Source organism: Ferdinandcohnia sp. FSL W7-1320, assembly GCF_038050315.1.
GTDB classification, from domain to species: Bacteria; Bacillota; Bacilli; order Bacillales; family Bacillaceae_L; genus Ferdinandcohnia; species Ferdinandcohnia aciditolerans.
Map to the genome: position 1 here is coordinate 889,214 of NZ_JBBPAM010000001.1, position 230,686 is coordinate 1,119,899.

The window sequence follows — 230,686 nt, forward strand, 5'->3', positions numbered from 1 at the left end:
ATGGTCTTGATGGAAGCGATTTATACAATTCTTGAGAATATATTTGGTGCCATTGCTCATGTTTTGGACAATAGGAAAAAAGGTAAAAAAGGAACGGGGTGAAATAATGTTAGCTAAGATTAAAGCACTACCCGAGAAAAAAGCATTCATGATCGGCATGTCAATTATTATAATCAGTCCATTATTATTATTTCTATTTTCGCTATTATTCCCTATAGATAATTGGATGACAATGATTATCCAAGGTATTGTCTGGGGTATTGCCACCTTATTTGTTTTAAGTGCTGCTGATAAAAGGCATTCACGCGTGAAGTAAGTAGAAAAGGATTTAGATTTGCCTTAAGTTTCCCGATAAACTTTATATTATCTGTACACAACATTTACTTGGCTTTAATATTCAGATGATATGATTGATTTATCAACGAATGAGGAGGCATTATAAATGAATGTACGTGCACTATTTATTGATATGGATGGTACATTACTAACAGCTTCAAACAATATTTCCCAACGGAATTTAGAAGCCATTTATAGACTGATTAATCAGGGAGTAAAGGTTTTTCTAGCAACTGGCCGACACTACGAAGTAACGGCTCCCTACCATAAAGAAATCGGATTACGAACACCCATGATTTGTTTGAATGGCGCCTCTATTCATGATGCATGGACGGGAAAAGCGTTACAAAAGAGAACCGTCAACATAAATGAGGAGCGATTTCACCTTATGACTGCTGATAGACCTTGTAATGTTATCGTTCACACAGCAGATGGGCTCTATTGTAAGGAAACAGATGAAGAAATCGATTATTGGACAAAAGTTGGGCAATCTCCACCAACATATATTGGAGATTTAAGACAGGCTCAATACCAAGATGTACTTAAGTATAGTGTTCGAACAGGAACAGCAAGTCCAGAGTTGTCTTCTATATTTAAAACGGAAGCAGAAGTCATTGACTGGAATGATGGGGTTGAATTAGTTGCACCAAAAATTTCGAAATGGTCTGCTATCAAAAGCTTAATTCATGCCTATCGCATTAACCCAAAAGAAGTTGTCGCCATTGGTGACGGACCAAATGATATCGAAATGCTTCGTCATGTAGGTACTGGTGTGGCTATGGGGAATGCAGATAATGATGTAAAAGCAGTAGCTGATTTTGTTACAGGGCACCACCAAAATGATGGATTAGCTGAGTTCATTGAACGCTATCTATGTAAACCATATGAGACGTATGCCCTGTAAAGTAAGCTGAATGGTTAGTGATTAAAATGTTTTGCTTTTTTTCGTAGATTTAAAGAAAAACTAAATACACAATACATTCGGCCATATAAGTGAAATTATTATATGGCTTTTTCATCTCTATTAAACTCAAATTAACCCAACCAAAAGATAAATAGCTGTTCCCCATATAAAGATCGCAGAGCATTTATTGAATACCTTCATTAAAACTCCAGTACCATCTAATCTTTTCATAACCGCACCAGCCAGCATTAATCCAAAGAACCATATCCAAGATACGAAAATACAAGAAACGGTAAATAGTATTTGTTCTGTTCCGACATATTTTAATGCACTTGTTCCAATCACCCCGACGATATCTAGGATGGCATGCGGATTTAGCAAGGAAACGGATAAAGCAAAGATGATTTGTTGCCGGATGGGCAAAGCTTTGTTCGTTTCACTTGTTGTCGGTGAAGACCGCCAAATTGCGTATCCCATATATAGTAAAAACAAAATCCCCGCACTCAACAGACTAATCCGCAACCATTCAAATTGTAGAACGATTGCTGACAAACCAAACACAGCTAAAAGGATTAACAGTGTATCGCACAAACCAGCTGTAATGGTTGCAGGAAACGCCCGCAGTAGTTTTGGCTGTGTTGCCCCTTGCGAAAAAACAAATACATTTTGTACACCTAAAGGTAAAATTAGACCAAATGCTAAGATAATCCCATGCAAAATGGCTTCCATATACTCAACTCCATTGTTTAAACAAATAGTTTAGTTCGAACTTATTTATCAGGTTTAAATACTTCTACCATAATCTTTGTTATATAATCTTCTTTTTGATTTGTTACAACCGTATCGTAAACATACTCTTCAAACACATAATTTCCTAACGTTAGATTTAATCGTTCCATTTCCGAAAGAAGTCGCTTATATGTTTTATGTATTGTTTTATCATCACCGACATGGTATCCGATAAGGAAATCACCTTTTACAGCTTGGAAATAAGGATAACCTTCTTTGGGATTAGGTTGTTCCATATATAAGTAGCTATATTTAGCGAATTCTCCCTTTAATACTTGCTCCCGTTTGGTTATACCACCTATAGGGTGGCCTGTATCAAGTTGTGATTCATTTAATTCGTCAATAAATTCAGAAATGACTTCTACAAATTCTTCATCCGATATATTTTCGATATTTCTACTTAAATAAAGTGTGGCTTCAGGTAAGTGCTCAAGCGTAATTTGGTCAAAGTTAATTTGTGCTGCCTCTTCCATTAATCCTATTTTAGCCTCAATCAGTTTTTCCTTCATTTCAATTTCTTGGCGCTTTTTCACGATTTCTTCTCGTTTTTGATACATTAAACGTAAAAAGCTTTCAGGGGATTTATTTTGTGTATATTGTTGAATGTCGTGTAGTGACATATCGAGATCTTTTAATAAATCAATGACATAAAATAACTCCATTTGATTAATGGAATAATATCGGTATCCTTTTTCATTTTTATATACTGGAGACAAAAGTCCGATTTGATCATAGTAAAAGAGAGTTTGTTTGTTAACCTTGCAAAGCTTTGCGAATTCACCAGTCGTTAAATACTTTACATTTTTTTCATTCATTTTTTACAACTCCATTCTTGACTATATAGTAACTATATACACTACGATAAAATCTGTAAACAAATGAAAAGTCTAATGGTATTTGTTTTGTTTAAGGAGTGTGAAAATAATGAAGACATATAAAGTCACTTTATGGTTATTATTAATGAATTTATTCATTGCCTTTTTGGGAATTGGCCTTGTCATTCCTGTATTACCAACGTTAATGAATGAATTAGGTTTAACCGGTACTACAGTTGGCTATTTAACTGCTGTGTTCGCGATTGCTCAATTGATTGCCTCACCATTTGCAGGTAAGGCTGTAGATAAGTATGGAAGAAAAATTATGATCGTCATAGGCTTATTTATATTCGGCTTCTCAGAATTCTTATTTGGGATAGGGAAAGGAATTGAGATATTATTTATTTCGCGTATTTTTGGCGGAATTAGTGCTGCTTTCATCATGCCAGCAGTTACAGCCTTTATTGCGGATATTACGACTTTGGAGACTCGTCCGAAAGCACTCGGTTATATGTCTGCGGCTATAAGTACAGGATTTATTATCGGTCCAGGTATAGGTGGATTTCTTGCTGAATTGGGGACGCGAATTCCCTTCTTTTTTGCAGCGGGACTTGGTACGATTGCAGCGATTCTTTCAATCATTTTATTATCTGAACCCGAACGTCTAACAGAAAATCACGAACAACCATCGGAAGAGCAAGTTGGGTTTAAACGGATGTTTGCTCCAAAATATTTCATTGCGTTTATCTTAATTTTTATTGCTTCGTTTGGTTTAGCAGCTTTTGAATCATTTTTTAGTTTATTTGTGGACCACAAATTTCAATTTACACCAGCTGATATAGCCATTGTGATTACCGGTGGTGCCGTTTTTGGCGCAGTGTCTCAAGTTCTATTATTTGATCGGTTAACACGGATTTGGGGTGAAATTAAACTCATTCGTTATAGTTTAATCTTGTCAGCCTTACTTGTCTTCCTGATGACCGCCGTTCATTCCTATTTCGCAATATTGCTCGTTACATTTATTCTGTTTGTTGGGTTTGATTTATTCCGACCTGCTGTTACTTCCTATCTTTCGAATAACGCGGGGAATGAACAGGGATGGGCTGGTGGAATGAACTCGATGTTTACAAGTTTAGCAAACGTAAGTGGCCCAATTTTAGGCGGTATGCTATTCGATATCGACATCAATTATCCTTACTACTTTTCAACAGTGATACTTGCTTTGGGGATTATTTTAACCTTATTCTGGCGTAAACAAGAAAAAACGGTAAAACAAGTGAAGCCGAGTGTAGCTAATTAAGGTAGATAAAAATAATGTAGGTAAGCAAGCACAAAGGGGGGAACCTCTTTGTGCTTTTTTTTAGGAATAAAGTAACATCTTACATTTATCTCTAAACATCGTTTGACAGTGAGAATCATTTTCATTTATAGTATTAATTGAGAGGTATTCTCATTTGAAATCGGAGGAACATAAGTGATATCCCCTTTTAATTATAGTCCCCATAATTAAACCATAAATAAGCGCTAGTTCCTCCACCCTGCTGATGAAGGGATAAAGATTGGCTTAGGGAAGGTGAATGTCATGAAGCATCGCTTTGTTTTATTAAGAACCAGTGTAATAGAAGTAGAATGTCCTTGCACCAAATGCGAGGGTTTGAAAAAAATAGAAGTAAAAAAAGGGACTGTATTAACCATAACTCCAGATAGGAAATATGTTGATAACCTTGGCTGGTATGTGTTAATTGATTTTGATGATAAATTCCAAGTATACATAAACATCCATGACTTTGAAAAATATTATTTTGAAAATATGTTCTGTTCGTTTATAGATTTAGATCTAAAATTAAACTATCTAGAATACAAGCTAAATGAATCTCTAGATGAAAGAAATGAAGAGGCTTTTCACATATTGTCAAGTGAACTCATGGATATGAACGAACTTAGGGAGAAGATTATTCGAAGCATGAGCATACATTATGAAGTATAAGTGTATATGATCACACAAGGAGGTAATGACTTGAGTATAATAGAGGTAATTAAGGCACGTCGTAATATAAAGAGTTTTAAACAGGATCAAATTGAAATGGAGCAGATATATAAATGGTTACAAGCAGGTTCGATGGCCCCGAACCATCGAATGACGGAACCTTGGGAAGTGTATGTTGTCGGTCCAGAGACAAGGAAAAAAGTAAATCATAAAACGAACTTCGGTAATGCACCTTTAGTTCTTGCTGTATTATCTAAACATGGTGCATCAGAAGCAGAGACGTACGAAAATGCAATTGCAACCTCTTGTTTTGTACAAAATTTCCTACTAGCTGCTTGGGCAGAAGGTGTAGGTGCTTTCTGGTCATCAATCGCTAATGCCCAAAAAATTCGTGATATCTTAGGTGTTCCCGGGGGCTATGATGTTATTGGAGTATTTGGTGTCGGATATCCTGCTGAAATTAAAGATGCAAAAAAAAGAACATCTATTCGAGAAAAAATAAGGTACCTTTCTTAAAAAAACTCATATTGTTACAGCTATCATGGTGCGTTGATCCTTAGCGGGATTAACACACTTTTTTTGTTTTATTTAGTAAGCTTTGTATATAATTTGTACTAAACTGATGGCCAGGGGTGATATGAACTTGGTTGTCGTTCATAACACTTTGAGCTATCATTCAAATACCACGTTCATTTCGGACACGGAAGCTCCTGTGATCATGAAAGCAGTCCGAATCCAGTATGCATTCGGACACAGCTGCTCCTGTGATCATGAAAGTTGTCTGTATCCAGCATGATTTTGGACATAACTGCTACTATGATGATGAAAGCAGTCCGAATCTAGTGTGCATTTTGACACGGCTGCTCCTGTGCCCATGAAAGCAGTCCGAATCTAGCGGGCATTCGGACAATGCTGCTCCTGTGATCATGTAAGTTGTCTGAATCCAGCATGATTTCGGACACAGGCGCTCCTGTACCCATGAAAGCAGTCCGAATCCATCACATATTTGGACACGTAATCCCCTTTCATCCAGAAAGCTGTCAGAATTCCCCTTTCATTCCGATATTCCCCTTGAAATCAGTATACCTACAGTCGAAACATCCCAAGCAGGTCAACACCGCTTACTTTCAGGAAAATTTTAAGCTAATTGTGAATTGGACGAAATCAAATAATAAAGATGAGATTATTTTTCTTGAGTAAGTTTTCATCAACAGATACTATAGAGTTTGGAACATTATTAGGAAGGAAGACAACATGGATAAACGTATTTATTTTTTAATGATCATATCCTTTATCATTGGGTTAGTTGAACTTATCATTAGCGGCATCTTAGATTTAATTGCAGAGGATTTAGAGGTAAGCATCGGACAAGTTGGCTTGCTGATTACTGTATTTGCTGTCATTTTTGCAGTGGCATCACCAATTTTACTTGTTATGACTGCTAAAATAGAAAGAAAAAGGCTCACCTTAATATGCTTATACATCTTTTTCATCGGTTGTATCGTAACCGTGCTCGCACCGACTTTTTCAATTTTGTTTATAGGAAGAATTATCCTTGCTCTGAGTGGAGCGTTATTAATCATCTTGTGCTTGGTTATGGCGCCTAGCTTAGTAGGGGAAAAGTATAAAGGCAGGGCAATCGGGATAGTGTCCATGGGAGTAAGTGCTTCTTTAGTTTTAGGGGTACCAATCGGTATTATCATGGGTAATAGTTTTGGCTGGAGAGCACCTTTCGTACTTATTACGGTTTTGACGGGATTATCTATCATTGGCGTTCATCTATTAATGAGTAGAGTACAACCAAAGCCTCAAATTCCATTAAAGAAACAGCTGGCTACCTTGAAAAATCACAAAATTACTCTAGGGCTAACAACGACTTTTCTGTATATGACAGGTCATACGATCATGTATGCCTATTTTAAGCCATATCTAGAAGTTACCACTGATTTTAACGCGACGTGGATTAGTGTTATCTATTTCATTTTTGGTTTTGCAGCAGTAAGTGGTGGGGGTCTTGGCGGTGTCTTGGCAGATTTATTGGGCTCAAGAAAAACAATGGTTATTTCACTAGTAATTTTTAGTGCATTATTCTTTGTATTTCCATACTCGGCAGATTTGTATCTCGTGTTTTTCATTGTCCTAATTGTTTGGGGAATTCTCAGTTGGGCGATTTCACCAGCCATGCAATCTTATCTGATTGAAATAGCCCCTGAATCGTCGGAAATTCAACAAAGCCTGAATAACTCAGCCCTTCACTTAGGTGTGGCTGTCGGGTCCGTGATTGGAGCTGGAATCGTAGATACACTTTCGGTTACAGTAAACCCGTTTGCAGGTGGAATATTTATTATCTTATCACTCATTACAGTAGTTATTTCTGTAAGGAGCAAGGAAAAGGATACGTATAAAACCAGGAGCGCAATTTGATTTTCTTTCAAGTTGTGCTTTTTTTTATTCTTTGGAAAAAGTGCAAGACTCAGAAGGATTCTCTAATCGAATAGGAGAATAGGTAATAAAAGCAAAAAAATAGGGGGAAATATGAAAAAGTTTTATGTTGCATCAAGTTTTAAGAACCTAGAATCAGTTCGTTATGTTGCACGACAATTAGTAAAAAAAGGTTTTATATATACATATGACTGGACAAAAAATGAAAGAGCTTCAACATTCGAGGATTTAAAAGTTATTGGGACGGAAGAAAAAAATGCAGTATTAGAATCGGATTTACTAATAGTCCTATTCCCTGCAGGAAAAGGCAGTCACATTGAACTTGGAATAGCACTTGGGCAAGGTAAGAAAATCTATCTTTATTCCCCGGATGATCAAATAAATCATTTTGAAACAACAAGTACGTTTTATCATTTACCTGAAGTTGAAAAGTGTATTGGGACTATTGATGAATTAATAGAGACAGTTGTTGAAGGGAATTCGAATGTAATCAATTAATTATATTTTAAAAAGCTTTTTTACAGGAGAGAGAGTATGAAAATGAATAATTGGTGGTATGGCTTTTACTTTTTAGTTTTAGGGGTGGTATCCTTTTTTACCGGTGAAATCGTAACTTTTATCATGTTAGGGTTTATATTACTAGCTTTGAATAATATAAACTCCACGCTTAAGAAAATATACAAACAAAATAATGGTGAAAAACAGGATTAGCAATAGAAACGGAGCTATCTTATGAAATTAAAAAATCGTGATATTCTAGAGCTTATGGAACAATATCATGTACCTGGTTTGAGCATTGCAATAATTGAAAAAGGTCAAATCAGTAAAATAGAGAACTGTGGTGTCTTACAAGCAGGGACTACTAAAAAAGTAGCCGAAAACTCGATTTTTAATTCTTGTTCGATTAGTAAGTTTCTAACAGGAATGCTCGTTATAACTCTAACCGAACAGGGACTCCTTGTTGTAGATGAAGATGTTAACATAAAACTTGAATCATGGAATGTACCTGAAAATGAATATACGAAAAATAAAAAGGTTACATTACGAAACTTACTAAGTCATCAATCGGGACTTGTCGACCCTAAATATAGCTTCACAGAGTTAACAGTGGACATAGGTCTACCTTCAATGGTTGACCTATTAGAGGGAAGAACACCTTATTGCAACGAATCGATTGAAGTGAAATATGAACCTGAGCGTGAATTTCATTATTCAGATGCAGGTTTTTGTATTATTCAGCAGCTAACAGAAGACATTACTAAATTGCCATTTGACCAGGTTGTGAACGAACTATTATTTAAACCATTAAGAATGGAGAATAGCTTATTTGTTATGCAAACCACGGATATAAGAAAAGTAAACATTTCTAGTGGACATAATAAAAATGGCGAAATCGTTCATGAAAAATATCCAATATATCCATACCCCGCGGCTTCAGGTTTATGGACAACCACTGCAGATTTAAGTCGTTTAACTCTGGAATTAATGAATGCTTTAAAAGGTGAAAGTAAAATTGGCATTTCTGCGAGTAAAGCAAAGGAAATGATAAGCCCTCAAAGAGATAAGAAGTGGTGCGGATTGGGAGTGTTTTTAAACGGGCAAGAAACAGAGCTTGAAATTTCCTCACTTGGTTGGGGAATAGGGTTTCAATGTATGATGGTGGCATTTCCGCAAAGGGAGTCCGGTGCGGTGATCATGACAAACGCTGAATTAGGTATTCACCAAATGGAGGGTATTATTGGTGAAATATACAACTCCCTTGAAATATAACAAATTTAGTTATTCTATAACCGGAGGATGCGGAAAATGAAAATAATCTCTATTAAAGAAAATCCAGAACATATGAAAAGTGCGATAACCTATATTCAAAGCAAATGGGCTAGTGAACAAAGCTTGAAGGTATATGAAGATTGTATCGAACATTGCATTTCGAACACGAACCCATTGCCACAATGGTATCTTTTGATGGATGAAGAAAAAATAATTGGCTGTGCTGGCCTGATTACAAATGATTTTATAAGCCGGATGGACCTGTATCCTTGGGTGTGTGCTATATACATTGAAGAAGAGTACAGAGGTAAAAATTATGGGTCACTCCTGTTAGAACGAGCTAAAAATGATGCAAAAGCTGGAGGTTTTTCAAACTTATATCTTTGCACAGATCACATTGGTTTATATGAAAAATACGGGTTCAACCATATTGGTACAGGCTATCATCCGTGGGGAACGAGTTCGCGTATTTACGCAGTAGCTTTGTAAGAGATCTAAACGTAACCGAATCCATTAGGAGTTTGCCAATAAAGTGGGACAGGGCCACTGTCCCTTAGTTTGTTTTCTTAGGAAAAGTGGCGATCACTTCCTACAAGAAAATATCAATACGACTGGAATTCGTTGTCTTCTTTTATACTCAGCATCACTTGAAAAATGTTCTCGCTGGGGAGACCCTTCACGTAAATCATCGATTCTAAAACCAGTCTCAGTAAGACCCCGGAAGTATTGCTCAATCGTCCTGTGATATTTTACAACGATTTGATCTATCCAAGGTTCTTTTCTTTCACCTTCAAGAAAATAATCATCAATTACCCAGTTCCCACGCTTATCTCCTGCTTGTTTGCTTATAAAAGAGGAAGTTGTGAGGGGATGCTGGACACTGAACACGAATTTTCCATTCGTTTTTAATGCATGATACGCGTTTTGAAAAAGAGACCGAATGTCTGAAATATAGTGTATCGCGAAGCGTGAGGTGACGATATCAAAGTGGTTTGAAGGAAAGCTGTATGTTTCTAAGTTTTCATGATAAATGGTTCCAGACTCACTGTTAAGATTAAGTTTTGCAGCTGAAACCATCTGCTCGGAACCTTCTACACCCGTGTAATAGGATGCACCTTGACTCAGTAGGTCTTTGCCAAAGGATGCATCACCACAACCTAAATCTAGAATACTTTTATTTTGAAAATCACCGATTAGCTCATAAATAATCGGGGCTTCGATTGCATTATTGGGACTATCCTTTCTGCCTCTCTGCTTCATATAATTTGAAAAAAAGTCCTCGTGATCGTATGCACTTGCTCCTCGAAATTCCATACACGTCATAACCCCTTCCCCACATTAATTGCTCATTGCTAATGGTTATTTTAACATGTATTGTAAAAATATGGGGTGAACTCATCGTTTTATAGAAAGGGTCGAAAGGGGAATGCCGATTGAGTGAATGGAAGGATCTAATCAAAGATTCACACGCAAGATGGGAAGAGAATGCGGAACTTTGGGATGATTATATGGGGTATGAGAGTAATCGATATCACCGTGAACTGATTCGCCCTTATACTGAAAAATTATTAAACATAAAAGAAGGCCAGACCATATTAGACATTGCTTGCGGTAACGGAAACTTTTCAAGGAGACTTGCAGAATTGGGAGCAAATGTTATTGCCTTTGATTACTCTGAAAAAATGATAGAGCGGGCAAAAATGAGAACGAAGGAATACATAAATCAAATCGATTATAAAGTTGTGGACGCAACCAGTTACGAGGAATTGTCTGAACTGGGAACTGAACAATTTGATAGTGCAGTAGCCAATATGGCTTTAATGGATATTGCGGATATTACGCCCTTGGTCCAATCCTTACATAAGATGTTAAAGCCAAATGGAGTTTTCGTCTTATCTATCACGCATCCATGTTTTCAACCCCCTGGAGTCCGTAAAGTTACGGAGACAGAAGAAAGGGATGGAAATGTGATCACTACAAATAGTATTCAACTATCAAAATATCTCAACCCAGAACCCTATCACGCCATTGGCATAAAAGGTCAGTCCAGCCCACATTTCATGTTCCATCGTCCGTTATCGTACTATCACAATCTATTTTTCGAGGATAATTTTGTATTGGACGGTATGGAAGAACCGAGTTTCCAAAATGTGACCGATAAATTTGATTGGCTCGAGATTCCACCTGTCCTTATTTTGCGGTTTCGAAAAAGATGATTCGGATATAAAACAACCTGTTTTTGAAGGTTCATGTTAAAATTCACATAATGACGCATTAAGTTTTACTTATTTTTAGTTATTATGGGAGAGTGAGTTAATGAAACAGAATAGAGAAGAAAAGAAGCATCCACTCTATTTTTTGATTTTAGGTTTAGTATCTATCGTATCAGGCATAGGAAATCTAAGGTATTTCATGAATTCAGACAGTATATATGACATCTTACTTGGTATCATTGGTGCCGCAGCCATCATTGGGTCCATTCTTCTATTCAAGGAATATAAAAGATTGGCAAAAGTAAGGGACACAGGGACAGGTCCATCGTCCCAATAGGGTTGGGTCTACTAAAGATAAGGTTTATAATGAATGTGTTGATGGATAGGAGGAGAAAATGATGTACATAACAGACGAGGCGAAACAATTATTGGAAAAGTCAGGTGCTGTGGGAATTCGTCTTTTCACAGTTCCTAGTCAGGAACATGGTCCGCAAATTGCTTTAGCGCTAGATGAACCACATGAGTTTGACCGTGTTCAAACGATTAAAGGAATTAAAGTAGCCTTTGATCCAAGTGTAACTGGAACGGAAGTCTTAACATTAGACAAAGAGGAAACTGAAAATGGAGTAGGATTGGTTTTAACAGGACCAGGAAGCTATTCGTAAAAGGAGGAATAAAAATGCCCCTTAAAAAGATTACACATGAAGAGTTATTTCAGAAAATGAATACTCAGGAAAAGATTGTCCTTTTAGACGTAAGAGCAGAAGAGAAATACAATGATTTTCATATTGAAGGCCAAAGTGTTGAGAGTCAAAACATTCATAAAGAGGAAATTTTTAAATCAGAAGAAAACAAGAGTAATGCAGTTGGATCCTTACCAAAAGATAAAGAAATAGTCGTAACATGCACAACTGGAAACTCCGCCACAAAATGTGCAAACATCCTTTCAAATCAAGAATACAATGTTGCAGTATTAGATGGTGGAATTACGGCTTGGAAGGAATTTTTAGAAAACAGAGCAGAATAATCAAAAACGACAGCGATTGCGAAAGTAGGCAATCGCTTTTTGTAACTTAATTTTAATGTCTGGATTTGATTTATTGTTTACCCTTCATGAATGTATAATAGAAACATATATTTAGGTGTGTAGTCCTCCTGTTTCTAAGTCAGGTATCTGAGGGGAGATGGCAAAATGAGTTACAAGATGAGAATCGCGACGATGCTGGCTGATCAAATTGATGGTTTTATTCAACTCGTTCAAGAAAACTATGAAAGTAAACATAAAACCTACATAGAAAATCCGGATAAATGGTACCAAGTGAAGCTACTAATTGAAGAATTTAAGTTTCAACTAAACGCATCCGAACTTAGGAGAATTAACCGATTTTCTTGGAACGAAAAGTACACAATTTTATTAGTTGATGATGTTCAAAAGGGCTTGGATGTGATTGAGGAATACGTCGTGAGAAACTACGACGAGTTATTTATTTTAACGGGCAGACTTCACACATTAAGGAGTTTTTGTACGTCACTTAAAAAGGGTGAAGTTTGATTATGTTCGGGATTAAAGAGTATGAACCAATTTTCTTTTCGGATACTTATGAGTTTATGAAAGAACATGGAGAAGGGTTAAGGAGATTAAAAGGTTCGCAACTTGAAGCAATTATAACTGTACATCACGCAAAAGATGGTGAGTTTTGGTCGGACTGTCCAGTTATTTTAGTTATCGGAGGAAAACAAGTAGAGTTTTGTTCCTTTAAAGATTGTGTTTCTGTTACCTGGGATGAAATAGATGTGAATGAAGGTTTAGACTGGTACGGAAGTCAGAATTTACAGCTTGGGTGGCAAGAAAACATGGTTGAAAATGTGACTTCAATGATTGGAAAGAAGATTGAAAAAGTCGAGATCATTGAGGCATCCCCAGGCATTTTACACGGAATTGGGTTCCAAATAGGCGCAAGCTATTTTTGCATCTTCAACGCATTGGACGAGACAGGCTTTTCATGTGTGAAAGATGATGGCCATATATACACAAAGCTATAGGGAAGATGGAAAGGATATATCGGGAATGAGTGCTGAATCAAGAAAGCTAGTGTAGGATGAACTAAATGAAAGTACATAAACTTCACACGACAAACCACCGACATTAGTAAGGTGGTTTTTGTGTATGTATTATCTATTTTTGTAATACCAAAGCACCCGTTTAAGATGAAATGTACACTTATCTATTACTTTTCTTAAAACTAAGTATAATCCAAGAATAAAAGTAATAATTAAAATGACATAAATTACGTAGTACCAAAAAGGGTGATTATACGTTGTTGTAGTAGTAGTAATTCCCGAATTCCATTCTGTTATTTCTAACTGGGAAGGGAAAGGGTCATAAAGTATATCGATAGTTAAATAAGTTAGTATAGATTGTAGAATAAGAAATATTCCGATTGTTTCTTTCATTATTTTACCTCCACAAACCAATTCACTATTAACAGTTTAACATAAAAACAGTAAGTTTTTTCCACAAATTCCTTAAGATTGGTTTAATGAACTAGTTATAAAAGGATTAATGATAATTTTTGTTGAATTTATAATACAAGTATTATTTAACGGAGGAATTAAAATGTTTTCATATACAATTTGTTTTATTAAGCAAGGAAATAATATACTACTTCTTAATCGAGAATCCCCTGAGTGGATGGGAATTTGGAATGGTGTTGGCGGTAAATTAGAGGAAGGCGAAAACCCCTTTGAATGTATCATTCGAGAGATACGAGAAGAAACGGGGATTGAGATGGAACCTCAAAACGTACGGCATAAAGGTAATATTACATGGACAAACCCATCTCATTCTTATTTTGATGGAATGTATGTTTATGTTGCCGAGCTGCCTGAATCCTATCATTACCCTACTCCACTCAAAACCGATGAAGGTATTTTGGATTGGAAAGACTTATCCTGGATCATGCATCCGAAGAACGTAGGATTAGCAAATTTGAAATATTATTTACGAGAAATTTTACAAGACGAGACGAACTATGAACATCGATTTGTTTATGATGGGGATGATGTCGTGGATTTCAACAGAGTGCCCATGGTTGAGCCAGTTCTAAAATAATAGTGGAAGGTGCATTGTTTTTTCAAAACTCTTCCGGTCAACTTCTGACAATGGGGGTCGAAAAAGCGAGTTAGTGTCCGAAGCTTTGCTAACTTTGTACAAGTCCGACTTGAAAAAGTGGTCTAGTATCTGCAGCTGTGTGAACTTCGGACAAGGTCGAGTCGAAAAAGCGGGTTTGTGTCCGAAGTTGTGTGAACTTCGGACAAGGACGGGGCGGAAAAGCAGAATTGTGTCTGAAGTTGTGTGAACTTCGGACAAGGGTGGATCGAAATAGCAAGTTAGTGTCCGAAGTTGTGTGAACTTCGGACAAGGGCGAGTCGAAAAAGCAAGATAGTGTCTGAAGTTGTGTGAACTTCGGACAAGGTCGAGCCGGAATAGTCAGGTAGTGTCCGAAGCTGTGTGAACTTCGGACAAGGTCGAGTCGAAAAAGCGAGTTAGTGTCTGAAGTTGCGTGAACTTCGGACAAGGTCGAATCGAAAAAGCGAGTTAGTGTCTGAAGCTGTGTGAACTTCGGACAAGGTCGAATCGAAAAAGCGAGTTAGTGTCTGAAGCTGTGTGAACTTCAGACAAGGGCAAGTCGAAAAAGCAAGATTGTGTCTGAAGCTGTGTGAACTTCGGTCAATGGCGGGTCGAAAAAGCGAATTAGTGTCCGAAGATGTGTGAACTTCGGACAAGGACGGGTCGGAAAAGCAGAATTGTGTCTGAAGTTGCGTGAACTTCGGACAAGGGTGGAGCAAAAAAGCAAGTTAGTGTCCGAAGCCGAACCCGAACCCGAAGCCGAACCCAAAATCTATCAAATAGGAGATTGAGAGTAAAGAATAACTAAGAAATATAGGGTTGTAGGAAGTAGCCGCATAATCAAAAAAATATCCCCAAAATACCTAGGAGGTTAAAAATGAATAAAGACAAAGACTCGCAATCAACCACAAACCATTCAAAAAGAAAGAGTCGTTTATTTTGGGACCTTTTTCTTACAGGTGGATGGTCCTCTTTTGAAAAGGAATGGAAAAATTCAAAGAGTCATTGGCATACATTCCTTTTGTTTTCTGTCCCTGTCCTGGGAGCGGGGATCATCGTACTAATAGCCGTATTTGCGAGAAAAATATTTTAGTGCTCTCAAAATAAAAAAATAAGTTTAGTAACATACTTATTCGCTTATATGAATGCAAGCACAATCGTAATTTTTATAATATTGGCCTGTAAAGTCTTTAATTTATACAAGACTTTTGGTATAATAATTCTGAAAATTGGTAAATTTTAAAATACAGAAAAAGGGGGTTAATAACAATGAAAAAATTTAGTCTTTGGTCGGTACTACTAGTATTGGTATTGTTCGTCAGCGCGTGTGGTGGGGGTGGAAGTTCAGAAACAGGTGGGGACGGGATAAGCGAGGATGGTATCTTAACAATAGGTGAAACTGGTCTTTATTCAACCAAAGGTGGGGATTTTGAAGTAACGATAAATAGTGTGAAGAAAGAAGCAGGTGGAGATGGTGAGACGGCTTTAAGGGGTACATATGTCGTTGCAAATGTAACGATAACGAGTAGAGCATCGGAGTCGACAAATTTAGAAAAAGTATTACCATTTAAAATCTTTGTAGACGACATCGTTAACTGGAACAGCGTAACAGCTGGAAAAGAGTTCAGTTTTGGAAAACAAATTTCAGGAGAAATCGCTGGAGGTGATTCCATAACTGGTGAACTTATATTTGATGCTCGGGAATCAGAAACATATAAAATTCTGCTGGGTGGAAAAGCAGAACCAAATAAACTTGAATGGAGCCTAGCTGCAGAGGATTTTCAGTAAAAATATCATTAATATTTGAAGTGGTACTGGAATAAGATTCCGGTGCCACTTTTTTCTTTTGTGAACTAGGAAAATTTATTTAACACTATCATCCAAAACAATAAAATAGGTCTAAATTTCAATAATATTTTATTGAAAAACAATAAATAATAACTTATAATCAACTAAGAACTAATTCAATGTCGGGTGGGACACAGGGGCAGTCTCCTGGTCCCAAAATGGAGGTTAGGATCATGAGAGCGTTGAAACAGCTTTTTCATTTTGGTTGGGAGCAGGCCCTTTCTTGTTTGTTTCCTGTGGTTATTTTTGCCTCTTTGGCTCTTACAAAAATCATACCTCTTCCTTTTCTGCCACGGTATGATTGGCTGCTAATCATCTGTATTGTGATGCAGTGGTGGATGGTACGATCAGGCCTTGAAACAAGGGATGAACTAAAGGTGATCACATTGTTTCACCTTATCGGGCTTGCTCTTGAACTTTTCAAGACACATATGGGCTCATGGTCCTACCCAGAGGAAGGGTATTTCAAAATTTTCGGAGTGCCATTATATAGCGGATTCATGTATGCAAGTGTGGCGAGTTATCTTTGTCAGGCATGGCGAAGGCTTAATGTGGACCTCGTAAAGTGGCCACCATTTTGGCTAGTGGTCGCACTTGCAGCTGCGATTTATTTGAACTTTTTCACACATCATTTTTGGATTGACGTACGTTGGTACTTAACAGTGCTTGTTATGGTTGTTTTTTGGAAATCGTGGGTCACATATGAGATTAATGGAACACATTACCGGATGCCAATTGCCCTTTCTTTTATGTTAATCGGATTTTTTATTTGGATAGCTGAAAATATCGCAACATTCTTTGGAGCCTGGGAATATCCCAACCAAGCCAAAGCCTGGAGTCTTGTTCACTTAGGTAAGGTGAGTTCATGGGTTCTATTAGTCATAGTGAGCTTTCTTATCGTAGCAACGTTGAAGCAAGTTAAAGGGAAAAATTCCACTAGGATTACTACTAGTCATTTTTATAAAAAGGAGATGGTAAAATGAAAATGCAAGTGCCGATACTGTTTTTTCTTCTTATTTTATTATCAGCCTGTACAGAAAACTCTGGAACCCCAATTGTACCAAATGAAAATAATATGATTATTAAAGTAAAAAACAATGCAGATTTTGAAATGTATGGTCTGGAATTAGATCTACGTAACCATACACAAGGGGCGGTGTATGCGGACGGATCCAAAATAAAAAAAGGAGATGAACTTTTGTTTGAATTCCTCGAAGAAGACTTTACTTTAAAGGGTGAAGGTGAAATGACCGTTTTTATTTTAACAGACAACCACATAGAGGATAATGGAGATAGAATACCGTTAAACAAAAAAGTAATCTTTGACTTGAAGAGTAATAAGGAAATCATATTTGAACTAACTGGTGAATCAATAAGCGACGCTGAACTAAAAAGGTTAAAATAAGTGTAAGGATAATTGATGAGGGTGAGGATATGGCAACAATTACAAGAATCAATAAAGAACAAGCTTGGGAAGTAAGGCACAAAGTGATGTGGCCAGATAAAAACTTTGACTATATTAAATTAGAAGATGATGATCTAGGAATTCATTTTGGCCTTTTTGAAGATAAGATGTTGAAATCAGTTGTCTCTCTTTTTATAAAGAATGAGGAAGCCCAATTTCGAAAGTTTGCTACACTTCAAAAGGAACAAGGCAAGGGATACGGAAGTACATTGCTGGACTACGTGTTAAAGGAAGCAAAGAATCATGAACTGAAAAGAATATGGTGTAATGCCAGAAAAAACAAAATGGATTTTTATAAAAAATTTGGTTTGCAAGAAACCAATGTTAGCTTTGTAAAAGGTGGCAAATCCTATGTGATTATGGAGAAACATTGGTAATTCAAAATAGAAACATTGCAGTATAAGGGAGTGAAGTAGATGCTAGTAAGAGAAGTTACACTTTCAGATGCAGAGAATTTTGGGTATCTTACACAACAAGTTGAAATGACTTCTGATTTTATGCTTTGGGAGGCAGGGGAAAGAAAGGCAAGTCCTGGCCAACAACGAAAAATGATAGAGAGAATCGATGCCGATGATAATTCTACAATTCTTGTTGCTGAAGAAAAAAACCAATTAATCGGTTTCGTAATGGCAATCGGTGGCACTGCCAAGAGAAACAGGCATTCAGTGTATCTTGTTATAGGAATCTTGAAGGAGTCTAGAGGCAAAGGTGTGGGCACAAAGTTGTTTGAAGAACTGGAAAAGTGGGCATTAACGCACCAAATCCATCGTTTGGAATTAACCGTTGTTACTAGAAATGTAGCGGGATTAGGATTATATCAAAAAATGGGCTTTGAAGTTGAAGGAACGAAGAGAGATTCCCTCTTAATAGATGGTGAATATGTGGATGAATATTATATGTCTAAGCTTTTATAAATGGAAGATAAGGTGTGATAATCCAAGGAGGATTCACACCTTTTTTGTTGAATTTAACATAAAAAGGAAAAGTCCTAAAAGGAGGAATGAGTGCGTTGACAATAGAAATTCATTTGGACGAGTTTACCGCGATGCATGATGAATTTATCATAGATTGGAACAACGCAATGAAAACGGGAGATACTTCTGCAATAGAACGAATGCAAGAAGACTATTACGTTACTTTTTTTAATGGTTCTCATGAAAAGCCAATGCTATTTAGCAGGGAGGAAGCGATTAAGGGTATGCGGGAATCAGTTAAACAACTGCTTGGAGCTCAAAAGAAGTTTAATAATCGTGTCATTCGTATGAAGAATCATGAGAATGCAGCTGTTTTTTATGAACTGTTAATTGAAAAAGATGAAAAGATATTTGCCAGATTGTTTACAATCGAAACTTGGCAACTTATAAATGGAAAGTGGATGCTCGCAAGGGAAACAGAAGAGCCGATTTCGTAAAAAGGAGGACCATATGAAAAACATATATATGATCAGGCATTGTGAGGCTGAGGGCCAGGAACCTGAAGCGCCTCTAACAGAAAAGGGCAAACAACAAGCCATTAATTTAGCTGCTTTTTTTGAAAAACGAAAAGTAGATCGAATCATTTCGAGTCCGTTCAAACGTGCCATCCAAACAATTCAAGCACTGGCAGGTGAACGTGATCTTGTTATCGAAATGAATCATCAATTATCAGAACGTGTTTTAAGCGCAAGGAATATGCCAGATTGGTATGATAAATTAAGAGATACATATGTGAACTTTGATCTGAAATATGAAGGTGGCGAATCGAGTCGAGAAGCAGTAAGCCGAATCATTGAGGTTGTTGATGAAGTTTTGAAAAGTGATGCTGAGAATACAATTATAGTGACACATGGTGGTCTATTGTCACTGCTATTAAATCATTACAATAAAAACTTTGGATTCGAGCAATGGGCAGCACTTAGCAATCCGGATGTATATCTCTTAACTGGAGAAAATCAAATCACTTTCGAGCGACTTTGGGAATAAACTGTATCGTTATTTCTCAAAAAGTTATAGAGTAAAAGTGAAAGGGGAAATTCCCATGAAAACACTTGGACTCGCGCTTTCGGTAACGATTGCCCTGTTCTTTATCAGCATGTTTATTATAGCTCCGGTCATGTCCAATATTGGCTATTCATCTGTTGAATCGTCCTATCATCTACAAACACACGCATTATTAATAACCCTGATTTTTACGGTTATTCTTTGTACCCTCCTTGGCACAAGATATATTGTAGAAGAACTAAAAAAAGCAAAGGCTAAGCAATAATTGAGCGTTGACCCAATGGCAGGTCAGCGTTTATTTTGTGTAAAATAAACTGAAACTTCTGTAAATACAAAACGTAAGATATAGAGAAGGGAGTGGGTTTCTTGAAGAGATATATGATTTTTGTGTTATTGGTATTGGTGCTGGAATTAATCCTGCTTTTCGGTATATCTCTGTTTTTGGATATAAACCTCGTAAACACAATGTTTATTGGTTCCTGCATTTTCATCATTTTTGCATTTTTAATGAGTTCCACGGGTGATATCTTTTCGAAAAATAGTCAAAAGGCCATTTTTGATATGTTTTTGGGAAGCTACAAACCACAGCACGAGAAAATGACATTAAAAATTAGTCCATTTCTAGTTGGCTCGATCTTGTGTTTTGGAATGTATTTTGTTTTGTATTATTTAGGGATTTTGACATGAGGAGAAAATAAATGAAAAAAGCCCTTTGTATAACAATCCTAGTTTTATTGATGCATTCAATCTCTGCTCACGCTCTTAGCTGGGCGTATTTCTTTGTCGTTCATGATGGAAAAGTATACGAGGTAAAAGAAGAGTTGGTACTCAAACGAACTGAACTTGGAAAAACGATAGGTAAAGTGGAAACCAAAGCGGATGAATATAGTGGGGATTATTATGGAAATGCATCAAACTATTATGAAATCGATACACGCTATTTTAAGATACAAGGTGTCCCAATCACCGAGGCAATCGCAGTGGAAACGGAAGAAGGACTGTATGTAAAAGCGGTCTATGTTCACGATGCTTCATCTCATATCAAGAATCTCCTCACAAGCTCCTATTTTTGGGTTATTTTAGGAATAGGGATGGTTCTATTGGTGGGGATTACTGTGTTAAAATCAAAACAAAGCTGATTTACTAGGAGTGTTCCAATTTTGACTTATATCAAAACTGTATTACCTAGAAAGCTACTAACCGCATCCATCTCAGGTTCCCTTTTCGCAATCTTGTTTGGCTTATTCTTTCCAGGTTCATTTGGGAGTGAAATCAACTCGATAAAAGAATATATGTGGAGTTTTTCAGCAACCGTACCATTCTACCTCATGTATAGCTTTCCAGTCATTCTCGTTTACGGAACGGTAACTTCTGTCATTAGCGACTTCCTTTCAGGACTCATTACGAAAAATAGGTTAAAACGAATGGAACCATATCTGTCAGCAGTATTTCATTTCTTATTTGGTTTCGTTCTCCAATGGATAAGTCTAGTTGCTGCCATCTTGTTTTTTGTAACAGACCGTATTTTAGGAAAAAAGAAGAACAGATACACGTGGAGCCATGGTTTAAAAAGCCTAATCATTCCATTTCTAATCTGGATCCTATTCATGGGAATCATTTGGATTATGGATTTCATTAGGGATGGTGGAGATCACATCGTTTATTAATAGTTAAAAATGTGGGTAAATGGAGGTTTCATAATGAGTCCTTTTCTTGCACTTTTTATTATTTTATTTGCCATTGTGGCAGATTACTTTTGGTTTGATACGGATAAGAAACGATGGGGTTGGATGAAAAATTGGTCAAAACTCAGTAAAGGGTTATTTTTTTTAGGATTTGCGGTCTTCTCGATATTAATTTACATAGGTTTAAGTTTCAAATATTTACACTAATTGGCGGATCTAAAGTAAGATGAGGTGCCATTCTTCTAATAGGGGGAGTTTACTTGAATCATAAACTAAGAAAATCTGCTAAAGACCGGTCTATAACTGGTGTTTGTGGAGGTATTGCTGAATTTTTTGGTATATCCTCTTTTGCTGTTAGACTAATCTTTATTCTATTACCACCTGCGAACATACTGATCTATATCATTCTTGCAAATACGATGTCTGATAGTCCACGGTCTCTTTATTAATACAGAAATATTAGAGGTGATTAAATAGGGAGTGTGAACCAAATGGAAGTATACGATAGAGAAAATGTCACTTGTGTTGAATTAGAGGTTCCGAATATGCCAAACCTCTTTTTATTCGAAACTGATGGAATGTTAGTTGATACCGGAGCTAAAAGCTATGAAACTCAAATTATTCCTTTTCTAAATGAAGCATCATTCGATCTTGTTGCATTAACACATAGTCATGAAGATCACACAGGTACAGCTCCGTGGATACAGGAAAACCTTAGTGTTCCGATATATATATCGCCTCTAGGTGTCGACACTTGCTTGCAATTTGCACCATATCCACAATATCGCCAAGTTATATGGGGCAAACGAAAGCCATTCAGACCACTTCCGATATCAGATACAATACACTCTCGGAAAAAAGAGTGGAAAGTATTACATACACCAGGTCATGCTGAGGACCATATTGCTTTATTGAATAAAAAAACCGGAATTTTGTTCACAGGCGATTTGTTTGTATCACCAAAAACAAAGGTAATAATGAGGTCTGAATCTATCCCTCAAATCTTGGACTCAATTCGGAAGGTTCTTACCCATGACTTCGGTCCAATGTTTTGCTGTCATGCCGGCTACATACAAGATGGACAAAAACGGATGCAACAAAAGCTTGACTACCTTGAAAATCTTTGCGGCGAAGTAAAAAATCTATATGAAATTGGGCTTTCCAAAGAAGAAATTAATCAAAAGATTTTCCAAAGAAAATACCCAATAACGTTTGTATCAGAGGGTGAGTGGGATACTTTGCATATTATTACTTCAATTATCGGTGGTAATAAAAGATCTTAGGCAGATATTCTACATAAAATAATTTAATTGTTAAGGGAGTATTGTTCCAACTCATCAAGTTTGGAACATTGTCTTACGTCCTTTTTCTATTCCTTTGATTATAGGAGGATTAGTTATGTTATTTTGTGCGTTACTTCCAGAGCACCTCATACTAAGTGGGTTCCTAACGGTCCTTTTTTGTACATTATTGATTTCCATCTTACTTTCATTAAGAGCCTATAAAACTCATTTGAATAAATGTTAGGCTTCACAAGAATAAAAGCTAGGGAATACCTATTCAGGTCTTACCCTAGTTTCACAGAAACCTTTTAAACTGTTAAGAACAAACTCACCAGATTGTTTGGTTGAACTTTTAAATAGCTTATCAATCATATTCATAACAGGTCGGTAATACGTTGTTTCAAACTCTTGCTCGATAATGGTATGATTGGCCTGTTGCTGCAAACGATATGAAAAAGTCATCATATAGGTTTGAGATTCAAGTTCAAAAGCGAAGAACGATGGGCGGGTAACTTGCTTATTTCTCCCCTGTAATGTAACCTGTTCTTTTTCTTCCACGGCTGTAAGCTGAAAGCTCGCACCAGGATGAGATTCGTGCTTGAGGTTATAATAATGGATAGACGTCACATTCGGAAACCATTTTTCACGCAAATGGGCCTTCGCAATACAGTCAAATACTTCTGTAATGGGTGCTTCGATAACAATTGATTGTTTCATAGGAATACCTCGTCATTTTTATTAGATTAAACATAGCAGAAAAGGTGATGTTTGTGGAGAGAATTTTTGGACTAGATCCTATAGTAGGAGAAGACCCAAAAGTATTAATCCTTGGTTCAATGCCAAGTGTAGAGTCACTTCGGAAACAAGAATATTACGGAAACAAACGCAATCATTTTTGGAAAATCATGTTCCAGCTTTTTGATAGTCTTGAGCGAGCAGAATACGAGGAAAAGATTGCATTTTTAAAAGACAAAAAAATTGCCCTTTGGGACGTGCTATATAGTTGCCATCGTGAAGGAAGTCTGGATTCGAATATTAAAAATGAAGTACCGAACGAGATTGAGTCTTTTGTAAAATGTAACCCAACCCTTCGCATAATCGTTTGTAATGGCACAAAAGCCTATAAAAGCTATCAAAAATACATTGGGCTTAATCGCTTTCCAGAGCTTAAGGTGATTAAACTACCTTCCACAAGCCCCGTTCCCGGAAAATACAATAAAACTCTTGAAGGCAAGCTCCAAGAGTGGAAAAAGATTAAAGAGTATTTATAACACTTTTTTTAGGTCTTCCTCAATTTTTTCAGGCTCGGTTTGTGGGGCATAGCGACCCACAACTTGGCCATTACGGTCTACTAAAAACTTGGTGAAATTCCATTTGATCGCTTTTGATAAAACACCTTTTTGTTGTTCTTTTAGGTATTCAAACAATGGGTCGGCATTCTCACCATTGACATCAATTTTTGCAAACATCGGGAATTTTACGCCATAATTTATTTCGCAAAATGAAGTTGTCTCATCCACATTTTCAAACTCTTGATTTCCAAACTGTGCAGATGGGAACCCGAGAACAACTAAACCATCTTCTTGATATTTATCATAAAGCTCCTGCAACCCCTTAAACTGGGGTGTAAATCCACATTTACTTGCTGTGTTGACGATAATTAGTGGTTTTCCTTCATATTCCTTCAGCGCTTTTCTTTCACCATTTGGCATGGTTACTTCAAAATCATACACACTTGCCATTATTACCACTCCCTAAAGTACGACTTATTCCAATCGTAAATGATGTTAGATTTGGATTCAAGTTTGGACTTCTTTTCATACAGATTTTCATGTAAGATTCAGTGGAGAGAGAATTTTTTGAAAAATGAGGGTGTTGAATGAATCAGTCGTTAAAAGAGTGGAAGTTCCCAGCGATGCTATTAACGGGGTTAGGATTATCCTCTTTGGGGGATTTTATTTATCTAGTAGCTATTAATCTACTTGTTTTAAAAATGACCGGATCAGCCGCAGCAGTTGCTGCTCTTTGGGTTGTCGGTCCAATTACGTCAATCTTCGTAAATGGATGGTCTGGAAGTATTATCGACCGCTCCAATAAAAAGAAGATTATGATCATCACCGATATCGTCCGAGCTGTTGCGGTTGCCATCATCCCATTACTTCCAAGTATTTGGATGATTTATGCCTTATTATTTGTAATCAGTGTTGCTAAATCTTTTTTTAATCCGACATCAACTACTTATATAACTGCCCTCATCCCGAAGGAAAAGCGGAAGACCTTTAATTCGATTAGAAGCTTGGTTTCTTCAGGTGCATTTATTACAGGGCCTGCGATTGCAGGTGTGCTCCTCATCGTGGGGAGTCTTGAAATCGCCATCTATAGTAATGCCATTTCCTTTGTCATTTCTGCTATACTCATTGCATTTTTACCGAATATTGATAGTAATCAAAATGACATAACGGAAAAACTTCAATTGAAGAACTTACTAGAAGATTGGCAAGTGGTTATTCGCTTTGGAAAAGAGGCCCTATTTGTGATGACCATTTATTCCAGCTTTGTTATATTTGATATTTTTACGATGGCTATGGATTCGCAGGAAGTTGTTTTTACACAAAGGGTAATTGGTCTTACTGAAGTGGAGTATAGCTTACTAATGAGTGTTACAGGGATTGGCTATGCTGCTGGAGGATTATTGGTGATTTTTATTTCACGATTTCTATCGATTCGCGCCCTAATCGGAACAGGACTCTTTATGCTTGCAGCAGGCTATTTCATCTACTCCCTGTCCACATCCTTTACAATGGCAGCAACTGGTTTCATTATATTAGGCTTCTTTTTTGCCTTTTCAAATACAGGATTTACCACCTTTTATCAAAACAATGTACCTGTAGAAATCATGGGCCGTGTCACAAGTATTGTAAGTGTGCTGCAAAGTGCAGTGTCTGTTGTTTTCCTATTATTTATTGGAATCATGGGCGACCTTCTGCCGTTACGCTACACGATTGTTACATTGTCTATTATTAGCGTTGTGCTTGCTGTTTTTGTGATTATACTCGTATCACAACCAACGAAAAAAGTGTACTTCTCGGAGGAAAAGGCAGGATAGATGTAGATTTATGTTATATATAAGCACAAATCATGATAAATGCTGCGACCCAAAAAGTCGCAGCATTCACTCCTCAACAATCTCAACTTTACTCGCTTTTGCCTGAGCTGGGGCAGACTCTGCAATCCCGCCATCCACCACAATTTTTACTTTTTGCCCAACCTCGAGCTTAGAAACGACTGACTTGTCAATAGAACTGACGTTGAAAAAAATACTTGAATAATAGTACTCGTCATAAATTTCTTGATCTGTTTTTGTTTCAAATTCCGCTCCAATAATGTGTTCATTGACTAGGATTCGCTCCCCGATCTCAAGAATGTAGCCAGTAATCGTTGTTTCGGCACTATTGCCAGATTGCCCGCCTGTTCCACAACTTGCAAGCAACAAAGTGAAAAAGCTAAAAAGTAAAACAATTCGTCTCATATTCTCACCTCATCTTATTTGGCGAAAATTCATGTGAAAAGGTTACGAACTAGAAAAATAGTACGTGATTTTTTGTAAAATTATGTTAAAATATTTGAAAAGCAAAGGGGTAGGGAGATGAAATTTGTTCATTTATTTGGACCTCAAGCAGTTGGGAAAATGACGGTAGGACAGGAACTAGCGAAAATAACAGATTTAAAGCTGTTTCACAATCACATGACAATCGATTTAGTCAGTCATTTTTTTGATTATAGTACAAAAGAGGGGAAACGATTAGTTAAATTGTTTCGTCAGGAGATTTTTGAAGAAGTATCAAAGAGCGATTTAGATGGCATGATTTTTACGTATGTTTGGATGTTTGATATGAAGTCAGATTGGGAGTACGTGAAAAATTTATCTGAGCTTTTTGAATCAAGAGGGGCAACGGTTTATTATGTAGAACTTGAAGCCGACTTGGAAGAGAGACTCAAAAGGAATAAAACGCCAAATCGTCTTGAACATAAACCTAAAAAAAGGGATATTGAATGGTCTGAGAATGACATTAAAAAGACAATGGAAAAACATCGCTTGAATTCATTTGATGGTGAAATTACATTTGAAAACTACATCAAAATTGACAATACACACCTAAGCGCTGTAGAAGTAGCCAAAATGATCAAAGAAAGATTTCAATTATAAAAAACGCTTGGCATTTGTGTGAAACTGTATGATCTTACAATAGGAAAATGTGCAGTTCACATTTGCCAAAGCGTTTTCCAAATCAGTTATTCTTATTTAATTCATCTCGAAGCAATTCCAATCTTCTTTCCAATTCATGTGTGAAATGCTCACGTGCTTGCTTTGCGTCCATATCTGGAGAGGCAATATACATGGGTTCACCAAAAATAAGCCTTGCCTTTTTAAACTTGATTAATTCACCAATCGTATTTGGCCCAATATACACAGCGGGAACGACTGGTACCTTGCTGCGCTGTGCAATCGTAATCGCTCCTTGTTTAAGCGCAGACTGCTCATTCGTACGAGTTCCACTTGGAAAAATTCCCACTATTTCCCCTTTTGAGAGTAATCTAGATGGAATTTTTAACACACTCGGACCAGGGTTATCACGATCTACTGGAAATGCGTTTAACTTTGTTAAAAAGCCACCAATAAATTTATTTTTGAACAATTCCTTTTTTGCCATATAGTGTATTTGTCGAGGGAGTAGGGAAACACCAAGCCACAAAATATCAATATAACCTGTATGCGTACAGGCAACAACATAAGCACCGTCCTTTGGCAACTGTTCCTTGTTAAAAACCTTAATTCCACCTGTAGTTGTAAGGATGCCTTTTACTAAATTTGCAATAAAATGATACACGTAACTTACCCCTTCATAAAAAACTTCTAAACTAGTAAGATTATAGCATGAAAGAATGGGTCGAAAATACCAAAAAAGCGAGGATCTGCATGAAAAAAATCATGGTAATCGGAATATCTGCTGGCGTTGGAAAATCTACATTTGCTCAAAAATTAGGTAATAAAACTGGAATTGACGTGTTCCATTTAGACAGCTACTTTTGGAAACCAGGATGGGTGGAGGCTACACTTGAGGAATTCAGACAATCTCAGGAGGAGATTCTAACGAAAGATACCTGGATTATCGACGGCAATTATAGCAAAACCTTCGACCTTCGTGCAGAGCAAGCCGATACCATTATCTATCTCGAACTACCAAGATATATGTGCTTATACCGTGTCCTCAAACGCTATTTAACACACATTGGAAAAAAACGCTCAGACCTTGGCTGCACCGAAAAGTTAGACTGGAAGTTTATCAAATTCATCTGGACGACCTATAAACCAAGAATACATAAAATGCAGGAAAGGCTTAACCGATTAGCAAAGGATAAAACTGTGGTCATCCTACGAGGGAAAAAGGAAATTCATGATTTTATGAGTAAATTGTAGAGAGTAATAAAAAAACACCCTAAAAAAGTAAGTAGTTCGTTTTAGTGGTGAAACAGTAGGCCTTTTCCAAAGGATATTTACATAATGGTGGTGATGAAAATAAAAACGCTCGCCTTATATATTTTTGGATTTGTTCGATTTATTATTTTAACTATTTCTATATTTTTAAGTATATGGTTCTTCGTAGTAACTGTATTTTCAGGGATTGCTGCAATAGGGGAAACTCAAGAAGAGTGGGTTTATGCGTTAACACAATATCTATATTTTCTTGTTTGTGCTTTTTTAATAGGTGTGATGAATGAATTCGAAAAGAAAATAAATAAAGAGGATTACGACATAAGCTCAAATATTTGGTTATTTGATTTATATTTGCTTATATTAATAGCTCATTATGAATTGCCTAAAAAACTACTAATGAAATTGATGGGACGTTCAAAATAAAAAAGCCAGGTCAAGTTTCCTGGCTTTTGTGTTTGTGGTACGTATTTTGTATTTCTTCAACTGCTTGGTGATCGAACTCATTTTTAATAGCAGTGCCTAAACGGGTGTGGGTGTTTCAAAGAGAGTGCCCTTCTTTGTTGGATCTTTAACTACCAGGGCAGGTTAGTGAAGAAGGATTTAATCATTGTATGTAGAATCACTATTCTTAAAAGCAACTCAGTTTAGAAAACCTTTACCCTTTAGAACGTAATAATTACAAGGTAGGTGGTCTGAAATGAATAAATTGTCTAAAATAGGAAAATTACTGGCTTTTATTGGTGTCGGGGTAATTGCATTTGGCATTGTGTTGATGATAAAAGATGACGGTGGAACATTTACTGCTCTTGCAATGCCTTTCATATTTATAGGTTTATTAGTAATAATGGCGTCAATCTTGTTTTTAAGAAACTTGAGTAAAAAGGCGTTTCATACAAATAACTTTATCGTTTTGTTTATGTTACTGGCTTTTAACACGATAGCCTTATTTGGGGCTGAATTTAGCGGAGGAGCAGAACCTTATACGCTGTTTGCAACTGGAGTTTCATTTGTATTTTGGGGAATTTTTTATTTTGTTCAATTTGCACGTCCCAACCGGATATGGCGAATTTCTTGGTTTTTCATTATGTTACTATTTTTGCTTTTTTGGGAAACAGGACTTGGTACATTAGTTGGTCTACTGTTTTTTAACTAAAGGGTGCAAGAGTTGAAGATCAAAGCTGTCTCGTAGGCAGCTTTTTCTTTTAGTACTAACAGGCAGATTTGTTCAATAAGAAATCAATGGAGGTATAGTTATGTGGATAATATTCGGGGTTATTTCAATCATTGTTACTTTTATTAATCTTTATATGTATACAGCTGGAAAGGATTATAAGCTTGCTATGGCGATGGGTTTATCATTTACAGCATTAACACTTTGTGCAGAATACAGTCTTGTTTCGGATTGGGTAGAAGTGAAAGATTGGGCAGCTTTAGAGGATGTAGTACCTAGTATGGAAAGGGCATTATGGTTTTTGACAATTGTTTCTATCATACTAAATATAGCACCTATACTTTTAGAACGAAAAGGTAAGAAATAAAGAATGATTGTCATATCATTTATATAAAACGCAATTAATCTGTAAGTCTTTATGTAGAGCAACGGGTAGCGATTGCGTAATAAGCAGCCCTTCTTTGCTGACGAATAGGTTAATGGAATAACGATTTTAGATATTATGGTGGAAGGGATGACCAAAATAAAAACAGTTCTTCAAGCAGTTATGAGTTCAGTTATCATTCACTTAGTCTATATCGTTGGTCAAATGGTAGTCGGTTATATAAAAACAAGAAACTACAAACTAGATATTGTAAGTGCTCGGGATAAAGGTGAGACACTTCAAAATGATGTTGTTTTTGGTAAGGCTATATCTCCTTTTATTTACTTATTAACATTTATCGGTGTAACCGTTATCTGTGGAATTTTTATATTTTTATATAAAAAGTTACTGTACTAATGAGTAGCGTTTATTAAAAAAGGAGTGCACTTTTCGTATTCAATTAAAAGTAAGTAAATTAACGATAGTTGCTCTCCTATTATAGGGGAGAAAGCTTTAATAGGGTGTATGCTAAAATATAGAAAAAGGTAAACTTTGGATGCACACACTGCAATAAGACTTATTACAGTATTGAGTTCTTGATCTATTCCGTCAAGTACATATTATGAAACAGTGCTTTAATAAAGGAGTTGTATAAAATGAATGAAAATAAAGGTACAGAAATAAAACGCTCTTCAAAAGCTGAAAACATTCTAGCTCAGATTAATAGTAAAACTAAGCTAGGCGACTTACGAAAAATCGCGAAGGACATTAAAAAGGATCACGAACTAGCTATGGAACTATGGTCAACCGAAGAGTTTTTGCCCAGACTATTAGCAATCTTAATTATGGACAAAAAACTTCTTTCACCAGATGTGCTAAATAAGCTTGATAAGGATATGCAGACTCACACTCTTGATGAGCGAAATAACTTAATGGACTGGTTAATGGCTAATCAGCTCACCAAAGACAAGAAGAAGATTGCATTGATGGAGTCATGGGAAAATAGTCCTTCTGCTCTTCAAAGGCGAGCTTTCTGGTATTATCAAGGGCGGTTGAGATGGACTGGACAAACACCGCCTGATAACACCGAGGACTTGCTATCTGCAATGGAAGCTAATATTACGCAGGAAGAACCGGAAGTTCAATGGGCTATGAATTTTACCGCTGGCTGGATAGGCGTTTATGATGAAAAAAATCGTGCGCGTTGTATTAAACTTGGTGAGAAAACGGGTCTTTACAAAGATGAAAAAGTATCAAAAGGATGTACTCCCAACTATTTACCAGAGTTCATTAAGATTGAAGTAAAAAAACGAAATAAAAACTAGTTACCTCTGTACTGTTCAGAAGGAAATAAATAAGGACGATTTCCACAATAAAGGTGATCGTCCTTCTTCTTGGCAAAGTTTCAGTCGTTTCAAATAAGAACTTTATTCTTTTTCAACTAACGAAGTTTTCTATTGGAGGGAGAAGGATGGTAAAAATACTAGAATTGGCAAGTAACGAAATAATACAACAAGTATCTGAACTATATAAAGAAGTTTGGATGAGTGAGGATAATTCGATAAAAGAACGGATTATAAAACATAGCTCATATAAGGGGTATAGAGGGTTCGTAATCCTATCTAAAGAAGACAAAGTAATAGGCTTTTCATATGGGTATACTTCATTACCTGGACAGTTTTATCACGAGTTACTTGCAAAGGAATTTAATTCAGAAGAGTATCATAATTGGTTAAAAGATTGTTTTGAATTTGTTGAATTAGCAGTCCATCCATCATACAGAAAACAGGGGCTTGTTAAATTGCTAAGTACAAAACTATTAGAAAACCTTGAAAACAAGACCGCTATATTAACAACTCAAAACGATAATAATTCTGCCCGGTCACTATATGAGTCTTTGCATTGGAAGGTTCTAAAAGAAGCTTTTTACCCAAGCAATTCGAAACAGCCATATGTAATCATGGGTAAAGAATTAATGTAGTCCTTCTTCACAAGTTAACGAGAGAAAGGTATTTCTACTTATTGATACAAATCTACCTCCAGTTGCGAAGTATATGGAATATCTCTATAACAAGGAAATTCTGGAGCAGTATGACAGTTCCGTCGTCCACCATTGCTAATAAAGACTATTATTTATATAATTGATGAGAAAAATTAGTAAGACCTGAGTTTTTTTGGAGGGAAGAAAGTGGATTTTGATTTTGGTGCAATCAGTTATTTAGCAGTAATTTTAAGTGCGGTTGCTATCTGTATTCTTGGTTCAATCTGGTATTCACCAAAGGTATTCTGGAATACTTGGCAAACATTAAAGGGATTAAATCAGGAGGATCTACCCAGCGTGGGAAAAGTGATGACTAGTTCGATTTTGATGGCTATTGTTAATTCCTTTTTGTTAGCGAATATTGCCAAGTGGGCAAATATAGGTGGTTGGGCAGATGGGTTATGGCTCGGGTTACTAGTAGGTCTTATCATCGCAGGCACTTCTGCCACGAATGCCCTATATGAGGGGATGAAGTTGAAACTTTACATGATAACGGCTGGTTTTCATGTGATCAGCATGATACTTGCTGGGATCATTATAGGGAGTTTCTCTTGATACTTTCACTCAAAATTATTGGATCTTTTCGGATAAGATACTTTTAATAGTACATGACGGTCACTCTAGTAGAATGACCGTTTTGTCGTATTTGTGTTCAATGTTGGACTATTTACGCAAAAATACATTGAAAACAAACAAGTAATAATTTTTTTAACAAAAGGGTGCGTGAATCCAAGAAGGATTAACCACCATTTGTGAAATTCTGGGGGGAGAAAGATTGCTAAATAAAATTAAACGTCCCATTTATATCCTGCTATTTGTATTTCTTGCTATCTATTGTATTGATTGGTTTTATTTTGATTATACACGCTTCAAAGATGAATACCTTTTTGAATCTACCTCTCCAAATGAATCTTTCACAATAAAAATATTTCGTTCTAAAACAGATACGGTCACTCCTATCGTGTTGGGGGAGTTAACCATAAACAAAAAGAATAAAGAAACAAAATTTATCTACTTTGATGAAGTGGAAAATGCGAAAATTGAATGGCTTGATGATGATACCGTCCTTATTAATAACGTCCCGTTAGAACTACCAGAAGAATATTGGCATATTCGAGAAGGAGTAAAAAAAGGAAGTTTATAGTATCCTATAATCATTTTCATTGAACTGACTTAAATCCTAAGCGGGTGTATTCCTTACTTAACGAACGAAGCAATTTAGTTTAACATGGAGTACCGTCAGTTTTATCTTGTTACAAAACTATACATAAGGAGTTTTAGCAATGGAAAAGTGGGATTTATATGATAAGCATCGTAATAAAATAGAGAAACAAATAACTCGTGGAGATGAAATGATATCAGACGAGTTTCATTTAGTAGTACACGTATGTATATTTAATTCAAAAGGAGAGATGCTCATTCAGCAGCGTCAGCCCTTTAAGCAAGGATGGTCGAACCTTTGGGATATCACTTGTGGTGGTAGTGCGGTTGTAGGCGATACCAGTCAGCAGGCTGCCTCAAGAGAGTTATTCGAGGAGTTGGGGATTCATTATAACTTCGAAAAGATACGTCCACTATTTACTATTAACTTTGAACGTGGCTTTGATGATTTTTATTTAATTGAATATGACGTTGATTTGAATAAATTGAAGTTACAGACTGAAGAGGTACAAGCAGCCAAATGGGCTTCTAAAGAGGAAATCATAAAGCTAATCGAACAAAAAAAATTCATACCTTACTATGAGAGTTTCATTGCGTTTCTTTTTGAAGGTCGACATCATTATGGCTGTATTCGTCTGTAAATGTGTAGTTTTGCAATGATAAACGCATTTAAGGAATTAAGTTTATAAAGGCGTATAAAAGATGGTGAAGTATTGTACTTAAAGTAAGGGGTGCGTTGATCTAAGAAGGATTAATGCACTTTTTTGTTGAAGTTATAAAACGAAACATACGGAATTGTTAGATAAGGATGGAATGATTATAATTTTTAGTAAAATATCAAAAGGTGTGAAGCAAAAGATGCATTTAATATATGAAGTTTTACCAATTGAAAAAGCTGACTCTTGTAAAGAGTTGTGTAATGAACTTATGGTTTTTCAAAAATCAAAGGCAAAAATTACACCTGAATTGTTTGATGATATGAATTTTGAGACTAGGATGCTTTCTTCTATAAAAAGTGCTTTAGACAATCAAATAGTGGTTGTAAAAGATGGGGATAAAATAGTTGGTTATGTTTATTCAAATATCTCTCCTAAAGAAGCCTACTCGAATGATTTCGCAACTTTCTTTGACCTTTCTTCTGTTAATGGAAAGAATGTAGGGTGTTTATCTCAGTTTTATATAAAAGAAGAATATAGACGATTTGGGATTGGCTCAAGGCTATTTGATATTTCAATGAAATGGTTGTATCAATTTGATGATATAGAGGATTATTTTATTTTTGTTTCAAATGGTAATGATGCATTAGAATTTTATAAACGAAAAGGTTTTGCTGTGAGCCACAATATTTTGAATGGATTCATAACTGTTTTACGAAATAAAAAATATTCAGATCGTTTATTAAGAATGTGAAGGATTACACTTAAACGAACGGGTGCATGAGTTGAAGATCAGAGCTGTAACGAAGGCAGCTTTTTCTTGTTTAACTAACGGGGCAGTTTAGTTGAACAAGCATTTGGTTATTTTGTAATTGAGTATAGTAAAACGTGCATAGATTCATTTTTATATAAAAAAGGACATCATAAGAGTTTAAGCCGTTCTCTTTTGAGGTACCCACAGATATAAAAACAAGTATAAATGCAGTGGATTTCACAACTGAAATCACACTGCTTTTTAATGTTAATTAAGGTAATATATGTTAAAGTTATTGTATATTCCTTTTCAACTAACGGGTGCAGGTTAAGATTGATTAACGCTATACTTATTGAATTAATTGTACTACGGTGAAGGTTTAATTGAAGAAAAGACATTAGCATTATGGGGGGAGCTTTTGTAATGGAAAGATTCAGTATTTGGCTACGCCGAAGTGTATTCGCTGTACTTTTTGTTGCACTAATTTTCACTATTTATCGGCATTACTTTGCAATAGATAAGACTCAAGAAGCAGTAATTGGTGAAGTTACTCCGAATTTTAGATTACAAACTATTAACGACGGAGAACTAGAATTAAAAGATTTACGTGGACAGGCATTATTAATTAATTTTTGGGGTAGCTGGTGTACCCCTTGTAAAAATGAAATGCCTGCAATTCAAAATGCTTATGAACAATATAAAAATGATGGTTTTGAGGTTGTAGCTGTAAACATATATGAATCCGCAACAACTGTTTCAACTTTTCTGCAAAAAAATAATTTATCAATTCCTGTTGTCTTAGATAAAAATGGAGAAGTCTATAATACTTTCAATGTTCGTTATGTTCCTACATCCTTTTTTATAACCCCTGACGGAACTTTACAAAGTTCCTACGAAGGAGAGTTATCCAAGGAACAACTAGACCAATGGATAAAAGAAATTTTACCTAATTAAATAAAATAGAATATAGTGTTAAGGTGTAATAAGATTCGGATAAACTGTTCTCCCTGTGCAGATATTTTTCTGTTGAACACACGGGCAGGTTAATGGATTTAACTTGGAGAATACTCTTTTATATAAGAATTAAATTTGAGGTGATTTATTAATGAATGAGACGAAGAGAACGAGAGTTTTTGATTATAAATCCATAATGATAATTCAATTATTTACTACAATGATTGCTCTAATTTTATTTATATACCTCACCATTTCGGATAATATGGTCGTTGCTCCATTCTTTTTTACGTCAATTAGCTTATGTTTTTTTATAAGTGGTTTTCGGTTGTATAAGAAAAATAGAATCGTTGCTCAAAAAGTTATTTTCTATATTGTTGGTATTGTTTTATTTATCATTGCTCTTCAAGATTTATTGCAATACTGGTTCTATTGAATAACTCAGAAAACATTTGGATATTGCACTAAAGGGTTGCAATAGTTGAAGATCAGAGCTGTCAAAAGGTCAGCTTTTTCTTGTTGAACTAACGGAGCGATTTTGTTGAATAAGAATTCTTGTTTCCAAATAAATACATTAGAACGTACATTCGTGTTATAATTTCATTATAAAGTTATCTAGGAGGAGAATAATGAAATTAAAAAATATCAAAATTGAAGAACGAATGGAACATTATAATGTAAACGGTTTAAGTATTGCATTGTTCGAAGAAGGTCAAATCAGAGGAACAGAAAACTATGGTTTACTTGAAGTTAATAGTGATAGAAAGGTAAATGATGATTCTATTTTTAGTGCGTGTTCCATTAGTAAATTCTTAACTGGAATAATAGCAATAAAGTTACTAGAAGAAGGGCATCTTGATTTTGATGAAAATGTAAATGAAAGACTTGTTACTTGGAAAGTGCCTGAAAATGAATATACAAAAAATAAAAAAGTTACTTTAAGAAACTTGCTTAGTCATCAATCTGGAATCATGGACCCTGAAGGTAGTTTTTTAGAACTAAATTCAGATATAGGTTTTCCTTCGATGGTTGAATTGTTAGAGGGAAAATCCCATTATTGTAAGGTTCCTATTGAAGTTCAATTCGAGCCAGAGAGTGAATTCCATTATTCAGATGCAGGCTATTGTATTATTCAGCAACTAATAGAAGATGTAACGAAAAAGCAGTTTTATCAAGTGGTAAATGAGTTCATATTTGAACCACTAGGAATGAAAAATAGCCAATTAAATACAACAATGTCGGAAGTGGATAGAGATAACTTTTCTTGCGGTCATAACAAAAACGGGGAATTAGTAGATGGAAAACATCCTATATATCCTTATCCAGCAGCTTCTGGACTATGGACAACTTCTTTGGATTTAGCTGAATTAGTTCTTGAGTTAATGAATGCAGTAAAAGGAGAAAGTAAGCTGGGTATTTCGGAAAGTTTAGCAAAAGAAATGATAACCCCGCAAAGAGGTAAAAGCTGGACTGGATTAGGTGTGTTTCTTGAAGGCTCCGAAAAAGAACTAGAAATAACATCACTCGGTTGGGGAGTAGGTTTTCAATGTATGATGGTGGCACATCCACACTTGGAAAAAGGTGCCGTTATTATGACGAATGCAGAATTAGGCGTTCATCAATTGGAAGGGATTATTGGAGAGATATATAAATCTCTTCTATCTTAAAAAACGTTAGTTTTTTAAAAAGACCGTGTTAAGCCATTAAATGTCTTATTGAACTAACGGGTAGCTTTAGTTGAACAAGGAAACCAGTAAAGAACTTTTTTTCCATGAAGTCTTGTTCAAATATTACAACCGTTACAGTTAGTAAAGAACTTTCTTTTTCGAAACCATTTTCTATAAGCGATGTAAGAAGGTGTATTGCGTTTATCAGTAAACAACTTTTTTATCACGCAACATAATTTTTCATAATTAATCGGAATCTGTTCAAAGTTCTCCGGAATGAATTTCATAATTTACTGGAAAAGTGGTAAGTAAAAAAATATTGATTAAAAAAGAGAAACGGCTTATGACGTTTCTCTTTTGCTAAGGAGAAAAATAATTTTGATGAAATTATTGTGTGTACCTACTCCTAAAGTTGATGAAAATATTTTCAGTTATATTAATAGATTATCTCAAGCCAATAAATATGAAACTAATACATGGATTCTAAACATGACTAATATTAAACATTATCATGGTCCTAGAAATTTACTTCCAATTAATTTTAATTTTGATTCATTCAAATCACTAACAAAATTGCCTTTAGAAGAATTAATGAAATTTACTTTTTGGAAGGAGTATAACTTCCCTGAGGAAAAATATGATCATCTAAATTATTTATTGTTTAATAATTCTTTGATGGGCCAAAATTCCAAAGTATGCCCTATATGTTTAGAAGAACTTAAACAAAACAACAAATTGTGGGATATTCGATTCTTATTAGCATGTCCAATACATAGATGTTTTCTTGTCTGTAAATGTAGTCATTGCAACAAAATTATAAGTCAGTATAGGAAAAGCTTTTATCATTGTACTTGTGGATCGGACCTAAGAAATGAGAAAATTAAAGCATGTCGAGACGAAAGTATTATTTTACCCCAAATTATTTATTATAGTTTTTATGGTGATGATAAATTTGAAACCTTTAATAACAACATACTTAATAAACTTGATCTTAAATATATAATTTTAATCTTTATATTCTTTATCAAATTGACTTTAAGAGATGAGACAAGATTAGGAAGTTCAGCAATACCTTTTGATCCTGGTGATTCTGAGTTTTCATTACTTATTGAGAAAATATCTTTGATTTTTAAAGATTGGCCACATAATTTTCATTCGTATTTACAGGATTATGAAACGGCAGTAAAAAGTAAACCAAAATATGATAGAGGAAGTTTGATAAATACGTTTGGGTACTTTTATATAGACTTATATGAAAAGTTTAACCACCCTGCTCTGAACTTTTTAAGAGAGGAATTTGAAAGGTATCTTGTGATTAATTGGGATAGAACCCAGCTTTCACATAGTAAATATATAAAAATTGACAGAAATAGTATCTCATATATATCTACAACTGAAGCGGGGAAGATCCTTGGAGTTCACCATTCACAAGTCAGAAAGTTAGTTTCATATGGCTACTTGCAAGCTAAAATGACTACGGAGAGAAATCCTTACTTATTAATCTCTAGAGACAGTATTGAAAAGTATATAGAGAATAAAAGCAATTATATAAATCGAAAAGAAACAAGTGGTTTATTAAATATTGACTATCAAACGGTGATAGAGTTGGAAAAGGATAATATTTTAAAGTTAAAAAGGGGTCCACAAATAGACGAAAGCTTAGAATACTTATATGATATTCAAAAGGTATATCAAATTCTTAATATTATTGAAAAGAGATACCAAAGAAGCAGTAGAATGTTCTTTCATTTTGAGACAAAAAATACAATTGACATTGTTTCAAGTACAAAGTTTGTAATTGGAACAAAACTTTCGGATATTTTAATATTAATAATAACAGGAGAACTTACACCGATTGGTAAGAATACAAAAGAAAAGGGAATAAAACAATATAGGTTAAGTACAGAACAAGTGAAAGAAAAAGTATATAAATTTAAAATCAAACAGCAAAATGGAGTTTTTTCAATACCAGAGTTATCTCGGTTTTTAAGTATTGGTAGAAATTTATTATATAGGATTATTCAAAGTGGTTTCTTAAGGACATCAGAAGAAATGAATAAACCATTTATCTTGGTCGAGGATGCTATATACTTTAAGCAGAATTATATTACATTAGGTCAACTTAGTAATGTGTACTCGACAGATTATGAAAATGTTTTACAACTATTAAATCGATTTGAAGTTGTACCTGTTTTAGATAGTTTTTATAAGAAAAATAAGATTTACAAAATTTCAGACATAAATGAATATGAAATGGCAATAGGGTTATCTCATTGAAAAATATAAAATTAATTTAATTTATGCTTGGATGGAGATGTAGTGAAAATGAATTTAATAATGGGACAAATTTTGAGGTAGAAAAACGCACTTATTAATTACAAAGTACTAAATCATATGTCTTCAATTAATGAAGTAGTATAGTTAAAGTGTCTTATTAAAAAGTTCTTTTGAAAATTACTCTAGTTCCTTTAAGGCTTCCTTAAAGGACTTTTTTATTTGTTATTATTTAGATTGATTGTGAAATGTTACACTTAAACTAACGAAGCAGGTGTGCGGCCGAGCATAGGTCGTATCATATAACGGGTGGGATTCCCGTCGAGCAAGAACTAGCCATTCACTCGTAGCGAGTCTTGGAGGGCTAAAGGTAACTTTAGTCTTTAAGCGTAGACAGTTAGGTAATGGGCCGAAAGCCAAATGGTTGAAGGGATTGAGCCCCATAATGTTAGAAAATCGAGAGGGCTGATGTTTTACCTGCAGCAGAAAGCAACATTTCATTCTTTGTATATGGCAAGAAGAATGAAACCTCTCTGGGGTCAGAGACCTTGGCACGTTACACATTGATATGATACGGCAACTCGGGAGACCCTATCGGTCTTTTCTTGAGAAAGAGTATGGTGTACAAGCGATACAAAGTAAGGAAACCAAACGCCGATATAGGGAGTCGGATAGCAGCGTAGTACCAATGAAGTTGGGTAATGCCGATGGAGGAAAGGCTAGCTACCAGTTATCACCCTTGCTAGGGAAACATTTACTACACACAGAGGTAGGAATGATAAATGGAAACAAGACTAGTAAGGATAGCAGAATTAGCAATATCTGATTCTAAAAGATTAGCTATATTTTGTGAATGGTAATTAGGAGGAGCCGTGTACGTTAATTGCGCAAGCACGGTTCTGAGAGGGGGGAGAACACAATCTACCGTAAGGTAGAGAGGTTCTCTTCTACTCGACTAGTGGTGCGAAATGTTTCTAGTTTAAATGGAGAATGGTCACATTTCTCTGGTAAAGACTAGGCGGTTCTTGTTGGAACTGAAGGATTATATAGAAGAATCAAATGAAGGGGTAACGCCCCGTAGGGTTCTCTCTTAGTCGAATAGCACTGGATTTAGTAAGAATGATAGTGTTATAAGCTCGGCAATAGGCGTAAGAAGTTACCGTATCAGTTTGGCTGACGAAAGCCTACCCGCGGGGGTGGTGTAAATCATGATGCTTGAGTTGAATGAATATGGTGAGAATGTGAATAAACCTAAAAGAAAAGGTTAAGCTGACAAACTTCTGAATGTACGGGTCTATACCTGCGATACATAGAAATGTGTATATCACCAAATTGTGAGGTTAGATAATATCTTTCAAAGTAAATACCTTATCTGTGAGTCCGATTCTTTGAGCAGGTGTTAATTCTTGCTTATCCCAAGATTTGTATGGGAGGCAATAGTTAGAAATTGTTCGTAATATCGTCAAAGCCATTTGTGCGTATTTTGGATTAAAGTTCGCATAAATATAACTTTTTTGGTCGCCTCTTGCAGTTATTAATGGTCTTTCTAGTATAGATAATTTCTTATAAAAGTCTAAATTATCATTGAATTATCAACAAAAATAAAAGCGTGAATTCTATTGTGACACGCTAAAAACTTATTGTGATTTACTTTTTTGCACCTCGAATTGGAACCCGTTAATCCAAGAAGGATTATCGCTTATTTTTGTTGAACTTATTCTACTTACGAAGAAGAATAGTCTAACATGGGAGGTTTATTATGTTCGTGCTCAATATGCTATTGGCAATAACGGGAATGGCAATATTGATTTTAATTCTAATTTTCTTTGCATATAAAATACTACGAAACAAAAAGAACTTTTACTCTTGGTTTATCTTAGCAATAATCGTTTTCTTTTTAGGAGTTGCCCTTTGGCAAAGTTTAAGTCGTTTCAAATAAGACCTTAATTCTTATTCAAGTAACGGTGCAGTTATATGTAGTATGGTTTTCGCCCGTATTTAACGTAAATGAAGATACAAAAACAGCCTATTTTCTATCTTTGTTTACTTGTTATATATAGTTAATATTCATAGTTTTCGACGTAAACAACGATAGGACTTTACTTGGAGGGGTGGGTATGATAGGCTGGCTTGCCTGCTGAAACAACTGCTTCAGCCTTTCAGGACCAATCATGCCCACAGAGGCTCCAAGTCAAGTCCTTAACCGCTTATCTATGATTACATATAAACAAAGGTAAAGGGTGCACCGAATCAATATTTTTGGACGGATACTACATATAAAGAGCAGGATAGTTCAACAATAACATAGAATTATATAGAAAAATAAAAGTAACGGGAGGATAAGCATTGGGCCGATTTATAAGTATTTTTTTACTCACTATATTAATTTGTATAATTACATTTATTTATATAATTCCATTGTTATTTGGTGGTTCGGTTGGTGAAATTGATATTGTTTTAGGATTGCTATTAATATTGATTGGGTCATTTATTATAACTCTACTTTTTTACATTATAGATTTAATACAAAAAAATAAAAGATAACTTAATGTACTAACGGAGCAGTTAGTGCAACAAGGCAAAACTACATTTTCAGGACTTCCAAAAGTATGGAAGTCCAGTTTTTTTATATAGAATCAACACTAACCACTAGCAGAGCTTTCTTTAAAAAAGGTAAAATAGAAAAAACATAAATCTTATTCACCACCAAATTAATCAGCCAAAGATCCTGGAAATAAAGCCGGATATGCGGCATCTAACATGATGGAAGGGGAAATAGAACGTTTCATGGGCAAGAATCGATCAAATTGTTGTATAGACGTGAATTTGGCCTTATCAAGGGCTAAGTTATAAATCTTTTTGATTATTAAGCCACTAACGTTATAGATTTACATGTTAATAGTCTTTATTGCATTTCTTTTTTTCGTGTTTACCCATAAAATGACTGGAATTAACATGAATGATAGATAAGCACCGATAAAACCTAATATCGTATAACTAGAGAACGCAACAATAAAACTTGATAATATGCTGCCGGCAGACCCACCAATTGCTACACCAACGTCAATGGATCCTTGTATTTTAGCACGGTTCTGAACAGTAGTTGAATCAACAACAATTGCCGTTCCACTAATTAAACCAAAGTTCCAGCCTAAACCTAGCAAAACAAGTGAAATAGTTAGCCATACAACTGATTCTCCTGGAACTAATGCTGCTAATAACCCTGCAGCTGTTAAAGTAACAGCAGATGCTATAACCATCTTCATACGTCCGATTTTATCAACAAGTGAACCTGTAATTAGAGAAGGGAGATACATTGCTGCAATATGAAGGCCGATTACTAATCCAACTGCAGACAATCCACTTCCATGGTGTTGCATATGAACCGGTGTCATTGTCATAATGGCTACCATGACAATATGAGATAAAATTAATACACTCGCTCCAATCATAACTCCAGTACGCTGAACTTGTTGCTTAGAATGATCTATAGTAGACGTTTCTGCCTTTGTCTTATTATTTTCTTCGATTGCACGTGCTACCATTAATGGGTCGGGTTTTAAAAATAGAAAGAATACAAGTCCCGCCAAAGTATAAGCTACCATTGCAAGTAAAAATGGTCCTGAAAGTGTTGGCATACCTAAACCTTCAGCTACGTGCCCCATTGGCGTAACCAGATTAGGACCAGCCACAGCACCGAGTGTAGTTGCTACCATTGCGATACTAGCCGCTTTTGCACGTTGATTTGCTTTTGCTAAATCGACACCAGCGTACCGTGCTTGTAAATTCGTTGATGTACCTGCGCCATAAATAAATAACGAAATGAATAAAAGCAGAATACTATTTAAATTTGCTGCTACTACTACACCAAGTGCTCCAAGTCCTCCGGCAATAAAGCCAAAAGAAAGTCCAATTCTTCTTCCAAAAGAATTTGTAATTCGTCCAACAACATACGCGGACAGGGCGGAACCTAAAGTAAATAGTGCGGTGGGTAACCCTGTTAAGCTTTCAACACCTAACATTTGCTGAGCAAGTAATGCACCAACTGTAATACCTGCTGCTAATCCAGCCCCGCCAAGCGTTTGCGATAGTAAAATAACAAGTAAAGTTCGTCTATATAAAGCCTTTTGCAGACTTTCTGAACTTGCAATTTTTTGAATATCCTCTGTTTGAAATTGAAACATTGTATCAGCCCCTTTACCGGTCACAGTGACGCCCCGAAACGCCCCGAAATTTGTCGAAAAAATACTTCCGATTAACTAATTTGCTTTTCTTTCTGCTAATAAATTGTTTTAACGCCGTTTTTTTTATCGAATATTAAATGAGATATTAAAGATATTTAATATCCTTAATTGCGGTAAAATAAACCGAAATTTACCTAAAAAAAGAAAATTGGAAGACCTAAAAGAATATCTTTAATTGAAAAAATTAACGTGATTCAGATCTTATATGAGAAATAATCTTATCATCAACTTTTTTTATAATATCTAATAATGTTTGTTCTTTAAGATGTTCTTCCATTTTTCTTTCTGCTTTCTCCATTACTTCTTGTATTAAGCAATTATGGTTATTGTGTAAATCATTATTTAAACTACAATTAAATAATGACGCTGATCCTTCAATAGCATGGATAATTTCTAAAAAAGAAATATCCTTTATATTTTTAACTATCTTATACCCACCATTTACCCCGGGTGCCGATTCAACAAAACCGGCTTTTACCAACTTTGTTAAAACCTTTGAAAGATAAGTTGGCGACACCTTCTGAATTTCTGCCAAAGGACGTACTCCAATTGTTTTTCCGCTTGGTGTTAAAGCTAAAAATACCATGGTATGAAGCGCATAATTCGTTGCCTTGGAATACTTCAAAATTCCACCTCCAATTACAGATTCAATATGTCCATATTATTCTTTCTTCTAATATTAGTCAACCAATAAAAACATCCTATGTTCATCCCTGATGTCAACTTTGATGAAGGTTACAAATTAACCAAGCCGTTTATTCAGATTAAGCATTATCTTCTAAATCATCATTACATAAAGAAAGATAACCTTTTTTAATAGAAAGGTTTTTTGAGTTTATTTTCAGTTCATATAAATATGATATTTTTTGTGTGCGGAGGAAAAAGGGAGGTAACTATCATGGAAAAAAGTAAGTCTATAAACCATATGCGTTATTTAAAAAGGTTTAGTTGGTTTGTAGCTGTATTAAGTGTTGTTTTGGTCCTAGGAGGGACCCTTTCATTAATAGGATTGTTGCCGAAAAGTATGTGGACTGGCTTAGATGCTTTTCTAACAAAAATGACGCAAATTTTTGGTATTGTAGCTGTGTTTCTCATAATTTTTAGAAAGGTCTGGATGGGTGTAAAGAAGAGTAAAGTTCTAAATCTCCGCTGGATTTTCCCCACCTGGCAATTTCTCAAAAAAAGGCATACTTTGTTTGGTTGGATTGTAGTAGCTGCGGGAACGGCACACAGTCTTTACTTCCTTCTTTTTATCCCGAGTGACATGAATGGAGTTTTCAGCGGGATCCTTGCATTCGTGGTCATGATTTTGATGGTTTTATTTGGATATAAATTAAATCAAAAAGTACGCACAACCAAATATGTGAGATTGTCACATACTCTTCTAGGCATAGCCTTTATGATTGGACTGGTATACCATATGGTCGAACTTCACTAGGGGGAAAAAATGAAAATTTTTAAGCAAGAAGTTTAGGAGGAATAGTAATGAAGCTACTAGAATTAAAACATATAAATAAATCATATAAATTGGCTGGAAAAGAATCAGTATCCGTTTTGCGCGATGTGAATATAAACTTTGAAAGTGGTGAATTTGTTTCTATCTTAGGAGAATCCGGTTCGGGGAAATCTACATTAATGAACATTATCGGCGGGATGGATTCAGATTATGAAGGAGACGTCATTGTTCAGGGGAAAACGCTGCGGGCAATGAAAGAAAAGGAAATCGATGCCTATAGAAAGGAAAAAATTGGATTTGTTTTTCAAAGCTTTAACTTAATCCCTCATTTATCTGTGTTTGAAAATGTGATGATTGCCATGCAAATGATGGATAAAAGCGTAAAAGAACGAACGAAACATGCATTGGAAATTTTGGCAGAAGTGGGTTTACAGGATCATGCGAAAAAACGGCCCAATCAGCTTTCTGGCGGGCAAAAACAGCGTGTTGCGATCGCACGTGCCCTAGCCAATGACCCTGAGATTATTTTAGCGGATGAGCCAACAGGCGCACTCGATCAAGAAACAAGCGGCCAAATTCTTGAGCTGCTTGATTCCATAGCGAAAAAAGGTGTTCTCATTATTACAGTGACGCATTCACAAAAGGTAGCTGATTTTGGTAGTCGGATTATAACGGTTGAGGATGGGAGTATTAAAGAAGATCAGTCATTAAAAGAGCGATACACCACTGTGAAGGAAACGGTAAAGAAAAAAGGAAAAAATTTAAGTATGATCGACTCTTTTAAGCTGGCTATGAAAAATATGCAATTAAAGGCGAGACGAAATATTCTCGTCGCTTTGGGAGGTTCCATCGGAATATTCAGTGTTATTTTAATGTTGTCTTTAGGAAACGGTGTTACAGACTACATGAATGATGAAATTAACACGAATTTGAATCCCCTTCTTGTTGATGTGGTAAAGCAGAATGAAGAAGAGACTACACAAGAGAAGGAGTTACGGCCTAATCCACAAACGGGGAGTGAGTCATTTTCAGATGAAGACATAGCTAAGGTCAGCAACTTAGAAAATGTTGAGAGAGTAGAAAAAGTGACAACGATCAGGGGAAAAACGAATGTTGTATACAATGAAGAGAATTATGAACTGGCATCAATGGGAACTATAGCTGATACAATTAATGAAGATAATATTGAAAAGGGAACACTCCCATCTAAGAATGAAGTATTGCTGACGACTTCTTTTGCACAAAGTTTATCCAGTGAAGAGACATATGAGTCCCTCGTAGGAGAATCCGTTACACTCTTTATTAATGAAATGGGAGAAAATAATCAGCCTGTCATAGTGGAAAGAGAGCTAGTCATCTCGGGCATATATGCTCAGGAAGATATGGGGCCAGTAGAAGGAGCAGGTGCGTACGTATCGTATACGACGCTAGAAGATGCATACAGCGAACAGAAGTTACTATTGCAACCTGTACAGCTTAATGCGTATGCAAAAAAACAGGAAGATGTAGAAAAAATTAAAGCAGATGTGGAAAAAGCCGGCTTCGTAAGCTCTCCGATTGCAAGTATGATGGAACAAGTAACAACGTATGTGAATATGGCATCATGGCTGTTAGCTGGAATTGCGGCTATCTCCCTGCTTGTATCTGGTATTATGATTTTAGTCGTCCTTTATATAAGTGTAGTGGAACGAACGAGGGAAATTGGGATTCTACGGGCGATTGGTGCTAGAAAGAAAGATATTCGCCGCATTTTCTTTTCAGAGTCTGCTCTTATGGGTCTGTTGAGTGGTGGAATAGCCGTTGCAGGAGCCCAGCTTATTAGTATTCTTTTGAATAATTTGACGTCCAAAAGCTTCGGTACTGAACTGATTCAGCCGACAAATGAATACATGCTGTTTGGAATCGGAGCCAGCATTTTGATTAGTGTGATTGCAGGATTACTCCCATCTTCTAAAGCAGCTAAACTCGATCCAATGGAGTCCCTTCGATACGAATAAAAAGCAGGACAGAACCCTTTCATTACATTGTATGATAGGGAATAAATAGATGAACGGAGGGGGCAAAATGAATAAGATTTTAGTCGTGGATGATGACCCGCATATTCGGAAGTTGATAAAGCTTTATCTTGAAAATAGTCAATTCACCGTAGTGGAGGCCAAGGACGGACAGGAAGCATTGGATTATGTGTCCCATACAAAAGTCGATTTAATGATTGTCGATGTCATGATGCCACGTGTAAATGGCATCGAATTAACGGAAGATATTCGCAGGTACTTGGATATTCCAATCTTAATGGTAACAGCAAAAGGCGAATCGATGGATAAAGTTAAAGGGTTTCAGGCCGGAACGGATGATTATTTGGTGAAGCCCTTTGACCCTGTGGAGTTGGTCCTCCGGGTTAAATCCCTTTTAAAGCGCTACAATATTTCCACATCAAAGACAATCGAAATTGGTCATACAAAAATTGACCTTGAGACCTTGACCGTTTCTTCAAATGAAGGAACGGTATCGCTAAAAAAGAAAGAATGTGAACTACTCTTTATGCTGGCCAGTTCGCCAGGTAAGATTTTTACTCGAACACAATTGATTGAAAGCCTTTGGGGAATAGACTATGAAGGGGACGAACGGACAGTGGATGTTCATATTAATCGCCTTCGTCAGCGGATTGAGTCTTTCTCATCTTTAATAATCACCACTGTTCGAGGGCTCGGATATCGGTTGGAGGAAAAATAGGGTGTTTAAAAAAAACCTGCGTATTCAAATAGTCGCTACTTTTATCATGATTATACTCCTTAGCCTCTTTTTATCATTTGGAATTACTCGATTGATTTCGGAGAGGGAAATTAGCATTGACGAGCCGTTTTTAACGATTGCAAGTGACATTGCTGATCTTCTTGCGGTAGCTGAACCCGATAGGCGTAATCAAGTGCTGGAAATTTCATCTAAATATAATATACATGGTGAAGTTTTAAAAAAAGGACATTTACTGCCTTTTTCATTAACAGAGGAAGAAACTTCACTGCTATTTCAGACTGATATAACAGAGCCGTTCTTTTTAAATAAAAAGGAAGGTCCTGTGCGATTTATTGGAGTACCGAATATTGATGATAGTGGAAGTTCATTGATCGTAAAGGTGGACTTTACCTACTTTTCGGAGGCTATCCAGCGCATCATACTCATTAGTCTTATTTTGGTATTGATTATTGGCAGTCTGTTTATTCTGCTAGCCTCTAACTACATTATTAAACCAGTAAGAAAACTGACGAGTGCAGCGAAAGAAATGGCAACAGGAAATTTATCCGTTCGGCTTAAATATAAAAAGAATGATGAACTCGGGGAATTAATAAACAGTTTTAATCATATGGCAAGTGAACTTCAAAAAATTGATAAAATGCGAGATGATTTTGTCAGTAATGTTTCTAATGAAATCCAGTCGCCAATCACATCGATTCGAGGGTTTACAAAGGCGATTAGAGACGGTGTTATTCCACAAGAACAGCAAAAAGAACACCTGGATATTATTTATGAGGAAACCTTAAGACTTTCGAAGCTTAGTGATCATTTACTTCGGCTTGCTTCACTCGATTCAGAAAACCATCCTTTCAATCCGGTGGAGTATCAATTAGATGAACAGCTACGTAGAACGGTTCTCGTTTTGGAACCGTTATGGTCGGAAAAAAATCTTGATGTTGAACTCGATCTCAAGCCTTGCAAAGTTAAGGTTGACCAGGATTTGTTTGAACAGGTATGGCAAAATTTAATTACTAATGCGATTAAATATTCCGATAAAAATGATAAAATTGAAGTGAAAATGGAAATAGTTGATAAAGAAGTCCGCATTCATGTAAAAGATAATGGAAAGGGGATTCCAGAAAAAGACCTTCCATACGTATTTGACCGATTCTATATGGTGGACAAGGCAAGAAGCCATTTAGGAGGAGGAAATGGGCTGGGGTTGTCGATTGTAAGAAAAATCATCGAACTTCATGGCTGTCAAATAAATGTAAAAAGTGAGGAAGGAAAAGGCAGCTGTTTTACGATTTCCATCCCGCTTTAGATTAACAAGTAAAAACCTCGACCATTATTTGAGTTGGGTTCAATTCCAGGACTAAATTTGATTCCGTAATGATGCTACAACTTTAATAAAATTATAATTAAGGACCTAACCTGAGGTCCTTAATTTATATTATTTATCTACTAATTAAAGTATCTTCTAGTAAAACCTTTACATTTAGGAAATTGCGTTTCGAATTTCATTCTGGTCAAACAAGATCTCTATTGGCAATTGACTCGTCCCGATGGTCGCAATGTAGGTGGCAATGCCTGCATCGGTATTTTGAAAAATATCAATGAGGTTGGAGACCAAATTTACGTCAAAAAGACAGTCAATAATGTCTTTATATAGATATTTTTCGCTTCGTTCATGACGACTTACATTCTTCCTTTGCATGTTCGATACCTATCAGACACGGTGATGATCCGATCGCCACGTTTTTACAGACTTTTTAATGTCATCTGGCGATAGGCTTTCAATAATTGTACGTTCAACTAATTCAACTAACTCCGCATCTGATGCAAACCGCAATGCAATTAATTGCTCCTTCGTAATGCTGTCATCTAAACGACTGCCTGTTAACATATAATAACGCATTTGCTCTTCTGTACGAATGAGTCGATCTTGTAAAGTTAAAGCATACATACGTGCAAGCATTCCGGGAATGATTGCCAGTACAACTACGCCAAATAATAATAACAATTGCATAGAAAAGCCGTATTTCATAAATTGATAAATACTATAGATTGCTGTAGTCAAAAGCAATATGAAACTTAATGGCAACCAAACAAAGTGCTGCAACGGTTGAAAACGGGTATGACTTCCATACGATTGTTCTTTCATTTTCTCACCTCCTATACCCATAAGGGTATTATAAAACATTTCAACATAAATAGCGAAGGATAACTACTTGAAAAAGCTGATTGTTTTTTCGCAAAAAACATATATTCAAGCCAATTTGAAGAGATTTATTATGATATAAGTTGAAAATAATTATTTTATTCAAGGTATGTACTAGTTGTATTTTTTTGACAAGATATATTTTTTTCTTTAATATATATACCCATAAGGGCATTTTAATCATTCGAAAAATACAGATACTATAAAAAAGGAAATGGGGGTGTTAAAATGGTCAAAGTAACACATGCTGCAATTTCAGCCATTACCAGAGAGGTTCAAGATATCATTGATGAGGGTAGAAAACCGCTGATTCGCTTTTCCATGGGCGTTGGCTGAGAGGGCCCGCAGCTTCGTCTGACTCTGGAAGAGTCAGCTTTAGAAAATGATGAAATAATAGAGCAGGATGGAATCAGCTTTTTAATAAATGAAAGAGATAAAGTATATTTTAATGATGCAAAGATTGATTATGTAAAGACATTATTCGGAGGCGGACAGTTTACTGTGCTTCGTGTTTAAGTTAAAGGGCTATTTTTAGCCCTTTTTTACATATTTGATTATGACCAGAAAGGAGAATATTATGAACAACCATTGGAAGAATCGCTTTCAAACTGAGAATTATGTTTATGGGACAGAGCCAAATGTGTTCATATCCGAAATGCAGGAAAAACTTCAATTATCCGGGGATGCTTTGGCTATTGCTGAAGGTGAAGGCAGGAATGCCGTTTTCTTAGCTGAACAAGGAATGAGGGTGACTGCTTGGGATTATGCAGAATCTGGGCTGCAAAAAACAAGGAAGCTTGCCGAGAACAAAGGGGTAACTGTTCAAACAGAGTATGTTGATTTAAATGAAGCTATTTGGGAAACAGAACTGTGGGATAAAATTATTTGTGTTTTTGGACACTTCCCAAAGAAAATACGTAAAAAACACTTGAGGGAGTAAAAAAGGCAGTAAAACCAGGGGGGTATTTTGTAACAGAAGTATATTCAATTTATCAACTTCCCTATAAAAGCGGGGGACCAAAAGATATCGATTTCCTTTATTCTCCGGAAGAGTTCCTGCAAACCTTTACGGATTGGCGGATTGTTCATTTCTTTATGGGTGAAGCTATTCGATATGAGGGAGAGTTACATACTGGCTTAGCACATGTTATTCAATTTGTTGGCCAAAAACCGGAATTATAAAATGCTGGTAAAAAGGTGAGAAGGCTCCAATTTTTCAATCGGGGATCCTCACCTTATATTATTTTGCAGATTTTTCAACACATTCTTAACAGTTCATACCAAGGAGAATAAAGGTCCCCAAGTCGGATTAACACTTTGTGATCTTTTTCTAATTAATGATATACAGCTGAATATGTTTTCCAACCGCCATCAAGATTCTTTACTTTAAAACCGTTGGCCATTAAAATTCTTGTAGCAAGATATCCTCTTAACCCTACTTGACATGTTACATAAATTGTATTGTCCTTAGGTAGTTCTTCTAAGCGGCCACGGATTTCTCCTAATGGAATATTGACTGAACCTTTGATGTAACCAGCTTCTCTTTCACTTGGTTCCCGAACGTCAATTTGTAGTCCTCCATCTTCTATAATAGAGTCGATTTCATTCCATTGTATTGTTTCAACGTCCTCCTCAATCATGTTTGCAGCAACATATCCAGCCATGTTAACTGGATCTTTTGCAGATGAGAATGGAGGAGCATATGCTAACTCAAGCTCAGTTAAATCAAATACCGTTAATCTACCCTTAATTGCGGTAGCGATAACATCAATTCTCTTATCTACACCATCTGCACCAACTGCTTGTGCTCCAAAGATCTTCCCAGTTGATTCTTCGAAAATTAATTTAAGCGCGATTGGATGTGCTCCTGGATAATAGCCTGCATGTGATGCTGGGTGTATATGAAGCACCTTGTAATCTTTTCCAAGCTTTTGTAATACCTTTTCGTTATTGCCTGTTGTGGCAACAGCTAAATCGAATACTTTTGCAATTGCTGTCCCTAGAGTCCCATGGTATTTTTCATTTTTCCCATAAATATTATTAGCAACAATCCGGCCTTGACGATTTGCAGGTCCGGCGAGTGGAACCATGGCAGAGATTCTGCTAATAAAGTCAACAACTTCGATTGCGTCACCTAATGCATAGATTGACTCATCACTAGTTTGTAAGTATTCATTTACCTTAATTCCACCACGTTCCGCAACGTCAAGACCAGCATCAGCAGCTAAAGTGTTTTCTGGACGAACACCAATAGATAAAATAATCATATCTGTAGATACTTTGTTTCCGCTTGATAAAATAACAGTCTTACCTTGATCTTCAAATGCTTTTACGCCATCTTTAAGTAGAAGATTTACTCCTTTTTCGATGAGATGTTTGTGTACAATAGCGGCCATTTCATAATCAAATGGAGCCATTACTTGGTTTGCCATTTCAATTAATGTAACTTTTACTCCACGCTCAACAAGGTTTTCTGCCATTTCCAACCCGATGAAACCACCACCGATTACATCAGCTTCTTTTGGTTGTTTATGATCAACAAAGCTTTTAATTTTATCAGTATCAGGTATTGCGAAGTGTAAATACGTTCTCAGCTTCGTTTAAACCTGGAATAGGTGGAACAAGTGGCTTTGCTCCGGGAGAGAGAACTAGTACATCATAGCTCTCTTCATATTCCTCGCCTGTTTTTAGATTTTTAACTGAAACAGTTTTAGTATCACGGTTAATCTTTGTTACTTCACTGACATTTCTAATATCCAAATTGAACTTTTTACTCATTCCATCTACTGTTTGGACAAGTAGTTTTTCGCGTTTTTGGATGGTTTCACCTATATAGTATGGTAAACCGCAGTTTGCGAAGGAAATATGTTCTCTTCTTTCAAATAAAACGATTTGTGAACTTTCATCTAATCTTCTAAGTCTTGCTGCAGCAGTAGCTCCGCCCGCAACGCCACCGACAACTACAATTTTTTTACCCATCTTTTATCTCTCCTTATTATGAAAAATTTATCTTCAGTTAATACCCCTACCCCTATATTAGTCCAACGTAAATATAAAAGATGTGATAAAAATCACATCAGCGGAAGAAATTTGTGGAAGTGCCCTTGAAGGTATTCAATTTGCCTAATAAGAAATAATACTCTTGAAAGGGGGTTATTATATGACAGTAACAGCGAATCGAGTTCTTGATGCGAAAGGTCTTGCATGTCCAATGCCGATTGTAAAAACGAAAAAAGAAATGACCACACTTGAACCAGGACAAGTAATGGAGATCCAGGCAACTGACAAAGGATCTACTGCAGATATCAAGGCATGGGCAGAGAACACGGGTAATCAATATTTAGGAACGGTCACAGAAGGGGATACATTAAAGCATTATCTTCGTAAAGCAACGTCGGAAGAGGAAAAACCTGTAAGAAAACATGATGCTGTTGCTACACTCGAGGATCTTCAAAATTCAATTGACGGTAACGAAAAAGTTACAATACTTGATGTAAGAGAACCAGCTGAATACGCATTTGGACACATTCCAGGTGCTATTAATATACCTTTAGGCGAGTTAGAAAAACGCTTTGAAGAACTAGATAAAAGCGAAAACCTTCATGTTATATGTCGCACAGGTAGTCGAAGTGATTTAGCAGCTCAACAGCTTACAGCGAAAGGGTTTCAACATGTAAAAAATGTTGTCCCAGGTATGAAAGAATGGAAAGGCCAAATCGAGAGTAAATAAGGAGGAATGAATCATGAAAGTAGCGATTATTGCTGCAAATGGTGGTATGTTCGATGCATATAAGGTTTTTAATATTGCTACTGCTGCCGCAGCAACCGATGCAGAAGTAGGAATCTTTTTTACATTTGAGGGGTTAAACCTCATTCATAAAGAAGGACATAAAAACCTACCAATGCCGGCGGGTACAGAACATTTTCAGGAGGGTTTTAAAAAAGCTAATGTTCCCCCAATTGAAGAATTAGTTTCCATGGCAAGCGAGATGGGTGTCAAAATGATTGCCTGCCAGATGACAATGGATGTGATGGGCTTAGAAAAAGAGCATTTTGTGGAAGGTATTGATGTAGGAGGAGCCGTTACCTTCTTAACGTATGCGAAGGATGCAGACGTAACACTTACATTCTAAGGAGGGACAAATTTGGCACAAACAATTTCAGTAAAAGAACTAGTGAAAAAAGTGCTAAGTAAAGAGAAGCTTTTTATTCTCGATGCAAGAAACACGGATGATTTCGATGATTGGAAAATTGAAGGGGAAAATGTGGAAGTTATCAATAAACCTTATTTCGAGTTAATTGATGGAATTGAGCCAGTTCAAGACCAGTTACCAAGAGACAAAGACATCTATGTCATTTGTGCGAAAGGTGGTTCCTCTGAGTTTGTAGCAGATCAAATTATGGAAGCTGGTTTCACGAATAACGTGTTTTCTATAGAAGGCGGAATGAAAGCATGGAGTGAATACTTAGAACCGATAAAAATTGGTGACTTAAAAAATGGTGGTTCGATTTATCAATTTGTTCGTATTGGGAAAGGGTGTTTGTCATACCTAATCGAGTCAAATGGCAAAGGAGCTATGATTGATACAAACCGAATGATCGAACAATATGAGGAGTTCATTAGTGAGCACAACATCCAGATGAAACATGTACTGGACACTCATCTTCATGCAGACCACATATCAGGTGGGAGAAAACTTGCTGAAAAACATGGTGCTACTTATTATTTACCACCTAAGGATGCTGATGAAGTCACATATGAATATAACCATATTCAAGATGGTGATGAATATCAGGTAGGAGAAACGACAATTAAAGCAGTATACTCACCTGGACATACAATCGGGAGTACATCCTTTGTCGTGGATGATCAATATTTATTAACAGGAGATATTTTATTCATTGATTCGATTGGTCGCCCAGATCTTGCAGGAAAAGCTGAGGATTGGGTAAGTGATCTTCGAAATACCTTATATAAGAGATATAAGGAACTAGCAGATGACCTTTTCGTTCTCCCAGCACACTTTATGACTCATCATGAAATGAATGATGATGGAAGTGTGTCTGAGAAACTTGGAGTCCTCTATAAAGAAAATCATGGATTAAATATACATGATGAAAATGAATTTAGAAGGACTGTAACTGAAAATCTTCCTCCTCAACCGAATTCATATCAGGAAATACGCGAAACAAATATGGGTAAGATCAATCCGGAACTAGAGCAACAGCGGGAAATGGAAATTGGACCAAATCGATGTGCGGTTAGGTAGTAAGGAGAAACACAATGCTGTTCAATCAACTAAGGTGTTGGATTGTAAAGGTCTCGCCTGTCCTATGCCTATCGTTAGGACAAAGAAGAAATGGACACATTGGAATTAGGAGATGTTTTGGAAATTCAAGCGACCGATAAAGGTGCTAAAAATGATTTAACAGCATGGCGAAATCAGGCGGACATGAATTTATTATAGAGGAAGAGGAAAATGGCTTACTAGAGTTTTGGATTAAAAAAGGTTAACAAACAAAAAGATAGGTGGCAAAAAGTCACCTATTCCCTTTGAAGTGAGTAACATTCATATGACTTATAAAAAAGCGTTTCTACTGAAGTAGAGACGCTTTTACCAAATTTTTAAAGTGAAAAAGAATTTCGTTATTTTCATAGAATTTTCACATTGGACTTTTATTATATTTTTTAGGGACTATAAAATAGATATTTTTCTATTATATATATTTTAATTTATTATCAAATAGAAAGAGGGATTTCTTTGAGTGTAATTGGAGCAGATACTGTATTAATTGTAGGAATGTTACTAGCTATGTCTGCTGGAGCACTGTCTTTTCTTTCACCTTGTGTACTTCCTATTTTCCCAGCATATTTATCTTACATTACTGGAATAAGTGTGAAAGAACTAAATGAAAGACAAAATACTAAAATACACGGGAAGTTATTAAGTCATTCGATCGTATTTTTATTAGGTGTTTCACTCGTTTTTATTAGCTTAGGTGCAAGTGCTTCTTTTTTCGGACAATGGATTCAATCAATATTAAACGGTGAAACAGGATTATTGATTCAGAGAATTGCAGGTATCTTTTTAATTGTAATGGGGTTGTTTGTTGCGGGGTGGTTAAATATCTCTTTATTAATGAAGGAAAGGCGGTTTCAGTTTGCAAGAAAACCTTCAGGATATGTAGGGACGTTTTTTGTGGGACTTGGCTTTGCCGCTGGATGGACGCCTTGTATAGGACCAATCTTCGGTTCAATTTTGCTATTGGCCGCAAGTAATCCCACGCAAGGCATGGTATATACAATGATGTATATTATTGGCTTTGCTTTACCTTATCTAATATTGACTTTCTTTCTCGGATCAACAAAGTGGATTGTACGCAGAAGTTCATTGATTATGAAAACGGGCGGAGTAATTATGATTTTAATGGGCCTAGTATTATTCTTAGGCTTGATGCCGCGAATTACGGGCTTTTTACTTGATATCGTTGAAGGAACATGGTTATCGAAATTAGGATAGTAGGTGGAGGTTAAAGAGTTGAGTAAAATAAACAAAATTATTCTTGCTGTAATCATATTCGGGATGTTTAGTTGGGTGATTTTTGAAGCGGTTTTTTCCAATGGCGATACAACAACGCAAAACACTATATCAGAAGGAGAAACGAATGCTGATGTAGTGACAACGTCTGATGGTAGTGGAATTACAAAGGGTGAATTAGCACCTGACTTTCAGCTTAAAACTTTGAATGGTGAAACTGTGAGTTTGTCTGATTATAGAGGTAAACCAGTCTTTATTAACTTTTGGGCAACTTGGTGTCCCCCATGTAGAGCAGAGATGCCTGATATGCAAGAATTATATGAAAAAAAGGATATTGAGATATTAGCTGTTAATTTAACATCAACTGAGCCGAGTCAAGAAGATGTTAGTAAGTTTGTAGAGGATTATGGTTTGACTTTTCCCATAGTGCTTGATGAAAACTCAAGTGTATCAGAAACTTATGAAGTATATGCATATCCTACTTCTTATTTGGTAGATTCAAATGGGCATATACAATTTATTTCCATAGGTGCAATGAATTATGAATCAATGGCTCAAGAATTCGAAAAGGTGAAATAAGCCTTGTTGTTCAGTACAATAGTCAAGAGGTGACCTATGTGACACAATCCATACTGGTTGTTGAAGATAATCAAATGATTCGCGAGTTAATTAAAATTTACTTAGAAAAGGAAGGTTATCATGTAATTGAAGCTGAAGATGGAATACAAGCAAAAGATGCCTTCTTAACATACCATCCATGTTTAATCATTCTTGATTTAATGCTTCCAAAGCTAAGTGGAGAAGATTTTTGTATGTGGGTTAGAGAACAAGAGCAAAATGAGGTATCCATTATTATGTTGTCGGCGAAAGCACGTATCGATGATCGGATAAAGGGATTAAAAATGGGTGCGGATGATTATCTAACTAAGCCTTTTGATCCTAATGAACTTCTGGCCCATGTCGAAGCTGTTCTAAGGAGGACAGGGCAATTTTGTAAAAAGATAACATATGGAGGTTTATCTATAAAACCTAGAAAAGGCGAGGTTATCTTATATGATAAAAAGTTAAATTTAACTAATCATGAATTCAAACTTTTATATCATTTCTTAAAAAATCCGAATGTAGTTTTATCAAGAGAGGATTTAGTAAATCAATTATACCCCTATGCTGATAAAATGATATTAGATAGGACGATCGATGCCCATATTAAAAAGCTACGAGAAAAAATTGAAGATAATCCGTCTTCTCCAAAACGAATACAAACGGTCAGAGGAATGGGGTATAAATTTGTTGATGGATAAAGTGTTAAAATCATGCTTTCCCAAAAAGGTTTTATGGAGATTAACACTGACAAATATTATAGTTATTGCCACATTTATCATCTTGAGTAGTTGGGCGATCTATAACACAGCTTGTTTCTTGGTTGAGGGCATGGGGCAAATTAATGCTCAAAAACAAAATGAGTTCAATACGACACTTTTTCAATATTTATGGATATTTAGTGTCAGTGTAATCATAATGGGTAGCGTAGTTCATTTTTATATAACAACGAAGTTAATTAAACCATTGAATAGATTGATAGAGTCTACAAAAATTATGAAGCAAGGGCATTATCCCGAGCCAATTAAAGTGAAATCGGATGGAGAGATAGAACAACTTATTCTCCATTTTAATGAATTAGTACAGCAATTAAAGAATAATGAACAATATCGACAGAAACTTATTTCGGATCTGTCACATGAATTTCGAACGCCGTTATCAAATTTAAATGGTTACTTAAATGCATTAAGTAATGGGGTCATTGAAGGTAACCCAAAACTATATGAATCACTTCAGAAAGAATCTAAACGTCTTACGCATATGGTTGAACAGTTTGAGATATTAAAAGAATGGGATTATGCGTCCATACAAAACTTTACTGAAAGACAGCAGGTAGATATGCGCTTATTGCTAGAGCAATCCGTTGAAATGTTTAAATGGTTATTGGATCAGAGAGGTATTAAAGTAGATTTACAAACGGATTATGGAAAAGTGACTGTTATCAATGGAGGGATTCCACAGGTAATTAGTAATTTGATCGATAATGCAATCCGTTATTATGAGGGTACAGGGCCAATTATCATAAAAGGAGAAGCATTAAATGAAGAATACCTCGTGACCGTAAGTGGACCTAGCCAAAGAATTTCAGAATTTAACCAAGAAAAAATCTTTGAGAGATTTTATCGAACTGATTCTTCAAGAAATAGTGAAACGGGTGGAACAGGACTTGGACTATCGATTTCAAAAGAAATTGTTGAACATCATAATGGGAAGATTGGGCTAATATCGAATCAGAATTATAATTCATTCTGGTTTACTTTGCCTTTAGGCCATATCACTTAAAAAAATTATCTGACATTAAAAAATAATAATGATTAACAGCTAGGAAATAAAATAATACTCCTAGCTATTTTTATGAAAACAATCATAATCCTCTTTTAATCAGATAAGCACAAAACCAATTTAAGATTTAACAACTGTTATATAATATCAAGTCTCATTGTCACAGGCTATTAAGAAATTATGTGGAAAAAATCACTTCGTATTTTAACTCCTGTAAAAGAAATAATAAGGGTTAGAGGAGGTGTGATGAATAGCCTTCTTAATTAGTTGGATAAGATAAAAAAGAATTGTGTTGACCTTAAAGGTCACTCATCTAATGAGGTGATTTGAGTTTGGATTTCTCTTTTATAATTGTGATTTTTTTAATTGGATTCATTGGTTCATTTATTTCTGGTATGGTTGGAATTGGTGGATCTATTATTAAATACCCTATGCTGTTATATATACCACCGTTATTTGGATTAGCTGCGTTTAGCGCCCACGAGGTTTCTGGAATAAGTGCAGTTCAGGTGTTTTTTGCAACAATTGGTGGGGTATGGGCATATCGAAAAGGTGGCTACTTAAATAAGACACTTATTATTTACATGGGAGTAGCCATATTAGTAGGAAGCTTTATAGGGGGATATGGTTCAAAGCTTTTGAGTGAGGGTGCAATTAACCTTGTATACGGTATACTTGCAGTTATTGCAGCTGTGATGATGTTTATCCCGAAAAAAGGAATAGATGATATTCCACTTGAGCAAGTAACCTTTAATAAATGGTTGGCTGCAATTCTATCACTGATAGTAGGTATTGGTGCTGGAATTGTAGGAGCAGCGGGTGCATTTATTTTAGTACCTATCATGCTTGTGGTTTTAAAAATACCAACTCGTATGACAATTGCTTCATCATTAGCTATAACGTTTATTTCTTCTATTGGAGCAACAATTGGAAAATTAACAACCGGTCAGGTAGAGTATTTCCCAGCACTAATTATGGTTGTTGCAAGCTTAATTGCTTCTCCACTTGGAGCAAATCTAGGTAAAAAAGTAAATACGAAGATTCTACAGTGGATATTAGCGGCACTAATTCTTGCAACATCTATCAAGATTTGGGTAGATATATTATTTTAAACAAGAGGTGAGATAAATGGCTGGACACAGATTTAATCCTGAAAAGGCTGATAAATTAATTAATCCAGATAGAAAGAAGATCGTTGACCCGGAAAGAATCATTACAATGCTTGGACTAACAGAAAGTGACAAGATTGTCGACTTGGGAGCTGGAAATGGGTTTTTTACCATTCCATTTGCGCAAACCACTAGAGATACAGTGTATGCGGTTGATATCGAACAAAAAATGTTAGAACTTCTAAAAGAGAGAGCGAATAAGGCAAGTATCGAAAATATTACCTATATCCAAAGTGATTTAGAAAATATAAAAATGGAAGAAGATACTGTAGACAAGGCCTTCATTGCATTTGTGATGCACGAGATCCCAAATATGACAAAGGCACTAGAGGAAATAAAACGTATTATTAAACCAGGAGGAAAACTCCTTATTGTAGATTGGGAAGCTGTAGAATCTGAAATGGGGCCACCACTGCATGAACGAATCTCTTCTAAGGAGATGGAGAACTTTTTACATAGCAATGGATTTCAACCTACTGTTAAGATCCTTCATGAAGCAGTCTATGCAGTCTTAACCGACGTAAATTAATGGGTAAAGGGGAATCATGATGTTTGATTATACGGTTACAACGAAAAAGAATATGGAAGAGGCTATAAAAAGCCTAGAGGACAACTTAAAAGAAGAACAATTTGGTGTGTTGTGGAATTTCGATTTGAAGGAAAAACTGCAATCAAAAGGTCTTGATTTTCAAAAAGAGTTTAAAATTCTTGAAGTATGTAATCCACATGAAGCACATAGAGTTATTAATGAAAACATTATGGCAGGTTACTTCCTACCATGTAAAATAGTTGTTTATAATGAAAAAGAAACGACGAGTATTGGAATGCCGAGACCGACATCACTTATTACCATGATGAAGGATGAAAAGATACATTCTCTTGCTAAGGATATTGAAGAAAGGCTAATAAGATGTATTGAGAAAAGCGTGTAATAGCTATAGTTGGGTGTATGTGAAAAAAACATCCAACTTTTTTATTTTATCTGTTGACAATATACCCATTAGGGTATAACATTGGAAATGTGATTTTTATCACAGCATCATTTAAAGTTTGAATAATGAGTAAGAAATAATAGGGTTGACACCCGTTTTTATTTTAGTTAACATTATACCCATAGGGGTAGAGGTAAAAATAAAATTATGGAGGTTATCTACATGAATATAGATAAAGTATTAGATGCAAAAGGGTTAGCTTGCCCAATGCCTATTGTAAAAACAAAAAAAGCAATTGACGGTCTTGAGTCAGGGCAAATCTTAGAGGTTCTTGCAACTGACAAAGGTGCAAAAAATGATTTAACAGCATGGGCAGCATCTACTGGACATGAACTAGTTGAAACAAAAGAGGAAAATGGTGTTCTTTACTTTTATATAAAAAAAGGCTAATACATTGGAGTAAATGGGAGGAATAAGAATGACTGAAAGAAAAAAAACAACGATCGTATTATTTAGCGGGGATTATGACAAGGTAATGGCAGCTTATATTATTGCGAATGGTGCAGCAGCATATGATCATGAAGTAACAATTTTCCATACTTTTTGGGGATTAAATGCTTTACGTAAAGATGAAGAGATTAAAGCAGACAAAAGCCTCATTGAAAAAATGTTTGGCAAAATGATGCCTAGGGGTGCAAATAAACTAGGACTTTCAAAAATGAATATGGCAGGAATGGGGCCAAAAATGATCAAGGATGTAATAAAAAAACATAATGCGTTGCCATTACCACAGCTTATTGAAATGGCGCAAGAGCAGGATATCAAGCTCGTTGCATGTACAATGACAATGGATTTACTTGGACTTAAACAAGAGGAACTTCTAAAAAATGTTGAATTAGCAGGTGTTGCGGCTTATTTAGCAGATGCTGAAGATGGAAATGTAAACTTGTTTATCTAAGAGACTTTATTGCACACAGGAGGTAATGAACATGGAATATATCAATTATATCGTTTTTGCATTAATTGTAATTTTTATCGTACAACGTCTTATTCCTACAAGAGGAATTAGAAGTATTAACACAGTTGAATTAAATAATGAATTAAAGGACAAAAACAAACAATTTATTGATGTTCGTACTCCTGGTGAGTTTAAAGGCTATCACATCAAAGGGTTTAAAAACATGCCACTTCATCAGCTTGCAAAAAAAGCGAATGAACTTTCAAAGGATAAGGAAGTAGTTGTGATCTGCCAGAGTGGTATGAGAAGTCAAAAAGCCAGCAAGCAATTAAAAAAATTAGGTTTTAAGCATATAACAAATGTTAAGGGTGGCGTGAGTTCCTGGAGATAATGATAGCTATCACAATTGTAAATAAACTTGTTGAAAATGGAGGAAATCAAAATGAAACAACTAACAGCTAAAGAAGTTGAAACATTACTAAACGAAGGTAAAACATTAAATATCATCGATGTTCGTGAAGTGGATGAAGTTACGGCAGGAAAAATTCCTGGTGCTGTGAATATCCCACTAGGATTAGTAGAATTCCGTATGCATGAACTTGATAAGTCAAAAGAATATGTTATGGTTTGCCGTTCAGGTGGTAGAAGTGGAAGAGCTTCTCAATTCCTTGAAGGACAAGGATTCAAAGTGATCAACATGGAGGGCGGGATGCTCGCTTGGGAAGGTAATGTAGAGTAATCTTTTTGAGTTTGTATAATACCATTATAGGTATATAAAGGTGCACAGTTTCTTTTAAACATGGACACTTATACAACTTATGTACAACAGATATCCAAATATGATTTTGATTGATGATTTAACGTTAAAATTGTTTTTTCGGAGGTAATAAAATGGAATCATTAAAAACGAATCTTGTATTAGATGCAAAAGGGTTGGCTTGCCCGATGCCGATTGTGAAAACTAAGAAAGCAATTAATAATATAGAGGGCGGTCAGGTCCTAGAGGTACAAGCAACCGATAAAGGTTCAAAAGCAGATCTTAAAGCATGGGCTGAGAGCACTGGGCATCAATACCTTGGCACAATAGAAGAAGGCGATATACTGAAACATTATATTCGTAAAGCTAGCGGTGAAGAAGTAGCAGAGAAAAAACATCCGAATGTTGTTTCAAACGAAGATCTTGAGGCTGCTCTTTCTTCTGGAAAGGATATTCTTGTTCTAGATGTTCGTGAAGCTGCTGAATATGCATTTAGTCATATTCCTGAGGCAATCTCTATTCCGTTAGGAGAATTAGAGGAAAGAATGAATGAACTGAATGTAGATCAAGAAATCTATGTAGTTTGTCGCACAGGTAACCGTAGTGACTTAGCTTCACAAAAGCTAACAAAAAAAGGTTTCAAAAATGTTGTTAATGTGATACCAGGAATGAGTAATTGGACTGGAAAAACAAAATCTATTACAAATGAATGAAAAAAGGAGTAATGAAGTCATGAATACTATTAAAGTTTACACTACAACTCGTTGTCCTTATTGTGTAATGCTAAAAAATTTTTTAACAGATCAAAATATTCCTTTTACAGAAATTAATGTTGAATCCAAACCTGAAATGATGCAGTATGTTGTAAACAAAACCGGTCAAATGGGTGTACCACAAACTGAAGTAAATGGAAAATGGGTACTAGGCTATGATCCAAATAGCATCATGGCAGCACTAAAAAATTCATAAATAAATCGTAATATAAAAAAATTTTAATTTAAAATATACCGCAGGGGGTAATAAGGAAATGGCTGTTCACGTAATGACTGCAAAAGATGTTACGAAAAAAGTATTCGCTAAAGAATCATTGTTTATCTTAGACGTTCGTAACGAAAGTGATTTTAACGATTGGAAAATTGAAGGTGAAAACTTCGACTATTTAAACATTCCGTACTTTGAATTACTAGACGGGGTTGAGGAAATCCTTGAAAATCTACCAAAAGATAAGGATATTTTAGTAGTTTGTGCCAAAGAAGGTTCATCTGTCATGGTAGCTGATATGCTTTCAGAAGCTGGGCTAGCTGTTTCCTACCTTAAAGGTGGTATGAAGGCTTGGAGTGAACATTTAGAGCCAGTTAAAGTGGGCGACTTTAAAGATGGTGGCGAAATCTATCAATTCGTTCGTATCGGAAAAGGCTGTCTATCTTACATGGTTGTATCAAATGGTGAAGCAGCTATTATTGATGCAACCCGTATGACTGATATCTTCCTTGATTTTGCTGAGAGCAAGGGTGCAAAAATCACACATGTATTTGATACTCACTTACATGCTGATCATATTTCTGGAGGAAGAAAAATCGCAGAAGCTACAAATGCAACTTACTGGTTACCACCAAAAGATGCTACAGAAGTAACGTTTGAATACGCTGCTCTAGAAGGTGGTCAAGATGTGACTATTGGTCATACAACCATTAATATTCATGCATTGTATTCTCCAGGTCACACAATTGGATCTACTTCTTTCGTTGTGGATGAAAAATTCTTACTTTCTGGTGATATTCTATTTATTGATTCAATCGGTAGACCGGACCTTGCTGGTTTAGCACAGGATTGGGTAGGAGATCTAAGAGAAACTCTTTATAACCGTTATAAAGAATTGTCTGATGACCTAGTGGTTTTACCTGCTCACTTCATGATTATTGACGAATTAAATGAAGATGGAAGTGTATCCGAAAAACTAGGAACACTATTTGCGAAGAACCATGGTCTAAATATTAAGGACGAAGCAGAATTTAGAAGAATCGTAACAGAAAACCTACCACCACAACCAAATGCATATCAAGAAATCCGTGAAACAAACATGGGGAATATTTCTCCTGATGAAGAAAAACAACGTGAAATGGAAATCGGACCAAACCGTTGTGCGGTACGCTAATTACGAACTTAATTGATAGGAGGAGTTATTCTTATGAATATAGCAAAGGTATTAGATGCAAAAGGACTCGCATGTCCAATGCCGATCGTAAAAACAAAAAAAGCAATGAATGAAATCGAATCAGGCCAAGTCCTTGAAATTCATGCAACTGACAAAGGTGCTATAAATGACCTAACAGCTTGGGCTAAGTCTGGTGGTCATGAACTAATAAAGCACGAAGAAGATAATGAAGTATTAAAGTTCTGGATTAAAAAGGCGTAAACAACCAAAAAAAGGGAACCGTATATGGTTCCCTTTTCTCAAGAGGAGGTAAACATAAATGGATTTTACATTTATCATTACAATTTTTCTAATTGGTTTTATTGGTTCATATATCTCAGGAATGTTAGGAATCGGTGGATCTATCATTAAATATCCAATGCTATTATATATTCCACCATTATTTGGTTTAGCAGCTTTCAGTGCTCATGAGGTATCAGGAATCAGTGCTGTTCAAGTATTTTTTGCAACTATTGGTGGTGTCTGGGCATATCGTAAAGGTGGGTATTTAAATAAAACACTGATTCTCTATATGGGGATTAGTATTTTAGTAGGTAGTTTTGTTGGTGGATTTGGATCCAAATTTATGTCAGAGGGTGGAATTAACGTAGTCTATGGTGTGTTAGCGTTAATTGCTGCTGTTATGATGTTCATTCCGAAAAAAAATGTAGATGATGTTCCATTTGACCAAGTTACTTTTAATAAGTGGTTAGCTGCTGTACTTGCCTTTATTGTAGGTTTAGGTGCTGGGATTGTTGGAGCAGCCGGCGCATTTTTACTTGTACCGATCATGCTCGTTGTCTTAAAAATTCCTACCAGAATGACAATCGCATCTTCACTTGCAATTACATTTATTTCATCCATTGGTTCTACTGTAGGAAAAATAACAACAGGCCAAATTGAATATGTTCCAGCCATTATTATGATTGTAGCAAGCTTAATTGCTTCACCACTAGGTGCAAATGCAGGGAAGAAGATGAACACAAAGGTTTTACAGATTATCCTTGCAATTTTAATCGCTGCAACTGCAGTGAAGATTTGGATGGATATTCTATAAAATAAAGAGACCGATATGCTTAAAGAAGGAAGGGTAATCTTTATGAGAAATTTTGTTTTCTTTGTATCATTACGTTCAAATGTACCCTTTGTTTTAAAAGAAGCTTTACGCATGGTCGAGAATGGGCATAAAGTAAGTATATTCTTTGACCTTGATGGTGCAAGAGTTCTTGATAAGAATTATGTAAAGGTTAGAAAAAGGAATCATAATGTTGATCTAGATATTCTTTTACAAAATGCAGTTGATAAAGGAATAAAATTATTTGGTTGTCAAATGAATGTATTAATTGCAGATGGTCTTGAACTTATAGATAGAGCCGAATTAGCTGGTGTTGTAACTTTTCTAGAAAAAGCATATGAAGCAGATGCCGTTTTGAGCTATTGAAGGGGGACTTCTAATGAAAAAACGAAAAGTAGTTGTGTTAGTCTTACATGATGAATTAGAATCGGCATATCCTCCATTGAATATTGCGGTTGGCGCAGCTTCTTCAGGAGCTAATGTTTCATTAGCTTTTTTAAGAAAAGGTGTTAATTTACTTGATAAAGGGTTTGTTCCAGTTGTTTCTGATGGAACTGAATATTTGTCAAAAGCGTTAAAGAATTTTAACGCACCAACTATTCGCGAACTCTTTGATATAGCAGTAGACTCGGGGGTTAAATTGTATGCTGTTGATTTAGATATTCAAAATCATACAAATTTTTTATACTCGATTGAACAGGTTCCGATAAAGTGGATCCTTAATGAAGCGGTGTCAGCTGACCTTTTTGTTCATTTTTAACGTGTAGTTGTACCAAAATTGAAATGGGGTGAAACAATGGAGAAGCCCAACAAGAATTGTGGTAATGGTACTTGAGGAATTAAGACAAACAAGGACTCAAAGGTTAAGGGCATTCCGCCAATATGACCTGGTGTTCTTGTCTGGCTCCTGGTAGGAGTCATTATATTGCTACAAAAAATATTTTAACGAGAAAGGAGGAGCACACCCTGGGTGTTTTTGCCCATCCCCCCGAAAAGGTGGAATAAGGAGTACCTCACTGAAAGATTAGGGAAGTACTCCTTAAACATCGCTTACTCTGTTTCCGATATTACGTTTAATTGGGCTAATTCTTGAATAATTGCATCCAAATCAACAGACTCTTGTTGTATATTAAACTCGTATCTTCCATAGAAGTTAATATGTTGCCATGCAACTGGGGATATTTTTTTCATAACATCCGAATCTAGAGCCTTTGTTTCTCTGTAAGCCAACATATTAGATAAAATACTGGCATTGTAATAAATAATGCAATTGGAGAGTAAGCGACTGCATTCGCCCCAAATATGTTGATCATTTTCATTTTTGAAACGTAATTTTCCAAAATTGGCAAAGGATACTGCTTTGCGTAATTTATGATAACTTTCCCCTCGATTTAATGCCTTTTGAACATTCCGGCGTAAAGGGGGAGAATCAATATAATCCAAAAAATATAGACTTCTTATGATGTTATCGTACTCCCATAAAGCACGTTTGGTTTTGTTCTTCCGTGCATAAGCGCTTAGCTTACCAATAATAATGCTTTGTGTGGTTGTTTTAACTGCAAGGGATAACATAATTCGTTGAATATTTTCCCATTCCTCTATAATAAGATTCGTATTAATCTTTCGAACTGGCTTGATCAGGTTATCTCCATATTGGCTTGGATGTTTGAATCCGTAAAGAGATTTGTTGACCTTATCGTGAATATCCTTGTAGCGAGGCGCAAACTGATAACCAAAAAAGTTCAGGATAGCAAAATTCACTTCATTGGTTCCATGTGTATCCGTGGAATGCACATCAGGCTGAATATCAGTTGTGTTGTTAAATAAAATATCAAATACATAATGACTTTCATGCTCATTGGCCCCAATAATTCGAGCATTAACAGGGATATGGTTGGCTACCATTGTGTAGGAAACAATCCCTTTACCAAGACCAAAGTATTTAGGTGAATGACGGGAATTAATGGTATTGATTCGAGTCTCAACTTTCTGCCCGTCACTACTAGAATGAATCGTCTCCCCAATGTCATAATGTTTAAAGATTGGGAGTTTGGCTATTGCATTACTGATACAATCATTCGCTTCTTTTAAAGTCTCCAGACGAATAAAGTTATCAGATGTGGCAGCCAGTAACGGATAGCTAATATCAGAAATTTCCCCCATTCTCCCTAACCCCATGTTGGTTCCCCAAGCAATCAGACAGGCGACAAGAATTCGATTGTCTTTATTCTGTTTGGCATAACGTCCCAAGATGTGCTCAAATGAGTCAAGGAATTGACAGTGCTGTTGAACAAAATGCAAGACACTCCTAATGTCTATTTGCTTTAATGTATCGTAGAATGAGTGATTAATAGATTCTGTGTCACGAGTATAAGGTAATGTCCATCGGGTATGTGAACCCCGTTTTTTGATTTGAAGATGCTCATTTTTCCCAGATGAAATACTCTGGTTAACTTTAGTAATGCGATCTTCTAATCGCTTCTCAAGCTCCACTAAATGACTATGAATGGGTTGGTTGAAAATCGTCAGACCAGTGTCAGCGATCAACATTTCTTTCTGTTCCCATTGACGATCATTGATCAGGTCATCCTCAAAACTGCGAAATCGGATACTATCACGACAAAAAATATCTCCTGCTTCCAAACGGTTGCGTAGGAGGCGATAGACTAAAAATTCATATCGATCTGCTAAAATTGTTTTTTGTTCATAGATATAACGCTTCACACCATCGGATATGAAACCATTTGGCAAATCATCTGAGTGATATTGTCCTAACGCTTTATTCTTATTAAAAGCAGTTTTCATAAAATTCACTGCTTTAATTAATGGATCATTTGGTGAAGGAGCTACGAAATCAACCTGCAAAAATATAGGTCTTAAATAACGTTTAAATCGTCGTGCCTGCTGACCAATATGTTCCCATTGGAAGGCAGTTTCATCATATTTTATATTTGTAGTAATCTGTTTGGCTACGGATTCCAGTTTCTGACGTTCCAAAATAGTAAATGCACGGTCTTGAATATCCCTAAAGGGAGTATTGGCAGGAATATGATCATCAGTGAATATTTTAAGCAGTTCCCCTGCTTTTTTGATGTCTTGATTACTCTCTGTATAGCACTCGTAAACTCGTTCTTTTGCTGCTAATTTAGCTTCATCTGCATACCCCCTTACACTATATATGAGGGTATTGATCAGGTTGTCATGCATCCGTTGATAACGATGGGATACAAAACATAACAAATAGACATAAACAATCCATACATTCAGCCGTTTGAGCTTGTAGACAGAGTAGTAACTTACTAATGAAGCATAGTACTTGATGCTTTCGTTGGAAATACCTAACTTTGGTAACAGTTCTTGAGCAAGGTAATATAAATGCTGTATTTGTTTACCACGATTCATTTCAAGCTTTATTTCAGTGGCGCTAAAGTCTTTCGGTTCGTGTTTCAGTAGTGTTATTTTATACAGCCCTGAAGAATCTTCAAGTAATCGATCTAAGGATTCCATATCATTCTGTTTTAGATGATCCTGCATCAATGAAATTAATCGGTTTTGCTCATGGGTTATTGCCTGTCCTGTCATATCTTGCATAAAACTATAGCCAGGAACAACAATGCAGTTTTCAGACAAATAATTCATGATTTCTCGAAAGATGTAAATCGGCTTACCACAAAACGCCGCAGACTTTTGAGCTTTTTCCTCCATCTTACGCCGTTCTTCGGCACCGCAACTGTGGTAGTTAAATAATTTAAGAATCAATTGTTGTTGTTTTAACCTAGTGGACTTATCAATTGAACTCAAGTCATCAATTTGACTGTTGTTGAAATGTTCCTTCAGAATATATTGAAGATCCTCTTCTACCTCATGGAGGTCAAATGTAAAAAATAGTTGTCTGGCTTTGAAATAACCCAGTTGTAAAACGAAATAAGCCTTAGATTTGACAGAACGCAATGTGTGTAGCAGCTCTTTCTCTGGCTGTGAAAGAGAAAAATAAGAACAGCGATCTTCGTATGAGAAACCTGGTCTGTCATAAATGATCTTTACTTCATCTTCGCTAAGAATCCTCAACCGTTTTTGGGTAGTTGTATTATTCTCCATATTCATATTCCAATCTCAAATTCCCTGACTACTTTATAAAATTAGTTCTTTTTCAACCCAAGTAAACACATGAACTCAACGCCCGTGATCTCTTTATTTTTCCACTTCGGATAGTGAGAATCTAATAATTGGCGCTGTTCATGGGAAAGGGTCCGTAAATTAAGCTTTGGTCGTCCCAAATGTCTACCTTGAGATTTGGCGAGCGCTATGCCTTCGGCTTGGCGCTGTTTGATTTTTTTTCGTTCTTGTTCGGCCACATAAGAGAGAAGGCTTAGAAACTGATCTTCCATTAACTTTCCGATATCTCCCATCTCTCTATATTTACGACTATCAAATAACGTTTCGTTTTCCAACACGACAATATCTGCTTGAATGTTCCTTGTAATGTGTTTCCATTCATAGATAATCCCTTCGTAATCCCTCCCCAATCGATCTAGGGCATCCAGATAAAGGAGATCCCCTTTCCGCAGGATACGCTTCATCGTCTGGTAGCTGGGGCGATTAAAGTCTTTTCCACTTTGTTTATCAACAAAGATCATTCGCTCTTCGATGCCTAAAGCTAACATTTTTTTGATTTGACGTTCTTCATTCTGATCTGTAGATGAAACGCGAACATAACCGATCTTCACAATGAACTTCCTCCAGAAGATATATTTTCTTCTACTATTTTACTATATTTAGTTTCTAAAGGTATGACGATTTTAGTAAACGTTTATAAAAAGATTTTCATAGATTTATAAACGCAAGAACCACCCTTTATTAGACAGGTTTTAAAAGTACACCTTTATAAACAAAAAAGAACCCAAAGAATTGAGTGTGGAATTTTTGCTCCACGTACGGACCATTTAGTTGAACAAGAGATAAATTAAATAGCTAAGGATTGTGAAGTATTTTATAATGATGAATGCTTTTTATTTTAGTCTAAAAATAAGAATAAAAGGGGTTGTTTTAAAAAAACAATAATATATTGCATATGGATAATGATTTATTGTAAAACGATAAATATTGTATTAAACTTAAATTAACGATAAATAAGTGAGGTGCATTTTTATGAAACGAGGAACAACTGTTTTTTTAAAGATAGCTGTTTTTCTTATTGGGATTACGGTACTCGCCTTGTGTATATTTTGGTTGCCTTGGTTAGCAAATGATACGGCAGAAATGTTTCCGGAGTTTGCTTTTTTGCAATATCCTGTATTAATCGGTTTGTATGTAACTGTGATACCATTTTTCCTTGCTCTGTATCAAGCTTTAAAACTTTTAAACTACATTGAAAATAACAATGCTTTTTCGGAATTGTCTGTAAAGGTTTTGAAATATATAAAATACTGTGCAATTACAATCAGTATCTTATATTTGATAGGGACCATCGTTCTTATGTCTCAAAACGCCTTACACCCAGGAATAGCAATTATCGGATTAACAATTATTTTTACTTCTGTTGTTATTGCAGTCTTCACTGCGGTTCTTCAGAAATTATTAAAAAACGTTTTAGATATAAAATCAGAAAATGATTTTACGGTCTGAGGTGAAACAGTGGCAATTATAATCAATATCGATGTGATGTTAGCTAAAAGAAAAATGAGTGTAACAGAACTATCTGAAAGAGTTGGAATCACAATGGCTAACCTTTCTATTTTGAAAAATGGAAAGGCTAAAGCGATTCGATTATCAACTTTAGAAGCTATTTGTAAGGCATTGGACTGTCAACCTGGGGATATTCTTGAATATCAAAGTGACATTGACAATCAAGAATCAACCATTTGATAGTTTAAACACATTAAGAAGGAATGTCATAAAATTGTTAAATTTTAACTAATGATAGTTGGCTAAAAGAGAGGAATGGACTAAATGGCTAAAGAAATGTTTGTGCAAATAAGTGATTGTAAACTATATGCTAAATTGATAGGGGAAAATAATGGAAAACCAACAATAATAATGGACGCTGGATATGGAGACTTTTCCAAGGCTTGGGATTCAGTAATTGGGGATATTTCAATGCTCTCTAATGTTCTAATTTATGATAGAGCAGGACTTGGGAAAAGTGAAACAAGTTCAAACCCCAGAACCAGCCGTGAGATGGTAAAAGAATTGAAGGAACTTCTTATTGAAGCCAATATTAAACCTCCGTACATATTAGTTGGTCACTCATTTGGTGGAGTTAATATGCGGATATATGCAACTGAATATCATAATGAAGTTTGCGGACTTGTCTTAGTTGACTCTACGCCTGAAGATTACAGAGAAAGATTTCTCCCAACGATGTCACAAGATTTTCAACAAGCATACAACAAGCAATTTGTTTATGAAGGCAATTATGATGAATTTATGGAAAGTCTAAAGCAATTAAAAGAAACCAGACTTAAATTAAATGTCCCATTAATTGTTCTTTCAGCTGGTAAGAAAGCTCATTATTCAAAGGAATCACAAGAGTTATGGAATGACATGCAGAGAGAGATTCTTGAAATATCCTCAGATGGTGAATTGGTGATTGCTGAAAACAGTGCTCATTTTATACAAAATGATGAACCAGAAGTAGTAGTTAGTGCGATAAAAAAGCTAATTGACATTTTTAAAAATTAAATTGTGGAGGATAATACTTAAACCTTAAACTCCCTCAGTTTAATACGATTTTCTCCCAACCCAAATACTCGCTATCGGGGTGCGTTAGTTTATTAAGTAATTTTATGGAAGAGGTCAGAATTTAGTTATTCCATTAAATGGCGCTATTCTTGCATAAGGAAGCGCCTTTTAACGGGGATTTGTTTTTAGGGAGATCCCTTAATCCACCTTTTCGAGGGGATGGGCAAAAACACCCACCCTCCTTTTTTGTTTGTGGAAATTTTTCTACTATAGATTTTAAAGATGCTCATACTACTCATAAATCAATTACTATGAGGAGTTGGGATGATGGCAAAGAAACTTACAATTATTCAGCAGAATGATACACATGGAAATTTTGAGGAACATAATGAGCTCTTTTGGAATAGCAACTATCATCTCCGGAGGGTAGGTGGCTTTTCAAGGATTTTTCAATTTGTTAAAGAACTAAAACGGAACCAAAATGTCTTGTTCCTAGACGGCGGAGATTTATTTCACGGCACTGCCCCACTTGTTTTGTCGAGGGGCGAAGCGGTCCTTCCGCTTTTACAGGAGATGCAAATTGATGCATTTGTTCCAGGCAATTGGGATTACGCGTATGAACCAGATCAACTTGTAAAATTGGTGAAGCAGCTGCCATTTCCTGCAGTCGCATGTAATGTACATATAAAGGAAACGAGGGTCACCTCATTATTTGAACCCTATATTGTAAAAGAAGTGAATGATGTCACTGTTGGTGTAATTGGAACAACCTATCCATATGTAGATGTAACGATGCCTGAGGCTTTTTCTGCTGGCTTAGAATTTTCAATTGGGGTAGATGAGGTTAAGAGGTGTGTTGAAGCTTTACAAAAGGAGAATGTCGATCTCATAGTCCTTTTAAGCCATATGGGATTACCGCTTGATTACAAACTAGCATCATTGGTTAGTGGTATCCATGTGATTGTGAGTGGACACAGTCATGACCGTATAACAAAACCAATCATTCAAAATGAAACCCTTATCTTTCAATCGGGAGCTAGTGGTTCCTTTCTCGGATTACTGGAAGTAACATGTGAGAAGAACAGAGTTATAGACTACTCGCATAAATTTATTCCGTTAGATGTAAGTCAATTTGAAGATAATGACAAAATTAATTACCTAATTCAACAGGTAATGGAGCCTTATTCGTTTATGAAAGAAGAAATAGTCGGAAAATCTGATACATTGCTTCATAGAATGACGCTAAACGAAGCGCCGATGGACAAGCTCATAACAAACTCTTATCTTTACCCATTTGATGCAGATTTTTCATTTTCTCACGGGTGGAGATACGGTACTCCTGTCGCACCAGGAAACATATCTTTATATGATTTGCATACAATCATCCCTACCAACCCGGAGATTTTTTCGTTGGAGCTAACAGGTAATGAAATCTTTCAAGAACTAGAAAAAAATCTTGAACAAGTATATTCGACAGATCCGTTTCAACAAAAGGGAGGCTATGTCTTACGTTCCAGTGGCTTATTTATGACATATAAGCCCTATAATCCAAAGGGACATCGTATTCAGTATTTAGCGATTAATGGTGAACCCTTTAACCCAGAGAAGGTTTATCGCATTATTAGTGCGGGAGAACAGCTCTTTAAACAATATAGCAACAGAAAACAACCGAAACATGTACACGCAATTGAAGTGATAAAAGCATATTTATCCGAAAAAGGACCTTTTTCTACTGGAGGTCCACCATCCATAATTAGTGTTTAGAACTTTTTTCAAAAGCCTCTTAACAGAAACTTAATAATTCTATGCCATAATAGTGTAAATAAAGTTTTCACTATGCAGGAGGTAGAAACGAATTGTTTGAATACGAAGTAAGAGATGGCTCATGCCGTATACAAACCGAATATCAGGAGTTACATGTCTCAGCAGATCCTCACAAGGGAGTAAGGCCTGTTGAGTTACTTGTTTCTTCATTAGTAGGCTGTAGTTCTGGAATATTTACTAAAGTGCTGGAAAAGAAACGAATACAAGTGGATTCTATAAGGGTTAGAGCAACCGTCGATAGAAATCCCGAGGAAGCAAACCGAGTCACCAAAATAAATCTTCATTTTATAGTAACCGGAAAGAACATAAGTGAAAAACAAATTCAAAAATCGTTAGAAGTTACTCGGAAAAACTGTAGTATGATACAATCTGTTAAGGATTCAATTCAAATCACCGAAACATTTGAGATACGTGGTTTAGCAAATAATTGAATAACCAACTTAGAGTATATTTATATATACCCGGTATGGTATAATGAACATGCGGTTAACCTGTAATCCATGAAATTAAGGGGAAAAACGAATGGCAGTTATTCAAATAGGTTCTTTATCAATTCTACTAAAATGGGTCATTCTTGGAATAGCAATTATAGCAGGGCTTGTTTTTATAAAAGTATGGTTAAAAGTTACTCATGAAAAGGATTCTCAAAAGAAGATTTTTGATATCCTGTCAAACGGTATTTTTATCGGATTTGTCTCCTGGAAAGCCAGCTTACTAATACTTGAGCCACAGCTGGTCCTAAAAAGTCCTCTTTCACTTTTATACTTTACTGGTGGATCAGACGGATTATTAATTGCGGTTATAATAACAATCTTATTTGTATTTTATAAGTTAAAGAAAATGAGCTTGTCGGAACATCAAATGATCCAGATTGTTCTCAATTATAGTTTAGTAGTAGTGGGTGGGTATCAAACGCTTGCAGCTATACTTCTTGGTACTGAAACACTCTATCATGTAGCACTTGGGGTTATCACTTTTATTCTATTACTGTTCATTCTTATACGTAAGCCATCTCTGAATGGACTAGTAAATGTGATGATCATTTGGTTATTTATTATGGTTATTTTACAGCTTACTTTATTACCGCAAAGTGTTCGACTATTTTTATTTACCATGGAGCAATGGTTTTTTATTAGTTTAATTCTCATTTCTTGGTTTTATCTAAATAAAAAATAAAATCAAATCACAGATATAGCTTCAGAAGGGAGTAATCTTGTTCGAAAATATAACTGAGGTTGAGAACCTTAGTGACTATTTACCTTCGTTTACATTTTTTTAATGAGAGGTGATCACATATGATACGAAATATAATCATTATTTTAGGATTAGTAGGTCTGGTAGGTTGGGCAATTTATGATACCCAATTTTCAAAAGCGGATGCGGAAAAAGCGAAGAAAACAGAAGAGGTATCAGAGGATATTGAGGTAGGGATTGAAGAAGGTAATAAAGCTCCGGATTTTGAATTAAAGACATTAAAAGGGGAACAACTTAAACTTTCAGATATGGTTGGAAAAAAAGTGATTTTAAACTTTTGGGCAACATGGTGTCCTCCTTGTAAAGCAGAAATGCCCCATATGCAGGATTTTTACGAGGAACAAGCTAAAAATGGAGTAGAAGTAATTGCGGTAAATCTAACAACTTTGGAGAAGGATACTTCGGAAATAGGAAAGTTCGTTGAGGAATATGGATTAACATTTCCAATTCCTTTGGATAAAGAAGGGGATCTCGGAGGGGATACGTACCAAGCATATACAATACCAACAAGCTATATTATAGATTCAAATGGAATTATTCGTAAGAAAATCGTTGGACCAATGGATAAGGAATTGATGACAGAGCTAATAAATAGTGTAGAATAAATGTGGTGAGAGTTTTGAATAAACGAGGAAAATCAATATTGATTGTAGATAGTGATGAGCAAATCCGAGATACGATAAGGAAACAATTAGAGGATGCAGGATTTGATGTTCTTGGGGCTACTTCTTATAAAACAGCAAAAGACTATTTTTTGACCTTTGACCCATGCTTTTGTATCAGTGAGCTCCTTTTACCAGATAGAAGTGGATATGACCTTTGTAAGTGGATCAGAAAAGAACAAAAAAGTGAAATACCACTCATGGTTGTATCTGGTCTTACTGATGAAATGGCTACTGTTAAAGCTTTACGATTAGGAGCTGACGACTTTATACGTAAGCCCTTCCGTCATGAGGAGCTGATTGCACGGGTTGAAACGGTCTTAAGAAGAACGGCCCATCGTTGTAGTAAAATATCGTATCGAGGTATTGTCCTAAAGCCATTAAAAGGAGAAGTAAGATATCAAGGACATGAGATTTCATTAACTCTGCATGAATTCCGCCTTCTTTACTTTCTGATGAGACACCCAAACCAAACATTGACGCGTCACCAAATCTTGGATGAATTATATCCAACCGATGATAAGATTGTTTCGGAACGAACGATTGACGTTCATATTTTAAAACTCCGCGAAAAGTTTAAGGTGCACATAACTGACGGAGAAATCATTGAATCGGTCAGAGGTATCGGTTATCGATTTATAGCATTTTAATTTTTTCGACTCGCCTAAACGGCGGGTTTTTTATATTTTGAAAAAATAGTTTCTACTTTAAACACAAGGTGAGTTGGGTGATTGACAATATACCCATATGGGTATATAATAATTCTACAGTGTTTCCTTAATTTATTGCCTTAAGGGGTTGTTAAGCTATTGATATTGTTTTTACTTTTGATACTATTTATACTATGGGAATTATATAAGAGGTATTTCCCTGTAGCTGGTATACACTGTGAAGATATATTAAAAGTTAATTTTACGGATGTTGAGGTCATAGATGTAAGAGACTACAATATATCATACAAAGATGTAATCGAGAAATCTATTAATATTCCTGTTGCCTATTTGGAAAGGTATTGTTATGAGATACCAGATAAGAAGGTTCATGTTGTGGCTTTAAATAGACTTGAAAAAAACGTAGCTATCCGAATCTTAAGACGCAAAGGATTCCAAGTGACTGGATATACAGTGAGTGATTCTCAGAAATTTATCGAAGAATTAGCAGTAAAATAGGGAATCATCAAACCTACGATCAAAGGGGGGAATTTACATGGATTACGATGAGAAAATAAAGAACCGCATAAAACGTATCGAAGGACAATTACGCGGTATTTTACGAATGATGGAAGAAAATAAAGATTGTAAAGACGTTATTACTCAACTTTCCGCAGCTCGTACAGCTATTGATCGAACAATTGGAGTAGTGGTTAGCTCTAACTTGGTTGCATGTGTACGTAACGCGGATGAAAAAGGGGAAAGCACAGAGGAACTTGTAAAAGAAGCAGTTGAATTACTTGTAAAAAGTAGATAAAGACCTTAGAAGGTCTTTTCAGGCTGTAGACAAACTCGATAATTCTTGAGTTTGCCTACAGTCCTTTTTATTTTACAATGTTATTAGAGAATATTAGGGTGGTTGGAAAATATGTCGAGAAACAATAGCGTAGAAAGAGAACAATTGGAAATGATCAAGTCGTACCATAGGATCTCCATGTGAGAAAGCTTGAAGCTGCAATTGATTTCTCCTTCATATACCCATTGGTTGAAAACCTTTATTCAACATTAGGTCGTTCAAGTATTGATGCAGGTTGTTCTGATTAAAAGGACATTTATTCATTATGATTTGGCATACGTTCAATGAGACAAACAATCAAGGAAATTGAAACGAATGTAGCTTACCGTTGGTTTTTGGCCACCAACAAAACGCATTTTGCTGGTGGCACCCCAAATTAGAATATTAATATAGTCACTAATAGTAGCACAATGCCGCATAACCAGCAAAATAGTCCATCAAAATTAATTACAATTTGATGGACTATTTCATTTATATTTTTATGTTTTATGATAGATATCTGAAACTGCTACGGTTTTGCCCAGTTTTTTTATGAGGCCGAACATCGTAAGCTATTTATTTGCAGGATTTTATTTCACTGACATCAAGCTGACTTATTTCAATGCTATCTTTATATAGACATTAGCCAGTTGTAAGAGTATCATATATTCAGTTTAAATTGCTGTATTAAGTTATTAATGCAGGGAGATGAGACCGTGAAAACGATTTTAATTGTTGAAGATGAAGTTCCTATTAGCCAGGTGCTGAAGGTTTATTTGCAAAAAGCAAATTTCAAGACGGTACAGGCTTTTGAAGGAAATGAAGCAATAGAAAAATTCTGCCTTCATAAACCAGCGCTTGTTTTATTAGATGTGATGCTACCTGGTAAAGATGGCTGGGCGGTTTTAAAAGAAATTCGCCAAACAAGTGCATGTCCCGTAATTATGCTAACGGCCTTGGGTGATGTTCATTATCGGCTGACCGGGTTGAATGGAGGTGCAGATGATTATATTCCAAAACCATTTATAGCTGATGAGGTGGTGGCGCGTGTCAATGCAGTTTTAAGACGCGCACAAATAGATGATGGTCCAGCAAGAAAATTTGGACAATTGCAAATCAATCTCAATTCTCATAGAGTAACAATTAATGGTAGAGAAATTGAATTAACGCCGCGTGACTTATCTTTGCTTTTGTTTTTGGCAGAAAATCCGAATCAGACTTTTACAAGGGACCAGTTAATAGAGCATGTGTGGGGTTGGGAGTATGAGGGCAGTGACCGGGCGGTTGATTTATCGATTAAAAGACTAAGGAAATCGCTTCGGGATTGGCCTCTCTCAGAGGGAGAAATTAAAACACTTCGAGGATTGGGGTATCAATTTTGTGTCTATCAAAAATAATAAAAGAATATCGCTGCTCCGCTATTGGACAAGCCGTTATTTAATCACCCTCTGTATTGGACTTGTCGTTATAGCGGTGATATCCGCTTCATGGATCAAGCATACAACGCTTGAGCACCGATTAAACATGACAAGGCTGATGGCAGAGGAAATTGCGGATCGATTTGTGAATTTAAGTGAAGGAAGACCGATTCCGAGAGGGGATGTGCCGGGATTTTTAACTGACCGCGGAAGATTTATGAATATAGAAAGTGACCCTTCTATTTATATCATTGATGCGTCTGGTACCATTCTCTCTAGCAACCGTCCGCGGAATCGGCTGTTACGGCAGTTTCCTCCAGCTGTTCTAGATGAGGAAGAGGATGTTCTAAAACTAAAATTAGAAGATGAGAAGACAGATTTCTATGTAGTTAAGACACCGATCGTGTCACAGGATGTCACTTTGGGATGGGTTGTTATTTTTGAATTAGAAGATAATTTAACTCAGGTAAAACAAGAATACCGGCAGTTAGCAGTTATGATCATTAGTCTTGCCTTGCTGGGCTGGGCGGCGATTTATTTTCTATCTCGCAGGCTATCGAATCCGATTAAAGATGTGGCAAGAGCTGCTAAACAGGTTCAAGCTGGAGATTATAATATTAATCTGCCTGATGATATTAAAGAGCAGGAAGTATTTGAGCTTGTTCAGTCTTTCAAGGATATGACAGAACGCCTCCAAAAACTGGAGTCACTCCGTACAGAAATGCTGGCGGGGGTGACGCATGAATTAAAAACACCGGTCACATCAATTAGTGGGCTACTACAGGCACTTAATGATGATGTCGTGACAGGGGAAGATGCAAAAGAATTTTTAGCTCTATCCATAAATGAAACGGCGAAAATGAAAAAGATGGTGGAGGATCTTTTAGCTTTCAATTCATTTGCTGCAAATGCAATACCAGTTTCAAAGGAAAGGCATGACATCAATGAGCTATTACTTGATATTATACATCAATGGAAACTTGTTCAGGGAGACACGAATATAGAGGTATCCGTAACTACGCTTGCTAAACAGCAGGTTATTAGCGTAGATCCGCTACGTCTTCAGCAAATTATTACGAACCTTCTTAATAATGCCAAAGCTGCCATCGAAAGTGCTGGTAAAATTGACTTAATTCTTACGGAAACCTCTAATCAAATAACCATCGATATTAAGGATACAGGGGGAGGAATTCCAAAAGAAGAGCAAGCCCTTATTTTTGAGAAGTTTTTCCGAGGACAAGGAAAAAAGTATAAAGTGAGAGGACTAGGACTTGGTTTGCCATTTAGCAAGATGATTGCACAATCACTTGATGGCAATCTGATGTTAATCGATAGCTCTCCAGCTGGAACAACTTTTAGAATTGTATTGCCAAAATGATAAAGTGATAAAACTACTGATTTCGGTCAGTAGTTTTTTTGTGCGAAAAAAATAGTCTATTACTGTAGATAAAAAAGGCTTAGGTAGATTTCTTTGACATCTTCCTGACACATTTAGCCTTTAAAGTATGATTTGTAAGGCATATAAAAGCCATATTTCAGGGCTAAACCAAGATTAATATAATACAAAAAAAGGAGGGCATTTATGAAAGGGACAAGATCTATTTATGATAAAAGCCGCAATATATCGAAATCTAATCCCCTCGCGCTTGAATTATCAAGGAAAGTGACTCAAGGGATTGTGAGTGCGGTTGATCGTACGATTGCTGTTTCAACATCACAGGAGAATGGGATTTAGAAGTCATTGTTGCACAAACCATCACTAGACCAATCTCTGCGATGAGGAAGCATGTTGTCGAATTAGGAAGAGGAAATTATTCGAAGAAGGTAAAGGTTGTATCAATTGAAGGAGAAGCAATCAGTGATTCAACTATCTTCGCAAATATTTGTTTACCGAAGTCTCTATAGGGGATGAAGTTTAGATTGAATTATATAGAAAAGGTATATTAATGAAAGTTCAAGTCACATTAACTAGTAATCAATCATCAAACGAATAAAGGAGAAATTGATGAAACGAATCTATTGGATAACAGGATCTATTTTAGTAGTCATTTTAGTAGTAGTGCTATTTTTCGTGCCAAGGGACCAAGTTGCAAGTGTGAATGGAGAAAAGATCAGTGAGAAGGATCTCCATGATCTACTCGTTTCGCAATATGGGTTGGATGCGCTAGACATGTTAATAACAGATAAAATCATTGAATTAGAAATGGAAAAGGAAAATATCGAGGTAACACAGAAGGAGCTTGAAGAAGAAATGAAGGCCAATGCTGACTCTTATGGCGGAGAAGAGGCATTCGAAGAAATCCTTGCAAGCAGTGGGGTAGATGTCTCCACAATTGAAAAAAATATCGAGATGTATTTAGCAACAAATAAGCTGCTCGAACCTAGAATTGAAATTACAGAGGAAGAGATGACTGCTTATTTTGAAGAAAATAAAGATAGTTATGCACAAGCTGAACAAGTTCAGGCAAGCCATATTTTATTGGAGGATGAGACAACTGCCAAGGAGGTCCTTGAAAAGCTGGAAGCTGGTGAGGACTTTGGTGAGTTAGCCGCTGAATATTCGACAGATGAATCAAACAGTGAAATAGGAGGGGATCTTGGCTTTTTCAGCCGGGGAGAAATGGTCCAGGAGTTTGAAGATGCCGCATTCTCTTTAGGGGTTGGGGAAATCAGTGAGCCGGTTCAGACTGAATATGGTTACCATGTGATCAAAGTTGTAGATAAAATCGAAGCCAAAGAAGCAGTTTATGAGGATGTAAAAGAGGAGATTAAAACAACTTTATTTGATTCAAAGATGGAAACAGAATATATAGCCTGGCTGGATGAGAAATATGAAGAATATGAGATTGAGAAGTTTTTGGAATTCTAAAGGAAATGTTTTTTGGAAATAAAGGAAAATAAACTTTATCAATCTATTAAAAGGAGAAAAAAATAATTTTTTAAAACGTGCTTTATTAAGTGTAAATGCGCGAAAAGGCAAAAGCTTACTGCAAATTTTTGTTTTTTCGGTTATATGTGTGTTAGTGCTTGCTGGCCTGTCTATCCAGACTGCTGCGGAAAAGTCAGGAGATTTGGCAAGACAAAAACTAGGGGCAGATGTCACTCTTCAAGTTGATACAGAAAAATTAAGAGAACAGATGATGGCCCAGCAATCTGGAGGAGAGCGGCCACGGTTTCAGGTAACTCCTATTCCTGTTGAATCTGCCGAGGAACTAACATCATACGGACAAATCAAAGGTTATAATTTTTATTCAGCAACCACAGGGCTAGCTTCCAGTTTTGAACCCATTGAAAATGAAACAGCAGAAACAGGGACTTCAGAAGAAATTCCTAGTAACCAAGGGCTAGTAAGAGGTATGCCTGGAGGAATGGCTCAAGGGGATATAAGCCTGCAAGGTGTTGTATTTACCGATTCTGTATCAGAATTTATGGATGGTACTTCGACTATAGTGGAAGGCAGCCACATTAAAGAAGATGATATGGGTACGAATATAACTATGATTGAACAAACATTGGCTGAGGAAAATGATTTAATGGTCGGTGACACGATAACCGTTAAAAATCCAAGTGATAATTCAATCGCATTAGACCTTGAGATTGTTGGTATCTATAAAACTACTTCGATAGGTTCAGATCAGGCAATGAATTTCACAGCCTTAAATCCTTATAACAAGATATATGTACCTTATACGGTTGCAGCAGCATTCAAAGGTTCCGATTATGAAGGAACCATCGACAGTGCGATTTACTATATTGATGATCCTGCTGACATGCAGAGCTTTATTGATGAGGCAAAAGAAAACAGCAGCATTGATTTTGAGACATTTAATCTCGATGCAGATGATCAGCTGTATCAACAGATGGTAGGTCCAATTGAAAATGTAGCCTATTTTTCGAATAATATCGTTTATTTAGTTTCCATTGCAGGAGCCATTATCTTAGGTTTGATTGTCATGATGTCGATCCGGGAAAGAAAATATGAAATGGGTGTCCTGCTTGCAATAGGGGAAAAAAGATGGAAGCTTGTCGGCCAATTTATTGTCGAAATTTTGATGGTCGCAGTACTATCCATTGTAATCGCCACAGCCAGTGGAAATGTCGTAGCAAATCAACTTGGAGAACAGTTGCTAAATCAGGAAATGGAATCGGCCGAACAAACGAATACACCTGAATCTTTTAGAAGAGGAAGAGGCATGGGATTTGGACCAGGAATGCAGGCTTCACAGGCCCAAACCCAGCAAGTAGAAATGCTTGATGAGCTTGACGTGCAAGTTACTGCAGACGATTTAGGTTTGTTAATGATAATCGGAGTACTTATTGCAATTGTTTCGGCACTCTTGCCATCCTTATCCGTCCTTCGGCTGCAGCCTAAAACAATATTAACAAAACAGGATTAATAAACCTAATGTCTGGCTTCCAATGGTTTACTGTAAAGTAAGTTCCGGTGTGATGAGGTAAGCCAGGCAGTAGATCTCCAAAAAATAAGGTAAGGAGTTATAAAAAATGACTACTCTGCTTGCATTTCAAAATATCAGTTATTGGTATAAAAAGACATGACATCCTTAAAAATATTAATGTTAGCTTCCATAAAGGGAATTTTTATACCATTATCGGCCCTTCCGGTTCTGGTAAGACTACTTTTCTCGCGCTTGCCAGTGCACTAGATATTCCAAAAGATGGAACAGTTCTGTATGAAGGAAAAGATATAAAGAAAATCGGCCTAACAAGGTTTCGAAATAAATTTGTTTCAATCGTATTTCAATCTTATAATCTCCTCCCATACATGACAGCCTTGCAAAATGTGTTAACGGCGATGGAGATTACTGGTTCGAGACAAAAAAACAAGAAGAATTTTGCCTTAGACATGCTTCAGCGGGTTGGAATCTCTGAAGAGCAAGCGCGTCAAAAGGTTTTGACATTAAGTGGGGGGCAGCAGCAGCGTATATCCATTGCACGAGCTTTATGCTGTGAAGCTGATTTAATCGTAGCTGACGAACCAACGGGAAACCTGGATGAGGATACAGCTCAAGAAATCGTGGATTTGCTGCAAACCTTAGCACATAACGAAGGGAAGTGTGTCATAGTCGTCACTCATGACCCGAACATTGCAAAGAAATCTGATATTACTATTAAGCTATCAAAAGGAAACTTAACGATTAAGTCTAACGATGAATTGGTTTATAATTAAAGTCACACAAATAAACTAATTGATTAGGTATTTAAAACAAAAAAATACTTATAGTTGAAAATCCGCATTATCCAGACTGTGCCCCTTTAATGTTAATCTTCCACAATCGTGCGCTTTTCTTTAATATGAAGTCGACTTTTGCATGGACAACACATTTAAGGGATTGAGTTTTTTGAGGTGAAAAGGATTGTGAAGTAATCTTCTTAAAGTAAAGGGTGCGATGCTTCAATAAAGAAGGTTACTCTTTCTTATTGAAGTAACGAATCAGGTTTACCGAAGAAGGTTAACTACCTTTTTTGTAGAATTTAGATAAATTAAGGGGGAAAAGAAAAATATGCAAATACCATGGATAGCTGTTCTAGGTCCTATTATACTGGTTTGGATAGCAGCGTATATCGTCTATAAACTTATTACAGAACATATAGATGAGCGTTTTGAGGAACTGAAAAAATGGTTGAAAGAAAATCAATAAACAAACATAGAAACTTTAGAAGATTAATGAATTAATGGGTGCTCAACTTTAAGAAAGGGTAATGCCTTTTTTTCTTTTTGAACTAAAGGAGCAGAAGAGTTGAAGAAGAACGACAATATAAATAAAGCCTGTACCAACTTGTTAACCTAGATGCAGGCTTTTAAATAAAGGATCACTCTTTTTTACACTATTCAAGTTCATTTGTTTTTTGTTTTTGTTTTAGCCAAAAATCTGGTGGTTGATAACTGATTAGAGCATAATCGAGTTCAGCACCATTCGTTGCTAACTGAACTAATAAAAGCTTCTCTTTATTACTAGGATGTATATCGGCTGTTTTAATACTTAAAACTTCTACTCCAGTTCGTTTAGGAGTTCCGACAATAACAACTTGATTTCCTTTCGTATAAACTTCTGTGATGCTTGTTTGAAACACAACTATATATAGGTCAAGGTTTGTTTCATTTGTTGTGGTAGGAAAACTAATACCCATATCCAACTTGAAAATTTAATTCCGCTGCAATCCCAATAGCATAGAAAGGGAATATACGGTGGAGAGCATAGTGTATTCGAGATGGTACGTAGCTCCATCTCCCACCCCAATATGTGCTATGCCAGTGTTCTTCGTAAATGGGTCTAACATAGTTAGGTTCGCTTTTTATTATTTTGAAAGGAATTTTCGTTCCTTGTGTTATCACTTCTGAAATAGGGATAACATCGGTAGGAAAATGAACTTCTGTACCAGTCTCAAAAGGAAAAGGTGAATCAAGGATTGTGGTAGGTTCAGGCGGTTCGAGGTTTCCTAAACGCTGTTCCAGTTCTTGAATTTGTTTATGTTCACCTTTTTCACTACTCAATTGGGAAGGTGAAAACTCCATTATAGATGATATTGCATCTGTGGATTTACTGAAAAAAATTAAGTTTAAAATTATGGAAAAGCAAATAATATAACCACTTTTTATTTTCAACATACTTTATTCACCTCAACTTATTTTCTACTTCTGTGAGGGAGTTATGCGAAAGATGTTATTAAACTAACGGGGCAGTTTAGTTGAATAAGAAATGATAATATAAGAAGAAAGTGAACCGAAGGGATCGTTGGTTGTGAAGTATATTTATGTTGATTGGATACATAACTTTATTGATGAACCCATTATCTTAATTTCTGAATTAGATGAAAACCGATTTGAAACAAGGAAAATTGAAATATACAAAGATGGTCGAGTTGGTTTTGCGTATAACGATTTTGAAGTGTTGAATGCAGGGTTAGGAATTGTACCAGTGCCTAGCATTGTTGAGATTGCATCAGAGTCAGAATTTTCACCTAAAGAAATTACTAAAGAGGAGTTTGAAAAGTTTTGGAATGATAAAGTTTTGCCTCTCCTTTAATTTGAAATACACCGTAAGAACCAGGCACTAGAAAAAATTTTAATCATATAAAGGTGATATCCAGTTCTATTTGTTGAGGAGGATATCATGGAACCAATGTTACCTATGGAAAAGTATTTCGGTAAGCTAGAACTAGTATATTCATTTTATGGAGTTATGCCTACAGGTGTTAGTGTGACAGAATCCAATCGCATTTTCATTTGTTTTCCGAGATGGGGAGACGATGTTAAATTTACGGTAGCGGAAATTGTTAAGGATAAATTGCGGCCTTATCCTAATTTACAAACTAATTTGGTTAACCCTGAGAATATCACAATGACTTTCATCAGTGTCCAAAGTGTAGTTGCGGATGGAAGGGGAACGCTTTGGGTATTAGATACAGCGGCACCCAATTTTTCTGAACCTATTAAAGGTGGGGCCAAATTAGTCGCTGTTGATTTAAAAACCAATATAATTCGAAGAGTATATACATTTAAAGAAGATGTTGTTTTACCAACAACTTATCTGAATGATGTCCGATTTGATTTTCGTGTTGGAAACGCCGGTTATGCCTATATAACGGATTCTTCTTCTACAGGACCAGGAGCAATTATTGTCGTAGATTTAGAAAATGGAAACGCGTTTAGACGGTTAAATGGAGCAAATTCAACTTCACCCGATCCCTATTTTATTCCGAAAGTAGAAGGTCAAATTTTAATGAATCGAAACAAAAACGGTTCAACTTCTCCATTTAGATTGGCTTCTGATAGTCTTGCTATTTCTCCAGATGGAAAGCTTTTATATTTTGCTCCACTAACCAGTCGTCATTTGTTCTCGATCTCAACAGAAGCCCTGAGAGACAGAAATATACCGGACATGGATTTACCTTATCATGTGGAGTATTGGGGAGAAAAAGGTGCGTCTGATGGAATGATCACCGATGCTAAGGGAACTGTTTATGCTGGAGATTATGAAAACAACAGTATCCGTCAAATATTGCCGAATGGCACAATGGAAACCATCGCACATGATCCGAGAATTTTGTGGCCGGATACTTTTTCAATTGGTTCGGATCAATATTTGTATGTCATTGTGAACCAATTACATCGGCAGCCTAGATTTCATTATGGAAAAGACCTACGACAGAAACCTTATAGTTTACTTCGTATGAAAATTGATGAATTTCCTGCTCCGACCTTTTCATAATAAAAATAGTCAATTATGTTTTTATTATATAGTGCGATACAAACACGAGTAAGAAAGAAGAATTAACTATATTTAGTTCTGAGAAATAAACTCAAAATGGTTTAATAGGAACAGTTTATTTGGAAAGTGTTAAACTGTTCCTGGGGATTTTTTATAAAGTCGGTAAGTTCAATGCTGTATTAATATTATTTAAATCCAAACTGATCTGTTCGTTTGTATCCCAAGCATGGTACCATCCTTTTTCTACCATATATGCTGATATTTGTTCATGCATATCAAGAGCTTCCACTAAATGGCGAGTGAGCATTTCTTTAATTTCCGGTGTTCCTGCCTCCGTAACTGCCATGGCATAATTTCTAACTCCACTTTTAGCTGAAATGAGTAGATCCATTGCAACCACTTGATCCGATAATGCGTTCATGCCAGTTATTGTTTCAATGATTGGATTCATGTTCATTCATCTCCTAATTTACTGCTTAGCGTTGGAAAGGATAGAAGCATATTCTTGTAATTGTCTCGTAGATACATCAATGTCTTGCTGCATAATATCTTTTAATAGCGGATCTGTAACTAATGCTCTCATTGTTTTGGATTTAGTTAAACAAGTGGTCTTAAATGCAGCTATCTCATGGACTTCAAGAACTTCATGTAAGGCGTATTTCATTTTTTTATCTCCTTCCTCAAGGTTTCAACACGACTTTTATACAATCATCCATTTTGGTGTCAAAAATCTCATAGCCACGCTTCGCTTCACTAAGTGGAAGTACATGACTTACGACATCTCCTGGGTCAATTTTTCCGGTCGAAACTAATTCAAACATATATGGCATATAGTGAATCACAGGTGCTTGCCCAGAGCGGATATTGATATTTCGCTGCATAATATCTCCAAGAGGGAAACCATTATATCTACCGCCGTAAACGCCAGTAACTTGAATTGTCCCGCCTTTACGCACTGCTTGTGTAGCCATGATAAACGCACCTAATGCTCCACCTTGAAGTTTCATTCCGCTCGCAAGGAACTCTAAATCAGTCATTTTACCGTCCATACCAACTGCATCAATGACAACATCAGCGCCGCCCTTCGTCATTTCCTTCAAATGCATTCCCACATTTTCAAAGTGTTCAAAATTTACAATTTCAACTTTGTTGGTACGTTTGGCGTGTTGCAAACGATAGTCTACATAATCTACGGCAATGACACGCTTTGCTCCTTTTAGCCAACAGAATTTTTGAGCAAAAAGGCCAACCGGACCACAGCCAAAAACAATTACTGTATCTCCATCCTTTACGCCTGCATTGTCAACACTCCAAAAACCAGTAGTCATCGCATCGGCAATAACTGTTAACTTTTCATCTGGTTCCTCACATGTCTCTGGAATTTTGAAATGAGTAAAGTTAGCAAATGGTACTCTTAAATATTCAGCTTGCCCGCCTGGATAACCACCCGTTGTACCAGAATATCCAAAATAGGCACCCATATCACCATTATCATTAGAATTATCACATTGGCTTTCCAAATGGTTTTTACAATAAATACACTCCCCGCAGGCAATGTTAAAAGGAATAATAACACGATCCCCTTTTTTTACTTTCGTAACATTTGGTCCAACCTCTTCAACAATTCCCATTGGTTCATGACCAATAACATAGTTTTCTTGCAGGTTAGGAATCATGCCATGAATTAAATGTAAATCAGATCCACATATAGCTGTACTCGTTACTTTAATAATCATGTCATCTGGTTTTTCAATTTTTGGATCTGGAACTTCTTTGACTACAACATTTTTAATACCTTGATACGTTACTGCCTTCATGCTATACAGCCTCCAGTGTTAGTGATCATCAGGTGTCCGGTCAAACATACCTTTTCTATTGGTCTCAACCGGGAATAGATTCATTTTGCCCATCATCAATGTATTGTTGGCAGATAGTTGATCTAGTTTATACTGTTCACTTAGTTCGTATGGATGGAACCATTTTTTATTAATCATTAGTTCTGTAATTTCTTGGTGCATGGCAATACCTTGCATTAACTGCTTTCGTAAGAGGGTTCTAACATCAGGTGATGCAGACTCTGTTAATGCGACAGCAATATTGCGCACACCTTCTTTGGCACGAAGAAGTAAGTCCATCGCAAATGTGGTATCAGCTAGCTCTGGTACGTGTAACGCGTTTATAGGGTCTAAATAGTCCTGGTTCAATGAAATTGCCTCCTTTTCAATTTATTATTGGTGTTGGCCGGTTTTGAGGAACTGGAGCTTCAAAAGGTGCTCGTTGATAAACTGCCTGTAATTCTCCAAGCGCTTGCATGGATTGTTCAACATCTTTTTGCATTAATGCTCTCAAATCATGATCAAATACGAGTCCTTGCATTAGTTTTGATTTCGCTAAGCAAAGTGTTTTGAAATTAATAACTTCATGTAAATCCAATGATTCATGATCGGCTAATTTTTGATTATCCATTTCTAATTAACCTCCTTATTCGTTAATGCAATCAATTGTATTGTTCCAAAAATAGGAGTAAACATAACATTCTTTAATGGTATCTTAAATTGGTAAATTATCTTAAATGGTTGGAATATTCATAAAGTGGGGGGATTCATTTATTGTGATGTCAGAGGATGACGCTGTGCCGATCTTTTTTCTAGTAACTAAAAAAATAAGTTCAACCAGAAATATCTGGTTGAACTTATAATAAGAAAGGAAGAAGAAAATGCCACATCCTTTTTACTCCTTTTTTTTGTGATCCCGATTGTAGTAGAAATTCAAGAGTGCAGTTGGAATGGTTCACTAGAAGTAGATAGCAATGATTTCGAGAAAGTTCTCGGTCGTCCAATTAATTCGATTAACGAAGCACTTAACCAACTAGCTAAATCTAATTTCATAAACAACATAAAAGAATTATAAGACCGACATTAAGTCGGTTTTTTGTTTAATGGAAAACTTTAAAATAAATACCTTTTTGGAGAAAGTTTATCGTTCCTCCACTAAAGGGTAAGGGTAGTTAAAGAAGAATAATTCATCGATAAAATAATGATAATATGGTTGATATTGTTGTTTTTTAAAAAAAGAGGTGTTCCTCTTGGTGAAGCTATTTATAGTGACAGTTTTATTAGTTCTTTTAGTTGCCCTGAAAATTCCCAGAAAGAGAACTAGGCACGAGTTACTAGCTACAATACAGTTGCATTGTTAATGAATTTTGTAACTGATTTGTATCTTGATTTAAAGTACAATCTTTACTGGTATTTTGATAAAGAACAAATAGAGTTGTTGTACCTAGTTGTAGTCCTTGGTGAAATTGCTGTACTGGTTATTATTTTTAATTATTTTCCACTGAAATCTAATGCCATTAAGAAATTTATATATATCTTGAGTTGGACATGCGTTCTTGTATTACTTGAGTTGTATGCAGTTTATATTAGCATTTTACATTATGGTGAATGGAATATAATATATTCAGCGGTGGCTTACTTTATTTCAATGTACATCCTTTATTTCGTATTAGACTACACGGCGGATAGCAGAGAAACTCAGTAATAAAGTCGCATTTTCTTCTTGAATTAACGTGCGCAAAAACATAAAAAATCACATTGAAACGCTTGGAATCTATCCAAGCGTTTAATTTTGTATAATTATCAACATAGTTTTTTAACACAGTCTATACTAAAAAATGACACAAAAGGGTCGCTATTAAACTAGCTTTGAGTCAGCTTCTATTTCTTGTCTTATTGGATAAAAACATATTAAACCGCTCTGTTCTATATATATTTATTATTCAAATCATAATATTTATGCCGGATTCAGAGAAAGTTAATAGGAGATATTCTTAACTGATGTCGTTTGTGGTAAGATATTGTCAAATAATGTCGATAGATTTGGAAAAGGGTTGTGGATATATGAAATTATTTAATAAATCATATCTTACCAGTGTAAATTTAGAACGCAAGGATAATGTCACTTATTTACCACCAAGTGAAACGATTCTGGATAATATAACAAATGGCTTTTTTATAATAGATCGTAATTGGAAGATTATATATACTAACAAAGAGATGGAGAGGTTCGTAAATAAAGAGAGAAAAGAACTTATAGGACAAAACATATGGAAGGTACTCCCGCAGGCAGTGGGTACTAAGTTTTATAACTTTTACCATAAAGCTATGGAAGAAAGAGTTACAGTTACGTTCGAAGATTATTATGAACCAACAAAAGAATGGCTGGAGGTAAGAGTTATTCCAACTGATGAAGGAATAATTGGATATGCAATCGATATTACAGAACGAAAATTGTATGAACAATCAATTGAGCATTTGGCATTTCATGACCAATTAACAAATCTTCCAAATCGTATTTTATTAGAAAAAAAATTAAATGAATTAATTGTTAAATCAAAAGATAAAAAGCAATCATTCGCTCTAATTTACATGGATATAGATAGGTTTAAATATATAAATGATACCCTAGGACACATAATTGGTGAAAAATTTATTCTACAGTTTGCTGAACGATTGGTTCGAATCATTAGTAGTCAGGGCTTCATAGCAAGACTTGGTGGGGATGAATTCGCAGTTATATTAAACAATACGATTGAAAAAGAACAAATTTATACTATTTCCGAAAAAATTATCACAAAAGTAAAAGAAGAACCCTTTATTGTCGATGATTATGAATTGTTTGTTACTGTAAGTTTAGGAATTAGTGTATTTCCTCAACATGGTGAAGATTGCAAAACCTTAATGAAAAATTCTGATATAGCAGTTAATCATGCTAAAGATATGGGGAAAAGTAAGGCAGAAGAATATAATCCAATAATGGATATTTATAGTTACAAAAGATTGTCGTTAGAAAATGATTTACGAAAAGCCATTAATGAGAACAAGTTAGAATTACATTTCCAACCAAAAGTAAAAGTGAGTACAGGTGAAATAATAGGTGCTGAAGCATTAATTCGATGGAATCATCCAGATTGGGGAATGTTAACACCTGCCGATATAATACCCATTGCGGAAGAAACAAGATTAATTCACCCCCTCTCAAATTGGGTTGCAAGAAAAGTGTGTCTAGTTCTAAATTCCTGGCAAAATGAAGGCTTGAATCTAATACCTATTTCAATAAACATATCTGCTGATCGATTTATCTCTGCTGATTTTGTTCCGAACATTACGAGGATATTAGAGGAAACTAAATTAGAAGGAAAATGGTTAGAAATTGAAATAACTGAAACTTCAATTTTAGATAACCAGAGTCTTGTTGAGAAAACCATAAATGAGCTTAATTATTTGAACGTAAGAGTATCTTTGGATGATTTCGGGACAGGTTATTCCTCTCTGTCCTATCTAACTAGATATAAGATAAATGTGTTAAAAATAGACAAATCATTTATTCAAGATCTATCGGTTAATAGTTCTAATTCAACTGTAGTAAAGTCTATTATTCAATTAGCTCACGGGTTAGGTATGAGTGTAGTAGCTGAAGGTGTTGAGACTCCTGAACAACTACAGTTTTTAAAACAGCAAGAATGTGATGAAATTCAAGGCTATATTTTCAGTAAACCAGTTCCTGTCTCGGATTTATTAAAAATGTTAAGAAATAGAGTATTAAAGCCAAAAGTCGAAAAACAAAGTTACTACGAAAATAAACGAAATTATTTCAGAGTAGAGCTATATTTCCCAATGAGTTCACAAATGACTATCATAAAGTTTAAAAATAAGGATATTGAATTAGGGCGTACCGAGATTTTAGTTGAAGATATCGGACTTGGTGGACTTCGGTTCTTATCCCATCTACTTCTCTCTGTTAATCATGATATTATTTATGAGTTTGAAATAGAGATTCTTGGTGGAGTATTTAATTTAAATGGACGAATTGTGTGGAAGGAAGAAAATGAGGAAGGCATATATCGTTATGGGGTAGAATTTCTTATATCAGAATCGGGACGGGAACTTCTAGCAAAAACATTAAATAATCTTTCATTGCAAATTAGGAAAAGTCCTCTTGTTCCAAATTGCAGGCTAGTTCAATCAAATAAATATAGTTATATCAAAAATCAAATAAAAAAGAATAGCACAACATCATAGTATCTCAGTAAAGATTAGAAAATTAGTAAACATAACACTCAATCCAAGCCCAATGCAAAAAATCAAATAAGCCTGAATGAAAAAAATCGAAAAGAATTTGGTGAGATTTAGTTACCTTATTCAACTAACTGGTGTGTTGATCTAAGAAGGATTAACCACCTTTTTTGTTGAATTCCTAATTTAACAAACGGGGCAGTTTAGTTGAATAACAGTTGCATAATTTAGTATGAAATCCTTACTTCAATGCAGGAAGTAAGGATTTTTTGTTGAATATTTGAAGTTAGAATATTATGGAATTTTTGTGAATGGGAGTGGTTAATATGTCGTTTATGATGGTAAAAAAAGAGTTTAAGCTTATTGGATTAAAAGGTAGTGGGGAGTTTGTTAACTATGCTAAAGAAGTACCTTTGCTTGCAAAGCAACTATTAAGCCGCTCAAACGAAATTCTAAATCGAACAGAGGCCGAAATTGCATTATTTGAGCCTAAAAAGGACGAGATGCATAGGAGTGGTCATTATTATGTAGGGTTAATTGTGAGTGAAGAAGTAAATGAAGTACCGACAGGAATGGATTATATTGAAACAAATAAAAGTTACATAACTACAAGAGGGAATTTTTCTAATTTGGAAGAACTACATTTGAATTTTGGGCAGAAGAACAAGGTTACCAAAGAGATCTCGATTCTTATATTATCGAGACATATCACCCTATTGGGGAAGGCGATGAAGAAGTACAGATTTATTTACCAATTCAAGGTTAAAAGTATAAATAAAAAATCTTCTTCTATAAACGGTCAGGTCAGTTGAAGTATTTTGTATTATTAAAACGGAGATTTAATAAGAAAATCAGATAATCTATGAGGAGATAAAAAATGAACTCGAATTTCATTGAAGGTTTTAATATAAAAATTGCTACGAATGAGGATAGTAACATTATTATTAAAATGTTAAAACAAATAGCTCTATGGATGAAAGATAATGAAATACACCAATGGGGGTTTCTATTAGATGGTGGTGATGATGAAGAGATTGAACAAGCCATATCTAATCAAGAAACGTATATTGTTTTGAAAGATAACGAAATTGTTGCTACATTTACACTTTTGTCTAAACAAAGTGAATGGGATAGGCATATTTGGGGAGAGGATAATTCCTTTAAATCGCTTTACTTACATAGACTTGCGATTATTCCTACTTATATGAAGAAAGATATGGGTAAAAGTATTCTGACTTGGATACAGAACAATCTAAGTGATCAAGAATATCTCAGACTAGATTGTGTAGCAGATAATTTAAAGTTAAATAACTTTTATAAGAATAATAAATTTGAGCTTGTTGGTTTTACAGATGGACATAGTAAATATCAACTAAGTATAAAACAGTATTTTAAATCCTTCATCTAAATGAGTAGTTTAGAAGAAGGATACATTATCCATTTTGCGAATAAAGAAGGTAGCCTTATTGCAAAAGCAGTAAGGCTAATTTTTAATACCTAAAATTTTTTGAATAGGAGTAATCAGACTTGAAATTAGGTATCTTCGAATGCTACATAGAAGAATTAAGAAATTATTGTTATAAGCTAACTGGAACTCCTTGGGATGGGGATGATTTGTATCAAAATACAATTATGAAAATTTTGAAATACTCATCTCATATACCCAGTCACCCTAATCCAAAAGGATATCTCTTTAAAACTGCCACTAACCAATGGCGTGAGACAATTAGAAAGAATAGGCGTGAATTAGTAGATTTAGACTTAAATCAAGATTTAGCTACATTAGATATTAGCTTATTAGATTCAGTTGAGGCCATAATTTCATTGTTACCATTCAAACAAGCATCATGTTTATTATTAAAAGAATATTTCGGTTTCACATCGTTTGAGATTGCCGAGATGTTAGATATGACAAATGGAGGTGTTAAAGCAGCAATAAATAGAGCTAGAACAACATTGTCAAATTTAAAAGAAACAAAAAATAAACAAGAAGAAACTATACCATCTCTTGTAAATCGGTTATTAAATGCTTTGAGAGAAGATGATTTTAGAAATATAGTGACAACTTATCATTTACTAGTTTCTAAAGGTGCCAAGGTCAAAAAAGGGCATACACATTTTATATTCGAATTGTATGACCCAGATGGTAATGTTTTTGCAATACATGAAAAAATTTAAATTAATTCGTATCTTTGTGAGCATTTGTTTAGTTATTTATTTAAGGGGGTGATTTAGTGAAAACTGTAAAACGTATTGACGCAGTATTTTTGCCAGTTACTAATATTGATGCATCTGAAAAATGGTACATGAATACGTTTCCTTTTAAAGTAGTATACCGAAGTAGTGACGGGCGATATGTTGGCTTCCGTTTTAATGAAAAAGGAGAATTAAAAACAGCATTAACTCTATTTAAAGTTGATAAGCTACCAGAACGAAAGCATATTACATTTAACTTTTATTGTGAAGATGTTGATGCTTTCCATACTTACTTATCTAAACGTAATTATCATGTGAGTAAAATCCATGGCGGGGATGGTATGAGATTTTTTGATTTATTTGATCCAGACGGAAATGGATTGGGGATTGTTTCCTTTAAGGAAATACCAGTCAATGAAATTGAATAAATAATTGAATGAATAATAAGGAGAATTACTATGAATACATTTATCCATAGAGTTGGAACAATTTATGTACCTGTTGAGAATCCTGATTTATCTTCGAAATGGTATCAAGAAAATTTAGGAGCAGTTGAAAATTTTAGAAATGATGATAAGGCAATCTTGGACTTTGCGAATCAAAGTTTTTTCCTTGTTAAATCAAAGGTAGGAGAGAAGGCCATTTTTCAAGATTATGAAGGTAATGAGCATTTTTTAATGACATTTGAAGTTGATGGAATTGAGAAATTAAGGGAACTTCATTCATTTCTAACGGAAAAAGGTGTTATGGTAGAGAATATAGAAGATCGAGGGCACCCGGGAAACAATTTTGTGTTTTATGATATTGATGGTAACAAATTTGATGTATGGAGTGAGTTGAGTCCATTATTCAAAGAAAAATACAGTGTTTAAATTTTTGAAAATCCTTAGTATTTTTAAAGCAGCGCCACTAGCGTTGCTTTTTATTATTAAAACATTATAACAAAACAAATATGGAATGTAAGTGGGATAGTAAGATAGTATATAAAAACTTTGATAATGAGTATTAATTATCTTTAAAAATAAGTGTAATCTTTAATTGTGCTAATAGGTAGTGTTGATCTAAGTAGGGTTAATGCACTATTTTATTGAAGTTATTAAGCTAACGAAGCAGAATAATCTAACAGTGGGAGGTTTATTATGTTCGTGCTTAATATGCTATTGGCAATAACGGGAATGGCAATATTGATGTTAATTCTAATTTTCTTTGCATACAAAATACTACGAAACAAAAAGAACTTTTACTCTTGGTTTATCTTAGTAATAATCGTTTTCATTTTAGGAGTTGCCCTTTGGCAAAGTTTAAGCCGTTTCAAATAAGAACTTAATTCTTATTCAAGTAACCAAGCAGGTTTGTTAAACAAATATTGCTACATAATTAGAAAAGTTCTGAAGTTTTTAGGATATAAAAAAACCATCTATATACTAATAAAATATAGATGGTGTATGTAAAATATTAGTTTTTTAGGGTTGGCAACATAAATTTCCTTCGCCATTTTCGAGAGCAGACTTTAGACTATCAAGAACTCCTGACCAAGCCATTTGGTGCCAGTTAATTGCTTCAGTCCAGTCCTCATTGTCTTTAAATCCAATATGTTCAACAATTACTTTTGTAGAATCATCATTGATTGATATGAAACTTACATTAACATTTGTTAGTTCATTTTCATTGTTCATTAATGTCTCAAATTGGTCTGGCCCTTTCCAAGTAAAACTTAGCTCTTTTTCATTAATAAGTTTTGTGATTTTACAACCCTTAGTATTCATACCTTCACTATTTCCGGGAATAAAATAAAGTTCGTATGCACCACCTTCCTTAGCCTCTACTACCGTTTCAGGTGCAAACCATTCAGAAACTCTATCAGAGATTGTCCAGGCAAACCATACTAAATTTAATGGTGCATTTATTGTTACCTCTTTAATAATAGCTTTATCATTTGTGGTAGTTGTCAAAGAAACCTCTCCTTTTGTAAAATTATTACACTTAAATAGTAACATTATTAAAACAATTTCGAAAGGTTGATTTGTGAGTTTGTTTTTTAACCTTATTCAACTAAAGGGTAGCGTTGATCCAAGAAGGATTAACCGCCTTTTTTTGTTGAAGTTATTAAGATATCGGAGCAGAATTACTTCAACAAAAACTGTTGTGAATGAAATCTTTTGTCAAACTATTTAGTATATAATGTAAATATAGATTAAGATAACGTGTTAGAACTTAAAGGGGGAGTATTAAAATGTTGCAAAAATTAACAAATTTTATAACCGAAAAAGCATTCTACCTTTACTTTTTTTTAATGTTGTTGTTTTATTTTGGATACACATTATTGTGGAATCATAGACTTAATATGTCGGAACACTGGCAATCAAGAAATTTTTTGACAGAAGGAGATTTTGAAACTATTACTCGATTTGGAAAATTGACAGATGGTTTTGAAGTAATGTTTTATATCTTGTTCGCATTAATAAGCATTGTTTATTTTTTTAGAATCAACAAGGATAGAAAAGATAGCTCAATTGTAAAACAGTATTTCTTTGGGCATACTTTCTTGTTTATTACCGTAGTGGCTTTGAGTTTTATTATTTCTCTTATTACAAATGTACCTATTTACAATTTACTAAGTCTTTTATTTCTTCCAATTTCAATTTTTGTGGTGTTCCTTAGTTATATGTTATTTGGATTGATAAAATTGAGATTGGCTAATTAATGGTTTGTAAGTAATGAAAATTAGGAACAGCAATATGGAGATGACAACAGCTAACAATTTATTTATTCAACTAACGGGTGCGTTGATCCAAGAAAGATTAATGCACCTTTTTGTTGAAGTTATTTAACGAAGCAGGAGAGTGCAATAGAAGGTAACAATACAAATTGGGTTGAAATAGTAAAGAAAAAGAGATTAAGGGGGGCAAAACAATGAAGCTAAATATTAAATATCTAATAATGTTTGTAATTTCTATTGTGATAATTGTCGGTTGTAGTAATAAAACTTTGAAGCCTGATAGTCCAGATAATACTGCTCGATTAATGATATTAGCAATAATAAATAAGGATTACGAAAGTTTTAACTCCTTGTTTTCTGAAGGCAGGAAGGGAAGTGTTTCCAAAAGTGATTTTAGAGAACTTCAAGATATTACAACGGCTGGTATTGAGTATAAAAGGTACGAATTATTAACCTTTGAAAATGGGCAAATGTTATTAGTAAGGCTTACCCCCTCCGATAAAAATAATGAAATAAAAATAGAAGATGTAATAGTTGTATCTGATGAAATGAAAGAAATGTTTAAAGATTGATATTAAATTAACGGGGTAGGTTTGTTTAGCAAGGAGAAGGAAAATTTTATGAAGACATTGAAATAAAGTAAGAAAAAGAAATGGGGCAATATAGAATGGGATTTAATTTCCTTGAACTACTTGCTATCTTTACTGTATTTTACATTTTAAGATTGCTTGGCGATTCAAAATATAAAACTAAAGATAAGAAAAAGGTTGCTTTAGATATAATCTCAACATCTATATTGGCTTTTGTGTTGCTATGGATAATTAATTTCTTATTCAACTAATGGGTGCGATGATCCAAGAAGGATTATCGCCTATTTTAATAGAAGTTATTGAACTAACGAAGTAGGATAGTAGAAGAAGGGTGTTAAACAATAGGGGGAAATTTATGAAAAAGTCTTTGATTACTTTAATAGTGTTAGTTTTATTAGGTGTGGGGATTTACTTCATTATCGGATTATTTAATACTAATCCAACAGAACCAACCATAACTGTTGAAGGTAAAAAAGTAGAAGTGGCACAAGGTTCATATTGTTGGGATAGGTTGCTTAACTCCGTTTGTGCGGATACGAGTTCACCGCCGGAACTTATTAAGAATCAAGGACTAAAACCTGTGGCTGTATCACCTGAATCTGAAATAAAAATAGAATTTAAAAAAGAACCTAACGAAAATACATTGGGAGTCAGCAATTGGATTAGTGATAACGAAGTAGATGAAGTTTCGCTAAATGATAACGTTTTAATTCCACCAAAAGAAAAAGGTGTATATGTGTACGATGTCCATGCAAGGTTGGAAAAAGGAAGTTCAAGTTATGCTTTTGTAATTGAAGTTCAATAAGCAGTCGCTTCTTGCACTAACGGGGCAGGATAGTTGAAGAATCGAGTGCAAAATGTGAATAGATAGTAGATAAATTAATATGGAGGATACATATGTCATTTGGACAATGCCAGAGCATTAAGTCATTGATGTCAGGATTTGATAGACCTTGGTTTATTGCTGGAGGATGGGCAATTGATCTTTTTATAGGGAAAGGAACAAGAGAACATAAAGATATAGAGTTTGCCATTTTTCGAAAAGACCAAATATATTTGAAGAATTATCTCAAAGAATGGGAGTTTAAGAAAGTCGTTAATGGTAAGTTCCATGCTTGGGAAAGTGAGTTTTTAGAGTTACCAATTCACGAAATACACACTTTAAATATGTTAAGTGGCGACAAAATAGAAATTCTTCTAAATGAAACAAAAGAAAATAATTGGATATTTAGAAGAGATTTAAGGATATCATATCCACTCTATTCTATTGGGAGTATTAATGAAACAGGTATTCCATACCTAAAACCAGAAATTGTACTATTGTATAAGGCGAAAAACACAAGAGAAATAGATCATCAAGACTTTATAAAAATAAAGGATTATCTCGATAAAAAGAAGAAAAAATGGCTTGAAAATGCTCTGGAAATCCACGAACCAGAACATAAGTGGCTTAGATTTTTAAGGTAATTTTTGTTGAACTAACAGGCTTAAATTACACGTCCTCCTTACAAAAAAATGAGGAACATTACTTAGTTAATTGCCATATGTACATATTATCCTTGATTCCGATTCTCATCATATTTAACTTTTTTAAGACTTTAATTGATGAAATATTATCAATTAAACATTCAGCAACTATTTTTTTTACAGTACCAGTTGAGAATGCCCATTTAATAATTTCATTTACTGCTTCTGTAGCAAATCCCTTGTTTTGAGCTGCCGGTACAATCCCATAACCTACTTCAACAATATTTTCTGAGTCAGGTTTGCCTTTAAACCCAATATCACCAATGATTGTATTATCTTCTTTATTAATAACAAGCCATACACCCCATCCTAATAGGGAAGGGTCTTCTTTTAGTTTTTTCAAGTAATTGTTTATATGGCTTCCAATTTTAAATCCTTTGGTCGCATATACAGAAAATACTTCATCAGTGCAAGGGACAATTACTAGTCTTTGAGTTTGAAGTTCCATTTTTTCTCCTTGTTTACTTAATTTTTATCACTTCTGTAATATAAATCATCTTCATTTCTCATTTATGTCTTCTCATAATTACTTTACTGTCCTATATATCCTCTGTAAACAATAATCGTAATAATTTATTCTACATTACTCAATGTTTTTATTGTGAAATCCTTCGCTTAAACATTCAATGCTTATATTGAATAAGAACATCACATAAAATAACAAAAAACTTGGGATGTCCCAAGTTTTTTTGTGTTAATTGTATTGTAAATTCCCTTGCTATTTTCATTTTAAACCGTATTTTATTGGAACTGTGATTTTAAGTTTTCTTCACATTATCGGAGATCTTACTAAAACAGGGTGTTCATACTTAGATAATCTTTGTATCATTCTTTGGGGCTTCAAGTTTCATTTTTTCAAGCTCGACTCGCATTTTCTCAGTTTCAAGCAAGTAATTTTCATGCTTCAGTTTCTCTAACTCTAATTCATCTTGGATCATCTTATGTTTATATTTAGATTGTGTCTGAAAGTGACTCGTGATAATCGCAACAAGCGGAATTGAAAAAACCATTACAACCGCAACAATACCTGTCATTCTTTGACCTCCTTACAAAAAAATCCGTTTCTTTATATATATTTCATTATACCAAATATACGGAAGAATAAGCCGTATGGTTTCAAAATGTGTAACCTTTTTTTAGAATGTTTCGTCAGTTTAGTAAAAGCGCACATTTGGAGGACATATGATGAAAAAATGGATGTTTGTACTTTTAATCGCGATTTCTATTACTCTAACAGGTTGTGGAGAAAGTGATGCAAGTAGTAAGCTGTCTGGAAGAAAACCGCCGGAGACGGTGATTCAAATTGGAAATGAAACCTATCCAACGAAACTAGGTACGTACTGCTGGAGCACTTCAAATACAAGTGAATGTGTTGACACAGCTGGGCCTGAAGGATTATTGGAGGGAAAGGAACCGATTGTTGTGCCCCCAGGTGAAGAAATTACATTTATTATGGATTATGAGCCATTGCCAAATGAAGTGCACCTAGCTATTTACAATGGTGACAAGGAAAAAGAAGTAAAAGTAGTAAATCATCGTTTTACGGCACCTGCGGAAAAAGGGATATATTACTATTCATATGGCGTTTGGTGGATGGATGAAAACGAAGAGAATGTATCAAACGGTGATGCGTTTTACGCCTTTGCACTTGAGGTAAAATAGGAGGACGTTATGAAAATAAGAAAAGCGGTAATAGCTGATGCATCAGGCATTGCAAAGGTGCATGTCGACAGTTGGAGATCGACCTATTCAGGAATTGTGCCTGATGAGTACCTTAAGAATTTATCCTATGAATCTAGGGAAATGATGTGGAAAAAAGGAATCCCTCACGGCCATATATTTATCGCAGAAAATGAAGAAGGTGAAGTCGTAGGATTTGCCTGTGGTGGGCAAGAACGGAGCGGGGAATACGAAAACTTTCATGGCGAGCTCTACGCGATTTATATTTTAAAAGAATATCAAGGGCGAGGCTTGGGTAAAAAGTTAGTAGCTCCTGTTGTAAGACAACTTTTAGGCAAACACCTAACTAACATGCTAGTATTAGTTTTGGAAGAAAACAAATCCTGTCTATTTTACGAAGCACTTGGAGCCCGCAAACTAGATTCGGTCGAAGTCGAAATTGGCGGGAAGATACTGAAGGAAGCAGTTTACGGATGGGATGATTTAAAAACAAGCTTTGGCACGATAATGAACTAGGAGGTACAACATGCTAGCAACTCTTGAAAAAAATGAACCCAATTACATAGCAACATTTGAACGTCATTATCCACATTCGGTTGATGAGGTGTGGGCGATGCTAACAGAAAACGATAAACTACAATCTTGGTTTTCAGAATTAAAGGTTGATGGTCTTCATAAGGGAGGCCGTATCCTATTTGATATGGGGGATGGAACCTTCGAAGAAATGACCATCACTGACTTTAGTGAACACGCTGTTTTGGAATATACGTGGGCAGACGACAAGGTCCGCTTTGAGTTGACCCCTGAGCCAAATGGTTGCAAATTTCTTTTAATTGAAACGATCACAAAGTTGACTGAACATACCCCAAGAGACTTAGCTGGTTGGCATGTTTGTTTAGATGTCATAGGTGTTTTACTTGATGGAAAACAAGTGGATGACCGTAAGAAGCTCTGGGAACCGATATATGAACAATACGTCCAAGCCATAGCTAGCTTAACTAAATAACACTTCATAAAGAAGCCGATCCATAAGGATATGGCTTCTTTTTTATACGCCATCGAGCACTCTTATGGAAAATAATTCATAAAATTAAAAGGGAAATCAAAATATGGCTCGAATAAAGTAAATATCGAAGTCTGTAAAAAATGGGGGCCAAGAACATGACACAAAAGCTCATAAGGGTCGGAACCACTTACCTTCCTGTTTCAAACGTGGAGCATTCAGCTAGCTGGTATACTGAAAAACTTGGAGCTACGCTAAATTATATGGATGAGGACAAAGCAATCATCGATTTGGCGAATCAAAGCTTTTTCCTTGTTGCAGCATCGGAAGGACAAAACTCAAACTTCATAGATTCAAAAGGTAATGAACGCTTTTCACTAACTTTTGAGGTTGATGGTTTACAAGCATTAGAGAAATTACATAAAGAATTCAAAGATCTTCGTATATCTGTTGGAGAAATTGAGGACCGTGGCCATGCAGGTAAGAACTTTGTATTTAGAGATCCAGACGATAACCAATTCGACGTTTGGAGCGAACTCAGTCCAACATCTAAAAAGTGAGGGTTAAAAAATGCAAGCATTACTAGTGATTGATGTCCAAAATGGAATAGTGAAGTTTAAAGATTTTAGCGAGGAACTTCACAAAATTCAACAAATCATTCAAGATTTTAAAAAGAAAAAACTACCCGTAATCATGGTACGTCATTTTGATGAGGTTGAGGAAAGTCCGTTATATCGGGAATCTGAGGGCTCTGAATTACATGAATCTATAAGAGATTTTGCGGATTATATCGTTGAAAAAGAGACACCGAGTGCCTTTTTTAAAACAAAGCTAGCAAGTATTTTAGAGGAACTCGGAGTAGAGCACATATTTATCACTGGCTTTGAAACAGAGTTCTGTTGCATGTTTACTGCCATTTCTGGATATGATCGAGGCTATAAAGTAACCTTTATTGAAGATGCAACCGGAACCACAAACACTGAAGATACGTATGAGATGAAAGGACTCGATATTAAGGACTTTGTTGGAACAGTCCTTAATTGGTCTAATGTCGTTGAGGTTCTATATTATGATGAGTATAAGGAGACCTATCAAAAATGAAGCAAGCACTTCAACTTAGAGAAGAGGGCCATTTTAAGGAATCAAATGATCGGTTATTGAGTTTGATAAAGGAGTCCCCAGATGATCCTCAACTAAACTATCAGGTTGCTTGGAGTTTTGATGTGTTAGGTTTAGAATCGGAAGCGGTCCCTTTTTATGAAAAATCAATCGCACTAGGTTTAAAAGGTGAAGATTTAGAAGGGGCACTTTTAGGTTTGGGTAGCACTTATCGGACCCTCGGAAAATATGAAAAATCAGCAGAGACTTTAGTAAAAGGTCTCGAGCTATTCCCTGAAAATCATGCGATAAAGTCTTTTTACGCGATGACACTATACAATCTTAATAGACATCAGGAAGCTATGGAAATTTTGCTAAAAAGTCTAGCCACGACCTCGGGTGATACGTATATTCAACAATACAATCGTGCAATCAACTTTTACGCAGATAAGCTTGATGAAATATGGAAGTAAAAAACCCTCCACAATCGGAGGGTTAGACTTCAATGATAAACGGAACAATCATCGGCTTTCGTTTTGTTTGGGCAAATAGGTACTGCCCCACTGCTTTTTTAATTTCTCTTTTCATTGCATTCCACTGGTACTTATTTTCACTTTGCAGATCTAGAATCGACTTTTTCACAAGTCGGTTCGTCTCCCTTAGAAGCTCTTCAGAATCTCGATTGAACACAAAACCGCGTGTAATTGTATCAGGACCGGATATGATTTTCTGATCTCGTTTACTGAGTGTAACAACAATGACAACCATGCCATCCTCAGATAACTGCTTGCGGTCGCGTAAAATAATATCGCCAACATCACCGACACCAATTCCATCCACATAGGTGTCTCCAGAAGGGACTTTCCGAGTTTGACGGGCCTCCGAATTTTGAACATCAACCACATCGCCATTTTGAATAATGAAGGTATTCTCTGGATCCACTCCAACGGATGCTGCTAGCAATTTGTGCTGATGTAACATCCGATATTCGCCGTGAATCGGGATGAAAAATCTTGGCTTCATTAAGGTCAGCATGAGTTTTAATTCCTCCTGATACCCATGACCAGACACATGCATACCAGTTGCGCTCCCACCATATAAAACGACCGCCCCAAGCTGGAACAAATTATCAATAATGCGTGATACATTTTTTTCATTACCAGGAATCGGACCGGCCGCTAGAATTACCGTATCCTCAGGAAGGATTTGAACATCCCGGTAACTTGCATTCGAAAGACGGGCAAGTGCAGCCATCGGTTCCCCCTGACTTCCTGTACATAAAATACAAACCTTCTCCGGTGCAAGATTGTTCACCTCTTTGGCATCAATCAGCATCCCATCTGGTAGGTTAATGTACCCGCGCTCGACCGCAACATCTACCACATTCACCATACTTCGCCCTAGCAGAGCAAGTTTCCGGTTTGTTTTCATCGCCGCATCAACAACTTGTTGTACCCGACTAATGTTGGAAGCAAACGTTGACACAAATACCTTACGCTTTGCTTTGAAAAAAGCTTCATCTATACTGTTTCCAACTTTTAACTCAGTCGGTGTTGAACCAGGGCGCTCCGCATTCGTACTTTCTGATAATAGTACAAGCACACCTTCTCTCCCGATTTCAGCCATCCGATGAATGTCCGAATGTTGGTCATTCACAGGTGTCAAATCAAATTTGAAGTCACCAGTATGTACAACTCTACCCTCGGGAGTGTCAAACACAATTCCGAGGCAATCCGGAATACTATGATTTACTTTGAAAAAGGAAACTGATATTTCCCCAAACGTAAGCTTTGAATCTGCATCAATTGTTATTAGCTCCGAATCCGCAATAAGTCGGTGTTCTGTCAGCTTTAACTCAATTAAACCTAGTGTAAATCGAGTCGCATAAATTGGTACATTGAGCTTTTTTAAAAAGTATGGAATCCCTCCAATATGATCCTCATGCCCATGCGTAATGAGGAGTCCGCGGATTTTTTCCCGATTTTCTTCTAAATAAGTAAGGTCCGGAATAATTAAATCGATGCCAAGCAGGCTCTCATCCGGAAACTTCCCCCCACAATCAATCACCAAAATGTCATCATCATACTGTAGCACATACATATTTTTCCCAATCTCATTAATCCCGCCAAGTGCAAAAATCGATAATTCGTTGCTCAACATTTACGCCTCCTACATCTGAAATCGTGTTCTTAGTTTGACCAGAGTGTATTGGATTTATTTATAAGGTGTTCCAAAATATGTTAATATTAGTTTTGTGAGGGGGTATTGAACGTGAAACGATTACCATTTGAACGACGAAACGTACATTATGATGAGAAACTTTTTGAAATAGATGAGCAAATATGTGCCCTTTTAGAGAAGAGAAAAAATATCTCAAATGACAATCCAGGATTACCAAAGGATGAAATGATTTCTGGGTGGGCAAAAAAATATGGATTCTACAAAGAATATTTGAATGCTGTTTTTGAATCATTTCAATCTGAAAAATATTTCAAACCAAGGGTAGAGCCCGAAGGATTTAAGAAACACCTGCCGGTTTTAAAAGCTGTCGAGGTAAAAAATGTACTTTATACTATCAGTTTTATACGACAATACTCGAACGCAAGTGTCATCAATTTAATTATCGATTGGGATGCATCAGAAGAAATCGAAGAAACGTGGGTACACACTTTTTGGGAATTAGAAATGGGAGACAAGTACGATTGCAGAACAGAAGGTGGTAGTGGATCAGGAGGCCATGTTTCTTTTAAATTTGTTGTGTCACCTCCACTACCAGACGATCCAAAGGGAATAGTCCTACAATTCAAGGGAGAACAAACACCATATCGTGAAGCTCCAACAGGGGTAGAGTTTGAAATTGAATTATGAACTATTTTATGAAACTTAATGTAATGGGCACACTTTATGCCCTTGCATTATTTGTTGCGATCGAACTAATTTTAAATGTTTATCGGATTAGTAGACTCACAGGCTTGGAGCTTGGAAGTGTAACAAATGTGGTTACTATTCTTGTTTTTTTGGGATTTGTTGGGGCAACCTTTTTGTTCATATTGATGACAAAAAGGTGGATGAAGGCAAGAAAATCTAGTTACTGGTCTGTGGTACTTTGGGCACCATATCTTGTATTCTATGTTTATATATTTGCTTCACTTTTCCCAATTATAGACCCCGGAGAAGTACCCAGCCCAGGTGTCGGCCTAGTGCTCATTGCTGCTCTGTTTGTGTACCCATTTTATGTGGCTTTGGTGAATTTTGTCGGTGTGAATCTACGGAGAGGATAAGGTGTAATCTATGATTTTCAAATTGATCATTCTTGTTTTGGTGGTAATTTTGGTGGGTACTGCCGGCGAAACGTATATAAGAAGAAGGTTTAATATAGAAAAAAGAAGCAGGATATATGGCTGGATCAATAAAGTTCAGGCGAGCATTGAAATCGTACTATTTCTCGTGTTTATTGTCGGGCTTTGGTTCTTGATAGATCATATTTTTTTCTACATGATTGGTTTCTTTACCGTTCTTAATTCTCTCCGCGCTTTTATGCACTGGAAATATGAACCCGAAAAGAAGCACCATATCCTTTTTGTGTATGAATTAGTACTGTTAATGGCAGTTTGGGCTGTGGCATATTGGTGGATTTTTGAGTGATTTCAGTTATTAGCCATAAAATAAAAATAACGGCCATAAACTTTTTTTATTGGCCGTATTTTTGTGCTAACGGCTATAAAAGTTTAATAAAAGCCATAAATTGTCCCACGCTGAAAAGATTAATTAATTTTAGGCTGTTTTCGCAAACTTTGTTGTTTTTATATCGTTGACTTCCGCTTCAGGTGGACGCTTTCCGCGGGCGTGGCTTGAGCCTCCTCAACGAAATGTGGAGGCGGCTTGCACAGAAACGAGAAAATTGGCCACTCCGACAAAGAGGCGTAATTTGCCTCTGAAGGAGGAGTTGAAATTTCTCGAGTTTCTAGCCGCTACAACTGGACAAGTCGCTGCCGCTCCTGCGGGGTCTCAAGTCTCACGCTTTTCCCGCTGGACATTGAATTTGCTTCTTTGAAATAACCCACGCACGAAGAAAATGTGAATACATTTTCGAGGAGTCGCCACCTTACGCTCCAACCAACTTGGTTTGCAATTTATTAACATAAAGCAACAATCTTTTAGAAAAGAGCCTAATTTTAAAAGGATTTAAAGGGATTTAAAGGGATTTTGTCGAAAAAAACATTATCAAATCATAAAGGAGTTAGAGTTAATGAGGAAAAAAGAGTTAGAAATCCCTTTACGCATTAGAAAACTTGAAGCCGAACTAAAAAGATTGCCGGAATCGCACCCAAAATATCAGGAAATTAGCGATGAATATGGCCGAAGGATGTCCGGTTATCGTGGTGAACAATCCTTAACGTACTATTTGTCCTTTTTAAAAGAAAAAAATTACTCCATCTTCCACAACCTGCGTCTTCCTGACATCTCCGGAGAGCACTTTTTTGAAATAGACTTACTTCTAACCAGCCCCACATACCAACTAATCATTGATGCTAAACATTATCGCGGAGAATTATATTTTGACGGTAAGTTTGACCAACTGATCCAAACCTACAAAGATACGAAGAAATCGTACCACTGCTCGGTTGCCCAAATCAACAGGCACCAACTACAGCTAAAACGACTCCTCGAAACCTTTAAATTACCCAGCCCCCCAATTGAAACCTTAGTTGCCTTCACAAATCCCAATGCTATTATTGATGCCAGCAAAGACTTTAAACACTTTCATAAAGTCATAAAAAGCCCAAGTTTTCTTTCGAAAATAGATTTGTTTGAGAAGAGGAATAAGCAAGAAATATTTGATAAAAAACAACTTCAAAAAGTGTCAAAACTACTTTTAAAGAAACATACCCCACATGATCACGACATACTCGCACAATTCGGGATAAAAGAGCATGAACTCATTAAGGGCGTGCGATGTCCTAAATGCAACAAGATTCCAATGGAACGAACGCCCAGGTCGTGGCGCTGTACAAAGTGCAATTATACCTCTAAGACAGCTTATCTGAACTCTTTGGTTGATTATTCGCTTTTAATCGGGAACACAATCACAAATCAACAACTACGTGATTTCTTAAAATTGCCTACTCGTTCAGGTGCAAAAACAATATTCAAGTCATTAAATTTAGAGTATAGGGGTGATCTGAAGGCTAGAGTATATATCATCCCTGACGATTTTGAAAATATCCTTAAAGAATTTGAGTGAAAATAGGGTTCGTTTAGTATTTATGGCTAATAATATTTTTTTATGGCTGATAAACAAAATTTATGGTCAATAATCAAAAAATATGGCCGGTAATTAAACTTTATGGCCAATAGTTCCAAAAAGCAGGATTCCCCACCCCACGTCTCGAATGAATGAAAAATGTCAATCCTACATACTATCAAGGAGGTCTAAACCATGTATGAATTAAAAACAAAAGAGAATGACGGAAGTGTCATCGAATTTATTGAAAGTGTTGAGAGTCCGAAGAAGAAAGAGGATGCTTACAAATTATTAGATATTTTCACAGAAACGTCTGGATACCCGGCAAAAATGTGGGGGCCGAGCATTATTGGTTTTGGATCCTACCATTACAAATATTCCTCCGGTCATGAAGGAGATGCGCCACTTGTTGGATTCTCACCACGCAAAGCAAAAATTAGTCTGTATTTTGCACCTGGCGATACAAAGCGTGAGGAGCTTCTCGAAAAGTTCGGCAAGTACACAACTGGAAAAGCGTGTGTCTACATTAATAAAATTGCAGATGTCGATGTTGATGTACTTAAAGAGTTAATTACCCAATCCATACAATTTTTAAAAGAAAGGTATCCTGAAAAATAAGGTAAACTTATATCAATACATAAAATTAATCAAATTTAGTTATCCCTCGAAATGAAGTACGATAGAAGTAACACATATTAAAGAGGCGATAAAAATGACTTATACCATTAAGGCAATTGACCACATTCAACTTGCTGCACCAAAAGGCAGTGAAAACCAGGCACGCCATTTTTACGTAGCCATTTTAGGCTGCAAAGAAGTCGAAAAGCCAGAGGCTCTTAGAAAAAACGGCGGTGCTTGGTTTACGTTTGGAACTGTGCAAATTCACATCGGTATCGAGGATCCGTTTGCACCCGCCAAGAAGGCACACCCAGCATTCGAAATCGAAAACTTAGAAGCCTTAAAACAACATCTTCTTAACAACAAGGTGGAGATAATTGATGACAACAACTTGCCGGGTGCAAATCGATTTTATGCACATGATCCGTTTGGCAACCGCCTAGAATTCTTAGAATGGAAGTAGAGTTGAACCAATGAAAAACCAGTTACTCAATCCAGTTCCCGAAAAAATTAGACCTTGAACTACAAGACATCTTCGAACGAATCAGCAGTTCGAAGCCACTGCAAATATATGAATGAACGACAAACTGATTGCCCACACTATGGCTAATGTAGAATTTTCCATAGTGGAGGTGGTCAGTTTGCCTAAGGATACGAAAAATGAAAGCCTAGAACTTTCTTCAAATGATGCACTTCGCGGGAAGCCCTATCTCGATATCGATCGCACTATTATCGAGGGAGTTTCAGCGTATGTGAATAAAGAAACGAAAACAAAAGATGTATAGGGGCTTAAAGCCTCTTTTTTGTTTTAAACGTAAGAGGAAAAAGTGAGTAGAGTCCAACAAGATAAAAAAAGGATGTCCCCTGAGTTGAACCGTAAATGTTAGACACTCCAATCTAACGTTTACAAGGCATTTCACCCCGGACATCCTTTTTAATTTAGCGTCCCAGATAGGAATCGAACCTACGACCTACAGCTTAGGAGGCTGTCGCTCTATCCTACTGAGCTACTGGGACATCATATAAAAAAATATACTACAGAAATTAATTATAAATTTAATTACCGAAAAAGGTCAAGACATTGAAACGACAAATAAAAAATCCACTCTCCTTTTGGAAAATGGATTAGCATGAAATTGGAAAAGCCACAATTGCCGTAATACGCTAAGAAAGTTTAAAACCACCACTCCTCAAAGTGGGTGTTTGCAGAAACATTCCTGTATGTCCTTCAAGTCGCCATGGACGAAGGCCTGCCATTCCAGCTTCAATGTTAAACTCCCTATTACAGTTCAAAGGTTAAACTTTATTATGATTACGTACAATGTAGCTTGTATATGTATACTACATGATTGAAACGATGAAATCAAATGTAAAAAAAATCCAAATTGTTGGATTTTGTCGTTGTCTTTTACGATCGAAAGCAATTGTTGTTAGAAATAGTAGTGAAATCAACAACATCTTTAGTAAATAGAAAGAATTTTTGTCGAAAAAAATTTGAGAGCCTTTGATTTTTGAATACATTCGCTCAGCTTGAAAATACTATATAAAAAAAGTGATGAGGAGTTATGCAATGAAACCAACTAATGAGCAACTTACTTCGGCAGAAATGGGTAAGCTATGGGCGGTCTACATGGGGAACTCAATGGCCATTTGCGTGTTAACCTATTTTCAAAAACATTGCCAGGACCCTGATATAATGGAGATTCTTAAAAAAGCAAAAGGCCTCAGCGAAAAAATAATAACTGGAATTACAGAGATATTCAAAAAAGATAATTTTCCAATACCAATTGGATTCGACGTTAAAAAGGATGTTAACCTAGAGGCACCTAGATTGTTTGTAGATGAATTTTACCTTCATTATTTAAAGTATACTGCAAAGGCAGGGCTTAGCCTTTACTCTACTGCGATTCCTATGATGATACGGAAAGACGTTAGAGAACTTATTCTTAATATTGACCACAATACAATTCAATTTTTAGTTGCTCTAAATGAAACTCTAGAGAATAAAGGTTTTTTAACAAAACCACCAATCATCCCAATCCCTAAGGAAGTAAGTTTTGTCGAAAAATAGAACTATCTAGCTGGATTCCTTGGTGACGTTAGACCGCTACATGCTTTAGAAATTGCTCACCTTCAAGATAATCTTGAAAACAATGTGGCGAGTAAAGGGTTATTGATTGGATTTAGCCAAGTAGCCACTCATAAAAAAGTAAGAGAGTTTATGCAACGCGGTGTGGAAATTACCCATAATCATATTAAAGATGCTAGGGAAAAATTAAATGAAAATAATCTACCAGGGCATCCATTACTTGATGATTTAGTGGAACCATCATCCATCCCTCCTTTTTCAGACAAGTTGATGGTTTTCCATAAGATTGATATGTTCTCAATGAAGATTCGGTCTTATGCTAACGCAATGTCAACAAACGGTAGACGAGACCTTGGGATGATGTATGGTAAGTTCATTATCGATGTAGGAAAATTCGCAGAAGATGGCGCAAATATCATGATCGACGAACACTGGTTTGAAAAACCACCACATGCTGTCGACAGGAAAGCACTTCTTGATGAACGATAAAATGAAAAAGTCAGGCAACCATAGTAACGGGTTCCAATTCGGGGTGCAAAAATTAAAATCACAATAGATTTTTGGCGTGAATTCTCTCGTGAATTCACGCCTATATTTTTATTGATAAATTAACGTATATCGTACTATTATTGAAAATTCTCCTAGTAGTTCGCATAAAGTTTCATTAGAGTGACAATACTTATTGTCCGCCTAGAACATTTGAGTGAAAATGGATGTGAAATAGCCTGCGAATTGAGGTATTAAAATGAAATTCATTCAACCAAAAGGGAAAAACAGAAAAAAATCTACTTGGCATGTATCAGAACAGACTAAAGCCATAGTAAAATACTATGCCCAGTATAAATGACAGCTCTATTAGTTTAATTAAGTAATATAAAATTAAGGACTAATTGCTAAAACTATTTTCAACATATTCCCTTATTTTCTTCCATTCATTATTTTCTTTACGAAATGTTTCTACAAAAAGTAATTTTACATCGGTCATTTCCCCATCAACTTCAAAATAAACCCAAAAAACAGCTACACCTTCTTGTTGTTTATTGATTTCTATTAGAATGTCGTTAAATATCCATTTAGGGCTTCTTCCTTGATACAGCTTATATGCTTGAACCCAGCCTTGTTTAGCTTCATCAAAGGTCCAATCTGAAACAATCGTATCAGGATTAGCCCATCTAACTTTCATTTGATTTGATTGATGTTCAGACATTCTCTCTGCATCTGAACTATTCCAAGATTTTCGATATTCTACTAAAAAACTCTTAAAGTCTCGTAATAATGTTTGTTCCATTTTATCACTCCTTAATTGGAAAAATCTGATAATATAAATTTATCATAGGTGACTTTCGTTGAGAACACACAACTTTCAACTATCATTTTACTAACTGTTTCGTCATTATTACGATGCTTGATGATATCAAGAAATGAAACCAACTCAAATAATGGTCGAGGTATTTTGTAGCCATACCATTAAAACGGTTTATCCTGCCTTTAAGTCGACTGTGATGACTATTTACATTTGCTTTAGACCTGTTATTTTCATTAAAGAAAGTATAAGGAACCCGAAAATCTGAGCCAATGGCAGAAAAAAACGCTGCTGATATTGAAAATCAACAGCGTTTTCTTATGTGATTATTGTTGCGAATTTCCCCTTAATTTTTGAGGAGAAATAGGATGTGTTTTATCTAGTTTGCACCTCAAAACGGAACCCGTTACAACCATAGCCTGACTTTTTTATTTAAGGTAATGTAACTACAAAAGCTCGATTATTCCCCTTTTTTCTTTCGCAACCAGTTTGCTAATATTCAAATCCTGTCCTCGTTAGTTAGAGAAACTAGACATCCAAAACGTTTCAAATTTATTAAAAGGATTTTAGTATTTATTATCGAAATACATATAAATCTTATCATTTTTAAAAAGGGCGGAAGCGAAAAATGTCAGAAACACATGGCAATATGTTTAAGATTAGACAAGCGGTCGGAGCAATCGTTTATAGAGACAATTATTTTTTACTTGTACATAAAACAAAAATAAATACACAAACAGGAACAGAAACAATAGATGGCGAGTGGGATTTTGTTAAAGGAGGAATCGAAGATAGTGATGTATCGCCAAGAGATGCAATCCTCCGTGAATTGCAAGAAGAAACAGGCTCGACCGATTTTTTGATCATTAAGCAGTTTGATGAAAAAATTCACTTTGAGTTCCCTGAAAAAATGAAAAAGAAAATCGGATATGATCGCCAGGAAACCATGATGTTTTTAGTTGAATTCACAGGTGCCAATTGCGACTTAGCTCCTGTAGATAAAGAAATTGCAGACCTTCAATTTATTCCGGAAAAAGAGGTCGGCGACAAACTTACTCACGAAGATACAAGAAGCTTTTTTATGAAAAATCTGTCTCAACAAAGCACAAAAAGACAGGATGGAAAAATGTGTGACAAGTAGAATGAAGGTAAGGAGTGAGGGAAATGAGTTGGCTAGAATCATTACAGAACGCAATTGATTATATGGAGGATCATCTGCTTGATGATGTCTCGATTGAGGAGATATCGAGTCATGCAAATGCATCACCGTTTCATTTTCAACGGACATTTTCGATTCTAACAGACATTACAGTGGGTGATTACCTCCGCCGACGCAGGTTAACATTAGCAGCTGAAGAACTATCGAGAACAGACACAAAGATTATTGATCTAGCCTACAAATATTGCTATGACACTCCCGAGGCTTTCACAAAAGCCTTTCGGAAACAACACGGTGTAACGCCAAGCGATGTCAGAAAGGGGATTGGAAAGCTGCAATCATATAGCCGCCTGGTCATTCAGGTGAGTCTGAAAGGAGCAGATCCAGTGAAGTACCGAATTGTAGAAAAGGAAGGATTTAAAGCAGTTGGGGTGAAACGACAGTTTTCATGTGTGAATGATGAGCATCTTATGATGATCCCGAAATTATGGGATGAAGTGAATTCCGATGGTACCTGCGATTCATTAATTCCACTAATGAATGGCGAAACGAACGGATTATTAGGTATTTGTGTTAGCGAGCCAAATACCAGAGCAATCGATTATTGGGTGGCAGTGGAAAACAGAGATGGCGCATCAGGAAAGTACGACATTTTAGACTTACCAGCTTCAAAATGGGCCGTATTTGAGGTTCATGGCGCGATGCCAAACGCGATGCAAGACGCATGGAAAAAAATCTACTCAGAATGGTTTCCATCAAGCGGGTATACGTATGCAGGGACTGCTGAATTCGAACTATACCCAGAAGGAAACGCAGCAGACCCCAATTACTACTCAGAAATTTGGATACCAGTAAAGTAAAGAGAGAGCCCCAAGGAGATTCCTTGGGGCTTTAAATGTAGGGTAATTTTCGCTAGTGGCAGTAAGTTGGCGATTAGCGGCAGTATTTTTGGAATAGTGGCAGTATTTCCGAATTAGTGGCAGTAACCAAAAGGTTATAGGCCTGATTAAGTGAGTGATTCCTGAAAAAACATGTCATCGCGACCACTTATGGCTGATAATCCAAAAATATGGCTAATAAATAAAATTTATGGCCAATAAAATGAATTTATAGCCAATAATTAAAACTTATGGCTGTTAACCCAAATTTTTCGAAACGGCCTTTTAGCCCACAACCAAATACAATTAGACAGAAATTTCGGAAAAACATATAATGGAAATATCTAAAATACATATAACTAGTAAACGTTTAAATAAGGAGGGACGAAATGAACATAACACATATTCGTCTGTTAGTAGATAACTATAAAGAATGTTTCTTATTTTACCGAGACACATTAGGTTTTGAAGTTTCATGGGGGGATGAAGAATCCAATTATGCTGATTTTACTGGAATTGGTGGAGCGAAGTTAGGTCTTTTTGAAAGAAAACAAATGGTGGCTGCGATCGGTACTGAATATGTACCACTTGTAGAAAATCAGGACAATTCGGCATTGATTTTTAAAGTGGAAAGTGTCGAGGATACATACGAAAAAATGAAGGATAAACTTGAGTTCATCACGAAGCCACACGAACAAGTTGATTGGATGCTGAAGGTTGCACATTTTCGAGACCCAGCAGGCAATTTAATTGAAATCTATGAGAATCTTTAAACCTGCATTGTAAAACAAGAAGGAGTGCTGTCCATGCATTATGGCTGGGTTGTGGTTTGGATTACATTCGTTGCGGTATTGATAGCAGCTGGAATTCGCTCAATTACAGGTATTATTTTAATTCCGCTAGAGCAAGAGTTTGAGTGGAGCCGTTCATCCATTTCATTTGCATTTGCTATTAATCTCATACTCTATGGAATTTCAGGGCCGTTCATTGCTGCTGGGCTTGAGAGATTAGGCGTTCGAAAAATCATGGCCTACTCGATGGTCCTGTTAGTTATCGGATTAATTACAAGTTTGTACATGACACATATTTGGCAGCTTCACCTCATTTGGGGAGTCATTATTGGGATAGGTTCGGGCGTTTTTTTATCCGTACTTTCAGCAAATATCGCAACGATTTGGTTTGAAGAAAAGCGCGGAATGGTTTTGGGTCTCCTTATGGCTGCAACCGCTGCGGGGCAAATGGTCTTTTTACCGTTATTATCATTTTTAACTGAGGAATTTTCCTGGAGAGTAGGAATGACTGTATTTATCGGACTCGGACTCCTAATAACCCCGATCATCTTTATTTGGATGAAGGATCATTCACGTGATAAGGGGCTTCTTCCTTATGGGGCAACCAAGGAAGAAGTGAAAAATGAAACGAAAAAGAATCCAATCACTTCTGCCTTTGAAGTGCTATGGATTGGAATGCGCTCTGTACCGTTTTGGTTACTGTCAGGTAGTTTCTTCATTTGCGGCCTGTCGACTGCAGGTCTTTTAGGTACACATTTTATCCCAGCCTCAACCCACCATGGAATTCCCGAGGTACACGCAGCGAGCATCTTCGCGTTCATGGGTGTTTTTAATATAATTGGAACGATGATTGCGGGCTGGTTATCCGATCGATTCGACAACCGCTGGCTCTTATTTTGGTTTTATGGTCTTCGAGGACTGTCGTTACTCGTGTTGCCGTATGCTCTTCAGATGCAGTCGTATGTGATGCTTATCGCCTTTGCTGTATTTTATGGATTGGACTGGATTGCTACGGTTCCGCCAACGGTTCGACTAGCAGCTGACTTCTTCGGAAAAATAAATGGGCCGATTATTTATGGCTGGGTGTTTGCAGCCCACCAAATCGGATCTGGAGTAGCTGCATATTTAGGTGGATATTTTTACGAGGTTTTCCATAGCTACACCATCACGTTTCTATCCGCAGGAGTCCTATGTATCGTTGCAACCCTGTTTGTATTAATCATAAAAAAACAAGCCACAATCATTCCCCAGGACCCTAGTGTGACGGTTAGTAAATAAACGAAGAGGAGTATCTGGTTTTTTACTACAAAAAAAGAAGGTGTAATGAAAATGAAAAAAGGAAATCCATTTCTACATAAAATTGAAACAGAAGAAGAGTTGCGCTCGATGATGGGTACTCCAAGTGAGTTAGTCAAAAGAAAAGCTATTTCTTATCTTGATGAAAATTGTGTAGAGTTCATTTCTAACTCACCATTTCTTGTCCTTTCTACGTCTGATGAATCTGGCTTTTGTGACGTCTCTCCAAGGGGGGATCATGCAGGTTTTGTTCAGGTGTTAAGCAGGAAGTATTTACTCATACCCGAGAGACCTGGGAATAAGAGAATGGACTCACTTCGAAATATTTTAACGAATCCTAGGATAGGTCTTCTTTTTATGATTCCAGGATTAGGTGAAACAATGAGAGTGAATGGAAAAGCCACGGTGGTCAAGGACCATGAACTCTTTGAGGAAATGGCCGTTAATGGGAAAAAGCCACTGATAGGCATAGGAGTTGAGGTAGAGGAGTGCTTTATCCATTGTGCCAAAGCCTTTATCCGTTCAGGATTATGGAAGCCTGATTCTTGGCCGGATCAAACGCAATTACCATCTCCAGCAAAAATGTTACTTGAACACACGAAACTCCCTCATGCAACAAAAGAATCAATCCAGAGTAGTCTTGAAGAAAGCTATTCGAAAAGACTTTATTAGATTGGTAGGACGAATTAAGATGTACGTAAATAGGTGCGTTAATCCATAAAGTTAAACGCACCTATTCTTGTTTGACAAATAATTCTATTACAGCGCGGGATTAGGGTATTTTACCCCCGTTGTTTTTCTTTCTCCACAACCAATAGTTTAATCAACGCTTTGCAACACATCACAATACCAGTGAGAAATGCTGCAAGGGTATAGCCAAAGGGTAAGTAAAAAAAGCAAAACAAAGTGGAGACAAACAACCAAATAAGCCAAAAAAGTAACTCTTTATTCATTTGTTGCATTCACTTTCTCAGCATTGAGGATATGTTCACTGATTACTTTTGCCAGCGCATCAACTGTGTTTTTTATTTCTTTCATGTCATTATCGACGCCACCGACCTCGATGAGAATGGAGTTTTCCGCTAAGTCCTGATTGTACACTCCATTTCCTTGGTCCAGTCCCTTTCCGATCACACCCCTGCTGATTCCTGGGAACTGCGATTCGATAGATTTATCTAGAGCCTCGGCCAAGGCATAGCTTCGTTCAAAATTTCGACTCGCTTTTCCTACCACAAAAAATACTCTCGCATATGGTTTATTGTTAATGGTAACAGTTGTTACATCTTTTCGAACACTGTCACGATGAATATCGATTAGAAAGTCGATATCGGAGTCACTAGCCATTGCCGATTGAACAATCTCACGCGAGACTGCATAAGATTCAGTCGTGTCCCACCCTTTTTCCTTCAATAATTGCCCAATATTCGTCTTATCGACAACTGCCCCAATTCCGTATTTTTCTAACTCTTTTCCTAGAAGTTCGCCAACAACTGTAATGTTTGTTTTAGAATCGACCGCTTTATTCATGTCCGGGTCACTAGTAAGTCCAAGAAGAGGTAAGTAGGATTCATAACTGTGAGAGTGGTAGATTAGCACCTTGTTATCCGTGGCTAGGTTGACTGGTGGAGTTTTCGGATCTTCCTTATTAAACTCATCCAGTTCCTTTTGAGCCATTTCTCTTTCTTGTAGTAAGACATCCAAAGGTGGGGCCGATTCGTATGGGAGATTGGTGAAATCTGTACCCTCCCCAGATATCAGGATTTCGGTATGATGCAAAGATAATCCGGGTAGTTCATGGCCGAAAAAGCTTCGCAAATCACCATAATTAAATTGAAAGGTTGATTCTACTAAGGTTTTTGTGAAAGATTCTTGTTCCACGGTTAAAGATTGTCCGAAATAGGCATTTTCAGATTCAAGTAATTTTACAAAAAACTCAGTTGGAAAGGTTCGAATGTTAATATCGATTTCGCGAAAACTCATCCAATCTTTTTTAATAGAGGATATGCTTGATGCGGCTGCAAAACAAATGAGTACGGTTAAGATAAACAGAAGGGCGACTCGTGGAATCAACATTTGCCCATACCCTAAATTTTTCATGATATCCGTCCTTTATTGCTTTTGGACATATATATGAATAATTGTACCTAAATAGAATGTCTATTTTCCTATGATCGATTTTGTTCAAATGAAAAAAGCATGGCGGACCATGCTTTCCAGGGCAAAACTCTCTTACTTATCTTCTCGTAATAAATACTCATTTCCATCTTGATCGTAGAAGGTGAACATAGAGCCATACGGCATTTTTTGTAGTTCCCCAACTTTAACTCCATTTGAGTTCATATTTTCATAAGCAGAGTCGATATCAGTTGTGCTGAAAAGAATCGATGGATGAGAAACCTTTGATGGGTCATGCTGCTTCATAGCTGCCTTCGCATAGAGTACCAACGTCGTAAACTCGTTCTCACTTGGACCAACTTCTATCCAAGAGAATTCGGGTCCCATTGGTTGTTCAAACTTTAAAACAAAGCCAAGTTTGTTCACCCAGAAATCCTTTGCTTGTTCTTGATCTTCCACATAAACAGTTACTTTACCAATTTTATTAATCATCATTATCACCTATTTCTATAGTGTCATCTAAATGTTAACAAATCAGCAAGTAAAAACGAAATACTTGTATAACAAAAAATACAGAGGCCATCTAGCCTCTGCATTTACTACTTAATGTCCGCCGCCGTTTCCAAAATTACTACCCGTCACATCAGCGATATTTTCAATCGCAATCAATGCACTTGGATCCAGTTCATGAGAAATTTCCTTTAATGTGGAGAGCTCGATCCGACTAACAATTGTATAAATTATTTTCCTTGGTTCATTTGTGTAGGCCCCTTCACCATGAATAAAGGTAATTCCACGACCCAAAACTTTATTCAATTCATTAGCAAGCTCATCAGGCATATCAGAAATAATGGTTACTGATTTTAATTCTTCCAAGCCTTCAACCACAATGTCAATCATTTTAAAAGCAATGTAATATGTAATTATTGAGTACATGGCTGTTTCCCAACTGAATACGAGCAAAGCAGCAAGAATAAAAATAAACACGTTCGTAATCATCACAAATTGTCCAACAGATACGGGTCGTTTCCTACTTACGATGATGGCCAAAATTTCTGTACCATCTAAAGCCCCACCAGTCCGAATGACCAATCCGACACCTGTTCCTAAAATAACCGCCCCAATAATCGTTGCTAAAAATAGATCATTTGTTACAGGTTCAAAATGATGCAAATAAGCAGTAAAGGCGGATAATACAACAACGCCATATAACGTATGTAAAGTAAATTTAATTCCCATTTTTCGATACCCAAGAAAAAGGAAAGGAATATTTAAAACAATAAGGAAGATACTCATTGGAACTCCAAATATCTTGGACGCAATGATGGACAGACCGATAACCCCACCATCCAAAATATCATTTGGAACTAAAAAGAGTTCCAACCCAAAGCCCGCGATGAGAGCCCCGATGGTAATCATAATAAGTTGTTTAATTTCTGTTAATACCCGTTTTTTCTTTGTTTTACCCACAAAAACCAAGCCTTTCACTATTAAAAATAAAATTTACTTATTAATATTACCACATATGACGGACATGCTTACAATTTTTGAAGGAAATTAATACCTTTAAGTGGAAAAATATAATAAGTAAATTTAATAAGTTTAGTAAAGGAGAACAAATGAATCAATTCAATAATTTTGAGGAATACAAAGATCCGGCCCTTTATGACCGAGAAAATGACCCTTTCCAAGATGATGTGGAATTCTTAAAAAAATGGGCTGCAAAAGTTAACGGGCCAATGATTGATTTGGCTTGTGGAACAGGTCGAGCAACAATTCCCTTAGCAGAAGCGGGACATTCTCTTATTGGGGTAGACATACATCATGGCATGCTTTCTCAAGCAAACAAGAAAACAGAACATGCAAACCTAAACATTGAGTGGATTGAGCAAGACTGCACGAATCTCCAATTAGGTGTGAAAAGTCCACTCATTTTTATCGTAGGAAACTCTTTTCAGCATTTCCTTACGAATGAAGAGCAGGATCAGCTTCTAACTTCCGTTCACAATCACCTCGAAGTAGAGGGGATTTTCATCTTCGGCACGAGGTTCCCAAGTCTGGATGAATTGCTTCAACCACCTACTGAGGAATATTGGCGAAGCTATAAGGATGAAACAGGGAAAACGGTAGATGTCTACACGATTAGTAATTATGACACGCTTCAGCAAGTGCAACACTATATAACGATTAGACGACAAAAAGATGACAGTGGTAAAACAGTTGGAGAACAGAAAACGAATATCAAATTGCGTTATGTTTATCCGCAAGAGATGGATCGTTTACTCAAACAAAATAGATTTGAGATTCTAGGTGTTTACAAAGATTGGGATGAATCGCCAATAACGAAAGATAGCCAACAAATGATTTATGTCTGCAGAAAGGTGTCGGAATGAATGGAAATAATCACAGGGCTGGCATCCATCACATTAGTAGCTTTATAAGTTCATCAAAAAAGGAAGTGGAGAAGTGGTCGTAACCAAGCAATTTGCCCAAACCATAGAAACCGCTGAAATAGAGGTATTGCACTCTAGACTAACAGCTATACAAGTGATCGAAGGAAATCCGATGGGCGTAGAAGTGAAACACTTTGGAAGTGCAAAGGCCTTTTCTGTTAAGAACATTCCAGGGCCATCGTTCAACACGGTAAAGGGTTTATCTGATGGTGATGAGAAATACGTAGATGAAATCATTCATTTTTACAATCAGAAGAATATTCCTGTTCGATTAGAACTAACGCCGGGACATGTTTCTTCGGATTTCCTTATGTTCCTTAGCAACAAGGGCTTATATCAATACGATTTTCACGCAACTCTTTACTCAGAACATCCTTCACATGAAGATACGGACACTCATTCTAAAATCAATGTTCGCGAGTTAGAACATCATGAATTTGATTTGTTCGCCGAAATTTACACGAAGGGCTTTGGTATGCCGGCATTTTTAAAAGATGGGGTCGCACAGAATAACAAAATACTTTACGACAATGAAAATTGGACATTCTATCTTGCAAATATTGAGGATGAACCAGTGGGTATAGGAGTTTTATATACACACAATAGCATTGGAACTCTTGCAGCCGCAACGACCTTGCCAGAATTTCGTAATCATGGTATACAAACAGCATTAATTAAGAAGCGGATGCAAAAAGCACTGGAAAAAGGATGCAGTTTAATTGTAAGTCAGGCAAAATTTGGCTCAGTCAGTCAAAACAACATGGAACGAGCAGGTATGCACATAGGTTATACAAAGGCTATTTGGATAATGAAATAAAGGAGAGGTTTCGATGGCACGAATAGTAGGTTTTGAAATCACCAGCCAGGACCCTGAAAAAGCAGTGAAATTCTATTCAACGGTTTTCGGTTGGGAATTTGAAGAACCAAATTGGGGGTTTTGGCCTGTTAAAAGATCAGGTCTAGTAGACATTCAAGGTGGGATTAGCAAAGGCCCGCATGATTATCCACATGGAACGAGAATCCAAATTGAAGTTGATTCGATAAAGGATACAATTGTGAAAGCTGTAGACAACGGTGCAATGATTGTCCGTGAAAAAATGGAGTTTGATGATTTCTTCTTGGCGTATTTAGTCGATCCAACCGGAGTTGGTTTTGGATTAATAGAAAGAAAGTAATAGGAAAAATGTAAAACGATATCGAATTGAATGGGGGACTTCGGGTGATAAATTATCCTCTATTAATGAGTGGAGCAACTATAGGGGTAACGGCACCGTCATCGGGGGTAGAAACAGAGCTTCATGATCTTATTGGATCTGCCATTACTCGTTTGGAGCAGAAGGGGTTTACTATCATTTGTGGTGAAACTGTTTGGACACAGGAAAAAGCAAGGTCTGCACCAGGAATAGAGCGTGCAGACGAGTTTAACGAAATGATGGGCAGTGAAGAAATCGATCTGATTATTCCACCCTGGGGTGGTGAATTACTTATTGAAATTCTTGAACATCTCGACTTTGACAATTTCAGAAACAAATGGATCCTAGGTTACTCAGATATAAGTGGGTTACTACTGGCTATAACATTGAAAACAGGTTTGGCAACTGCACATGGAACAAACTTAATAGATTTAAGAGGAAAGGATTCGGACCCGACGACAGCAATGTGGCAAACCGTCTTATCCACAAAGAAGGGAGAATCAGTCATCCAATATTCATCAGAAAAATACCAAAAGGAATGGCAGCATGATAATCCAACACCTCACATTTTTCATCTAACCGAACCGACCTACTGGAAAACAACAGGAAAAGGTGTAGTAACTATAAAGGGAAGAATACTTGGTGGCTGTATTGATATCGTTAGACATTTAATAGGTACCCCATATGGAGATGTTAGGAAATTTAATAAAGACTTTCTTGATGGTGATTCCGTGGTCTGGTATTTCGAAAATTGCGAGCTTGTAACAACCGATTTGCGTCGATCCCTCGTGCAAATGAAGCTAGCGGGGTGGTTTGAAAATTGTGAAGGCATTATGTTTGGCAGAAGTCCAGCAAATAATCCAGTTGAAGATTATACTGTAGAGGATATCTATCAAGAACTCACAGAGGAACTAAAGATTCCGATTATATATGATATCGATTGTGGCCATGTTCCACCACAAATTACATTTATTAATGGAGCATATGCCGAAATTGAAGTAGTAAACGGAAAAGGAACTGTTTTACAGACGTTTAAGTGAAACGCTTGGTACAGAACCAAGCGTTTTATCCATCTTTGTTGAAATCCAATCCTTGAAGTTCCTTATGCTTATGCAATTTTCTCAAAAGTACAAGAAACATGATTTCCATGAAGAGACCTAAAGGGATCGTAAAGAATAGGTAACCCAATATAATGTCTCGTGAAAAGTTCATCGCAAATGTATGGATGAGTGTGATAAATAGCATAACAGTCATATAAATTTTAAACGTTTGTGAGCTTCTACTTATTAAAACTTCATCCCCTAGAGCAGAGACAACTGTCATTATTAACTGAAAAACAAGGAATACAATGACCAACTTGAAAATTTCTAGTGAAAAGGTATAGGTATCCCAGATAGGTATGCCGACAAAAGATCCTACTTCATTCCCATTCACATTTTGTTGGATAAACACAGTTGGAATACTAATGAGTATAAGCACGATCAAAAGCTTTTTCAATAGATTGCCGGATCTGCTTTCTGAAGGAACCCCGACTAGGCTTGCGAAAATGAGATAATACCCGATTGGCTCTGGCAAAATATCAACGTAAATCAAATGGATCTCCAATAGAATAAAAACGAAGCCCCAGAACATTTGCTTAAAATTAATTTTCATTCGCTCTCACCAGCCTCTTTTCCTCGATGATTTCGTTGATCGCCTTTTGATCTAACTCAGGGTGATCTATGATTGGTAGCTCCCTCACAAACTCATCACCCGATTCTGTTTTTCCGTTGAGTTTGATGCTGAATTGAAAGAAACTATACCTTGCCGGATTGAATTGTATGAAGAAGCGGACCCATTCTTTTTGTTCCAAAGCAAATGGAAGTAAATCATCATTAGGGGTGACACCTGGTAAGTCATCCCATTCCTTTTCGCGGTCTTCATCGAACCATTTTGGAGGATTCGCACCAGTCTTGAGTTTTTCGAGTTCACTCAATTTATCCTGTTCAAGGTCAACTTTAATAAAAATGTCATCTGACAATTCCTCTTTAAAAGGAATCTCAATTTCCTCAATGTTGACTGGTTCTAAAGCAACAATCGATTTCTCCTCTCGATGCTGATTACTACTTGAACTTATTTGTGTCTCTAACACATTGGGGTATTCCGAATTTTTATGAAGAATGACTTCTCCAATATCAGCCAAAAGGGATTTTCCATTGGAAAGATGGACCTCCATTTCTGAAAACGATAAAGGACCTTCACCTTCGAAATCCATGGGAAACGTAACATTAAGTGCTTTTAAATAATGATGTGTATACTCTTGTTCAAACTGAGGTTCCTGCGACCCCCATATAAAATCCATATTCGAGCTCGCATATGCCTCAATTCCATCAATTTGTACATGATCAATTGATGAAGAGTCCGACTTATTGGTTACGTAATAAAATGTGAGCATTGTCTCATCTTCATCGTTCATAGTGAGTTCATAATAATGCTCCAAAAATAGTGGGGCATCCAGCTGTTTAGATTGGAAATACAAATAATTGCCGATATAGCTAAGGATAATGACCAATATACTGACCCAGAATATTTTTTCCTTCAAACAAAAACCCCCAATTATATAATTCTCTAAAACTATTTTACCATCAAGGTTTGGTAATATTTTTATTTATTTCAATTTTCTTGAAATAATGCGATAATAGAGGTAACAGATATCTAATAGGTACGGAGGGAGGAGTTTCGATTGTATTATGATAATGTTCTTGATTTCATCTATGTAGCATTATTCTGGTGGGTGATCTTTCTAGTTTTTCAACGTATTAACAACCGTTACCCAAAGAGTAATCCATGGAAGAAGGATATTATGTTAACGTTCATACAATCTTTAGTAGTTACACTTTTGCTTCCGATTATCGTGAAGATTTTTATATAGACACCTTTCGTTTAAAAGGCATAGGAGTTATCCAAATGCCTTTTACAACCCCCACGTAAACCATTTTCCATGCCCTTCTGTTTGACCAACAACATGTTTATACTCTTTCCCATCAAAAGAATAATCTAGATGAAGGTCGCGGTCTTTTATATTGTTATATAGATGAAAAATCTCACATTCGGATCCGATCTGCTTAACCTTCTCTAGCAATCTATTCCTCACTCCTGCAGGCATTTGGTTAGCCACATGGGTGTGAAACACACAAATCGCATATTCGCTTGAAACTTCTTTAGAAAGTTCATCAAGCATTTCAACACCATTCCCTTTAATCAATCGTATTTCGTTCGCCTTAACTATTTTTGCAGCTTTTTCAAATAACTCCCGTCTTTCATGATGTTCCGGCCAAATGAGGGCTTTTAACCAAAGGACATTGTCATCATCTTTTAAATCAATTGGATGGAGGTCAATGCCAATACGAGAAGCTACTGGAGGAATATAGTCTTGTAGATTAGGAGCATTATCTCCTTTTATCTCAGCTGTTATATGTAAAGTTGATTCTCTGTTTCCGTAAGCTACACCCGTCCCATACGAGTAACTATACTGATCCCATAGCAGCTGCAGGCCGGCACTGGTCCCAATTTCAATCAATGCTAGCGGCTTTTTCGTGATATTATAAATATATTGAAAGGCCGGAAAAAGATAGGAACATCGTCTTACTTCATTTGTCTGAACCAATTTTTCCTGTAAAAGCGGGATGATTTCATTAGAATATTGATTGCAAAACTCTTTAAAAGGTAAAAAGGATTCATCTACTTTTCGGGGATGCTTCGTCATACTTGGATAAAAATATCGTAGACTGTGATCATTTCCTTTTAATAAAAGGTAATGAACAGCACCAAACAACAAATTAGATGAAGGCTGACCACTACGTGCATGAGTAGCCAACTCTAGGAGTTCATCATCGTCGGCAATTTGTAATGAAAGAAATTCATACAAGCTACTTGAACCCTTACACTCGGTGTTGGCGAAGTTTCGAAACTTAATAGACTGAGTGTTATTCACTATTTTTCTCCTCCTGAAAATTTTTTTAACTTGACCCTCAAACCAAGATAAGCTCAAGCGAATTATATTAAGAAAGGTTTGGTGGATTACATGAAGGAACAAACAATAAAGTTTACGTATAATGAAATCGACTTACTTATAGAAGCAATGGATAAGGATATATGGAAAGATATTAAATGGAAGTTTGTAACTGAAGAAGAAATTGAATCTTTATTAAAAACCTCTTAAGGTATCCCTTAGGGGGGGTATTTATTTCCCATTATTCCTCTACCCACTCCAATTGACCGTTCTCTATTAGGCTTAATAACTTGTTTTCACCCTTAATTACATAGCTTTTGTCTTCGATTTGCAACTCACTTTCAGTAATAACTAAACTGTAAGCATCTTTACCAATATAGGCTGTCACGAAATAACCCAATCCAGATCCAAATCTTGTTTTCATAAGGTTCATATCAGAAGGCTCGGTAATGAATCTGTGTATCAATGATTGATCGGTGATGGTAGCTTTATTGTTCATGTAGCCCTTCTTTTGAACAAATGTCATTGCAGTTACTTCAATTTTATCGATTTTCTCCGTTTCCCCAATGTATTTACTAACTTCCTCACCATAAGTAGTTTTCGTGATTTTTTCATAAGTAAAAAAGATTCCAAAAGTAGCAATAACAGAAACAACCATTAAAACAAGAGACAATTTGTACTTCTTTCCCTCAACATATTTCCATTCCATGAATGACTGAAAACCCCAAAAAGAAAACATAAAAGAGATGAGAAGCCATTTTGTATGGTTAACATTATCAATATCAAATAATGTATAGGCACTTCCCAAAAATAAGATGACGATAAGGATGCCGCCTATCCGGAATTTTACTCGCCCGTCTGATTCGGCCAAATTATACCCTGGTTCTAATCGTTTTCCTATAACACTATCGATTATAGACAGCAGGAAAAACATAAATAAAAAAACGAAACCCATTAAATCCCCCCAGTCTTACTTTGATTATACTGATTATTGGAAAAATATACTAGGTGAGGTCTGAAGGCGAAGCGTAATTTTTGTACAAATTCACCTAAAGTGTCAAAATGAAATGGAAATAGGAAAGAATACAAGTATGAACAAGCAAGGAGTGAACGAAATGAGTTCCCTTTTTAAACGAGATCTTAAAAAGCATTGGTATATAAAATACAACAATAATGGGTATCCACATATACAGCAAGGCTTTGTGCTACCGCCTAATCGGTTTGAGGAGTTTGACCCGTTTTTAATTATGGCGGAGGACTGGTATAAGCGCGGCGCATTTCCGGACCATCCACACCGAGGGTTTCAAACGATTACCTATGTAATTGATGGACGATTGGAGCATATCGATAACCACGGTGGAAACTCAATTTTAGAGGCTGGCGATATCCAATATATGAATGCTGGCAGTGGTGCAAGACATGCTGAGGAGCCAGTTGACCAAGATATTGCTCATACACTACAGTTATGGTTGAACTTACCGAGTTCCCTAAAAAATACAAAAACCTCCTACCAAAATGTGTATATAGAGGATGTACCTCATGTGAAAATTGAAGGTGGGGAATTAAAGGTCTACTCTGGAGACATAGCGGGGGTTAAAGGACCGATGAATAGCTTGGTCCCCATTACTATGACTGAAATTTCACTTGCGAAGGGTATGACATACAAACACATACTGCCTGAAAATCACAATGGGTTTGTATATGTACTTTCCGGTGAAGTAGAGCTTGGTGAAAGTAAAACACCTCTGAAAAAAACAGGGGCAGGAACCCTTACTTTTAACGAAAATGGTAAAAACGAAAGTGAATTTGAAATATCAGCAAATAGTCGTTCAAAATTACTTGTTTACTCAGGGGTGCCACTGCGCGAAGAAATTGTCGCTTATGGCCCATTTGTTATGAATTCAATGGAAGAAGTCCAACAAGCATACCGTGATTATCACGCAGGAAAATTTGGCCCGCCGGCAGAATAAGGAGTATTGTTACAATGAATAAAGAAGTAATTGTCTATACAACAAATGACTGTGTCGAATGTACTTTTGTTAAAAAGGTTCTCACTGAAAATGGTATTCCATTTGACCTCCGAAATATTGCAGAAAACGAGGTCTACCAAAAGGAAGTGGAACGCTTTGGTTTTCTAGGTGTCCCTGTAACAGTTGTAGGTGACCGCGCTGTTAAAGGATTTACCCCTGAACTTATTGAACTATTAGAACCGTTGAAAAAATCCTAATCTCTTTGCAATGGTTAAAAGTGGTACAAGTAGGAAATCCTAAAGTATACACCCCTAAAGAAGATGGGAATAAAATAAGGAAACAAAATTATTGGGTGAACTTATGGAGAAAATCAAAAGCTGGGCAAAACGCTTGAAAAAACAAATATTCGTCTTGTATTTTGCATATAAGGATGCGAGGGTTCCGTGGTATGCTAAGCTTTTTACTGCTGGAGTGGTAGCTTATACATTCAGCCCGATCGACTTAATCCCAGATTTTATACCAATCCTCGGATACCTTGATGAGGTCATCCTTGTCCCAATTGGAATCATGTTTGCATTGAAAATGATCCCAAGTGCAGTGATTGCAGATTGCGAAATGAAAGCAGAAGAAATGATGAAAAACGGTAAACCCAAAAACTGGGTTGCAGGGATACTTATCCTGTTCATATGGGCTTTAATTTTGATCTGGATGATTGTCAAAGCATCACAATATATACTTTAAACCTGTATTTCAAAGTGAAATACAGGTTTTTTTTGGTCGTTAAGTAATCTTTGTTGGCAATTGCCCTGAACATCCTGATTGTGATGAAAAAGCATTACTCAAGATGAAGTAAAAAATATGAGTGATAAAGTAGATTTTCTTGCGTTGTACGATAGCGTATTGGCCGGAAAAGCGCTGTCACTTGTCAAATTATTATGATTTATTTTGTATGAAATTTGATGTTTCTGCTTTTTTTCATGTTATAATAACAAAGGATGGAATGAAGAATAAGAGTTTATTAGTATTCCATTCATACAACTGAAGATGCAAGGCTGTATTATCGGAGCCATGAACTTCTAAATAAACTTCTTACTTTTAACTGGCTTTTAAATAGCCTATAATTATCATATAGTAATGAAATATTAATCTATAACTTTATTCAGTTTTCTTACTTCAGTTAATTGGTACGAAAACACAGGAATTTAAATTTGTGTGAGCGTTTAAAACATGTCTGAATAAAGTTAAGCCTCCGGCGGATGCCACAGATTTTCAATGGAATCTTTCGAGCAAGCTCGAAAAAAATCTGGGCACAAATACGCCAAGGCGCATTTGATAAGATTGCCATCCAAAATGGCCTTAATTGAGACGAGAAAGAGAATGTCTAATAATGGTGAGCCCGATTTTGTGACCGCCTTCATCTTTTTTGTCCAAATTTTAAAAGAAAAGGTTGATAAATATGAGCAACATAGAAACCAAAACAGATGTCATTTTAATCGGTGCTGGTATCATGAGTGCGACATTAGGGACACTCTTGAAGGAACTAGTGCCTGAATGGAACATTACCGTTTTTGAAAAGCTCGATAAACCAGGAGAGGAAAGCTCTCACGAATTGAATAACGCTGGTACAGGTCATGCTGCACTATGTGAACTTAACTATACTGTTGAAAAACCAGACGGAACATTAGATATAAAGAAAGCAATTAATGTCAACGAACAGTTCCAAGTTTCCAAGCAGTTTTGGGCATATCTTGTAAAGAACAACTTAATCCAAAACCCACAAGATTTCATCATGCCATTACCGCATATGAGTATGGTTCAAGGAGAAAAGGATGTCGAATTTTTAAAGAAGCGATTTGAAGCGCTGTCAAAAAATCCGTTATTCCAAGGAATGGAGTTTAGCGAAGATCCGGAAAAACTTTTAGAGTGGATTCCGCTCATTATGAAGGATCGCTCGTCAAATGAGCCAATAGCTGCTACAAAAGTAGATGCTGGTACAGATGTGAACTTCGGTAATTTAACACGAATGTTGTTTGAACATTTAAAGAATAAAAATGTCCAAATTAATTACAACCACAGTGTAAAAGATGTGAAACGTACAAGTGATGGTCTATGGGACTTGAAGGTGAAAAATCAAAGTAGTGGTTCTGTTGAACATCATAAAGCAAAATTCGTCTTCATTGGAGGCGGTGGAGGAAGCCTACATCTACTCCAAAAGTCTGGTATTCCTGAAGGAAGACATATTGGTGGATTCCCTGTAAGTGGGATTTTCATGGTATGTAATAATCCGGAAGTGATTGAAAAGCATCATGCCAAAGTATACGGAAAGGCGAAGGTTGGTGCGCCACCAATGTCTGTTCCACATCTTGATACAAGATATATTAACAACAAAAAGTCATTACTATTTGGACCTTTTGCGGGATTCTCTCCAAAGTTCCTAAAAACAGGCTCCAATATGGATTTAATTACATCAATCAAACATGATAATTTGTTAACGATGTTAGCTGCAGGGGTAAAAGAAATTCCGCTAACAAAATACTTGATTCAGCAAGTTATGTTATCAAAAGAACAACGAATGGAAGAACTCCGTGAATTTATCCCAAACGCAAAAAGCGAAGATTGGGATTTAATCGTAGCTGGCCAACGTGTTCAAGTTATTAAAGACACTGAAGCAGGCGGCAAAGGAACCCTTCAATTTGGTACTGAAGTGATTACCGCAGCTGACGGTTCAATTGCAGCGTTACTAGGTGCATCACCAGGTGCATCAACTGCTGTTCATGTTATGCTTCAAATCATTAAAAAGTGCTTCCCACAACAAATGCTAGAATGGGAGCCAAAAATCAAAGACATGATTCCTTCATATGGGTTATCCCTTATGGAACACCCAGACCTACTGGCGAAAATCAATGCTTCAACTGGAGAAGCACTTGGCTTAATCGAAAAACAAGAGAAAGTAGAAAAAAAACAAAAGGAACTTGTCCTAAGTTAACCACTTACGATTTATAGATAAAAAGAACCTTCAATCTTGATTGGGATTGGAGGTTTTTTATGTAAAAAATCCGAACCACTCAGTAGTCCGGATTTTGTATTTCTTAATTCAAATAAACCTTTAATGCATCTAAATTAATTTCTTCATTGCCAATATCATACGAAGGAATTACCTCAATATACTTTGGTGGATTTTTACTATCAATTTCAAAGACAAGCATAGAATCTGAAACGGTATGGAGTGATAATTTTTCACCTTGATCAGAAACAACCTTAAAATGTAGATTTTCACCTTCTATCCCAGCTGTTGATAATTCTTCATAAGTTAGCATAGCGTTTGTTTTTCCAATCTTTATATCATGAAAAAGCAGACTATAACCCTTATTAGTAGAGTGCATGGTTTCATTAAGTACAATTTTCCGCGAAGGTAATTTTTCAACAGAAAGATTAAAGGACCACTCCCCTCTTACGCCGGCCATATGTGTGAACGTAATTGGGATTTCTAGCTCGTCTGGACTATTCTCGTTGGGGTTATTCAATATCATTGCACCCACATATTCATTGCCTTGTTTCGTTATGGTCCCCATAGTTGAACCCCATCCAGATTCATCTTTTCCGTCAAACATCTTATAGGAGTACCCAGACTCTGGTCCTGTTTCTCCGCCAAATGTGTCAGACAAGTTGTCACCAGATGCTTTAAAGGTTAAACCAACATAGGAGCCATCATAAAAAATCGATGTAATACTCATTTTGACCCCATTATTTTCAACGGTTTGATTCATTTCGGTTATTAGTTGCTCAGCTGCCAAATTCTGACCAATTGTCATTTGATAATTATCGTAGATACTCCCAATGATTGGAACTTGAGCAAGAACCTGATTAACAGGTGTAAAAATAAATCCGGATGCTAGGAGTAAAGCTGCAGCCCCAGTAGCAAAAAAAGTTGTGCGTTTTAGTGGTCGTATGTATTTTCTTTTTCGACGGAACCTTTCACCGCGCTCGATCCCTTTTTTAATCGCAAAATTTAGTTCTTGTTTCGGTATTTCAATATCGTTATATAAGTCTTTTTCCATAATAATCAGCCCCTAACGTTTTTCTTAATTCAGCCTTTGCTCTACGTAAATAGGTTTTAATGGTTGATTGTGGTTTATCCAGAATCGTAGAAATCGTTCGAATTGGCAAGTCATAATAATAGAAAAGTAAAATAGCATTTCGATAGTTCATATTTAGCGACGAAAGTGCCTCTGATAAATCGATTGTTAGGTTCGTTTCAGGTGTCTGGCTTGATTCGATTAAATACTCTAATGTTTCCTCGGGAAGCTTTATCACCTTTTTATTACGTGCAAGTTCTTTATAAGCAGTTCGCATTAAAATCTTCACAAGCCATGTACTGAAAAAAGCGGGTGATTTCAGTTGATGGATGGAAATATAGGCCTTATAGGTGGCTTCCTGTATGACATCAAGTGCATCCTCTTTGTTCCGCATATGTAAATAGGCAATTTTATATAACTTTTCACTTTCAGATTTTATAAGCTGTTCAAATGCTTGTTTGTCACCAGCAATGGCCAACTCAACTATGTTCGTAGAATATGACATTTCCTACTTAACCTCCTTTCAACTATTAGAGGTATGATATGTAATAAAAAGTTTCAATTAAATGTATTATTTATAGTAATATATCATTTTGTCGAAAGAAAAACTTCCCGTTGTCGCCTATTCTGTGAAGGAAGAACACTACATTTGTTGAATAAATAGGATGGTAAATTTATTTTTAACTAAAAAGGAGAAATTCCATGAACATTAAATTAGTTGATGTCACAGAGGGTAATTTTTATGATGTTATCAATTTAAAATCTGATGAAAACCAAGAAAAGTACATCCAAATCTACGAAAGATGGGTGGGTTCCAATACATATTTTCTTGCACTATGCCAAACATTTGGTTTCACTCCAAAAGCAATCTATAATGGCGATACACTAATTGGTTTTGCCTCTCATGGATATCAAAAGGAAACAAATCGATATGAATTAATCAGTATGATGTTAGGGCATAGGTATCAAGGAAAAGGATATGGAACCCCTGTTTTAAATGCAATTATTGAGGATATGGTAGGTGCCTATCAATGTGAGGAAATCTATCTATCTGTTATCTATAATAATGAACGTGCAATACGAACCTATGAAAAAGCGGGGTTTATCCCGACCGGAGAGGTAGAAGAGGGCCATCATCCTGAGCCGATTTATTGTTTGAAAATAAAATAAGAAACGGAGTGCCCAAAGGTCGAACCTATAGACCCTTGGACACCCCTCGTTATTATTCTTTAAAAGCTTTCGAATATTGAACAAGTCCTTGAACATGATCAAGAGAACCTTCAGTTAGTTCGAGAGCCATGAATACCTCATTCGGTACATCAAAAGGAGCTCTGATATTCCAGCGATTCGCCTGTTTGAAGCCAAACATAGGATAATAATCTTTATGTCCAAGTACAATAACTGACTGATATCCAAGATCCTTTGCCTTATTAAGTGCAGAACGGATTAATTGGCTTCCAACCCCTTTTCTTTGATACTCTGGTGCAACAGAAACGGGGGCAAGTGCCAGTGATTCGACGGAGTGGTCTCCATCCACAATCTTAATTTTTGAAAGAATGATATGTCCAACAATCTCATCTTTTTGATTAACGGCAACCAATGAAAGTTCTGGTATAAAAGCATCTGATTTTCGAATCCGGTTTACGAGAAAATGCTCTGTCTTATCACTGTATTCTTCTTTTAAAAAAGATTTTCTTACAACTTCTTCTGTTTGAAAATAATCTTCAGTTTGTTCTTGTCTTATTACTATTTCCATATATAATCCTCTATTCTAGGTATATTTTTTATGTATAAATGGTACACATCCCAGCTCTAAACAGAAGTTTACCAAATGATAGCCTACTCCTATAATACCTTCATTTTAGAAGGCTATGGAACATGGGTCAATGATGCTTTGTAGGAAATTGCAAAGTGATAAAGGGTTACGAAAGTTTAAGTAGAATAAAAACATAGAATGGAAGAGCATAAAGGAGGATTTTGTAAACTATGGAAAATAAGTTAAAGCAAAAATTGAAAGAATTAGAGGAAATGCATTTAAATATAGAAGTTCGAAAAAAACGTGAGGAGCTAGATAAACTACTAGCAGATGACTTCTTTGAGATTGGTAGTTCCGGATATATGTTTAATAAAAAAGAATGTCTTGAATCTAGAATTGACCTTTCAGTAATGTCACTCCATAACTATGAAATTTATCCCCTGGCACCAGATGTCGTTTTAGCAACCTATTTCATTGTCAATGAGACGAGGAAACGGAATACACTTCGAAGTTCCATATGGAAACTTATTGAAGGAAGATGGCAATTGTATTTTCATCAAGGGACGATCTCACCATTGAAGTTGAGTGAAGTACTTAACGAATAAATTTCACGAAATTTATAAGTCATTGCCTAGCAAAGATAAAAACATACATAGTTGGTATAATAGGTACGTACTTCAATTACATATCTAGGACGTGATGTACATTTTACATGCCATTTTCTTTTTTATCATAGCAGGAATCGCTGAAATCGGAGGAGGCTATTTGATATGGCTTTGGTTAAGAGAAGGGAAGCCGTATTACTGGGGAATCGGTGGGGGAATCGCATTGGCCCTATATGGTGTGATTGCTACTTTTCAAACCTTTCCATCTTTCGGTAGAGTTTATGCGGCTTATGGCGGGGTCTTTATCGTTCTTTCTGTCCTTTGGGGGTGGGGTATTGATAAGAAAACACCCGACCTATACGATTGGCTAGGTGCTGGAATTTGTATCATAGGTGTTTCCGTGATGTTATTTGCACCACGACAATAACAAAAGGGCATTGATCTAAGGAAGGATCAACGCCTTTTTTCTTTTTGGGGATTTCTGTTTCGTATTTTTAGTGACAGTTTTAATGAAAAATACGCCTACAATAAGGGCAAGAAAATTGAGAGAATCACCAAAATTCACTGTGAAATTAATATTGTTATTCACTCTTATATAGTTTCGATTATCAGATCTCGCCTGCGAAACTTTTTCATTGTTATCCAAATTGATCCCTCCATAATGAACGGTTGTCCTAAACTCAATATATGAAAGAAAATAATAAGTATTCGTGCCAATATCCTCACAACTACATTATTTTGGTTTGTCCGATAAAATGTGAGTTGTGTCCGATATATTGGCAACAATGTCCGATAAAATCAAAATATTGTCCGTTATCCTGCCATCTTTGTCCGATAAGTACAAAATTCTGTCCGATATCCAAGATTAGTAGAAAAAAACGAGTACATCATTCAAAATGGCTTGGCATTTTACAAGAGTTCTTGAAGGGAAATAAGATGTTATCCAGAATATAGGAAGGAGAATTTAAATCAGAGCTTAGCGTTAACCAGCTGATTGTGTTAACTACTTGCAAATAAGGAGAGCAGTTTATGGAAAGTTTATTAAGAAAATCAGGTTTTTATGGACTTATATTTGGCTTGGCGATATCTATACTATTTGTCAATTATAAAGATGTTTCACCGATAGATGGTGGTCATATAACAACATATAAACCAGTATTTGATTATATCATTACAATTTTACGGATTGGTATTATTGGCATGTTTTTAGGTCTATTTATTGGTTGGAAAAGCTATGAAAGTAAGCATAAAGCACAACTAAAGTCATATTACCTTACAGTCTTTTTTGCTGTTTTTGTTATCTACATAATAATAATGATGGTATTTAATTGGTAAACATGTAGTTATCGCATTATTTTACAATTAGTTTATCAATTCTTCTTCTCCAAAAAACAAGAACATATCAGGCAGACATGTTCTTGTTTTTTGTGTGATGTTTTTAAAGGCTAGCTTTTATTTAGCACTTTGGAAAATAGCAAGCACCGATAATGATTAATAAGATAAACAACACAACGATCAATACGAAGGTATTATCGTTACAAGGTTCAGGACAAGCATATCCATAACTAGGGGTAAAATCATAGCTTGGGGCTGTATATGTCGGTTGTGGTGCTACGTAAGGGGTATGAAAAGATGCCGCATTTACGTTAGATAAATTTAGCTCCATGTTCTTACTTCCTTTCTCTTGTGTAGATTCCCTACAGTATACTCACCTAGTCTCAAAATGCCACGTTTCTCTAAGAAAATGGGTCATTGTCACGGGCTGATAAAAGTATTACGGAGAACCTTTTATGTAATATTTTGGTATTGTTGTGTGGTAAAATTGTTTACATAAGTAGCCAGTACATTTCGTGGTTTTGGGGGTTAGTTTGGTGAAGGAAGATAAAAAGGTTTCGTACATAAGTATGTTTTTTGGGGGAGTTGGGACTGTATTAATTTTATTAGCGGCAATTAAGCTACTTGATTCGGATAAATTATATGAGGGGTATCTTGTAATTTTCGGTTTTATATTCACAATCGGTTATATTAACAATTTAGAGTCTAAAGCGGGTGTAAGTAAAAAAGCAACCTGGGTTAGAGCAATCCTTTCCATGGTGGTCTTATTACTAGTTTCATATTTTGTATTTTTCTTATGAATGGAGGGATTGTTAAGTGAGAAAGGGTAAAAAAAGATTTAGTTTGGGTGGGTTACTCGTGATCTTTTTAATCCTATCCTTATTATTTAACCCAACAAAACAGGACTATATAGAATATACAAATTTTAATGAGATCCCAGCAGAATCTTTCAATGAACCAGTTGATATCGAAATAGAAAGGAAAAATTTCTTTATCTTTTCAACTTATGCCCCAAAATTGAAGGTCTTCGAAAGTTACTGCATTGTTCATTTAGGATTTATGAACAGTTTTTTTCAAATTTCTGATGGACAGTACGATTACCCATGGTGGTTAAAACTTTTCAACTAGGCTGTTCACGTAGATGATTATACAAATGATTTTATAAGACGGAATATTTTGAAACTAAACGAGGGGTAGATCCGTATAGACACAAAAGGGGGAGCTGATTTGGCCGAAGTTATTTTGTGTTTGATATTAATGATTCCTTTATATGCAGTGTTAATTTGGACCTACTTCAATCCAGAGGAAAGTATGTTATTCGGGCAAAGGTGGATGTATAAGGGAAAACCTGAGTTTTCGGAACATGCCATTCGTTATACGAAATTTATGGCACGCGTAGGTATTTTACTTATAACAATGGTATTCGTCCTCTTTATTATTGATCATATCATAATCCGACTTATCATCATTCTTGGATTCATTTCTTATGTGATCATCGGGGGCTATCGGTTACTCCAAAAATATTTGGAATCTTAAAATGTCGAAAATTTAGGATGTAAAAAAACGAAAAAATTATCATTTTTTGTAAGCGATTTTTGTATAATGGATTTAGGCACTACAGGGCATCTGCAGTGCTTCCTTTTTTATAAGAAAGATGGAGGGAACATTTGATGGAAAATGAGATTTTGGTAGATAAAGACAAACAAGAAAAACCAAAAGTGAAGGTAGAGCGGAAAGAAGGGGAACCAACTGCAGCCTTTAAAGGGGCTTCGTGGGCAGCGTTATTAGTTGGTGTTGCTGCTTATCTTATTGGTTTATTTAACGCCACAATGGAACTGAATGAGAAAGGGTATTACTTTGCAATCTTAATTTTTGGTCTGTATTCATCTGTTTCTTTGCAGAAAGCTGTAAGAGACAAAGAAGAGGGAATTCCAGTAACAAGTATCTATTATGGAATTAGTTGGGTTGCACTCATTGTATCCGTATCACTAATGGCTATTGGGCTTTACAACGCAGGAAGTATCGTTTTAAGCGAAAAAGGATTTTACGGAATGGCATTTGTTCTAAGTATTTTTGCAGCTATAACCGTTCAAAAGAACATTCGTGATACACAAAAGGCAAGAGAAAGAGATTAAGAGATGAAAAGAGGACCTTCCATGTTTAAAATGGATGGTCCTTTCCTTTTTGTTTTTTTCGTTTCCATAACAAAAACGGGGTCCAACTTAATAAGATAATGAGTAGGATGGATACAAGCGTAAGGGTTACAGTATCCGTCATCAAGATTGCTGTGTAATCTCTAAAATCCATCTTTTTAGCAAAGACCTGATAAGGGTTATCGACATTATAGACGATTGGCATTTCCTCGGTATATTTTTTATAACTATGCCATGTGACGCCCTTTACGATAAAAATACTTTCGTGATCCTTCGGTTTATACATCAAGGAGATGTAGTACTCATTTTCGTTGTAGATTGATGTTCCCCTATCAAAACCACGATCCGTAACAATAGCCATTGTTTCAACATGATTCTTTCCAAAATATTTCTCATACCCGTTTTCAAGTGCTAATTTTGTTTCTGTTGAAAGAAAGAGAAGGAGAGCTAGTATCAAACTACCAAATATAAGTAAAGAAATCACAAAACCTGCAATCTTATTAATATACAAGCGTCTTGAAATAGTTGAAAATAATTTCCTTATTATTTTAATTTTGCCTAACCAATATAAAATATAGCCGATGGGATACAGGCTAAAGACGGTTAACAAAATATAAAACCAGCGTATTTCCTCTTTTAACAGTGTCTCTGTATAAAATTTTCCGTCAACCTCATAACCGGAAATTGTATCCCCAACATCAATTTCTTCAAATAATTCCTTAGAGATTGTAATCATGGAATCATTATGTTTTGTAGGGATACTACTATCGGGCAAGACACCGATTTGGACGGAGAACCTAGGCCCTTCCAATAGTCCATTCACTACATACTTACGCCAAACCCTCTCCTCAACTTGATTTTGCTCCGCTTTTTCAAGGAACTTCCGATGCTCCTGAACGTTATCATAGATCGTATAAAGGATAACTATAAATGCAACCAATGCCAGCAACTTCAACCCATTTTTGTCCCATAAATCTTTCATGAATGACACCCTTAATTTTCCTTTTTGCTAGTATAACATCGTTTAGGGTGTTTTTATTTTCTTTGACAAAAAAAGAGCTGTATCTTAACAGCTCTTTTACATAGTATAGATTATTTTCCAGGCTTGAATTTGATTTTCATTGCTTCGGCCATTAACACGGGTAGGTTTGTGTTTTCATGTAATCCGCTAAATAAATGAGACCCTGGTCCGAATGCATATAAAGGAACGTCAGTACCAGTGTGCCCTGAGCTTGACCAGCCAACAATTGCACGTTCAGAAACAACTTGATTGATTGCAATCGATGGAGAGTTAGCAGCCTTGATTCTTTCCACTTCGGCAGCAGTTAAATCCAAATTTGTATATTGCTTAACCACTTCCTTTACATTACTGCGGTCAGCGTTCAGTTTGCTTTCCATGAAATCACCAGTTGCTGTAACGTTACGTAAAACATCGAGATTTGCATCTCCTTTTCCATAACCACCGACTGACATCCCGCCAGTATCATGGTCACCAGCAACAATCACTAATGTGTTGCCATCCTTCTTAGCAAATTCTACCGCTTCCTTAACAGCAAGTTCAAATGCTTCACTGTCCTTCATTGCCCATGCAGCATCATTATCATGACCAGCCCAATCAATTTGGCTTCCTTCAACCATTAAGAAGAACCCATCCTTATCCTTTTTAAGAACGTCTATCGCAGTTTCTGTCATTTCTGCAAGGCTAGGCTCGTTGGTTTCATCACGATCTAATTCAGGTGCCATGCCGTCTTCAGCAAATAGCCCGATAAGTTTGTTTGATTTCTGGACTTTTTTAAGCTCATCGTGATTTGTAACATATTGATATCCATTTTTGACGGCCTCATTCAGTAAGGTTTCAGGGAAGTATTTTTTACCTCCGCCAAGAATAACATCGACATCATTTTCTAGCAATTGTGGTGCAATATCTGCTTCATTTGAACGTGAAGCTACATGAGAAGCAAATACAGCGGGTGTTGCATGTGTAATTGTTGAAGTTGCAACTAAGCCTGATGATTTTCCTTTCTCTTCAGCAACTTCAAGAATTGTTTTTAAATCTTTCCCATCTGGAGATGTACTAATCATCCCATTATTTGTTTTGATTCCAGTTGCCATAGCTGTACCTGCTGCGGCTGAGTCGGTCACCTCTGAGTTAGAGGAATAGGTGCGATGCATCCCAACAAGCATTGAATCAAGCACAGTTTCCTCACCTTTATACCATCTGTAGTTCGTTGCATATGAAGCAGAGTAGCCGTCTGGAACCATAAAAATAACATTTTTAGCTTTACCATTATTCGTATCTGGCTTACTTGATTTCGCATCAGCAGCAGGAACTGAAAAGTTTCCAACAAGGGCTCCAAGTGCGAGTGAAGATACAACAGCAAACGGGATCAGTTTCTTTTTAATTGATTTGTTTTTCATTACTATTCCTCCTAAAATGTTGTTAGGATTAGTATAGAATTCGAGTTTGAATATCGTTTTACTAGAAAGTAAATAAAAGGTTAATAGGAGAAAATGGTATAAACCTCATGCTTCATATATATCTATAAAAAGATAAATAGATATTTTAGCATAATCTTTTTAGCTATTACGTATAGTTAAGTGGTTCGTTATGATGGGAAGTTTAAGTTTGACTTTTGAGATGGGAAGTGGGGGTAATTCGTATGTACTAGACACGCCTACATCTTTTATTTACACTTCTGATACAATATTTACTTTTTTAGCTAAAACAGTGAAGGATTAGGGGGGACTCATCATGAGATGTGGAGCAAAATGCTTTCTGGTTGAAATAGAGGTAGACGGAAAAGTAAAAGTTGAGTCAGTCAACGCAAGAACATCGGCGGAAGCGAGAAAACATATCCGAAAACAATTGGGGCAAGACACTGAAATTCTGACAGTTAAAGAAGAGAAGAAGAAAGTATAATGATAAAAGGGTATGTTTGGGATGGGGGAAACTAACGTAAAAAAGATGATTTAATGTGTATGAATTGTTTAAACGATTCCATGTGCGTTGTCTACGACAGCGCATTTTTTATTGTTTTTTTAGGTTATTTTCGTAAACTTTGTTGCTCTTTGAGCCGATTATGCAAGGGGTATATTATTGTCCTTTCAGTGATTTCAGTGGATGGTACGAGATCCTCGAAAATGCTTGCATTTTCTTCGTGCGGTGTAGCTTCAAGGAAGCAATTCAACGTCCTGCGGGAATAGTGAGCCAGGTGAGACACCGCAGTGAACATAGCGACTTGTCCAGTTGCAGCGGCTAGAAATTCGAGAAATTTCAACTCCTCCTTCAGAGGCAAAAAACTCCTCTTTGTCGGAGTCTCCGACGCACAGGACGTGCTAGTGCCGACTCCGCCACAGGACGTGGCGCTTTAGTCGGCCAATTTTCTCGTTTCTGTGCAAGCCGCCTCCACATTTCGTTGAGGAGGCTTGCGGATCGCCCGCGGAAAGCGAGTACCAGGAGTGGAAATCACCCTACATATAAAAGCAAAAATCTTTTAGAAAAAAGCCTTTTTTAAAAAGAATAGCTAAAAAAACGGATGTAAATTCTGGAAGCACATGCTACTTTATAAGTAATGTAGAGTAATCCAAATCTAAATAAAAGGGAGATCACGTTTGATGAGCCAATTCATTCGAGACCAATATCCACTTAAAGGGAAAAATGTACTAATTACTGGAGTTAGCCGTCGCCAAGGGATTGGGTATGCGATAGCCCGCCAAGTGGCTGCATGGGGAGCATCTGTTATGATTCATCATTTCCAGCCGCACGATCAAGATCAATCATGGGGTGCGGATGATTTGAGTGAAGTACTGAAAGGTATTAACGCAGAGCTAATAGAAGGTGCATTTCTATATGACATAAGCGGGAATTTTTTAGAGCCTGAAGAACCAAAAAGGGTGATGGATGAAATCCGTAATAAATATGGACATATAGATGCTCTTGTTTGCAATCATGCAATGAGTGGTAGCGATGGCTTACTTGGTGAACTGACTGTAGAAATGTTAGATAAACACTGGGCTGTAAATGCACGCTCGTCCATTCTACTCGCACAATATTTTGCAGCTCAACATGATCCTAAATCAGGCAGAGGAAAAATTATTTTCATGACCTCGGGACAAAGATTAGGTCCCATGCCAGGAGAAGTTGCCTACGTTGCTTCGAAGGGAGCGCTTGCTGATGTAACGCTGACACTATCAGATCAATTGGCTGATCAAAACATTACTGTGAATACCGTGAACCCGGGACCAGTTGATACGGGGTATATGACCGAGGAATTATGGGAACATCTTAAACCCATGTTCCCATTTGGAAGGATTGGGCAGCCGGAAGATCCAGCGCGTCTTATTGCGTGGTTATTAACGGATGAAGCTTCGTGGATGACCGGACAAATTATTAATACAGAAGGAGGCTTTGGACGTTGGCGTCATCCTTCCTGATGGAGGAGTTTAAAGCTGTACGTACCAGTCTTAGAAACGATAAATGCTTTACCGGAATCACACTCAGATTAGGGAGTTTTAGGAATATTGTCATGAACTGAAGAATAAACGTTATAATACAAGCCTTCCTAATCTTTTCGTTAAGGTGCTGATTTTTTGAATAGGAATAAGAATATTAGTGTAGCAATTCTTTTGCTGATTTTGATACTCGTTATTCTGATTGTCCATGTGATCCTTCATGTAAATGTGTATGTTGTCTACAGCGCAAGTCTTGGTACGATATTTATGATTGGCCTTATCATATTTCTCATTGTTTTACTCATATTAAAAACATAACCGTCTAAAGAGGTGTTAATCAAAGAAGGATTAACACCTCTTTTTGTTGAACTAAAGTAATATTACAGTTGTCATTTCTTACAAATTGGAGGTTCCTATGGCATTTCTATTTTGGCCGTTTATGATCGTATCACTTATCCTTTCTGTTTTATCAATCTATAAAAGAAAACCTTTATTACTCGTAATATCAGCTGTGCTTATAGTACCACTGTCACTATATCTTGCAGCTACACCACGTTTTGAAATATGGGGACTTATATTTCCATTGTTTTATGTCGGGGCTGCCGTGTCCCTAGCCAGAAAAGTAAAATGGTTATCCATTTTGCTGGTATCTCCAAATTTTATTCTTATTGGGTGGATAGGATTTTCGGTAATGAATCAGTAATTTGTAGAGGAGTGTCTCAACATGGAAGTACAGTTAATAAAATTACAAACAGATAATATGAATGAAATGAAGAAGTTCTATGCTGACCTTTTCGGATTTCCATTAATTAATGAAAATAAAAGTAGCTTTCGAATTAAAGTAGGTTCTAGCCAGTTAGAATTTACTACGGAAAATGTAAAAGGGAATCCGTTCTATCACTTTGCCTTTAATATTCCTTCTAACCAGTTTAGTGAAGCTAAGTCATGGGTCAAAGAGAGGGTGGAACTAAATGTGGAGGATGGGGGTGATGAAGTCTATTTTTCTTTCTTTTCCGCACATGCTTTCTATTTTTACGATCCAGCTGGGAATATTGTAGAGTTCATTTCAAGGCAGGGCCCAAAAGAAGAAGCAAAGCCATTCTCGATAGACAATGTGATAAATATTAGTGAAATAGGACTTACAGTAAATGATGCAATTAGTGCTGGCACTCGGTTAATAGAAATTGGTATAAATGAGCGTGACAATAATCCACTTAGTCAAACATCACTACATGGGAGATAAATCAAAAGGAGTATTCATCATTTTAAATCAACCCGGGAGAAGATGGATCTTTTCCGATAAAATCTCTGCAATATTTCCAATTGAAATTTTAACAACAGATGGCAGAAAAATTATAGTTAATTCTGAAAATCTGATAGAAGTGTATGAATAATAACCACTATTTTGTTTTTTAATTATTTTGGAAGGTGAATGTATATGCAACAAGTAACATTAATTCGGCCATCACTAGACTATCAATTTGAATATCTATCTTTCTACAATGAATGGAAAGAAAGTAATGAAGATATGGTACCTTGGGTGATTAGTAAAGACCCATCAAATTTTCAAGATATGCTTCAATCTCTATTTGATGCTGAAAAAGGAGAAAATCTCCCGGAAAATTGGGTACCTGACTCGACCTTTTGGTTAGTTGGTGAAAATAAAAAAGTAATTGGTGCAGTAAATATCCGCCATCGATTAACTGAAACGTTATTCAACAGTGGTGGTCATATTGGATATGGAATCCGTCCCTCTGAGCGACGTAAGGGGTACGCATCGAAACTTTTAGCGTTATCTTTAGAAAAAGCGAAAGAACTTGGGATTCAAAAAGCCTTAGTTGTTTGTGATGAGGATAATATAGGTTCATTAAAAACAATAGTAAATAACGGTGGGGTACCTGATACGGACTTTATCGAAGAAGATGGAAATGTAATTAAAAGGTTTTGGATAGAAATTTAGATACTTTTGCTTAAGGTTAGAACTAGATAGTTTCCTTCGCACCAGCATTAATTCTCTCCGGATTAATGCTGTTTTTTTGCTATTTTTAAGATAATTTATTATACATAATTGATGGTTAACACTATATTCATAGCAAAAAACACTTGACTATAAGGAAAATTTTTTGGTAAAGTTACAAACAGACCGGTTGGTATGGTGGAGGTGTACTACGGAGAATGGATACAAAATCGCTGATAATCGAAATCGCGACAAAGCTCTTCCAGCAAAAGGGTTATATAGGTGTTGGACTAAATGAAATTTTAAAAGCATGCAATATTTCAAAAGGTTCGCTTTATCACCACTTTCCAAATGGAAAAGAGGAATTGCTTATTGCTTGCCTCCAAGAACTGAATGCAACCATTACTCAGGACATTGAGGCGATATTTGAACGGTGCCCGAACACAATAGATGCTACCAACGCTATGATTGATCAATTAATCGTTCATTTTGAAACTGAAGGAACGATTGCTGGATACACGTTTAGCAGTATTGTCAGCGAGATGGCTTCGCTAAGTGAGCCCGTCCGCAATGCTTGTTCTCTTTTATATAATAAAATGCAACAGATTTATTCGAACAAATTAGTAGCAGATGGATTTTCGAGAGAAGCGGCGGATTCTATCGCCCTCGCGATGGTGGCGATTGTTGAGGGTGGAATGATGCTTTGTTTAACACAAAAATCAAGCCATCCACTAGTAACCATTTCTCAAGTACTTCCAAATTTATTACATGGTAAGTGCTAAGTACCCAAAAAAAGAATAATATGGTTTTTGAAAAACGGCTAATTCCACTTTTTCATGAGCACAGCTCAGGTAGAAGAGGGATTGGCTTTTATTTTGCCAAAAATAGACCAAACTCAGGTCAAATCAAAGAATAAGGAGATTTTTATGAATACACTATTACAAGTCAAAAGCCCTAAGATGATGGCATTTATTTTAATGTTTGGTACCTTTATCGGATTGTTTGGTGAAACAGCATTAAACATGGCCTTAACAAATATTATGGGTGAATTTTCAGTTAAACCTGCAATTGCCCAATGGCTGACCACAGGATATCTATTAGTTTTAGCGATACTAGTACCAATTTCTGCCCTGTTGATGAAATGGTTCTCTACGAGACAATTAGTAATTGGGGGATTAGTTATTTCACTTTTAGGAGCGGTATTAGCTGCCCTATCTCCAAATTTTGCAATATTATTAGTTGGCCGTATCGTGCAAGCAATCGGAACGGGTGTTTTAATACCAGTGATGACGAGTGTTCTTTTAATTATTTTTCCTGTTCATAGACGTGGAGTGGTAATGGGGATTATGGGGCTTGTTATTACATTAGGACCTGCCTTAGGACCAACACTTTCAGGAGTCATTATTAGTACGTTAGGTTGGCCATATATTTTCTGGATTAGCACTCTTTTATATATGTTATTGACACTTTTTGCAGTAGTTAAGATTGAAAATGTATCAGAAATTACGAAACCTAAAATTGATTTTTCATCAGTTGCTTTATCATCAATCGGTTTTGGCGGATTAATTTACGCATTGGCATCGATGGCCGAAGCTCCTATCTCAGCTCCAATCGTTTGGGCACCTTTCCTTATTGGGATCATCGCGCTTCTATTATTTGGCGTTCGCCAAATGAAAATGGCTCAACCTATGGTTAACTTACGTGTATTTAAGTACCCTATGTTTACTTTGGGAACAGCGACGATGTTCCTCGGTATCCTAATGATTTTATCAGCGGGTATTCTCTTACCAATGTACCTAAAGGATGCATTATTGTATAGTGCAGCAGTGGCTGGGTTATTATTACTTCCTGGTAATGCCGTCAATGTAGTGATGTCGCCGATTGTTGGAACTTTATTTGACAAATTCGGACCACGTGTGTTCGTTATTATGGGTTCAGTTGTGATTCTAATTGCAAATTTCATGTTTGCCTCTGTCATATCAGCATCAACTCCTGGTTGGCAAATAATCGTTGCATTTATGCTTTTCTTCTTTGGGATCACAATGGTAATGATGCCATCACAAACAAACGCACTTAACCAGTTGCCCCGTGAATTATATGCGGATGGTTCAGCTGCAATGAACACATTGAATCAAGTAGCTGGAGCAGCAGGTACAGCGATAGCGATTACGTTATTTACAGCTGGTCAAGGAAGTTATGTAGCAGAAGTTCCTGCTGCATCAAATCCGGTAGTTTTAGCTGCAGGTGTAAAATATGCATTCTACTTTGTTACTGGAATTTCAGTTAGTACATTCATTTTATCTTTATTTGTAAAAAAGGGGTCCGCTGTTGGGGAAAAATCTACGTCAACTGTAAAGGCGACAGAACCTGTGTCATTAAGAAATGTATGAACTTTTTGTGATTGGCGAAACAAACCAAAAGAAAAAAAGCGCTAGTTTCCACTAAGCGCTTTTCTCTAGGTTTATTTATTTTTTCACCAAATCATTCAGTTTCAGCTTAAACTCAGCATGGTCTCCAAGTGCATGTGGAACTTGAATACTTATGATAACAGCATCATCAAGGAAGTATGAAAAAACACCATAAGGGTTTTCTTCAGGATTTGGATAATCCGCTTTCGTAATGGCATCAATAAGCGTTTGTAAATTAAAAGTATTTAAGTATTCAACAATAGCAGCCTGTTTTTCCTGATTTGGCTCTTTTGGATTTTCCCAATCAATGTAAGGTGCATTTCGCAATTTTTCAATAAAACCTGCATCAATTACATACTTATCCGATAGCCTTACTTTTTCTCCTTTTTTCCAGTCAATAGTGGTGGTGAAAAGGAGGCTTGTAGGATACATCCCACCATGATAATCACCAGTATATTGAATACTAAAAGTATCAGCATTTGGTAATAGGATTTCGTAATTCATTACAAGGGAAGAGTCACTACCATGATATTGCTCTATAAAAAGCGTTGCGTCTTCTTTAATAAGAGTATTGATTTCCTGCTCAATATTCTTATTCTGCATTTCATTTAGTTGAGGATAATGAATTGTAAGTTCCCCATCCTCATAAGTCGCTGTATCTATTTCAAAAGGTTCAGTATTTGTTTCTTCTTCTACATGCTTTGATGGCGTATCTTCTTCATCTACTTCTGTTTCTTCTGCCGGTGCATCATCGTTCTCATCGGTTTCTCCTTGTTTTGGTGATGTATTATCTTCTTCATTCACCTGTTGCGATAGTCCTGTCTGCTCGCCACTGCAGCCTGCTAAAAATAGGGCACAAGCAATCACAATCAGTAAAAGGATTTTATTCATTCAACTCTCCCCTTGAAAAATATTCCAAATCATTACTCTCTATTTTATTACAATCATTTATGGAAATGAATATCAGTTGACCAAATAAAACCTGATTGTTATCATTTAATTATCGTTTAGTAAACTTTGTTTCTTATTAGGAAACCTTTTTGCATCATACGATTATAATAGAAGGTGATAACATGAATTTGCAGACAGATGTTTGTATTGTGGGCGGGGGTCCTGCGGGTGCTCTACTTGGCTATTTAATGGCGAAGAAGGGTATATCAACAATCGTAGTTGAGCGTACTTCTGGAAATGAACGTGAATTTAGAGGTGAGCACATCAACGCAGAAACCGAAGCAATATTAAAAGAACATCAACTTTTCGATAAAATAGAAGCACTTGGATTATTAAAGATGAAGAAGGTTCAATATATTAATGGTCGGCATATTGTAAAAACAATCACTCCAACAACTGAGGATCACGTTGGTATTCATATACCGCAGCCCCATTTTTTAAGGGCTGTTTCTAACGAAGCAGCACGGTTTCCAAACTTTCAGTTGCTTGTAAACACAACTGTCACGGGGGTAGTTCAGGATGATCAAGGACACTATACAGGTGTAAAAGCGAAACAAGATGGAGAAGAAATCAACATTGCGAGTAAAATCGTAGTGGGAACGGATGGCCGTTACTCAACTGTTCGAAAACTTGCGGGTATTGCGGCTTCAGAGGAATCACATGGTTATGATGTGCTATGGGCTAAAATTCCGGCACCTGCTGATTGGGAGCCTTCAACAAAAATGGTTCTTGCCAATGGACATCAACTAGCTTTGTTTACTCAAACAGGTGGGATGATTCAAATTGGTTGGAACATTCCAGAAGGTACATTCAATTCTTTGCGAAAGCAGCCGCTAGAGCCATTTTTGGAGCCACTTTTAACAAGCTTTCCAGAATTAGAGTCAACTGTAAGAGAGCAGATTCAATCGTGGAAGAACTTCGTCTGCCTAAAAGTTTTTAGTTCAAATGCAGACACTTGGGTAAAAAATGGCCTCATCATCCTTGGAGATGCAGCCCATACCATGACACCAACAGCAGCGATTGGCATTAACTGTGCAATTAAAGATGCACATGTATTGGCACCAATTCTCGAACAAGCATTAAATGCAGGCGATTTTAGTGAAACAAGATTAAAAGAATTTGAGCTTGTAAGACGCGTGGAAATCGAACAACAACAAGAAATGCAGTTTGAAAAAGAAGAGGCATTCATAGAGAATTTCCTAGAAGTCGTTGGAAATTAAGCATGCAGTAGTAAAACGCTGCATGCTTTTTTAATGCCGAAAAAAAGCTAAAAGCAGTAAATTCAGGGGCCTGCGTTCCCCTTTTTCTGATTTCGTTTGGCGATCAGGCATGATTCAGGCGCTATCGTTCCCCTTTCGCCCATTTCGTTTGGAGATCAGGCACGATTCAGGCGATTGCGTACCCTTACCGCCCATTTCGTTTAGCGATCAGGTACGAGTATTTTTTCACAGTTACGGTTTAAATAAAAGAAAGGATTTTCTCTGTTGATACCGAATAAAACATATATATAGGTAATATATTGGAAATTAACGTTTAGAAAGATAGCAGGGGGATCAAGATGAATCTAGTTAAAGTAAAAGGAGAAAAAGTCACTTTACGTCAAGTTGAAAAAGAAGATTTACCCGTACTTTGGGAACTGCGCTACGGTAACCCAAATCCAGAATGGAAAAAGTGGGATGCGCCTTATTTCACACATAAGTACATAGATAAAGAAACGTATTTAAAAAAGGCTGAACATCAACTAGCCATGCAACACCACCCATTAGATCACATGATTATTGAAGCCGATGGTCAAATCATCGGATCCGTTATTTTCTATTGGGAAAGTGAAGCCACAAGATGGCTTGAGATGGGTATTGTTATCTATCTTCCGGAATATTGGGGGGATGGATACGGAACCGAGGCGATGAAGCATTGGATAAACTATTTATTTGAAACGATCCCATACATCGAAAGAGTCGGATACACGACATGGTCAGGTAATCATCGTATGGTCAAGGTTGGCCAAAAGCTTGGCATGACACTCGAGGCGCGTATGAGAAAATGTCGCTACTATAATGGCTTCTACTACGACTCAATCCGGATGGGGTTGCTAAGAGAAGAATGGGAACAAGAAAAATAAGAACTCGAACCTGCATTCCTAAAGAAATGCAGGTTTTTTTAATGGGACACATGGACAGGTTCATTGTCCCACAAAGTTTTTCCAATTTTAATTGACACCTTTCAAACAATTACATAATATTATATATGAGCATATGCTCATATACTTTAAATGAAGTAGGGATATTCATGTATGATGCTGTGGTAATCGGAGCCGGTCAAGCGGGTTTAGCCATAGGTTATTATTTAAAACAAGCCAAACAGTCATTTCTACTTATAGATAAAGCGAAGGAAATCGGGGAATCATGGATAAATCGATATGATTCATTGACCCTTTTTACACCAAGAGCCTATAGTGAGCTTCCTGATTTCAAAATGAAAGGTCCAAGGCAAGAGTATCCATCAAAGGATGAGGTTGCCGATTATTTGGCTAAATTCGCATCATACCATTCGCTTCCGACCCAATTAAATACAACAGTCACAAACGTTACAAAGGTAGAACATGGTTTCAAAATTGAAACGTCGAAAGAAGTAATCCTTGCTAAAAATATAGTGATTCAACTGGCCCGTTTCAAGAACCATCGATCCCATACTTTGCAAAGAACTTATCCAATCAAGTATTTCAAATCCATTCAGCACAATACAAAAATCCAACACAACTCAAAGACGGACCTGTATTGGTTGTGGGGGGAGCAAACTCCGGTGCACAAATTGCTGTTGAGTTAGCAAAAGAGCGAACTGTTTATCTTTCGGCTAGTCAAAAATTCAACTTTATCCCGCAGGACCTTGGTGGTAAGAGCATTTTTTGGTGGTTTGATAAATTTAGTATACTCGAAGCTAGTACAACATCCAAATTAGGTAATTTTATAAAAAAACGTCCTGATCCGATTTTTGGATATGAATTAAAGACAGCCATCAAATCTGGTAAAGTGACGATAAAATCAAGAACTATTAGTATAAAAGATGAAACATTCATTTTTGAAGATAAAAGTGAGCTTAACGTTCCTAATGTCGTTTGGGCAACTGGATTTAAATCTAATTATCAGTGGTTACAAATTCCGAACGCATTACAAGAAAACGGTCAGCCAGAGCATATAAAAGGAATCACCAAGATAAAGGGTCTTTATTTTTTAGGATTACCCTGGCAAACAAGAAGAGGCTCAGCCTTACTCCAAGGAGTAGCCGATGATGCAAAGTACATAGCACAGCATATACAGGTAACCAAGCAAAAGTAAGAAAGAAGGGTTAAATAGTGGAACAAAAAGATCATTCCTTTTTATCTCAAACCACCATTGGCGAAGCATCACGTATTTTTAAAGCACTTGCGGATCCAACGCGGATTAAAATTCTTTATTTATTATCACAAGAGGAATGTTCGGTTACCCATATTGCGGAAGTCCTCGAAATGTCACAATCAGCAGTATCCCATCAACTTAGCTTACTGAGGAATCTTCGCTTAGTGACGTACCGACGCGAGGGGAATACATTTCTTTATACATATGATGATGAACATGTCATTACTTTGCTCCACCAAGTCATTCATCATATTGAACATGAATAGGAGGGGAAATTGATGGGACATCACCATCATCACCATCATCACGGACACGACCATCATGGTCACCATCATCATCATCATTTTGATGAAGTTAGAGAGGGCAACAAAAAAGGCTTACTCATCGCTTTGGTCATTACGACGGGAATCATGCTGCTGGAATTTTTCGGTGGTCTTATTACAAACAGTCTAGCTTTACTATCGGATTCAGGTCATATGCTAAGTGATGCGAGTTCATTAGCGTTAAGCTTAGTCGCATTTTGGTTTGCTACCCGACCTGCATCTCCGAAGAAAACCTATGGGTTTTACCGATTTGAGATTTTAGCCGCTCTATTTAATGCAGTTACATTGTTTGTCATTGCAGGCTTTATCGTTTATGAGGCGGTTCAACGATTTTTCGAACCTCCGACTGTGGCCAGTGGGACGATGATGATCATTGCTGGTATTGGTCTTTTCGCGAATATACTAAGTGCTTGGTCATTGATTAGTAAAGGCGATGTAAAAAATAACGTGAATCTGAGGAGCGCATACCTTCATGTTCTTGGAGATGCACTTGGATCAGTGGGTGCCATAATCGCGGGACTCTTGATGCTGTTGTTTGAATGGTATATAGCGGACCCCATTATTTCTGTAATTGTGGCAATCTTAATTTTAAAAAGTGCCTGGGGTGTGTTAACACACTCAATTCATATTTTAATGGAAGGTACGCCGATTACGATTGATCAAAAAGAAGTGAAAGCCACCCTAGAAGAAATTGAAGGAGTGATAGATGTTCATGATCTTCACATCTGGACGATCACATCAGGCATCGACTCTCTCACATGTCATATATTAATCAAAGACGACTATGACAGCCAGGAAATCTTACAGCAATCCATTGATAAAATACGTGATAAATTCAAAATCGAACATACCACTATTCAAATTGAAAAATCATCAATTGAGCATGGGGAAATGAGAGTATAGAAATCTTAAGGGGGCGTATCCAACAATGGAGGCCCCTTCTTTTAATAAAAGGCATTTATATTGTAAAATAAAAGTATCTAGGGTTTTTTATTAGGAGTTGGAGATATGAGAGTTCTTGTTATAGAAGATAATGAGAGTGTTTGCTCGATGATAGAAATGTTTTTTTCAAAGGAAGGTATTCAAGGTGAGTTTGTCCATGATGGACAAGAGGGCTATAACCGATTTAAAGAGGAGAATTGGGATTTAATCATTGTTGACTGGATGCTTCCTAGTATGGATGGGGTTACCATTTGCCGGAAAATTCGTGAAGAAAAAAGCACGGTTCCAATTATTATGCTCACCGCAAAGGATAGTGAATCTGATCAGGTACTAGGCCTAGAGATGGGGGCAGACGACTATGTCACAAAGCCATTTAGCCCACTTGCGTTAATGGCACGAATAAAGGCGGTAACAAGACGCTACAATAGTAAGCCTTCAGAGAACGTAGAGACGGGGACCCTTCAAACAGAACATTTTAAAATAAATAAAATTACAAGGGAAGTTATTCTGAATGGGAAATCAATCACGAATTTAACGCCTAAGGAATTTGATTTATTGTATTATTTTGCGCAGCATCCGAAACAGGTATTTTCTAGAGAACAATTATTAGATCGCGTATGGGGTTACCAATTTTACGGAGATGAGCGCACGGTCGACGTACATATAAAGAGACTCCGCAAAAAATTAGGTACTGCAAATCAGCCATTTTTCCATACCGTATGGGGTGTTGGCTATAAATTCGATGAGACTGTTGAGGAAGACAAATGAAATTTCGCTACATGTTTCAACAGCTTGTTAGTCACATAAGTGTGATTGTGGTTGCTTTTGTAATCTTAAGTATTGTGTTCGCACATTACGTTGGGAACCTCGTCTTCGAAGAAAAGGTCGAAGAACTGACCACTTATGGTGAAAACATCATTTCTGATATTAGTCGTACATCTAATGTCGATTCATTAATTCGTCAATACTCAAACATGCTTGGTGAGAGAAATATTTTATTTACTGTATTTGATGAAAATGGAGTAAGTCTAAGTACAGCCAGTGGATTTGTACCGCAAGTGGAGTTGAAAAAGAAGGAATGGGACAAGGTCCGAAGTGGGCATATCGTGTCAGTCAAACAGGATTACAAGCGATTTGAGCAAGAAGTGACATTTATTGTCATGCCTTATATGGTTGGTCAAACTTTTGTCGGCGGTGTTCTGCTTGCGTCACCAATCAGTGGGACACAGGAAATGATTCATGATATTAACCAGTATTTATTTTATACGATGTTTTTAGCATTGGCTGTTGCTCTATTAATGAGTTGGATTTTGTCGACGGTTCATGTAAAGCGTATCAGACGTTTAAGGAAAGCGACCTCAATGATTTCTGCTGGAGATTATTCCATTAAATTGCCTTCATCTGATTTTGATGAGATTGGTGAGTTGTCGAAAGATTTTAATGAAATGGCGCAGCGCTTGCAACAATCAATGGAGGAAATTGAAAGCCTTGAAAGCAGAAGGCGGAAATTTATGGCCGATGTTTCCCATGAATTGCGGACTCCGCTCACAACCATTAGCGGGGTGATTGAGGGGTTAAGTAATGACTTGATACCAGATGATGAAAAGGCAAAAGGCGTTCAATTGGTAAGTCAGGAAACAAAGCGTCTTATTCGTCTTGTGAATGAAAATCTGGATTATGAAAAAATTCGCTCCAACCAGGTTACGCTTCAAAAGGAAACAATCGAATTAATTGAAGTGTTTGAGATTGTTAAAGATACACTTGAACCACAAGCAGAAGAAAAAAATGATCAAATCATGATTGATGTTCCTAACGATTTAATGATTACAGCAGATTACGATCGTTTAATACAAATACTAATTAATATCACAAAAAACAGTATCCAGTTTACTGATAATGGAGTTATTTGGATTCGTGGAAAAGTAGGAGAACATGAAACAATTATCGAAATTGAAGATACGGGTGTCGGGATTGACCCATCGGAAATAGAAAATATTTGGCATCGTTTTTACAAAGCGGATGTCTCACGAACGGGTACATTGTTTGGTCAATTCGGCCTAGGACTTTCTATCGTAAAACAGTTGGTCCAGCTTCATAATGGTAAGATTAAGGTCACGAGTGATAAAGGAAAAGGAACCAAGTTTGAAATTCGATTTCCAGTAACGTAATCCATCATAATAATGGTGGATTTTCGCTTATATTTCCACTTCTTTTCAAGGTTTGTTAATATTTTGTTCATAATTTTTGACTATGATATAAATAAGGAGTAAGTCAAGGAGGAATTCATAATGGAAAACGAAAAACGTTTTGATGAATTTAAACATACAGATGATCAATCTAACAACCTAGATAATAAGGAAAGTTATTCTACAGAGATTCAGTCCGAACAGGAAAAAGAGGATATCAAACCAGAGGTAGAAGACAATGACTTAGAAGCAACACAAATTGAACACGCTCAAACTGAAACTGTACAGCAATCAGCGGTCAGCGAAGAATCGACACTTCGTGCATCAAGACCAAAAGAGAAAAAGTCAAACTCAAAAATGAAAAGCTTTTTATCCATGGTGTCTGCAGGTGTCCTTGGTTCAGCATTAACGCTTGGAGTTGCACCACATATTGACGGTCTCCAGGGATATTTCAATTCAGAGTCACCTGCAACAGAGCAGAACTCTGAGGTTATTGAAGCGTCTGGACCAGTTAAAATCCAACCAACCGCGGTATCTGACTCGGCTTCTTCTATCGCTGATATGGTGGAAGAAGCATCAAAAGGAATCGTGGGAATTACAAGTATGCAATCCCAACAAAATCCTTTTAACCGAAGTAACTCACAAAATATTCCTAGCGGTACTGGCTCTGGAGTTATTTTTCAAAAAGATGGAGATAAAGCTTATATTGTAACGAATAACCATGTTATCGAAAATGCAAATGAGGTAGAAATCTCTCTTCATAATGGTGAAAAAACAATGGCTAAGTTGATTGGTACAGATCCATTAACCGATTTAGCCGTTTTAGAAATAGATTCAAAACATATCGAAGCGGTTCTTCCATTTGGTGATTCTGGGACACTAAGACCTGGTGACCAGGTATTTGCGATTGGGAACCCACTTGGACTTGATTTATCAAGAACAGTTACCTCAGGAATTGTAAGTGCGAAAGACCGAAGCATTTCTGTTGATACCTCTGCAGGTAGTTGGGAATTAAACGTTATTCAGACTGATGCAGCCATTAACCCTGGTAATAGTGGTGGTGCTCTTTTAAATACACAAGGACAAGTGATTGGAATTAATAGCTTAAAGATTGCGAACAGCGGGGTAGAAGGATTAGGCTTTGCGATACCAAGTAATGATGTTGTTCCGATTATTAACAGTCTGATTGATAATGGTAAAATTGATCGTCCATTTATCGGCATTGGTTTAGCGGACCTTGCTGAAGTTCCAAGAATGTATTACGCTGACCTTCCGAATGATGTTAAGGAAGGCGTCATAGTTACAAGTGTTGCTCAAAATTCTGCAGCAGAAAAAGCTGGTTTGAAAATGACCGACGTCATTGTGAAAATCAATGATACCGAAGTTAAAAGTTCGATGGACCTTCGCAAATATTTATATTCAAAAGTAAAAATAGGTGATCAAATTGAATTAACCTTCTACCGAGGTGGAAAGCTCGAAACAGCATCATTAACTTTAACAAGCAATACGACTGGAATTGAATAATTGACATAAAGGGCCCAAATCGAATCAGATTTGGGTCTATTTGCTGAGGGAAACTCTCCGACATTTTTTTCTATTGCCGACACCATTTCCCGGGAAACGACAGCGTGTATTGGTTGTTGACAGAAAATTTAAATATATATGCAAACGCTCTAGACCATAGGAATTATGCATGTTACTAACTATTACCTAAGCATCACGCATTTTTTAAAATGCTTTCAAAAGAAAAATGAATACAGATGACTTAATAAGGCAATAATCTGGTCTCAAATAACATCAAATGCCATATAGATTACTACCACTTAAAAACTAGGAGGGGTTTACAATGAGTCACTATTTATTGAAGCAATTTGAAGTATTAAAAGGTCGTTTCCTTGGCGAACTAGAGGATATAACAGACGACATAATTAATATTCAACCGGAGGGTTTTAATAATACAATTCTTTGGCATGTAGGTCATCTCGTTACGGTCAATGAGCAGTTCATGTTTGATTATCCGAAGAAATCTACTTCTCTACCGGAAAATTACATAAACCTATTTGCTAAAGGAACTAGTCCTGCAGATTGGAATGGAGATATTCCCTCAAAAACAGATCTTGTAAATCAATTTACCAAACAGGTAACTAGAATACAGCAAATTCCTGTTGAACGTTTGGAAGAAAGGCTGAAACAACCCTTTCTTGGGCTGGAAACCTTTGGTGAAATAACGAACTTAGCACTCTTCCATATTGCCTACCATTTAGGCCAAATTCATGCGATGAAGCTTATGCTTCAAAAATAAGTAGCTACTATCCGGAAAGATGCACATTCAACTTGTATACTATAAAAGTATAAAAAGCACTTGACAATTCTTGTGAAAATAAAAATGTCAGTGTGTTTTTAGTTCAATAGTATGATATGATAAGAGTATGTCATCAAAAGGCCTTTCATTCTTAGTGCTATTAAGAATGAAAAGGGGATTTTTGATTTGAAGAAGAGAACATGGACATATGAAGAAATAGAGTTTTTGAAGGATAATGTAGGCCGTATGAAAATCTCTACCATTGCCAATCACCTTCGTAGGACGGAAACGGCAGTTGAGTTAAAGATTAAAAGATTAGGGCTTTCGAACACGAAATCCTTTACTGGTCAATTGACTATGCACGAATTGGCAACTCTATTAAAAATTGATCCAAAGTCTGTAAAGCTATGGATTGATAACCATGGACTAAGGTACACAAAAAAAGCAACACGAAATACTCGAAAATTTTACTTTATTAAACCCGAGGATTTTTGGGATTGGGCAAAGAGGAACAAAAGCCGAATTGACTTTTCAAAAATTGAAAAAAATGCAATCGTTCCTGAACCATGTTGGGTGGAAGGAGAGCGTTCAAAGCAAAAGAGGGTCAATTACCGGGCGTGGACTACAGTAGAAATTAACTCTATGATTGAGCTTGTGGCAACAGGTACTCCGTTTTCCGATATTGGGAAAAGACTAAACCGTAGCCCAATTAGCATCCAACGTAAATACCAGCGTATGAATCAAGCAGTGAAATAAATACATCATTGATAAAAACCAAACTATACAAAAGGCAAAATTGTTGAAAGACAATGACGCAAAGCCACGGGCCTAAGGAGGATAACTCTATGGTGGCCGGGTTGCTATAGAATGGAAGGGTTCCTTTATTTGATGACGAAAAAATGGGAGATACTAGTTGAACTAGTTCTCCCATTTTCTTTTTCTACATTATTGATCCAGTGAATTGTTATCTATTTCTTTTACACCTTTCATAATTTGCATTGCAAAACCGACACAAACTAGAATAAGACTAAAAACAAGAAAATATGCTACAAACATGTAACTCTCACCTCATTATAGTTTTTTCTATTTCTATCTTTAGTATAGTGCGAACCTAAATAGGATTCTGTGATTTAAATCACAGAATCGCTTTATTTTCGAACCTTTGCTATGCGGAATTGGAATCAATTCTCGTTGTAGTTCCTTTTTAATTGTGATATATTTTTTTAGATACAATTACGTGTTCAAAAAGAGGATGAAAAGGACCACGAATTTCGAGGCGGCGCAGTTTTGAGGAGCGGAGCGTTTGTGGTTATACGTAAGCATAAGTAATTGCTTTCAGTGAATCTCTTCGCATTCCGGAAAGGTGTTTTTCCTTTCCAAGGAGCGTAAAAACAAGCCAACAAAGAAATTCGCAGTGTCATTTTCACCGGACTTTTTGAACTTTCGAACAATCTGCGATAACGGAAGGATAATTTACATGAGCTATATAGATGAAGTTCAAAAACGAAGAACGTTTGCCATCATCTCCCACCCGGATGCCGGTAAAACGACGATGACTGAGAAATTATTATATTTTGGTAATGTAATTCGTGAAACAGGTACGGTAAAAGGAAAAAAGTCAGGAAAATTTGCTGCGTCAGACTGGATGGAGATTGAAAAGCAACGTGGGATTTCAGTTACATCAAGTGTGATGAGTTTTCCATACCAAAACTTTTATGTCAATATTCTTGATACACCAGGACACGAGGACTTCAGTGAGGACACCTATCGTACGTTAACAGCTGTGGACAGTGTTGTGATGATCATCGACTCCACGAAAGGTGTCGAGCCACAAACGATTAAACTATTTAAAGTTTGTCGTATGAGAGGCATTCCAATTTTTACATTCATCAATAAGCTTGACCGTGAAGGAAAAGATCCACTTGAACTCTTAGCCGAAATTGAAGAGGTCCTTGGTATTGAGTCTTATCCGATGAATTGGCCAGTTGGAATGGGGAAACGATTCTTAGGGATTGTAGACCGTTACAACAATCAATTTGTACATTTTACTGGAAATGAAGATGAAAAAATTATTTCATTACAGGAGCTTGAGGACGGTAAGCATCCTGAAATTACAGATAATCCGATTTATGAAAGTACACAAGATGAGTTACTTTTATTAGATGAAGCAGGAAATGATTTTGATGTGGAACGTGTAGCCAAAGGTGAACTTACGCCCGTATTCTTTGGTAGTGCGCTCGCAAACTTTGGGGTAGAAACGTTTTTTAATACATTTTTACAATTTGCTTCAGAACCGAAGCCACGTAAAACAAATCTTGGCTTAATTCCACCAGAGGACGAAACGTTCTCAGGTTATATTTTCAAAATCCAAGCAAACATGAACACGAAGCACCGCGACCGAATTGCATTCCTTCGCGTCTGCTCAGGGAAGTTTGAACGTGGAATGAGTGTCAATATTACTCGTACAGGAAAATCGATCAAGCTCAATCAAACTCAGCAGTTTATGGCAGCAAGTCGGGAAACAGTAGATGAGGCTTATCCTGGAGATATTATAGGGATTTATGATCCAAATGTCTACCAAATCGGTGATACACTTACAGCAGGTAAAGAAGATATGCATTATCAGGAACTACCTGTGTTCCCACCTGAAATGTATCGTAAGGTTCGTGTGAAGAACGTAATGAAGGCAAAGCAATTTAGAAAAGGTATTGAACAGCTCGTTCAAGAAGGGGCAATTCAATTATTCAGACAGGAATCAAGTGATGAGTTCATTCTTGGTGCGGTTGGTCAACTTCAATATGATGTGTTTGAATATCGATTAGAGGGAGAATATAATGTCTCTGTTGAGTTCACTTCACTTGGAAACAGAATCCCAAGATGGATTGGAAATAAAGATGTAGATACTCGTCTATTTGATTCAAGAAGTCTACTTGTCCGGGACCGTAACGACCGATATGTCGTGTTATTTGAAAACGACTTTACGTATCGGTATTTCCAAGATAAAAACAAGGACGTTGAACTCATCGACCTCTATGAAAGCAATGACTATAAAGGTGTGTAAAAACATGACTCAAAACGCTCAGGAAACTTCTGAGCGTTCATGTTTATTTAGAAAGGAATTGGTATGAAAAGGAATTATATTCAAAAGATCATCAATCAAGATGAACCGAATATGAAGATTATTACAATACTACTGTTGATAGTAAGCACTCTTTCTATCCTCTTCTCAATCGGTATAGGGCCAGTCTCTGTTCATCCGCTCACGGTCATCGAAATACTTTTCTCCAAACTTCCCTTTCTTACTATTGAAAATAACTGGACACAGGTTGAGTTTAATATTGTTTGGGGCTTGCGCTTACCAAGAGTGTTATTAGGAATGATTGTAGGTGCTTCATTAGCGATAACAGGTGTAGTTATGCAGGCATTGGTACGTAACCATCTTGCAGACCCATTCATTCTCGGTGTTTCATCAGGTGCATCTGCAACAGCAACTTTAGGTATGTTATTCGGTGCCTTTTCGATTTTTGGTACTTATTCACTTTCCATCAGTGCGTTTATTGGCGCTGCTGTGACGATCATTTTAGTCTATACCCTTTCAAGGGTGAACGGAAGAATCAATGTTACTCATCTCTTGCTTTCAGGTGTCGCCATCGCACTGATGATGGATGCATTGACAAGAACGATTACGCTAAGTGCTCCGAATGCATTAGGCTTACATAATGCCACCTTTTGGATGTCAGGAAGCTTGGCAGGAGCAAAATGGGGTTATTTAACGCTACCTCTTATAGTGGCAGTGATTTGTATGATTGTTTTAATGAGCCAATATCGTGCTCTCAATGCCTTGCTTTTCGGTGACGAAACAGCGGGAACATTAGGCTTTAATGTGGGGAGATTACATAAACTGTTGATCCTTGTTGCCTCGCTTTTAGCTGGTGTCACGATAGCGGTGAGTGGCTCAATCGGATTTATCGGTTTAATGGTTCCGCATATCACAAGACTTCTTGTTGGTTCAGATCATAAACGTGTTCTTCCTGTAAGTGCCTTACTAGGTGGAATTTTTGTCGTGTGGACAGATGTCGCCGCTAGAATGGTGATCGCACCTGAAGAATTGCCAATTGGGATATTAACCGCATTAATAGGAGGGCCATTCTTCATTTGGTTATTAAAAACAAAGAAGTAGGTGAAAAATTGAAACTACTGGTTGAGAATTTGAATTTTTCATTGAATGAAAAACAGATTATTGAAGATATGAATTTGTATGTTTCTAAAGGTGAATTTGTCGGAATCATCGGACCAAACGGAAGTGGGAAATCGACTCTCTTAAAAAACCTGTATCGTGGACTTAAGCCTGATTCCGGTGTTGTTTTTTTAGATGGAGAGAATGTATATAAAATGAACCCTAAAGCAGTTGCCAAAAAAATCGGTGTTGTTGGACAAGAAAATGTGATCCCATTTGACTTTAAAGTTGAAGAAATCGTCGCAATGGGACGAAGCCCATACAAAGGATTTTTTGATGGTGACAGTAAAAAAGATAAAGAAATTGTTGCAAATGCGATTGAGCAAATTGGTATGTCTGTTATGGAGAAACGTAACTATATCAATCTATCAGGCGGAGAAAAGCAGCGTGTCTTACTAGGTAGAGTGCTTGCGCAGCAAACGGATCTATTATTACTAGATGAACCAACAAACCACTTGGATATCCAACACCAGCTACAAATTTTTGATTTGATTAAAGGGCTAGGTGTAACAGTATTATCCGCCATCCATGATTTAAACCTTGCTGCTCTATATTGCGACCGACTTTATGTTGTTAAGGATGGGCGTATTTTGATGGCAGGGACGCCTGAAGAAGTATTAACGTCTCAATCGATATACGAAATCTACGGGGTCAGGTCTGATGTAGCGATTCATCCAACTACGAAAAAAGTGACGATTACCTATTTACCTGTCAGTTTGTTAGAAGGAGATAATTAAATGAAAAAAGTAGTTTTGCTATTGGCTGGGATTCTTGTTTTGGTATTAACAGGATGTGGCTCTAATACAGAGAACGGCTCCGTTACCAAATCTAAAGAAGCTCTAGTCATTAATAACTATGGGAGAGAAATAGAATTTACTGAGAAACCTTCGAAAGTATTAACCCTAGGACCGAATGCAACCGAATTATTTATTGCATTAGGACTCTCTGATTATATAATTGGAAACAGCTTGGACAATCATAGCCGCGGTGCTTTGCCTGAATACAAGGACGATTATGAGAAGATTCCAGAGCTTACGTACGGATCTGCAACAAGGGAAGCTGTGATAACGAGTGGGGCAGATTTTATTTACGGCATTGATTGGGAATTTGGTAGTGAAGGTCTAGACGTGGATGAGCTTGAAAGCTATGGAATCAACGTATATATGAATAAAGCCACAACAATGGACGAGATTTATCAGGAAATACGTGATATCGCTATGATCTTTGACATTGAAGATCGAGCGGAGTCATTTGTTGAAGAACAAAAGGCACGAATTACTAGTGTACAGGAGAAACTGGCCGATCATGAGCCGATTGATGTACTAGTATATGATAGTGGGGGGAATGGCATTTTCACCGCGGGTGGAACAAACTTTGAAACGTTATTAATAGAGCTAGCAGGCGGCCGAAATATTTTTAATGATATCACAGACAAACAATGGACCACAGTTAGCTACGAAGAAGTACTTGCAAGGCAGCCAGATGTCATTCTGATTCACGATTATGACGCTCCTTCGATTGAGCAAAAAATAAAGGATATCAAAAATGACCCAGCACTTTCACAACTTGAAAGTGTTAAAAATGAAAAGTTTGTCGTTATTTCATTAGAGAGTGTATTACCAGGAAACCGTATGGCGTATGCAGTTGAAACATTGGCTAAAGGATTCTATCCGGAATTGTTTAAATAGCAGGAGTAATCACGTGAATTCCTTAATTTGATTTGCTATATTGAAGATATGAAATTGAAAGGATACGAATTTTAATGCTATTAAAACTATTGCTGGCGCTCATCCTTCCTGGTGTACTCGTCGTTTTCTTTACAAGAGTGACCTATAACCATTATGTGGGGTTTTTACTAGTGGTTGCCCTTATCGTTGCGTCTATTTATAAAGGATATGCCGATTCTGCGATTATCATCGCTGCGGATATTCTATCGTTGGGTGCAGGGTTCATGTATGCGAGAAATATGGGAAAAAGAGCGGGAAAATAAAGTCCTTCATCGAGTTGATGAAGGACTTTCGTCTTTGAAACTCCTTCGATTTTTATCAAACTTCTCTACACTGAAAAATGCTTTTATTTAATCTCGACACTTCTATTTGCCCCTCAATGAATAAAAAAATTAAATAAAGGATCACCTTTTATCATATAAATCTCCTTCAAAGTAAACCTATTTACCAAATTATAGTATGTTATATTTTCTTAGAAACTATATTTCAATAAATAAAAAATCGAATATCAGTTCGTATTTTTGTTTGTTTTAGGTCAGTTTGTGGTACAATATTTCTATCAAGAAAAAGTCAGTGGAAAATTACATAAAAACAAAAGAATGGATGGGAGGAACGTAAATGAAGGATCAATTTGAGTTAATCTCAAAGTATTCACCACAGGGTGACCAACCACGAGCAATCCAACAGCTTGTTGATGGAATCAAAGCTGGCAAAAAAATTCAAACCTTATTAGGTGCTACGGGTACAGGAAAAACGTTTACGATTTCGAATGTGATCAAGGAAGTAAATCGACCGACACTTATCATTGCCCACAATAAAACATTGGCAGGTCAGCTTTATAGTGAGTTTAAAGAGTTCTTTCCAAATAACGCTGTTGAATATTTTGTTAGTTATTATGACTACTTCCAACCAGAGGCATATGTTCCATCATCTGATACATATATCGAAAAGGACTCAAGTGTGAATGATGAAATTGATAAATTACGACACTCTGCAACATCTTCACTTTTTGAACGACGCGATGTCATCATTATTGCCAGTGTATCTTGTATTTATGGCTTGGGTTCTCCTGAGGAATATAGGGAACTTGTTGTTTCATTAAGAACGGGAATGGAAATCGAGAGAAATGAGCTTTTACGCAAATTAGTCGATGTTCAATATGAACGAAATGATATTGACTTTCGTCGCGGAACCTTCCGTGTAAGAGGGGATGTTGTTGAAATTTTCCCCGCCTCACGTGATGAGCACTGTATTCGCGTGGAGTTTTTTGGTGATGAAATTGATCGGATTCGTGAGGTTGATGCCTTAACTGGTGAAATACTGGGTGAACGTGAGCATGTTGCGATATTCCCGGCATCCCACTTCGTAACCCGTGAAGAAAAAATGCAAATTGCGATCAAAAATATTGAGGCAGAGCTAGAAGAACGTTTAGCTGAACTTCGTGAAGATGGTCAATTATTACAAGCACAACGTCTTGAACAACGGACAAATTATGATCTTGAAATGATGCGTGAAATGGGCTTTTGTTCAGGTATTGAGAACTATTCACGTCATCTAACCTTACGCCCGCCAGGTTCAACACCTTATACTTTAATGGATTATTTTCCAGAGGATTTGTTAATTGTCGTTGATGAATCGCACGTTACATTGCCTCAGATTCGAGGCATGTTTAATGGTGACCAGGCAAGGAAACAAGTACTGGTTGATCACGGCTTCCGTCTTCCATCAGCATTGGATAACCGCCCTTTGCGTTTTGAGGAGTTCGAAAAACATATCAATCAAATCATTAACGTCTCTGCTACACCTGGACCTTACGAAATCGAGCATACAGACGAAATGGTTGAACAAATTATTCGTCCAACTGGATTACTTGATCCAATTATTGAAGTTCGACCAATTCAAGGTCAAATTGATGATTTATTAGGTGAAATCCAAGACCGTGTAAACAAAAATGAACGAGTCCTGATTACTACCTTAACGAAAAAAATGTCTGAGGATTTAACAGATTACTTGAAGGACGTTGGGATTAAGGTAACCTATTTGCATTCAGAAATAAAAACACTAGAGCGGATTGAAATTATTCGTGATCTACGTATGGGTAAACATGATGTACTAGTAGGGATTAACCTGCTTCGTGAAGGACTGGATATTCCTGAAGTTTCACTTGTTGCCATTCTGGATGCGGATAAGGAAGGGTTCCTGCGTTCGGAACGCTCACTCATTCAAACTATTGGTCGTGCCGCTCGAAATGCTAATGGTAGAGTAATCATGTATGCAGATAAGATAACGAACTCAATGGAAATTGCGATTAATGAAACAAAACGTCGTCGTGAAATGCAAGAGGAATATAACAAAAAGCATGGTATTACGCCACAGACTATTAAAAAAGATATTCGCGATGTCATTCGTGCTACAACTGCAGCTGAAGATACAGAAACCTATGAAACAGTACCTAAGTTAACTGGATTATCGAAGAAGGAACGCGATCAAGTAATTGCTGAAATGGAAAATGAAATGAAGGAAGCTGCAAAAGCACTTAATTTTGAACGAGCAGCTGAATTACGTGATTTAATTTTGGAGTTAAAAGCGGAAGGATGACACAAACATGGCATTGGATAAAATAGTCGTCAAAGGAGCAAGGGCCCATAACTTAAAAAATATAGATGTTACGATTCCGAGAGATCAACTAGTTGTCGTGACTGGTCTATCTGGTTCAGGAAAATCTTCCCTTGCATTTGACACCATTTATGCAGAAGGACAACGGCGCTATGTCGAGTCACTTTCTGCATACGCACGTCAATTTTTAGGCCAAATGGATAAACCCGATGTTGATTCAATTGAGGGTCTTTCACCTGCGATTTCGATTGACCAAAAAACAACAAGTCGGAATCCAAGGTCAACTGTTGGAACGGTAACAGAGATTTACGATTATTTGCGTTTATTATATGCTCGAGTAGGAAAACCGGTTTGTCCTAACCATGGAATCGAAATTACATCACAAACCGTTGAGCAGATGGTGGATCGTATTTTAGAATACCCAGAACGGACAAAACTGCAGGTACTCGCGCCTGTTGTATCAGGTCGTAAGGGTGCCCATGTGAAAGTTTTAGAGGATATAAAAAAACAAGGTTATGTCAGAATTCGTGTCGACGGTGAAATGCTTGAGCTATCAGATGACATCGAGCTGGAAAAGAATAAAAAACATTCAATTGAGGTTGTCATTGACCGAATTGTAGTTAAAGAAGGTGTAATGGCAAGACTATCTGATTCCCTTGAGGCTGCCCTTCGATTAGGCGGAGGTAAAGTAATTATTGATGTGATTGGGGAAGAGGAACTCTTGTTTAGTGAGCTTCATTCATGTCCAATTTGTGGTTTTTCGATTGGGGAACTTGAACCAAGAATGTTTTCTTTTAATAGCCCTTTCGGTGCATGTCCCGATTGTGATGGTTTAGGCAATAAGCTTGAAGTCGATCCAGATCTCGTGATTCCGAACTGGGATTTATCACTTCGAAAGCATGCAATTGCACCATGGGAGCCAACAAGTTCTCAATATTACCCACAATTACTTGAATCAGTTTGTAATCATTACGGGATTGATATGGATATTCCTGTTAAGGATATCCCGAAGCATTTGATGGATAAAATCCTTTATGGAAGTGATGGGGAGGAAATCTACTTCTATTATGAGAATGACTTTGGTCAGAAACGTGAAAATAATATCGTTTTTGAGGGTGTCCTTCGAAATGTAGAAAGACGTTACAATGAAACAAGCTCCGATTATATCCGGGAACAAATGGAAAAGTATATGGCTGAGCGGGCTTGCCCTACATGTAAAGGATATCGATTGAAAAAGGAAAGTCTGGCTGTTTTAATCTCAGGAAAACATATTTCTCATGTTACAGACTTTTCTATTAATGAAGCTTTTGATTTCTTCACTACTATTGAGCTATCTGAAAAAGATATGAAAATCGCGAACCTTATTTTTCGTGAAATCAAAGAACGACTCGGTTTTCTCGTCAATGTTGGATTGGATTATCTAACTCTAAGTCGTGCCGCAGGTACCTTATCAGGTGGTGAGGCTCAACGGATTCGACTAGCTACTCAAATCGGTTCGCGTTTAACCGGTGTTCTCTATATTTTGGACGAGCCGTCAATAGGATTACATCAACGAGATAATGACCGACTGATTGATACATTAAGGACAATGAGAGATATTGGGAATACATTAATAGTTGTTGAGCACGATGAAGATACGATGTTAGCTGCTGATTATCTAATCGACATCGGACCGGGAGCTGGAATTCATGGGGGAGAGGTTATCGCTGCGGGAACTCCTAAAGAAGTAATGGAAGACCCAGATTCCTTAACGGGACAATACCTCTCGGGTAAAAAGTTTATCCCACTTCCAAGCGAAAGAAGACAGCCCGATGGACGATATGTAGAGGTTATCGGTGCAAAGGAAAATAACCTAAAAAATGTATCAGCTAAGTTTCCACTTGGTCTGTTCATTGCTGTTACAGGTGTATCAGGATCAGGTAAGAGTACTTTGGTGAATGAAATTCTCCACAAATCATTGGCACAAAAACTGAATCGAGCCAAAACAAAACCTGGTGAACACAAGGAAGTTAAAGGGATTGAACAATTAGAAAAAGTAATCGACATTGATCAGTCGCCAATTGGACGAACACCTCGCTCAAATCCAGCTACATACACAGGCGTCTTTGATGATATTCGTGATCTGTTCGCTAATACAAATGAAGCAAAGGTAAGAGGTTATAAGAAGGGCCGTTTTAGTTTCAATGTTAAAGGCGGACGCTGTGAAGCCTGCCGTGGTGATGGAATTATTAAGATCGAAATGCACTTCCTGCCAGATGTTTATGTACCTTGTGAGGTATGTCATGGGAAACGCTATAATCGTGAAACATTAGAAGTTAAATACAAGGACAAAAACATTTCAGATATATTAAATATGACTGTTGAGGATGCACTATCCTTTTTCGAAAACATACCACGTATCAAGCGGAAAATTGAAACCTTATATGATGTTGGTCTAGGCTATGTTAAACTAGGACAGCCCGCAACAACTCTATCTGGTGGAGAAGCACAACGCGTGAAGCTTGCATCTGAATTACATCGTCGCTCAACTGGCAAGTCGTTTTATATATTAGACGAGCCAACAACTGGCCTACATGTAGATGACATTTCAAGATTGCTTAAGGTCTTACAGCGATTAGTTGAAAATGGGGACACAGTTCTCGTCATTGAACATAACCTCGATGTTATTAAAGCCGCGGACTACATTATTGACCTCGGTCCTGAAGGTGGAGACAAAGGCGGTACTATCAATGGAACAGGTACACCAGAAGAAATTACAAAAATCAAAGCATCCCACACCGGACGCTATCTAAAACCAGTCCTTGAACGCGACCGTCAGCGTATGAAAGAATTAATCAAAGAAAAAGAGACAGTTTCTAAATAAATGTAGAATCCCGTTTTGCGCATAGAAGCAGAACGGGATTTTTTAAATGAAAACATACCCCAGTAGGAAAATTATGGTACTCTACTAATAGATTCTTATTTAATAGGTGGAGTTGATACACATGAAAGCAAGAGCTCAGAAAAAACTATTTGGCCTTTGGACAGGAGAATTATCAGCTGCCATTCTATTCGCGGTCCTCTGGTTCCTATATATTCCAACTTTTGAATGGTCTGCTCATTATTTAACCACTATTCCTCATCTATTTGCATTCTGTATGTTGGAATACATTTTATTTCAAGGTAGTTATTATTGGTACTTGAAGTGGAAACGGGTCAAACAAGGCAACAGTTCTTCTTTACCTGACAGTTATCTATCACGTTTTCGTTTTTTTAAGAAAAGTAATCTGGTATTACTTGTAGTGGGTTTACCTTTCCTAGTCTACCAAGCTACTTTTTCTAAAGGACTATATTGGTACCTTTTCTTATACGGATTTGCTATGGTTGAATACATTAATTATTATCATATCCGCCTTTCCTACATGAGCACAGAAGAAATGAAAGAATTCATTCGCCAAAAGGGGTTTCGCCAATCGATTCTTGCAAGGGAGTTAGACAAAAAGTAAATCGAAGTTCACCCTTCTTAGTTCTAACAGAAGTGTAATACCGTAAATATTACTGTAAGGGTCTTTAAGGTAATCATTTGAAATTGGCTATTTAATAACTATACAAAGGGGATTATGATGAAAATCACCATTCGCTTTATTGAAATTCTGTTGGGGACCATATTTTTAGGAGCAGGGTTAAATGGGTATGCTGTATTATTTGGATTTGAGCCATTTGCACCAACAAGCCAGCCCTGCTGCGATGGAATTTTTGGGAGATGGCTATTTTCTAGCATTGGAAAAAGGTGTTGAAATCATCACTGGTGTTTTACTGATTATTCATAGGTATGTTCCGTTAGCTTTGGTTGTTTTAGCAGGTTTGATAGTCAATATTTTAACATTTCATATCTTTGTAGATTCAGAGTTGCTTCCATTGGCTATTATTATCACAGTATTTGAAGGAATATTAGCATGGCATTACCGCGAAAACTTTAAGGGACTTTTAGAAAGCAAGCCTAAGCATTAAATCCAGTGGGATGACCCCTGGATTTTTTTGAGTCAGGAGAAATTCACCCGATTCTTTCATCGATATATCAAGGTGGCTCCCTTTGTTATCTAAGACTCCAGGCTTATTTTTATAAAATCTTGAAACCAATTATATCTCGTTATCGTATATAGAGGTATAAAGGGGAGATGAAGAGTGAATACCGACAAATTAATTGCAGCGTTGTGTTACTTCAGTGTTTTCTTTGCGGGGTTTATTTTACCACTCGTTGTTTATATCATAGTTCAAAATCCAGTAGTAAAAAGGCATGCCTTGCATGCGTTAATCTCACATATTATTCCAGTAGCAACAATCGTTTTTATCATTATTCCGTTTTTCTTTATATGGTCTGTGGAGGCATTTGTAGCTACTATGGTGCTAGTGTTCATCCTATTAGCGATCATTAACGTCGGAATTGTGATTTGGAACATTGTAAAAGGAATTCAAGTATTAGCTCAAGAAGAACTTTAAGGGAGGAAGGAACCATGAAAGAAGAACAAAAACGTATTTTAAAACTAGTTGAAGAGGGAAAACTTACAGCTGAGGAAGCAATCGTTCTAATTGAAAAACTCCATTCTGGCGAGGAGAGCCAGTCCCAAGATCCAGCACAGGAAATCAAGACAGAGCTTTCGACTCAAGTCCAGTATGAGCAATCCCAGCAGCAACACCAACATTCATATCAAAGCAAGGGCTCTGCGAAACACAAATTTATGGACTTTATCGACACTGCTCTGAAAAAAATTAAAGACCTCGATCTCGATTTCAATTTTGGTAATGCAGTAGAAGTGAAACATATTTTTCAGCATAAGGACGTATATATTACCAAGCTTGACCTAGACGTTTCGAATGGAAGTATCACAATTATTCCGTGGGAAGAGAAGGATGTCCGCGTTGAATGTGAAGCAAAAGTATATAATATTGATAACCAGGAACGTGCACGCAAAGCATTTTTAGAGGATGTTCTTTTCTCCATCGAAAACGGTGCACTTCGCCTATCAATCCAGAAAAAGCAAATGAAGGTTCATGCAAAAATATATGTTCCTCAGGAAAATTATGAAAGTATTAAGACACGCATGTTTAACGGACCGATAACTGGGGAAAATTTACGAGTAAAGGATTTCCGTGCAAAAACAGCAAATGGTGCAATCACCATTTCGAATTTTGATACAGAATCGGTTGAAATAGAAACAGCAAATGGTCACATTAAAGCAAATCAAATCACAAGTAAAGACTTTGAAGCGGAAACATTAAATGGGACTGTCACAGCAACTGGACGTTTTGAGAAAGTTGACCTCCAAAGCTTTAACGGAAACATCACTTGCGACATTCAAGGAGATAACTGCCACACTGCGTATGTAAAAACAACCACTGGGAGCATTGATGTGTTTGTCGCAAATGACTATCAAGTTGACGGTGAATTAAAATCAAATCTCGGCAGCTTCAAGTCAGAGCTTCCAATGATGTCAATCATTGAAGAGAAAAATGAAGTTGTTCAGAAGTCTCTACGGTTTAAAGCAAATGAAGAGAAAGTGCCAAAGCTACATCTCTTTGCTGAGACGAAAACAGGCTCTATTACGATAAAGTGAAACTTCATTCAGTAAGGGGGTCTTCATCCCCTACTGAATGTTAGTTGAGGCCACACGAAGTGGGTCAAAAAGACGTTGACACAGGATGTGTCGCTCTTAGTCTTTGTACATTGATTCGGGCTTTTACTGGCAGTTTGCCCCCAAAAAAATACTTGTTGGTTATCCCTATAAACTTGTAGTGGGGGTCTTACTACCAGTTAATGCGGGATAAAACTACTTTGAGGTGTTGACAATGAAAAAGAAATTATACCGCTCCACTAGAAATAGAATGCTAGGAGGAGTGCTTGGAGGCCTAGCGGATTATACAGGAATCGATGCGTCATTATTACGTATACTTGCTGTAGTCGGATTCATTTTAGGCGTAGGTTCATTAGGGATTATTTATCTCGTTTGGTTGTTTATTGTACCAAATGAAGGAGATGTCTATAGATAATGAGATGGATTGCTAGCATAATTGTTAATAGCATCGTACTAATGGTTGTAGCAGGATATGTCGATACGTTTCATCTTGAAGGCGTAGGCGCCGCTGTCACAGCAAGCGTAATCCTATCGATTTTAAATGTAATCGTAAAACCCATTCTCATCGTTTTAACTTTACCTGTTACAGTACTCTCATTAGGTTTATTTTTATTTGTGATCAATGCACTTACTTTAATGCTGACACAGTCCTTAATGGGTGACTCCTTTGTCATCGAAGGCTTTGGCACAGCATTACTAGCAGCAGTTATTATCTCGATTCTAAATTTACTCATACAAAAAGTAATCGTCGAACCGCTTCAGGAGAAAAAGAAGAAATAACTATAAAAATGCCTATCAAATGTGGTAGGCATTTTTCCATAGATATAAAATGAGATTTTAACTAAGTACATTTCAAAAGAAATTACCATATCAAAAATTTGATCGCTGATAGGAATCAAATGAAATATAATAAAATGGATTATAATACATGGTTTTTTACACCACTATAAATTTCAATTCAATAAATTAATCAAAAACTAAACCCAAGGCATAAACCTTGGTAATCATTATTTTGGTTACTCTTCTATATTTATATCATCTTGTATATATACTACAGACTGTTGTTTCTTTTCATTAACTGTTAAACTAAAAACATCATTTCTTGTATAATGTCCCACTACATCAAAATCGTATCTGCTCTTCGTAAGCTGGGATAAATCAAGTTCTGAAATTAAAATTTTCTCTGCTCCCAAAAAAGGCTGTTCTATAAAACTACCAAATGGACTTACAATACAACTTCCTCCTCTACATAATTCATCTTCCAAGTCTAAAAAGAATGGACGATTCCTCACGTCTTCAGGATAGTCGCTTTTAGTCATATATTGATTACATGATAATACAAAACATCGGCCTTCTAAAGCAATATGTTGCATGGAAGCAAACCAGCCGTCTCTTGCATCAGCTGTGGGTGCTAAATATAAATCCACACCTTTTCCATACATTGCTGCTCGGGCAAGTGGCATATAATTTTCCCAACAAATTAAAACGCCTATACGTCCAAATGGTGTCTCGACTACAGGGAGTGTACTACCGTCTCCTTCTGCCCAAACTAATCTTTCAGATCCGGTTGGTTTTAGTTTCCTATGTTGAGCTAAAATTTTCCCATCTGGTCCAAAAATAATTGCTGTACAATATAAACTTGCACCTCGAAAATTCTTTTCTTTTTCTATAACACCGATGACAACATAGGCTCCAGCTTTTTTAACTGCTTCTGAAATTTGTGCTGTTTCCTTACCCGGAATTTCAATAGCACTATTCGCGTATCGAAAAAAATCATCTCGACCACTATCAGTTCTAATACCTACATACGTATCAAAATTTAGCCCTCGGGGATATCCTCCAATAAAAGCCTCGGGGAATAAAATTAAATCTACTTGATTTTTACCTGCTTCTTCAATAAGTTCAATAGTTTTTTTTACTGTAGCCTCTGTATCAAAAAGTATTCCACCTGCTTGTACCACAGCCACTTTACAACTTTGCTTCATTTCCATGTGTAATCCCTTCCTCATAAATGTTAATTTTCCTATTTTGTGATTCTTTACCATATAAGACTTCTATTAAATCATCATGTACTGCATCCTTTTCTAATTGGTGAGCATCTTTCGTAATCATACTTACTATATAGAAAGTGATTAGACCGAAAAGTAAACCAGCAGTTGCCGCTCCAAACGGGAGAGGAATTGAAAATAATGTATTGATTACTAAAGTTGTTTCTCCTACGAAGATAGAAGCAATTGCGCCTATTTTTGTACCTCTACGCCATAAGAGCGCTCCGAAAGCTGCAGGGACTAATTGTAATACAATACCATAACCTAAAGCTGCGATTGGAATTAAAAATCCTTGTGCAACAGGTAAAAATGCAATAAACATTGTAAATATTGTCATGATAATAATGGTTGTTTTAGCTACTTTAGTTGATTCTTCATTCGATAAATCTTTTGCGAAAAAACGTATATATATATCATTTACAAGTAAACTTGCGGATGATAATAATGCACTATTGATAGTGGAGATACCTGCGGCAATAATTGCTGCTACAATGATCGAACCAAAAATTACTGGATAACCTGAAAAGAAAAGTGGTATAATTCGGTCACTATTTTCCGAAGTTAATCCTGGAACTAGCCCTGGATAATGTGCTAAGATCCCAATAAACAATGCTCCTAGGGCCATTAACCAAGAGTTCCAAAATGGTGTAATAATTGAAGTTTTAGCTAATATTAATGGTGACTTTGCAGAATAAAATTTTTGCCACATATGAGGCATAATCCAAAAACCAAAAGCTAAGCCTAATGCTGTTTCCAACACACCCCAGAAGTTTCCTTTATTTGTTAATATTTCAGGGGTTATTTCTGCAATGTTTTTGAAGGCGTCGAATCCCCCAGCTTTAAATAGAAATGTTAGCGTTACAAATAATAATACAAATCCAAAAAAGAACCCCATAAAAGTATCGCCCCAAGCAGCACCCCTACCACCACTTAAGAAAACAATAATCCCAACAAATAATCCCATAATTAATACGCCAACCCAATAAGGAATAGCTTCAGCGGTTAAACTATTCAAAGACTGAGCGCCCCCAGTAATTTGAATTAACATATAGGGTACTAAACCAATAATCCCTACAACCGCAAATAATAATTTCAGTCCTGGACTTCGATAGTATTTCTCCATCATGTCACCAGGGGTTATATACTTATGCTTCTGACCAAAATACCAAATTCTTGCTCCAAATATCCATATAAATAGAGCGTGTAAAACTGCCCAAGCAGCAAAAGCAACGAACCATACACCGTCACGGTAATGTTGACCGATAGACCCTAACAATGTCCAAGTACTGAAGTAACTTGCACCCGTAGTCATTGTCATAACAATTGTACCTAAACCACGGCCAGCTAAGTAGAAATCATTTGGAGTTGCAACGTTTGACTTAGATGCATAGTTACTAATAATAAGTAATATACCTAAAAATATTGCTAAGATGATTATTGTGACTACGGCTTGACTCATTTAATCCCTCTCCTCTGTTATTCGTTTTTCCATTCGAAGAGCAAATGGCCTAAATACTTTAAAATAAATGACAAAAATTAAAATAGTATTAATTACATTAATGATAAGAGTAAAGGCCAAAGGTTCAGGTAATACACCCCAAAAAGCTAAGTCGTTAAAAAGACCTATATTTGGCAAAAATGTTGCCGCGTACAAAACAAAAAATAAGCTTAATAGAATTGCATTTGTTTTTCTCACATATACCCCTCCTTATTTACATGTTAAGAAATTTTAGACTATTATGTATATAGCATGTTTTTCATAACGATATTCCATCAGGGAATAGGTAGGGGTGTAAAATGGATAATATCTCAATAGAAGAATTGAAAATCTTAAAGAGAGTTATGGAAACAAATAATATAACGAAAACAGCAAATGAGTTATATATCAACCAACCGACTATCAGTAAAATGATTAAGCGAGTAGAAAAACAAAATAATATCCAAATTTTTAATAGAAAAAGAGGGTTTACTTTAACTAATGAAGGAGAGATATTTTATTCGTATATAATCGATCTTTTAAAAACATGGAAATCTCTTGAACAACATATTTCAGAACAGAATACAAACTACATATCAAAAATTCATATTGGATTACCTCCTATTATTGGATCATTTTTGTTTCCTAAAATTATTACTTCATTTATTAATACCTATCCATATATTGAAAATATTATATATGAAGGTGGGGGATTAAAAATTGAAGAAGGCCTACTAAAGGGAGATATTGATGTTGGATTTGCAGTACTTCCAACTAAAAATCCTTCATTAAAATCTCATATCATTTACCGTGATGTATTTGTAATTTGTGTAAGCGAAAATCATAGATTAGCAAACTATGATGAAATAGATTTTGTAGATTTGAAAAATGAGCGGTTTATTTGCTTTCGAAATGATTTTATGATTCATCAATTTTTTTTAAAAATGTGCGAAGAAAGTGCTTTCGAACCGGAAATCGTACTAAACAGTTCTCAGTGGGATTTAATTTTAGAACTTGTTGGTGTTAATTTCGGAATTGCTATCGTCCCAAGGATTTTAATCTCAAAATTTGAGAGAGAAAATATGAAGGAGATAAAGATTAAAACTCCCAATATCCCGTGGGAAATAGGGATTATATATAGTGGTGCAAATTATTTATCAATTGCTGCTAAAAACTTTATTGAAATTGCTAGGGATACCTATAAATTTTAAATATAAACGTAGATAGATTAGGTTATTATCATGTTTTGTGAAAGGAGTACAAGCATGTTTCCAGTACTAGAAACCGAACGACTTAGATTAAGAGAGATCGTACTTAGCGATGCCAAAGCAATCTTCATCTGTTTTTCAAACAATGATGTCACGCGTTATTACGGACAAGATCCACTAACCAAAAAAGAACAAGCAGAGCAATTTGTTGAATTCTTTGCAAAAAACTATAGAGAAAAACGTGGAGTAAGATGGGGAATTGAATTAAAAGAAACCAATGAACTTATTGGAACCATAGGATTTAATGCCTGGTCCCCCAAGCATATGCGAGCAGAAATTGGCTATGAGTTACAGCCCCAATACTGGCGAAAAGGATACGCAACAGAGGCTGTTAAAAAAGTAATCTCTTACGGTTTTGACAATCTAGGCTTAACTCGAATTGGTGCCATAGTGTTTCTTGAAAACGCAGCATCAAATGAATTGTTAATAAAACTTGGATTAGAAAAAGAAGGTATCTTAAGGAACTATATGTACCAAAACGGTGTTGCGTATGATACAAATGTTTATTCACTAGTAAAATGAAAATAGTCAAAGACAAATATAAGAGTTCTCCATGCAATCTGTATTTGAGACTGCCTCTCGCGGACAAAACCAAAGAGTTAGTTTGGTAATCTGTCTCTGAGGCCGTCCCTCGAAGACAAATTAAATGAGTTCACCGTTCAAACTGTCTCTGAGGCCGTCTTTCAAAGACAAATTAAATGAGTTCACCGTTCAAACGTCTCTGAGGCCGTCTCTCGAAGACAAATTAGATGAGTTCACTGTTCAATCTGTCTCTGAGACCTTCTCTCCCACAAGAAAACAGAAGCTAATTCTCCCAATCCACCTCTTAAAACACAACTCCCCTACATTCTTCTGCAATTTAAATCAGAAAAGTTTTGGCCTTACACAGAAAAATGCTAAAATAGGAGAATGAGTTTGAAAAATTTAATTTTAAAAAATACAGTCTTTTTAAGCAAAAAATGAGAGGGCTTTAAAAATACGCAGTAACAACTAAAAACTACATGAATCACAATCAAGGAGGAACAGATGTGCCAAAAGTTAGCACAAAAGATTTAATCGAAAAGTTCAAATTAGAATTGGTGAGTGGGGAAGAAGGAGTGAATCGCCCGATAACAACAAGTGATATATCTAGACCAGGTATTGAACTAGCAGGATTTTTTGATTACTATCCTTCAGAGCGAGTCCAGCTATTAGGAAAAACTGAGCTGACGTTCTTTGATAAATTGTCTACTGAAGAAAAAAGATACCGTATGGAAAAGCTTTGTACTGATATCACTCCTGCAATTATTATTTCGCGTGATTTAGAAGTTCCACCAGAACTGATTGAAGCCTCCGAGCGTGAATCTGTTCCGGTGATCAAAGCACAAATGAAGACAACAAGACTATCAAGTAGAATTACAAACTTTTTAGAAAGTAAGCTCGCTCCAACAACAGCTGTCCATGGTGTTCTAGTGGATATATACGGAGTAGGGGTGCTAATCATTGGTAAGAGTGGTGTGGGTAAAAGTGAAACAGCGCTTGAACTTGTCAAACGCGGACACCGACTTGTTGCAGATGATTGTGTAGAAATTCGTCAAGAAGATGATGATACACTTATTGGAAGCGCACCTGAGCTTATTGAGCATCTCCTTGAAATTCGTGGTCTTGGAATCATCAACGTCATGACCTTATTCGGAGCAGGTGCAATTCGAAATTATAAACGGATTACGCTTGTGGTCAATCTAGAACTTTGGGATCAGACAAAACAATATGACCGACTTGGACTTGAAGAAGAAAAAATGAAAATCATCGATACTGAATTAACAAAATACACAATTCCAGTTCGTCCTGGGCGAAACCTAGCTGTCATCATTGAAGTGGCAGCGATGAATTACCGTCTTAAACGTATGGGTTTGAATGCTGCAGAGGATTTCTCAAATCGTCTTTCACATACAATTGAATTTAGGGAGCACGATGACATATAAAAAAATCAATAAATTAGGGAGATGAGATAGTGGACCGAAACATTCAACCATTAGACCCAACATTTTTAGAATTTGGCGCGTTACGCATTCAATGGTATGGATTAATCATCGGGCTAGGGACCATGCTAGCCCTTTACCTTGCCATTAAAGAATCAGAACGCAGAGGTATGCACAAAGATACTTTCATGGACCTTATGCTGTTCGCGGTACCAATTGCTATCATCTGTGCAAGAATATATTACGTTATTTTTAAATGGGATTATTACTCACAAAATCCTTCCAAAATCATTGCAATTTGGGAAGGTGGAATTGCCATTCATGGTGCGTTAATCGGTTCAGTTGTGACTGCAATTGTATTTGCAAGAGTAAAAGGCTTGTCATTTTGGAAGATTGCAGACATCGCGGCACCAAGTATTATCTTAGGTCAAGCTATTGGCCGATGGGGAAACTTTATGAACCAAGAAGCACATGGGGGACCCATTGCTGAGGAACAGATACAAACCTTCTATAATGTGCTACCTGACTTTATCATGGACCAAATGTATATCCAAGGAACGTACTACCATCCAACCTTTTTGTATGAATCAATTTGGAGCCTTGTAGGTTTTGTTTTATTACTAATGCTTCGAAGGGTTAACCTAAGACGTGGAGAAATGTTTCTTACATACGTCATCTGGTATTCTATTGGCCGCTTATTCGTAGAAGGCTTACGGACAGATAGCTTAATGCTTGGGGATATTCGAGTGGCACAGCTGATTTCAGTGTTATCGATTGTGGGAGCAATTATCGTACTTATTTATCGAAGAATAAAAGGTCATTCGAACGAGCGTTATTTAGAGAACTAAATTTAGTAAAAGGGAGAGGGGAAACTTGCTAGATACGATCAAGAGAGGCTTTATAGTAGGATTAAAAACTACTTGGACATTAGGGAAGGTAATTTTCCCTGTTACCCTACTTGTCACGATGTTGCAATATACACCGGTGCTAGATTGGGTGATTAAGTGGATTGCCCCAATCATGGGCTGGTTTGGTCTGTCAGGTGATGCCGCAATACCACTTGTATTAGGTAACTTTTTAAACCTTTATGCAGGGATTGGAGCGATCTTAACACTAGATTTGACCGTAAAAGAAGTGTTTATTTTAGCTGTCATGCTATCATTCTCGCATAATATGATTATCGAATCGACTGTTGCTGCAAAAGTAGGTATGAAGATTTGGGTGATTGTAACAGTTAGACTGGGACTCGCATTCATTTCTGCCTTTGTCATTAATCTAGTTTGGAAAGGTGGAAGTGAGCTAGCAAAATATGGACTAGTTTCTACGACTGATGAACAAATTTCAGGCTGGGGTGCTATTGTTTTAAATGGTATTGAAAAAGCTACATTTGGGATTCTGCAATTGGCTCTTATTGTCATTCCATTGATGGTTGTTATTCAAATATTAAAGGATTTAAAATGGTTGGATGTATTTTCAAAGTGGATGACGCCTGTCACAAAGGCACTCGGAATGAAGGAAAATACATCAACAACCTTGGCTGTAGGTATTTTGTTCGGTCTAGCGTTAGGAGCAGGTGTAATGATTCAGGCGGTAAAAGAGGATAATGTAAGTAAGAAAGATGTAACCTTAGCATTAATTTTCTTAGTATCCTGTCACGCTGTTGTGGAGGATACGCTTATCTTTATCCCCTTAGGCATTCCGGTTTTACCGCTATTGTTAATCCGACTCATTACTGCAATTATACTAACAATGGTTATCGCTTTTATTTGGAAACGCGTCGAGCAAAATAATAGAAAGGAAGTTATTTATGGCAATTAATACACTACTCTTTGATTTAGATGGAACGTTAATCGATACGAATGAACTGATCTTGCAATCCTTTTTACACACCTTTGGAAAATACTTTCCAGATCGCAACTATAGCAGAGAGGATATTTTGCCGTTCAATGGTCCTACTTTACATGAATCTTTTTCATCTGTAGACCCGGATCGTGCAGAAGAAATGATTGCTGAATATCGAAAATTTAATCATGAAAAACATGATGAACTAGTTACCGAATTCCCAGGGGTATTTGACACCATTAAGACTCTTAAAGATAAAGGTTATAAAATTGGAGTTGTTACAACAAAAGTTCGAAAAACGGTTAACATGGGATTACAACTAACACAGCTAGATCAATTCTTTGATGTCGTGGTGACATTGGATGATGTGACTAATCCAAAACCAGATCCTGAACCAGTGCTGTTAGCATTGAAAATGTTAAATTCAACACCGGAAGAAGCCATTATGGTTGGCGACAATTATCAGGATATTGTAGCTGGTAGAAATGCTGGCACAAAGACTGCTGGAGTTGCCTGGTCTCATAAAGGAAAAGACTTCTTATTGGAATACAACCCTGATTATATGCTTGAAAACATGAGTGACTTACTGGATTTAGTTTAACTTTATTCAGGAGTAACCTACTTCTTTAGTGGGATAAATATAAAGGAGTTTACAATTCAGTTGAGGGTACAAACCATGGCTGAATAAAGTTAAAGCCTCAGGCGGATGCCACGATTTTTCAGAGGTGATTTTTCGAGCAAGCTCGAAAAAAATCGGGCGCAAATACGCCAAGGCGCATTTGATTGTTAAAGGATGAAAAAATTGTGAAACGACGAACCACACGATATTTTGTTTCAGGACCCAATTCACTTTGGCAAATTTATAAGACCGTATCCTTTTGGAAGGTTGTTAAAAACTTTATCGTCATACAGATCGCGCGCTATACGCCATTTCTTGGCGTGAAAAATTGGCTATATCGCACTTTTTTAAAAATGAAGGTAGGGGAAAAAACAGCATTTGCACTGATGGTAGTACCGGATACAATGTTTCCTGAGAAAATCAGTGTTGGAAGCAACACCGTCATTGGCTTTAATACCACAATACTAGCCCATGAATACTTGATTAAAGAATACAGATTGGGTGACGTTAAAATTGGCAACGAGGTAATGATTGGGGCTAATTCAACGATTTTGCCGGGTGTGGAAATCGGCGATGGAGCAATTGTATCAGCGGGTACATTGGTCCACAGAGATGTCCCAGCAGGCAGCTTTGTGGGCGGGAACCCGATGCAAGTGATCTATACGAAAGAACAAAGAGAGCAACGAGAGAAAGAGGAATCAAACCATTGAGTAGGGTTGGTTCCTTTTTTATTGCCCAAACTTACACCATTTACATATCTCTTTTACCTTCTGTATTTCTGCTGAATCATCTTCTTTCCTCTTTTTCCTCATCTGTTCATTTTCTATTTCCAACATCTGTCTCCTTTCTTCCTCTCTCTTGCTTACAAATTCCCGGTTCATTTATACACAATATCAACAAAATTCACAATCTTACTTTTATAGTTATCAACAATATCCACATAATCCACAGTTAATAACTTTTTCTCCATAAGGGCACCAAATCCCTATCCTACCTAATATAATTCACCTAAATTCTGACTTTTTTGTTGACGCATGTAAGGGATAGGTGTATCATATACTTTATCTTGGTAGTATATTAGCGAACTAAAGTGAAATGATTTTTTTAAGAAAATATTGGGAAAGTTAACATATACAAACTTTGGTGGTGACGAAAATCGTGTTTATGTTTGAAAAACCATTAGGAATGAGAGATACATTGCCTGCTTTATATGAAGCAAAAAAGAAAATTCGCAACGCAATGTCGTCTCAAATTGAAAGCTGGGGTTATCAATTTATTGAAACTCCAACACTTGAATACTATGAAACAATCGGTGAGGCATCAGCGATCCTTGACCGTCAGCTATTTAAATTATTGGATTCACAGGGTCACACACTTGTGCTAAGACCTGATATGACAGCTCCAATTGCTCGAGTTGCTGCATCTCGTTTATATCAAGGTGAATATCCACAACGTATCGCATATTCCGCAAATGTGTTCCGTGCGCAACAACATGAAGGTGGAAGACCAGCCGAATTTGAGCAAATCGGAGTAGAGTATATTGGCGATACAACAACAAGTGCTGATGCAGAGGTTATATCGCTTATGATTACATCTCTTAAGCAGGCAGGATTAACTAATTTTACAGTGCCAATTGGCCATATTGGTTATGTAAAAGCATTGTTTATGGAGATTGTCGGAAATGAAGCAAGAGCGGATGTCCTTCAGCGCTATTTATATGAAAAAAATTACGTTGGCTACAGAGAGCATGTGAAAAAACTGCCGCTTTCTTCTATTGATAAACAGCGATTACTATCACTCTTACAATTGAGAGGAAATGATTCGAAAATTGAGAAAGCGAAAGATTTAGTCGAATGTGAAGAGGGAAAAAATGCAGCAGCCGAACTTGAAATGCTCTGGAAAAAACTAGAGGCATTTGGAGTTACTGAGCATATAAAAATTGACTTCAATCTCGTGAGTCATATGAGCTACTACACAGGAATTCTATTCGAGGTTTACGCTGAAAATGTAGGCTTTTTAGTAGGAAATGGTGGACGCTACGATCATTTATTTGAAAAGTTTGATCGTCCTGCACCAGCGACTGGCTTTGGTATCCGAGTTGACCGACTTCTTGAAGCTCTTGATTTACCACAGGAAGAGCCAGAAATCCATTGTGTGATTTTTAGCGCTGAACAGAGAGAAGAAGCAATCCGTTTTGCGATGAGTAAAAGAGAAAAGGGTGAGCGGGTTATCCTTCAAGATATAGCAGGAGTCAAGGATGTTGATGCTTGTACGAATGCATTTGCCAAAAACACCTTTTTCTTAGGAACAACAAGGAAGGAGGAGGCATAATGAGTGACAAATTAACAATTGCAATGCCAAAAGGACGAATTTTTGAAGAGGCGGCACAACTTTTAGTAAAAGCAGGTTATAATCTGCCTCCCGAATTCGAGGATTCCAGAAAGTTAATTATCGATGTTCCTGATGAGCCGTTTCGTTTCATGCTTGCAAAACCAATGGATGTAACTACATATGTAGAGCACGGTGTAGCAGACCTTGGTATTGCCGGTAAAGATGTCATGCTTGAGGAAGAGCGCGATGTGTATGAAGTGCTCGATTTGCAAATCAGCAAATGCTATCTAGCCGTTGCAGGACTCCCAGATGTCAAAATCAAAGGTGTCGCACCTAAAATCGCAACAAAATATCCAAACATCGCATCTAGCTATTTTCGTGAAAATGGGGAGCAGGTTGAAATTATTAAACTAAACGGTTCAATCGAACTTGCACCATTAATTGGTCTTGCAGATCGAATTGTCGATATCGTCTCAACAGGACGTACATTGAAGGAAAATGGATTAGTTGAGCTTGAACATATTGCGGACATCACCTCACGACTTATTGTAAATCCGGTAAGTTATCGCTTGAAGGATCAGCAAATCGATGAAATCGTAGAGCGACTATCATCTGTGGTATCGCAGTAGTATCTAAATAGAAAGGACCGACACACCATGAGAATTGAACGTGTTACCAGCACTGTTTCACTGAAACGGACCATTGATAGTGGGACAGTTGAACAAAGAAAAGCAGTCTTAGAAATTCTCGAAAACGTAGAAAAAGACGGGGATAAAGCCCTTCGTTACTATACTGAAAAATTTGATGGGGTTTTACTGGATGGATTAAAAGTCACCGACTCGGATTTTCAAGAAGCTTATCAAAAATTAGACGCGAATCTTGTGTTAATCATAAAAGAAGCGGCTGAAAATATCCGTGATTACCATAGTCGTCAGGTAAAGCAGTCATGGATGACGATGAAGGACAATGGGACGATTCTCGGTCAAAAGGTTACTCCACTTGATGCAGTTGGTGTCTATGTTCCTGGTGGGAAAGCTGCTTACCCGTCATCTGTCTTAATGAATGTCATTCCTGCACAAGTCGCTGGGGTCGAGAGGATTGTGATGGTTTCACCACCTGGAAAAGACGGCACCATTCCAGCCGGTGTATTAGTGGCTGCAGACATACTTGGTGTAAAAGAAATCTATAAGGTTGGTGGTGCTCAAGCAGTTGGTGCGTTGGCGTTCGGAACAGAAACTATCAAGCCTGTTGATAAAATCGTCGGTCCTGGTAATATCTTTGTTGCATTAGCAAAACGTGAGGTATATGGAAATGTAGATATCGACATGATTGCTGGACCTAGTGAAATCGTCGTGCTGGCAGATGCAACAGCTCTACCAAACGAAATAGCAGCAGACTTACTATCTCAAGCAGAGCATGATGAACGAGCATCAAGCATTCTCGTAACACCATCAATGCAGCTTGCAGAAGCAGTTTCCGAAGAGGTTGAAAGACAGTTAATCCTTCTTACGCGAGAAGCGATTGCTAGAGCATCAATTAATGATTTTGGAGCAATTTACGTCACAGGTGACCTAGATGAAGCAATCAAGGTTGTAAACGAGCTTGCTCCAGAGCATCTCGAAATCGTGACAGAGGAACCAATGGAGCAGGTTGGAAAGATCAAGCACGCAGGAGCTATTTTTATCGGACGTTATAGTTCAGAGCCTGTCGGTGACTATTTTGCTGGACCAAACCACGTCCTTCCGACAAATGGTACAGCACGATTTTCTAGTCCTCTAAGTGTGGATGATTTTACAAAAAAATCAAGCATTATTTCATATAGCAAACAAGCCATTGAGGAAAACGGTCCAAAAATTGCTGCCTTTGCAAGACTAGAGGGATTAGAAGCCCACGCAAGAGCCGTTGAGGAACGATTAAAATAATTCACAAAATTCACATCTAGTTTGTGGATAGTGTGGATAATGTGGACAATAATCAACAGATATCAAAAATATCAAGGACTCATTACCAATTATAAAATTGTGGATAACGGTAGGTGTAATTATGACAAGACAAGCAAGGGTTGAACGTAAGACAAATGAAACAGATATAAAACTAGATTTTACAGTAGATGGGGAAGGCATTTCAAAGCTAGATACTGGCGTTCCATTTATGTCCCACATGCTAGATCTCTTTACACAACATGGAAAATTCAACTTAACTGTTGATGCAAATGGGGATACAGAAATTGATGATCACCATACAACTGAGGACATTGGAATTTGTTTAGGACAGGCATTGCGTGAAGCACTTGGAGATAAAAAAGGCATCAAGCGCTACGGAAATGCATTTGTTCCAATGGATGAAGCTCTCGCGCAGGTTGTCATTGATTTAGGAAATCGTCCACACTTCGAATTGAAGGCAGATTTCCCAAGTACTCGAGTAGGCACATTTGATACAGAACTTGTTCATGAATTTTTATGGAAGCTTGCGTTAGAGGCGAGAATCAATCTCCATGTAATTGTTCACTACGGTCACAATACACATCATATGATTGAAGCTATTTTTAAAGCGTTTGGTCGTGCATTAGATGAAGCAACGATGATTGACCCACGAGTTAAGGGGGTCCCGTCAACGAAAGGGATGTTGTAGATGATAGGTATAATCGATTATGGCATGGGGAATTTATACAGCGTTTCTAAGGCGCTTGAACGGATGAACTATGATTATTTCATTTCAAGTTCACCAGATGAGCTTGCGAAAGCAGAAGGATTAATTTTACCAGGTGTAGGGTCCTTTAAGGACGCAATGGGGATCTTACATGAAAAAGGATTAGTCGGTTTCATAAAGGAGTCCGTTGCAAAAGGGACTCCGCTCTTAGGAATCTGTCTTGGAATGCAGCTTTTATTTGAAGAAAGTGAAGAAAATGGACTTACCCAAGGTTTTGGTTTCTTACAAGGTAGAATTACAAAAATACCTGGCGTAGCAGCGAATGGTGAAACCTATAAAGTTCCCCATATGGGATGGAATGATCTTGAACTCAAAAATCCATCTCCACTATTAAAAGACATCGAGGGTGGGCACGTCTATTTCGTTCATTCCTACTTCGCAGAGACTGACAGTGAAAATGTAATTGCAAGTAGCATGTATGATGTCGAAGTTCCAGCTGTTGTTGGAAAAAGTAATGTGTTTGGAACCCAGTTTCATCCTGAAAAAAGCAGTGAGCTAGGATTAAAAATTCTCCAAAACTACGCTGTGATTGTGGAAAAGAAGGTGACAATATGAGTACTTTTACAATTTACCCGGCAATCGATATGCGCGGTGGCAAATGTGTTCGATTGCTGCAAGGGGATTATAATAAAGAAACCGTCTATGGTGATTCTCCGTTTGATATGGCAAAAGCCTTCGCTGATGCGGGAGCTGAGTGGATTCACATGGTCGATTTAGATGGAGCAAAAGCGGGTAAACGTGTGAATGACCAATACGTGATTGAGGTTGCCAAGAAACTTGATGCAAAAGTTCAAATCGGTGGCGGTATTCGAACCGAAGAGGATGTAGCTTATTATATTGATAATGGTGTTGACCGCGTCATTTTAGGAAGTGCAGCCATCTCTAATCCTGATTTTGTAAAAAACATGCTTAAGAAATACAAAGAAAAAATTGCGATAGGCATAGATGCAAAAGACGGTTATGTAGCGACTGAAGGTTGGTTAAATACATCATCTGTAAAAGCGACTGACTTAGGTGTTGAGCTCGCAAAAGCAGGTGCACAAACATTCATTTTTACAGATATCGCGACAGACGGCATGCTTAGCGGTCCTAACATTGATGCGGTTGCAACGCTTGCTTCTGTTACAGGAAAACAAGTCATTGCTTCTGGTGGAGTTAGCTCTATTGAAGACTTAAAAGCTCTTAGTAAGTTAGCAGATCGAGGTGTTTCTGGTGCAATCGTTGGAAAAGCCATCTATACCAATCAGTTTACCGTGCAAGAGGCGTTAGAAGAGGTGAATGCGTGATGATTACAAAACGTATCATTCCATGTTTGGACGTAAAAGATGGTCGGGTTGTGAAAGGCATTCAATTTGTTGGTCTACGTGATGCAGGGGATCCTGTTGAACTTGCAAAATTCTATGATTCAGAAGGTGCAGATGAACTCGTATTCCTTGATATTTCTGCCTCACATGAAGGTCGAAAAACGATGGTTGAGGTTGTCGAAAAAGTGGCAGCAGAGCTTGCGATTCCTTTCACAGTTGGAGGAGGAATTAATTCCTTAGAGGATATGAAAAAAATCCTCCGTGCCGGTGCTGACAAAGTTTCACTAAATACGGCAGCCGTGACAAACCCTGCCTTAATCAAGGAGGGCGCTGACTTCTTTGGCTCTCAATGTATTGTTGTTGCGATCGACGCAAAATACGATGAGAAACTTAGTAGCTGGAGAGTTTACACTCATGGCGGACGTAAAGCAACTGAGTGGGAGGTTGTTTCTTGGGCGAAGGAAGCAATCAAGCTTGGTGCTGGTGAAATATTATTAACTAGTATGGACGATGACGGAAGCAAGGATGGCTTCAATCTTGAATTAACAAAACGAGTGAGTGAGGCAGTTACTGTACCTGTTATCGCATCAGGTGGCGCAGGAAATGCTGAACATTTTGTACAAGCATTCAAAGAAGGTAAGGCAGACGCTGCATTAGCGGCAAGTATTTTTCACTACAAAGAAACTTCCGTAAAAGAAGTGAAGACTTATTTAAAAGAGAAAGGGGTCAATGTCCGATGAACACACCAGACATTAAATTCGACGAAAAAGGACTTGCTCCAGCTATTGTTCAGGATGCAGTAAGTAAAGAGGTATTAACACTCGCTTATATGAATGAAGAATCTTTACGTAAATCCATTGAAACACGTGAAACTTGGTTTTATAGCCGTTCACGCCAGGAGCTTTGGCACAAAGGGGAAACCTCAGGTAATACTCAAAAAATAGTGGATATGAAGTATGATTGTGACCAGGATGCCCTCCTTGTTTTAGTTGAGCCAGCTGGTCCGGCTTGCCACACAGGAAGCTATTCTTGCTTCAATGAATCAGTTCTAGGAGAATCAAAAGAAGTGTCCTCTGACCGCTTCGCTATTCTTAATGAACTTGAAGAAGTAATTGCTAAGCGTGAAGCAGAAATGCCAGAAGGAGCTTATACTACATACCTATTTGATAAAGGAGTAGATAAGATTCTGAAAAAAGTCGGTGAAGAAGCTTCAGAGGTTATTATTGCAGCAAAAAACCGGGATCATGAAGAACTTAAGTGGGAAGCAGCAGATTTAATTTATCACTTGCTAGTCTTACTTCGTGAACAAAAGCTTCCACTTGATGAAGTATTGTCCGTACTACAAAAGAGAAGATAAGAATGTAAAGGGTGCTTATCCACAGATAAGCACCTTTTTCAATTCTAGACCTTACTGAAATGTGAGCTACATATCCACGATATCCACATTATCCACATTTCGCATTAGTTCGATGTGCATATGTCCAATCAAACCAGCAGCCACGGTACTTTATTCAAAGAAGTGTGGAAAGTTGTCCACATTATTAACATTACCCACAAATTACCACTCGAACTTTCTCCAAAAGTTTTTTCCTTTTACCCAAGCACCCCTATGTGTCAAGGATTATATATGTTATACTACGTTGGGAAATATGTTTAAAAAGCAGTATTTATAGTTGATGTTCAAAAAATCAGGTAAAAATGACACATCGAATTTCTTTGTTGGCTTGCTTTTCCGTTACTTACGTATAAAATGCATACGTTCCGTTACTCAAAGCTGCGCCGCCTAGAAATTTCGACGCACAGGATGTGCTAGTGTCGACAATTCCACAGGACGTGGCGTTTTTGTCGACGAGGTCCTTTTTATCCTCCTTTTTGAACACGTACTTTTAATGGAGGACCCCGATGGAAAAACAAAACAGAAAAGAAAGTCAGCATAGTTCAAAGGTAATTCCGTTTATCCAGACGGGAGAATATTATTTTAAAAAAGGACTAAAGGCGTATCGCCAGCATGATATATATAAATCCATAAAACATTTTAAACGAGCGATTCAGCTTGAACCGAAAGAGCCGATGTTCTTATGCCAATTATCTGTAGCCTTAACAGAAATTGGTGATTATGTCCTATCTAATCAATATCTTACAAAAATAATGGAAGATCCAAATTTCGATATGCCAGAGTGCTATTATTTCATGGCCAATAATTATGCACATCTAGGTTTGTTCCAAGAAGCAGGCAAACATGCACAAGCCTATTTAGATTGTGAGCCAGAGGGCGACTTTTCGGAGGATGCCGAGGATTTGCTTGATTTATTGCTCCTTGAGGAAGTGGACTTTGAAGATTCAGCTAACCAACAGGATGAACTCATCGTCATGCAAGAACAAGCCCGTGATTACCTTGAAACAGGACGATTAGACGAAGCAGTGACCCTTTTAAAGGAAATCATTCGCGAATACCCGGAATTCTGGTCTGCTTATAATAATTTAGCACTTGCGTATTTTTATTCTGGTGATGTTGAGAATGCATCAGAGATTCTTGATGAGGTTTTGAGTAAAAACCCTGGCAATCTTCATGCACTTTGCAACTCATTGGTATTTCTATATTATCAGCGAAAAAATCAGCAGGTAAAAGAGCTAACAAAACGATTAGCGCTGATCCATCCGATCCTTTCCGAACACCGCTATAAGCTAGGTGCAACATTTGGGTTGGTCGGAAGACATGATCTGGCTTATAAATGGTTGCGAAGTCTGCAACGAAGTGGGTTTGAAGGGGACGAAACCTTCTATTATTGGCTTTCTCACGCTGCTCATTTTACAGAGCACCATGATGTTGCCCAAAATGCATGGAAGCGAGTGCTTGAAGATAATCCAAGTAAAAAGGGCTCAGCCCCATGGGAATCAGACCGTACTAAATCCATTAGTGATGTATTGGACCGTTGGTTAACTGGTGATTTTATTGAGGAACGCCTATATGGTTTATTTTTGGCAAGTAAGACAAATTCTTCTCTTGCCCGCAAAGATATTAAACATATACAATTCCATGCGACCCTTGAACAAGAATTTGCAAACTATGTCCTTAGTAAAAAGAAAAAAATAGGAAAAATTCCGGCTTATATTATTGATGGATACAATATTGCAGACACTTTATTTACAAAAAATAAACATGATGACTCTGCAAATGAGGAACTCTATTTAACATGGTTAATGATTTATGATGAAGCGGTTAAGCGTCAATTCAATGTATCTAACTGGCAAGCATGGGCTGCAGCAACTGAATACATTTGGCGTAACCACGGGTCACGTACGATAACCCAAAAACAGGTTGCTGAGAAATATAATATTTCAAAAGCAACCGTGATGAAGTATGTAAAATTTGTTAAAGAACTCTTACAATGAGCATATTAATAGCGGATTTTGTCAGGTTTTTATAGGATAGGGGTAGGAGATACTAAAACAATAAAATCCACTTTTATAAAGGATGTAAGGAGAGACGTAAAAATGACTGAAGAAAAAATTTATGATGTCATTATAATCGGTGCTGGACCAGCGGGTATGACCGCGGCCGTTTATACATCTCGTGCAGACTTATCAACGTTAATGCTTGAGCGCGGGATTCCTGGTGGCCAAATGGCAAACACTGAAGAAGTTGAAAACTACCCAGGATTTGATCATATTTTAGGACCTGAATTATCCACAAAAATGTTCGAGCATGCGAAGAAATTCGGTGCTGAATATGCGTATGGTGATATAAAAGAAATAATTAACGGTGAAGAATACAAGACTGTCATTGCAGGCAGCAAAGAATATAAAGCACGTGCTATTATTATCGCAACTGGTGCGGAATATAAGAAAATTGGGGTTCCAGGTGAACAAGAACTTGGTGGCCGAGGCGTTTCTTACTGTGCCGTGTGTGATGGAGCATTCTTTAAAAACAGAGAGCTTGTTGTAGTTGGTGGGGGGGACTCAGCTGTAGAAGAAGGCGTGTACTTAACGCGTTTCGCTTCTAAAGTTACAATCATCCACCGTCGTGACGAACTTCGTGCCCAAAAAATTCTTCAACAACGTGCATTCGATAACGAAAAAGTGGAGTTTATCTGGAATCACACAGTTAAAGAAATACACGAAAAAGATGGTAAGGTTGGTTCCTTAACGCTTGTAAATACAAAGACTGGTGAGGAAACAGAATTTGGCGCAGACGGCGTATTCATCTATGTCGGTATGCTTCCGCTATCAAAACCATTCGAAAATCTAGGTATTACGAACGAAAACGGTTATATCGAAACAAACGAGCAAATGGAAACAAAAGTACCAGGCATCTTTGCAGCAGGTGACATCCGTGAAAAGCAACTTCGTCAAATTGTTACTGCAACAGGTGATGGAAGTATTGCGGCACAAGCAGCTCAACACTATATCGAAGAATTAATGGAAAAAATCAAAGCATAAAGTAGAAACACCTTCGTATCGGAGGTGTTTTTTTGACGAATTAAAGGGTGGGAAAAATCTTATGATCGATTTACAGGTTAAACCGACAATCTTCGGAGAAAATACAATTCTAAGACCATTTAACATGGATGAAGATTTCCCGTATATAGAAGAATGTTTAAAAGATCCTATTGTCCTTAAATATACGGGTAGCACAGCGGGATATGATAAAGAAAAAACTCTTCTGTGGTACAGAACAAGAAATGAACAGAAAGATCGATTGGATCTTGCTATTGTTGATAAGGAGAAGCAAGTCTTAGTTGGAGAAGTCGTGGTTAATTTATATGATGAAAAAACACATAGCATGAATTTTAGAATCCTGATTGGTCCAAATGGCAGAGACAAAGGACTCGGAACAGAAGCAACTCAGCTTATGGTTGATTATGTTTTTCAAAACACTGACCTTAACCAACTAACTCTAAGTGTTTTTGACTTTAACCCAAGAGCCAAAACAGTTTATGAAAAAGTGGGGTTTATTACTGACAGTGTAGACAAAGATGACTTAGAGTTTGAAGGAGAATGGATCGATTCCATCAACATGAAACTAACAAGAGCGGATTGGGAGAAGAAGCGGTCGGGAAGCTAGGCAAACTTATCATACGATATAAATAACTGAGGATTCGGACAAAGACGTGCATTAAATTAGGAAAGCAGTCCGAATCCCGAGCACATTCGGACACTGTAGCCTCTAAAAATTATAAAAGCTGTCCGAATACCACTCATAATCAGACACACTAATGCACGGAACTAAGAGAGCAGACTGAATACAACATTCATTCGGACTCACCAGCCTGTGAAACTAAGAAAGCAGTCTGAAGCCCACACATATTCGGACTCACCAGCCTGTGAAACTAAGAAAGCAGTCCGAATTCCACACATATTCGGACTCACACTCCTATGAAACTAAGAAAGCAGTCCGAATACTACATTCATTCGGACTCACCGGCCTGTGAAACTAAGAAAGCAGTCTGAATACTAAACTCATTCGGACCCACCAGCCTGTGAAACTAAGAAAGGAGTCCGAATTCCACACATATTCGGACTCACACTCCTATGAAACTAAGAGAGCAGTCCGAATACAACTCAAATTCGGACACACTAATGCATGAAACTAAGAAAGCAGTCCGAATACCACACATATTCGGACTCACACTCCAATGAAACTAAGAAAGCAGTCCGAATACTACACTCATTCGGACCCACCAGCGCATGAAACTAAGAAAGCAGTCTGAATACTACACTCATTCGGACCCACCAGCGCATGAAACTAAGAAAGCAGTCCGAATACTACACTCATTCGGACCCACCAGCGCATGAAACTAAGAAAGCAGTCCAAATACCGTACTCATTCGGACAGCTATGCCCCTTAATGAGTAGAAAGATGTCAAAATCCAAAATACACACTCAAGACCGCTCCTCGATAAGATATACCTGTCCCAATTCCGTAAAGAATTAAAATGAGATGATATCAAATGGCATACAAAATGTATCAATTATAATGATCATCTAAAATCAAACAGATATATATACGCTTTCTCAATAATATAGTGATATAAACGGGGATGAATTTTGAATATTGCTTTTTATTTTATCGAATGCCCAGAAAGGGAGATTTTTGTGTCGAGGATTGATTTATCAAGATTTGAGAAGAGGATTGTGTTACGAAATATTAGGCATGAGGACATCGAAGAGATTATTGAGCTTTCAAAAGTGTGTTTTCCCAATATGGACCCATGGGAGCGGGATCAATTAGAAAGCCATCTTACCATCTTTCCTGAAGGTCAATTTTGTGTTGAATATGATGGGAAAATCATTGGCTCCTGCTCAAGCTTAATTGTTGATTTTGATGAATATGAGGATAAGCATACGTTCGATGAGATTAGCGATAACTCCTATATTCGCAACCATGACCCACATGGGAAAAATCTTTATGGAATTGATGTCATGGTCCATCCGGATTATCGCCGTATGAAAATCGGGCGTCGACTCTATGAGGCTAGAAAAAAACTTACTCAAGAACTCAACTTAGAAAGTATCATTATTGGGGGAAGAATCTCAAACTATCATAAATATGCGGATGAAATGTCTGCTAGGGAATATGTGGATCAGGTCATCCAACAGAACATCTATGATCCAGCCCTTACTTTTCAAATGATTAATGGGTTTGTCCTGAAGCGCGTTAATGCCAATTACTTATCGGATCGGGATTCTTTAGGCTATGCAACTCTAATGGAATGGAATAATCCAGATTACTTGCCTAAGAAAACGAGGAGAATTTACAATCGGTCCCTCCCAGTAAGAATTTCAGTGATTCAATATATGATGAAAAAAATCAAATCCTTTGAAGACTTTGCCACACAATGTGAATATTTTATCGATGCGAGTTCTAACTTCCGCTCAGACTTTGCTGTGTTCCCTGAAACGTTTACCATGCAGTTATTGTCGTTCATTGATGAGCAGGTACCGAGTAAACAAATCAAAAGAGTTTCAGAATATACGGAGGACTATATTAATCTCTTTTCGAAACTTGCCGTAACATATAATATTAATATCGTAGGCGGTTCGCACTTTGTGGAAGAGGATCATTGCCTTTATAATGTTGCGTACCTTTTCAGACGAGATGGTACAATCGATAAGCAATATAAGCTCCATATCACACCTGATGAGAGAAGATGGTGGGGAGTTCAACCAGGGAATGGTGTCCACGTATTTGACACAGACTGTGGAAAAATCTCAATTCTGATAAGCTATGATATACAATTTCCGGAGCTTGCTCGGATTGCTGTGGATAAAGGGGCACAAATTATTTTTACCCCGTTTAGCTCAGAAGATCAACAGGGGTATTTAAGAGTGAGGTATTGTTCACAAGCTCGTGCTGTTGAAAATCAAGTATATACGGTAATTGCTGGTGCGGTCGGTAACCTTACACATGTCCCACATATGGATGTACAGTACGCACAATCCGGTATTTTTTCACCATCTGATTTTACGTTCTCAAGCAATGGAATTGTTGGAGAGTGCAACCCGAATATTGAAACAATCGTGGTGGGAGAGGTTGACCTTGAAAGCCTTCGACGAAACCGTAACATTGGAACCGAAACCCCACTAAAAGATCGCCGAACGGATTATTATCAAATTATCACGAAGAAACCTAAACAAGCCAAAAAGACAATCCCATCTGATTAAATACTTATACACATGTGAATAACTGTTTAACATAAATTAACCGCCTAATCCGCAAAGGAATAGGCGGTTATTCATATTTCTATCTTACACGCTTCGTTCAACCCTAAAAATCGCGTGATGTAGCTTTTCAATCATGAGTTCGACTTCTTCCTTTCTGATACAGAGAGGGGGAGCGAAGACGAGTGTATCCAAACCATCAAATACGACGGATCTACAGATTAAGCCGATTTTCGCGGCCTCATTCACAATTTTGGGGGCAAGAGGTCCTTTTACATGCTGTGGTGTATTGATTTCGACAGCACCCATGAGGCCGAGTGCACGGACATGACTGACAAGACTGCTTTCACCTTGAATCCATGAAAAACCATCAAGCATTTTGGCACCCATTTTTGCAGAATTCTCGATTAATCCCTCTTCTTCAATGATTTCGATGTTTTTCAACGCGACTGCACATGCCATTGGATGACCACTGTACGTATATCCATGTAAAAGTGTCCCAGTTGATAGTTGCTTGAAATCCTCAAAAATAGCCTCGGATAGTATGACCCCACCTAACTGGGCATATCCACTCGTTACACCTTTGGCAAAACACATCATGTCAGGTGAAACACCATAGTGGTCCACTCCAAAGTATTCACCTGTCCGTCCAAATCCTGTAATCACTTCATCTGTAATCCATAAAATATTGTATTCATCACATATGTTCCGCACTTCTTTAAAATATCCTTCAGGTGCGATATGGACCCCGCCAGCCCCTTGCACGGGTTCAGCGACAAATGCAGCAATTGTATCTGGACCTTCAGTTTCAATCGTCTGGCGCAATTCCTCAGTAGAAAAATTATCCGTATGATAAAAATCAGGTGCTAATGAATTTGTAAAATCTCGAAAAGGCTTTAGGCCTGTTGCACTTGTCGATCCCATGGCAACTCCATGATAAGACCTATTACGAGAGATGATTTTCTTTTTCCCAGGTATTCCACGGAGTATCCAGTAATGCCGTGCTAATTTATATGCCGTATCATTTGCTTCAGAGCCACCAGAAGTAAAAAAGGTTGTTGATAAACTTCCTGGTGATATTTCTGCAAGTTTAGTTGCCAAACGGATTGCGGGTTCATTGCTAAATGTTGCAAAACAAGAGCTAAATGCAAGCTTATTCATCTGCTCCTGTGCTGCTTGCCCTAATTCTTTGCGACCGTGTCCAATATTGACATTCCATAAAGACGACATGCCATCGAGTACGCGTTTTCCATTTACATCCTCAAGAAACACACCTTCTCCTTTTGTGAAAATAAAGGCAGGTCCTAAATCCTGCTGTTGCTGAATCGGAGAGGTTGGATGCAAAAAATGTTTTTGATCAAGTTCCATCAGTTCCTGTCGCACCATTACTTTTTCGTTCATTCAATTCCTCCTTCGTAAATAAGCTTTTATTGAAATATATGCGAAGGGTTCAAGCTTTTGAACTACGAATAAGTGAAGGAACTACTCCTTTCGGGTTAATGTTTCGTTTATGTAAATAACCACGTTTAAAACGTAATTTTGTTTTAACTCTCCTGTAACACGGATGAAATATATTTTGAGTATGATAATAGTAGTAATTGACCCCCTTTTTATAAATAGATTTTTTTTGGGCACGGGTACATCCCCCGTGCCCCCTTTTTTTGTCGGCCGAAAATGACACTTCGAATTTCTGCAAATATTACTCCGAGAACATAGTGAATTACTAGGACATGCGCTTGCGTCTGATAGTTTATTCTCCAGGTTAATTCCTCAGCGCAAGGCTGCAATGATGTTAACTCAAGCAGTTGCCTCGTTCCGGTACTCGGGAGCTCGCGCCGCCTTGAACTCTCGACGCACAGGACGTGCTAGTGTCGACAACCACAGGACGTCGACGCGTTCCTATTCAACCTCCTTTAGGAAACACACCTTAAATTTAAAAAAACAATATGAAAATCTTGTTCGTTGTGAGTACCTGTTAGAAATAGTATAATAATATCAATATGAATGCTTACAAACGGTCTATTTAAAAAGAGACCGACTTGGGGTGAAAGAAAGTGCAAAGAGTAACAAATTGCTTAGTACGCAAGGATAATAAAGTCTTGCTTTTACAAAAGCCACGACGCGGGTGGTGGGTTGCCCCTGGTGGAAAAATGGAACCGGGTGAGTCAATCCGTGACTCTTGTATCCGTGAATACCGTGAGGAAACTGGACTTTATCTTAAGAACCCAGATATTAAAGGGATTTTTACATTTATCATTAAAGAAGGTGACAAGGTAACCTCTGAATGGATGATGTTTTCTTTCTTAGCTAATGATTTTGAAGGGGAAAATGTTGATGAATCTGAAGAGGGAATCCTGAAATGGCAAGACATCGGGGACATACCCAATCTGCCGATGGCACCAGGTGATTATCATATTTTAGATTATGTACTTAAAGGTTCTGGGGTCATATATGGGACATTTACATATACACCCGATTTTCAATTACTATCTTATCGATTAGATCCAAGCTAATTTATTCAGTCGAGATTCAAGCACAGACTGCATAAAGTTAGTGCGTCTGGCGGATGCCTCAGATTTTTTAGAGAAAAATTTCAAGCATAAGACATTAAGAACGCCACATTCTGTGACAACGTCTTTGTAAACCCTCGTGTGGATATAGAAAATCTGTGTGCAAATATGCCAAGGCGCATTTATATTAGGGAGGCAAAACAATGAGTGTTGGTTCAACAAGTGAAATACAATTAGTAATAATAACTGGAATGTCAGGTGCCGGAAAAACGGTTGCCATTCAAAGTTTTGAAGATTTAGGGTATTTTTGCGTAGATAACCTACCCCCAACTTTGCTTCCAAAGTTTCTAGAGTTGATGAAAGAATCTGGCGGAAAAATGAATAAAGTTGCACTCGTCATGGACTTACGTGGCCGTGAGTTTTTCGATAGCCTTTTTGCATCACTTGACGAGCTCTCAGAGGTCTCATGGATTTCTCCGCAAATCTTATTCCTTGACGCAAAGGATACGACTCTTGTTACTCGGTATAAGGAAACAAGACGTTCTCATCCTCTTGCTCCGACTGGTTCTCCATTGGAAGGGATACAGGCAGAGCGCGAAATTCTTGATGAACTTAAGGGAAGAGCACAATACATTTATGATACTTCTGAGTTAAAACCAAGAGAATTACGCGAGAAAATCTTAAAGCAATTTGCATCCGAATCAAGACCTACATTTACAGTCAACGTAATGTCATTTGGTTTTAAATATGGTATTCCTATTGACGCTGACCTCGTGTTTGATGTGCGTTTTCTTCCAAATCCACACTATATCGAAACGATGAGACCGAAAACTGGACTTGAAGATGATGTTTCAGGTTATGTATTAAAATGGACCGAAACACAGAAGTTTATTGAAAAGGTAACCGACTTGCTTGCATTTATGCTTCCTCAATACAAACGGGAAGGTAAAAGTCAGCTTGTTATTGGAATTGGTTGTACAGGTGGACAGCATCGTTCTGTTACGCTTGCCGAATATATCGCAAATCATTTCAAGGATGAATATCAGACCCATGTTTCTCACCGCGATATTGAGAAGAGAAAGGACAAAAAGTAATGACCGAGCCAAAACAACCAAAGATTGTCATCGTTGGTGGGGGAACAGGACTTTCTGTGCTTTTACGAGGGTTAAAATATCTACCTGTTGATATCACGGCAATTGTGACGGTTGCAGATGACGGGGGATCTTCTGGTCGTCTTCGAGATGAGATGGATATCCCACCGCCTGGTGATATTCGAAACGTATTAGCTGCGTTGTCAGATGTGGAGCCACTAATTGAAGATTTATTTCAACATCGGTTTGCCGGTGGGAATGGATTATCAGGTCATTCCCTGGGGAACTTGATTCTTGCGGCAATGACTACAATTACCGGGGATTTTGTTCACGCAGTTGGTGAAATGAGTAAAGTCCTCAATGTAAGAGGGAAGGTCCTTCCGGCGGCAAATAAAAGCGTCATTCTACATGCCGAAATGGAGGATGGTACTGTTGTTTCAGGAGAATCCAAGATTCCATATTCGGGGAAAAAAATAAAGCGTGTATTTTTAACACCTAGTGATGTAGAACCTCTACAAGAATCGATTGAAAAAATACAACAGGCAGATATGATTATCATTGGTCCTGGTAGCCTCTACACCAGTATTTTACCGAATTTACTTGTACCCAAAATCGGTGAAGAGGTTTTAAAATCGAAAGCAAAAAAAGTTTATATATGTAATGTAATGACACAGGCTGGGGAAACGTTGAATTTTACAGCTAGCGACCATGTTCAAGCTTTGTACGATCATATGGGCGTCAATTTCATTGATACTGTTCTTGTCAATAATGGAGAGATTCCTGAGAATATAAAAGAAAAATATGCAAAAGAGCTAGCAAAACCTGTAGTTTACGACACTGAAAGGCTTTCTGCTTTAGGTTTAGCTATCATCCATGATAAAATTATTTCATACGATAATGGAGTTATCAGACACGACACTACAAAAGTAGCAAACCTGTTATACGATTTGCTCATTAAAAATAAAAAGGGTGATTGAGGGTAAATCACCCACTTTTAAAAAAAGGGAGGTGGAACTGTGTCATTTGCATCAGAGACGAAAAAAGAACTTACAAATTTAGACATCAAAGACTGCTGCGCAAAAGCCGAGCTTTCCGCTTTGATCCGAATGAATGGCGCACTTTCCTTCTCTAACCAAAAAATGGTGGTTGACATCCAAACGGAAAACGCCGCGATTGCGAGAAGAATTTATACACTTCTGAAAAAATGCTATAATGTAGGAGTAGAGCTCCTTGTTCGAAAGAAAATGAGACTTAAGAAGAACAATGTATATCTTGTTCGCCTTATTGAGGATGCAAAGGAAATATTAGAAGACTTGAAGATTTTTGAAGGCTTTTCATTAAGGCAGGAAATTTCTTCGGAATTAGTAGCGAAGAAGTGCTGCAAACGCTCCTATTTACGCGGAGCTTTTTTAGCAGGTGGCTCTGTTAATAACCCAGAAACATCCTCGTACCATCTTGAGATTTTTTCATTATATAAAGAACACAATGACTCACTTTGTGAATTGATGAACGTTTTTGATCTCAACGCTAAAACGTTAGAACGAAAAAAAGGTTTCATCACCTACTTAAAAGAAGCAGAAAAAATCACAGAGTTCCTAAATGTCATTGGTGCGCATCAGGCATTGCTTCGTTTCGAGGATGTTCGAATTGTCCGTGACATGAGAAATTCGGTGAACCGCCTCGTCAATTGTGAAACAGCTAACCTTAATAAAACTATTGGGGCATCGATTCGTCAGGTGGAAAACATTCGATACATTGAAGAAACAGTCGGACTAGGCATTCTACCCGATAAATTAAGAGAAATTGCGGAGCTTCGCGTCGCCTATCAGGATGTCACACTTAAAGAGTTAGGCGAAATGGTAACATCAGGCCAGATTAGTAAGTCGGGCATTAATCACCGACTTCGAAAAATCGATGAAATTGCTGATAAGCTACGAGCGGGCCAATCTATAAAGTGAGCACATTGCTCACTTGGAGAAAAATAAAGCGTTATCATTTTTAAATAAAATATGAAACCTTTAGAGCTCAACCTACGTATTAATAGGAAATACTAAAAAAAAACACAACTTAAGAATGTACAGAAAAATTTGAGGAGGAAGAAACGAATGGTGGAAAGACAAGTTGAGGTTGCTTTAAGAACGGGGTTACAAGCACGTCCTGCAGCGATGTTTGTTCAGGAAGCAAATAAATTTTCTGCAGATATCTTTTTAGAGAAAGATGGAAAAAAGGTAAATGCAAAAAGTATCATGGGTCTAATGAGCTTAGCAGTTGGCAGCGGTACAACAGTTACATTAATTGCTGATGGAAATGATGAAGAAGCAGCGGTTGAAGCATTAACTGAATTTGTTCAAAAAGAAGCATAAAAAAATCCTCTCACGATTAGATGTGAGAGGATTTTTATTATTTCTTATTTATTGTCTTGTGGGAACATAACCTTGTCGATTAATCCGTATTCCATTGCTTTTTCAGCAGTCATGAAGTTATCGCGGTCAGTGTCTTTTTCAATAATTTCTAGTGGTTGACCAGTACGCTCAGCTAAAATTTTGTTTAGCTTATCGCGTAGGAATAAGATACGCTTAGCCGCAATTTCGATTTCAGTTGCTTGCCCTTGTGCTCCACCAAGTGGTTGGTGAATCATAACTTCACTGTTAGGAAGCGCAAAACGCTTGCCTTTTTCACCAGCAGCAAGTAAGAAAGCACCCATAGAAGCAGCCATACCAATACAGATTGTAGAAACCTTTGGCTTAATGAACTGCATTGTGTCATAAATAGCCATACCAGCTGTAATCGAACCACCAGGGCTGTTAATGTATAAAGAAATATCTTTTTCAGGATCCTCAGCTGCTAAGAACAATAACTGAGACACAATTGAGTTAGCCACATTATCATCAATGGCACTTCCAAGCATGATAATACGGTCTTTTAATAAACGTGAGTAAATATCATAGGCGCGTTCTCCACGGTTTGTTTGCTCAATAACTGTAGGGATTAAATTCATTTAACTTCCTCCTTCAAAACAAATTAAAAACTTTACTACTATGTATTTCCATCATACAATTAAGGTCAGTAAAGGTCAAACAATTCGCTTTACTAACTTATCTTATTCTACAAACATTTATGACATACCTTTATCGATGTGAAAAAAACTAAATTTCATACGTATACCATCATAACCGAATCGGAGTGTTTTAAAACATACATCTTGCAATCAAATGCGTTCTAGCCTATAATGATGAGTGCAGTTTCTATTCAGACATGCCCTCGTAGTGTAGTGGATAGCACAAGAGATTCCGGTTCTCTTATCGTGGGTTCGAATCCTGCCGAGGGCGCTAATGAAGAAAGGACCAGAGTAAAATCTGGTCCTTTTTGCGTATTATGGTATTGGTACCTTTTTTCGTAAAATAGTTGAGGGGGGACACAAACGCATGAATCGTACCCTTACGAGCCGGAAATCGAGCCAAAAGGGAACACAAACGTGCTAATCGTACCCTTACAAGTCAGAAATCAACCTAAAAGGTAATGTAAACGCGAATCATACCCTCTTCAGCAAACAATCAGACTACGTTGGCATAGATATCCCCCGCCCATCACGTCGCCAAAGTTCCATCTCCAAATCGCTAATTATCCTTATACCCTAATGTTCCTTCGTACACATCCTCGTCAACTGGGTTCACAGCCCACATTGTTTGAATGGGATCAAATTCAGTTGCGAACTCTTCGTTGTTTTTCGCTTTTTTTGCTTCATCCAAAGTCCCCGTCACCGGGCCGGTATACATAATCTCATTTTTTTTCAATTCAAATCACCTCTTTAAAGTAGATTCTTTCAAAAAATGCATAAAAATGCGTGCTAAAATTTAACTTTTTCGATACCATAGAAGTAAGCTAAAATTAGCGATAGAACCTCTTCGATAAAATGAGGTTGTTCATTACAATAAGAAAAGTAAACGCTTCCATTTTAATACAACTCAGGGGAAGGGGGAAAACGAGAGTGAATATGCAAACTGGACTTTTTCAACAGCAATCATTAAAGCTAGTCATGACAAAGGAGCTAACTCAAGCTATAACTCTTTTACAATACTCTTCTTTGGATCTGACTAAATTTCTAGAAGAGCAAACATTAGAAAATCCCCTAATAGAAGTAAAACAAACGGATTTTAATAGAGTAATGAAATCAAAGGTCAAAAATGAATCCTATACAAATCCGATTGACTATATTGGAAAAAAAGAAACAACCCTTTATGAACATTTGCTTACACAACTTTCATATATGAAAGTGAACACCGAAAAAAAGCGAACGATGGAGTATATAATTCAACTTTTGGATAGCAACGGTTATCTGTATTTTCCGGAGGAGGAGATTGCAAAGGACCTTAATACCGATACAGAAACCATCGAAAGTGCAATTCACTATATTCAAAGTCTAGATCCGATTGGGGTAGGGGCAAGGTCCTTACAGGAATGCCTACTTCTACAACTCAGGAAATTGCCAAAGCGGAATAGTCTTGCTGAAACAATTATTCAGGACTATTTTGAAGAATTCGCAGAAAAGTCCTGGAAGGAAATCGCAAAGCAACTTGATGTAAAGCTCTTTGATATTCAACAGATTTTTGACTTTATCCAAACTCTTCAGCCGAGACCAGGTGCAGCTTTTCATGGAGGAGAAGCACAATATATTGTTCCTGACTTTGATATTCAAGTTGAAAATGGTGCTGTCATCATGAACATGCACGATTCATATTTACCAAAGGTTTCGTTGAATCTTCAGTATTACCAACATTTCATACAAGAAAAAGATTCAAAAACTAAATCCTATCTTCAAGAAAAAGTGGACCAGTGCCAATGGATTATGAGAAGTTTGGAGCAGAGAAAACTCACCTTACAAAATGTCATGAACGAAATCATCAATCGCCAACTGGACTTTTTTCTAAAAGGACCAGCTCATCTAAAACCGCTTATAATGAGTGATGTTGCACAAAGTTTAGACATTCATGAATCAACTGTAAGCCGTGCAGTAAAAGATAAATTTGTGCAAACTCCATTTGGTATCTTCGAAATGAAATATTTCTTTAGTCGCAACATCCAGACAACGGGTTCAACCGACACGTCATCAACTCAGGTTAAGAACGTTTTAAAAGAGTTGATTGATGAGGAAAATAAACAAAAGCCTTTGTCAGACCAGGATATTGTCAGTATACTTAAGGAGGAGCATGGTATTCTTGTGTCCAGAAGAACAATTGCAAAATACCGTGATCAATTAAATATACCATCTTCATCGAAGCGAAAAAGATACAGCAAGTAGATTGGAAGTGTAACAGTTGAGACGCATTCAAGTCACCATGTATTCAAAAGATAATTGCTCCCTTTGTACAAAAGCGAGGCGGGTTATCGAGGAATTAAGTGAGGAATTTCCATTAGAACTCAATGAGGTTGATATTTATAAAGATGATGAACTTCTTGAAAAATATCAAATCATGATTCCGGTTATCGAAATTGACGGAAACGAAGTGGAGTATGGGATTATCCATAAAGAAGTCATTCAAGAGTATCTAAGTAAATATTTAAAATAATCTGACTGCCTAAAAAATAGGCAGTTTATTTATTGCATTCTTTTAAAAGTACTGGTACTATAGAAAATGTAACACGGCGATATACAAACTTTATTCAATACTGAATAAAGTATGCCTCCGGCGGATGCCACAGATTTTCAAAGGAAATTTTTCGAGCAAGCACGAAAAAATCTGGGCGCAAATACGCCAAGGCGTATTTGATTTAACGAGTTGTTTTTTTTTACTGTAAGCGGGACATAATATGTCACAGCGGGACAAAAACAGTCCCTTATAGTAAAAAGGGGAAATGAATAAATGAGTTCGATTATTGAGGTACAACAAAAATTATTACCTGATTTACTAGAGGTTATGCAGAAACGCCATGAGATCCTCAAATACATACGACTTATGCAGCCGATTGGAAGAAGGAATCTTTCTACGAGTCTTGGTCATAGCGAACGTGTCCTCCGTGGTGAAGTTCAATTTTTAAAAGAACAAAACCTTGTTGACTTTAGTACGGCTGGAATGAGCTTAACAAGTGAGGGTGCTGAACTATTAAAGGACCTTGAGGATGTCATGAAGGAAGTTTTAGGTTTACGGGTTTTAGAATCACAGCTTAAGGAAAAGTTAAAGATAAAAGGTGTAATTGTCGTTTCTGGCGATAGTGACACAACTCCTTGGGTGAAAAAAGAAATGGGGAGAGCTTGCGTTTCAAGAATAAAACAAAGGCTTTCTGGAGAAAATATCGTCGCAGTTACTGGTGGTACAACCCTCGTTGAGGTCGCAGAAATGATGACCCCAGATTCGAAAGGGCGAAGTATATTATTTGTTCCAGCAAGAGGTGGACTAGGAGAACGAGTAGAAAATCAAGCAAATACCATTTGCGCAAAGATGGCCGAAAAAGCTTCTGGTGATTACCGTCTCCTCCATGTACCTGATGTTGTGAGCAATGAAGCGTATCAATCCTTTGTGGCCGAACCATCGATTCGGGATGTCCTGAATTTGATTAAATCGTCAAGTATGGTCGTTCACGGAATAGGAGACGCTATTACAATGGCTAAGCGGCGTAAAACAGATGAAGAGGACATGAAAAAAATCATTGAATCTCATGCAGTCGCAGAGGCTTTTGGGTATTATTTTGACGAAGATGGGAAAGTGGTCCATCGGGTTCAAACAATTGGCATCCAGCTAGAAGGTCTGAACGCAATTCACGATGTGATTGCCGTAGCTGGTGGAGCTTCGAAGGCAACAGCCATTCAAGCGTACTTAAAGCAGGCGCCTGAGACACTGTTAATAACAGATGAAGGTGCAGCTAAAGAGTTAATAAAGGGGTAAATCAACCTCTTAAATAATATTTTTTTAGGTTTCACATACAAAAGGAGGAAATCAAAAATGGCAGTAAAAGTTGGTATTAATGGTTTTGGACGTATTGGTCGTAACGTATTACGTGCGGCTCTAAAAAATCCAAATGTTGAAGTAGTAGCAGTAAACGATTTAACAGATGCAAATATGTTAGCACATCTATTAAAGTATGATACAGTTCACGGTGTTCTTAATGCAGAAGTATCTGTTAATGGAAACAACCTTGTTGTTAATGGAAAAGAGATCTTAGTTAAAGCTGAGCGCGACCCAGCTCAACTTGGTTGGGGAAACCTTGGAGTTGAGGTAGTTATTGAATCAACTGGTCGTTTCACTAAGCGTTCTGATGCAGCAAAACATATTGAAGCTGGTGCAAAGAAAGTTATCATTTCTGCTCCTGCAACTGATGAAGATATTACTATCGTTATGGGTGTTAACGAAGATAAGTACGATGCAGCAAGCCATGACGTAATTTCTAATGCTTCTTGTACAACAAACTGTTTAGCTCCATTTGCTAAAGTTCTAAATGAAAACTTTGGAATTAAGCGTGGTATGATGACAACTGTTCACTCTTACACAAATGACCAACAAATCCTTGACTTACCACATAAGGACTACCGTCGTGCTCGTGCAGCAGCTGAAAACATTATCCCAACATCTACTGGTGCTGCAAAAGCTGTTTCTCTAGTATTACCTGAATTAAAGGGTAAATTAAACGGTGGGGCAATGCGTGTTCCAACTCCAAACGTGTCTCTTGTAGACTTAGTAGCTGAGTTAGAAAAAGACGTAACTGTTGAGGAAGTAAATGCTGCATTACGCAAAGCTTCTGAAAATGAATTAAACGGAATTATGGGTTACAGTGAAGAGCCACTTGTTTCAAGTGACTACAACGGAAATTCAAATTCTTCAACTATCGATGCTCTTTCAACAATGGTTATGGAAGGCAGCATGGTAAAAGTTATCTCTTGGTATGACAACGAAAGTGGTTACTCTCACCGTGTAGTTGACCTTGTAGATTACATCGCATCAAAGGGTCTATAATTTTATTCAGCAGGAGTACCCCTCCTGAATAAAATTAAGCCTCCGGCGGATGCCACGATTTTTTAATGGTAACTTTTCGAGCGTGCTCGAAAAAAATCGGGCGCAAATACGCCGAGGCGTATTTGATTAAGTTACCGTTTGATTAGTATGTCATATTAGTCAATTAGTAAAACACATTGTTCTTTTAAACTAAAGCAACAACCACTATAATAGAACTCGTGAAGGGAAGGGAATGTTCCCTTCCCTTTTTGATGTCTATATGAGATGCTAATTACCGCTAGGATACTTTGTGCTTAGGGCACATGTTTTTTACCAACATTACATAGAACGGAGGCCTTCCCTGTGAATAAGAAATCAGTTAGAGATATGGATGTAAAAGGCAAGCGAGTTTTTTGTCGAGTTGATTTTAACGTTCCAATGCAAGATGGTCAGGTAACTGATGAGACTCGTATTCGTGCAGCATTACCAACAATTGAGTACCTTCGTAAAGAAGGGGCAAAGGTCATTTTAGCGAGTCACCTTGGTCGTCCGAAAGGTAAAGCTGTGGATGAGCTTCGTTTAGATCCAGTTGCTAAGCGTTTAGGCGAACATTTAGGTATCGAAGTTCGCAAAACAAATGAAGCATACGGTCCAGAGGTTGAACAAACCATCTCAGAGATGAACGAAGGCGATGTTCTTTTACTTGAAAACGTTCGTTTTTACCCTGGAGAAGAAAAGAATGATCCAGAGCTAGCAAAACAATTTGCATCACTTGCTGATGTGTATGTAAATGACGCGTTCGGTGCCGCTCACCGTGCACATGCTTCAACAGCTGGGATTGCTGAACACATACCAGCAGTAGCAGGTTTCTTAATGGAAAAAGAAATCGAAGTATTAGGTAAAGCACTTTCTAACCCAGAGCGTCCTTTCACTGCAATTATTGGTGGTGCGAAAGTTAAGGACAAAATTGGTGTTATCGAAAACCTTCTAGAAAAAGTAGATAACTTAATCATTGGTGGAGGACTTGCTTATACATTCGTAAAAGCTCAAGGTCACGAAATCGGTAAATCACTTTTAGAGGAAGATAAGATTGATCTTGCTACTCAATTCATGAACAAAGCAAAAGAAAAAGGCGTTAATTTCTATATGCCTGTTGATGTAAAAGTTGCAGACGACTTTTCAAATGATGCTAACACTAAAATTGTTTCAATCGAAGAGATTCCTAGCGATTGGGAAGCACTTGATATTGGACCAAAAACAGCTGAACTATACAGAGATGTTATCCTAAACTCTAAACTTGTCATTTGGAACGGACCAATGGGTGTATTTGAATTAGATGCATTCGCTAACGGAACAAAAGCCGTTGGTCAAGCACTAGCTGATGCTACTAATACATACTCAATTATTGGTGGCGGTGACTCTGCAGCAGCAGTTGAGAAATTCGGCCTAGCTGATAAAATGAGCCACATCTCAACTGGTGGTGGAGCTTCACTAGAATTCATGGAAGGTAAAGAGCTTCCAGGAGTCGTATTACTTAACGATAAATAAAAAAATGAGTGCAACTAGTTTTCAATGTCTAGTTCCAGGCGCTTCGGCTCTCGGGTCTAAGCCAATCGCTTCGGAAGGTAAAAAGACACCTTCTGTCAGCGCTCGTCTTATGCTTGTTACCTAAGGCTGTGCGCCGTGCACTTTTCTAATCGAAAGGGATGGTGAACATGAGAAAGCCAATCATTGCAGGAAACTGGAAAATGAATAAGGTTCTTTCTGAAGCAGTTCATTTTGTAGAAGAAATTAATGGTCTAATTCCATCACCAGAAAAGGTTGATTCTGTTGTTTGTGCGCCAGCACTATTTTTAGAGCGCCTAGTTGCAAACGTAAAAGCAGGAAACTATGACCTTAAAATTGGTGCGCAAAATATGCACTTTGAAGAAAGCGGAGCATTTACAGGAGAAATCAGCCCTGTAGCTTTAAAGGATCTAGGTGTCGACTATGTCATCCTTGGTCACTCTGAGCGCCGTGAAATGTTCGCTGAAACTGATGAGACAGTGAATCAAAAAACACTTGCAGCATTTGCTCATGGATTAGTCCCAATCGTATGCTGTGGTGAAACATTAGAGCAACGTGAAGCAGGCCAAACAAATGACTTAGTTGGAACACAAATTCAAAAGGCATTAGCAGGTCTTACAGCTGAACAAGCGAAAGAAGTTGTCATTGCCTATGAACCAATCTGGGCAATCGGAACAGGTAAATCTTCTTCAGCAGAAGATGCTAACAAAGTTTGTGCACATATCCGTAAAGTAGTAGCTGAACAATTCTCTGCTGATGTAGCAGATGCTGTTCGCATTCAATACGGCGGAAGTGTTAAACCAGAAAACATTAAAGAATACATGGCACAACCAGATATTGATGGTGCTCTAGTTGGTGGAGCTAGTCTTGATGCTTCCTCTTTTGTTAAGCTTTTGGAGGCGCAGAAGTAATGAGTAAATCTCCAGTTGCACTAATCATTTTAGATGGTTTTGCTTTTCGCGATGAAGTAAAAGGAAATGCAGTTGCTCAAGCAAACAAACCAAATTTTGATCGTTTTTGGAACCAATACCCACACGCTACTTTACAGGCAAGTGGCGAGGCTGTTGGTTTACCAGAAGGCCAAATGGGGAATTCAGAGGTAGGACACTTAAATATCGGTGCAGGCCGAGTTGTTTACCAAAGTTTAACTCGTGTTAATGTTGCGATTCGCGATCATGAATTTGAGCAAAACGAAACATTCCTTGATGCGATGAAACATGTAAAGGAAAATGGAACTGCCCTCCACCTATTCGGTTTATTATCAGATGGCGGTGTACATAGTCACATTGATCATCTATTTGCATTGTTACGACTTGCTGCATCAGAAGGCGTTGAAAAAGTATATATTCATGGCTTTTTAGATGGAAGAGACGTGGGTCCTCAAACCGCGAGAATCTATCTAGAACAGCTTGATGAAAAAATAAAAGAATACGGTGTTGGTGAAATCGCAACCTTGTCTGGCCGTTATTATTCAATGGACCGTGACAAACGTTGGGAGCGCGTTGAAAAGTCATACCGTTCAATGGTTTACGGAGAAGGTCCAACATATAAAAATGCATTTGAACTTGTCGATGATTCCTATGCAAATGGCATTTACGATGAATTCGTTCTACCATCTGTCATTGTAAAAGAAGATGGTTCACCAGTTGCAACGATTCAAGACAATGATGCTGTGATCTTTTATAACTTTAGACCAGACCGTGCCATCCAAATTTCAAATACGTTTACAAATGAAGACTTCCGTTCATTTGATCGTGGACCAAAGCATCCAAACAAGCTATTCTTTGTGTGCTTAACTCACTTCAGTGAAAGTGTAGATGGATACGTGGCATTCAAACCAACGAATCTCGATAACACTTTAGGGGAAGTACTTTCACAAAATGGTTTAAAACAGCTTCGCATTGCGGAAACTGAAAAATATCCTCACGTTACTTTCTTTATGAGTGGTGGACGTGAAAAGGAATTCCCTGGTGAAACTCGTATTTTAATTAACTCACCAAAAGTGGCAACTTATGACCTTAAGCCAGAAATGAGTGCTTATGAGGTAAGGGATGCACTTTTACAAGAAATTGCAGATGATAAGCATGACGCAATTATCTTAAACTTTGCAAACCCAGATATGGTGGGTCACTCAGGCTTACTTGAGCCTACAATTAAAGCCATTGAAGTAGTAGATGAGTGCTTAGGAGAAGTGGTTGATGCCATTATTGCAAAAGGTGGAGCAGCCATCATTACAGCAGACCATGGTAACTCGGATGAAGTTGTGACCCTTGAAGGCAATCCAATGACAGCACATACTACGAATCCAGTACCTGTGATTGTAACAAAAGAAGGCTTAGGATTACGAGAAGACGGAATCCTAGGAGACTTAGCACCAACCATGCTAGACTTACTAGGTATACAAAAATCAGCTGAAATGACTGGAAACAGCTTACTTAAGAAATAAGGGTAACTGATTAAGTTTTAAAAGAACGACCTAATAAACTATTTTTTAATCGAAAAGGAGAGATTTTATTATGTCAATTATCATAGATGTATACGCTCGTGAAGTATTAGATTCTCGTGGGAATCCAACAGTTGAAGTTGAAGTTTATACTGAGTCCGGCGCATTCGGCCGTGCTTTAGTACCAAGTGGTGCATCAACTGGTGAATATGAAGCAGTTGAGCTTCGTGATGGCGACAAGAGCCGTTACCTTGGAAAAGGTGTACAAACTGCTGTAAACAATGTTAATGAAATCATTGCTGCAGAAATTATCGGATTCGACGTAACTGATCAAGTTGCAATCGACCGTGCATTAATTGAGCTTGATGGCACAGAAAACAAAGGTAAATTAGGTGCAAACGCCATTCTTGGTGTATCTATGGCAGCAGCTCGTGCAGCAGCTGACTTCCTTGAAATTCCTTTATACCAATACCTTGGTGGATTCAACTCAAAAACTCTTCCAGTACCAATGATGAACATCATCAACGGTGGAGAGCATGCGGATAACAACGTTGACATCCAAGAATTCATGGTTATGCCTGTTGGTGCAGAAAGCTTCAAAGAAGCACTTCGCATGGGTGCAGAAATTTTCCACAACCTAAAAGCAGTTTTACAAGCAAAAGGCTTAAACACAGCTGTAGGTGATGAAGGTGGATTCGCTCCTAACCTAGGTTCTAACGAAGAAGCGCTACAAACAATCGTAGAAGCAATTGAAAAAGCTGGATACAAGCCAGGCGAGCAAGTACGTCTTGCAATGGATGCAGCATCTTCTGAGTTCTACAACAAAGAAGACGGTAAATACCATCTTAAAGGAGAAGGTAAAGTTCTTTCTTCTGAAGAAATGGTTGCATTCTACGAAGACCTTGTTTCGAAATACCCAATCATCTCAATTGAAGATGGTTTAGACGAAAACGACTGGGAAGGTCACAAGCTTCTAACTGAGCGCCTAGGTAAAAAAGTTCAGTTAGTTGGTGACGATCTATTCGTTACAAATACAAAGAAACTTTCTGAAGGTATTGAAAGAGGCGTAGGTAACTCAATCCTTATCAAAGTAAACCAAATCGGTACACTAACAGAAACATTTGATGCAATCGAAATGGCAAAACGCGCAGGCTACACTGCAGTTATCTCTCACCGTTCTGGTGAAACAGAAGACAGCACAATTGCTGACATCGCAGTTGCTACAAACGCTGGCCAAATCAAGACTGGTGCTCCATCACGTACTGACCGTGTTGCGAAATACAACCAATTGCTACGTATTGAAGACAATCTTGGTGAAACAGCTCAATACAACGGCTTAGCATCTTTCTATAACTTAAGAGGTTAATCTTATAAAAGGAAAACGACAAGCTTAGTGGCTTGTCGTTTTTTTTTGCTGAATTGTGGTTTCGCGGTTAAACACACAACCCTGAGAGCGTAAAGAGGTATGGATTATCCTAGAACTTTCCAGATTAGTGCCCGCAAAGAACATAAAGAGGACCGGTGTTTCCTAGAACCTTCCAGACTCGAACCCGCAAAGAACATAAAGAGGATCAGTGTTTCCTAGAACTTTCCAGATTCGTACCCGCAAAGAACATAAAGAGGACTGCATTTTCCTAAAAATCCCCAGATTCGCACTCGTTAAGCACGAATAAAGATGAAGAATCTCCCCAAAACATGGAGCACGACTTCTAACTACTTTTCTTTCTTCGGCTGCTGCTTCTTCTGCTTATCTTGCTGTGTATTCTCACCTAAATAAATTGTTTTGTGTTTTTTCTGTTCTTTTACCATTTCATCAAAATCCCAGTTGATCACTTATCATCATCCCTTTCAAGGTAGTCAACCTTAATATGGACGTTAACAGCCCAAATCATGAAGTGAATCCTTGGAAAAAACTACGACATATTGTAGTTCCATATATTAGGTTTGAAAAAAATGTAAAGTCAGAAAATGCAGTATTGTCCACTTTGTATTTTTATGGTACATTTATACTAACGTCATATGCGTTCTCGTTCAGGAGGTGTAGTTTTATATGTTGCATGGAGTATTTGTTACATTATTAGTAATCGTATGTATCGCGTTGATCGTAGTGGTCTTATTACAATCCGGTAAAAGCGCAGGTCTATCTGGAGCTATCTCTGGTGGTGCTGAGCAGTTATTCGGAAAGCAAAAGGCTCGTGGACTTGACGCAGTTTTACACCGAATTACAGTTGTCTTAGCGGTATTATTCTTTGTTCTTACAATTGCAGTATCATACCTTGAACTATAAAACTATTCAAAAGTAGGTTAGACAGTAGATGTCTAGCCTTTTTTATTGCGTATAAAAAGGTCTTTCATGTACGATAGTAGAATACCGAAAAAATGCGCAAAATAAACATATTGGATGTCGAAAAATAATAATTCAAAAATTCGACGAATCTGAAGCAAGAAGGTCAAGGAACTAGCTGCTTGAGGACCGGAGTGAGGCGACTACATAGAATATTCTTCCATGCAGCCTTGTGCTGAGGAATTTACATTCTAGAATGAACGAGTAGACGCAAGCACATATACAAGGTACTCGTTCCATCTTTGGTTAAAATCTTGCAGAGATTCGCAGCTTATCATTTGGCGAATTTTTGAATACCATCATAAAGGAGTTATACATAATGAAGATCAAACTACCTCAACCTTTCCTATTTGAAGGTGGAGAAAAGGCTGTTTTATTACTACATGGTTTTACAGGAAATTCGGCAGATGTTCGAATGCTCGGCCGTTTCCTTGAAAATAGAGGCTATACCTGTCATGCACCCATATACAAAGGACATGGTGTTCCACCGGAAGAATTAGTCCATACCGGTCCCGAGGATTGGTGGAAAGACGTCATGAATGGCTATCAGCTTTTAAAAGACAAAGGCTACGAAAATATTGCTGTTGCAGGATTGTCACTTGGTGGGGTATTTTCGTTAAAATTGGGATACACTGTACCTATAAAAGGGATAGTGACGATGTGTGCGCCTATGTATCTAAAAAGCGAAGAGGTCATGTATGAGGGTGTTGTTGAGTATGCACGGGAATATAAGCGATTTGAAGGGAAATCACCTGAACAAATCGAGCAAGAAATTGAAGAATTTAAGAAGACCCCGATGAATACGTTAAAAGCATTGCAAAACCTAATCGCAGAAGTGCGGGATAATGTCGATATGATTTATTCGCCTACTTTTGTTGCACAGGCTCGTCATGACAAAATGATAAATCCTGATAGTGCGAATATTATATATGAAGCAGTTGAAAATGATTTTAAAAAGATTAAATGGTACGAAGAGTCAGGACATGTCATTACCCTAGACAAAGAACGTGACCAACTGCATGAGGATGTGTATGCATTTTTAGAGCAGTTAGATTGGTAACGGGAGGGAAAAAAATGGAACAAGATATCCAAAAACATATTAATCAATTATTGGACTTTATGAAGGAAGAAGCCTACAAGCCATTAACTGTTCAGGAACTTGAGGAGGCTTTCGGAATTAAAGGTTCGGAGGATTTTAAGGACTTTGTCAAAGCTCTTGTGGTAATGGAAGAACAGGGCTTAGTCGTTCGAACTCGAAGTAATCGCTACGGTCTTCCGGAAAAAATGAACCTTGTTAGAGGAACTCTTACTGGGCATGCGAAAGGTTTTGCATTTGTGATGCCGGAAGATAAGACAATGGATGATGTATTTATTCCACCAAATGAATTAAAGAATGCAATGCATGGTGATACCGTTCTTGTTCGAATAAGCACGGAGTCTTCTGGTCAACGCAAAGAAGGCACCATTGTTCGGATTATTGAACGCGGCGTGAAAACAATTGTAGGTACATATACGGAAAGTAAAAGCTTTGGATTCGTTATTCCTGATGATAAAAAAATTGCCAATGACATCTTCATTCCGAAGCAGGCATCACATGGTGCAATTGAGGGACATAAGGTTGTCGTCAAGCTTGTCACATATCCTGAAGGGAGAATGAGTGCGGAAGGAGAAGTAGTTGAAATTTTAGGTCATAAAAATGACCCTGGAATCGATATTCTTTCGGTTATTCATAAGCATGGCCTTCCACAGGAATTTCCAAGGGATGTATTAGAACAGGCAAACAATACACCAGATACGATCGATCCAAAAGATCTCGAAGATCGACGCGATTTACGAAATGAAGTTATAGTTACTATCGATGGTGCCGATGCTAAAGACTTAGATGACGCTGTAACAGTTACAAAGCTTGAGAATGGCAATTACAAGCTAGGTGTGCATATTGCTGACGTTACCCATTATGTAACAGAAGGTTCGCCTATTGATAAGGAAGCGAGTGACCGCGGAACTAGTATTTATCTTGTCGATCGCGTGATTCCGATGATTCCACATCGTTTATCCAATGGGATTTGTTCATTAAATCCAAAGGTTGATCGTCTAACATTATCATGTGAGATGGAGGTTGACCAAAACGGTGCTGTTGTTAAACATGATATTTTCCAAAGTGTTATTAAAACGACGGAACGGATGACGTATTCGGATGTAAACAGCATTCTTGTAGACAAAGACGAAGAACTAAGAACACGTTATGAGCCACTCGTTCCTATGTTTGAAGATATGGAACAACTTGCTACAATTCTTCGTGAAAAACGAATGAAACGTGGCGCGATTGACTTTGATTTTAAAGAAGCAAAGGTTCTTGTGAACGAAGAAGGCGCACCATATGATGTCGTCTTAAGGGAGCGTTCCGTGGGTGAACGATTAATTGAAGAGTTCATGCTACTTGCAAACGAAACAGTTGCTGAGCATTTCCATTGGATGAATGTGCCGTTTATTTACCGAATTCACGAGGATCCTAATGAAGAGAAGTTAAGACGTTTCTTAGAATTCATTACGAACTTTGGCTATCTTGTAAGAGGAGCTGGAAATTCAATTCATCCTCGTGCATTACAGGAAGTCATTGAAGCAGTTCAGGGTAAACCTGAGGAAATGGTTGTTTCAACCGTCATGTTGCGTTCAATGAAACAAGCAAAATACGATCCAGAAAGCGTGGGTCACTTTGGATTATCAACTGATTTTTATACACATTTCACGTCGCCAATTCGACGTTATCCAGACTTAATCGTTCATCGATTGATCCGTACCTATTTAATTCAAGGAAAGCTAGACAATGCCACTCAGGATAAATGGAAGGAAAAACTTCCGGATATTGCTGAGCATTCCTCCAATATGGAACGTCGTGCAGTTGAAGCTGAACGTGAAACAGATAGCATGAAAAAAGCAGAGTACATGATGGATAAAATCGGTGAGGAATACGATGGCATCATAAGTTCTGTTACAAACTTTGGAATGTTTGTTGAGCTTCCAAATACAATTGAAGGACTCGTTCACGTAAGTTATTTAACAGATGACTATTACCGGTATGACGAAAGAAGTTACGCGATGATTGGAGAACGGACCGGGAATGTATTCCGCATAGGTGATGAAATTACGGTTCGTGTTATCAACGTAAATAAGGATGAGCGTTCTGTTGACTTTGAGGTTGTCGGCATGAAAGGAAGCCGTCGCAAGTTTTCGAAGGAACAACCTACGATTATTAAATCCGAAAAAAGAAGAGGTCGATCTAGTTCGAATGATGACAAGAAGAGCGACCGTAATAACGATGGCGAATGGTCAACTCGCAAACCACGTAAGAAAAAGAAGAATTTTGATAATGTACCTTCTCAGAAAAATAAGAAACGCAAGAAGAGAAGATAACCTAAAGTACTCCACAAGTGTGGAGTGCTTTTTTATGCTGGGCTTTTGAATAGTGTTTGTTTAATTTAATAGGTGGTGGATTCATGGCATGGATGTATTTCTATGCTAAAAAGGCAATTAGTAAGCAACAGACTCAGGGGTGTGGGTCCATGAATTATTTTATGTTATTGAGTCGAGCCCTTGCCTTGTGATGTTGTCCAATTTTTGTTAAAATATAAGGTACCGTGTTAAGGGGGAAATCAATATGCCAAAAGGTGCAGGCAAGGTAATCGCACAAAACAAAAAAGCCAATCATGATTATTTTATTGAAGAAACCTATGAAACAGGAATTGTTCTTCAAGGGACAGAAATTAAGTCTCTTCGAAATGGCAGAGCCAATTTGAAGGATTCATATGCCCGTGTTCATAACGGTGAAGTATTCCTGTACAACATGCATATTAGCCCTTATGAGCAAGGTAACCGATATAATCATGAACCGCTGCGTACACGTAAGCTTCTACTTCATAAAAAAGAGATTAACAAACTAATTGGTCTTACAAAGGAAGAAGGCTATGCGCTTGTTCCAATTAAAATCTATTTAAAAAATGGGTATGCAAAGCTTTTATTAGGTCTTGGTAAAGGTAAGAAAAAGTACGACAAACGTGAAGATCTGAAGAAAAAAGAAGCGAAACGTGACATCGAACGTGCTTTCAGAGAACGACAAAAGATGTAACTTTATTCAGCAGTAGTTTACAAACTCTAATTTATTGATAGATGAATCAAAAGTCTAACGAATAATCAAAGTTACGGCATAACTGAATAAAGTTAGCCTCCGGCGGATGCCACAGATTTTTTAAATATAATTTTTCGAGCGTGCTCGAAAAAAATCTGGGCGCAATACACCACAGATGTGTATTTGATTCACGTAACTTACAATAACTTACAATTGAAATTGTAAGTACATGTGCTATAATAAGACATGTGGTTGACAATTGAATAGTCAACGAAAGCAAAAACACTTCATCCGAAACACCCAGATAACTGGTGATTAAGTTCATCATTATCATTTAAGAATGTTTGGCGAATTAGAAGCAAGAAGGTCAAGGAAGCGAAGTGAGTGAGAACCGGAGCGTATTAGACATACGTGAGGATTTGAACGAGCAAGCTGACGAAGAGATTCGCCGCTTATCATTCGACATATGGGGACGCTACGGATTCGACAGGGGTAGTTTGAGCTTAAGTTGCGAGTCGAGGGGATCGGCCTCGTTAAAACGTCAACGCCTATAACTGGCAAAGAAAACAACAACTTCGCTTTAGCTGCTTAATAACAGTCTATAGCGGTTCCTCCCTCCATCGCCCATGTGGTAGGGTCAGGGACTCACTTTAAGTGGGCTACGCCGGAGTTCGCCGTCTGAGGACGAAGGAAGAGAACAACCAGACTAGCTGCTTGGAAGCCTGTCGATAGGCTGAAAAGTTAGCGAAATGCTAATATATCGACTACACTCGTAGAAGCTTAAGTGCCAATATCTTTGGACGTGGGTTCGATTAGTAATTAGTCGCCTTATGTGGTAACACATAAGTGATAATCCGGCTTTATCGGTGAAACCTAAGTCGTACTTGATGCGATAAGGCAATGCCGAGCGGTATGTAGAGTAATCTAACAGCCGTGTATCGACTTATAGGCTGCCATGAATCATGGTAGTACTAGGATGCGAAATCCTACCTGACTAGGTACAAATTATATTTCGCATAATACGCCGGAGGACCTGATAACTTCTTCAGGTTCAAGATATAGTCAGTGCCATGACGAAAGCATGGAATAGCACGTCCCACCGTCTCCACCAAATACATATACTTGGTGGTTAAATACGATGTTACTTTAAGCATAAAAATGTCACTATTACATCCTTATGCTTGAAACACGATGTGACAATATTATGCTTAAAATATCTAGTTGAGTTTGTGTGATTGAACCATAATCTTGCCGTTTTGGCAAAGTATGCTTCAAAAAACTTTCGGCAAACCTATGCTTTAAATATGTAAGAACTGTAGAAACTAACCTTCTATAGTTCTTTTTATTTTAACATTAATTATCTAAACAACTTATATTTAATGTTAGTAAAGGACAACGATTCTAACTAATTGAACCATTTCCTTTGTAGTTTAATTTATCGAAGTATTAGACATGTTCTATTTTTAGGCGAATTTCTTATTTTCTTTTAGCTTATAAAGAATATAGTTGATGTTATCATTCCACATTTCGTTAAACTTACTGACCATTCTTTAGCAGTTTTTTTATCTTTTGAAATAATTACTATCTTCATTTTTCATTTCCGCACTATAGCTGAAATTATAAAAACCACTAATAATAATTTCTTCATCAATGATCATGTTTTTTAAGGAACTAACAGCAATTCAGGAATTTAGGTCATTAGTCAATTTGACGATAGCAGAGATGGCAAATGGTGAATTTGATGTGTTTGTACTACCTACAAAATGGGGTCATCAAGGGGTAAGGGTTACAAAAACGGGAAAGAAGAAATAATTGTAGAAGCATTGAAAGAATTTGAAGTTAAAAATAGTGTGAAAATAGATTGAGGACTTCCCTATCTCTTATTGAGGTAGGTCTTTTATTTTTTTGTAGGAGTTATGTTTTACTTATAGAATCTGTACATACTTTTCCAAAAAAGTTATAACACATTTTTGTTGTGTATTTTAGGAGAAACTATATGTTGAAACATAAAAGTTTTTTGTAAGGAAAATAAGGTGAATATTGTCATGGGATAGTTCCAGTGTTGCCATCTTTTTGAGCCACCTCTGCCATAAAAATGACCCACTACTGACATAAAGAGTACCATTGCCTAGAAAAAGCCCTACAGGGCCAATTTTATATCTGCAGGGCCTTTCTTAATAAAACCTTAATTAAACCTTTTATTGAAATACCCCATAATTATTTTTCTTGAGCCCTTATAAATATCCTGCTCAGTCCAGATCTGGGGGAATGGTTATCTAATAGATTTGTCTTTAGTTCCTCAGGGAATCGGCACCAGTGCTTGTATCCAGTCTTATAATAATAATCCTCTATTTTCATTAGGTCATCTCTCGTTATATTAGTCATATCAAGCTTGTCCACCTAATCCATGACGCTCTCGCATGGATATTTCACCATCTATCAAAATTTGATAAGAGTCATGGACAATGCGATCTAAAATTGCGTCAGCTAGAGTACCTTCTCCAATCTTTTCATGCCACCCTCTAGGGTCAAATTGGGAACAAAATATTGTAGAACCTTGTTGGTGTCTAGCTTCTACAATCTCCAAGAGATCCCTAGCTTCACTTTCCCTTAATGGTGTAAGAAGCCATTCATCAAGGATGAGTAAATCGACTTTTTTATATTTTTTCACTACCTTGCGGTAAACACCTTCTCCTCTTGCGATAGAGAGTTCATCTAATAAATCTGGCAATCTAGTATATTGAACTTTGTAGAATTGGCGACAAGCTGCAATGCCAAATGCACAAGCTAGATATGTCTTTCCATTTCCTGAAGCCCCTTTAAGAATGATATTGTGGTGGTCCTCAATATATTGTCCAGAGGCTAGGCGAAGAATTTGTGACTTATCTAGCTTTCTATCTGGGTGATATTCGATATCTTCAATAGAAGCCTGCGTGTCACGCAATTCCGCACTTTTAATCAATCGTTCTAGTTTACTATTTTGTCTGCGGGTCCATTCCAAATCAACAAGTATTCCAAAACGGTCTTCAAAAGATAGGTCTTGATAATCAGGGTTTTTTAACTGCTCTACATACATCTCTGCCATGGCAGACATTCTCATTTCGTTTAATTTAGTTAATGTGCTTTCATTTGTCATTGTTCTTACCTCCATAATATTCGGATCCACGAGTGAATCCATAATCATTTGTCTGCTTTTCCTTTTTTGGATCTTTTGTTTCTTTCGATTCAGATAGTTTATCTTGTCCAGTCTTTAATATCGTTTGTATACTTTTAAGTGTAGGTCTTGGAGTATAAGATAGAGCTCTTTCACACGCTTTTTCAACACGCTCTATAGAATGCCTATCTGACAGTTTTATTAATCCAAGACAGGATTTCAGGGCTTGTTTTTCCACTTTATAAGAAGCTAGTATACTCTTAACCGTGGCTAGTGTACTTTCACCTGCAGAGGTTGCCCAATCCAAAACATACTCTTTATTGAATTCAAGAAATTGTTTGTGTTCCTTTGGCATATGATCTGGAATAGTAATTGACTGTCCGAGTTTACCAGTGAGTTTTTTATGGGATGCAATTCGAAAATTTTTATAAAAAACCTCCACAATGGTTCTCGTTACACGAACATCTACACGACGTTGGATATAATCATAAGGAACAGAATAAGACATATTGTCTACATTTATGTGATAATCATATTGTACGGTCGCCTTTAGCCAAGTGGCCATCTCGTACGGGGAAACAGGCAACGGCATTAGCGCAAACTTTTCTTCTTCTGTAAAGGCTGTATGCCTGTTCCCCTTTTTCTTTTGAAATGGTTTTGTATTAAATTCTTGAAGCTTTTCTTTAATAGCTTCATTTAGTTCCGCCAGAGAGAAAAATTTCTGGTTTCGTAGTGAAGCAATAATCCAAGTTGATATATCTCCAACTGCCCCTTCAGCACTCGGTTTATCCTTTGGATGACGTACACGTGCTGGAATAATCGTTGTTTGATAATGTTCAGCCATCTCTTGATAGGTTGGATTAATGATAGGCTCAGATCGAGAGGCTTTGATTACCCCAGTCTTTAAATTATCAGGAACAATAATCCGAGGTACACCACCAAAAAATTGTAGGGCGTGAATATGGGCTGTAATCCAATTTTCGGTGTCCATAGATAAGAAACCCTCTACATAAGCGTACTGACTACACGATAGGGCAGAGACGAATATATAGACAGGAATATCTTCGCCAGTCAAATTATCTGTTAGACTCATAGTTTGACCAGCCCAATCCACTTCCAGCTGTTCGCCTGGCTTACGTTTAATACGCATAGTTGCTTTTGTTTTCCTAGCGTAATCATGATAGAAACGGCAAAACTGCCTATAGCTATAGGGGATTTCATCACTCGCCCTACAACTTAAACAATACTCATCCCACAGGAGAGCTAAGTTCACTCCCGGCTTAGCTAATTCCTTATGGATGTGTTCACAATCTGGTTTTCTCCTGAAATTAGATGCTTCATGCTTTTCTGGAAACAGAAGTTCTTGAAGATCGCTATCTGTCATATCCTCCTCGAATGGCCAAGAAATATTTAACTTTTGAGCCCTTTTAACTACCTCTCTAATTGTATTTCTCGAGTTGGCACAACTAGAAGCGATCCCCCTTTGACTTACTCCTTGGGCATGTAGCCTAAGGATTTCTCGGTATTTAACCACAAAAAAACCTCCTATATAATAGATTTGCACAGCATAGTGCAATTCCATTATATAGGAGGGTGGTCCTCAGTTTGGCAGAGGTGGGTCTAAAACTTGTCATTAATGGGATAAAAACATGGCAAAGGAGGGTCTACTGGGTGGCAATATTCATATAGTATTGCCTGCATCAATGATATCATCATGAAATAGACGAAATAATGGTGACACTGCATCATTCGTTAAAAAGTTCCCATGAGGTGGTGGTTGTTGAGAATAGATAGCCGTAATTGTAAAAATTGCAAATAAAATAAAGCTTTCTAAACGAATCCAAGGGATCGGGTTGAACGTAGCATCTTTTGATATTTTATATTTCACAATGAAACCATTCACCAATGCATAAAAAAGAAGTGGCAGTAAGAATAAATGTTTTACTAATATTCCTTGTCCATATGAAACCATCCATGAATCAATATATCCATCCATAATAACATCCATCATAAATAGACCACTAAGTGCCGTAGCTACTAAACACCCAAAGGCGACCCATGAAAACCAGCTTAAAAATGTAAGCCAATTGTTGTGATTTGTTGAAAAACAACCAACTATTAACAGAATCCCAACCCAAATACTTACAGCGACTAAATGAATAAAGTCACTAATGATTCCTATGTTTTGGTCAAGTGCACCAGCATGACTTGACCAAGCAACCGTTAAAATTGACCCAAATGTTAGAAATGTACCTAAATAAGCAAAACTTACCTTTTCAGTAGATTTTGTAAAGGCAATTAAAAACACTAATAGTAGAGAACCAAGAAGGGTAAAATCCCATGCAGTTCCAGCTGTATAGGTAGTTAATACAATTTTCAATGAATCAAGAAAACCTAAACGTGGAGCAAGAAATAAAACAATGTCCAACACAGGAACAAATGCGTAAACTGGAAGCATAATTGCACAAATGAATAATAAACGCTTTGGAAATTTGATATCAGGGCGATATTCGTTTGGAACAAGTAAAAGGATGAAACCTCCTACTAAAACTGAAAAGGATAAATATAATAGCGCCTGACTAATAATAATTAATAGATCCATTTATTATTTCCTTTTTTTCGTAAGAAGGAATAATCCACCAACTAAGATGATTACTACAAGAGCAATTAGAATGACTGTCGTAAATGATGATTCTTCTTTCACTTCATCGGATGAAGCTTCTTCTTGACTTTCTGTTGACTGTTTTTCTCCGCCTGTTGTATCTTCAACTTTTTCCGGTGTTTCAGAAGGTTCCTCTGCAACTTCCTCTTCAGTTTCTGTAACTGGCGCATTTACTGTAAATGAGAATTCACCTTCTAATGGGTGACCATCAGCACTCATAATACTCCAGTTTACTTGATAATCATCATTTGCAAGGGGTTCAGAAACAGTACCTGTTAATATACCTTCACCAATAATAATGTCCTGAAGTTCAACATCTTGCCCGGAAGTAGTTGTTACCTCAATAAAGCTACCCTGTTCAATTTTTCCATCAAACTCAAGTGAAATTTCAGTAATGGGTTCCGTTATAGTCTCGCCATCTGCAGGAGTCGATCCCTCCAAATGTGAATGAGCGAAAACGCTATTCGAAATAGTCAATGCCAGTAATATTGTTGTTAAAGCTGTAATTATACGTTTCATAATAATTTCCTCCTATACAAACTAGTCATAATGATAATTTTATTGAATGACTTTATTTACTTACTTCAACCTTATGTTCCTCATGCTCGTGCAGACCGTTATCATTTTCAACATGGATTACAATTGTGTGAGTTCCATCTTGTTTAAATGAATAAGAGCTAGTGTATTGACCAGAAGTAGCTTCTTTTGTATCAACCCAGTCATGTTTTTCTGAACCTTCTTTATAAATTTCATATCGAACTTTAGCATTCGTCAGAGGTTCATTATCAAGTTGTAGGTGTACAGCTAAATCTATTTCCTGATTTGCTTTAATATCCTCTGGATTCATAAAATGCATACTGAGTCCTTCATTATGCCCATGGTCATGACCTTCTACATTTTCATGTTGTTCTTCCTCATGAGCCGCGTTAGCACCTTCACCGACTGTAATTGATTTTTTAGGCATAGTGTGCATATCCTTCGCAGTTGTGTGGGCATACATTTCATAAACGCCATCATGGTCAAATGTTACTTCAGCGATATACGTACCATCGTTCTTATTCGTCGATTCGACCATTGTACTATCTCCTTGATTACCAGTTTCCCAGTATTCAAATTTAACTTCATCAGCGTCTTTTACTTTTTCCTCTCCGTATGTAACAACTGCTTTCAGTAGGACTTTCTCACCTGCTTCAGCTTTTTCAGGTACGATAAATTCAACCTCAAGTGGCACTAATTCTTGGGACATCTGATCCTTCTCTTCATTTTTGTCTTCATTACCACAGGCAGCTAATAAGCCCGTTATCAATACAAACAGTAACATTCCCGTTTTTCTTTTCATATACATTCCTCCTTTTATTAGTAATCAATACATCTACTTTTATGCTAACTTTTACTTACATGAAATGCATACCTTAATGATGTTTGTTGCAGCACCCTGAAAGACCTTTCATTTTCTGAAAAATCACTTCTATAGCATCCTGTAATCCGTAGATGTCTCCACCAAAGCCTTTAACGAATTTTTCGGCATGCTCTCGGTTTTCAAACGTTAGTACCTGTGGTTGACAACAAGCGATGTTAAGGGTGGTGTCCATAACAAACCAAGTTAAAGGAGCGCTTATCGTTGTATTCATAAAAAAGTCATGACATATCGCTTGTAAAACATCTTCACCCAGTTGGTGGTGTCGAAGGAGTCCACAGTGAGCGCAACAAGCCGTTTCAATCTTGTCATCAGCTAAGATTAATCGATACGACAATTTAGGATTGTTTGGTTTGTGACAGTAAACACATTGGCTTTGATTGGGTAACACAAGTTTATCTTGTTCAACAAGTGAAATTCCTCCAAAGGTTTTAGAGATAAGACCTTCTTCTACTAAAGGCTTAATATCTCGATAAATCGTCATTTCAGAGACATTAAATTGTTCACTAAGCTCACTAATTTTCAATGTCTTTTTTGTTTGGATCAATTTTCTAATTCTACTTTGTCTCTCAATCGGAAGCACTTCCTCACCTCTCTGTTAGATTGTGAAACAATTTGTTGGAAATAACAATCTACAACACATATTCTAACATCTTTTTCCGTGATATAAATAAGGAGAAACTACAATAGTATGAAAGATTTGTGACATATTGTTATAAATCACAAATTCAAACATAATATATACGGTTGATAAAGAACGATACTTAAGGATCAAGGGACACACTTCTAAGAGGGGGATTAACATGGTTACGGATGGCTTGCTTGAGGGTCAATTAATGTGGAATACACCATTGTTAGTAGGTTTGATAGGAATTGCTGTTATCTATTCGTTGTTCGTACATCGTGTTACAGAAATAAAATTGTATCAGAAACAACCACTGTTATTTATCTTTAGTTTAGTCTTGTTATATGTATCCATTGGTAGTCCTCTAACAACAATAAGTCATCTTTCCTTCAGTTTACACATGATCCAAATGAGTATTTTATACTTTATTGTCCCACCAATTCTTTTATTAGGGACACCTTGCAATTTGTTTCAAAGGATAAGGGGAATTCCGATTGTTAACGTAGTAACCAAGTGGTTTTTATTCCCAAGGATTGCGTTATTTGTTTTTGCAATATTATTCTTTATGTACCATTTGCCCGAGGTTTTAAAAGCTTTTTCTCAAGATTCCTTTCTTCACAATGGATATATTTTTGTGCTTTTGATTTTGTCATTTGGTATGTGGTGGCCGATTGTGTCTCCTGATCCAAGGCAACGATTCGATAAAAGGACAAAAAAACAATTTGCAGTTCTAAGTGGGGTTCTTTTAATGCCAGCTTGTTTATTATTCATTTTTAGTGCCTTAATTGATGGATTAAACAACCCATTCCTGACACAATTAACGGCTCATCTTTGCATTCCCTCTCAATCATTTTCCTTAAATATACTTCCCCCTCCATTTAATACGAAGTATGATCAAGCAATCGCAGGACTTATTATGCTGGGAATCCACAAAATTTCATTAACGGCAACAACTCGGCTTCAAAGTGCTTCATCAAACACTCAGGTGGAGAAAGAAGGTATATGAATAATCAAAAGTCGAACTTCAACTCATTTCCTAAGTTCGGCTTTTTTAAATCTATCAACTCTATGTTCTAAAGAGAACTCAATTTTAATAGAATATATTAATTTGACGGGAAAAAATGAGGTGAGCCTATCATATGAAAGAAACAAACCATTTAGAGATAAGTGGAATGCATTGTGCCGCGTGTGCGACAAGAATCGAAAAAGTAGTGTCAAAGATAGAAGGAGTTGAGGAAGTACATGTAAATTTAACAACGGAAAAGGGTCGTGTTACATTTACAAATACACTGACAAACATCAATGAAATTATCAATAGAATAAATAAAATTGGATTTGAAGCAAAAATTGATCGGAAGAGTAATCTTCAGTCAGAGATTGAGAAACGTAGAGATATTACGATTCTCAAGTGGAAGTTTTTTGTTTCAGCCCTGCTTACCTTTCCTTTGGCTTGGGCTATGTTTTCCCACTTTAAATGGGCTTCGTTTGTTAAAGTACCGGAAGTTTTTATCAATCCCTTATTTCAATTTGCAATTACCATTCCAATTCAATTCATTATAGGGTTCCAATTTTATGAGAGGGCTTGGAAATCGTTGAAAAGTGGAAGTGCTAATATGGATGTTTTAGTCGTGTTAAGTACTTCTGCAGCCTTCTTTTATAGTCATTATTTAACGTTCACTCATTTAGGTTTTTCCGGACCTCCACAATCTACCGTATTGTTTTATGAAACAAGTGCATTCATTATTACTTTCATTTTGTTGGGGAAATTACTTGAAGCGAGAACGAAAATGAGAACAACGGAGGCAATCAAGAAGCTTTACCAATTGCAAACGAGATCAGCTACATTGCTTTTGGACGGAAAGGAATACCCAGCACCAGTTGAAACACTCTCACCGGGTAATGTGGTTATTGTTAAATCTGGTGAAAAGGTACCAATTGATGGACAAGTTATGGAAGGCAGCTCGATGATTGATGAGTCTTTGTTAACTGGGGAAAGTATACCAGTTGAAAAAGGTGTTGGAAATCATGTGTTTGCAGGGACTATTAATCATAATGGAACATTAAAAATAAGAGTAACGAAAAAGGAATCCGATTCTGCTTTGTCACAAATCATTCGTATTGTAGAGGAAGCCCAAAGCTCTAAAGCACCGATTCAACACATAGCGGATAAAGTGACAGGGGTTTTTGTTCCAATTATTATTTTCGTTTCAATCGTTACATTTTTTCTGTGGTATATGTGGATTAAACAAGGGGATTTAAGTGAAGCCTTGGAAAAAATGATTGCTGTATTGATAATAGCATGTCCATGTGCCCTTGGGCTGGCTACTCCTACTTCGGTCATGGTAGGGAGTGGACGAGCAGCCCAGGCAGGTATTCTATTTAAAGAGGGAAAATACCTTGAGGTACTAGGAAAAAGTAACGTCATTGTGTTAGATAAAACTGGAACCATTACAAAAGGAGTACCAGAAGTAACCGACGTGTTTGTTGAATATATGAGTGAGCGTGAGTTTCTTGAGATAATAGGAGCCGTTGAAGGTGATTCTGGGCACCCAGTTGCACAAGCAATTGTTAATGAAGCGAAAAAAAGAGGATTAACTCTTCCAATTGCAAACCAAGTAGTTACAATTCCAGGTTTTGGGGTCATGGGGAATGTACATGGGAAAAAAGTGTTGATTTCAAATCCAAGTTATTTTGGTTTAAATAATTACTACATACCACGGAGAATAGAAAGAGAGATTACAAGACTAGAACAAGAAGGAAAGACGGTGATGGTAGTATCGATTCATTCTCGGTTTTCTGGGATTATTGCTGTTGCAGATGAAATCAAACAATCATCAAAAGCAGCGATTACTCGTTTGAAACAGCTAGGAATGCAAGTCATGATGCTAACAGGAGACAACAATAAGACTGCCATGACGATTGCAAAAAAGACGGGAATTGAAAATGTTCAAGCAACTGTTACACCAAAGAAAAAGGTAGAAATCATCCAAAATATGCAGAAAGAAGGGAAACAAGTTGTGATGGTTGGGGACGGGATTAATGACGCACCAGCCTTAACAGTCGCTGATGTCGGCATCGCAATGGGTACAGGCTCTGATATTGCGATTGAATCTGGTGATATTACTGTTATAAAAGGTGATTTAGGTAAGGTTGTGGATGCAATTAAGATTAGTAAAGCTACGATGACCAACATAAGGCAAAACTTTGTATGGGCATTTCTATATAATATCATTAGCATCCCGTTTGCGATGTTCGGCCTCTTAGCTCCTTGGCTCGCAGGGGCAGTTATGGCTTTTAGTTCAGTATCAGTCGTACTTAACTCTCTTAGGTTACAAAAAAACAAAATCTGAACATAATGGCGCATGATATCCCATCCCTTTATTATGTGAATTAGTGTTACATTTGCTCGAGACTGTAATACTTCAGTCTCGAACTTTTTATAGTGATAAAAACCAAGTAATTTTTATAATTGGATTCATTTTTTTCATAACGGCATCATAAAGATTGTATAATTGCGCATTTGGTATTAATATATAACCATTGAAATGCTAAAGGTAATACGTTAAATTAGTCTGCACTTTCGTGTTACTAATGTTGAAAAACGTGTTACTTATTACTTATTTTCTGATATGTACCATTGAACAACAAGTATTGCAATTAAAATCTAGGAGGAAATAATGGAAGATTCAATGTTAAAAAGATTTGGGATCTCAATGGAGGGGCATTTACTTCGAAAGTTTGACAGCTTAGTTCAGCAAAAAGGGTATGAAAACCGCTCCGAAGCAATCCGAGATCTTGTTCGTGATGCGCTTATCCAACATTCATGGGAAAAAGATGATCAAATAGTTGCAGGGAGCATTCTACTATTTTATGACCATCACAAAAGAAATTTACTAGAAGAACTGACAAAAACCCAACATGATATGCATGATCTGATTATGTCCACTACACATTTTCATCTCGATCATAATAATTGTCTTGAACTCATTATCGTAAAGGGAAAAGCGAAGGAAGTCCAGCAACTCAGTAATAAACTAACTAGTCTAAAGGGCGTTCAGTATGGCAAGTTTACAGTTGCACCGATTGAAAACATATAGGGATCATCCTTACATATGGAAGAAAGCTTTTGAATGCAAAATTAAAATTTGAGGTGAATAATTTGAGAAGAAAATCGTTTGGCATTATTTTATTAGCTATTTTTGTTTTTTCACTGGTGCTAGCTGGTTGTAGCCAATCAAAGCCTAATGAATCAAGTTCTGAGAATGGTAAAAGTAACGAAAAAAACAAGGATGAGCTTGTGTTAGCCTTTGGATCTGAGCCTGAAACAGGATTCGATCCAACGACCGGGTGGGGGCGCTATGGTTCACCGCTATTCCAAAGTACACTACTAAAAAGAGATGATAATCTTAATATTGTAAATGATTTAGCAACCGACTACGAAGTGAGTGAAGATGGTAAAGTTTGGACAGTAAAATTAAGAGATGATGTAAAATTCTCAGACGGACAGCCATTAACAGCAGATGATGTCGTATTTACTTTTGAAACGGCTGCTAATGCAGGTTCAGTAGTAGATCTAAATGTATTGGATAAAGTTGAGAAAGTCGATGATTACACAGTAACATTCCTATTAAAAGAGCCTCAATCCACGTTTGTTAATAACTTGATCGGAACAGGGATTGTTCCGAAACATGCCTATGGTGCAGACTATGCGGAAAATCCTATAGGATCTGGGCCATTTCAATTGGTACAGTGGGACAAAGGGCAGCAGGTTATTGTAGAGGCTAATCCTGAATACTATGACAAGCAGCCGTATTTTAAAAAGATCACATTCTTATTTTTAAGTGAAGACGCATCTTTTGCTGCTGCTAAAGCAGGCGAAGTTGATCTTGCATACATCCCAGCAGCATTTAGCAACCAGACAGTTCCAGGGATGAGACTAGAATCCGTTGAAACAGTCGATAACCGTGGTATTGTTTTCCCATTTGTTAAATCTGGTGAGTTCACCAAAGATGGAGATCTAATTGGAAATGATGTGACAGCTGATCCTGCTATTCGACATGCGATTAATATAGCTGTAGATCGCCAAGCACTGGTAGATGGAGTACTAGAAGGTCAAGGAACACCTGCGTATACTTCTGTAGATGGTCTACCGTGGTGGAACCCTGATACAGTCATTCAAGA

At 37.0% G+C, this 230,686-nt stretch carries 265 protein-coding genes, 2 tRNA genes, 2 other RNA genes, 9 pseudogenes and 1 riboswitch (1 of these 279 only partly in view); of the genes and pseudogenes, 222 read left to right on the forward strand and 56 right to left on the reverse strand.

Annotated features, from left to right (window positions below):
• The first annotated feature begins 106 nt into the window (after positions 1-106).
• Together NST91_RS04340 and NST91_RS04345 are read left to right on the forward strand one after the other, a co-directional pair.
• Complete coding sequence (locus NST91_RS04340; protein ID WP_133372307.1) at positions 107-316, forward strand: hypothetical protein; 210 nt, start codon at positions 107-109, stop codon at positions 314-316.
• 126 nt (positions 317-442) lie between these two features.
• A complete protein-coding gene (locus NST91_RS04345) occupies positions 443-1,240 on the forward strand; it encodes an HAD family hydrolase (RefSeq protein ID WP_341330161.1) in 798 nt (265 codons plus the stop codon).
• Between the two features lie 126 nt (positions 1,241-1,366).
• Here the strand turns inward: NST91_RS04345 and NST91_RS04350 are convergent, their stop codons facing one another.
• Entirely contained in the window at positions 1,367-1,969 is a 603-nt protein-coding gene (locus tag NST91_RS04350; RefSeq protein WP_341330162.1) for a LysE/ArgO family amino acid transporter, read from the reverse strand.
• A 41-nt stretch (positions 1,970-2,010) separates the two neighbouring features.
• Positions 2,011-2,844, reverse strand: coding sequence for a MerR family transcriptional regulator (locus NST91_RS04355; protein ID WP_341330163.1), 834 nt, complete (start codon positions 2,842-2,844; stop codon positions 2,011-2,013).
• Positions 2,845-2,953: 109 nt separating this feature from the next.
• Here NST91_RS04355 and norA point away from each other — a divergent pair, with 109 nt between their 5' ends.
• From norA to NST91_RS04395, 8 genes are all read left to right on the forward strand, one after another.
• The gene (gene norA, locus NST91_RS04360; protein ID WP_341330164.1) at positions 2,954-4,144 is read left to right on the forward strand and encodes a multidrug efflux MFS transporter NorA; all 1,191 of its coding nucleotides are present in this window, start codon (positions 2,954-2,956) and stop codon (positions 4,142-4,144) included.
• Positions 4,145-4,426: 282 nt separating this feature from the next.
• Positions 4,427-4,831, forward strand: a complete 405-nt coding sequence (locus NST91_RS04365; protein ID WP_341330165.1) for a hypothetical protein — start codon at positions 4,427-4,429, stop codon at positions 4,829-4,831.
• A gap of 30 nt (positions 4,832-4,861) precedes the next feature.
• Positions 4,862-5,347, forward strand: coding sequence for a nitroreductase family protein (locus NST91_RS04370; protein ID WP_341330166.1), 486 nt, complete (start codon positions 4,862-4,864; stop codon positions 5,345-5,347).
• A 738-nt stretch (positions 5,348-6,085) separates the two neighbouring features.
• Positions 6,086-7,255: an MFS transporter gene (locus NST91_RS04375; protein ID WP_341330167.1), complete on the forward strand. Its 1,170-nt coding sequence runs from the start codon at positions 6,086-6,088 to the stop codon at positions 7,253-7,255.
• 111 nt (positions 7,256-7,366) lie between these two features.
• Positions 7,367-7,771: a group-specific protein gene (locus NST91_RS04380; protein WP_341330168.1), complete on the forward strand. Its 405-nt coding sequence runs from the start codon at positions 7,367-7,369 to the stop codon at positions 7,769-7,771.
• A 36-nt stretch (positions 7,772-7,807) separates the two neighbouring features.
• The gene (locus NST91_RS04385) at positions 7,808-7,984 is read left to right on the forward strand and encodes a hypothetical protein (protein WP_341333604.1); all 177 of its coding nucleotides are present in this window, start codon (positions 7,808-7,810) and stop codon (positions 7,982-7,984) included.
• A gap of 21 nt (positions 7,985-8,005) precedes the next feature.
• Complete coding sequence (locus NST91_RS04390) at positions 8,006-9,043, forward strand: serine hydrolase domain-containing protein (RefSeq protein ID WP_341330169.1); 1,038 nt, start codon at positions 8,006-8,008, stop codon at positions 9,041-9,043.
• Between the two features lie 36 nt (positions 9,044-9,079).
• Positions 9,080-9,532: a GNAT family N-acetyltransferase gene (locus NST91_RS04395; RefSeq protein ID WP_341330170.1), complete on the forward strand. Its 453-nt coding sequence runs from the start codon at positions 9,080-9,082 to the stop codon at positions 9,530-9,532.
• A gap of 93 nt (positions 9,533-9,625) precedes the next feature.
• Here NST91_RS04395 and NST91_RS04400 read toward each other — a convergent pair whose 3' ends face one another.
• Positions 9,626-10,357 (reverse strand): class I SAM-dependent methyltransferase, encoded by a 732-nt coding sequence (locus NST91_RS04400; protein ID WP_341330171.1) that lies wholly within the window; start codon positions 10,355-10,357, stop codon positions 9,626-9,628.
• A 119-nt stretch (positions 10,358-10,476) separates the two neighbouring features.
• Between NST91_RS04400 and NST91_RS04405 the strand changes: the two genes are divergently transcribed.
• The 22 genes from NST91_RS04405 to NST91_RS04510 all read left to right on the forward strand — a co-directional run bounded on the left by NST91_RS04405 (position 10,477) and on the right by NST91_RS04510 (position 22,646).
• The gene (locus tag NST91_RS04405; protein WP_341330172.1) at positions 10,477-11,259 is read left to right on the forward strand and encodes a class I SAM-dependent methyltransferase; all 783 of its coding nucleotides are present in this window, start codon (positions 10,477-10,479) and stop codon (positions 11,257-11,259) included.
• A 100-nt stretch (positions 11,260-11,359) separates the two neighbouring features.
• Positions 11,360-11,593: a hypothetical protein gene (locus NST91_RS04410; RefSeq protein WP_341330173.1), complete on the forward strand. Its 234-nt coding sequence runs from the start codon at positions 11,360-11,362 to the stop codon at positions 11,591-11,593.
• 58 nt (positions 11,594-11,651) lie between these two features.
• The gene (locus tag NST91_RS04415; RefSeq protein WP_341330174.1) at positions 11,652-11,921 is read left to right on the forward strand and encodes an adhesin; all 270 of its coding nucleotides are present in this window, start codon (positions 11,652-11,654) and stop codon (positions 11,919-11,921) included.
• 14 nt (positions 11,922-11,935) lie between these two features.
• The gene (locus NST91_RS04420) at positions 11,936-12,283 is read left to right on the forward strand and encodes a rhodanese-like domain-containing protein (RefSeq protein WP_341330175.1); all 348 of its coding nucleotides are present in this window, start codon (positions 11,936-11,938) and stop codon (positions 12,281-12,283) included.
• A 165-nt stretch (positions 12,284-12,448) separates the two neighbouring features.
• Entirely contained in the window at positions 12,449-12,808 is a 360-nt protein-coding gene (locus NST91_RS04425) for a hypothetical protein (protein WP_341330176.1), read from the forward strand.
• 2 nt (positions 12,809-12,810) lie between these two features.
• Entirely contained in the window at positions 12,811-13,299 is a 489-nt protein-coding gene (locus NST91_RS04430) for a hypothetical protein (RefSeq protein WP_341330177.1), read from the forward strand.
• A gap of 574 nt (positions 13,300-13,873) precedes the next feature.
• Complete coding sequence (locus tag NST91_RS04435) at positions 13,874-14,368, forward strand: NUDIX hydrolase (protein ID WP_341330178.1); 495 nt, start codon at positions 13,874-13,876, stop codon at positions 14,366-14,368.
• Positions 14,369-15,263: 895 nt separating this feature from the next.
• Positions 15,264-15,479 carry a hypothetical protein gene (locus NST91_RS04440; protein WP_341330179.1) on the forward strand — a complete coding sequence of 72 codons (216 nt, stop codon included), beginning with the start codon at positions 15,264-15,266 and terminating at the stop codon, positions 15,477-15,479.
• Positions 15,480-15,655: 176 nt separating this feature from the next.
• A complete protein-coding gene (locus tag NST91_RS04445) occupies positions 15,656-16,174 on the forward strand; it encodes a DUF4352 domain-containing protein (protein WP_341330180.1) in 519 nt (172 codons plus the stop codon).
• 233 nt (positions 16,175-16,407) lie between these two features.
• Complete coding sequence (locus tag NST91_RS04450) at positions 16,408-17,217, forward strand: DUF817 domain-containing protein (protein WP_341330181.1); 810 nt, start codon at positions 16,408-16,410, stop codon at positions 17,215-17,217.
• Positions 17,214-17,639, forward strand: a complete 426-nt coding sequence (locus tag NST91_RS04455) for a hypothetical protein (RefSeq protein WP_341330182.1) — start codon at positions 17,214-17,216, stop codon at positions 17,637-17,639. The genes NST91_RS04450 and NST91_RS04455 overlap by 4 nt, the downstream gene beginning before the upstream one ends.
• Before the next feature lie 29 nt (positions 17,640-17,668).
• Entirely contained in the window at positions 17,669-18,076 is a 408-nt protein-coding gene (locus NST91_RS04460; protein WP_341330183.1) for a GNAT family N-acetyltransferase, read from the forward strand.
• A 39-nt stretch (positions 18,077-18,115) separates the two neighbouring features.
• Positions 18,116-18,613 (forward strand): GNAT family N-acetyltransferase, encoded by a 498-nt coding sequence (locus tag NST91_RS04465; protein ID WP_341330184.1) that lies wholly within the window; start codon positions 18,116-18,118, stop codon positions 18,611-18,613.
• An 86-nt stretch (positions 18,614-18,699) separates the two neighbouring features.
• The gene (locus NST91_RS04470) at positions 18,700-19,110 is read left to right on the forward strand and encodes a hypothetical protein (protein ID WP_341330185.1); all 411 of its coding nucleotides are present in this window, start codon (positions 18,700-18,702) and stop codon (positions 19,108-19,110) included.
• Between the two features lie 13 nt (positions 19,111-19,123).
• Positions 19,124-19,660 carry a histidine phosphatase family protein gene (locus tag NST91_RS04475; protein WP_341330186.1) on the forward strand — a complete coding sequence of 179 codons (537 nt, stop codon included), beginning with the start codon at positions 19,124-19,126 and terminating at the stop codon, positions 19,658-19,660.
• A 55-nt stretch (positions 19,661-19,715) separates the two neighbouring features.
• Positions 19,716-19,943: a hypothetical protein gene (locus tag NST91_RS04480; protein WP_341330187.1), complete on the forward strand. Its 228-nt coding sequence runs from the start codon at positions 19,716-19,718 to the stop codon at positions 19,941-19,943.
• A gap of 101 nt (positions 19,944-20,044) precedes the next feature.
• Complete coding sequence (locus NST91_RS04485) at positions 20,045-20,365, forward strand: hypothetical protein (protein WP_121446453.1); 321 nt, start codon at positions 20,045-20,047, stop codon at positions 20,363-20,365.
• An 11-nt stretch (positions 20,366-20,376) separates the two neighbouring features.
• A complete protein-coding gene (locus tag NST91_RS04490; protein ID WP_121446452.1) occupies positions 20,377-20,817 on the forward strand; it encodes a hypothetical protein in 441 nt (146 codons plus the stop codon).
• A gap of 21 nt (positions 20,818-20,838) precedes the next feature.
• Positions 20,839-21,345 (forward strand): hypothetical protein, encoded by a 507-nt coding sequence (locus tag NST91_RS04495; protein ID WP_341330188.1) that lies wholly within the window; start codon positions 20,839-20,841, stop codon positions 21,343-21,345.
• Positions 21,346-21,378: 33 nt separating this feature from the next.
• Positions 21,379-21,570 (forward strand): hypothetical protein, encoded by a 192-nt coding sequence (locus NST91_RS04500; RefSeq protein ID WP_341330189.1) that lies wholly within the window; start codon positions 21,379-21,381, stop codon positions 21,568-21,570.
• A 53-nt stretch (positions 21,571-21,623) separates the two neighbouring features.
• Positions 21,624-21,812, forward strand: coding sequence for a PspC domain-containing protein (locus NST91_RS04505; RefSeq protein WP_341330190.1), 189 nt, complete (start codon positions 21,624-21,626; stop codon positions 21,810-21,812).
• Positions 21,813-21,854: 42 nt separating this feature from the next.
• The gene (locus NST91_RS04510; protein WP_341330191.1) at positions 21,855-22,646 is read left to right on the forward strand and encodes an MBL fold metallo-hydrolase; all 792 of its coding nucleotides are present in this window, start codon (positions 21,855-21,857) and stop codon (positions 22,644-22,646) included.
• 273 nt (positions 22,647-22,919) lie between these two features.
• Here NST91_RS04510 and NST91_RS04515 read toward each other — a convergent pair whose 3' ends face one another.
• On the reverse strand, positions 22,920-23,363 hold the full coding sequence (locus NST91_RS04515; protein WP_341330192.1) for an SRPBCC family protein: 444 nt from the start codon (positions 23,361-23,363) through the stop codon (positions 22,920-22,922).
• A gap of 47 nt (positions 23,364-23,410) precedes the next feature.
• On the opposite strand from NST91_RS04515, the gene NST91_RS04520 reads away from it, so the two are divergent.
• Positions 23,411-23,917: a DNA-deoxyinosine glycosylase gene (locus NST91_RS04520; RefSeq protein WP_341330193.1), complete on the forward strand. Its 507-nt coding sequence runs from the start codon at positions 23,411-23,413 to the stop codon at positions 23,915-23,917.
• On the opposite strand, the gene NST91_RS04525 is transcribed toward NST91_RS04520, so the two are convergent.
• Positions 23,912-24,388 (reverse strand): glutathione peroxidase, encoded by a 477-nt coding sequence (locus tag NST91_RS04525; protein ID WP_341330194.1) that lies wholly within the window; start codon positions 24,386-24,388, stop codon positions 23,912-23,914. The genes NST91_RS04520 and NST91_RS04525 overlap by 6 nt on opposite strands.
• Positions 24,389-24,525: 137 nt before the next feature.
• Between NST91_RS04525 and NST91_RS04530 the strand changes: the two genes are divergently transcribed.
• On the forward strand, positions 24,526-25,752 hold the full coding sequence (locus NST91_RS04530; protein ID WP_341330195.1) for an MFS transporter: 1,227 nt from the start codon (positions 24,526-24,528) through the stop codon (positions 25,750-25,752).
• 66 nt (positions 25,753-25,818) lie between these two features.
• Here NST91_RS04530 and NST91_RS04535 read toward each other — a convergent pair whose 3' ends face one another.
• Positions 25,819-26,175 carry a DUF3221 domain-containing protein gene (locus NST91_RS04535; RefSeq protein WP_341330196.1) on the reverse strand — a complete coding sequence of 119 codons (357 nt, stop codon included), beginning with the start codon at positions 26,173-26,175 and terminating at the stop codon, positions 25,819-25,821.
• A 117-nt stretch (positions 26,176-26,292) separates the two neighbouring features.
• Between NST91_RS04535 and NST91_RS04540 the strand changes: the two genes are divergently transcribed.
• Positions 26,293-26,853: an ATP-binding protein gene (locus tag NST91_RS04540; RefSeq protein WP_341330197.1), complete on the forward strand. Its 561-nt coding sequence runs from the start codon at positions 26,293-26,295 to the stop codon at positions 26,851-26,853.
• Between the two features lie 82 nt (positions 26,854-26,935).
• On the opposite strand, the gene NST91_RS04545 is transcribed toward NST91_RS04540, so the two are convergent.
• Positions 26,936-27,535 (reverse strand): lysophospholipid acyltransferase family protein, encoded by a 600-nt coding sequence (locus tag NST91_RS04545; RefSeq protein ID WP_341330198.1) that lies wholly within the window; start codon positions 27,533-27,535, stop codon positions 26,936-26,938.
• Positions 27,536-27,624: 89 nt separating this feature from the next.
• Between NST91_RS04545 and NST91_RS04550 the strand changes: the two genes are divergently transcribed.
• The 15 genes from NST91_RS04550 (at position 27,625) to NST91_RS04620 (ending at position 39,188) form a co-directional block, all read left to right on the forward strand.
• Positions 27,625-28,125, forward strand: coding sequence for a P-loop NTPase family protein (locus NST91_RS04550; protein WP_341330199.1), 501 nt, complete (start codon positions 27,625-27,627; stop codon positions 28,123-28,125).
• 84 nt (positions 28,126-28,209) lie between these two features.
• Positions 28,210-28,566: a hypothetical protein gene (locus tag NST91_RS04555; RefSeq protein ID WP_341330200.1), complete on the forward strand. Its 357-nt coding sequence runs from the start codon at positions 28,210-28,212 to the stop codon at positions 28,564-28,566.
• Between the two features lie 274 nt (positions 28,567-28,840).
• Positions 28,841-29,296, forward strand: a complete 456-nt coding sequence (locus tag NST91_RS04560) for a hypothetical protein (protein ID WP_341330201.1) — start codon at positions 28,841-28,843, stop codon at positions 29,294-29,296.
• A gap of 100 nt (positions 29,297-29,396) precedes the next feature.
• Positions 29,397-29,681 (forward strand): hypothetical protein, encoded by a 285-nt coding sequence (locus NST91_RS04565; protein WP_341330202.1) that lies wholly within the window; start codon positions 29,397-29,399, stop codon positions 29,679-29,681.
• A gap of 147 nt (positions 29,682-29,828) precedes the next feature.
• On the forward strand, positions 29,829-30,095 hold the full coding sequence (locus NST91_RS04570; protein WP_341330203.1) for a hypothetical protein: 267 nt from the start codon (positions 29,829-29,831) through the stop codon (positions 30,093-30,095).
• A gap of 239 nt (positions 30,096-30,334) precedes the next feature.
• Positions 30,335-31,003 (forward strand): DNA alkylation repair protein, encoded by a 669-nt coding sequence (locus NST91_RS04575; RefSeq protein WP_341330204.1) that lies wholly within the window; start codon positions 30,335-30,337, stop codon positions 31,001-31,003.
• Between the two features lie 146 nt (positions 31,004-31,149).
• Positions 31,150-31,659 carry a GNAT family N-acetyltransferase gene (locus tag NST91_RS04580; RefSeq protein ID WP_341330205.1) on the forward strand — a complete coding sequence of 170 codons (510 nt, stop codon included), beginning with the start codon at positions 31,150-31,152 and terminating at the stop codon, positions 31,657-31,659.
• A 207-nt stretch (positions 31,660-31,866) separates the two neighbouring features.
• On the forward strand, positions 31,867-32,274 hold the full coding sequence (locus tag NST91_RS04585; RefSeq protein WP_341330206.1) for a DUF1761 domain-containing protein: 408 nt from the start codon (positions 31,867-31,869) through the stop codon (positions 32,272-32,274).
• Between the two features lie 220 nt (positions 32,275-32,494).
• Positions 32,495-32,863 (forward strand): DUF5412 family protein, encoded by a 369-nt coding sequence (locus NST91_RS04590; protein ID WP_341330207.1) that lies wholly within the window; start codon positions 32,495-32,497, stop codon positions 32,861-32,863.
• 139 nt (positions 32,864-33,002) lie between these two features.
• Entirely contained in the window at positions 33,003-33,521 is a 519-nt protein-coding gene (locus NST91_RS04595; protein ID WP_341330208.1) for an NUDIX hydrolase, read from the forward strand.
• A 172-nt stretch (positions 33,522-33,693) separates the two neighbouring features.
• On the forward strand, positions 33,694-34,290 hold the full coding sequence (locus NST91_RS04600) for a GNAT family N-acetyltransferase (RefSeq protein WP_341330209.1): 597 nt from the start codon (positions 33,694-33,696) through the stop codon (positions 34,288-34,290).
• 423 nt (positions 34,291-34,713) lie between these two features.
• A complete protein-coding gene (resA, locus tag NST91_RS04605; protein ID WP_341330210.1) occupies positions 34,714-35,244 on the forward strand; it encodes a thiol-disulfide oxidoreductase ResA in 531 nt (176 codons plus the stop codon).
• Positions 35,245-35,395: 151 nt separating this feature from the next.
• On the forward strand, positions 35,396-35,680 hold the full coding sequence (locus NST91_RS04610; RefSeq protein ID WP_341330211.1) for a hypothetical protein: 285 nt from the start codon (positions 35,396-35,398) through the stop codon (positions 35,678-35,680).
• 193 nt (positions 35,681-35,873) lie between these two features.
• Positions 35,874-36,911, forward strand: coding sequence for a serine hydrolase domain-containing protein (locus NST91_RS04615; protein WP_341330212.1), 1,038 nt, complete (start codon positions 35,874-35,876; stop codon positions 36,909-36,911).
• Between the two features lie 381 nt (positions 36,912-37,292).
• A complete protein-coding gene (locus NST91_RS04620; RefSeq protein WP_341333486.1) occupies positions 37,293-39,188 on the forward strand; it encodes a TniQ family protein in 1,896 nt (631 codons plus the stop codon).
• Positions 39,189-40,525: 1,337 nt separating this feature from the next.
• Here NST91_RS04620 and NST91_RS04625 read toward each other — a convergent pair.
• Positions 40,526-40,744: pseudogene (locus tag NST91_RS04625) on the reverse strand (insertion element protein); the annotation flags it as partial.
• 200 nt (positions 40,745-40,944) lie between these two features.
• On the opposite strand from NST91_RS04625, the gene NST91_RS04630 reads away from it, so the two are divergent.
• On the forward strand, positions 40,945-41,124 hold the full coding sequence (locus NST91_RS04630; RefSeq protein WP_341330213.1) for a hypothetical protein: 180 nt from the start codon (positions 40,945-40,947) through the stop codon (positions 41,122-41,124).
• Positions 41,125-41,660: 536 nt separating this feature from the next.
• Positions 41,661-41,729: a putative holin-like toxin gene (locus NST91_RS26275; RefSeq protein ID WP_445724506.1), complete on the forward strand. Its 69-nt coding sequence runs from the start codon at positions 41,661-41,663 to the stop codon at positions 41,727-41,729.
• A 344-nt stretch (positions 41,730-42,073) separates the two neighbouring features.
• Here the strand turns inward: NST91_RS26275 and NST91_RS04635 are convergent, their stop codons facing one another.
• Both NST91_RS04635 and NST91_RS04640 read right to left on the reverse strand, forming a co-directional pair.
• Positions 42,074-43,369, reverse strand: a complete 1,296-nt coding sequence (locus tag NST91_RS04635; RefSeq protein WP_341330214.1) for an MFS transporter — start codon at positions 43,367-43,369, stop codon at positions 42,074-42,076.
• Positions 43,370-43,613: 244 nt separating this feature from the next.
• Complete coding sequence (locus tag NST91_RS04640; protein ID WP_341330215.1) at positions 43,614-44,054, reverse strand: Rrf2 family transcriptional regulator; 441 nt, start codon at positions 44,052-44,054, stop codon at positions 43,614-43,616.
• A 273-nt stretch (positions 44,055-44,327) separates the two neighbouring features.
• On the opposite strand from NST91_RS04640, the gene NST91_RS04645 reads away from it, so the two are divergent.
• From NST91_RS04645 to NST91_RS04660, 4 genes are all read left to right on the forward strand, one after another.
• On the forward strand, positions 44,328-44,867 hold the full coding sequence (locus NST91_RS04645) for a hypothetical protein (protein ID WP_341330216.1): 540 nt from the start codon (positions 44,328-44,330) through the stop codon (positions 44,865-44,867).
• 47 nt (positions 44,868-44,914) lie between these two features.
• Positions 44,915-46,882, forward strand: a complete 1,968-nt coding sequence (locus NST91_RS04650; RefSeq protein ID WP_341330217.1) for an ABC transporter ATP-binding protein/permease — start codon at positions 44,915-44,917, stop codon at positions 46,880-46,882.
• A 67-nt stretch (positions 46,883-46,949) separates the two neighbouring features.
• Positions 46,950-47,618: a response regulator transcription factor gene (locus tag NST91_RS04655; RefSeq protein WP_341330218.1), complete on the forward strand. Its 669-nt coding sequence runs from the start codon at positions 46,950-46,952 to the stop codon at positions 47,616-47,618.
• A 1-nt stretch (position 47,619) separates the two neighbouring features.
• Positions 47,620-48,942 (forward strand): sensor histidine kinase, encoded by a 1,323-nt coding sequence (locus NST91_RS04660; RefSeq protein ID WP_341330219.1) that lies wholly within the window; start codon positions 47,620-47,622, stop codon positions 48,940-48,942.
• A gap of 174 nt (positions 48,943-49,116) precedes the next feature.
• Here the strand turns inward: NST91_RS04660 and NST91_RS04665 are convergent, their stop codons facing one another.
• Both NST91_RS04665 and NST91_RS04670 read right to left on the reverse strand, forming a co-directional pair.
• A complete protein-coding gene (locus tag NST91_RS04665; protein WP_341330220.1) occupies positions 49,117-49,335 on the reverse strand; it encodes a hypothetical protein in 219 nt (72 codons plus the stop codon).
• Between the two features lie 12 nt (positions 49,336-49,347).
• Complete coding sequence (locus tag NST91_RS04670) at positions 49,348-49,782, reverse strand: DUF6526 family protein (protein ID WP_341330221.1); 435 nt, start codon at positions 49,780-49,782, stop codon at positions 49,348-49,350.
• A 634-nt stretch (positions 49,783-50,416) separates the two neighbouring features.
• Between NST91_RS04670 and NST91_RS04675 the strand changes: the two are divergent.
• A pseudogene (locus NST91_RS04675) lies at positions 50,417-51,021 on the forward strand (class I SAM-dependent methyltransferase).
• Between the two features lie 152 nt (positions 51,022-51,173).
• Here the strand turns inward: NST91_RS04675 and NST91_RS04680 are convergent.
• Positions 51,174-52,818 (reverse strand): annotated as a pseudogene (locus NST91_RS04680) (CoA-disulfide reductase).
• Positions 52,819-52,999: 181 nt separating this feature from the next.
• On the opposite strand from NST91_RS04680, the gene NST91_RS04685 reads away from it, so the two are divergent.
• The 22 genes and pseudogenes from NST91_RS04685 (at position 53,000) to NST91_RS04790 (ending at position 66,605) form a co-directional block, all read left to right on the forward strand.
• Positions 53,000-53,569 carry a sulfurtransferase TusA family protein gene (locus NST91_RS04685; protein WP_341330222.1) on the forward strand — a complete coding sequence of 190 codons (570 nt, stop codon included), beginning with the start codon at positions 53,000-53,002 and terminating at the stop codon, positions 53,567-53,569.
• A 13-nt stretch (positions 53,570-53,582) separates the two neighbouring features.
• Positions 53,583-53,972, forward strand: a complete 390-nt coding sequence (locus NST91_RS04690; RefSeq protein ID WP_341330223.1) for a DsrE/DsrF/DrsH-like family protein — start codon at positions 53,583-53,585, stop codon at positions 53,970-53,972.
• A gap of 12 nt (positions 53,973-53,984) precedes the next feature.
• Positions 53,985-55,109: an MBL fold metallo-hydrolase gene (locus tag NST91_RS04695; RefSeq protein WP_341330224.1), complete on the forward strand. Its 1,125-nt coding sequence runs from the start codon at positions 53,985-53,987 to the stop codon at positions 55,107-55,109.
• Positions 55,096-55,354: pseudogene (locus NST91_RS04700) on the forward strand (sulfurtransferase TusA family protein). Before NST91_RS04695 ends, NST91_RS04700 begins: the two are co-directional and overlap by 14 nt.
• Positions 55,355-55,601: 247 nt before the next feature.
• On the forward strand, positions 55,602-56,360 hold the full coding sequence (locus NST91_RS04705) for a cytochrome c biogenesis CcdA family protein (protein ID WP_341330225.1): 759 nt from the start codon (positions 55,602-55,604) through the stop codon (positions 56,358-56,360).
• An 18-nt stretch (positions 56,361-56,378) separates the two neighbouring features.
• Positions 56,379-56,957 carry a TlpA family protein disulfide reductase gene (locus NST91_RS04710; RefSeq protein WP_341330226.1) on the forward strand — a complete coding sequence of 193 codons (579 nt, stop codon included), beginning with the start codon at positions 56,379-56,381 and terminating at the stop codon, positions 56,955-56,957.
• Positions 56,958-56,995: 38 nt separating this feature from the next.
• Positions 56,996-57,679: a response regulator transcription factor gene (locus NST91_RS04715; RefSeq protein ID WP_341330227.1), complete on the forward strand. Its 684-nt coding sequence runs from the start codon at positions 56,996-56,998 to the stop codon at positions 57,677-57,679.
• Positions 57,672-58,760, forward strand: a complete 1,089-nt coding sequence (locus tag NST91_RS04720; protein ID WP_341330228.1) for a sensor histidine kinase — start codon at positions 57,672-57,674, stop codon at positions 58,758-58,760. The genes NST91_RS04715 and NST91_RS04720 overlap by 8 nt, the downstream gene beginning before the upstream one ends.
• A gap of 332 nt (positions 58,761-59,092) precedes the next feature.
• Positions 59,093-59,872, forward strand: a complete 780-nt coding sequence (locus tag NST91_RS04725; RefSeq protein WP_341330229.1) for a sulfite exporter TauE/SafE family protein — start codon at positions 59,093-59,095, stop codon at positions 59,870-59,872.
• Between the two features lie 16 nt (positions 59,873-59,888).
• Positions 59,889-60,458, forward strand: coding sequence for a class I SAM-dependent methyltransferase (locus NST91_RS04730; RefSeq protein WP_341330230.1), 570 nt, complete (start codon positions 59,889-59,891; stop codon positions 60,456-60,458).
• A 19-nt stretch (positions 60,459-60,477) separates the two neighbouring features.
• Positions 60,478-60,861, forward strand: coding sequence for a DUF302 domain-containing protein (locus tag NST91_RS04735; protein ID WP_341330231.1), 384 nt, complete (start codon positions 60,478-60,480; stop codon positions 60,859-60,861).
• Positions 60,862-61,083: 222 nt separating this feature from the next.
• Positions 61,084-61,311, forward strand: coding sequence for a sulfurtransferase TusA family protein (locus NST91_RS04740; RefSeq protein WP_341330232.1), 228 nt, complete (start codon positions 61,084-61,086; stop codon positions 61,309-61,311).
• A 28-nt stretch (positions 61,312-61,339) separates the two neighbouring features.
• Positions 61,340-61,819, forward strand: coding sequence for a DsrE/DsrF/DrsH-like family protein (locus NST91_RS04745; RefSeq protein WP_341330233.1), 480 nt, complete (start codon positions 61,340-61,342; stop codon positions 61,817-61,819).
• A gap of 31 nt (positions 61,820-61,850) precedes the next feature.
• Complete coding sequence (locus NST91_RS04750) at positions 61,851-62,210, forward strand: rhodanese-like domain-containing protein (protein ID WP_341330234.1); 360 nt, start codon at positions 61,851-61,853, stop codon at positions 62,208-62,210.
• 51 nt (positions 62,211-62,261) lie between these two features.
• The gene (locus NST91_RS04755) at positions 62,262-62,558 is read left to right on the forward strand and encodes a rhodanese-like domain-containing protein (RefSeq protein ID WP_341330235.1); all 297 of its coding nucleotides are present in this window, start codon (positions 62,262-62,264) and stop codon (positions 62,556-62,558) included.
• Positions 62,559-62,710: 152 nt separating this feature from the next.
• Positions 62,711-63,289: a sulfurtransferase TusA family protein gene (locus NST91_RS04760; RefSeq protein WP_341330236.1), complete on the forward strand. Its 579-nt coding sequence runs from the start codon at positions 62,711-62,713 to the stop codon at positions 63,287-63,289.
• A gap of 19 nt (positions 63,290-63,308) precedes the next feature.
• Entirely contained in the window at positions 63,309-63,545 is a 237-nt protein-coding gene (locus NST91_RS04765) for a glutaredoxin family protein (protein ID WP_341330237.1), read from the forward strand.
• Between the two features lie 58 nt (positions 63,546-63,603).
• Complete coding sequence (locus tag NST91_RS04770; protein ID WP_341330238.1) at positions 63,604-64,731, forward strand: MBL fold metallo-hydrolase; 1,128 nt, start codon at positions 63,604-63,606, stop codon at positions 64,729-64,731.
• 33 nt (positions 64,732-64,764) lie between these two features.
• Positions 64,765-64,992 (forward strand): sulfurtransferase TusA family protein, encoded by a 228-nt coding sequence (locus NST91_RS04775; protein ID WP_019155552.1) that lies wholly within the window; start codon positions 64,765-64,767, stop codon positions 64,990-64,992.
• A gap of 58 nt (positions 64,993-65,050) precedes the next feature.
• The gene (locus NST91_RS04780; protein ID WP_019155551.1) at positions 65,051-65,827 is read left to right on the forward strand and encodes a sulfite exporter TauE/SafE family protein; all 777 of its coding nucleotides are present in this window, start codon (positions 65,051-65,053) and stop codon (positions 65,825-65,827) included.
• A gap of 42 nt (positions 65,828-65,869) precedes the next feature.
• Positions 65,870-66,211, forward strand: coding sequence for a DsrE family protein (locus NST91_RS04785; RefSeq protein WP_341330239.1), 342 nt, complete (start codon positions 65,870-65,872; stop codon positions 66,209-66,211).
• Positions 66,212-66,224: 13 nt separating this feature from the next.
• Positions 66,225-66,605, forward strand: coding sequence for a hypothetical protein (locus tag NST91_RS04790; RefSeq protein WP_019155549.1), 381 nt, complete (start codon positions 66,225-66,227; stop codon positions 66,603-66,605).
• A gap of 290 nt (positions 66,606-66,895) precedes the next feature.
• Here the strand turns inward: NST91_RS04790 and NST91_RS04795 are convergent, their stop codons facing one another.
• Both NST91_RS04795 and NST91_RS04800 read right to left on the reverse strand, forming a co-directional pair.
• Positions 66,896-69,943 carry a Tn3 family transposase gene (locus tag NST91_RS04795; protein WP_116354746.1) on the reverse strand — a complete coding sequence of 1,016 codons (3,048 nt, stop codon included), beginning with the start codon at positions 69,941-69,943 and terminating at the stop codon, positions 66,896-66,898.
• Between the two features lie 41 nt (positions 69,944-69,984).
• Positions 69,985-70,572: a recombinase family protein gene (locus NST91_RS04800; protein WP_341330240.1), complete on the reverse strand. Its 588-nt coding sequence runs from the start codon at positions 70,570-70,572 to the stop codon at positions 69,985-69,987.
• Positions 70,573-70,993: 421 nt separating this feature from the next.
• Here NST91_RS04800 and NST91_RS04805 point away from each other — a divergent pair, with 421 nt between their 5' ends.
• The 18 genes and pseudogenes from NST91_RS04805 (at position 70,994) to NST91_RS04890 (ending at position 84,829) form a co-directional block, all read left to right on the forward strand.
• A complete protein-coding gene (locus tag NST91_RS04805) occupies positions 70,994-71,470 on the forward strand; it encodes a DUF2975 domain-containing protein (protein WP_000820334.1) in 477 nt (158 codons plus the stop codon).
• A gap of 9 nt (positions 71,471-71,479) precedes the next feature.
• Positions 71,480-71,710: a helix-turn-helix domain-containing protein gene (locus tag NST91_RS04810; RefSeq protein WP_000974627.1), complete on the forward strand. Its 231-nt coding sequence runs from the start codon at positions 71,480-71,482 to the stop codon at positions 71,708-71,710.
• Between the two features lie 84 nt (positions 71,711-71,794).
• Positions 71,795-72,526, forward strand: a complete 732-nt coding sequence (locus tag NST91_RS04815; protein ID WP_001040756.1) for an alpha/beta fold hydrolase — start codon at positions 71,795-71,797, stop codon at positions 72,524-72,526.
• Positions 72,527-72,853: 327 nt separating this feature from the next.
• Entirely contained in the window at positions 72,854-74,290 is a 1,437-nt protein-coding gene (locus NST91_RS04820; RefSeq protein WP_019155548.1) for a bifunctional metallophosphatase/5'-nucleotidase, read from the forward strand.
• A gap of 92 nt (positions 74,291-74,382) precedes the next feature.
• Positions 74,383-74,781 carry an OsmC family protein gene (locus NST91_RS04825; RefSeq protein ID WP_019155547.1) on the forward strand — a complete coding sequence of 133 codons (399 nt, stop codon included), beginning with the start codon at positions 74,383-74,385 and terminating at the stop codon, positions 74,779-74,781.
• A 91-nt stretch (positions 74,782-74,872) separates the two neighbouring features.
• Positions 74,873-75,526, forward strand: a complete 654-nt coding sequence (locus NST91_RS04830; protein WP_019155546.1) for a hypothetical protein — start codon at positions 74,873-74,875, stop codon at positions 75,524-75,526.
• 119 nt (positions 75,527-75,645) lie between these two features.
• Positions 75,646-76,209, forward strand: a complete 564-nt coding sequence (locus tag NST91_RS04835; protein ID WP_019155545.1) for a redoxin domain-containing protein — start codon at positions 75,646-75,648, stop codon at positions 76,207-76,209.
• Between the two features lie 5 nt (positions 76,210-76,214).
• Positions 76,215-76,916 (forward strand): response regulator transcription factor, encoded by a 702-nt coding sequence (locus NST91_RS04840; protein ID WP_235776403.1) that lies wholly within the window; start codon positions 76,215-76,217, stop codon positions 76,914-76,916.
• 159 nt (positions 76,917-77,075) lie between these two features.
• On the forward strand, positions 77,076-77,435 hold the full coding sequence (locus tag NST91_RS04845) for a rhodanese-like domain-containing protein (protein ID WP_019155543.1): 360 nt from the start codon (positions 77,076-77,078) through the stop codon (positions 77,433-77,435).
• Positions 77,436-77,472: 37 nt separating this feature from the next.
• Positions 77,473-77,733, forward strand: coding sequence for a metal-sensitive transcriptional regulator (locus NST91_RS04850; protein ID WP_019155542.1), 261 nt, complete (start codon positions 77,473-77,475; stop codon positions 77,731-77,733).
• 150 nt (positions 77,734-77,883) lie between these two features.
• Positions 77,884-78,110: pseudogene (locus tag NST91_RS04855) on the forward strand (transposase); the annotation flags it as partial.
• 357 nt (positions 78,111-78,467) lie between these two features.
• Positions 78,468-79,148, forward strand: coding sequence for a response regulator transcription factor (locus NST91_RS04860; protein ID WP_019155541.1), 681 nt, complete (start codon positions 78,468-78,470; stop codon positions 79,146-79,148).
• Entirely contained in the window at positions 79,132-80,547 is a 1,416-nt protein-coding gene (locus NST91_RS04865) for a HAMP domain-containing sensor histidine kinase (RefSeq protein WP_019155540.1), read from the forward strand. Before NST91_RS04860 ends, NST91_RS04865 begins: the two co-directional genes overlap by 17 nt.
• 204 nt (positions 80,548-80,751) lie before the next feature.
• Positions 80,752-80,904 carry a hypothetical protein gene (locus NST91_RS04870; protein WP_235776420.1) on the forward strand — a complete coding sequence of 51 codons (153 nt, stop codon included), beginning with the start codon at positions 80,752-80,754 and terminating at the stop codon, positions 80,902-80,904.
• A gap of 270 nt (positions 80,905-81,174) precedes the next feature.
• Entirely contained in the window at positions 81,175-82,038 is an 864-nt protein-coding gene (locus tag NST91_RS04875) for a peptidylprolyl isomerase (RefSeq protein ID WP_019155537.1), read from the forward strand.
• 37 nt (positions 82,039-82,075) lie between these two features.
• Positions 82,076-83,566, forward strand: a complete 1,491-nt coding sequence (locus NST91_RS04880; protein WP_341333487.1) for an ABC transporter permease — start codon at positions 82,076-82,078, stop codon at positions 83,564-83,566.
• Positions 83,567-83,672: 106 nt separating this feature from the next.
• A pseudogene (locus NST91_RS04885) lies at positions 83,673-84,357 on the forward strand (ABC transporter ATP-binding protein).
• A gap of 334 nt (positions 84,358-84,691) precedes the next feature.
• Positions 84,692-84,829 (forward strand): hypothetical protein, encoded by a 138-nt coding sequence (locus NST91_RS04890; RefSeq protein WP_341330241.1) that lies wholly within the window; start codon positions 84,692-84,694, stop codon positions 84,827-84,829.
• A gap of 187 nt (positions 84,830-85,016) precedes the next feature.
• Here NST91_RS04890 and NST91_RS04895 read toward each other — a convergent pair whose 3' ends face one another.
• Together NST91_RS04895 and NST91_RS04900 are read right to left on the reverse strand one after the other, a co-directional pair.
• Complete coding sequence (locus NST91_RS04895; protein WP_341330242.1) at positions 85,017-85,319, reverse strand: hypothetical protein; 303 nt, start codon at positions 85,317-85,319, stop codon at positions 85,017-85,019.
• A complete protein-coding gene (locus NST91_RS04900) occupies positions 85,309-85,797 on the reverse strand; it encodes a hypothetical protein (RefSeq protein ID WP_341330243.1) in 489 nt (162 codons plus the stop codon). Before NST91_RS04900 ends, NST91_RS04895 begins: the two co-directional genes overlap by 11 nt.
• A 133-nt stretch (positions 85,798-85,930) precedes the next feature.
• On the opposite strand from NST91_RS04900, the gene NST91_RS04905 reads away from it, so the two are divergent.
• Positions 85,931-86,215 (forward strand): DUF6881 domain-containing protein, encoded by a 285-nt coding sequence (locus NST91_RS04905; protein WP_341330244.1) that lies wholly within the window; start codon positions 85,931-85,933, stop codon positions 86,213-86,215.
• A gap of 87 nt (positions 86,216-86,302) precedes the next feature.
• Positions 86,303-87,400, forward strand: a complete 1,098-nt coding sequence (locus NST91_RS04910; protein WP_341330245.1) for an L-dopachrome tautomerase-related protein — start codon at positions 86,303-86,305, stop codon at positions 87,398-87,400.
• 151 nt (positions 87,401-87,551) lie between these two features.
• On the opposite strand, the gene NST91_RS04915 is transcribed toward NST91_RS04910, so the two are convergent.
• From NST91_RS04915 to NST91_RS04935, 5 genes are read right to left on the reverse strand one after another with little or no spacing between them, the layout of a single operon-like run.
• A complete protein-coding gene (locus NST91_RS04915) occupies positions 87,552-87,851 on the reverse strand; it encodes a spore coat protein (protein ID WP_341330246.1) in 300 nt (99 codons plus the stop codon).
• Between the two features lie 18 nt (positions 87,852-87,869).
• Positions 87,870-88,064, reverse strand: coding sequence for a hypothetical protein (locus tag NST91_RS04920; RefSeq protein ID WP_309534544.1), 195 nt, complete (start codon positions 88,062-88,064; stop codon positions 87,870-87,872).
• Positions 88,065-88,080: 16 nt separating this feature from the next.
• A complete protein-coding gene (locus NST91_RS04925; protein ID WP_341330247.1) occupies positions 88,081-89,217 on the reverse strand; it encodes a zinc-dependent alcohol dehydrogenase in 1,137 nt (378 codons plus the stop codon).
• A gap of 18 nt (positions 89,218-89,235) precedes the next feature.
• The gene (locus NST91_RS04930; RefSeq protein WP_304217332.1) at positions 89,236-89,604 is read right to left on the reverse strand and encodes a spore coat protein; all 369 of its coding nucleotides are present in this window, start codon (positions 89,602-89,604) and stop codon (positions 89,236-89,238) included.
• 16 nt (positions 89,605-89,620) lie between these two features.
• Entirely contained in the window at positions 89,621-89,866 is a 246-nt protein-coding gene (locus tag NST91_RS04935) for a spore gernimation protein GerQ (RefSeq protein ID WP_341330248.1), read from the reverse strand.
• A gap of 729 nt (positions 89,867-90,595) precedes the next feature.
• Between NST91_RS04935 and NST91_RS26280 the strand changes: the two genes are divergently transcribed.
• The 8 genes from NST91_RS26280 to NST91_RS04970 all read left to right on the forward strand — a co-directional run bounded on the left by NST91_RS26280 (position 90,596) and on the right by NST91_RS04970 (position 96,989).
• Positions 90,596-90,940, forward strand: coding sequence for a CBO0543 family protein (locus tag NST91_RS26280; protein ID WP_445724479.1), 345 nt, complete (start codon positions 90,596-90,598; stop codon positions 90,938-90,940).
• A 359-nt stretch (positions 90,941-91,299) separates the two neighbouring features.
• Positions 91,300-93,480 (forward strand): EAL domain-containing protein, encoded by a 2,181-nt coding sequence (locus tag NST91_RS04940; protein ID WP_341330249.1) that lies wholly within the window; start codon positions 91,300-91,302, stop codon positions 93,478-93,480.
• 320 nt (positions 93,481-93,800) lie between these two features.
• A complete protein-coding gene (locus NST91_RS04945) occupies positions 93,801-94,286 on the forward strand; it encodes an AraC family transcriptional regulator (protein ID WP_341330250.1) in 486 nt (161 codons plus the stop codon).
• 65 nt (positions 94,287-94,351) lie between these two features.
• Positions 94,352-94,882: a GNAT family N-acetyltransferase gene (locus NST91_RS04950; protein WP_341330251.1), complete on the forward strand. Its 531-nt coding sequence runs from the start codon at positions 94,352-94,354 to the stop codon at positions 94,880-94,882.
• A 119-nt stretch (positions 94,883-95,001) separates the two neighbouring features.
• Positions 95,002-95,652, forward strand: a complete 651-nt coding sequence (locus tag NST91_RS04955; RefSeq protein WP_341330252.1) for an RNA polymerase sigma factor — start codon at positions 95,002-95,004, stop codon at positions 95,650-95,652.
• 56 nt (positions 95,653-95,708) lie between these two features.
• Entirely contained in the window at positions 95,709-96,098 is a 390-nt protein-coding gene (locus tag NST91_RS04960; RefSeq protein WP_341330253.1) for a VOC family protein, read from the forward strand.
• Positions 96,099-96,128: 30 nt separating this feature from the next.
• On the forward strand, positions 96,129-96,542 hold the full coding sequence (locus tag NST91_RS04965) for a VOC family protein (protein WP_341330254.1): 414 nt from the start codon (positions 96,129-96,131) through the stop codon (positions 96,540-96,542).
• Positions 96,543-96,809: 267 nt separating this feature from the next.
• A complete protein-coding gene (locus NST91_RS04970) occupies positions 96,810-96,989 on the forward strand; it encodes a hypothetical protein (protein ID WP_341330255.1) in 180 nt (59 codons plus the stop codon).
• Positions 96,990-97,133: 144 nt separating this feature from the next.
• On the opposite strand, the gene NST91_RS04975 is transcribed toward NST91_RS04970, so the two are convergent.
• Entirely contained in the window at positions 97,134-97,622 is a 489-nt protein-coding gene (locus tag NST91_RS04975; protein WP_341330256.1) for an SRPBCC family protein, read from the reverse strand.
• 281 nt (positions 97,623-97,903) lie between these two features.
• Between NST91_RS04975 and NST91_RS04980 the strand changes: the two genes are divergently transcribed.
• The 4 genes from NST91_RS04980 to NST91_RS04995 all read left to right on the forward strand — a co-directional run bounded on the left by NST91_RS04980 (position 97,904) and on the right by NST91_RS04995 (position 100,446).
• A complete protein-coding gene (locus NST91_RS04980; RefSeq protein ID WP_341330257.1) occupies positions 97,904-98,374 on the forward strand; it encodes a hypothetical protein in 471 nt (156 codons plus the stop codon).
• Positions 98,375-98,583: 209 nt separating this feature from the next.
• A complete protein-coding gene (locus NST91_RS04985) occupies positions 98,584-98,961 on the forward strand; it encodes a hypothetical protein (protein ID WP_341330258.1) in 378 nt (125 codons plus the stop codon).
• Between the two features lie 373 nt (positions 98,962-99,334).
• Entirely contained in the window at positions 99,335-99,784 is a 450-nt protein-coding gene (locus NST91_RS04990; protein ID WP_341330259.1) for a hypothetical protein, read from the forward strand.
• Positions 99,785-99,876: 92 nt separating this feature from the next.
• Positions 99,877-100,446 (forward strand): nucleotidyltransferase domain-containing protein, encoded by a 570-nt coding sequence (locus NST91_RS04995; RefSeq protein WP_341330260.1) that lies wholly within the window; start codon positions 99,877-99,879, stop codon positions 100,444-100,446.
• 58 nt (positions 100,447-100,504) lie between these two features.
• Here NST91_RS04995 and NST91_RS05000 read toward each other — a convergent pair whose 3' ends face one another.
• Entirely contained in the window at positions 100,505-100,954 is a 450-nt protein-coding gene (locus NST91_RS05000) for a GNAT family N-acetyltransferase (RefSeq protein ID WP_341330261.1), read from the reverse strand.
• A gap of 361 nt (positions 100,955-101,315) precedes the next feature.
• Positions 101,316-101,540 carry a hypothetical protein gene (locus NST91_RS05005; RefSeq protein WP_121446430.1) on the reverse strand — a complete coding sequence of 75 codons (225 nt, stop codon included), beginning with the start codon at positions 101,538-101,540 and terminating at the stop codon, positions 101,316-101,318.
• A gap of 151 nt (positions 101,541-101,691) precedes the next feature.
• Here NST91_RS05005 and NST91_RS05010 point away from each other — a divergent pair, with 151 nt between their 5' ends.
• From NST91_RS05010 to NST91_RS05035, 6 genes are all read left to right on the forward strand, one after another.
• Positions 101,692-102,168, forward strand: coding sequence for a hypothetical protein (locus tag NST91_RS05010; RefSeq protein ID WP_341330262.1), 477 nt, complete (start codon positions 101,692-101,694; stop codon positions 102,166-102,168).
• A gap of 9 nt (positions 102,169-102,177) precedes the next feature.
• Positions 102,178-102,702, forward strand: coding sequence for a GNAT family N-acetyltransferase (locus tag NST91_RS05015; RefSeq protein ID WP_341330263.1), 525 nt, complete (start codon positions 102,178-102,180; stop codon positions 102,700-102,702).
• 10 nt (positions 102,703-102,712) lie between these two features.
• On the forward strand, positions 102,713-103,192 hold the full coding sequence (locus NST91_RS05020) for an SRPBCC family protein (protein WP_341330264.1): 480 nt from the start codon (positions 102,713-102,715) through the stop codon (positions 103,190-103,192).
• A 155-nt stretch (positions 103,193-103,347) separates the two neighbouring features.
• Complete coding sequence (locus NST91_RS05025) at positions 103,348-103,749, forward strand: VOC family protein (protein ID WP_341330265.1); 402 nt, start codon at positions 103,348-103,350, stop codon at positions 103,747-103,749.
• 10 nt (positions 103,750-103,759) lie between these two features.
• Complete coding sequence (locus NST91_RS05030; RefSeq protein ID WP_341330266.1) at positions 103,760-104,290, forward strand: cysteine hydrolase family protein; 531 nt, start codon at positions 103,760-103,762, stop codon at positions 104,288-104,290.
• Positions 104,287-104,760 (forward strand): tetratricopeptide repeat protein, encoded by a 474-nt coding sequence (locus tag NST91_RS05035; protein ID WP_341330267.1) that lies wholly within the window; start codon positions 104,287-104,289, stop codon positions 104,758-104,760. The genes NST91_RS05030 and NST91_RS05035 overlap by 4 nt, the downstream gene beginning before the upstream one ends.
• Before the next feature lie 22 nt (positions 104,761-104,782).
• On the opposite strand, the gene NST91_RS05040 is transcribed toward NST91_RS05035, so the two are convergent.
• Complete coding sequence (locus tag NST91_RS05040; protein WP_341330268.1) at positions 104,783-106,447, reverse strand: ribonuclease J; 1,665 nt, start codon at positions 106,445-106,447, stop codon at positions 104,783-104,785.
• Positions 106,448-106,558: 111 nt separating this feature from the next.
• Between NST91_RS05040 and NST91_RS05045 the strand changes: the two genes are divergently transcribed.
• The 7 genes from NST91_RS05045 to NST91_RS05075 all read left to right on the forward strand — a co-directional run bounded on the left by NST91_RS05045 (position 106,559) and on the right by NST91_RS05075 (position 110,935).
• A complete protein-coding gene (locus NST91_RS05045; RefSeq protein WP_341330269.1) occupies positions 106,559-107,155 on the forward strand; it encodes a hypothetical protein in 597 nt (198 codons plus the stop codon).
• A gap of 8 nt (positions 107,156-107,163) precedes the next feature.
• On the forward strand, positions 107,164-107,568 hold the full coding sequence (locus NST91_RS05050; RefSeq protein ID WP_341330270.1) for a hypothetical protein: 405 nt from the start codon (positions 107,164-107,166) through the stop codon (positions 107,566-107,568).
• Positions 107,569-107,578: 10 nt separating this feature from the next.
• Positions 107,579-107,932: a DUF4181 domain-containing protein gene (locus tag NST91_RS05055; protein ID WP_341330271.1), complete on the forward strand. Its 354-nt coding sequence runs from the start codon at positions 107,579-107,581 to the stop codon at positions 107,930-107,932.
• 604 nt (positions 107,933-108,536) lie between these two features.
• Positions 108,537-109,532, forward strand: coding sequence for a nuclease-related domain-containing protein (locus tag NST91_RS05060; protein ID WP_341330272.1), 996 nt, complete (start codon positions 108,537-108,539; stop codon positions 109,530-109,532).
• 195 nt (positions 109,533-109,727) lie between these two features.
• Positions 109,728-110,150 (forward strand): DUF1801 domain-containing protein, encoded by a 423-nt coding sequence (locus NST91_RS05065; protein WP_341330273.1) that lies wholly within the window; start codon positions 109,728-109,730, stop codon positions 110,148-110,150.
• Between the two features lie 94 nt (positions 110,151-110,244).
• Positions 110,245-110,613: a VOC family protein gene (locus NST91_RS05070; protein ID WP_341330274.1), complete on the forward strand. Its 369-nt coding sequence runs from the start codon at positions 110,245-110,247 to the stop codon at positions 110,611-110,613.
• Between the two features lie 178 nt (positions 110,614-110,791).
• Positions 110,792-110,935, forward strand: coding sequence for a hypothetical protein (locus NST91_RS05075; protein WP_341330275.1), 144 nt, complete (start codon positions 110,792-110,794; stop codon positions 110,933-110,935).
• A gap of 158 nt (positions 110,936-111,093) precedes the next feature.
• Here NST91_RS05075 and NST91_RS05080 read toward each other — a convergent pair.
• Both NST91_RS05080 and ssrS read right to left on the reverse strand, forming a co-directional pair.
• Positions 111,094-111,167: transfer RNA gene (locus tag NST91_RS05080), tRNA-Arg, on the reverse strand.
• 121 nt (positions 111,168-111,288) lie between these two features.
• A non-coding RNA gene (ssrS, locus tag NST91_RS05085) (6S RNA) lies at positions 111,289-111,483 on the reverse strand.
• Positions 111,484-111,720: 237 nt separating this feature from the next.
• Here ssrS and NST91_RS05090 point away from each other — a divergent pair.
• Both NST91_RS05090 and NST91_RS05095 read left to right on the forward strand, forming a co-directional pair.
• A complete protein-coding gene (locus NST91_RS05090; RefSeq protein ID WP_341330276.1) occupies positions 111,721-112,221 on the forward strand; it encodes a DUF3231 family protein in 501 nt (166 codons plus the stop codon).
• A gap of 27 nt (positions 112,222-112,248) precedes the next feature.
• Positions 112,249-112,728, forward strand: a pseudogene (locus NST91_RS05095) (DUF3231 family protein); the annotation flags it as partial.
• A gap of 397 nt (positions 112,729-113,125) precedes the next feature.
• Here NST91_RS05095 and NST91_RS05100 read toward each other — a convergent pair.
• Together NST91_RS05100 and NST91_RS05105 are read right to left on the reverse strand one after the other, a co-directional pair.
• Positions 113,126-113,527 carry a hypothetical protein gene (locus NST91_RS05100; protein WP_341330277.1) on the reverse strand — a complete coding sequence of 134 codons (402 nt, stop codon included), beginning with the start codon at positions 113,525-113,527 and terminating at the stop codon, positions 113,126-113,128.
• Between the two features lie 11 nt (positions 113,528-113,538).
• Positions 113,539-113,756 (reverse strand): annotated as a pseudogene (locus NST91_RS05105) (IS1595 family transposase); the annotation flags it as partial.
• Positions 113,757-114,170: 414 nt separating this feature from the next.
• Here NST91_RS05105 and NST91_RS05110 point away from each other — a divergent pair.
• From NST91_RS05110 to NST91_RS05130, 5 genes are all read left to right on the forward strand, one after another.
• Positions 114,171-114,683: an NUDIX hydrolase gene (locus NST91_RS05110; RefSeq protein WP_341330278.1), complete on the forward strand. Its 513-nt coding sequence runs from the start codon at positions 114,171-114,173 to the stop codon at positions 114,681-114,683.
• A gap of 23 nt (positions 114,684-114,706) precedes the next feature.
• Positions 114,707-115,561 carry an AraC family transcriptional regulator gene (locus NST91_RS05115; RefSeq protein ID WP_341330279.1) on the forward strand — a complete coding sequence of 285 codons (855 nt, stop codon included), beginning with the start codon at positions 114,707-114,709 and terminating at the stop codon, positions 115,559-115,561.
• Between the two features lie 407 nt (positions 115,562-115,968).
• Complete coding sequence (locus NST91_RS05120; RefSeq protein ID WP_341330280.1) at positions 115,969-116,352, forward strand: VOC family protein; 384 nt, start codon at positions 115,969-115,971, stop codon at positions 116,350-116,352.
• A gap of 33 nt (positions 116,353-116,385) precedes the next feature.
• Positions 116,386-117,648, forward strand: a complete 1,263-nt coding sequence (locus NST91_RS05125; RefSeq protein WP_341330281.1) for an MFS transporter — start codon at positions 116,386-116,388, stop codon at positions 117,646-117,648.
• Between the two features lie 51 nt (positions 117,649-117,699).
• Positions 117,700-118,338 carry a pyridoxamine 5'-phosphate oxidase family protein gene (locus NST91_RS05130; protein ID WP_445724480.1) on the forward strand — a complete coding sequence of 213 codons (639 nt, stop codon included), beginning with the start codon at positions 117,700-117,702 and terminating at the stop codon, positions 118,336-118,338.
• Between the two features lie 273 nt (positions 118,339-118,611).
• On the opposite strand, the gene spoIIP is transcribed toward NST91_RS05130, so the two are convergent.
• The 3 genes from spoIIP to NST91_RS05145 form a co-directional block, all read right to left on the reverse strand.
• Positions 118,612-119,763 carry a stage II sporulation protein P gene (spoIIP, locus tag NST91_RS05135; RefSeq protein WP_341330283.1) on the reverse strand — a complete coding sequence of 384 codons (1,152 nt, stop codon included), beginning with the start codon at positions 119,761-119,763 and terminating at the stop codon, positions 118,612-118,614.
• A 132-nt stretch (positions 119,764-119,895) separates the two neighbouring features.
• Complete coding sequence (locus NST91_RS05140) at positions 119,896-120,273, reverse strand: VOC family protein (RefSeq protein WP_341330284.1); 378 nt, start codon at positions 120,271-120,273, stop codon at positions 119,896-119,898.
• A 111-nt stretch (positions 120,274-120,384) separates the two neighbouring features.
• Positions 120,385-121,251 (reverse strand): YitT family protein, encoded by an 867-nt coding sequence (locus tag NST91_RS05145; protein WP_341330285.1) that lies wholly within the window; start codon positions 121,249-121,251, stop codon positions 120,385-120,387.
• 149 nt (positions 121,252-121,400) lie between these two features.
• Between NST91_RS05145 and NST91_RS05150 the strand changes: the two genes are divergently transcribed.
• From NST91_RS05150 to NST91_RS05165, 4 genes are all read left to right on the forward strand, one after another.
• On the forward strand, positions 121,401-122,174 hold the full coding sequence (locus NST91_RS05150) for a class I SAM-dependent methyltransferase (protein ID WP_341330286.1): 774 nt from the start codon (positions 121,401-121,403) through the stop codon (positions 122,172-122,174).
• 73 nt (positions 122,175-122,247) lie between these two features.
• Positions 122,248-123,051 carry a GNAT family N-acetyltransferase gene (locus NST91_RS05155; RefSeq protein WP_341330287.1) on the forward strand — a complete coding sequence of 268 codons (804 nt, stop codon included), beginning with the start codon at positions 122,248-122,250 and terminating at the stop codon, positions 123,049-123,051.
• A gap of 13 nt (positions 123,052-123,064) precedes the next feature.
• A complete protein-coding gene (locus NST91_RS05160; RefSeq protein ID WP_341330288.1) occupies positions 123,065-123,409 on the forward strand; it encodes a VOC family protein in 345 nt (114 codons plus the stop codon).
• Positions 123,410-123,453: 44 nt separating this feature from the next.
• Positions 123,454-124,467 (forward strand): S66 family peptidase, encoded by a 1,014-nt coding sequence (locus tag NST91_RS05165; protein ID WP_341330289.1) that lies wholly within the window; start codon positions 123,454-123,456, stop codon positions 124,465-124,467.
• Positions 124,468-124,492: 25 nt separating this feature from the next.
• Here NST91_RS05165 and NST91_RS05170 read toward each other — a convergent pair whose 3' ends face one another.
• Entirely contained in the window at positions 124,493-125,080 is a 588-nt protein-coding gene (locus tag NST91_RS05170) for a hypothetical protein (RefSeq protein ID WP_341330290.1), read from the reverse strand.
• The gene (locus NST91_RS05175) at positions 125,070-126,008 is read right to left on the reverse strand and encodes a hypothetical protein (RefSeq protein WP_341330291.1); all 939 of its coding nucleotides are present in this window, start codon (positions 126,006-126,008) and stop codon (positions 125,070-125,072) included. Before NST91_RS05175 ends, NST91_RS05170 begins: the two co-directional genes overlap by 11 nt.
• A 141-nt stretch (positions 126,009-126,149) precedes the next feature.
• Here NST91_RS05175 and NST91_RS05180 point away from each other — a divergent pair, with 141 nt between their 5' ends.
• Positions 126,150-126,338: a hypothetical protein gene (locus tag NST91_RS05180; RefSeq protein ID WP_341330292.1), complete on the forward strand. Its 189-nt coding sequence runs from the start codon at positions 126,150-126,152 to the stop codon at positions 126,336-126,338.
• 42 nt (positions 126,339-126,380) lie between these two features.
• Here NST91_RS05180 and NST91_RS05185 read toward each other — a convergent pair whose 3' ends face one another.
• Positions 126,381-127,400: a DUF2332 domain-containing protein gene (locus NST91_RS05185; RefSeq protein ID WP_341330293.1), complete on the reverse strand. Its 1,020-nt coding sequence runs from the start codon at positions 127,398-127,400 to the stop codon at positions 126,381-126,383.
• A gap of 90 nt (positions 127,401-127,490) precedes the next feature.
• On the opposite strand from NST91_RS05185, the gene NST91_RS05190 reads away from it, so the two are divergent.
• Positions 127,491-127,628 carry a hypothetical protein gene (locus tag NST91_RS05190; protein WP_165918152.1) on the forward strand — a complete coding sequence of 46 codons (138 nt, stop codon included), beginning with the start codon at positions 127,491-127,493 and terminating at the stop codon, positions 127,626-127,628.
• Positions 127,629-127,659: 31 nt separating this feature from the next.
• Here the strand turns inward: NST91_RS05190 and NST91_RS05195 are convergent, their stop codons facing one another.
• On the reverse strand, positions 127,660-128,373 hold the full coding sequence (locus NST91_RS05195; protein ID WP_341330294.1) for a DUF4181 domain-containing protein: 714 nt from the start codon (positions 128,371-128,373) through the stop codon (positions 127,660-127,662).
• A 160-nt stretch (positions 128,374-128,533) separates the two neighbouring features.
• On the opposite strand from NST91_RS05195, the gene NST91_RS05200 reads away from it, so the two are divergent.
• The 4 genes from NST91_RS05200 (at position 128,534) to NST91_RS05215 (ending at position 132,374) form a co-directional block, all read left to right on the forward strand.
• The gene (locus NST91_RS05200) at positions 128,534-129,388 is read left to right on the forward strand and encodes a pirin family protein (protein WP_341330295.1); all 855 of its coding nucleotides are present in this window, start codon (positions 128,534-128,536) and stop codon (positions 129,386-129,388) included.
• A gap of 14 nt (positions 129,389-129,402) precedes the next feature.
• On the forward strand, positions 129,403-129,645 hold the full coding sequence (locus tag NST91_RS05205) for a glutaredoxin family protein (protein WP_099361506.1): 243 nt from the start codon (positions 129,403-129,405) through the stop codon (positions 129,643-129,645).
• Positions 129,646-129,748: 103 nt separating this feature from the next.
• Positions 129,749-130,129: a DUF1232 domain-containing protein gene (locus NST91_RS05210; protein WP_121446499.1), complete on the forward strand. Its 381-nt coding sequence runs from the start codon at positions 129,749-129,751 to the stop codon at positions 130,127-130,129.
• A gap of 715 nt (positions 130,130-130,844) precedes the next feature.
• Positions 130,845-132,374 (forward strand): malate:quinone oxidoreductase, encoded by a 1,530-nt coding sequence (locus tag NST91_RS05215; RefSeq protein WP_341330296.1) that lies wholly within the window; start codon positions 130,845-130,847, stop codon positions 132,372-132,374.
• A 103-nt stretch (positions 132,375-132,477) separates the two neighbouring features.
• On the opposite strand, the gene NST91_RS05220 is transcribed toward NST91_RS05215, so the two are convergent.
• Both NST91_RS05220 and NST91_RS05225 read right to left on the reverse strand, forming a co-directional pair.
• Positions 132,478-133,446: a DUF4179 domain-containing protein gene (locus tag NST91_RS05220; RefSeq protein ID WP_341330297.1), complete on the reverse strand. Its 969-nt coding sequence runs from the start codon at positions 133,444-133,446 to the stop codon at positions 132,478-132,480.
• Entirely contained in the window at positions 133,427-133,969 is a 543-nt protein-coding gene (locus NST91_RS05225; protein ID WP_341330298.1) for a sigma-70 family RNA polymerase sigma factor, read from the reverse strand. Before NST91_RS05225 ends, NST91_RS05220 begins: the two co-directional genes overlap by 20 nt.
• Before the next feature lie 197 nt (positions 133,970-134,166).
• On the opposite strand from NST91_RS05225, the gene NST91_RS05230 reads away from it, so the two are divergent.
• Positions 134,167-134,634: a GNAT family N-acetyltransferase gene (locus tag NST91_RS05230; protein WP_341330299.1), complete on the forward strand. Its 468-nt coding sequence runs from the start codon at positions 134,167-134,169 to the stop codon at positions 134,632-134,634.
• Positions 134,635-134,686: 52 nt separating this feature from the next.
• Here NST91_RS05230 and NST91_RS05235 read toward each other — a convergent pair whose 3' ends face one another.
• Positions 134,687-135,220 (reverse strand): GNAT family N-acetyltransferase, encoded by a 534-nt coding sequence (locus NST91_RS05235; protein ID WP_341330300.1) that lies wholly within the window; start codon positions 135,218-135,220, stop codon positions 134,687-134,689.
• Between the two features lie 230 nt (positions 135,221-135,450).
• Between NST91_RS05235 and NST91_RS05240 the strand changes: the two genes are divergently transcribed.
• The 3 genes from NST91_RS05240 to NST91_RS05250 all read left to right on the forward strand — a co-directional run bounded on the left by NST91_RS05240 (position 135,451) and on the right by NST91_RS05250 (position 137,160).
• Complete coding sequence (locus NST91_RS05240) at positions 135,451-135,825, forward strand: nuclear transport factor 2 family protein (protein ID WP_341330301.1); 375 nt, start codon at positions 135,451-135,453, stop codon at positions 135,823-135,825.
• A 94-nt stretch (positions 135,826-135,919) separates the two neighbouring features.
• A complete protein-coding gene (locus NST91_RS05245) occupies positions 135,920-136,252 on the forward strand; it encodes a YnfA family protein (RefSeq protein ID WP_341330302.1) in 333 nt (110 codons plus the stop codon).
• A 602-nt stretch (positions 136,253-136,854) separates the two neighbouring features.
• Positions 136,855-137,160 carry a hypothetical protein gene (locus NST91_RS05250; RefSeq protein ID WP_341330303.1) on the forward strand — a complete coding sequence of 102 codons (306 nt, stop codon included), beginning with the start codon at positions 136,855-136,857 and terminating at the stop codon, positions 137,158-137,160.
• A gap of 121 nt (positions 137,161-137,281) precedes the next feature.
• Here the strand turns inward: NST91_RS05250 and NST91_RS26285 are convergent, their stop codons facing one another.
• Entirely contained in the window at positions 137,282-137,491 is a 210-nt protein-coding gene (locus tag NST91_RS26285) for a YjcZ family sporulation protein (protein WP_440273785.1), read from the reverse strand.
• A gap of 205 nt (positions 137,492-137,696) precedes the next feature.
• Here NST91_RS26285 and NST91_RS05260 point away from each other — a divergent pair, with 205 nt between their 5' ends.
• From NST91_RS05260 to yiaA, 4 genes are all read left to right on the forward strand, one after another.
• Entirely contained in the window at positions 137,697-137,960 is a 264-nt protein-coding gene (locus NST91_RS05260) for a hypothetical protein (RefSeq protein ID WP_341330304.1), read from the forward strand.
• Between the two features lie 16 nt (positions 137,961-137,976).
• Positions 137,977-138,288, forward strand: coding sequence for a hypothetical protein (locus tag NST91_RS05265; protein ID WP_341330305.1), 312 nt, complete (start codon positions 137,977-137,979; stop codon positions 138,286-138,288).
• A gap of 99 nt (positions 138,289-138,387) precedes the next feature.
• Complete coding sequence (locus tag NST91_RS05270) at positions 138,388-138,696, forward strand: hypothetical protein (protein ID WP_341330306.1); 309 nt, start codon at positions 138,388-138,390, stop codon at positions 138,694-138,696.
• 134 nt (positions 138,697-138,830) lie between these two features.
• Positions 138,831-139,295 carry an inner membrane protein YiaA gene (yiaA, locus tag NST91_RS05275; RefSeq protein ID WP_341330307.1) on the forward strand — a complete coding sequence of 155 codons (465 nt, stop codon included), beginning with the start codon at positions 138,831-138,833 and terminating at the stop codon, positions 139,293-139,295.
• 25 nt (positions 139,296-139,320) lie between these two features.
• Here yiaA and NST91_RS05280 read toward each other — a convergent pair whose 3' ends face one another.
• Complete coding sequence (locus tag NST91_RS05280) at positions 139,321-140,295, reverse strand: hypothetical protein (protein ID WP_341330308.1); 975 nt, start codon at positions 140,293-140,295, stop codon at positions 139,321-139,323.
• 110 nt (positions 140,296-140,405) lie between these two features.
• The gene (locus tag NST91_RS05285; RefSeq protein WP_341330309.1) at positions 140,406-141,731 is read right to left on the reverse strand and encodes an alkaline phosphatase; all 1,326 of its coding nucleotides are present in this window, start codon (positions 141,729-141,731) and stop codon (positions 140,406-140,408) included.
• Between the two features lie 334 nt (positions 141,732-142,065).
• Here NST91_RS05285 and NST91_RS05290 point away from each other — a divergent pair, with 334 nt between their 5' ends.
• The 8 genes from NST91_RS05290 (at position 142,066) to NST91_RS05325 (ending at position 148,112) form a co-directional block, all read left to right on the forward strand.
• Positions 142,066-142,233 (forward strand): hypothetical protein, encoded by a 168-nt coding sequence (locus tag NST91_RS05290; RefSeq protein WP_341330310.1) that lies wholly within the window; start codon positions 142,066-142,068, stop codon positions 142,231-142,233.
• 695 nt (positions 142,234-142,928) lie between these two features.
• A complete protein-coding gene (locus NST91_RS05295; protein WP_341330311.1) occupies positions 142,929-143,747 on the forward strand; it encodes an SDR family oxidoreductase in 819 nt (272 codons plus the stop codon).
• Positions 143,748-143,903: 156 nt separating this feature from the next.
• Entirely contained in the window at positions 143,904-144,083 is a 180-nt protein-coding gene (locus NST91_RS05300) for a hypothetical protein (RefSeq protein WP_133372279.1), read from the forward strand.
• Between the two features lie 97 nt (positions 144,084-144,180).
• A complete protein-coding gene (locus NST91_RS05305; protein ID WP_341330312.1) occupies positions 144,181-144,468 on the forward strand; it encodes a hypothetical protein in 288 nt (95 codons plus the stop codon).
• A 21-nt stretch (positions 144,469-144,489) separates the two neighbouring features.
• A complete protein-coding gene (locus tag NST91_RS05310; protein WP_341330313.1) occupies positions 144,490-145,008 on the forward strand; it encodes a toxoflavin lyase-like VOC family protein in 519 nt (172 codons plus the stop codon).
• 195 nt (positions 145,009-145,203) lie between these two features.
• Complete coding sequence (locus NST91_RS05315; protein WP_341330314.1) at positions 145,204-145,725, forward strand: GNAT family N-acetyltransferase; 522 nt, start codon at positions 145,204-145,206, stop codon at positions 145,723-145,725.
• A gap of 215 nt (positions 145,726-145,940) precedes the next feature.
• The gene (locus tag NST91_RS05320) at positions 145,941-146,504 is read left to right on the forward strand and encodes a TetR/AcrR family transcriptional regulator (protein WP_341330315.1); all 564 of its coding nucleotides are present in this window, start codon (positions 145,941-145,943) and stop codon (positions 146,502-146,504) included.
• A 144-nt stretch (positions 146,505-146,648) separates the two neighbouring features.
• On the forward strand, positions 146,649-148,112 hold the full coding sequence (locus NST91_RS05325) for a DHA2 family efflux MFS transporter permease subunit (protein ID WP_341330316.1): 1,464 nt from the start codon (positions 146,649-146,651) through the stop codon (positions 148,110-148,112).
• Between the two features lie 75 nt (positions 148,113-148,187).
• Here the strand turns inward: NST91_RS05325 and NST91_RS05330 are convergent, their stop codons facing one another.
• Complete coding sequence (locus NST91_RS05330; RefSeq protein ID WP_341330317.1) at positions 148,188-149,021, reverse strand: polysaccharide deacetylase family protein; 834 nt, start codon at positions 149,019-149,021, stop codon at positions 148,188-148,190.
• 182 nt (positions 149,022-149,203) lie between these two features.
• On the opposite strand from NST91_RS05330, the gene NST91_RS05335 reads away from it, so the two are divergent.
• From NST91_RS05335 to NST91_RS05445, 23 genes and pseudogenes are all read left to right on the forward strand, one after another.
• Positions 149,204-150,301: an FAD-dependent monooxygenase gene (locus tag NST91_RS05335; protein WP_341330318.1), complete on the forward strand. Its 1,098-nt coding sequence runs from the start codon at positions 149,204-149,206 to the stop codon at positions 150,299-150,301.
• A gap of 338 nt (positions 150,302-150,639) precedes the next feature.
• A complete protein-coding gene (locus NST91_RS05340; RefSeq protein WP_341330319.1) occupies positions 150,640-151,203 on the forward strand; it encodes a GNAT family N-acetyltransferase in 564 nt (187 codons plus the stop codon).
• Positions 151,204-151,370: 167 nt separating this feature from the next.
• Positions 151,371-152,416: pseudogene (locus NST91_RS05345) on the forward strand (flavin-containing monooxygenase).
• 17 nt (positions 152,417-152,433) lie between these two features.
• Positions 152,434-152,742 carry an ArsR/SmtB family transcription factor gene (locus NST91_RS05350; RefSeq protein ID WP_341330320.1) on the forward strand — a complete coding sequence of 103 codons (309 nt, stop codon included), beginning with the start codon at positions 152,434-152,436 and terminating at the stop codon, positions 152,740-152,742.
• Positions 152,743-152,754: 12 nt separating this feature from the next.
• The gene (locus tag NST91_RS05355) at positions 152,755-153,702 is read left to right on the forward strand and encodes a cation diffusion facilitator family transporter (RefSeq protein WP_341330321.1); all 948 of its coding nucleotides are present in this window, start codon (positions 152,755-152,757) and stop codon (positions 153,700-153,702) included.
• A gap of 105 nt (positions 153,703-153,807) precedes the next feature.
• Positions 153,808-154,509, forward strand: coding sequence for a winged helix-turn-helix domain-containing protein (locus NST91_RS05360; protein WP_341330322.1), 702 nt, complete (start codon positions 153,808-153,810; stop codon positions 154,507-154,509).
• Positions 154,506-155,909, forward strand: coding sequence for a sensor histidine kinase (locus tag NST91_RS05365; protein WP_341330323.1), 1,404 nt, complete (start codon positions 154,506-154,508; stop codon positions 155,907-155,909). The genes NST91_RS05360 and NST91_RS05365 overlap by 4 nt, the downstream gene beginning before the upstream one ends.
• A 120-nt stretch (positions 155,910-156,029) precedes the next feature.
• Positions 156,030-157,451 (forward strand): S1C family serine protease, encoded by a 1,422-nt coding sequence (locus NST91_RS05370; RefSeq protein ID WP_341330324.1) that lies wholly within the window; start codon positions 156,030-156,032, stop codon positions 157,449-157,451.
• A gap of 322 nt (positions 157,452-157,773) precedes the next feature.
• Positions 157,774-158,229 carry a DinB family protein gene (locus NST91_RS05375; RefSeq protein WP_341330325.1) on the forward strand — a complete coding sequence of 152 codons (456 nt, stop codon included), beginning with the start codon at positions 157,774-157,776 and terminating at the stop codon, positions 158,227-158,229.
• A 186-nt stretch (positions 158,230-158,415) separates the two neighbouring features.
• Positions 158,416-158,985, forward strand: coding sequence for a DNA-binding protein (locus NST91_RS05380; RefSeq protein ID WP_341330326.1), 570 nt, complete (start codon positions 158,416-158,418; stop codon positions 158,983-158,985).
• A 23-nt stretch (positions 158,986-159,008) separates the two neighbouring features.
• A riboswitch (cyclic di-GMP riboswitch) is annotated at positions 159,009-159,094 on the forward strand.
• A 612-nt stretch (positions 159,095-159,706) separates the two neighbouring features.
• Positions 159,707-161,290: a peptide chain release factor 3 gene (locus NST91_RS05385; RefSeq protein ID WP_341330327.1), complete on the forward strand. Its 1,584-nt coding sequence runs from the start codon at positions 159,707-159,709 to the stop codon at positions 161,288-161,290.
• A gap of 63 nt (positions 161,291-161,353) precedes the next feature.
• Positions 161,354-162,409, forward strand: coding sequence for a FecCD family ABC transporter permease (locus NST91_RS05390; protein ID WP_341330328.1), 1,056 nt, complete (start codon positions 161,354-161,356; stop codon positions 162,407-162,409).
• Complete coding sequence (locus tag NST91_RS05395; RefSeq protein ID WP_341330329.1) at positions 162,385-163,203, forward strand: ABC transporter ATP-binding protein; 819 nt, start codon at positions 162,385-162,387, stop codon at positions 163,201-163,203. The genes NST91_RS05390 and NST91_RS05395 overlap by 25 nt, the downstream gene beginning before the upstream one ends.
• Positions 163,204-164,154 carry an ABC transporter substrate-binding protein gene (locus NST91_RS05400; protein ID WP_341330330.1) on the forward strand — a complete coding sequence of 317 codons (951 nt, stop codon included), beginning with the start codon at positions 163,204-163,206 and terminating at the stop codon, positions 164,152-164,154.
• Between the two features lie 74 nt (positions 164,155-164,228).
• Positions 164,229-164,456 carry a DUF2198 family protein gene (locus NST91_RS05405; protein ID WP_341330331.1) on the forward strand — a complete coding sequence of 76 codons (228 nt, stop codon included), beginning with the start codon at positions 164,229-164,231 and terminating at the stop codon, positions 164,454-164,456.
• A gap of 355 nt (positions 164,457-164,811) precedes the next feature.
• Positions 164,812-166,791: an excinuclease ABC subunit UvrB gene (gene uvrB / locus NST91_RS05410; protein ID WP_341330332.1), complete on the forward strand. Its 1,980-nt coding sequence runs from the start codon at positions 164,812-164,814 to the stop codon at positions 166,789-166,791.
• 7 nt (positions 166,792-166,798) lie between these two features.
• Positions 166,799-169,672: an excinuclease ABC subunit UvrA gene (gene uvrA, locus NST91_RS05415; RefSeq protein ID WP_341330333.1), complete on the forward strand. Its 2,874-nt coding sequence runs from the start codon at positions 166,799-166,801 to the stop codon at positions 169,670-169,672.
• Positions 169,673-169,793: 121 nt separating this feature from the next.
• The gene (locus tag NST91_RS05420; RefSeq protein WP_341330334.1) at positions 169,794-170,294 is read left to right on the forward strand and encodes a hypothetical protein; all 501 of its coding nucleotides are present in this window, start codon (positions 169,794-169,796) and stop codon (positions 170,292-170,294) included.
• Positions 170,295-170,475: 181 nt separating this feature from the next.
• Positions 170,476-170,799 carry a hypothetical protein gene (locus tag NST91_RS05425; RefSeq protein ID WP_341330335.1) on the forward strand — a complete coding sequence of 108 codons (324 nt, stop codon included), beginning with the start codon at positions 170,476-170,478 and terminating at the stop codon, positions 170,797-170,799.
• A gap of 174 nt (positions 170,800-170,973) precedes the next feature.
• Complete coding sequence (locus NST91_RS05430) at positions 170,974-171,288, forward strand: magnetosome magnetite crystal formation protein family (protein WP_121446353.1); 315 nt, start codon at positions 170,974-170,976, stop codon at positions 171,286-171,288.
• 14 nt (positions 171,289-171,302) lie between these two features.
• Entirely contained in the window at positions 171,303-172,403 is a 1,101-nt protein-coding gene (locus tag NST91_RS05435; RefSeq protein ID WP_341330336.1) for a DUF4097 family beta strand repeat-containing protein, read from the forward strand.
• Positions 172,404-172,635: 232 nt separating this feature from the next.
• The gene (locus tag NST91_RS05440; protein WP_099352489.1) at positions 172,636-172,836 is read left to right on the forward strand and encodes a PspC domain-containing protein; all 201 of its coding nucleotides are present in this window, start codon (positions 172,636-172,638) and stop codon (positions 172,834-172,836) included.
• The gene (locus NST91_RS05445) at positions 172,836-173,201 is read left to right on the forward strand and encodes a phage holin family protein (protein ID WP_121446350.1); all 366 of its coding nucleotides are present in this window, start codon (positions 172,836-172,838) and stop codon (positions 173,199-173,201) included. Before NST91_RS05440 ends, NST91_RS05445 begins: the two co-directional genes overlap by 1 nt.
• A 236-nt stretch (positions 173,202-173,437) precedes the next feature.
• Here NST91_RS05445 and NST91_RS05450 read toward each other — a convergent pair whose 3' ends face one another.
• The 3 genes from NST91_RS05450 to NST91_RS05460 are packed head-to-tail and all read right to left on the reverse strand — an operon-like array spanning position 173,438 to position 176,165.
• A complete protein-coding gene (locus NST91_RS05450) occupies positions 173,438-174,412 on the reverse strand; it encodes a carbon-nitrogen hydrolase family protein (RefSeq protein WP_341330337.1) in 975 nt (324 codons plus the stop codon).
• Positions 174,390-175,928: a sodium:solute symporter family protein gene (locus NST91_RS05455; RefSeq protein WP_341330338.1), complete on the reverse strand. Its 1,539-nt coding sequence runs from the start codon at positions 175,926-175,928 to the stop codon at positions 174,390-174,392. The genes NST91_RS05450 and NST91_RS05455 overlap by 23 nt, the downstream gene beginning before the upstream one ends.
• Complete coding sequence (locus NST91_RS05460; protein WP_341330339.1) at positions 175,929-176,165, reverse strand: hypothetical protein; 237 nt, start codon at positions 176,163-176,165, stop codon at positions 175,929-175,931.
• Positions 176,166-176,266: 101 nt separating this feature from the next.
• Here NST91_RS05460 and NST91_RS05465 point away from each other — a divergent pair, with 101 nt between their 5' ends.
• The 19 genes from NST91_RS05465 (at position 176,267) to NST91_RS05555 (ending at position 195,645) form a co-directional block, all read left to right on the forward strand.
• Complete coding sequence (locus NST91_RS05465; RefSeq protein WP_341330340.1) at positions 176,267-177,157, forward strand: LysR family transcriptional regulator; 891 nt, start codon at positions 176,267-176,269, stop codon at positions 177,155-177,157.
• Between the two features lie 54 nt (positions 177,158-177,211).
• A complete protein-coding gene (locus NST91_RS05470; protein WP_341330341.1) occupies positions 177,212-177,736 on the forward strand; it encodes a GNAT family N-acetyltransferase in 525 nt (174 codons plus the stop codon).
• Between the two features lie 506 nt (positions 177,737-178,242).
• A complete protein-coding gene (hprK, locus tag NST91_RS05475; protein ID WP_341330342.1) occupies positions 178,243-179,178 on the forward strand; it encodes an HPr(Ser) kinase/phosphatase in 936 nt (311 codons plus the stop codon).
• A gap of 29 nt (positions 179,179-179,207) precedes the next feature.
• Positions 179,208-180,023 carry a prolipoprotein diacylglyceryl transferase gene (gene lgt, locus NST91_RS05480; protein WP_341330343.1) on the forward strand — a complete coding sequence of 272 codons (816 nt, stop codon included), beginning with the start codon at positions 179,208-179,210 and terminating at the stop codon, positions 180,021-180,023.
• A 25-nt stretch (positions 180,024-180,048) separates the two neighbouring features.
• Entirely contained in the window at positions 180,049-180,993 is a 945-nt protein-coding gene (locus NST91_RS05485; protein ID WP_341330344.1) for a nucleoside recognition domain-containing protein, read from the forward strand.
• Entirely contained in the window at positions 180,983-181,618 is a 636-nt protein-coding gene (ppaX, locus tag NST91_RS05490) for a pyrophosphatase PpaX (protein WP_341330345.1), read from the forward strand. The genes NST91_RS05485 and ppaX overlap by 11 nt, the downstream gene beginning before the upstream one ends.
• A 203-nt stretch (positions 181,619-181,821) precedes the next feature.
• Positions 181,822-182,346: an acyltransferase gene (locus NST91_RS05495; protein ID WP_341330346.1), complete on the forward strand. Its 525-nt coding sequence runs from the start codon at positions 181,822-181,824 to the stop codon at positions 182,344-182,346.
• A 448-nt stretch (positions 182,347-182,794) separates the two neighbouring features.
• Positions 182,795-183,967 (forward strand): ATP phosphoribosyltransferase regulatory subunit, encoded by a 1,173-nt coding sequence (locus NST91_RS05500; protein ID WP_341330347.1) that lies wholly within the window; start codon positions 182,795-182,797, stop codon positions 183,965-183,967.
• Positions 183,967-184,596: an ATP phosphoribosyltransferase gene (gene hisG, locus NST91_RS05505; RefSeq protein WP_341330348.1), complete on the forward strand. Its 630-nt coding sequence runs from the start codon at positions 183,967-183,969 to the stop codon at positions 184,594-184,596. Before NST91_RS05500 ends, hisG begins: the two co-directional genes overlap by 1 nt.
• Before the next feature lie 27 nt (positions 184,597-184,623).
• Positions 184,624-185,889: a histidinol dehydrogenase gene (hisD, locus tag NST91_RS05510; RefSeq protein ID WP_341330349.1), complete on the forward strand. Its 1,266-nt coding sequence runs from the start codon at positions 184,624-184,626 to the stop codon at positions 185,887-185,889.
• Between the two features lie 121 nt (positions 185,890-186,010).
• A complete protein-coding gene (gene hisB / locus NST91_RS05515; RefSeq protein WP_341330350.1) occupies positions 186,011-186,598 on the forward strand; it encodes an imidazoleglycerol-phosphate dehydratase HisB in 588 nt (195 codons plus the stop codon).
• Positions 186,599-187,231 carry an imidazole glycerol phosphate synthase subunit HisH gene (hisH, locus tag NST91_RS05520; protein ID WP_341330351.1) on the forward strand — a complete coding sequence of 211 codons (633 nt, stop codon included), beginning with the start codon at positions 186,599-186,601 and terminating at the stop codon, positions 187,229-187,231. It begins immediately after the preceding gene.
• Positions 187,228-187,962 (forward strand): 1-(5-phosphoribosyl)-5-[(5-phosphoribosylamino)methylideneamino]imidazole-4-carboxamide isomerase, encoded by a 735-nt coding sequence (gene hisA, locus NST91_RS05525; protein WP_341330352.1) that lies wholly within the window; start codon positions 187,228-187,230, stop codon positions 187,960-187,962. The genes hisH and hisA overlap by 4 nt, the downstream gene beginning before the upstream one ends.
• A complete protein-coding gene (hisF, locus tag NST91_RS05530; protein WP_121446337.1) occupies positions 187,962-188,720 on the forward strand; it encodes an imidazole glycerol phosphate synthase subunit HisF in 759 nt (252 codons plus the stop codon). Before hisA ends, hisF begins: the two co-directional genes overlap by 1 nt.
• Complete coding sequence (gene hisIE / locus NST91_RS05535) at positions 188,717-189,337, forward strand: bifunctional phosphoribosyl-AMP cyclohydrolase/phosphoribosyl-ATP diphosphatase HisIE (protein WP_341330353.1); 621 nt, start codon at positions 188,717-188,719, stop codon at positions 189,335-189,337. Before hisF ends, hisIE begins: the two co-directional genes overlap by 4 nt.
• A 545-nt stretch (positions 189,338-189,882) precedes the next feature.
• A complete protein-coding gene (locus tag NST91_RS05540) occupies positions 189,883-191,373 on the forward strand; it encodes a tetratricopeptide repeat protein (protein WP_341330354.1) in 1,491 nt (496 codons plus the stop codon).
• A gap of 102 nt (positions 191,374-191,475) precedes the next feature.
• Positions 191,476-192,420: a thioredoxin-disulfide reductase gene (trxB, locus tag NST91_RS05545; RefSeq protein WP_341330355.1), complete on the forward strand. Its 945-nt coding sequence runs from the start codon at positions 191,476-191,478 to the stop codon at positions 192,418-192,420.
• 61 nt (positions 192,421-192,481) lie between these two features.
• Positions 192,482-193,045, forward strand: coding sequence for a GNAT family N-acetyltransferase (locus tag NST91_RS05550; protein ID WP_341330356.1), 564 nt, complete (start codon positions 192,482-192,484; stop codon positions 193,043-193,045).
• A gap of 1,031 nt (positions 193,046-194,076) precedes the next feature.
• Positions 194,077-195,645 carry a GNAT family N-acetyltransferase gene (locus tag NST91_RS05555; RefSeq protein ID WP_121446332.1) on the forward strand — a complete coding sequence of 523 codons (1,569 nt, stop codon included), beginning with the start codon at positions 194,077-194,079 and terminating at the stop codon, positions 195,643-195,645.
• An 84-nt stretch (positions 195,646-195,729) separates the two neighbouring features.
• On the opposite strand, the gene NST91_RS05560 is transcribed toward NST91_RS05555, so the two are convergent.
• The gene (locus tag NST91_RS05560) at positions 195,730-197,043 is read right to left on the reverse strand and encodes an aminotransferase family protein (protein ID WP_341330357.1); all 1,314 of its coding nucleotides are present in this window, start codon (positions 197,041-197,043) and stop codon (positions 195,730-195,732) included.
• A gap of 653 nt (positions 197,044-197,696) precedes the next feature.
• On the opposite strand from NST91_RS05560, the gene NST91_RS05565 reads away from it, so the two are divergent.
• The 5 genes from NST91_RS05565 (at position 197,697) to NST91_RS05585 (ending at position 201,606) form a co-directional block, all read left to right on the forward strand.
• Entirely contained in the window at positions 197,697-198,155 is a 459-nt protein-coding gene (locus tag NST91_RS05565) for an NUDIX hydrolase (protein ID WP_099352509.1), read from the forward strand.
• A gap of 200 nt (positions 198,156-198,355) precedes the next feature.
• Positions 198,356-199,246, forward strand: a complete 891-nt coding sequence (rapZ, locus tag NST91_RS05570) for an RNase adapter RapZ (protein WP_121446330.1) — start codon at positions 198,356-198,358, stop codon at positions 199,244-199,246.
• Positions 199,246-200,220: a gluconeogenesis morphogenetic factor MgfK gene (gene mgfK / locus NST91_RS05575; RefSeq protein WP_121446329.1), complete on the forward strand. Its 975-nt coding sequence runs from the start codon at positions 199,246-199,248 to the stop codon at positions 200,218-200,220. The genes rapZ and mgfK overlap by 1 nt, the downstream gene beginning before the upstream one ends.
• 39 nt (positions 200,221-200,259) lie before the next feature.
• Complete coding sequence (gene whiA / locus NST91_RS05580) at positions 200,260-201,201, forward strand: DNA-binding protein WhiA (protein ID WP_121446328.1); 942 nt, start codon at positions 200,260-200,262, stop codon at positions 201,199-201,201.
• Between the two features lie 147 nt (positions 201,202-201,348).
• Entirely contained in the window at positions 201,349-201,606 is a 258-nt protein-coding gene (locus NST91_RS05585) for an HPr family phosphocarrier protein (RefSeq protein ID WP_121446327.1), read from the forward strand.
• 44 nt (positions 201,607-201,650) lie between these two features.
• Here NST91_RS05585 and clpP read toward each other — a convergent pair whose 3' ends face one another.
• Complete coding sequence (gene clpP, locus NST91_RS05590) at positions 201,651-202,241, reverse strand: ATP-dependent Clp endopeptidase proteolytic subunit ClpP (protein ID WP_341330358.1); 591 nt, start codon at positions 202,239-202,241, stop codon at positions 201,651-201,653.
• A 259-nt stretch (positions 202,242-202,500) separates the two neighbouring features.
• Between clpP and NST91_RS05595 the strand changes: the two genes are divergently transcribed.
• Positions 202,501-202,572 (forward strand) — tRNA-Arg (locus NST91_RS05595).
• 288 nt (positions 202,573-202,860) lie between these two features.
• Here NST91_RS05595 and NST91_RS05600 read toward each other — a convergent pair.
• Positions 202,861-203,037 carry a hypothetical protein gene (locus tag NST91_RS05600; RefSeq protein WP_341330359.1) on the reverse strand — a complete coding sequence of 59 codons (177 nt, stop codon included), beginning with the start codon at positions 203,035-203,037 and terminating at the stop codon, positions 202,861-202,863.
• 200 nt (positions 203,038-203,237) lie between these two features.
• Between NST91_RS05600 and rpoN the strand changes: the two genes are divergently transcribed.
• The 13 genes from rpoN (at position 203,238) to ssrA (ending at position 218,462) form a co-directional block, all read left to right on the forward strand.
• Positions 203,238-204,542: an RNA polymerase factor sigma-54 gene (rpoN, locus tag NST91_RS05605; protein ID WP_341333488.1), complete on the forward strand. Its 1,305-nt coding sequence runs from the start codon at positions 203,238-203,240 to the stop codon at positions 204,540-204,542.
• A 25-nt stretch (positions 204,543-204,567) separates the two neighbouring features.
• Positions 204,568-204,810 (forward strand): glutaredoxin family protein, encoded by a 243-nt coding sequence (locus NST91_RS05610; RefSeq protein ID WP_341333489.1) that lies wholly within the window; start codon positions 204,568-204,570, stop codon positions 204,808-204,810.
• A 294-nt stretch (positions 204,811-205,104) separates the two neighbouring features.
• Positions 205,105-206,124, forward strand: coding sequence for a sugar-binding transcriptional regulator (locus tag NST91_RS05615; protein ID WP_341330360.1), 1,020 nt, complete (start codon positions 205,105-205,107; stop codon positions 206,122-206,124).
• Between the two features lie 57 nt (positions 206,125-206,181).
• A complete protein-coding gene (gene gap, locus NST91_RS05620; protein WP_341330361.1) occupies positions 206,182-207,189 on the forward strand; it encodes a type I glyceraldehyde-3-phosphate dehydrogenase in 1,008 nt (335 codons plus the stop codon).
• A 342-nt stretch (positions 207,190-207,531) separates the two neighbouring features.
• On the forward strand, positions 207,532-208,716 hold the full coding sequence (locus NST91_RS05625; protein WP_341330362.1) for a phosphoglycerate kinase: 1,185 nt from the start codon (positions 207,532-207,534) through the stop codon (positions 208,714-208,716).
• A 167-nt stretch (positions 208,717-208,883) separates the two neighbouring features.
• Positions 208,884-209,645, forward strand: coding sequence for a triose-phosphate isomerase (gene tpiA, locus NST91_RS05630; RefSeq protein WP_341330363.1), 762 nt, complete (start codon positions 208,884-208,886; stop codon positions 209,643-209,645).
• Positions 209,645-211,180, forward strand: a complete 1,536-nt coding sequence (gene gpmI, locus NST91_RS05635; RefSeq protein ID WP_121446320.1) for a 2,3-bisphosphoglycerate-independent phosphoglycerate mutase — start codon at positions 209,645-209,647, stop codon at positions 211,178-211,180. The genes tpiA and gpmI overlap by 1 nt, the downstream gene beginning before the upstream one ends.
• Positions 211,181-211,250: 70 nt before the next feature.
• Positions 211,251-212,543, forward strand: a complete 1,293-nt coding sequence (eno, locus tag NST91_RS05640; protein ID WP_099352520.1) for a phosphopyruvate hydratase — start codon at positions 211,251-211,253, stop codon at positions 212,541-212,543.
• Positions 212,544-213,230: 687 nt separating this feature from the next.
• On the forward strand, positions 213,231-213,464 hold the full coding sequence (secG, locus tag NST91_RS05645) for a preprotein translocase subunit SecG (RefSeq protein ID WP_341333490.1): 234 nt from the start codon (positions 213,231-213,233) through the stop codon (positions 213,462-213,464).
• A gap of 376 nt (positions 213,465-213,840) precedes the next feature.
• Positions 213,841-214,581 (forward strand): alpha/beta hydrolase, encoded by a 741-nt coding sequence (locus NST91_RS05650; RefSeq protein WP_341330364.1) that lies wholly within the window; start codon positions 213,841-213,843, stop codon positions 214,579-214,581.
• A 14-nt stretch (positions 214,582-214,595) separates the two neighbouring features.
• Entirely contained in the window at positions 214,596-216,935 is a 2,340-nt protein-coding gene (rnr, locus tag NST91_RS05655) for a ribonuclease R (protein WP_341330365.1), read from the forward strand.
• A 244-nt stretch (positions 216,936-217,179) separates the two neighbouring features.
• Positions 217,180-217,647, forward strand: a complete 468-nt coding sequence (smpB, locus tag NST91_RS05660; RefSeq protein WP_099361583.1) for an SsrA-binding protein SmpB — start codon at positions 217,180-217,182, stop codon at positions 217,645-217,647.
• 476 nt (positions 217,648-218,123) lie between these two features.
• Positions 218,124-218,462, forward strand: a transfer-messenger RNA (tmRNA) gene (gene ssrA / locus NST91_RS05665).
• A 1,571-nt stretch (positions 218,463-220,033) separates the two neighbouring features.
• On the opposite strand, the gene istB is transcribed toward ssrA, so the two are convergent.
• From istB to NST91_RS05695, 6 genes are all read right to left on the reverse strand, one after another.
• Positions 220,034-220,783 carry an IS21-like element helper ATPase IstB gene (istB, locus tag NST91_RS05670; protein ID WP_341330072.1) on the reverse strand — a complete coding sequence of 250 codons (750 nt, stop codon included), beginning with the start codon at positions 220,781-220,783 and terminating at the stop codon, positions 220,034-220,036.
• Positions 220,773-222,335 (reverse strand): IS21 family transposase, encoded by a 1,563-nt coding sequence (gene istA / locus NST91_RS05675; RefSeq protein ID WP_341330073.1) that lies wholly within the window; start codon positions 222,333-222,335, stop codon positions 220,773-220,775. The genes istB and istA overlap by 11 nt, the downstream gene beginning before the upstream one ends.
• Positions 222,336-222,482: 147 nt before the next feature.
• Positions 222,483-223,403 carry a CopD family protein gene (locus NST91_RS05680; protein WP_341330366.1) on the reverse strand — a complete coding sequence of 307 codons (921 nt, stop codon included), beginning with the start codon at positions 223,401-223,403 and terminating at the stop codon, positions 222,483-222,485.
• Positions 223,404-223,406: 3 nt separating this feature from the next.
• Positions 223,407-223,982, reverse strand: a complete 576-nt coding sequence (locus NST91_RS05685) for a copper resistance CopC family protein (RefSeq protein WP_341330367.1) — start codon at positions 223,980-223,982, stop codon at positions 223,407-223,409.
• Between the two features lie 52 nt (positions 223,983-224,034).
• Entirely contained in the window at positions 224,035-224,802 is a 768-nt protein-coding gene (locus tag NST91_RS05690) for a FixH family protein (protein ID WP_341330368.1), read from the reverse strand.
• Positions 224,803-224,875: 73 nt separating this feature from the next.
• The gene (locus NST91_RS05695) at positions 224,876-225,463 is read right to left on the reverse strand and encodes a DeoR family transcriptional regulator (RefSeq protein ID WP_341330369.1); all 588 of its coding nucleotides are present in this window, start codon (positions 225,461-225,463) and stop codon (positions 224,876-224,878) included.
• Between the two features lie 220 nt (positions 225,464-225,683).
• Here NST91_RS05695 and NST91_RS05700 point away from each other — a divergent pair, with 220 nt between their 5' ends.
• From NST91_RS05700 to NST91_RS05715, 4 genes are all read left to right on the forward strand, one after another.
• Positions 225,684-226,511 carry a cytochrome c oxidase assembly protein gene (locus NST91_RS05700; RefSeq protein ID WP_341330370.1) on the forward strand — a complete coding sequence of 276 codons (828 nt, stop codon included), beginning with the start codon at positions 225,684-225,686 and terminating at the stop codon, positions 226,509-226,511.
• A gap of 133 nt (positions 226,512-226,644) precedes the next feature.
• A complete protein-coding gene (locus NST91_RS05705; RefSeq protein WP_341330371.1) occupies positions 226,645-228,855 on the forward strand; it encodes a heavy metal translocating P-type ATPase in 2,211 nt (736 codons plus the stop codon).
• 327 nt (positions 228,856-229,182) lie between these two features.
• Positions 229,183-229,602 carry a nickel-responsive transcriptional regulator NikR gene (gene nikR, locus NST91_RS05710; RefSeq protein ID WP_341330372.1) on the forward strand — a complete coding sequence of 140 codons (420 nt, stop codon included), beginning with the start codon at positions 229,183-229,185 and terminating at the stop codon, positions 229,600-229,602.
• A gap of 83 nt (positions 229,603-229,685) precedes the next feature.
• Positions 229,686-230,686 carry the 5' portion of an ABC transporter substrate-binding protein gene (locus NST91_RS05715; protein WP_445724507.1) on the forward strand. The gene runs 601 nt beyond the window's last position, so 1,001 of the gene's 1,602 nt are visible here — the first part of the coding sequence; it begins with the start codon at positions 229,686-229,688; the stop codon falls past the right edge of the window.

Bases quoted from the DNA above. Each gene is read 5' to 3' on its own strand.
- NST91_RS04620 (WP_341333486.1), top strand. From the start codon at position 37,293: ATGAAATTATTGTGTGTACCTACTCCTAAAGTTGATGAAAATATTTTC.
- NST91_RS04720 (WP_341330228.1), top strand. From the start codon at position 57,672: ATGGATAAAGTGTTAAAATCATGCTTTCCCAAAAAGGTTTTATGGAGA.
- NST91_RS04450 (WP_341330181.1), top strand. From the start codon at position 16,408: ATGAGAGCGTTGAAACAGCTTTTTCATTTTGGTTGGGAGCAGGCCCTT.
- NST91_RS05240 (WP_341330301.1), top strand. From the start codon at position 135,451: ATGGAAAATAAGTTAAAGCAAAAATTGAAAGAATTAGAGGAAATGCAT.
- NST91_RS04920 (WP_309534544.1), bottom strand. From the start codon at position 88,064: ATGAAATACGCCTTACATGAAGTTCTTGAAGTCCATGAGATAGCTGCA.
- NST91_RS04385 (WP_341333604.1), top strand. From the start codon at position 7,808: ATGAAAATGAATAATTGGTGGTATGGCTTTTACTTTTTAGTTTTAGGG.
- NST91_RS04985 (WP_341330258.1), top strand. From the start codon at position 98,584: ATGAAGCTAAATATTAAATATCTAATAATGTTTGTAATTTCTATTGTG.
- smpB (WP_099361583.1), top strand. From the start codon at position 217,180: ATGCCAAAAGGTGCAGGCAAGGTAATCGCACAAAACAAAAAAGCCAAT.
- NST91_RS04785 (WP_341330239.1), top strand. From the start codon at position 65,870: ATGAGAAATTTTGTTTTCTTTGTATCATTACGTTCAAATGTACCCTTT.
- NST91_RS05050 (WP_341330270.1), top strand. From the start codon at position 107,164: ATGAAACTTAATGTAATGGGCACACTTTATGCCCTTGCATTATTTGTT.
- NST91_RS05100 (WP_341330277.1), bottom strand. From the start codon at position 113,527: ATGGAACAAACATTATTACGAGACTTTAAGAGTTTTTTAGTAGAATAT.
- NST91_RS04940 (WP_341330249.1), top strand. From the start codon at position 91,300: ATGAAATTATTTAATAAATCATATCTTACCAGTGTAAATTTAGAACGC.
- uvrB (WP_341330332.1), top strand. From the start codon at position 164,812: ATGAAGGATCAATTTGAGTTAATCTCAAAGTATTCACCACAGGGTGAC.
- rapZ (WP_121446330.1), top strand. From the start codon at position 198,356: ATGAGTGTTGGTTCAACAAGTGAAATACAATTAGTAATAATAACTGGA.
- NST91_RS04400 (WP_341330171.1), bottom strand. From the start codon at position 10,357: ATGGAATTTCGAGGAGCAAGTGCATACGATCACGAGGACTTTTTTTCA.
- NST91_RS04440 (WP_341330179.1), top strand. From the start codon at position 15,264: ATGAATAAAGACAAAGACTCGCAATCAACCACAAACCATTCAAAAAGA.
- NST91_RS05615 (WP_341330360.1), top strand. From the start codon at position 205,105: ATGAGTTCGATTATTGAGGTACAACAAAAATTATTACCTGATTTACTA.
- NST91_RS04430 (WP_341330177.1), top strand. From the start codon at position 12,811: ATGTTCGGGATTAAAGAGTATGAACCAATTTTCTTTTCGGATACTTAT.
- NST91_RS04350 (WP_341330162.1), bottom strand. From the start codon at position 1,969: ATGGAAGCCATTTTGCATGGGATTATCTTAGCATTTGGTCTAATTTTA.
- NST91_RS05320 (WP_341330315.1), top strand. From the start codon at position 145,941: ATGGATACAAAATCGCTGATAATCGAAATCGCGACAAAGCTCTTCCAG.
- NST91_RS05225 (WP_341330298.1), bottom strand. From the start codon at position 133,969: ATGTCATATTCTACGAACATAGTTGAGTTGGCCATTGCTGGTGACAAA.
- NST91_RS05245 (WP_341330302.1), top strand. From the start codon at position 135,920: ATGTACATTTTACATGCCATTTTCTTTTTTATCATAGCAGGAATCGCT.
- NST91_RS05010 (WP_341330262.1), top strand. From the start codon at position 101,692: ATGAAAAAATGGATGTTTGTACTTTTAATCGCGATTTCTATTACTCTA.
- NST91_RS04375 (WP_341330167.1), top strand. From the start codon at position 6,086: ATGGATAAACGTATTTATTTTTTAATGATCATATCCTTTATCATTGGG.
- NST91_RS04455 (WP_341330182.1), top strand. From the start codon at position 17,214: ATGAAAATGCAAGTGCCGATACTGTTTTTTCTTCTTATTTTATTATCA.
- NST91_RS04770 (WP_341330238.1), top strand. From the start codon at position 63,604: ATGGCTGTTCACGTAATGACTGCAAAAGATGTTACGAAAAAAGTATTC.
- NST91_RS05035 (WP_341330267.1), top strand. From the start codon at position 104,287: ATGAAGCAAGCACTTCAACTTAGAGAAGAGGGCCATTTTAAGGAATCA.
- NST91_RS05365 (WP_341330323.1), top strand. From the start codon at position 154,506: ATGAAATTTCGCTACATGTTTCAACAGCTTGTTAGTCACATAAGTGTG.
- NST91_RS05440 (WP_099352489.1), top strand. From the start codon at position 172,636: ATGAAAAAGAAATTATACCGCTCCACTAGAAATAGAATGCTAGGAGGA.
- NST91_RS05340 (WP_341330319.1), top strand. From the start codon at position 150,640: ATGAATCTAGTTAAAGTAAAAGGAGAAAAAGTCACTTTACGTCAAGTT.
- NST91_RS04735 (WP_341330231.1), top strand. From the start codon at position 60,478: ATGTTTGATTATACGGTTACAACGAAAAAGAATATGGAAGAGGCTATA.
- NST91_RS05370 (WP_341330324.1), top strand. From the start codon at position 156,030: ATGGAAAACGAAAAACGTTTTGATGAATTTAAACATACAGATGATCAA.
- NST91_RS05120 (WP_341330280.1), top strand. From the start codon at position 115,969: ATGAACATAACACATATTCGTCTGTTAGTAGATAACTATAAAGAATGT.
- NST91_RS04645 (WP_341330216.1), top strand. From the start codon at position 44,328: ATGGAAAAAAGTAAGTCTATAAACCATATGCGTTATTTAAAAAGGTTT.
- NST91_RS05650 (WP_341330364.1), top strand. From the start codon at position 213,841: ATGAAGATCAAACTACCTCAACCTTTCCTATTTGAAGGTGGAGAAAAG.
- NST91_RS05425 (WP_341330335.1), top strand. From the start codon at position 170,476: ATGGGTATGCTGTATTATTTGGATTTGAGCCATTTGCACCAACAAGCC.
- NST91_RS05355 (WP_341330321.1), top strand. From the start codon at position 152,755: ATGGGACATCACCATCATCACCATCATCACGGACACGACCATCATGGT.
- NST91_RS04345 (WP_341330161.1), top strand. From the start codon at position 443: ATGAATGTACGTGCACTATTTATTGATATGGATGGTACATTACTAACA.
- NST91_RS05455 (WP_341330338.1), bottom strand. From the start codon at position 175,928: ATGAGTCAAGCCGTAGTCACAATAATCATCTTAGCAATATTTTTAGGT.
- NST91_RS04580 (WP_341330205.1), top strand. From the start codon at position 31,150: ATGGTAAAAATACTAGAATTGGCAAGTAACGAAATAATACAACAAGTA.
- NST91_RS05110 (WP_341330278.1), top strand. From the start codon at position 114,171: ATGTCAGAAACACATGGCAATATGTTTAAGATTAGACAAGCGGTCGGA.
- NST91_RS05280 (WP_341330308.1), bottom strand. From the start codon at position 140,295: ATGAAAGATTTATGGGACAAAAATGGGTTGAAGTTGCTGGCATTGGTT.
- NST91_RS05335 (WP_341330318.1), top strand. From the start codon at position 149,204: ATGAATTTGCAGACAGATGTTTGTATTGTGGGCGGGGGTCCTGCGGGT.
- NST91_RS04555 (WP_341330200.1), top strand. From the start codon at position 28,210: ATGGTGGTGATGAAAATAAAAACGCTCGCCTTATATATTTTTGGATTT.
- tpiA (WP_341330363.1), top strand. From the start codon at position 208,884: ATGAGAAAGCCAATCATTGCAGGAAACTGGAAAATGAATAAGGTTCTT.
- NST91_RS04470 (WP_341330185.1), top strand. From the start codon at position 18,700: ATGAGTGCGTTGACAATAGAAATTCATTTGGACGAGTTTACCGCGATG.
- NST91_RS05055 (WP_341330271.1), top strand. From the start codon at position 107,579: ATGATTTTCAAATTGATCATTCTTGTTTTGGTGGTAATTTTGGTGGGT.
- NST91_RS05015 (WP_341330263.1), top strand. From the start codon at position 102,178: ATGAAAATAAGAAAAGCGGTAATAGCTGATGCATCAGGCATTGCAAAG.
- NST91_RS05680 (WP_341330366.1), bottom strand. From the start codon at position 223,403: ATGGATCTATTAATTATTATTAGTCAGGCGCTATTATATTTATCCTTT.
- NST91_RS05065 (WP_341330273.1), top strand. From the start codon at position 109,728: ATGTATGAATTAAAAACAAAAGAGAATGACGGAAGTGTCATCGAATTT.
- NST91_RS05020 (WP_341330264.1), top strand. From the start codon at position 102,713: ATGCTAGCAACTCTTGAAAAAAATGAACCCAATTACATAGCAACATTT.
- NST91_RS04460 (WP_341330183.1), top strand. From the start codon at position 17,669: ATGGCAACAATTACAAGAATCAATAAAGAACAAGCTTGGGAAGTAAGG.
- istB (WP_341330072.1), bottom strand. From the start codon at position 220,783: ATGACAAATGAAAGCACATTAACTAAATTAAACGAAATGAGAATGTCT.
- uvrA (WP_341330333.1), top strand. From the start codon at position 166,799: ATGGCATTGGATAAAATAGTCGTCAAAGGAGCAAGGGCCCATAACTTA.
- NST91_RS05140 (WP_341330284.1), bottom strand. From the start codon at position 120,273: ATGATTAATAAAATTGGTAAAGTAACTGTTTATGTGGAAGATCAAGAA.
- NST91_RS04565 (WP_341330202.1), top strand. From the start codon at position 29,397: ATGTGGATAATATTCGGGGTTATTTCAATCATTGTTACTTTTATTAAT.
- NST91_RS04510 (WP_341330191.1), top strand. From the start codon at position 21,855: ATGGAAGTATACGATAGAGAAAATGTCACTTGTGTTGAATTAGAGGTT.
- NST91_RS04410 (WP_341330173.1), top strand. From the start codon at position 11,360: ATGAAACAGAATAGAGAAGAAAAGAAGCATCCACTCTATTTTTTGATT.
- NST91_RS04520 (WP_341330193.1), top strand. From the start codon at position 23,411: ATGTTTGTGGAGAGAATTTTTGGACTAGATCCTATAGTAGGAGAAGAC.
- NST91_RS05315 (WP_341330314.1), top strand. From the start codon at position 145,204: ATGCAACAAGTAACATTAATTCGGCCATCACTAGACTATCAATTTGAA.
- NST91_RS04635 (WP_341330214.1), bottom strand. From the start codon at position 43,369: ATGTTTCAATTTCAAACAGAGGATATTCAAAAAATTGCAAGTTCAGAA.
- NST91_RS04445 (WP_341330180.1), top strand. From the start codon at position 15,656: ATGAAAAAATTTAGTCTTTGGTCGGTACTACTAGTATTGGTATTGTTC.
- NST91_RS04560 (WP_341330201.1), top strand. From the start codon at position 28,841: ATGAATAAATTGTCTAAAATAGGAAAATTACTGGCTTTTATTGGTGTC.
- NST91_RS04730 (WP_341330230.1), top strand. From the start codon at position 59,889: ATGGCTGGACACAGATTTAATCCTGAAAAGGCTGATAAATTAATTAAT.
- NST91_RS05060 (WP_341330272.1), top strand. From the start codon at position 108,537: ATGAGGAAAAAAGAGTTAGAAATCCCTTTACGCATTAGAAAACTTGAA.
- NST91_RS05160 (WP_341330288.1), top strand. From the start codon at position 123,065: ATGGCACGAATAGTAGGTTTTGAAATCACCAGCCAGGACCCTGAAAAA.
- NST91_RS04765 (WP_341330237.1), top strand. From the start codon at position 63,309: ATGAATACTATTAAAGTTTACACTACAACTCGTTGTCCTTATTGTGTA.
- NST91_RS04550 (WP_341330199.1), top strand. From the start codon at position 27,625: ATGAAAAAAATCATGGTAATCGGAATATCTGCTGGCGTTGGAAAATCT.
- NST91_RS04755 (WP_341330235.1), top strand. From the start codon at position 62,262: ATGAAACAACTAACAGCTAAAGAAGTTGAAACATTACTAAACGAAGGT.
- NST91_RS05250 (WP_341330303.1), top strand. From the start codon at position 136,855: ATGGAAAGTTTATTAAGAAAATCAGGTTTTTATGGACTTATATTTGGC.
- NST91_RS04875 (WP_019155537.1), top strand. From the start codon at position 81,175: ATGAAACGAATCTATTGGATAACAGGATCTATTTTAGTAGTCATTTTA.
- NST91_RS05310 (WP_341330313.1), top strand. From the start codon at position 144,490: ATGGAAGTACAGTTAATAAAATTACAAACAGATAATATGAATGAAATG.
- clpP (WP_341330358.1), bottom strand. From the start codon at position 202,241: ATGAATTTAATCCCTACAGTTATTGAGCAAACAAACCGTGGAGAACGC.
- NST91_RS04610 (WP_341330211.1), top strand. From the start codon at position 35,396: ATGAATGAGACGAAGAGAACGAGAGTTTTTGATTATAAATCCATAATG.
- NST91_RS04995 (WP_341330260.1), top strand. From the start codon at position 99,877: ATGTCATTTGGACAATGCCAGAGCATTAAGTCATTGATGTCAGGATTT.
- NST91_RS04990 (WP_341330259.1), top strand. From the start codon at position 99,335: ATGAAAAAGTCTTTGATTACTTTAATAGTGTTAGTTTTATTAGGTGTG.
- NST91_RS04570 (WP_341330203.1), top strand. From the start codon at position 29,829: ATGACCAAAATAAAAACAGTTCTTCAAGCAGTTATGAGTTCAGTTATC.
- NST91_RS05470 (WP_341330341.1), top strand. From the start codon at position 177,212: ATGTTTCCAGTACTAGAAACCGAACGACTTAGATTAAGAGAGATCGTA.
- NST91_RS05360 (WP_341330322.1), top strand. From the start codon at position 153,808: ATGAGAGTTCTTGTTATAGAAGATAATGAGAGTGTTTGCTCGATGATA.
- NST91_RS04535 (WP_341330196.1), bottom strand. From the start codon at position 26,175: ATGAGACGAATTGTTTTACTTTTTAGCTTTTTCACTTTGTTGCTTGCA.
- NST91_RS04790 (WP_019155549.1), top strand. From the start codon at position 66,225: ATGAAAAAACGAAAAGTAGTTGTGTTAGTCTTACATGATGAATTAGAA.
- NST91_RS05205 (WP_099361506.1), top strand. From the start codon at position 129,403: ATGAATAAAGAAGTAATTGTCTATACAACAAATGACTGTGTCGAATGT.
- NST91_RS05040 (WP_341330268.1), bottom strand. From the start codon at position 106,447: ATGTTGAGCAACGAATTATCGATTTTTGCACTTGGCGGGATTAATGAG.
- NST91_RS04540 (WP_341330197.1), top strand. From the start codon at position 26,293: ATGAAATTTGTTCATTTATTTGGACCTCAAGCAGTTGGGAAAATGACG.
- NST91_RS04935 (WP_341330248.1), bottom strand. From the start codon at position 89,866: ATGGATAATCAAAAATTAGCCGATCATGAATCATTGGATTTACATGAA.
- NST91_RS05220 (WP_341330297.1), bottom strand. From the start codon at position 133,446: ATGGAAAAAGACTTATATAACGATATTGAAATACCGAAACAAGAACTA.
- NST91_RS04630 (WP_341330213.1), top strand. From the start codon at position 40,945: ATGTTCGTGCTCAATATGCTATTGGCAATAACGGGAATGGCAATATTG.
- NST91_RS04910 (WP_341330245.1), top strand. From the start codon at position 86,303: ATGGAACCAATGTTACCTATGGAAAAGTATTTCGGTAAGCTAGAACTA.
- NST91_RS04685 (WP_341330222.1), top strand. From the start codon at position 53,000: ATGACAGTAACAGCGAATCGAGTTCTTGATGCGAAAGGTCTTGCATGT.
- NST91_RS05070 (WP_341330274.1), top strand. From the start codon at position 110,245: ATGACTTATACCATTAAGGCAATTGACCACATTCAACTTGCTGCACCA.
- NST91_RS04835 (WP_019155545.1), top strand. From the start codon at position 75,646: ATGATACGAAATATAATCATTATTTTAGGATTAGTAGGTCTGGTAGGT.
- NST91_RS04915 (WP_341330246.1), bottom strand. From the start codon at position 87,851: ATGAATCCAATCATTGAAACAATAACTGGCATGAACGCATTATCGGAT.
- NST91_RS05170 (WP_341330290.1), bottom strand. From the start codon at position 125,080: ATGAAAATTAATTTTAAGCAAATGTTCTGGGGCTTCGTTTTTATTCTA.
- NST91_RS05540 (WP_341330354.1), top strand. From the start codon at position 189,883: ATGGAAAAACAAAACAGAAAAGAAAGTCAGCATAGTTCAAAGGTAATT.
- NST91_RS05235 (WP_341330300.1), bottom strand. From the start codon at position 135,220: ATGGAAATAGTAATAAGACAAGAACAAACTGAAGATTATTTTCAAACA.
- norA (WP_341330164.1), top strand. From the start codon at position 2,954: ATGAAGACATATAAAGTCACTTTATGGTTATTATTAATGAATTTATTC.
- eno (WP_099352520.1), top strand. From the start codon at position 211,251: ATGTCAATTATCATAGATGTATACGCTCGTGAAGTATTAGATTCTCGT.
- NST91_RS05210 (WP_121446499.1), top strand. From the start codon at position 129,749: ATGGAGAAAATCAAAAGCTGGGCAAAACGCTTGAAAAAACAAATATTC.
- NST91_RS04870 (WP_235776420.1), top strand. From the start codon at position 80,752: ATGAAAGGGACAAGATCTATTTATGATAAAAGCCGCAATATATCGAAA.
- NST91_RS05405 (WP_341330331.1), top strand. From the start codon at position 164,229: ATGCTATTAAAACTATTGCTGGCGCTCATCCTTCCTGGTGTACTCGTC.
- NST91_RS05690 (WP_341330368.1), bottom strand. From the start codon at position 224,802: ATGAAAAGAAAAACGGGAATGTTACTGTTTGTATTGATAACGGGCTTA.
- NST91_RS04500 (WP_341330189.1), top strand. From the start codon at position 21,379: ATGAGTCCTTTTCTTGCACTTTTTATTATTTTATTTGCCATTGTGGCA.
- NST91_RS26285 (WP_440273785.1), bottom strand. From the start codon at position 137,491: ATGGAGCTAAATTTATCTAACGTAAATGCGGCATCTTTTCATACCCCT.
- hisG (WP_341330348.1), top strand. From the start codon at position 183,967: ATGAGTGACAAATTAACAATTGCAATGCCAAAAGGACGAATTTTTGAA.
- gpmI (WP_121446320.1), top strand. From the start codon at position 209,645: ATGAGTAAATCTCCAGTTGCACTAATCATTTTAGATGGTTTTGCTTTT.
- NST91_RS04740 (WP_341330232.1), top strand. From the start codon at position 61,084: ATGAATATAGATAAAGTATTAGATGCAAAAGGGTTAGCTTGCCCAATG.
- NST91_RS04465 (WP_341330184.1), top strand. From the start codon at position 18,116: ATGCTAGTAAGAGAAGTTACACTTTCAGATGCAGAGAATTTTGGGTAT.
- NST91_RS05585 (WP_121446327.1), top strand. From the start codon at position 201,349: ATGGTGGAAAGACAAGTTGAGGTTGCTTTAAGAACGGGGTTACAAGCA.
- mgfK (WP_121446329.1), top strand. From the start codon at position 199,246: ATGACCGAGCCAAAACAACCAAAGATTGTCATCGTTGGTGGGGGAACA.
- hisIE (WP_341330353.1), top strand. From the start codon at position 188,717: ATGAACACACCAGACATTAAATTCGACGAAAAAGGACTTGCTCCAGCT.
- hisA (WP_341330352.1), top strand. From the start codon at position 187,228: ATGAGTACTTTTACAATTTACCCGGCAATCGATATGCGCGGTGGCAAA.
- NST91_RS04480 (WP_341330187.1), top strand. From the start codon at position 19,716: ATGAAAACACTTGGACTCGCGCTTTCGGTAACGATTGCCCTGTTCTTT.
- NST91_RS05150 (WP_341330286.1), top strand. From the start codon at position 121,401: ATGAATCAATTCAATAATTTTGAGGAATACAAAGATCCGGCCCTTTAT.
- NST91_RS04795 (WP_116354746.1), bottom strand. From the start codon at position 69,943: ATGGAGAATAATACAACTACCCAAAAACGGTTGAGGATTCTTAGCGAA.
- NST91_RS05400 (WP_341330330.1), top strand. From the start codon at position 163,204: ATGAAAAAAGTAGTTTTGCTATTGGCTGGGATTCTTGTTTTGGTATTA.
- NST91_RS05195 (WP_341330294.1), bottom strand. From the start codon at position 128,373: ATGGGTTTCGTTTTTTTATTTATGTTTTTCCTGCTGTCTATAATCGAT.
- NST91_RS05465 (WP_341330340.1), top strand. From the start codon at position 176,267: ATGGATAATATCTCAATAGAAGAATTGAAAATCTTAAAGAGAGTTATG.
- rpoN (WP_341333488.1), top strand. From the start codon at position 203,238: ATGCAAACTGGACTTTTTCAACAGCAATCATTAAAGCTAGTCATGACA.
- NST91_RS04815 (WP_001040756.1), top strand. From the start codon at position 71,795: ATGGCTAAAGAAATGTTTGTGCAAATAAGTGATTGTAAACTATATGCT.
- NST91_RS05215 (WP_341330296.1), top strand. From the start codon at position 130,845: ATGAGCAACATAGAAACCAAAACAGATGTCATTTTAATCGGTGCTGGT.
- NST91_RS04420 (WP_341330175.1), top strand. From the start codon at position 11,936: ATGCCCCTTAAAAAGATTACACATGAAGAGTTATTTCAGAAAATGAAT.
- NST91_RS04365 (WP_341330165.1), top strand. From the start codon at position 4,427: ATGAAGCATCGCTTTGTTTTATTAAGAACCAGTGTAATAGAAGTAGAA.
- NST91_RS05115 (WP_341330279.1), top strand. From the start codon at position 114,707: ATGAGTTGGCTAGAATCATTACAGAACGCAATTGATTATATGGAGGAT.
- NST91_RS05375 (WP_341330325.1), top strand. From the start codon at position 157,774: ATGAGTCACTATTTATTGAAGCAATTTGAAGTATTAAAAGGTCGTTTC.
- NST91_RS04380 (WP_341330168.1), top strand. From the start codon at position 7,367: ATGAAAAAGTTTTATGTTGCATCAAGTTTTAAGAACCTAGAATCAGTT.
- NST91_RS04425 (WP_341330176.1), top strand. From the start codon at position 12,449: ATGAGTTACAAGATGAGAATCGCGACGATGCTGGCTGATCAAATTGAT.
- NST91_RS04950 (WP_341330251.1), top strand. From the start codon at position 94,352: ATGAACTCGAATTTCATTGAAGGTTTTAATATAAAAATTGCTACGAAT.
- NST91_RS04665 (WP_341330220.1), bottom strand. From the start codon at position 49,335: ATGCAAAGGAAGAATGTAAGTCGTCATGAACGAAGCGAAAAATATCTA.
- NST91_RS04690 (WP_341330223.1), top strand. From the start codon at position 53,583: ATGAAAGTAGCGATTATTGCTGCAAATGGTGGTATGTTCGATGCATAT.
- NST91_RS04395 (WP_341330170.1), top strand. From the start codon at position 9,080: ATGAAAATAATCTCTATTAAAGAAAATCCAGAACATATGAAAAGTGCG.
- NST91_RS04925 (WP_341330247.1), bottom strand. From the start codon at position 89,217: ATGAAGGCAGTAACGTATCAAGGTATTAAAAATGTTGTAGTCAAAGAA.
- resA (WP_341330210.1), top strand. From the start codon at position 34,714: ATGGAAAGATTCAGTATTTGGCTACGCCGAAGTGTATTCGCTGTACTT.
- NST91_RS04415 (WP_341330174.1), top strand. From the start codon at position 11,652: ATGATGTACATAACAGACGAGGCGAAACAATTATTGGAAAAGTCAGGT.
- NST91_RS26280 (WP_445724479.1), top strand. From the start codon at position 90,596: ATGAATTTTGTAACTGATTTGTATCTTGATTTAAAGTACAATCTTTAC.
- NST91_RS05230 (WP_341330299.1), top strand. From the start codon at position 134,167: ATGAACATTAAATTAGTTGATGTCACAGAGGGTAATTTTTATGATGTT.
- NST91_RS05295 (WP_341330311.1), top strand. From the start codon at position 142,929: ATGAGCCAATTCATTCGAGACCAATATCCACTTAAAGGGAAAAATGTA.
- NST91_RS05090 (WP_341330276.1), top strand. From the start codon at position 111,721: ATGAAACCAACTAATGAGCAACTTACTTCGGCAGAAATGGGTAAGCTA.
- NST91_RS05330 (WP_341330317.1), bottom strand. From the start codon at position 149,021: ATGAATAAAATCCTTTTACTGATTGTGATTGCTTGTGCCCTATTTTTA.
- nikR (WP_341330372.1), top strand. From the start codon at position 229,183: ATGGAAGATTCAATGTTAAAAAGATTTGGGATCTCAATGGAGGGGCAT.
- NST91_RS04780 (WP_019155551.1), top strand. From the start codon at position 65,051: ATGGATTTTACATTTATCATTACAATTTTTCTAATTGGTTTTATTGGT.
- NST91_RS04595 (WP_341330208.1), top strand. From the start codon at position 33,003: ATGGAAAAGTGGGATTTATATGATAAGCATCGTAATAAAATAGAGAAA.
- ppaX (WP_341330345.1), top strand. From the start codon at position 180,983: ATGGCAATTAATACACTACTCTTTGATTTAGATGGAACGTTAATCGAT.
- NST91_RS04850 (WP_019155542.1), top strand. From the start codon at position 77,473: ATGGATTACGATGAGAAAATAAAGAACCGCATAAAACGTATCGAAGGA.
- NST91_RS05190 (WP_165918152.1), top strand. From the start codon at position 127,491: ATGAAGGAACAAACAATAAAGTTTACGTATAATGAAATCGACTTACTT.
- NST91_RS04390 (WP_341330169.1), top strand. From the start codon at position 8,006: ATGAAATTAAAAAATCGTGATATTCTAGAGCTTATGGAACAATATCAT.
- NST91_RS05385 (WP_341330327.1), top strand. From the start codon at position 159,707: ATGAGCTATATAGATGAAGTTCAAAAACGAAGAACGTTTGCCATCATC.
- gap (WP_341330361.1), top strand. From the start codon at position 206,182: ATGGCAGTAAAAGTTGGTATTAATGGTTTTGGACGTATTGGTCGTAAC.
- hisD (WP_341330349.1), top strand. From the start codon at position 184,624: ATGAGAATTGAACGTGTTACCAGCACTGTTTCACTGAAACGGACCATT.
- NST91_RS04750 (WP_341330234.1), top strand. From the start codon at position 61,851: ATGGAATATATCAATTATATCGTTTTTGCATTAATTGTAATTTTTATC.
- NST91_RS05130 (WP_445724480.1), top strand. From the start codon at position 117,700: ATGAAAAAAGGAAATCCATTTCTACATAAAATTGAAACAGAAGAAGAG.
- NST91_RS04670 (WP_341330221.1), bottom strand. From the start codon at position 49,782: ATGAAAGAACAATCGTATGGAAGTCATACCCGTTTTCAACCGTTGCAG.
- NST91_RS04900 (WP_341330243.1), bottom strand. From the start codon at position 85,797: ATGTTGAAAATAAAAAGTGGTTATATTATTTGCTTTTCCATAATTTTA.
- hisH (WP_341330351.1), top strand. From the start codon at position 186,599: ATGATAGGTATAATCGATTATGGCATGGGGAATTTATACAGCGTTTCT.
- NST91_RS05290 (WP_341330310.1), top strand. From the start codon at position 142,066: ATGAGATGTGGAGCAAAATGCTTTCTGGTTGAAATAGAGGTAGACGGA.
- trxB (WP_341330355.1), top strand. From the start codon at position 191,476: ATGACTGAAGAAAAAATTTATGATGTCATTATAATCGGTGCTGGACCA.
- NST91_RS04775 (WP_019155552.1), top strand. From the start codon at position 64,765: ATGAATATAGCAAAGGTATTAGATGCAAAAGGACTCGCATGTCCAATG.
- NST91_RS04340 (WP_133372307.1), top strand. From the start codon at position 107: ATGTTAGCTAAGATTAAAGCACTACCCGAGAAAAAAGCATTCATGATC.
- NST91_RS05700 (WP_341330370.1), top strand. From the start codon at position 225,684: ATGGTTACGGATGGCTTGCTTGAGGGTCAATTAATGTGGAATACACCA.
- NST91_RS05685 (WP_341330367.1), bottom strand. From the start codon at position 223,982: ATGAAACGTATAATTACAGCTTTAACAACAATATTACTGGCATTGACT.
- NST91_RS04515 (WP_341330192.1), bottom strand. From the start codon at position 23,363: ATGAAACAATCAATTGTTATCGAAGCACCCATTACAGAAGTATTTGAC.
- spoIIP (WP_341330283.1), bottom strand. From the start codon at position 119,763: ATGAAAAATTTAGGGTATGGGCAAATGTTGATTCCACGAGTCGCCCTT.
- NST91_RS05420 (WP_341330334.1), top strand. From the start codon at position 169,794: ATGAAAGCAAGAGCTCAGAAAAAACTATTTGGCCTTTGGACAGGAGAA.
- NST91_RS05200 (WP_341330295.1), top strand. From the start codon at position 128,534: ATGAGTTCCCTTTTTAAACGAGATCTTAAAAAGCATTGGTATATAAAA.
- NST91_RS04970 (WP_341330255.1), top strand. From the start codon at position 96,810: ATGTTCGTGCTTAATATGCTATTGGCAATAACGGGAATGGCAATATTG.
- NST91_RS04830 (WP_019155546.1), top strand. From the start codon at position 74,873: ATGGCAGTTATTCAAATAGGTTCTTTATCAATTCTACTAAAATGGGTC.
- NST91_RS04745 (WP_341330233.1), top strand. From the start codon at position 61,340: ATGACTGAAAGAAAAAAAACAACGATCGTATTATTTAGCGGGGATTAT.
- NST91_RS04655 (WP_341330218.1), top strand. From the start codon at position 46,950: ATGAATAAGATTTTAGTCGTGGATGATGACCCGCATATTCGGAAGTTG.
- NST91_RS04965 (WP_341330254.1), top strand. From the start codon at position 96,129: ATGAATACATTTATCCATAGAGTTGGAACAATTTATGTACCTGTTGAG.
- NST91_RS05125 (WP_341330281.1), top strand. From the start codon at position 116,386: ATGCATTATGGCTGGGTTGTGGTTTGGATTACATTCGTTGCGGTATTG.
- NST91_RS04980 (WP_341330257.1), top strand. From the start codon at position 97,904: ATGTTGCAAAAATTAACAAATTTTATAACCGAAAAAGCATTCTACCTT.
- NST91_RS04615 (WP_341330212.1), top strand. From the start codon at position 35,874: ATGAAATTAAAAAATATCAAAATTGAAGAACGAATGGAACATTATAAT.
- NST91_RS05000 (WP_341330261.1), bottom strand. From the start codon at position 100,954: ATGGAACTTCAAACTCAAAGACTAGTAATTGTCCCTTGCACTGATGAA.
- NST91_RS05005 (WP_121446430.1), bottom strand. From the start codon at position 101,540: ATGACAGGTATTGTTGCGGTTGTAATGGTTTTTTCAATTCCGCTTGTT.
- NST91_RS05445 (WP_121446350.1), top strand. From the start codon at position 172,836: ATGAGATGGATTGCTAGCATAATTGTTAATAGCATCGTACTAATGGTT.
- NST91_RS04820 (WP_019155548.1), top strand. From the start codon at position 72,854: ATGGCAAAGAAACTTACAATTATTCAGCAGAATGATACACATGGAAAT.
- rnr (WP_341330365.1), top strand. From the start codon at position 214,596: ATGGAACAAGATATCCAAAAACATATTAATCAATTATTGGACTTTATG.
- hisF (WP_121446337.1), top strand. From the start codon at position 187,962: ATGATTACAAAACGTATCATTCCATGTTTGGACGTAAAAGATGGTCGG.
- NST91_RS04805 (WP_000820334.1), top strand. From the start codon at position 70,994: ATGAAACGAGGAACAACTGTTTTTTTAAAGATAGCTGTTTTTCTTATT.
- NST91_RS04575 (WP_341330204.1), top strand. From the start codon at position 30,335: ATGAATGAAAATAAAGGTACAGAAATAAAACGCTCTTCAAAAGCTGAA.
- NST91_RS05435 (WP_341330336.1), top strand. From the start codon at position 171,303: ATGAAAGAAGAACAAAAACGTATTTTAAAACTAGTTGAAGAGGGAAAA.
- yiaA (WP_341330307.1), top strand. From the start codon at position 138,831: ATGGAAAATGAGATTTTGGTAGATAAAGACAAACAAGAAAAACCAAAA.
- NST91_RS04530 (WP_341330195.1), top strand. From the start codon at position 24,526: ATGAATCAGTCGTTAAAAGAGTGGAAGTTCCCAGCGATGCTATTAACG.
- NST91_RS04435 (WP_341330178.1), top strand. From the start codon at position 13,874: ATGTTTTCATATACAATTTGTTTTATTAAGCAAGGAAATAATATACTA.
- NST91_RS05705 (WP_341330371.1), top strand. From the start codon at position 226,645: ATGAAAGAAACAAACCATTTAGAGATAAGTGGAATGCATTGTGCCGCG.
- NST91_RS05390 (WP_341330328.1), top strand. From the start codon at position 161,354: ATGAAAAGGAATTATATTCAAAAGATCATCAATCAAGATGAACCGAAT.
- NST91_RS04890 (WP_341330241.1), top strand. From the start codon at position 84,692: ATGCAAATACCATGGATAGCTGTTCTAGGTCCTATTATACTGGTTTGG.
- NST91_RS04650 (WP_341330217.1), top strand. From the start codon at position 44,915: ATGAAGCTACTAGAATTAAAACATATAAATAAATCATATAAATTGGCT.
- NST91_RS04490 (WP_121446452.1), top strand. From the start codon at position 20,377: ATGAAAAAAGCCCTTTGTATAACAATCCTAGTTTTATTGATGCATTCA.
- NST91_RS04475 (WP_341330186.1), top strand. From the start codon at position 19,124: ATGAAAAACATATATATGATCAGGCATTGTGAGGCTGAGGGCCAGGAA.
- NST91_RS04895 (WP_341330242.1), bottom strand. From the start codon at position 85,319: ATGGGTATTAGTTTTCCTACCACAACAAATGAAACAAACCTTGACCTA.
- NST91_RS05550 (WP_341330356.1), top strand. From the start codon at position 192,482: ATGATCGATTTACAGGTTAAACCGACAATCTTCGGAGAAAATACAATT.
- NST91_RS05560 (WP_341330357.1), bottom strand. From the start codon at position 197,043: ATGAACGAAAAAGTAATGGTGCGACAGGAACTGATGGAACTTGATCAA.
- NST91_RS05305 (WP_341330312.1), top strand. From the start codon at position 144,181: ATGGCATTTCTATTTTGGCCGTTTATGATCGTATCACTTATCCTTTCT.
- NST91_RS04945 (WP_341330250.1), top strand. From the start codon at position 93,801: ATGTCGTTTATGATGGTAAAAAAAGAGTTTAAGCTTATTGGATTAAAA.
- NST91_RS04760 (WP_341330236.1), top strand. From the start codon at position 62,711: ATGGAATCATTAAAAACGAATCTTGTATTAGATGCAAAAGGGTTGGCT.
- NST91_RS04600 (WP_341330209.1), top strand. From the start codon at position 33,694: ATGATTATAATTTTTAGTAAAATATCAAAAGGTGTGAAGCAAAAGATG.
- NST91_RS04355 (WP_341330163.1), bottom strand. From the start codon at position 2,844: ATGAATGAAAAAAATGTAAAGTATTTAACGACTGGTGAATTCGCAAAG.
- NST91_RS04525 (WP_341330194.1), bottom strand. From the start codon at position 24,388: ATGGCAAGTGTGTATGATTTTGAAGTAACCATGCCAAATGGTGAAAGA.
- NST91_RS05285 (WP_341330309.1), bottom strand. From the start codon at position 141,731: ATGAAAAACAAATCAATTAAAAAGAAACTGATCCCGTTTGCTGTTGTA.
- hisB (WP_341330350.1), top strand. From the start codon at position 186,011: ATGACAAGACAAGCAAGGGTTGAACGTAAGACAAATGAAACAGATATA.
- NST91_RS05025 (WP_341330265.1), top strand. From the start codon at position 103,348: ATGACACAAAAGCTCATAAGGGTCGGAACCACTTACCTTCCTGTTTCA.
- NST91_RS05450 (WP_341330337.1), bottom strand. From the start codon at position 174,412: ATGGAAATGAAGCAAAGTTGTAAAGTGGCTGTGGTACAAGCAGGTGGA.
- NST91_RS05030 (WP_341330266.1), top strand. From the start codon at position 103,760: ATGCAAGCATTACTAGTGATTGATGTCCAAAATGGAATAGTGAAGTTT.
- NST91_RS05325 (WP_341330316.1), top strand. From the start codon at position 146,649: ATGAATACACTATTACAAGTCAAAAGCCCTAAGATGATGGCATTTATT.